The sequence below is a fragment of the Pseudomonas sp. FP198 genome (genome assembly GCF_030687895.1).
Classification (GTDB): domain Bacteria; phylum Pseudomonadota; class Gammaproteobacteria; order Pseudomonadales; family Pseudomonadaceae; genus Aquipseudomonas.
This window is the reverse complement of record NZ_CP117452.1, coordinates 3,390,021-3,612,396: the sequence shown is the minus strand read 5'-3', so window position 1 is coordinate 3,612,396 and position 222,376 is coordinate 3,390,021. Positions and strand designations below refer to the sequence as shown.

Annotated in this window: 222 protein-coding genes, 1 tRNA gene, 11 pseudogenes and 1 riboswitch (2 of these 235 only partly in view); of the genes and pseudogenes, 125 read left to right on the top strand and 109 right to left on the bottom strand. The window is 60.5% G+C overall.

Annotated features, from left to right (window positions below; genetic code table 11):
- A protein-coding gene (locus tag PSH78_RS16390; protein WP_305495464.1) for a cell wall metabolism sensor histidine kinase WalK crosses the window boundary here: on the bottom strand, positions 1 to 406 show its 5' end (the start). Its footprint begins 944 nt before the window's first position; the window shows 406 of its 1,350 coding nt (coding positions 1-406); it begins with the start codon at positions 404 to 406; its stop codon lies off the left edge, out of view.
- Positions 403 to 1,113 carry a response regulator gene (locus tag PSH78_RS16385; RefSeq protein WP_305495463.1) on the bottom strand — a complete coding sequence of 237 codons (711 nt, stop codon included), beginning with the start codon at positions 1,111 to 1,113 and terminating at the stop codon, positions 403 to 405. Before PSH78_RS16385 ends, PSH78_RS16390 begins: the two co-directional genes overlap by 4 nt.
- A gap of 330 nt (positions 1,114 to 1,443) precedes the next feature.
- Between PSH78_RS16385 and PSH78_RS16380 the strand changes: the two genes are divergently transcribed.
- From PSH78_RS16380 to PSH78_RS16365, 4 genes are all read left to right on the top strand, one after another.
- On the top strand, positions 1,444 to 2,226 hold the full coding sequence (locus tag PSH78_RS16380) for a VacJ family lipoprotein (RefSeq protein WP_305495461.1): 783 nt from the start codon (positions 1,444 to 1,446) through the stop codon (positions 2,224 to 2,226).
- Positions 2,219 to 2,458, top strand: a complete 240-nt coding sequence (locus PSH78_RS16375; protein WP_305495460.1) for a hypothetical protein — start codon at positions 2,219 to 2,221, stop codon at positions 2,456 to 2,458. Before PSH78_RS16380 ends, PSH78_RS16375 begins: the two co-directional genes overlap by 8 nt.
- A gap of 145 nt (positions 2,459 to 2,603) precedes the next feature.
- Entirely contained in the window at positions 2,604 to 3,905 is a 1,302-nt protein-coding gene (locus PSH78_RS16370) for an Nramp family divalent metal transporter (protein ID WP_305495459.1), read from the top strand.
- Positions 3,906 to 3,971: 66 nt separating this feature from the next.
- Positions 3,972 to 4,451, top strand: coding sequence for a VOC family protein (locus PSH78_RS16365; RefSeq protein ID WP_305495458.1), 480 nt, complete (start codon positions 3,972 to 3,974; stop codon positions 4,449 to 4,451).
- Positions 4,452 to 4,607: 156 nt separating this feature from the next.
- Here the strand turns inward: PSH78_RS16365 and PSH78_RS16360 are convergent, their stop codons facing one another.
- Positions 4,608 to 5,012: a RidA family protein gene (locus PSH78_RS16360; RefSeq protein WP_305495457.1), complete on the bottom strand. Its 405-nt coding sequence runs from the start codon at positions 5,010 to 5,012 to the stop codon at positions 4,608 to 4,610.
- A gap of 132 nt (positions 5,013 to 5,144) precedes the next feature.
- Between PSH78_RS16360 and PSH78_RS16355 the strand changes: the two genes are divergently transcribed.
- The 3 genes from PSH78_RS16355 (at position 5,145) to PSH78_RS16345 (ending at position 6,971) form a co-directional block, all read left to right on the top strand.
- Complete coding sequence (locus PSH78_RS16355) at positions 5,145 to 6,071, top strand: LysR family transcriptional regulator (RefSeq protein ID WP_305495456.1); 927 nt, start codon at positions 5,145 to 5,147, stop codon at positions 6,069 to 6,071.
- 30 nt (positions 6,072 to 6,101) lie between these two features.
- On the top strand, positions 6,102 to 6,494 hold the full coding sequence (locus PSH78_RS16350; RefSeq protein WP_305495455.1) for a GFA family protein: 393 nt from the start codon (positions 6,102 to 6,104) through the stop codon (positions 6,492 to 6,494).
- Between the two features lie 69 nt (positions 6,495 to 6,563).
- Complete coding sequence (locus PSH78_RS16345) at positions 6,564 to 6,971, top strand: ester cyclase (protein ID WP_305501297.1); 408 nt, start codon at positions 6,564 to 6,566, stop codon at positions 6,969 to 6,971.
- A gap of 129 nt (positions 6,972 to 7,100) precedes the next feature.
- Here PSH78_RS16345 and PSH78_RS16340 read toward each other — a convergent pair whose 3' ends face one another.
- The 5 genes from PSH78_RS16340 to PSH78_RS16320 all read right to left on the bottom strand — a co-directional run bounded on the left by PSH78_RS16340 (position 7,101) and on the right by PSH78_RS16320 (position 11,452).
- On the bottom strand, positions 7,101 to 8,054 hold the full coding sequence (locus tag PSH78_RS16340) for an alpha/beta fold hydrolase (RefSeq protein WP_305495454.1): 954 nt from the start codon (positions 8,052 to 8,054) through the stop codon (positions 7,101 to 7,103).
- 630 nt (positions 8,055 to 8,684) lie between these two features.
- On the bottom strand, positions 8,685 to 9,491 hold the full coding sequence (locus tag PSH78_RS16335; protein ID WP_305495453.1) for a hypothetical protein: 807 nt from the start codon (positions 9,489 to 9,491) through the stop codon (positions 8,685 to 8,687).
- Positions 9,492 to 10,238, bottom strand: a complete 747-nt coding sequence (locus PSH78_RS16330; protein WP_305495452.1) for a hypothetical protein — start codon at positions 10,236 to 10,238, stop codon at positions 9,492 to 9,494.
- 65 nt (positions 10,239 to 10,303) lie between these two features.
- The gene (locus tag PSH78_RS16325) at positions 10,304 to 10,462 is read right to left on the bottom strand and encodes a DUF2986 domain-containing protein (RefSeq protein WP_305495451.1); all 159 of its coding nucleotides are present in this window, start codon (positions 10,460 to 10,462) and stop codon (positions 10,304 to 10,306) included.
- A gap of 114 nt (positions 10,463 to 10,576) precedes the next feature.
- A complete protein-coding gene (locus PSH78_RS16320) occupies positions 10,577 to 11,452 on the bottom strand; it encodes a LysR family transcriptional regulator (protein ID WP_305495450.1) in 876 nt (291 codons plus the stop codon).
- Positions 11,453 to 11,574: 122 nt separating this feature from the next.
- On the opposite strand from PSH78_RS16320, the gene PSH78_RS16315 reads away from it, so the two are divergent.
- From PSH78_RS16315 to PSH78_RS16300, 4 genes and pseudogenes are all read left to right on the top strand, one after another.
- Entirely contained in the window at positions 11,575 to 12,441 is an 867-nt protein-coding gene (locus PSH78_RS16315) for an NmrA family NAD(P)-binding protein (RefSeq protein WP_305495449.1), read from the top strand.
- Positions 12,442 to 12,575: 134 nt separating this feature from the next.
- Positions 12,576 to 13,550 carry a quinone oxidoreductase gene (locus PSH78_RS16310; RefSeq protein ID WP_305495448.1) on the top strand — a complete coding sequence of 325 codons (975 nt, stop codon included), beginning with the start codon at positions 12,576 to 12,578 and terminating at the stop codon, positions 13,548 to 13,550.
- Positions 13,547 to 14,474 (top strand): annotated as a pseudogene (locus PSH78_RS16305) (LysR family transcriptional regulator). Before PSH78_RS16310 ends, PSH78_RS16305 begins: the two are co-directional and overlap by 4 nt.
- A 30-nt stretch (positions 14,475 to 14,504) precedes the next feature.
- On the top strand, positions 14,505 to 15,041 hold the full coding sequence (locus PSH78_RS16300; protein WP_305495447.1) for a dihydrofolate reductase family protein: 537 nt from the start codon (positions 14,505 to 14,507) through the stop codon (positions 15,039 to 15,041).
- Positions 15,042 to 15,050: 9 nt separating this feature from the next.
- Here the strand turns inward: PSH78_RS16300 and PSH78_RS16295 are convergent, their stop codons facing one another.
- Positions 15,051 to 16,817 (bottom strand): S8/S53 family peptidase, encoded by a 1,767-nt coding sequence (locus PSH78_RS16295; protein WP_305495446.1) that lies wholly within the window; start codon positions 16,815 to 16,817, stop codon positions 15,051 to 15,053.
- A gap of 162 nt (positions 16,818 to 16,979) precedes the next feature.
- Here PSH78_RS16295 and PSH78_RS16290 point away from each other — a divergent pair, with 162 nt between their 5' ends.
- Together PSH78_RS16290 and PSH78_RS16285 are read left to right on the top strand one after the other, a co-directional pair.
- Positions 16,980 to 17,729: a gamma-glutamyl-gamma-aminobutyrate hydrolase family protein gene (locus tag PSH78_RS16290; RefSeq protein ID WP_305495444.1), complete on the top strand. Its 750-nt coding sequence runs from the start codon at positions 16,980 to 16,982 to the stop codon at positions 17,727 to 17,729.
- A gap of 216 nt (positions 17,730 to 17,945) precedes the next feature.
- A complete protein-coding gene (locus tag PSH78_RS16285) occupies positions 17,946 to 18,329 on the top strand; it encodes a MarR family winged helix-turn-helix transcriptional regulator (RefSeq protein WP_305495442.1) in 384 nt (127 codons plus the stop codon).
- Between the two features lie 9 nt (positions 18,330 to 18,338).
- On the opposite strand, the gene PSH78_RS16280 is transcribed toward PSH78_RS16285, so the two are convergent.
- Entirely contained in the window at positions 18,339 to 18,968 is a 630-nt protein-coding gene (locus tag PSH78_RS16280; protein WP_305495440.1) for a DJ-1/PfpI family protein, read from the bottom strand.
- Positions 18,969 to 19,093: 125 nt separating this feature from the next.
- Between PSH78_RS16280 and PSH78_RS16275 the strand changes: the two genes are divergently transcribed.
- The 3 genes from PSH78_RS16275 (at position 19,094) to PSH78_RS16265 (ending at position 21,355) form a co-directional block, all read left to right on the top strand.
- Positions 19,094 to 19,648, top strand: a complete 555-nt coding sequence (locus tag PSH78_RS16275; RefSeq protein ID WP_305495438.1) for a TetR/AcrR family transcriptional regulator — start codon at positions 19,094 to 19,096, stop codon at positions 19,646 to 19,648.
- A gap of 107 nt (positions 19,649 to 19,755) precedes the next feature.
- Positions 19,756 to 20,811, top strand: coding sequence for an alpha/beta fold hydrolase (locus PSH78_RS16270; protein ID WP_305495436.1), 1,056 nt, complete (start codon positions 19,756 to 19,758; stop codon positions 20,809 to 20,811).
- Positions 20,812 to 20,854: 43 nt separating this feature from the next.
- Positions 20,855 to 21,355, top strand: a complete 501-nt coding sequence (locus PSH78_RS16265; protein ID WP_305495435.1) for an HIT family protein — start codon at positions 20,855 to 20,857, stop codon at positions 21,353 to 21,355.
- A gap of 205 nt (positions 21,356 to 21,560) precedes the next feature.
- Here PSH78_RS16265 and PSH78_RS16260 read toward each other — a convergent pair whose 3' ends face one another.
- Positions 21,561 to 22,493 (bottom strand): hypothetical protein, encoded by a 933-nt coding sequence (locus tag PSH78_RS16260; protein ID WP_305495434.1) that lies wholly within the window; start codon positions 22,491 to 22,493, stop codon positions 21,561 to 21,563.
- Between the two features lie 98 nt (positions 22,494 to 22,591).
- Positions 22,592 to 22,978, bottom strand: a complete 387-nt coding sequence (locus PSH78_RS16255; RefSeq protein WP_305495433.1) for a hypothetical protein — start codon at positions 22,976 to 22,978, stop codon at positions 22,592 to 22,594.
- Between the two features lie 221 nt (positions 22,979 to 23,199).
- On the opposite strand from PSH78_RS16255, the gene PSH78_RS16250 reads away from it, so the two are divergent.
- The 4 genes from PSH78_RS16250 to PSH78_RS16235 all read left to right on the top strand — a co-directional run bounded on the left by PSH78_RS16250 (position 23,200) and on the right by PSH78_RS16235 (position 25,645).
- On the top strand, positions 23,200 to 24,390 hold the full coding sequence (locus PSH78_RS16250; RefSeq protein WP_305495432.1) for a colicin E3/pyocin S6 family cytotoxin: 1,191 nt from the start codon (positions 23,200 to 23,202) through the stop codon (positions 24,388 to 24,390).
- 320 nt (positions 24,391 to 24,710) lie between these two features.
- Positions 24,711 to 24,965 carry a colicin E3-like toxin immunity protein gene (locus PSH78_RS16245; protein ID WP_305495430.1) on the top strand — a complete coding sequence of 85 codons (255 nt, stop codon included), beginning with the start codon at positions 24,711 to 24,713 and terminating at the stop codon, positions 24,963 to 24,965.
- Between the two features lie 107 nt (positions 24,966 to 25,072).
- Positions 25,073 to 25,324, top strand: coding sequence for a pyocin S6 family toxin immunity protein (locus tag PSH78_RS16240; protein ID WP_305495428.1), 252 nt, complete (start codon positions 25,073 to 25,075; stop codon positions 25,322 to 25,324).
- A gap of 66 nt (positions 25,325 to 25,390) precedes the next feature.
- Positions 25,391 to 25,645 carry a colicin E3-like toxin immunity protein gene (locus PSH78_RS16235; RefSeq protein ID WP_305495427.1) on the top strand — a complete coding sequence of 85 codons (255 nt, stop codon included), beginning with the start codon at positions 25,391 to 25,393 and terminating at the stop codon, positions 25,643 to 25,645.
- Between the two features lie 544 nt (positions 25,646 to 26,189).
- Here PSH78_RS16235 and PSH78_RS16230 read toward each other — a convergent pair.
- Entirely contained in the window at positions 26,190 to 27,695 is a 1,506-nt protein-coding gene (locus PSH78_RS16230) for a methyl-accepting chemotaxis protein (RefSeq protein WP_370871130.1), read from the bottom strand.
- Between the two features lie 304 nt (positions 27,696 to 27,999).
- Here PSH78_RS16230 and PSH78_RS16225 point away from each other — a divergent pair, with 304 nt between their 5' ends.
- Together PSH78_RS16225 and PSH78_RS16220 are read left to right on the top strand one after the other, a co-directional pair.
- Complete coding sequence (locus tag PSH78_RS16225) at positions 28,000 to 28,728, top strand: hypothetical protein (RefSeq protein WP_305495424.1); 729 nt, start codon at positions 28,000 to 28,002, stop codon at positions 28,726 to 28,728.
- A gap of 63 nt (positions 28,729 to 28,791) precedes the next feature.
- Positions 28,792 to 29,247, top strand: coding sequence for a hypothetical protein (locus tag PSH78_RS16220; RefSeq protein WP_305495423.1), 456 nt, complete (start codon positions 28,792 to 28,794; stop codon positions 29,245 to 29,247).
- Positions 29,248 to 29,308: 61 nt separating this feature from the next.
- On the opposite strand, the gene PSH78_RS16215 is transcribed toward PSH78_RS16220, so the two are convergent.
- Positions 29,309 to 30,199, bottom strand: coding sequence for an MBL fold metallo-hydrolase (locus tag PSH78_RS16215; protein WP_305495422.1), 891 nt, complete (start codon positions 30,197 to 30,199; stop codon positions 29,309 to 29,311).
- Positions 30,200 to 30,349: 150 nt separating this feature from the next.
- On the opposite strand from PSH78_RS16215, the gene PSH78_RS16210 reads away from it, so the two are divergent.
- Together PSH78_RS16210 and PSH78_RS16205 are read left to right on the top strand one after the other, a co-directional pair.
- Complete coding sequence (locus PSH78_RS16210) at positions 30,350 to 31,321, top strand: GlxA family transcriptional regulator (RefSeq protein WP_305495420.1); 972 nt, start codon at positions 30,350 to 30,352, stop codon at positions 31,319 to 31,321.
- Positions 31,322 to 31,825: 504 nt separating this feature from the next.
- Positions 31,826 to 32,236, top strand: a complete 411-nt coding sequence (locus PSH78_RS16205) for a hypothetical protein (RefSeq protein ID WP_305495418.1) — start codon at positions 31,826 to 31,828, stop codon at positions 32,234 to 32,236.
- A 168-nt stretch (positions 32,237 to 32,404) separates the two neighbouring features.
- Here PSH78_RS16205 and PSH78_RS16200 read toward each other — a convergent pair whose 3' ends face one another.
- From PSH78_RS16200 to PSH78_RS16170, 7 genes are all read right to left on the bottom strand, one after another.
- Positions 32,405 to 32,989: an addiction module antidote protein gene (locus tag PSH78_RS16200; protein WP_305495416.1), complete on the bottom strand. Its 585-nt coding sequence runs from the start codon at positions 32,987 to 32,989 to the stop codon at positions 32,405 to 32,407.
- Entirely contained in the window at positions 32,979 to 33,305 is a 327-nt protein-coding gene (locus PSH78_RS16195; protein ID WP_305495414.1) for a type II toxin-antitoxin system RelE/ParE family toxin, read from the bottom strand. Before PSH78_RS16195 ends, PSH78_RS16200 begins: the two co-directional genes overlap by 11 nt.
- Before the next feature lie 250 nt (positions 33,306 to 33,555).
- Complete coding sequence (locus tag PSH78_RS16190; protein WP_305495412.1) at positions 33,556 to 33,828, bottom strand: hypothetical protein; 273 nt, start codon at positions 33,826 to 33,828, stop codon at positions 33,556 to 33,558.
- 147 nt (positions 33,829 to 33,975) lie between these two features.
- Complete coding sequence (locus tag PSH78_RS16185; RefSeq protein ID WP_305495411.1) at positions 33,976 to 34,716, bottom strand: DUF2063 domain-containing protein; 741 nt, start codon at positions 34,714 to 34,716, stop codon at positions 33,976 to 33,978.
- The gene (locus tag PSH78_RS16180) at positions 34,709 to 35,560 is read right to left on the bottom strand and encodes a DUF692 domain-containing protein (protein WP_305495410.1); all 852 of its coding nucleotides are present in this window, start codon (positions 35,558 to 35,560) and stop codon (positions 34,709 to 34,711) included. Before PSH78_RS16180 ends, PSH78_RS16185 begins: the two co-directional genes overlap by 8 nt.
- A 66-nt stretch (positions 35,561 to 35,626) precedes the next feature.
- Positions 35,627 to 36,091: a hypothetical protein gene (locus tag PSH78_RS16175; protein ID WP_305495408.1), complete on the bottom strand. Its 465-nt coding sequence runs from the start codon at positions 36,089 to 36,091 to the stop codon at positions 35,627 to 35,629.
- 231 nt (positions 36,092 to 36,322) lie between these two features.
- Positions 36,323 to 36,940, bottom strand: a complete 618-nt coding sequence (locus PSH78_RS16170; protein WP_305495406.1) for a DUF1349 domain-containing protein — start codon at positions 36,938 to 36,940, stop codon at positions 36,323 to 36,325.
- A 142-nt stretch (positions 36,941 to 37,082) separates the two neighbouring features.
- Between PSH78_RS16170 and PSH78_RS16165 the strand changes: the two genes are divergently transcribed.
- Positions 37,083 to 37,754 carry a DUF2268 domain-containing putative Zn-dependent protease gene (locus PSH78_RS16165; RefSeq protein WP_305495404.1) on the top strand — a complete coding sequence of 224 codons (672 nt, stop codon included), beginning with the start codon at positions 37,083 to 37,085 and terminating at the stop codon, positions 37,752 to 37,754.
- Between the two features lie 113 nt (positions 37,755 to 37,867).
- On the opposite strand, the gene PSH78_RS16160 is transcribed toward PSH78_RS16165, so the two are convergent.
- From PSH78_RS16160 to PSH78_RS16115, 10 genes and pseudogenes are all read right to left on the bottom strand, one after another.
- Positions 37,868 to 38,407 (bottom strand): hypothetical protein, encoded by a 540-nt coding sequence (locus PSH78_RS16160; RefSeq protein ID WP_305495403.1) that lies wholly within the window; start codon positions 38,405 to 38,407, stop codon positions 37,868 to 37,870.
- Between the two features lie 448 nt (positions 38,408 to 38,855).
- A complete protein-coding gene (locus PSH78_RS16155) occupies positions 38,856 to 39,935 on the bottom strand; it encodes a chemotaxis response regulator protein-glutamate methylesterase (RefSeq protein WP_305495402.1) in 1,080 nt (359 codons plus the stop codon).
- A 2-nt stretch (positions 39,936 to 39,937) separates the two neighbouring features.
- Entirely contained in the window at positions 39,938 to 40,435 is a 498-nt protein-coding gene (gene cheD / locus PSH78_RS16150) for a chemoreceptor glutamine deamidase CheD (RefSeq protein WP_305495400.1), read from the bottom strand.
- Positions 40,432 to 41,268: a protein-glutamate O-methyltransferase CheR gene (locus PSH78_RS16145; RefSeq protein ID WP_305495398.1), complete on the bottom strand. Its 837-nt coding sequence runs from the start codon at positions 41,266 to 41,268 to the stop codon at positions 40,432 to 40,434. The genes cheD and PSH78_RS16145 overlap by 4 nt, the downstream gene beginning before the upstream one ends.
- Positions 41,265 to 41,801 carry a chemotaxis protein CheW gene (locus PSH78_RS16140; RefSeq protein WP_305495396.1) on the bottom strand — a complete coding sequence of 179 codons (537 nt, stop codon included), beginning with the start codon at positions 41,799 to 41,801 and terminating at the stop codon, positions 41,265 to 41,267. Before PSH78_RS16140 ends, PSH78_RS16145 begins: the two co-directional genes overlap by 4 nt.
- Before the next feature lie 39 nt (positions 41,802 to 41,840).
- A pseudogene (locus PSH78_RS16135) lies at positions 41,841 to 43,503 on the bottom strand (methyl-accepting chemotaxis protein).
- A gap of 32 nt (positions 43,504 to 43,535) precedes the next feature.
- The gene (locus PSH78_RS16130; RefSeq protein WP_305495395.1) at positions 43,536 to 45,635 is read right to left on the bottom strand and encodes a chemotaxis protein CheA; all 2,100 of its coding nucleotides are present in this window, start codon (positions 45,633 to 45,635) and stop codon (positions 43,536 to 43,538) included.
- Between the two features lie 39 nt (positions 45,636 to 45,674).
- Entirely contained in the window at positions 45,675 to 45,959 is a 285-nt protein-coding gene (locus tag PSH78_RS16125; protein WP_305495393.1) for a lipid asymmetry maintenance protein MlaB, read from the bottom strand.
- A 15-nt stretch (positions 45,960 to 45,974) separates the two neighbouring features.
- Positions 45,975 to 46,343, bottom strand: a complete 369-nt coding sequence (locus tag PSH78_RS16120; protein WP_042730627.1) for a response regulator — start codon at positions 46,341 to 46,343, stop codon at positions 45,975 to 45,977.
- Between the two features lie 11 nt (positions 46,344 to 46,354).
- Positions 46,355 to 47,266, bottom strand: coding sequence for a methyl-accepting chemotaxis protein (locus PSH78_RS16115; protein ID WP_370871129.1), 912 nt, complete (start codon positions 47,264 to 47,266; stop codon positions 46,355 to 46,357).
- 689 nt (positions 47,267 to 47,955) lie between these two features.
- Here PSH78_RS16115 and PSH78_RS16110 point away from each other — a divergent pair.
- Both PSH78_RS16110 and PSH78_RS16105 read left to right on the top strand, forming a co-directional pair.
- Positions 47,956 to 49,302: an MATE family efflux transporter gene (locus PSH78_RS16110; protein WP_305495385.1), complete on the top strand. Its 1,347-nt coding sequence runs from the start codon at positions 47,956 to 47,958 to the stop codon at positions 49,300 to 49,302.
- Positions 49,303 to 49,470: 168 nt separating this feature from the next.
- Positions 49,471 to 50,139 (top strand): HAD family hydrolase, encoded by a 669-nt coding sequence (locus PSH78_RS16105; protein ID WP_305495384.1) that lies wholly within the window; start codon positions 49,471 to 49,473, stop codon positions 50,137 to 50,139.
- 127 nt (positions 50,140 to 50,266) lie between these two features.
- Here PSH78_RS16105 and ppnN read toward each other — a convergent pair whose 3' ends face one another.
- Entirely contained in the window at positions 50,267 to 51,640 is a 1,374-nt protein-coding gene (ppnN, locus tag PSH78_RS16100; RefSeq protein ID WP_305495382.1) for a nucleotide 5'-monophosphate nucleosidase PpnN, read from the bottom strand.
- 215 nt (positions 51,641 to 51,855) lie between these two features.
- Here ppnN and PSH78_RS16095 point away from each other — a divergent pair, with 215 nt between their 5' ends.
- Both PSH78_RS16095 and PSH78_RS16090 read left to right on the top strand, forming a co-directional pair.
- Complete coding sequence (locus PSH78_RS16095) at positions 51,856 to 52,392, top strand: DUF3087 family protein (protein ID WP_305495381.1); 537 nt, start codon at positions 51,856 to 51,858, stop codon at positions 52,390 to 52,392.
- 87 nt (positions 52,393 to 52,479) lie between these two features.
- A complete protein-coding gene (locus tag PSH78_RS16090) occupies positions 52,480 to 53,232 on the top strand; it encodes an OBAP family protein (protein ID WP_305495380.1) in 753 nt (250 codons plus the stop codon).
- Positions 53,233 to 53,403: 171 nt separating this feature from the next.
- On the opposite strand, the gene PSH78_RS16085 is transcribed toward PSH78_RS16090, so the two are convergent.
- The 8 genes from PSH78_RS16085 to PSH78_RS16050 all read right to left on the bottom strand — a co-directional run bounded on the left by PSH78_RS16085 (position 53,404) and on the right by PSH78_RS16050 (position 59,853).
- Positions 53,404 to 53,628 (bottom strand): hypothetical protein, encoded by a 225-nt coding sequence (locus PSH78_RS16085; protein WP_305495379.1) that lies wholly within the window; start codon positions 53,626 to 53,628, stop codon positions 53,404 to 53,406.
- 62 nt (positions 53,629 to 53,690) lie between these two features.
- A complete protein-coding gene (locus PSH78_RS16080; RefSeq protein WP_186614672.1) occupies positions 53,691 to 53,870 on the bottom strand; it encodes a general stress protein in 180 nt (59 codons plus the stop codon).
- Between the two features lie 227 nt (positions 53,871 to 54,097).
- Positions 54,098 to 54,661, bottom strand: a complete 564-nt coding sequence (locus PSH78_RS16075) for an ATP-dependent Clp protease proteolytic subunit (RefSeq protein ID WP_039592957.1) — start codon at positions 54,659 to 54,661, stop codon at positions 54,098 to 54,100.
- A gap of 135 nt (positions 54,662 to 54,796) precedes the next feature.
- Positions 54,797 to 55,834: a DNA topoisomerase IB gene (locus PSH78_RS16070; RefSeq protein ID WP_305495378.1), complete on the bottom strand. Its 1,038-nt coding sequence runs from the start codon at positions 55,832 to 55,834 to the stop codon at positions 54,797 to 54,799.
- 204 nt (positions 55,835 to 56,038) lie between these two features.
- The gene (modC, locus tag PSH78_RS16065; RefSeq protein WP_305495377.1) at positions 56,039 to 57,118 is read right to left on the bottom strand and encodes a molybdenum ABC transporter ATP-binding protein; all 1,080 of its coding nucleotides are present in this window, start codon (positions 57,116 to 57,118) and stop codon (positions 56,039 to 56,041) included.
- Positions 57,119 to 57,121: 3 nt separating this feature from the next.
- The gene (gene modB, locus PSH78_RS16060; RefSeq protein WP_305495375.1) at positions 57,122 to 57,802 is read right to left on the bottom strand and encodes a molybdate ABC transporter permease subunit; all 681 of its coding nucleotides are present in this window, start codon (positions 57,800 to 57,802) and stop codon (positions 57,122 to 57,124) included.
- A complete protein-coding gene (modA, locus tag PSH78_RS16055; RefSeq protein WP_305495374.1) occupies positions 57,802 to 58,554 on the bottom strand; it encodes a molybdate ABC transporter substrate-binding protein in 753 nt (250 codons plus the stop codon). The genes modB and modA overlap by 1 nt, the downstream gene beginning before the upstream one ends.
- A gap of 237 nt (positions 58,555 to 58,791) precedes the next feature.
- Complete coding sequence (locus PSH78_RS16050) at positions 58,792 to 59,853, bottom strand: nitronate monooxygenase family protein (RefSeq protein WP_305495372.1); 1,062 nt, start codon at positions 59,851 to 59,853, stop codon at positions 58,792 to 58,794.
- Positions 59,854 to 60,002: 149 nt separating this feature from the next.
- On the opposite strand from PSH78_RS16050, the gene PSH78_RS16045 reads away from it, so the two are divergent.
- Positions 60,003 to 60,491 carry a GyrI-like domain-containing protein gene (locus PSH78_RS16045; RefSeq protein ID WP_305495370.1) on the top strand — a complete coding sequence of 163 codons (489 nt, stop codon included), beginning with the start codon at positions 60,003 to 60,005 and terminating at the stop codon, positions 60,489 to 60,491.
- Here PSH78_RS16045 and ada read toward each other — a convergent pair.
- The 5 genes from ada to PSH78_RS16020 all read right to left on the bottom strand — a co-directional run bounded on the left by ada (position 60,455) and on the right by PSH78_RS16020 (position 63,741).
- Complete coding sequence (ada, locus tag PSH78_RS16040) at positions 60,455 to 61,528, bottom strand: bifunctional DNA-binding transcriptional regulator/O6-methylguanine-DNA methyltransferase Ada (RefSeq protein WP_305495368.1); 1,074 nt, start codon at positions 61,526 to 61,528, stop codon at positions 60,455 to 60,457. The genes PSH78_RS16045 and ada overlap by 37 nt on opposite strands.
- Positions 61,529 to 61,615: 87 nt before the next feature.
- On the bottom strand, positions 61,616 to 62,293 hold the full coding sequence (alkB, locus tag PSH78_RS16035) for a DNA oxidative demethylase AlkB (RefSeq protein ID WP_305501296.1): 678 nt from the start codon (positions 62,291 to 62,293) through the stop codon (positions 61,616 to 61,618).
- Positions 62,283 to 63,002 (bottom strand): 2OG-Fe(II) oxygenase, encoded by a 720-nt coding sequence (locus tag PSH78_RS16030; protein ID WP_305495366.1) that lies wholly within the window; start codon positions 63,000 to 63,002, stop codon positions 62,283 to 62,285. Before PSH78_RS16030 ends, alkB begins: the two co-directional genes overlap by 11 nt.
- A gap of 235 nt (positions 63,003 to 63,237) precedes the next feature.
- Complete coding sequence (locus PSH78_RS16025; RefSeq protein WP_305495364.1) at positions 63,238 to 63,408, bottom strand: hypothetical protein; 171 nt, start codon at positions 63,406 to 63,408, stop codon at positions 63,238 to 63,240.
- 30 nt (positions 63,409 to 63,438) lie between these two features.
- A complete protein-coding gene (locus tag PSH78_RS16020) occupies positions 63,439 to 63,741 on the bottom strand; it encodes a DUF1883 domain-containing protein (protein WP_003182962.1) in 303 nt (100 codons plus the stop codon).
- Between the two features lie 203 nt (positions 63,742 to 63,944).
- Between PSH78_RS16020 and PSH78_RS16015 the strand changes: the two genes are divergently transcribed.
- Both PSH78_RS16015 and PSH78_RS16010 read left to right on the top strand, forming a co-directional pair.
- Positions 63,945 to 64,295, top strand: coding sequence for a hypothetical protein (locus PSH78_RS16015; RefSeq protein ID WP_305495362.1), 351 nt, complete (start codon positions 63,945 to 63,947; stop codon positions 64,293 to 64,295).
- A gap of 110 nt (positions 64,296 to 64,405) precedes the next feature.
- Positions 64,406 to 64,636 carry a hypothetical protein gene (locus PSH78_RS16010; RefSeq protein ID WP_305495360.1) on the top strand — a complete coding sequence of 77 codons (231 nt, stop codon included), beginning with the start codon at positions 64,406 to 64,408 and terminating at the stop codon, positions 64,634 to 64,636.
- Positions 64,637 to 64,649: 13 nt separating this feature from the next.
- On the opposite strand, the gene PSH78_RS16005 is transcribed toward PSH78_RS16010, so the two are convergent.
- Positions 64,650 to 64,931: a hypothetical protein gene (locus tag PSH78_RS16005; RefSeq protein WP_305495358.1), complete on the bottom strand. Its 282-nt coding sequence runs from the start codon at positions 64,929 to 64,931 to the stop codon at positions 64,650 to 64,652.
- A 105-nt stretch (positions 64,932 to 65,036) separates the two neighbouring features.
- Positions 65,037 to 65,252: a hypothetical protein gene (locus PSH78_RS16000; protein WP_305495356.1), complete on the bottom strand. Its 216-nt coding sequence runs from the start codon at positions 65,250 to 65,252 to the stop codon at positions 65,037 to 65,039.
- A 232-nt stretch (positions 65,253 to 65,484) separates the two neighbouring features.
- On the opposite strand from PSH78_RS16000, the gene galU reads away from it, so the two are divergent.
- From galU to ahpF, 4 genes are all read left to right on the top strand, one after another.
- A complete protein-coding gene (galU, locus tag PSH78_RS15995) occupies positions 65,485 to 66,324 on the top strand; it encodes a UTP--glucose-1-phosphate uridylyltransferase GalU (protein ID WP_039592970.1) in 840 nt (279 codons plus the stop codon).
- 331 nt (positions 66,325 to 66,655) lie between these two features.
- On the top strand, positions 66,656 to 68,011 hold the full coding sequence (gene gorA / locus PSH78_RS15990) for a glutathione-disulfide reductase (RefSeq protein WP_305501295.1): 1,356 nt from the start codon (positions 66,656 to 66,658) through the stop codon (positions 68,009 to 68,011).
- 232 nt (positions 68,012 to 68,243) lie between these two features.
- Positions 68,244 to 68,807 (top strand): alkyl hydroperoxide reductase subunit C, encoded by a 564-nt coding sequence (ahpC, locus tag PSH78_RS15985; RefSeq protein ID WP_011061677.1) that lies wholly within the window; start codon positions 68,244 to 68,246, stop codon positions 68,805 to 68,807.
- Between the two features lie 123 nt (positions 68,808 to 68,930).
- The gene (gene ahpF / locus PSH78_RS15980; RefSeq protein WP_305495341.1) at positions 68,931 to 70,493 is read left to right on the top strand and encodes an alkyl hydroperoxide reductase subunit F; all 1,563 of its coding nucleotides are present in this window, start codon (positions 68,931 to 68,933) and stop codon (positions 70,491 to 70,493) included.
- Between the two features lie 193 nt (positions 70,494 to 70,686).
- Here the strand turns inward: ahpF and gloA are convergent, their stop codons facing one another.
- Entirely contained in the window at positions 70,687 to 71,208 is a 522-nt protein-coding gene (gene gloA, locus PSH78_RS15975) for a lactoylglutathione lyase (RefSeq protein ID WP_305495340.1), read from the bottom strand.
- 193 nt (positions 71,209 to 71,401) lie between these two features.
- Here gloA and PSH78_RS15970 point away from each other — a divergent pair, with 193 nt between their 5' ends.
- Positions 71,402 to 71,938 carry a DUF4946 domain-containing protein gene (locus tag PSH78_RS15970; protein ID WP_305501293.1) on the top strand — a complete coding sequence of 179 codons (537 nt, stop codon included), beginning with the start codon at positions 71,402 to 71,404 and terminating at the stop codon, positions 71,936 to 71,938.
- 86 nt (positions 71,939 to 72,024) lie between these two features.
- On the opposite strand, the gene PSH78_RS15965 is transcribed toward PSH78_RS15970, so the two are convergent.
- From PSH78_RS15965 to PSH78_RS15955, 3 genes are all read right to left on the bottom strand, one after another.
- Complete coding sequence (locus PSH78_RS15965) at positions 72,025 to 72,390, bottom strand: histone-like nucleoid-structuring protein, MvaT/MvaU family (RefSeq protein ID WP_305501292.1); 366 nt, start codon at positions 72,388 to 72,390, stop codon at positions 72,025 to 72,027.
- Between the two features lie 204 nt (positions 72,391 to 72,594).
- On the bottom strand, positions 72,595 to 74,157 hold the full coding sequence (locus PSH78_RS15960; RefSeq protein ID WP_305495339.1) for an EAL domain-containing protein: 1,563 nt from the start codon (positions 74,155 to 74,157) through the stop codon (positions 72,595 to 72,597).
- An 82-nt stretch (positions 74,158 to 74,239) separates the two neighbouring features.
- Positions 74,240 to 75,103 carry a LysR family transcriptional regulator gene (locus PSH78_RS15955; RefSeq protein WP_305495337.1) on the bottom strand — a complete coding sequence of 288 codons (864 nt, stop codon included), beginning with the start codon at positions 75,101 to 75,103 and terminating at the stop codon, positions 74,240 to 74,242.
- A 95-nt stretch (positions 75,104 to 75,198) separates the two neighbouring features.
- Here PSH78_RS15955 and PSH78_RS15950 point away from each other — a divergent pair, with 95 nt between their 5' ends.
- Entirely contained in the window at positions 75,199 to 76,128 is a 930-nt protein-coding gene (locus PSH78_RS15950; RefSeq protein WP_305495336.1) for a DMT family transporter, read from the top strand.
- Between the two features lie 252 nt (positions 76,129 to 76,380).
- On the top strand, positions 76,381 to 77,457 hold the full coding sequence (hppD, locus tag PSH78_RS15945; protein WP_305495335.1) for a 4-hydroxyphenylpyruvate dioxygenase: 1,077 nt from the start codon (positions 76,381 to 76,383) through the stop codon (positions 77,455 to 77,457).
- A 156-nt stretch (positions 77,458 to 77,613) separates the two neighbouring features.
- On the opposite strand, the gene rarD is transcribed toward hppD, so the two are convergent.
- The 3 genes from rarD to PSH78_RS15930 form a co-directional block, all read right to left on the bottom strand.
- Positions 77,614 to 78,498, bottom strand: coding sequence for an EamA family transporter RarD (gene rarD / locus PSH78_RS15940; protein ID WP_305495333.1), 885 nt, complete (start codon positions 78,496 to 78,498; stop codon positions 77,614 to 77,616).
- Positions 78,499 to 78,651: 153 nt separating this feature from the next.
- A complete protein-coding gene (locus PSH78_RS15935; protein WP_305495332.1) occupies positions 78,652 to 79,665 on the bottom strand; it encodes an aldo/keto reductase in 1,014 nt (337 codons plus the stop codon).
- A 196-nt stretch (positions 79,666 to 79,861) separates the two neighbouring features.
- Complete coding sequence (locus PSH78_RS15930) at positions 79,862 to 81,172, bottom strand: MFS transporter (RefSeq protein WP_305495331.1); 1,311 nt, start codon at positions 81,170 to 81,172, stop codon at positions 79,862 to 79,864.
- A 190-nt stretch (positions 81,173 to 81,362) separates the two neighbouring features.
- Here PSH78_RS15930 and PSH78_RS15925 point away from each other — a divergent pair, with 190 nt between their 5' ends.
- From PSH78_RS15925 to PSH78_RS15850, 16 genes are all read left to right on the top strand, one after another.
- Positions 81,363 to 82,487, top strand: a complete 1,125-nt coding sequence (locus PSH78_RS15925) for a sugar diacid recognition domain-containing protein (protein WP_305495330.1) — start codon at positions 81,363 to 81,365, stop codon at positions 82,485 to 82,487.
- A gap of 160 nt (positions 82,488 to 82,647) precedes the next feature.
- Positions 82,648 to 83,784 carry a glycerate kinase gene (locus tag PSH78_RS15920; protein WP_305495329.1) on the top strand — a complete coding sequence of 379 codons (1,137 nt, stop codon included), beginning with the start codon at positions 82,648 to 82,650 and terminating at the stop codon, positions 83,782 to 83,784.
- 80 nt (positions 83,785 to 83,864) lie between these two features.
- Positions 83,865 to 84,097: riboswitch (cobalamin riboswitch) on the top strand.
- A gap of 98 nt (positions 84,098 to 84,195) precedes the next feature.
- Positions 84,196 to 85,260, top strand: coding sequence for a cobalamin biosynthesis protein CobW (cobW, locus tag PSH78_RS15915; RefSeq protein ID WP_305495327.1), 1,065 nt, complete (start codon positions 84,196 to 84,198; stop codon positions 85,258 to 85,260).
- Positions 85,261 to 85,263: 3 nt separating this feature from the next.
- Entirely contained in the window at positions 85,264 to 89,037 is a 3,774-nt protein-coding gene (cobN, locus tag PSH78_RS15910) for a cobaltochelatase subunit CobN (protein ID WP_305495325.1), read from the top strand.
- 98 nt (positions 89,038 to 89,135) lie between these two features.
- Complete coding sequence (locus tag PSH78_RS15905) at positions 89,136 to 90,143, top strand: ATP-binding protein (protein WP_305495324.1); 1,008 nt, start codon at positions 89,136 to 89,138, stop codon at positions 90,141 to 90,143.
- Between the two features lie 101 nt (positions 90,144 to 90,244).
- A complete protein-coding gene (locus tag PSH78_RS15900; RefSeq protein WP_370871128.1) occupies positions 90,245 to 90,805 on the top strand; it encodes a VWA domain-containing protein in 561 nt (186 codons plus the stop codon).
- A 196-nt stretch (positions 90,806 to 91,001) separates the two neighbouring features.
- Positions 91,002 to 92,648, top strand: a complete 1,647-nt coding sequence (locus PSH78_RS15895; RefSeq protein ID WP_305495321.1) for a phospholipase D-like domain-containing protein — start codon at positions 91,002 to 91,004, stop codon at positions 92,646 to 92,648.
- Positions 92,649 to 92,703: 55 nt separating this feature from the next.
- On the top strand, positions 92,704 to 93,045 hold the full coding sequence (locus tag PSH78_RS15890; RefSeq protein WP_305495319.1) for a hypothetical protein: 342 nt from the start codon (positions 92,704 to 92,706) through the stop codon (positions 93,043 to 93,045).
- A gap of 399 nt (positions 93,046 to 93,444) precedes the next feature.
- Positions 93,445 to 94,293: a transporter substrate-binding domain-containing protein gene (locus PSH78_RS15885; RefSeq protein ID WP_305495318.1), complete on the top strand. Its 849-nt coding sequence runs from the start codon at positions 93,445 to 93,447 to the stop codon at positions 94,291 to 94,293.
- Between the two features lie 54 nt (positions 94,294 to 94,347).
- A complete protein-coding gene (locus PSH78_RS15880) occupies positions 94,348 to 95,010 on the top strand; it encodes an amino acid ABC transporter permease (protein ID WP_186609149.1) in 663 nt (220 codons plus the stop codon).
- A gap of 9 nt (positions 95,011 to 95,019) precedes the next feature.
- On the top strand, positions 95,020 to 95,682 hold the full coding sequence (locus tag PSH78_RS15875) for an amino acid ABC transporter permease (protein ID WP_305495317.1): 663 nt from the start codon (positions 95,020 to 95,022) through the stop codon (positions 95,680 to 95,682).
- Complete coding sequence (locus PSH78_RS15870) at positions 95,679 to 96,467, top strand: amino acid ABC transporter ATP-binding protein (protein WP_305495315.1); 789 nt, start codon at positions 95,679 to 95,681, stop codon at positions 96,465 to 96,467. Before PSH78_RS15875 ends, PSH78_RS15870 begins: the two co-directional genes overlap by 4 nt.
- 23 nt (positions 96,468 to 96,490) lie before the next feature.
- Positions 96,491 to 96,877, top strand: coding sequence for a RidA family protein (locus PSH78_RS15865; protein ID WP_305495313.1), 387 nt, complete (start codon positions 96,491 to 96,493; stop codon positions 96,875 to 96,877).
- A gap of 198 nt (positions 96,878 to 97,075) precedes the next feature.
- Positions 97,076 to 97,840 (top strand): IclR family transcriptional regulator, encoded by a 765-nt coding sequence (locus PSH78_RS15860; RefSeq protein ID WP_305495311.1) that lies wholly within the window; start codon positions 97,076 to 97,078, stop codon positions 97,838 to 97,840.
- A 29-nt stretch (positions 97,841 to 97,869) separates the two neighbouring features.
- On the top strand, positions 97,870 to 99,087 hold the full coding sequence (locus tag PSH78_RS15855; protein WP_305495310.1) for an amino acid deaminase: 1,218 nt from the start codon (positions 97,870 to 97,872) through the stop codon (positions 99,085 to 99,087).
- Positions 99,088 to 99,223: 136 nt separating this feature from the next.
- The gene (locus PSH78_RS15850; protein ID WP_305495308.1) at positions 99,224 to 100,138 is read left to right on the top strand and encodes a sugar kinase; all 915 of its coding nucleotides are present in this window, start codon (positions 99,224 to 99,226) and stop codon (positions 100,136 to 100,138) included.
- A gap of 119 nt (positions 100,139 to 100,257) precedes the next feature.
- Here PSH78_RS15850 and PSH78_RS15845 read toward each other — a convergent pair whose 3' ends face one another.
- Both PSH78_RS15845 and PSH78_RS15840 read right to left on the bottom strand, forming a co-directional pair.
- Entirely contained in the window at positions 100,258 to 100,533 is a 276-nt protein-coding gene (locus PSH78_RS15845) for a peptidylprolyl isomerase (protein WP_305495306.1), read from the bottom strand.
- A gap of 48 nt (positions 100,534 to 100,581) precedes the next feature.
- Complete coding sequence (locus PSH78_RS15840) at positions 100,582 to 103,119, bottom strand: PAS domain S-box protein (protein WP_305495303.1); 2,538 nt, start codon at positions 103,117 to 103,119, stop codon at positions 100,582 to 100,584.
- A 133-nt stretch (positions 103,120 to 103,252) separates the two neighbouring features.
- Here PSH78_RS15840 and PSH78_RS15835 point away from each other — a divergent pair, with 133 nt between their 5' ends.
- Entirely contained in the window at positions 103,253 to 104,368 is a 1,116-nt protein-coding gene (locus tag PSH78_RS15835) for a PilT/PilU family type 4a pilus ATPase (protein ID WP_305495301.1), read from the top strand.
- Positions 104,369 to 104,515: 147 nt separating this feature from the next.
- On the opposite strand, the gene PSH78_RS15830 is transcribed toward PSH78_RS15835, so the two are convergent.
- The 4 genes from PSH78_RS15830 to PSH78_RS15815 form a co-directional block, all read right to left on the bottom strand.
- Complete coding sequence (locus PSH78_RS15830; protein WP_305495299.1) at positions 104,516 to 106,471, bottom strand: acetoacetate--CoA ligase; 1,956 nt, start codon at positions 106,469 to 106,471, stop codon at positions 104,516 to 104,518.
- A 178-nt stretch (positions 106,472 to 106,649) separates the two neighbouring features.
- Complete coding sequence (locus PSH78_RS15825; protein WP_305495297.1) at positions 106,650 to 107,426, bottom strand: 3-hydroxybutyrate dehydrogenase; 777 nt, start codon at positions 107,424 to 107,426, stop codon at positions 106,650 to 106,652.
- 7 nt (positions 107,427 to 107,433) lie between these two features.
- Complete coding sequence (locus PSH78_RS15820; protein ID WP_305495295.1) at positions 107,434 to 108,825, bottom strand: GntP family permease; 1,392 nt, start codon at positions 108,823 to 108,825, stop codon at positions 107,434 to 107,436.
- A 303-nt stretch (positions 108,826 to 109,128) separates the two neighbouring features.
- Positions 109,129 to 110,547 carry a sigma-54-dependent Fis family transcriptional regulator gene (locus PSH78_RS15815; RefSeq protein WP_305495293.1) on the bottom strand — a complete coding sequence of 473 codons (1,419 nt, stop codon included), beginning with the start codon at positions 110,545 to 110,547 and terminating at the stop codon, positions 109,129 to 109,131.
- Between the two features lie 202 nt (positions 110,548 to 110,749).
- On the opposite strand from PSH78_RS15815, the gene PSH78_RS15810 reads away from it, so the two are divergent.
- The 3 genes and pseudogenes from PSH78_RS15810 to PSH78_RS15800 all read left to right on the top strand — a co-directional run bounded on the left by PSH78_RS15810 (position 110,750) and on the right by PSH78_RS15800 (position 112,460).
- Positions 110,750 to 110,965, top strand: a complete 216-nt coding sequence (locus tag PSH78_RS15810) for a TIGR02450 family Trp-rich protein (RefSeq protein ID WP_305495291.1) — start codon at positions 110,750 to 110,752, stop codon at positions 110,963 to 110,965.
- 52 nt (positions 110,966 to 111,017) lie between these two features.
- A pseudogene (locus tag PSH78_RS15805) lies at positions 111,018 to 111,857 on the top strand (PAS domain-containing protein); the annotation flags it as partial.
- Positions 111,858 to 111,869: 12 nt separating this feature from the next.
- Positions 111,870 to 112,460, top strand: a complete 591-nt coding sequence (locus tag PSH78_RS15800) for a methyl-accepting chemotaxis protein (RefSeq protein WP_305501290.1) — start codon at positions 111,870 to 111,872, stop codon at positions 112,458 to 112,460.
- 11 nt (positions 112,461 to 112,471) lie between these two features.
- Here the strand turns inward: PSH78_RS15800 and PSH78_RS15795 are convergent, their stop codons facing one another.
- From PSH78_RS15795 to PSH78_RS15770, 6 genes are all read right to left on the bottom strand, one after another.
- Complete coding sequence (locus PSH78_RS15795; RefSeq protein ID WP_305495289.1) at positions 112,472 to 114,046, bottom strand: ABC transporter ATP-binding protein; 1,575 nt, start codon at positions 114,044 to 114,046, stop codon at positions 112,472 to 112,474.
- A gap of 14 nt (positions 114,047 to 114,060) precedes the next feature.
- Positions 114,061 to 115,083 (bottom strand): ABC transporter permease, encoded by a 1,023-nt coding sequence (locus PSH78_RS15790; protein WP_305495287.1) that lies wholly within the window; start codon positions 115,081 to 115,083, stop codon positions 114,061 to 114,063.
- Positions 115,083 to 116,141 (bottom strand): microcin C ABC transporter permease YejB, encoded by a 1,059-nt coding sequence (locus tag PSH78_RS15785; protein WP_305495286.1) that lies wholly within the window; start codon positions 116,139 to 116,141, stop codon positions 115,083 to 115,085. Before PSH78_RS15785 ends, PSH78_RS15790 begins: the two co-directional genes overlap by 1 nt.
- A complete protein-coding gene (locus PSH78_RS15780) occupies positions 116,141 to 118,009 on the bottom strand; it encodes an extracellular solute-binding protein (protein ID WP_305501288.1) in 1,869 nt (622 codons plus the stop codon). Before PSH78_RS15780 ends, PSH78_RS15785 begins: the two co-directional genes overlap by 1 nt.
- 129 nt (positions 118,010 to 118,138) lie before the next feature.
- The gene (locus PSH78_RS15775) at positions 118,139 to 118,420 is read right to left on the bottom strand and encodes a peptidylprolyl isomerase (protein WP_305495285.1); all 282 of its coding nucleotides are present in this window, start codon (positions 118,418 to 118,420) and stop codon (positions 118,139 to 118,141) included.
- Between the two features lie 81 nt (positions 118,421 to 118,501).
- Positions 118,502 to 119,383 (bottom strand): triacylglycerol lipase, encoded by an 882-nt coding sequence (locus PSH78_RS15770; protein ID WP_305495284.1) that lies wholly within the window; start codon positions 119,381 to 119,383, stop codon positions 118,502 to 118,504.
- Between the two features lie 323 nt (positions 119,384 to 119,706).
- Between PSH78_RS15770 and PSH78_RS15765 the strand changes: the two genes are divergently transcribed.
- Positions 119,707 to 120,768, top strand: a complete 1,062-nt coding sequence (locus tag PSH78_RS15765) for a hypothetical protein (protein ID WP_305495283.1) — start codon at positions 119,707 to 119,709, stop codon at positions 120,766 to 120,768.
- 45 nt (positions 120,769 to 120,813) lie between these two features.
- Here PSH78_RS15765 and PSH78_RS15760 read toward each other — a convergent pair whose 3' ends face one another.
- On the bottom strand, positions 120,814 to 121,884 hold the full coding sequence (locus PSH78_RS15760) for a 3-deoxy-7-phosphoheptulonate synthase (RefSeq protein ID WP_305495282.1): 1,071 nt from the start codon (positions 121,882 to 121,884) through the stop codon (positions 120,814 to 120,816).
- A gap of 616 nt (positions 121,885 to 122,500) precedes the next feature.
- On the opposite strand from PSH78_RS15760, the gene PSH78_RS15755 reads away from it, so the two are divergent.
- The 10 genes and pseudogenes from PSH78_RS15755 (at position 122,501) to PSH78_RS15710 (ending at position 129,716) form a co-directional block, all read left to right on the top strand.
- Entirely contained in the window at positions 122,501 to 123,247 is a 747-nt protein-coding gene (locus tag PSH78_RS15755) for a carbon-nitrogen hydrolase family protein (protein ID WP_305495281.1), read from the top strand.
- Between the two features lie 10 nt (positions 123,248 to 123,257).
- Complete coding sequence (locus tag PSH78_RS15750) at positions 123,258 to 123,692, top strand: N-acetyltransferase (protein WP_305495280.1); 435 nt, start codon at positions 123,258 to 123,260, stop codon at positions 123,690 to 123,692.
- A 127-nt stretch (positions 123,693 to 123,819) separates the two neighbouring features.
- Positions 123,820 to 124,461 (top strand): UvrY/SirA/GacA family response regulator transcription factor, encoded by a 642-nt coding sequence (uvrY, locus tag PSH78_RS15745; RefSeq protein WP_003200277.1) that lies wholly within the window; start codon positions 123,820 to 123,822, stop codon positions 124,459 to 124,461.
- A gap of 2 nt (positions 124,462 to 124,463) precedes the next feature.
- Complete coding sequence (gene uvrC / locus PSH78_RS15740; protein ID WP_305495279.1) at positions 124,464 to 126,287, top strand: excinuclease ABC subunit UvrC; 1,824 nt, start codon at positions 124,464 to 124,466, stop codon at positions 126,285 to 126,287.
- Between the two features lie 32 nt (positions 126,288 to 126,319).
- A complete protein-coding gene (gene pgsA, locus PSH78_RS15735; protein WP_030141409.1) occupies positions 126,320 to 126,880 on the top strand; it encodes a CDP-diacylglycerol--glycerol-3-phosphate 3-phosphatidyltransferase in 561 nt (186 codons plus the stop codon).
- A gap of 63 nt (positions 126,881 to 126,943) precedes the next feature.
- Positions 126,944 to 127,019, top strand: a tRNA-Gly gene (locus PSH78_RS15730).
- A gap of 224 nt (positions 127,020 to 127,243) precedes the next feature.
- Positions 127,244 to 127,531 (top strand): annotated as a pseudogene (locus tag PSH78_RS15725) (Arm DNA-binding domain-containing protein); the annotation flags it as partial.
- Positions 127,532 to 127,846: 315 nt separating this feature from the next.
- Positions 127,847 to 128,518 (top strand): hypothetical protein, encoded by a 672-nt coding sequence (locus tag PSH78_RS15720; RefSeq protein WP_305495278.1) that lies wholly within the window; start codon positions 127,847 to 127,849, stop codon positions 128,516 to 128,518.
- Positions 128,511 to 129,218, top strand: coding sequence for an RES family NAD+ phosphorylase (locus tag PSH78_RS15715; RefSeq protein WP_305495276.1), 708 nt, complete (start codon positions 128,511 to 128,513; stop codon positions 129,216 to 129,218). The genes PSH78_RS15720 and PSH78_RS15715 overlap by 8 nt, the downstream gene beginning before the upstream one ends.
- Before the next feature lie 249 nt (positions 129,219 to 129,467).
- Positions 129,468 to 129,716: a hypothetical protein gene (locus PSH78_RS15710; protein ID WP_305495275.1), complete on the top strand. Its 249-nt coding sequence runs from the start codon at positions 129,468 to 129,470 to the stop codon at positions 129,714 to 129,716.
- Positions 129,717 to 130,226: 510 nt separating this feature from the next.
- On the opposite strand, the gene PSH78_RS15705 is transcribed toward PSH78_RS15710, so the two are convergent.
- The gene (locus tag PSH78_RS15705) at positions 130,227 to 131,006 is read right to left on the bottom strand and encodes an alpha/beta fold hydrolase (RefSeq protein ID WP_305495273.1); all 780 of its coding nucleotides are present in this window, start codon (positions 131,004 to 131,006) and stop codon (positions 130,227 to 130,229) included.
- 263 nt (positions 131,007 to 131,269) lie between these two features.
- Complete coding sequence (locus PSH78_RS15700) at positions 131,270 to 131,512, bottom strand: hypothetical protein (RefSeq protein ID WP_305495271.1); 243 nt, start codon at positions 131,510 to 131,512, stop codon at positions 131,270 to 131,272.
- 957 nt (positions 131,513 to 132,469) lie between these two features.
- On the opposite strand from PSH78_RS15700, the gene PSH78_RS15695 reads away from it, so the two are divergent.
- Positions 132,470 to 132,835: a histone-like nucleoid-structuring protein, MvaT/MvaU family gene (locus PSH78_RS15695; RefSeq protein ID WP_305495269.1), complete on the top strand. Its 366-nt coding sequence runs from the start codon at positions 132,470 to 132,472 to the stop codon at positions 132,833 to 132,835.
- Between the two features lie 556 nt (positions 132,836 to 133,391).
- Here the strand turns inward: PSH78_RS15695 and PSH78_RS15690 are convergent.
- From PSH78_RS15690 to PSH78_RS15680, 3 genes are all read right to left on the bottom strand, one after another.
- On the bottom strand, positions 133,392 to 133,658 hold the full coding sequence (locus PSH78_RS15690) for a hypothetical protein (RefSeq protein WP_305495268.1): 267 nt from the start codon (positions 133,656 to 133,658) through the stop codon (positions 133,392 to 133,394).
- A gap of 54 nt (positions 133,659 to 133,712) precedes the next feature.
- Entirely contained in the window at positions 133,713 to 134,594 is an 882-nt protein-coding gene (locus PSH78_RS15685; RefSeq protein ID WP_305495266.1) for a manganese catalase family protein, read from the bottom strand.
- 608 nt (positions 134,595 to 135,202) lie between these two features.
- A complete protein-coding gene (locus tag PSH78_RS15680; protein ID WP_305495265.1) occupies positions 135,203 to 135,559 on the bottom strand; it encodes a response regulator in 357 nt (118 codons plus the stop codon).
- Positions 135,560 to 135,729: 170 nt separating this feature from the next.
- Between PSH78_RS15680 and PSH78_RS15675 the strand changes: the two genes are divergently transcribed.
- A complete protein-coding gene (locus tag PSH78_RS15675) occupies positions 135,730 to 136,872 on the top strand; it encodes a sensor histidine kinase KdpD (RefSeq protein WP_305495263.1) in 1,143 nt (380 codons plus the stop codon).
- A 177-nt stretch (positions 136,873 to 137,049) separates the two neighbouring features.
- Here the strand turns inward: PSH78_RS15675 and PSH78_RS15670 are convergent, their stop codons facing one another.
- Positions 137,050 to 137,556 (bottom strand): GNAT family N-acetyltransferase, encoded by a 507-nt coding sequence (locus tag PSH78_RS15670; RefSeq protein WP_305495262.1) that lies wholly within the window; start codon positions 137,554 to 137,556, stop codon positions 137,050 to 137,052.
- A gap of 54 nt (positions 137,557 to 137,610) precedes the next feature.
- Positions 137,611 to 137,810 (bottom strand): annotated as a pseudogene (locus PSH78_RS15665) (transposase domain-containing protein); the annotation flags it as partial.
- Between the two features lie 123 nt (positions 137,811 to 137,933).
- Between PSH78_RS15665 and PSH78_RS15660 the strand changes: the two are divergent.
- From PSH78_RS15660 to PSH78_RS15640, 5 genes and pseudogenes are all read left to right on the top strand, one after another.
- A pseudogene (locus tag PSH78_RS15660) lies at positions 137,934 to 138,263 on the top strand (DNA adenine methylase); the annotation flags it as partial.
- Positions 138,264 to 138,345: 82 nt separating this feature from the next.
- Positions 138,346 to 138,951 (top strand): hypothetical protein, encoded by a 606-nt coding sequence (locus tag PSH78_RS15655; protein WP_305495261.1) that lies wholly within the window; start codon positions 138,346 to 138,348, stop codon positions 138,949 to 138,951.
- Between the two features lie 499 nt (positions 138,952 to 139,450).
- Complete coding sequence (locus tag PSH78_RS15650) at positions 139,451 to 139,876, top strand: LexA family transcriptional regulator (protein WP_305495260.1); 426 nt, start codon at positions 139,451 to 139,453, stop codon at positions 139,874 to 139,876.
- A complete protein-coding gene (umuC, locus tag PSH78_RS15645) occupies positions 139,869 to 141,146 on the top strand; it encodes a translesion error-prone DNA polymerase V subunit UmuC (protein WP_305495259.1) in 1,278 nt (425 codons plus the stop codon). Before PSH78_RS15650 ends, umuC begins: the two co-directional genes overlap by 8 nt.
- Before the next feature lie 202 nt (positions 141,147 to 141,348).
- Positions 141,349 to 141,750 (top strand): response regulator, encoded by a 402-nt coding sequence (locus PSH78_RS15640; protein WP_305495258.1) that lies wholly within the window; start codon positions 141,349 to 141,351, stop codon positions 141,748 to 141,750.
- Between the two features lie 188 nt (positions 141,751 to 141,938).
- Here PSH78_RS15640 and PSH78_RS15635 read toward each other — a convergent pair whose 3' ends face one another.
- The gene (locus PSH78_RS15635) at positions 141,939 to 142,253 is read right to left on the bottom strand and encodes a hypothetical protein (protein ID WP_305495257.1); all 315 of its coding nucleotides are present in this window, start codon (positions 142,251 to 142,253) and stop codon (positions 141,939 to 141,941) included.
- Positions 142,254 to 142,799: 546 nt separating this feature from the next.
- Between PSH78_RS15635 and PSH78_RS15630 the strand changes: the two genes are divergently transcribed.
- Positions 142,800 to 143,006, top strand: a complete 207-nt coding sequence (locus tag PSH78_RS15630) for a hypothetical protein (protein ID WP_305495256.1) — start codon at positions 142,800 to 142,802, stop codon at positions 143,004 to 143,006.
- Between the two features lie 819 nt (positions 143,007 to 143,825).
- Here the strand turns inward: PSH78_RS15630 and PSH78_RS15625 are convergent.
- Positions 143,826 to 144,080, bottom strand: coding sequence for an SOS response-associated peptidase family protein (locus PSH78_RS15625; RefSeq protein WP_370870935.1), 255 nt, complete (start codon positions 144,078 to 144,080; stop codon positions 143,826 to 143,828).
- Positions 144,081 to 144,142: 62 nt separating this feature from the next.
- Between PSH78_RS15625 and PSH78_RS26685 the strand changes: the two are divergent.
- Positions 144,143 to 144,274: pseudogene (locus PSH78_RS26685) on the top strand (Com family DNA-binding transcriptional regulator); the annotation flags it as partial.
- Positions 144,275 to 144,959: 685 nt separating this feature from the next.
- On the opposite strand, the pseudogene PSH78_RS15615 reads toward PSH78_RS26685, so the two are convergent.
- Positions 144,960 to 145,547, bottom strand: a pseudogene (locus PSH78_RS15615) (acetoacetate decarboxylase (ADC)); the annotation flags it as partial.
- A gap of 205 nt (positions 145,548 to 145,752) precedes the next feature.
- Between PSH78_RS15615 and PSH78_RS15610 the strand changes: the two are divergent.
- The 4 genes from PSH78_RS15610 (at position 145,753) to PSH78_RS15595 (ending at position 151,066) form a co-directional block, all read left to right on the top strand.
- Positions 145,753 to 147,030 (top strand): NADH:flavin oxidoreductase/NADH oxidase family protein, encoded by a 1,278-nt coding sequence (locus tag PSH78_RS15610; RefSeq protein ID WP_305495253.1) that lies wholly within the window; start codon positions 145,753 to 145,755, stop codon positions 147,028 to 147,030.
- Positions 147,031 to 147,074: 44 nt separating this feature from the next.
- Entirely contained in the window at positions 147,075 to 147,590 is a 516-nt protein-coding gene (locus tag PSH78_RS15605; protein ID WP_305501286.1) for a sigma-70 family RNA polymerase sigma factor, read from the top strand.
- Positions 147,577 to 148,557, top strand: coding sequence for a FecR domain-containing protein (locus PSH78_RS15600; protein WP_305495251.1), 981 nt, complete (start codon positions 147,577 to 147,579; stop codon positions 148,555 to 148,557). The genes PSH78_RS15605 and PSH78_RS15600 overlap by 14 nt, the downstream gene beginning before the upstream one ends.
- 118 nt (positions 148,558 to 148,675) lie before the next feature.
- A complete protein-coding gene (locus PSH78_RS15595; RefSeq protein ID WP_305495250.1) occupies positions 148,676 to 151,066 on the top strand; it encodes a TonB-dependent siderophore receptor in 2,391 nt (796 codons plus the stop codon).
- Between the two features lie 17 nt (positions 151,067 to 151,083).
- Here the strand turns inward: PSH78_RS15595 and PSH78_RS15590 are convergent, their stop codons facing one another.
- Complete coding sequence (locus PSH78_RS15590; RefSeq protein WP_305495248.1) at positions 151,084 to 152,079, bottom strand: MBL fold metallo-hydrolase; 996 nt, start codon at positions 152,077 to 152,079, stop codon at positions 151,084 to 151,086.
- A gap of 223 nt (positions 152,080 to 152,302) precedes the next feature.
- Here PSH78_RS15590 and PSH78_RS15585 point away from each other — a divergent pair, with 223 nt between their 5' ends.
- The gene (locus PSH78_RS15585; RefSeq protein WP_305495246.1) at positions 152,303 to 152,824 is read left to right on the top strand and encodes a YkgB family protein; all 522 of its coding nucleotides are present in this window, start codon (positions 152,303 to 152,305) and stop codon (positions 152,822 to 152,824) included.
- Between the two features lie 42 nt (positions 152,825 to 152,866).
- Here PSH78_RS15585 and PSH78_RS15580 read toward each other — a convergent pair whose 3' ends face one another.
- From PSH78_RS15580 to PSH78_RS15570, 3 genes are all read right to left on the bottom strand, one after another.
- The gene (locus PSH78_RS15580) at positions 152,867 to 153,253 is read right to left on the bottom strand and encodes a MarR family winged helix-turn-helix transcriptional regulator (protein ID WP_305501284.1); all 387 of its coding nucleotides are present in this window, start codon (positions 153,251 to 153,253) and stop codon (positions 152,867 to 152,869) included.
- 441 nt (positions 153,254 to 153,694) lie between these two features.
- A complete protein-coding gene (locus PSH78_RS15575) occupies positions 153,695 to 154,312 on the bottom strand; it encodes a TetR/AcrR family transcriptional regulator (RefSeq protein ID WP_305495244.1) in 618 nt (205 codons plus the stop codon).
- Between the two features lie 71 nt (positions 154,313 to 154,383).
- Positions 154,384 to 154,584 carry a hypothetical protein gene (locus PSH78_RS15570; RefSeq protein ID WP_305501434.1) on the bottom strand — a complete coding sequence of 67 codons (201 nt, stop codon included), beginning with the start codon at positions 154,582 to 154,584 and terminating at the stop codon, positions 154,384 to 154,386.
- Here PSH78_RS15570 and PSH78_RS15565 point away from each other — a divergent pair.
- Positions 154,568 to 155,389, top strand: a complete 822-nt coding sequence (locus tag PSH78_RS15565) for a DMT family transporter (RefSeq protein ID WP_370870933.1) — start codon at positions 154,568 to 154,570, stop codon at positions 155,387 to 155,389. The two genes, PSH78_RS15570 and PSH78_RS15565, sit on opposite strands and share 17 nt — an antisense overlap.
- 96 nt (positions 155,390 to 155,485) lie before the next feature.
- Here PSH78_RS15565 and PSH78_RS15560 read toward each other — a convergent pair whose 3' ends face one another.
- Both PSH78_RS15560 and PSH78_RS15555 read right to left on the bottom strand, forming a co-directional pair.
- On the bottom strand, positions 155,486 to 156,268 hold the full coding sequence (locus tag PSH78_RS15560) for an alpha/beta fold hydrolase (protein ID WP_305495241.1): 783 nt from the start codon (positions 156,266 to 156,268) through the stop codon (positions 155,486 to 155,488).
- A 113-nt stretch (positions 156,269 to 156,381) separates the two neighbouring features.
- Positions 156,382 to 156,993: a glutathione S-transferase family protein gene (locus PSH78_RS15555; RefSeq protein WP_305495240.1), complete on the bottom strand. Its 612-nt coding sequence runs from the start codon at positions 156,991 to 156,993 to the stop codon at positions 156,382 to 156,384.
- Between the two features lie 120 nt (positions 156,994 to 157,113).
- Here PSH78_RS15555 and PSH78_RS15550 point away from each other — a divergent pair, with 120 nt between their 5' ends.
- From PSH78_RS15550 to PSH78_RS15535, 4 genes are all read left to right on the top strand, one after another.
- The gene (locus PSH78_RS15550) at positions 157,114 to 157,902 is read left to right on the top strand and encodes a helix-turn-helix domain-containing protein (protein ID WP_305495239.1); all 789 of its coding nucleotides are present in this window, start codon (positions 157,114 to 157,116) and stop codon (positions 157,900 to 157,902) included.
- Between the two features lie 153 nt (positions 157,903 to 158,055).
- The gene (locus PSH78_RS15545) at positions 158,056 to 159,708 is read left to right on the top strand and encodes a RopAA-2 (RefSeq protein WP_305495238.1); all 1,653 of its coding nucleotides are present in this window, start codon (positions 158,056 to 158,058) and stop codon (positions 159,706 to 159,708) included.
- A 193-nt stretch (positions 159,709 to 159,901) separates the two neighbouring features.
- Positions 159,902 to 161,344, top strand: a complete 1,443-nt coding sequence (locus PSH78_RS15540) for an ATPase domain-containing protein (RefSeq protein ID WP_305501282.1) — start codon at positions 159,902 to 159,904, stop codon at positions 161,342 to 161,344.
- Between the two features lie 26 nt (positions 161,345 to 161,370).
- Complete coding sequence (locus PSH78_RS15535) at positions 161,371 to 161,733, top strand: response regulator (protein WP_305495236.1); 363 nt, start codon at positions 161,371 to 161,373, stop codon at positions 161,731 to 161,733.
- Between the two features lie 103 nt (positions 161,734 to 161,836).
- Here PSH78_RS15535 and PSH78_RS15530 read toward each other — a convergent pair whose 3' ends face one another.
- The 3 genes from PSH78_RS15530 to PSH78_RS15520 form a co-directional block, all read right to left on the bottom strand.
- Positions 161,837 to 162,559, bottom strand: coding sequence for an anti-sigma factor domain-containing protein (locus tag PSH78_RS15530; protein ID WP_305495234.1), 723 nt, complete (start codon positions 162,557 to 162,559; stop codon positions 161,837 to 161,839).
- Entirely contained in the window at positions 162,556 to 163,128 is a 573-nt protein-coding gene (locus PSH78_RS15525) for a sigma-70 family RNA polymerase sigma factor (RefSeq protein WP_305501280.1), read from the bottom strand. The genes PSH78_RS15530 and PSH78_RS15525 overlap by 4 nt, the downstream gene beginning before the upstream one ends.
- A gap of 93 nt (positions 163,129 to 163,221) precedes the next feature.
- Complete coding sequence (locus PSH78_RS15520) at positions 163,222 to 163,764, bottom strand: DUF3455 domain-containing protein (RefSeq protein ID WP_305495233.1); 543 nt, start codon at positions 163,762 to 163,764, stop codon at positions 163,222 to 163,224.
- Between the two features lie 142 nt (positions 163,765 to 163,906).
- On the opposite strand from PSH78_RS15520, the gene PSH78_RS15515 reads away from it, so the two are divergent.
- Together PSH78_RS15515 and PSH78_RS15510 are read left to right on the top strand one after the other, a co-directional pair.
- Entirely contained in the window at positions 163,907 to 164,257 is a 351-nt protein-coding gene (locus tag PSH78_RS15515; RefSeq protein ID WP_305495232.1) for a hypothetical protein, read from the top strand.
- 151 nt (positions 164,258 to 164,408) lie between these two features.
- Positions 164,409 to 164,708, top strand: coding sequence for a hypothetical protein (locus tag PSH78_RS15510; RefSeq protein WP_305495230.1), 300 nt, complete (start codon positions 164,409 to 164,411; stop codon positions 164,706 to 164,708).
- Positions 164,709 to 164,819: 111 nt separating this feature from the next.
- Here PSH78_RS15510 and PSH78_RS15505 read toward each other — a convergent pair whose 3' ends face one another.
- A complete protein-coding gene (locus PSH78_RS15505; RefSeq protein ID WP_305495228.1) occupies positions 164,820 to 165,365 on the bottom strand; it encodes a cytochrome b/b6 domain-containing protein in 546 nt (181 codons plus the stop codon).
- Positions 165,365 to 165,631, bottom strand: coding sequence for a PepSY domain-containing protein (locus PSH78_RS15500; protein ID WP_305495226.1), 267 nt, complete (start codon positions 165,629 to 165,631; stop codon positions 165,365 to 165,367). Before PSH78_RS15500 ends, PSH78_RS15505 begins: the two co-directional genes overlap by 1 nt.
- Positions 165,632 to 165,778: 147 nt before the next feature.
- On the opposite strand from PSH78_RS15500, the gene PSH78_RS15495 reads away from it, so the two are divergent.
- From PSH78_RS15495 to PSH78_RS15485, 3 genes are all read left to right on the top strand, one after another.
- On the top strand, positions 165,779 to 166,441 hold the full coding sequence (locus PSH78_RS15495) for a response regulator (RefSeq protein ID WP_305495225.1): 663 nt from the start codon (positions 165,779 to 165,781) through the stop codon (positions 166,439 to 166,441).
- Positions 166,438 to 167,796, top strand: a complete 1,359-nt coding sequence (locus PSH78_RS15490; RefSeq protein WP_305495224.1) for an ATP-binding protein — start codon at positions 166,438 to 166,440, stop codon at positions 167,794 to 167,796. The genes PSH78_RS15495 and PSH78_RS15490 overlap by 4 nt, the downstream gene beginning before the upstream one ends.
- A 99-nt stretch (positions 167,797 to 167,895) precedes the next feature.
- Positions 167,896 to 169,218, top strand: coding sequence for an APC family permease (locus PSH78_RS15485; protein WP_305495223.1), 1,323 nt, complete (start codon positions 167,896 to 167,898; stop codon positions 169,216 to 169,218).
- A 48-nt stretch (positions 169,219 to 169,266) separates the two neighbouring features.
- Here the strand turns inward: PSH78_RS15485 and PSH78_RS15480 are convergent, their stop codons facing one another.
- The 4 genes from PSH78_RS15480 to PSH78_RS15465 form a co-directional block, all read right to left on the bottom strand.
- The gene (locus PSH78_RS15480; protein ID WP_305495222.1) at positions 169,267 to 170,313 is read right to left on the bottom strand and encodes a DUF2955 domain-containing protein; all 1,047 of its coding nucleotides are present in this window, start codon (positions 170,311 to 170,313) and stop codon (positions 169,267 to 169,269) included.
- The gene (locus PSH78_RS15475; protein WP_305495220.1) at positions 170,303 to 171,424 is read right to left on the bottom strand and encodes an HlyD family secretion protein; all 1,122 of its coding nucleotides are present in this window, start codon (positions 171,422 to 171,424) and stop codon (positions 170,303 to 170,305) included. The genes PSH78_RS15480 and PSH78_RS15475 overlap by 11 nt, the downstream gene beginning before the upstream one ends.
- A gap of 73 nt (positions 171,425 to 171,497) precedes the next feature.
- Positions 171,498 to 172,025 (bottom strand): transporter suffix domain-containing protein, encoded by a 528-nt coding sequence (locus PSH78_RS15470; RefSeq protein WP_370870930.1) that lies wholly within the window; start codon positions 172,023 to 172,025, stop codon positions 171,498 to 171,500.
- Positions 172,026 to 172,168: 143 nt separating this feature from the next.
- Positions 172,169 to 173,062: a LysR substrate-binding domain-containing protein gene (locus PSH78_RS15465; protein WP_305495218.1), complete on the bottom strand. Its 894-nt coding sequence runs from the start codon at positions 173,060 to 173,062 to the stop codon at positions 172,169 to 172,171.
- Positions 173,063 to 173,156: 94 nt separating this feature from the next.
- On the opposite strand from PSH78_RS15465, the gene PSH78_RS15460 reads away from it, so the two are divergent.
- The 5 genes and pseudogenes from PSH78_RS15460 to PSH78_RS26670 all read left to right on the top strand — a co-directional run bounded on the left by PSH78_RS15460 (position 173,157) and on the right by PSH78_RS26670 (position 179,345).
- Complete coding sequence (locus tag PSH78_RS15460; RefSeq protein ID WP_305495217.1) at positions 173,157 to 174,323, top strand: MFS transporter; 1,167 nt, start codon at positions 173,157 to 173,159, stop codon at positions 174,321 to 174,323.
- A 227-nt stretch (positions 174,324 to 174,550) separates the two neighbouring features.
- A complete protein-coding gene (locus PSH78_RS15455; protein ID WP_305501277.1) occupies positions 174,551 to 175,591 on the top strand; it encodes an ABC transporter substrate-binding protein in 1,041 nt (346 codons plus the stop codon).
- 31 nt (positions 175,592 to 175,622) lie between these two features.
- Positions 175,623 to 177,887 (top strand): annotated as a pseudogene (locus tag PSH78_RS26680) (ATP-binding protein); the annotation flags it as partial.
- A pseudogene (locus PSH78_RS26675) lies at positions 177,879 to 178,485 on the top strand (response regulator); the annotation flags it as partial. The pseudogenes PSH78_RS26680 and PSH78_RS26675, both read left to right, overlap by 9 nt.
- A complete protein-coding gene (locus PSH78_RS26670; RefSeq protein ID WP_370871127.1) occupies positions 178,485 to 179,345 on the top strand; it encodes a sensor histidine kinase in 861 nt (286 codons plus the stop codon). The pseudogene PSH78_RS26675 and the gene PSH78_RS26670, both read left to right, overlap by 1 nt.
- A 223-nt stretch (positions 179,346 to 179,568) precedes the next feature.
- On the opposite strand, the gene PSH78_RS15445 is transcribed toward PSH78_RS26670, so the two are convergent.
- A complete protein-coding gene (locus tag PSH78_RS15445) occupies positions 179,569 to 180,195 on the bottom strand; it encodes a glutathione S-transferase family protein (RefSeq protein WP_305495215.1) in 627 nt (208 codons plus the stop codon).
- A gap of 126 nt (positions 180,196 to 180,321) precedes the next feature.
- On the opposite strand from PSH78_RS15445, the gene PSH78_RS15440 reads away from it, so the two are divergent.
- Entirely contained in the window at positions 180,322 to 180,747 is a 426-nt protein-coding gene (locus PSH78_RS15440) for a MarR family winged helix-turn-helix transcriptional regulator (RefSeq protein ID WP_305495214.1), read from the top strand.
- Between the two features lie 64 nt (positions 180,748 to 180,811).
- Positions 180,812 to 181,360, top strand: coding sequence for a nuclear transport factor 2 family protein (locus PSH78_RS15435; RefSeq protein WP_305495213.1), 549 nt, complete (start codon positions 180,812 to 180,814; stop codon positions 181,358 to 181,360).
- A 97-nt stretch (positions 181,361 to 181,457) separates the two neighbouring features.
- Here PSH78_RS15435 and PSH78_RS15430 read toward each other — a convergent pair whose 3' ends face one another.
- On the bottom strand, positions 181,458 to 182,021 hold the full coding sequence (locus PSH78_RS15430; protein ID WP_370870929.1) for a TetR/AcrR family transcriptional regulator: 564 nt from the start codon (positions 182,019 to 182,021) through the stop codon (positions 181,458 to 181,460).
- A 98-nt stretch (positions 182,022 to 182,119) separates the two neighbouring features.
- On the opposite strand from PSH78_RS15430, the gene PSH78_RS15425 reads away from it, so the two are divergent.
- The gene (locus PSH78_RS15425; protein ID WP_305495210.1) at positions 182,120 to 182,764 is read left to right on the top strand and encodes a glutathione S-transferase; all 645 of its coding nucleotides are present in this window, start codon (positions 182,120 to 182,122) and stop codon (positions 182,762 to 182,764) included.
- Between the two features lie 117 nt (positions 182,765 to 182,881).
- Here the strand turns inward: PSH78_RS15425 and PSH78_RS15420 are convergent, their stop codons facing one another.
- The gene (locus PSH78_RS15420) at positions 182,882 to 183,625 is read right to left on the bottom strand and encodes a GntR family transcriptional regulator (RefSeq protein WP_305495208.1); all 744 of its coding nucleotides are present in this window, start codon (positions 183,623 to 183,625) and stop codon (positions 182,882 to 182,884) included.
- A 134-nt stretch (positions 183,626 to 183,759) separates the two neighbouring features.
- Between PSH78_RS15420 and PSH78_RS15415 the strand changes: the two genes are divergently transcribed.
- From PSH78_RS15415 to PSH78_RS15400, 4 genes are read left to right on the top strand one after another with little or no spacing between them, the layout of a single operon-like run.
- The gene (locus PSH78_RS15415; RefSeq protein ID WP_305495207.1) at positions 183,760 to 184,599 is read left to right on the top strand and encodes an ABC transporter ATP-binding protein; all 840 of its coding nucleotides are present in this window, start codon (positions 183,760 to 183,762) and stop codon (positions 184,597 to 184,599) included.
- Positions 184,596 to 185,597: an ABC transporter substrate-binding protein gene (locus tag PSH78_RS15410; RefSeq protein ID WP_305495206.1), complete on the top strand. Its 1,002-nt coding sequence runs from the start codon at positions 184,596 to 184,598 to the stop codon at positions 185,595 to 185,597. The genes PSH78_RS15415 and PSH78_RS15410 overlap by 4 nt, the downstream gene beginning before the upstream one ends.
- A 7-nt stretch (positions 185,598 to 185,604) precedes the next feature.
- Positions 185,605 to 186,354 (top strand): ABC transporter permease, encoded by a 750-nt coding sequence (locus PSH78_RS15405; protein ID WP_305495203.1) that lies wholly within the window; start codon positions 185,605 to 185,607, stop codon positions 186,352 to 186,354.
- Positions 186,355 to 186,406: 52 nt separating this feature from the next.
- The gene (locus PSH78_RS15400) at positions 186,407 to 188,779 is read left to right on the top strand and encodes a hypothetical protein (RefSeq protein ID WP_305495201.1); all 2,373 of its coding nucleotides are present in this window, start codon (positions 186,407 to 186,409) and stop codon (positions 188,777 to 188,779) included.
- Between the two features lie 207 nt (positions 188,780 to 188,986).
- Here PSH78_RS15400 and PSH78_RS15395 read toward each other — a convergent pair whose 3' ends face one another.
- Together PSH78_RS15395 and PSH78_RS15390 are read right to left on the bottom strand one after the other, a co-directional pair.
- Positions 188,987 to 189,397: a hypothetical protein gene (locus tag PSH78_RS15395; RefSeq protein ID WP_305495200.1), complete on the bottom strand. Its 411-nt coding sequence runs from the start codon at positions 189,395 to 189,397 to the stop codon at positions 188,987 to 188,989.
- A 45-nt stretch (positions 189,398 to 189,442) separates the two neighbouring features.
- On the bottom strand, positions 189,443 to 190,132 hold the full coding sequence (locus PSH78_RS15390) for a calcium-binding protein (RefSeq protein ID WP_305495199.1): 690 nt from the start codon (positions 190,130 to 190,132) through the stop codon (positions 189,443 to 189,445).
- Between the two features lie 522 nt (positions 190,133 to 190,654).
- Here PSH78_RS15390 and PSH78_RS15385 point away from each other — a divergent pair.
- Positions 190,655 to 191,899: a serine hydrolase gene (locus PSH78_RS15385; protein WP_305495197.1), complete on the top strand. Its 1,245-nt coding sequence runs from the start codon at positions 190,655 to 190,657 to the stop codon at positions 191,897 to 191,899.
- A gap of 140 nt (positions 191,900 to 192,039) precedes the next feature.
- On the opposite strand, the gene PSH78_RS15380 is transcribed toward PSH78_RS15385, so the two are convergent.
- Both PSH78_RS15380 and PSH78_RS15375 read right to left on the bottom strand, forming a co-directional pair.
- The gene (locus tag PSH78_RS15380; protein WP_305495196.1) at positions 192,040 to 192,600 is read right to left on the bottom strand and encodes a hypothetical protein; all 561 of its coding nucleotides are present in this window, start codon (positions 192,598 to 192,600) and stop codon (positions 192,040 to 192,042) included.
- A complete protein-coding gene (locus tag PSH78_RS15375) occupies positions 192,597 to 194,021 on the bottom strand; it encodes a hypothetical protein (protein ID WP_305495194.1) in 1,425 nt (474 codons plus the stop codon). Before PSH78_RS15375 ends, PSH78_RS15380 begins: the two co-directional genes overlap by 4 nt.
- A gap of 170 nt (positions 194,022 to 194,191) precedes the next feature.
- Between PSH78_RS15375 and PSH78_RS15370 the strand changes: the two genes are divergently transcribed.
- A complete protein-coding gene (locus tag PSH78_RS15370) occupies positions 194,192 to 194,857 on the top strand; it encodes a polysaccharide lyase family 7 protein (protein ID WP_305495192.1) in 666 nt (221 codons plus the stop codon).
- Positions 194,858 to 194,879: 22 nt separating this feature from the next.
- On the opposite strand, the gene PSH78_RS15365 is transcribed toward PSH78_RS15370, so the two are convergent.
- Positions 194,880 to 195,806 carry a DMT family transporter gene (locus tag PSH78_RS15365; protein WP_305501276.1) on the bottom strand — a complete coding sequence of 309 codons (927 nt, stop codon included), beginning with the start codon at positions 195,804 to 195,806 and terminating at the stop codon, positions 194,880 to 194,882.
- Here PSH78_RS15365 and PSH78_RS15360 point away from each other — a divergent pair.
- The gene (locus PSH78_RS15360) at positions 195,787 to 196,938 is read left to right on the top strand and encodes a LysR substrate-binding domain-containing protein (RefSeq protein ID WP_305495191.1); all 1,152 of its coding nucleotides are present in this window, start codon (positions 195,787 to 195,789) and stop codon (positions 196,936 to 196,938) included. The genes PSH78_RS15365 and PSH78_RS15360 overlap by 20 nt on opposite strands.
- A 30-nt stretch (positions 196,939 to 196,968) precedes the next feature.
- Here the strand turns inward: PSH78_RS15360 and PSH78_RS15355 are convergent, their stop codons facing one another.
- The 3 genes from PSH78_RS15355 to PSH78_RS15345 all read right to left on the bottom strand — a co-directional run bounded on the left by PSH78_RS15355 (position 196,969) and on the right by PSH78_RS15345 (position 200,051).
- Entirely contained in the window at positions 196,969 to 197,871 is a 903-nt protein-coding gene (locus tag PSH78_RS15355; RefSeq protein WP_305495189.1) for a bestrophin family protein, read from the bottom strand.
- A gap of 282 nt (positions 197,872 to 198,153) precedes the next feature.
- Positions 198,154 to 198,675 (bottom strand): hypothetical protein, encoded by a 522-nt coding sequence (locus PSH78_RS15350; RefSeq protein ID WP_305495187.1) that lies wholly within the window; start codon positions 198,673 to 198,675, stop codon positions 198,154 to 198,156.
- A 410-nt stretch (positions 198,676 to 199,085) separates the two neighbouring features.
- Complete coding sequence (locus PSH78_RS15345; protein WP_305495185.1) at positions 199,086 to 200,051, bottom strand: AraC family transcriptional regulator; 966 nt, start codon at positions 200,049 to 200,051, stop codon at positions 199,086 to 199,088.
- A gap of 101 nt (positions 200,052 to 200,152) precedes the next feature.
- Between PSH78_RS15345 and PSH78_RS15340 the strand changes: the two genes are divergently transcribed.
- Complete coding sequence (locus tag PSH78_RS15340; protein WP_305495184.1) at positions 200,153 to 201,424, top strand: MFS transporter; 1,272 nt, start codon at positions 200,153 to 200,155, stop codon at positions 201,422 to 201,424.
- Here the strand turns inward: PSH78_RS15340 and PSH78_RS15335 are convergent.
- The gene (locus PSH78_RS15335) at positions 201,396 to 202,298 is read right to left on the bottom strand and encodes a LysR substrate-binding domain-containing protein (RefSeq protein ID WP_305495183.1); all 903 of its coding nucleotides are present in this window, start codon (positions 202,296 to 202,298) and stop codon (positions 201,396 to 201,398) included. The two genes, PSH78_RS15340 and PSH78_RS15335, sit on opposite strands and share 29 nt — an antisense overlap.
- Positions 202,299 to 202,537: 239 nt before the next feature.
- Between PSH78_RS15335 and PSH78_RS15330 the strand changes: the two genes are divergently transcribed.
- The 6 genes from PSH78_RS15330 to PSH78_RS15305 are packed head-to-tail and all read left to right on the top strand — an operon-like array spanning position 202,538 to position 207,818.
- The gene (locus PSH78_RS15330) at positions 202,538 to 203,383 is read left to right on the top strand and encodes a transporter substrate-binding domain-containing protein (protein ID WP_305495182.1); all 846 of its coding nucleotides are present in this window, start codon (positions 202,538 to 202,540) and stop codon (positions 203,381 to 203,383) included.
- Positions 203,384 to 203,395: 12 nt separating this feature from the next.
- Entirely contained in the window at positions 203,396 to 204,058 is a 663-nt protein-coding gene (locus PSH78_RS15325) for an amino acid ABC transporter permease (protein ID WP_305495180.1), read from the top strand.
- 7 nt (positions 204,059 to 204,065) lie between these two features.
- A complete protein-coding gene (locus PSH78_RS15320; RefSeq protein ID WP_305495179.1) occupies positions 204,066 to 204,785 on the top strand; it encodes an amino acid ABC transporter permease in 720 nt (239 codons plus the stop codon).
- Complete coding sequence (gene argH / locus PSH78_RS15315) at positions 204,755 to 206,257, top strand: argininosuccinate lyase (protein WP_305495178.1); 1,503 nt, start codon at positions 204,755 to 204,757, stop codon at positions 206,255 to 206,257. Before PSH78_RS15320 ends, argH begins: the two co-directional genes overlap by 31 nt.
- A complete protein-coding gene (locus PSH78_RS15310) occupies positions 206,254 to 206,994 on the top strand; it encodes an amino acid ABC transporter ATP-binding protein (RefSeq protein WP_305495177.1) in 741 nt (246 codons plus the stop codon). The genes argH and PSH78_RS15310 overlap by 4 nt, the downstream gene beginning before the upstream one ends.
- A 59-nt stretch (positions 206,995 to 207,053) precedes the next feature.
- Entirely contained in the window at positions 207,054 to 207,818 is a 765-nt protein-coding gene (locus PSH78_RS15305; protein WP_305495175.1) for an amino acid ABC transporter ATP-binding protein, read from the top strand.
- Positions 207,819 to 207,872: 54 nt separating this feature from the next.
- Here the strand turns inward: PSH78_RS15305 and PSH78_RS15300 are convergent, their stop codons facing one another.
- The 5 genes from PSH78_RS15300 to PSH78_RS15280 all read right to left on the bottom strand — a co-directional run bounded on the left by PSH78_RS15300 (position 207,873) and on the right by PSH78_RS15280 (position 212,416).
- Positions 207,873 to 208,586, bottom strand: a complete 714-nt coding sequence (locus tag PSH78_RS15300; RefSeq protein ID WP_305495173.1) for an ABC transporter ATP-binding protein — start codon at positions 208,584 to 208,586, stop codon at positions 207,873 to 207,875.
- 3 nt (positions 208,587 to 208,589) lie between these two features.
- Entirely contained in the window at positions 208,590 to 209,432 is an 843-nt protein-coding gene (locus PSH78_RS15295; protein WP_305495172.1) for an ABC transporter permease, read from the bottom strand.
- A 62-nt stretch (positions 209,433 to 209,494) separates the two neighbouring features.
- On the bottom strand, positions 209,495 to 210,487 hold the full coding sequence (locus PSH78_RS15290; RefSeq protein WP_305495170.1) for an aliphatic sulfonate ABC transporter substrate-binding protein: 993 nt from the start codon (positions 210,485 to 210,487) through the stop codon (positions 209,495 to 209,497).
- Between the two features lie 284 nt (positions 210,488 to 210,771).
- A complete protein-coding gene (locus tag PSH78_RS15285; RefSeq protein WP_305495169.1) occupies positions 210,772 to 211,482 on the bottom strand; it encodes a hypothetical protein in 711 nt (236 codons plus the stop codon).
- A gap of 82 nt (positions 211,483 to 211,564) precedes the next feature.
- Positions 211,565 to 212,416, bottom strand: a complete 852-nt coding sequence (locus tag PSH78_RS15280) for a LysR substrate-binding domain-containing protein (protein ID WP_305495168.1) — start codon at positions 212,414 to 212,416, stop codon at positions 211,565 to 211,567.
- 243 nt (positions 212,417 to 212,659) lie between these two features.
- On the opposite strand from PSH78_RS15280, the gene PSH78_RS15275 reads away from it, so the two are divergent.
- The 9 genes and pseudogenes from PSH78_RS15275 to metC all read left to right on the top strand — a co-directional run.
- The gene (locus tag PSH78_RS15275) at positions 212,660 to 213,502 is read left to right on the top strand and encodes a transporter substrate-binding domain-containing protein (RefSeq protein ID WP_305495166.1); all 843 of its coding nucleotides are present in this window, start codon (positions 212,660 to 212,662) and stop codon (positions 213,500 to 213,502) included.
- 59 nt (positions 213,503 to 213,561) lie between these two features.
- Positions 213,562 to 214,411, top strand: a pseudogene (locus tag PSH78_RS15270) (transporter substrate-binding domain-containing protein).
- Positions 214,408 to 215,832, top strand: a complete 1,425-nt coding sequence (locus tag PSH78_RS15265) for an FAD-binding oxidoreductase (protein ID WP_305495165.1) — start codon at positions 214,408 to 214,410, stop codon at positions 215,830 to 215,832. Before PSH78_RS15270 ends, PSH78_RS15265 begins: the two are co-directional and overlap by 4 nt.
- Positions 215,829 to 217,040 carry an aminotransferase class I/II-fold pyridoxal phosphate-dependent enzyme gene (locus PSH78_RS15260; protein WP_305495163.1) on the top strand — a complete coding sequence of 404 codons (1,212 nt, stop codon included), beginning with the start codon at positions 215,829 to 215,831 and terminating at the stop codon, positions 217,038 to 217,040. Before PSH78_RS15265 ends, PSH78_RS15260 begins: the two co-directional genes overlap by 4 nt.
- Positions 217,037 to 217,771, top strand: a complete 735-nt coding sequence (locus PSH78_RS15255; protein WP_305495162.1) for an amino acid ABC transporter permease — start codon at positions 217,037 to 217,039, stop codon at positions 217,769 to 217,771. Before PSH78_RS15260 ends, PSH78_RS15255 begins: the two co-directional genes overlap by 4 nt.
- Entirely contained in the window at positions 217,761 to 218,549 is a 789-nt protein-coding gene (locus PSH78_RS15250; RefSeq protein ID WP_305495161.1) for an amino acid ABC transporter permease, read from the top strand. The genes PSH78_RS15255 and PSH78_RS15250 overlap by 11 nt, the downstream gene beginning before the upstream one ends.
- Positions 218,536 to 219,375: an amino acid ABC transporter ATP-binding protein gene (locus PSH78_RS15245; RefSeq protein WP_305495160.1), complete on the top strand. Its 840-nt coding sequence runs from the start codon at positions 218,536 to 218,538 to the stop codon at positions 219,373 to 219,375. Before PSH78_RS15250 ends, PSH78_RS15245 begins: the two co-directional genes overlap by 14 nt.
- 13 nt (positions 219,376 to 219,388) lie before the next feature.
- Positions 219,389 to 219,985 carry a cysteine dioxygenase family protein gene (locus PSH78_RS15240; protein ID WP_305495159.1) on the top strand — a complete coding sequence of 199 codons (597 nt, stop codon included), beginning with the start codon at positions 219,389 to 219,391 and terminating at the stop codon, positions 219,983 to 219,985.
- A 45-nt stretch (positions 219,986 to 220,030) separates the two neighbouring features.
- On the top strand, positions 220,031 to 222,376 hold the 5' portion of the coding sequence (metC, locus tag PSH78_RS15235; protein ID WP_305495158.1) for a cystathionine beta-lyase. Its footprint extends 402 nt past the window's final position; only the first 2,346 of its 2,748 coding nucleotides appear in the window; it begins with the start codon at positions 220,031 to 220,033; its stop codon lies beyond the right edge, outside the window.

Below are 222,376 nucleotides of genomic sequence, written 5' to 3'. Positions count from 1 at the left end.
CAGCGGCCGGCCAGTCGTTGGGCTCGTAGGCCTCGATCCGGGCGTCGGGCCTGTTCAGTTGCTGGCGCAGGAACGTCGAGCCTTCGCTGAACTCCGGATCCCCGATCACCGGCAGCTGCGCCTCCTCATAGCGCTGCAGCCACTGCACATTGATTCCGGGATCACTGGCGACACGGGCAATGGCGTGCCGTTGGCCGGGATCGGCCGAGTCGATGATGCGGGTGATCGCCGCGGCCTTGTCCATCAGGCCGGTTTCCATCAGGGGAGGGCGCGCCCACGCACCGGCCACCAGGCTGAACAGTTCGTTGAGGGCCAGCAGCGTCAGCATCGAGACCATGGTGGTCAGGGCGATCCAGCGCGCCACGGTGTCCCTGGGGCGAGGCATCTTCGAGGGTTTGGCGGTCATCGCTTTACCACGTGAGGGCTGAACAGGTACCCGCTGTTGCGGATGGTACGGATCATTGACGGACCCGTGACGTCGGTCTCCAATTTGCGCCGCAGGCGGCTGACCTGGACGTCGATGCTGCGGTCGAACGCGTCGAAGGTTTCGCCCCGGGCCAGGTCCAGCAATTGCTGGCGGGTGAGGACGCGGCGCGGATGTTCGGCGAAGACCAGCAGCAGTTCGAACTCGCCGGTGGACAGCGGAATCATGACCTTGTCGGGGGAGCGCAACTCGCGACGGGTGACGTCCAGTTGCCAGCCTTCGAATTCCAGCACGGGTCGGGAGATATCGCCCAGGCTGCCCCTGGCTTCGCCAGTACGCCGCAGGACGGCGCGGACCCGGGCCAGCAGTTCGCGGGCGTCGAAGGGTTTGGTCAGGTAATCGTCGGCGCCCATTTCCAGGCCGACGACGCGGTCGCTCAGTTCGCCCATGGCGGTGAGCATGATGATCCCGACCCGGTGTTCGGCCCGCAGTCGCTGGCAAAGCACCAGGCCGTTGTCGCCCGGCAGCATGACGTCGAGGATGATCAGGTCGGGCATCCGCCGCTCGACCGCTTGCCACAGCGCCACGCCGTCGGCGGCCACTTCGACGCTGTAGCCATGTTGTTCGAGGAATTTGCGCAGGAGGGCGAGGACTTCGAGGTCGTCGTCCACCAGGAGTAGATGGCTCACAGGGGTCACGTCGGGCAATGGATACAGGAGGCGATACTAGGGTCAATCCGCCGCTTGCGTCATATATTTCAATCCGGAAACAAAGCGACCGGCACGCAACATTGCGGAAATCTTCGGGCAAGAAAACCGCGGCAGGATTGCCTCGATGTCAGCCAGTGAAGTTGTGCATTGAACCCTGTGGCGAGGGAGCTTGCTCCCGCTTGAGTGCGAAGCGCTCATGGATTTTTGGGGCCGCTTCGCGACCCAGCGGGAGCAAGCTCCCTCGCCACGGGTTGGGTGTTCGGCTTTCAACTGTCAGGCACCCCTCATTCCTCGCCGAGATAATTCTGTATGCCGATCGCCAGACCCGCGCTGCTTGTTCGATCCACCGTCGTCGTTGCGCTGGCGGCGTTTGCCAGCGGTTGCAGCAGCACGCCGCCCGCAACACCGGGCAGCTGCGAGAATATGCCCTATGCCGTGCATGATCCGGCGGAACCGGTGAACCGCGGCATCTTCGCCTTCAACCGTACCGTGGACGACTATGCCCTGGCCCCCATCGCCCGTGGTTATCGCAAACTGCCGGAGATGTTCCAGAGCGGCGTGCACAACTTCGTCGCCAACTTCGGCGAGCCCAAGGTCTTCATCAACGATTTGCTGCAAGGCAACGGCGAGCGTTCGGTCACTACCCTGGGCCGTTTCGTCATCAACACCACGGTGGGCATCGTCGGGCTGATCGACGTGTCGGGCAAGATGGGCATCGCCCGTCACGAATCCGATTTCGGCCAGACTTTCGGCGTCTGGAATATCGCTCCGGGGCCGATCGTCGAGCTGCCATTGTTCGGCACTGGCAACCTCAGGGACGCGACCGGCAAGGTGGTGAGCTTCGCGGTGGACCCGTTCGGCAGCAACAGCGATACCGTCGAAACCCTGGGCACGATCAAGACCGTGGGCGGCGTCGTCGATGGCCGCGCCGAGGCGCTGCCGCTCACCGACAAATTGCAGACCCAGGCCGATTACTACGTGGCCCTGCGAGACGCGGTCGCCCAGCGGCGCGCCGATTTTGTCGCCGACGGGAAACTGGGTGCCGTCCAGGACAACCCGCAATGTCGGGAACAGGGTGCCGAGGATGAATAGCCAGGCGCTGGTGCTGCATCGGCGAGTGAAGACACTCGACCAGGGTGCGTTGCATTGCCGCGAAGTCGAGTTGCGGCTCGCCGAGGATGGCCGGCATGTGCTGCTCAGCCGCTACGTCGAATGGTACGACCCCGAACAAGCCGGCTTGTGCGCCGCCCAGCACTATCGCGTGCCGCTGGCGAGCATGATTCGGTGGATGATCAATAACGGCGAACGAGGGGAGGGCCACTGACAGCGCGTTCAATAATGGCTGTTTGCCGCCCGGGCAGCGACGAAACATTTTTACATACTCTCGATAAATTAGAGTTGTACGATGTCGTACGAAATATGGTCGACTGTGTCCGTTTCTCACAAAAAAAACAACGGAGACTCCATCCATGTCGAGCATACCTTCCGCCGAAGGGCAGGCTGCAGCCCCCGCGCAAAGCCGCTTCGTACGCCTGTTGAAGCTTCTGGGCCCGGGCATCATTGCGGTACTTTCCTGGCTGGGCGCAGGCGACCTCATCACTTCTTCCGTGGCGGGGGCCAACTACGGCTACGCCATGATGTGGGTGCTGGCGGTGTCTCTGCTGCTGCGCTATCTGATCGTCAACATCATCGCGCGCTTCCAGCTTTGCAATAACCAGGGCATGACCATCCTGCAGGGCTACGCGCAACTCAATCCGTTTTTTGCCTGGTTCCTGCTGGTGTACGCGCTGCTCATGGGGCACCTGATGAATGCCTACATGATCAAGGGTGCCGGCGAGGCCTTGGCGATGCTGCTCAAGACCGATTATCCGCTGCTCTGTTCGGTGGCGGTGGTGCTGGCGGTGTGGATGCTGGTCGGGCGCAATATCTATTCGATGATCGAAGGCGTGATGAAGGCGCTGCTGGCGATCATGACCTTGGCGTTCCTGGCCCTGGCGATGATGTCCGGCCCGGATGTCGCCGGCATCGTCAAAGGCACCATCGGCTTCAGCATTCCGCCGGATGAAGGCGTGCACGGTGCGCTGCTGGTGGCGGTCTCGGTGATCGGCGCAGTGGCGGGTTCCATCGCCAACTTCGTTCACCCCTACGTTATGCGCCAGAAAGGCTGGGTGGGTCCTGAGCACAAGCGTATCCAGCGCAACGACCTGCTGTTTGCGGTGTTCGTCGGGATCATCATCAACCTGGCGATCTGGATCGTCGGCGCGGAAATCCTGCGGCCCAACGGCATCGAAGTCAAAACCCTGGGCGACCTGGGCAAGGCCCTGGAAATCTTCTTTGGCCCAATTGGCTGGTATGTGTTCTTCATCGGTGTCTTCGCCACGCTGTTCGCCAGCATTTCCGGCAAGACCACGGCGTTCCCGATGCTCATCACCGACGCCTTCCAGCACGTGCGGCCCGAACGTCGCGAGCGCTATGGCAAAGAGTTCCACCGTGACCCGATGCACAAATGGTTCATGCTGTTCATCCTGGTGACGCCGCTGATCTGGTCGTTGCCCGGCATGCCAGACTTCGTGACCCTGACCATCGGTGTCAACGCCCTGAACATCATCGGCCTGCCGGTGATCTCCCTGGGCCTGTTGATCATGTCCAACCAGAAGTCGCTGCTGAGCAAGGAATACCGCAACAACCTGTTCGAAAACATCGCGCTGGTATTTGCCACTGGCCTGGCGTTGTGGGTCGCGTTCCAGCTGGGCGTCGATCTGTTTACCTGAGGTCTGCTCATTCACCTCTGGAGGGGCTGCTAGACTTCACGGTCCAGCCCCTTGCGGAGAATCCGGATGAACAACAAGAACAGGATCTGTCTCTGGTATGACGGCACCGCTCAGGAAGCTGCGCAGTTCTACGCGGCTACCTTTCCCGACAGTGCGGTGAACGCCATCCACTACGCGCCCGGCGACTACCCGGCGGGCCAGGAGGGCGACGTGCTCACCGTGGATTTCACGGTGATCGGCATCCCCTGTATCGGCCTGAATGGCGGGGCGATGTTCAAGCACAACGAAGCGTTTTCTTTCCAGGTGGCCACCGATGACCAGGCCGAAACCGACCGCTTGTGGAACGCAATCATCGACAATGGCGGCCAGGCGAGCGCCTGCGGATGGTGCAAGGACAAGTGGGGCGTGTCGTGGCAGATCAGTCCGCGGGTGCTGATCGAAGCGGTCACCAGTTCCGACAAAGCCGCCGCCAGGCGCGCCTTCGAGACCATGATGAACATGACCAGGATCGATATTGCGGCGATTGAGGCGGCGGTGAGGGGCTGACGGCGGCACAGCTTGCAGAGGTGTTGGATGTACCGCCGCCTTCGCGAGCAGGCTCGCTCCCACATTGGATTTGAGTGTGCCCTCGACTTTCCGACAACCCCATTCCTTGTGGGAGCGAGCCTGCTCGCGAAAGCGGCAGCAGAGCTGAAACCAAAGTCAGCTCCCGGTGGTTTCCGGCAACCGGGCAATCACCTTGATCTCGAACTGGAAACCATACAACCACGTCACGCCCACCGCCGTCAGCGTGGGGTGCGGCGCGTTGCCCCAGAACTCCGGCACGACGCTCCAGACTCGCTCGAATATCGACTGCGGATCGACCATGAAGACCGTCACGTCAACCACATCGTCAAAGCTGCAATCGGCAGCCGCCAGGATCGCCTTCAGATTGTTGAACGCACGCCGGACCTGATCCTCCAGGTGCGGCTCCGGGGAACCGTCCTCGGTGCTGCCGACCTGCCCGGAGACGAACAGGAAACCATTGGAACGAATCGCCGGCGAGTAACGGTTGCGCTCGTAGAGCGCCTGGCGGCCGGGTGGGAAAACAACGTCGCGCTGTGTCATGGGTGTCTCCATCAAATGAGCCGCAAGCGGCGGGAAATCAACGATGAAGTCACTCTAGGGGCTTGTGTCGCGGCGATAAACGAGCAACCTTGGCGATCACTGTTTGTAGAACCCAAACAATCCGAGGCACCCATGGATCGTTTCGATGCGATGCAGGCGTTCGTACGTGTCGTGGAGGCGGGCAGCTTCACCAAGGCCGCCGAGACCCTGCACATGAGCAAGACCACTGTGACCCAACTGGTGCAGCAGCTGGAGGCGCGGCTGCGCGTCAGGCTGCTCAACCGCACCACCCGCAAGGTCAATGTCACCGCGGACGGCGCGGTTTTCTACGAGCGGGCGACTCGCCTGCTGGCCGACCTGGACGATGCCGAAACCAGCCTGTCCACTGCCCAGTCGCTGCCCCGTGGACGGCTACGGGTTGACGTGCCGAGTCCGCTGGCCGCGATGATCCTGGTACCGGCATTGCCGGGTTTCTTTCAGCGATACCCGGACATCCAGATCGACTTGGGCGTCAGCGATCGCATCGTCAACATGCTCGACGAAAACGTCGATTGCGTGGTGCGCGGCGGTGAACTGACGGACCAGTCGCTGATCGCCCGGCGCGTCGGCGACCTGGCCCTGGGCGTCTTTGCGGCGCCGAGTTACCTGGCGCGCGAGGGTATCCCCCTTCATCCCCGGGAGCTGGAAGATTCCGCGCACCGCATCGTCGGTTTCCTGTGGGCGCGCACCGGCAAGGCCCTGCCTTATGCCATGCACAAGGATGACGAATACCTTCATATCAAGGGCCGCCATGTGCTTGCTGTCGACGATGGCAACGCTTACCTCGCCGCCGGCCTGGCGGGACTGGGCGTGTTATGGCTGCCCCAGTACATGTCCCGCCTCCACGAGGCGCAAGGCGCACTGGTGCCGCTGTTCGAAGGCTGGCATCTGGAGTCGATGCCGCTTTACGTGGCTTACCCGCCGAACCGGCACATCAGCGCCAAACTGCGGGTATTCATCGACTGGGTGGTGGAGCTGATGGCGCAACATGCGCCTATTATTGATCGGCCTGTGTCATGAAAATTCTCTCGAATGCAGAGGAGATCGACGATGGACCGATTCACTGGCGGTTGCCTGTGCGGCAACGTTCGCATTGAAGCTTCGGGGCGCCCATACCGGGTTGGCCTGTGCCACTGCCTGGATTGCCGCAAGCACCATGGCGCGCTGTTTTTCGCCGCCGCCGTGTTCCCCGGGGACGCGGTGACCGTCCGCGGTGAAACCCGGGATTACGCCGGACGTTTTTTCTGCCCCCACTGCGGCTCGTCCGTCTTCGCCCGCAGCGGCGACGAGGTCGAAGTCAACCTGGGCACACTGGATGCGCCCGACCAACTGATGCCCACCTACGAAAGCTGGACCGTGCGCCGCGAATCCTGGCTGCCGGCGTTTCCACTCTCACGGCGCTATGAACATGATCGCGAGGGCACGGGGCGGTTCGAGGGGTAGGGTGCGAACCAGAACCTTGGTCTCCCGGTGCGGTCCTCAAAATACGCCCTGGGAACCGAGGACATGGACATGGACCTGGCCGAGCAATACCGCAATTACATCGTCTGCCTGAATGCCCGTCGTTGGCAGGAACTGGGCAGCTTTGTTGATGACAACGTGCAATACAACGGTGAACCGGTGGGTTTGGCGGGCTATCGGGCGATGCTGGAAAACGACGTGAGGACCATTGCCGACTTGCGTTTCACTATCGACCTGCTGGTGGTCGAACCGCCGAATGTCGCGGCCCGACTGCTGTTCGATTGCTCGCCGCGCGGCCGGTTTCTCGGGCTTGAGACCGATGGCCGGCGGATTCGCTTTTCCGAGAATGTGTTCTACGCCTTCGATGGCGGAAAAATCGCTCGCGTGTGGTCGGTCATCGACAAGGCGGCGGTGGAAGCGGCGCTCCAACGCGAAAGCCCTTCCGGAGAAGGGCTTTGAACATCAAACAGTGTGGGAGCGAGCTTGCTCGCGATGACGGTGTGTCAGCTAACACATTGGCAAACTGATCCACCGCCATCGCGAGCAAGCTCGCTCCCACAGGGGGTTGTTTCACACAGCTACTCGGGTTTATTCCTTGAGGAAAGTCAGCAGGTCCTGGTTCAGGCGATCCTTGTGTGTCTCGGTCAAGCCGTGCGGCGCGCCTGGGTAGACGATCAGTCGAGCGCCCTTGATCAGCGCCGCCGAGGCTCGGCCTGAGGCATCGATGGGCACGATCTGGTCGTCGTCACCGTGGATCACCAGCGTCGGCACGTCGAACTTCTTCAAGTCACTGCGGAAATCAGTCGCCGAAAACGCCGCGATCGAGTCATAGGTGTTCTTGCTGCCGCCTTGCATGCCCTGCGCCCAGAACGACTGGATCAAGCCTTGGGATGGCTTGGCACCCTTGCGGTTGTAGCCATAGAACGGGCCGGAGGCGATGTCCAGGTACAGCTGCGAGCGGTTCTCCAGGGACGCCTTGCGCAAGCCATCGAAGACTTCGAGCGGCAAGCCGCCGGGGTTGGTGTCGGTCTTGAGCATCAGCGGCGGCACCGAGGACACCAGCACGGCTTTCTTGACTCGACCGGTGCCGTGGCGACCGATGTAACGCGCCACTTCGCCGCCGCCCGTCGAGAAACCCACCAGGGTCACGTCCTTCAGGTCCAGCGCTTCGATGACCGCCGCCAGGTCATCGGCGTAGTGGTCCATGTCGTTGCCTTCCCACGGCTGGCTGGAGCGACCATGGCCGCGACGGTCGTGGGCAATCACGCGGTAGCCCTTGGAGGCGAGGAACATCATCTGGCCTTCCCAGCTGTCGGAGTCCAGCGGCCAGCCGTGGCTGAAGGTGACGACCTGGCCGTTACGCGGGCCCCAATCCTTGTAGTAGAGCTGGACGCCATCCTTGGTGGTGATGTAGCTGGACGACTGCACCACGCTGCCGATTGCGGAAGCACTGGCACCGGCCTGCACAGGCGTCGCCGCCTCGGCGCCGAGGGTGGCCAGGGCCAGGGTTGCGACAGCCAGGGTGCGGTTGAAGGTGTTCATCGTTTCTCTCTCCATAAGGGGTGTTTGATCTGCCGGGATCGTCATCGATCGCGTTGGTGGGCAGATTAGAGAGAGCGCAGCGCAACGAGAACGGCGCTGACGTCGATAGCAACTATGGGGATTTCAGATACCTGCAGGATCTCGGAGACCTGAAGGTTCCAGATACCTGCATGATCACCGTGGCGAGGGAGCTTGCTCCCGCTGGACTGCGTAGCAGTCCCAATGGGCTGGATGCGGTTTTGCAGGTATACCGCGTGTTCGGTATTACGACGGCTGCGCCGCCGAGCGGGAGCAAGCTCCCTCGCCACAAAAGCGATTGCAGTTGCTGACGGGGATCACCCAAACGAAGGCATCGGCCCCAACGATTTGATCACCCAGGCGATCACCGCTGCGGCAATCAGCACCGCTGCCAGCAGCCCGATAAACAGCCACTTGACGACTTTCACCCACCTCGGCGTCCCGGAGCTCGGCGGGAGCGCTTCGGCCGCCGCCTGCCTCATCGACTCGGAGCAGCGTTTGCACTCACCGTTGTCAGCGAGAATAAGGGCTCCGCAGTAAACACAATTTTTCATGGTATATCCGAGGCTCGAGGACGTTCGTGCAGCGACGAAATATCGCCGCATCAGAGGCTTAGTATTTATAGACGATGCCTAGCCTGCCGAGGATTTCCAAGGCATTGACCAGGCCCAGGCCGTTCATGGGCAGGCAGGCAAATGCCTGGTATTCATCGAAATGCGTGCCGATGGCCAGCAGTTTCAACTCTCGGGTTTCCAGCTGCGCGTTGAAGTACTGCAGCAGTGCGCGCTCCCAATCGTCGGCGCGGTTGACGGCGTCAACGGTCTTGCTGTCCGGGGCAGGGATTTTAATGCCCAGTTGCTTTAACGGGGCAAGGACATTGATGGCGTAGACTCCCGAGGACGACCACTCCTTCCACTCGAACTCAGCCAGCTGCCCGGCCTCGGAAAGCGCCGATTGCACTTGCGTCCACGCCCAATTCCACTCGCCGGTAGGGGCCGGCATGTTGTCGATCAGCGTTTGCGCCTGCGCCTCGTCGAAAAGTCCATCGAACAGGTCGGCCAGCGTATCGGCCAGATCCACGGGCGGCCCGTTGCCTTGGGTGTCGAGGTCGTGGCTCAAACGCTGCCAGAGACTGCCAAGTTCTGCCCAGTCGTCATCGTCCATGTCGTCATCGATCACCTGGGCCTTGTGGCCCCGATGGTAATTGTCCAGCCGCGTCTTGCGCACCCGGACCGCGCCTTCGACGACATCCACGGCATAACTGCTGTGGTCCAGGTAGTTGGTCTGGAAAACGATGTGATCGGGAAACAGGTCATGGACCAGGCTTTCTTCCGCGTCGAAATACGTCGCGCCCTCAAGGGTGCCGTGGGCGTCGGTGATGCGCTGAAGCGCCAGCGGATCGATGGGGTTGGTGGTCATCTACTTCACACTCTTGATGTGCATGTCGATGGAAGTGGAGTCGCTTTTGTCGGTACTGGCATGGAAAAAGAAGCCGTAGTCGACCAGATAGTAATAGTGATCGAAGGGAACGGGGCGGAGGCTCGGGCGTTGTTCCTGGCAACTCATGGCCTTGGCCTGGCCGCTCAGCGCCGGGTTCAGTTGTTTGGCCGGCAATTCGCGATCGATGCGACAGTCGACGACTTTCGGCTCCGTGCCCAACGTGCCGATGATGTTGCTGGTGAGACTGCCTTGTCGGGTGAAACCCAATTGACCGCCCACCGGCATGTGTTGCCAGTCACCCCGAAAACTCAGGCTGTCGATCACTGCGGTGTTCCGAGACGCCTTGGCCTGCTCCAGGCCTGACAACGTAAGCAGGCCACGCCAGCTGATTATGCGGCCGTCGAGGTTTTCGCTTTTGTGAGTGATGCGCAGCTGGCGGGTGGCAGGGTCGCTGGACAGGAAGTATTCGGTACGTTCCGGCCGGCTTTCCTTGGGGTAGTTGACGGTGCCGGCCAGTTCCACGTAGCTCAGCGTCTTGACCGGCGTGGGCATGCCGAGTTGTTCGATACTTTTCAGCACGTCCGGGTTGATGACCGGAAGACCATCGGCCGCTAGCGGTACGCTGCGGAACGTGAATGCCGGCGCATTGACCGGAGCTGTCCGGGACTGCTGGCTGGCGCAAGCGGCCAGTGCGATGCAGGCGATGCCAAGGATAAGACGTTGCACGGGTGTCTCCAAGAAGTCCATTTGAGGGAGGCCTGACAGGGTACTGATCCTGTCACAGGCAAGGATCAGCTTTCAGGGGAAACGGTCATCTCTGGATCGGCTTCAGCCGCCTTGAGTCGGTCGGCTTTGCTGATGTAGCGGTCCTTGCTCTTCGGCGCCAGCTTGGCACTGGCCTTCTTTGCGTTGGCCTTGAGTAGCTGGTTGATCTTTTTACGGCGATTCATGTTTTCTACTCGGCTTGTCCGATTGGGAAGCGGCTGCGGTGACGTATCGTAAGTGTGAAAGGGGGCGGTGGCTAGGGTTCGGGTCCCCGCGTCGTCTTTTGTGAACGGCTGCAACTATCCCTTGAGCACCAACGACATGTCCGGGTACCTGGCGCAGAGGAAGTCGACGAAGGCGCGGACCTTCGGCGCCGCCAGGCGCCTGGATGTGTGCAAGACCCAGAGTTGTGGTTCGACGCCGGTCACGCTGCCCCACCGGACCAACTCACCGCGGGCCAGCTGGTCCCACGCGATCGATTGGGGAATGAGCGCAGCACCGCCGTCGGCGATGGCGGCGTCGCGGATCATCAGGAATGAAGAAAACCGCAGGTTGGGGATGGGCTCCAGCACCAGTTCCCCTCCATCGAGCGTCCAGTGGGTGGGCTGGAAGCCCGGCATCACGATGGCGGGAACCGGGCGGATCGCCCCGGGTTCTGGCCTGGGTATGCCTGGGGCGGCCACGACCACCAGCCGGTCCTTGGCGAAGCAACGCCCGACCAGGCTGCTGTCCGGGCTCGGATTGATCCGGATGGCGACGTCGAATTGATCCTCGACGAGGTCCACCAGCCGATCTTCCGCCACCACTTCGAGGGTGACTTGCGGGTAGGCCGCACAAAACTCGGCACCGATCCGACCCATCGCCAACTGCGAGAACAGCACCGGGGAGGCGACACGCAGGCGTCCTCGTGGCGTCGACCCTCCGTCACGCGCGGCCGCCAACGCCTCCGCAACCTCGGCCAGCGGCCCCTCGGCCCGGGCCAGCAGTGTTTCGCCGGCTTCAGTCAGCTTCAGGCCTCGCGCGCTGCGCTCGATCAGCCTCACCCCCAATTGCTCTTCGAGCTCGGAGATGCGCCGCGACAACGTCGCCTTGGACCGGCCGCTTGCTCTGCTTGCCTTTCCCAATCCCTCGCTGCTGGCGACGAGGGTGAAATCGATCAGTGCGTTCAGGTTCATCGCTGTTCCAGATTTGAGACATGGCGTCTACATATTGTGGTCTTCGTTTTGCGGATGCAACGGCTTATCTTTTTTCCAACGCGGTTCGATTCATCCACTTGCATCCACTTCTGGAGATTTACATGAGCATTCTCGTCATCGGCGCCACCGGCACCATCGGTTCACTCGTCACGCAAGGCCTCGCCGACGCGGGCGCCGAGGTAAAAGCCCTGGTGCGCCAAACCGGTAAACGCGCCATTCCGGCCGGTGTCACGGAAGTTGTCGCGGACCTCACCGACGTCCCGTCGCTGCGCGCTGCGCTGTCGTCGGTACGGACGCTGTTCCTGCTCAACGCCGTGACGCCCGATGAGGTCACCCAAGCCCTGATCACCCTGAACCTCGCCCAAGAGGCAGGCATCGAGCGCGTCGTCTACCTCTCGGTGATCCACGCCGACCGGTTCACCAACGTCCCGCATTTCACCGGCAAGCACACGGTTGAACGCATGATCGAAAGCCACGGCATCGCCGCGACGATCCTGCGCCCGGCCTACTTCATGCAGAACGAACGCATGGTCCAGCAAACGATCCAGGACTACTCGGTGTACCCGATGCCGATCGGCTCGGCGGGCGTCTCGATGATCGATGCGCGCGATATCGCCGATGTCGCTGTGGCCGAGTTGCTGCGCCGTGACAGGGCTTCTGCAGCGCTGGAGCGGATCATCCTGGACCTGGTCGGCCCGCAAGCGCTGACCGGGGCGTCGGTGGCGAAGATCTGGAGCGCCGCGCTGGGGCGCGAGATTGCCTACGGCGGTGACGATGTGGCCGCCTTCGAAGCGCAAATGGCTTCGTTCGGTCCCGCCTGGTTGGCTTATGACATGCGCCTGATGATGGCCGGCATCCAGCAGTTCGGCATGACCAGCGAAGGCGCCGGCGACCGGTTGCAGGCCATCCTCGGCCGTCCGCTGCGCAGCTATGAGGCGTTTGTTCGTGAGGCGGTTGCCGGGGAGTAAGCCGCTTGGGCAAAGGATCATTGCTGCATGCTGTGCAGCAATGATCTGCAATCCGCCGGTCTTGTTCATCTCGGGATCGCTTCTCACACTGGCTCCGTCTGGTGAAGTGATTTCCAAACAAAGGAGAAATGAACATGGCAGCTGCGATCCGCTTCAACCAATTCGGCAGCCCCGATGTATTGACGTTGCAAGCAGTGCCCGGACAGTCGCCAGGGCCGGGCGAGGTCTGGCTCGAGCAGGAAGCGATCGGGGTGAATTTTCTCGACATTACCCAGCGCAAGGGCGCGATGCCGATTCCCTTGCCTTCCGGCCTTGGGCTTGAAGGTGCAGGGCGTGTGGCGGCCGTGGGTGCCGATGTCAGTCAGGTAAAAGTGGGCGATCGCGTGGCCTACGCCACGGGCCCGATAGGCGCGTATGCGTCGGCCCGGCTTTATCCGGCGCAGCGGCTGGTCAGGATTCCCGATGCGCTGTCGTTCGATGATGCGGCGGCGCTGATGTTCAAGGGCATCACGGCGCAGTACCTGCTGAAAAGCACCTATCCCGTCGGGCCGGGCAGCACCCTTCTGCTTTACGGAGTGGCAGGCGGGCTGGGGGCGATCATGGTGCCGTGGGCCAAGCACTTGGGCGCGTTTGTGATCGGCGTGGTCTCCAGGCAGGCCAGCGTCGAAAAAGCCAAGGCATTGGGCTGCGACGAGGTTCTGGTGTTCGACGCCGACAGCCTGGCTGCGGATGTCGCACGTATCACCGGTGGGCAGAAAGTCGACGTCGTCTACGACCCGATCGGGCGGGTCTCTTTCCAGGCCTCCCTGGACAGCCTGCGACCCCGAGGCCTGCTGGTGTCGTTCGGCGCTTCATCGGGTGCGCCGGCAGCCGTGGAACTGGCGACACTCAATGCCAAAGGTTCGCTGTTCCTGACCCGTCCCTCGCTGGCCGCGCATACCGCGACTGTCGATGAATACCAGGCGCGTGCCCAGGATGTCCTGGCTGCGATCGATTCGGCTGTCATCCAGCCGCGAATCTGGGCAAGCTATGCGCTGGCTGACGCAGCATCGGCCCATGCCGATCTGGAGTCGGGGCGTTCATCGGGGGCGATCATCCTGAAACCATGAATCTTGATGTCTTGAATAACCAGCACAGCGACGAAATCGCTGCGTTCCTGGCCGTGGCCGCGCAGGGCTCATTCGTGGCGGCCGGCCGGCTGTTGCAACGGCACCCGACCATCATCTCGAAACGGCTCGCGGCGATGGAAAAGCGCCTCGGCGTGCGGCTGGTGGAGCGCTCCACCCGGCAGGTGCGGATTACCGAAGTCGGGGCCAAGCTGGAACAACGCCTGCGCTCGGCCATCGAGCTGATGGATGAAGCACAGGCGCAAGCGGCCGAGGGCGCCAGCGAAGTTCGCGGCACGTTGCGACTGGCATTGCCCGCCGCCATGGGCAGGCGTTGGCTCGGCCCGATATTGCCGGGCTTTCTCGAGGCATATCCGCATGTTTCGATCATCGCGGACTACAGCGAGCGCCTGGTCGACATCATCGATGAAGGTTTTGACGCGGCGATCCGGATTGGCGAACTGGATGACAACCGATTGATCGCCAGGAAACTGAGCGATCACCGGCGCATTCCTTTGCGCCTCACCGGCCTATCTCGAAAAACATGGCATGCCCCGGGTGCCGCAGGACCTGGCCAGCCATAACTGCCTGCGCTTCAGCGGCCTGGCGTCTTTTCCTCAATGGCGGCTTCATCGTAACAACGAACTGCAGACAGTCACGCCCAAAGGCAACCTCACCGCCAACGACAGTGAATCACTGCTGGCGGCGGCCTGTGCCGACGCCGGGATACTTGGCGCCGGCGACTGGTTGATGAGTCGTGAAATCGCCGCTGGCAGGCTCTTGCATGTGCTCCCCGATTGGCACCTGGACACCGCCGGCGGGGTTTATCTGGTCAGGCCATCGGCCAAGTTCCCCAGTGCCGTGGTGGTCGCTTTCAAGCAGTGGATCGAGGCGAAGTTCAGCCCGGCCCCGCCTTGGGCCATTTGACTATGCCCCCCAAACCAAGGAGAACCCTGAATGATAACCGCACACGTTTTCATCGCCTGCAGCCTGGACGGTTTTATTTCCCGGCTCGACGGCGATATCTATTGGCTGGTGCAGCGCGACGATCCCACCGAGGATCATGGTTATTCGGCGTTCATTGCTGACAAAGACGTGATCGTGATGGGCCGGGGCAGCTATGAAAAAGTCTCAACCTTCGATACCTGGTTCTACGATCGGCCTGTGGTGGTGCTGTCTGAACAACTGGCCGATACGCCAGTGCCGGAAGCCTTGATTGGCAAGCTGCGTTTCTCCAGTCTCGCCCCCAGAGACCTGATGAAGGAGCTGGCGAGCCAAGGTGTGCATCGCGTCTATGTTGATGGCGGGCAGGTGGTGCAGTCTTTTCTGCGCGAGAAATTGATCACTGACATGGTAATCACCACTGTACCGGTGCTGATCGGCTCGGGGCGGCCGTTATTCGGCGGGCTTGAGCAGGATGTCGATCTGCAGCTGGTGTCCAGCCGCTGTTTTCCCTCGGGGTTGGTGCAATGCACCTATCGGTTGGCTCCGTGACCCGACGAATCAACGCACCCGATCGCGACTCTGTACCGACAGATCCAGGGCCTTTTGCATGTCCAGCCGCGCCGAGCGACCGACGTCCTTGTCGTTGAGCTGGTAGTTACGCTCCGACGGCAGGATGGGCGCAGTGAGGTCTTCGCCATCCATTTGCTCGAAATCATGATTGTCGCCGATGGTCATGGCGCTACGGCGCAGGAGCATGCGCAACTGCTCTGGGTGAAGTTGCGGATTGATCGACAGCATCGCCGCCAGCAGCCCGGTAACCATGGGCGTGGCGTAGGACGTGCCGCAATGTACCGCGCCGTCCTCGCCAGCATTGACCGTCGAGGCGTGGGTGCACGCGGCGGCGGTGATGTCGACGCGCATGTCGACGTTCGAGGAGTCGCGCTTGACTGCGTAGGCCGGATCATCGACCGCAATCCCGGCGCGTTCGCTGCGCTGATGCCCGCCGACCACCAGCAATTGTTCGGTGATGAACGAGGAGGGCAGGCGGTATTCATCGGTGCCCGAGTATGACGAGCCGTTGCCGGCGGAATTCACCACCACCACGTCGGGATGCTCCTTGCGCAGCCACAGGAAAAACTCCTCCAGCAACTCCTCGTAGCCGCTCATGGCAATGCCCGAGCGCAGCAACGAATCGACCTCGTCACCCTTGACGTTTTTCGCGCCAACGCGATGAATGCCCCAGCTCCAGTTGAGCACCCGCACGCCGTCCTCGACGAGGTTCACCGAGGCGGCGATGTTGGCGGTGATCCCGGCGTCGGAATTGCGCTCGACGATCACCTCGAAGCCGCCGCTGGCCTTGTCCAGGCCCCGCAGGAACCCGCTGTTGCCGCCATCGTTCCAGCGCGCGGCAAGGATGCCGGCGACCGTCGTGCCGTGGTTGTCCGGCTTGTCCGCATCGCGGGCGTAGACGCAGGTTCGCGGCATTGCGCAGGCGCCGAGGTAATCGGCGAAATCCGCCGTGTCGAAATCCACGTCGCGCTCGATCAGGCCGATGCGCACCGGCTGCGGTCGGATCGGCGCCTGCTGCCCGGGGATGCGCCGCTGATAATAGTGCACCGCATCGAGGAAGCGATTCGCCGCCCATTCATCCGAGTCCTTGGCCGGCTTCTTCGGCTCTTCTGGCCGGGCGGGCGCCTGCTCGGTCTCTTCGGCGGCGGACTCCTCTATCACCACGGCATCGACACTGGTCTCGCCGCCCAGGCGCAGCACCAGCGCATCGCGCTCTACCAGGTTTTTGGCGGGCAGGCGCAGCTGATAGACGTTCAGCGGGGCGATGCTGCCGACCACCTTCGCCCCGTATTTGGCGGCGAGACGTTCAGCCTCCCGGCGACCGTCGTGACTTTCCTCGATGAGCACGCTCACCAGATCCACATAGGTGGTCAGGCCGTCCATGTTCTTAGCCACTTCGTTCGGCCCGGCGGCTACTACGTGGCTGGTGCGTAAAGTCAGCCAAGCGGCGTTGCTGGCCCGCGGACCATCCTCCAGCCAGAGCGGGCCGCTCTGGTAGTCGGCGCGGTCCAGGCGCAGGCGCAGGTTGTTCCCGTCACGCTCAACGCTGCCGGCGGGAATCGTTTTCTCGCCCAGTTTCAGTTGTGGCGTTGCGTCACCCAGCCCTCGCGCGGTCAGGCACCATTCCTGGCGCTGGTTTTCCAGCAAGTCGCCGCAACGTTTCAAGCCTTCCAGGCGTAGCGGTTCCTGCGCCACTGCAAGGGTGCTGGCAGACAAGGTGAACAGCGTGACGAGGGCGGCGGGTCGTATGGGCATGGGGTGAGTTTTCCTGGTCGGGGATTGCTGTTCCGACCGTTGTGTCGCGAGCTTCGTTCAGCCCTGGGATTCGATCCGTGGCGGTCGTCATCGAAATGGAACAACCGGACCCGCGCGGCAATCGGATTCTTAAACGTCTGAGACTCGAAAAAGAGGGATCCCATGTCTCGTCCACCCATGATCGGAATCATCGCCTGCTCCGGCAAAATCGGCCCCCACACCGTCCAGCTCAGCAACGACAAATATGCCCAAGCCGTGGCCACCGCCGCCGAGGCGTTGCCGGTCATCCTGCCGGTGTTTCCGGCGTTGCTCGATCCGGCTCACATCATCGCCGGCCTGGACGGCCTGCTCTTCACCGGATCGCCGTCCAATATCGAACCCCATCACTACGACGGCCCACCGAGTCCGCCGGGCACCGAGCACGACCCGGCCCGCGACAACCTGGCGCTGCCGCTCTGGCGCGCCGCCGTCGAAGCCGGCCTCCCGGTGCTCGGCATCTGCCGCGGCTTCCAGGAAATGAACGTCGCCTTTGGCGGCTCGCTCCATCAACAACTCGACGGCCCCGGCGCCGAACACGAACCGCCGAGCAATGAACCGGTCCAGCAACAGTACGCCCGCAACCACGCCTTGACGGTGCGGCCCGGTGGCGTGTTGGCGCGGCTGGGCCTGAAGGACGTGATCGAGGTCAACTCGGTCCACGGCCAGGGCGTTGCCCGGGTGGGGCAGGGCTTGCGCGTCGAGGCCGTGGCCGAGGATGGGTTGGTGGAGGGCCTTTCGGTGGAGGGCAGCCGGGCATTTGCCTTGGGGGTGCAATGGCATCCGGAGTGGGAGGTAATGGATAACGCGGATTATCGGACGATTTTTCGGGCGTTCGGGGAGGCATGTCGGGAGCGGGCGGAAAAAGACGCTTGACGCTTGGATCTGGTTTCTAGATGCTGTAGTGGTCAAGTATCTGGAAGGTAGGGCTGGCCTGAATTGGTACGGGTTGCCGTTCGGCCCTCTGGGTGCAGGCAAATCAACGTTCACCCGGTAACTGGAAGCCGGGTCGATCTGATGTCTTTCCCCTTAGCGCTGGAGCATTTTGCAATGTCTGTAGATTCACCTACTGAACCGACCGCGAACGGATCGATGCTTGATCGCTGTATCCGCTTGTCACGCGCCTACACCTCGGCTGCGCGGCGGGTCGATGCCAAGCTTTCCGCCGTGCATGGCCTGAGCTTCAGCGACTTCATGATTCTTTACCACCTCAAGCATGCCCACAGCTCCCGGCTTCGACGCGCTGACCTGGCCGATTGCATGGGCCTGACTGCGTCGGCGGTGACCAAGTCCCTGCTGCCGCTTGAAAAAATAGGCTTGGTGTCCCGACAAAGCGATCCGCGAGATGCGCGCGTGGGCTACGCCTGTCTGACCACGGCTGGCGAACAGGTTTTTGCCGACGCGCAGGTTTCTGCGGAGTTCGCTTGCCAAGAGGTTTATGAGGCGATGGTGGGTGAGTGGAACAAGGCCGGTTGAGATTGCTGTTTAAGCGCCTGGCCTGGACCCAATTCTCTGGATCTGACCTTGTCGGATGCTGAGCCCGATCAGGATATCGTAGAGCGCTTGCTGCCCGGCCGGCAGGACGGGGAGCAGGGTTGCGCGGCGCTTCTCGACATCGAACCAGGATTCAACCAGCCATCCCACCAGATAAAGCGCGGCAAGACATCCGCCTGCCGTGGCGACATTCCCGTGGCAGACCAGCGGCTGATCCACGGGCTCGATTCCCTGGGCCAGCAGGCCTGAGCGAGCCTCCGGGTGGGTAGTTGCCCGGCCGTCGGGCAGCAGCCCAAGCCGCTGGAGAATAAACACCCCGGCGCAGATCGAGCCTATTCGCTGGCGTCCGGCATCGAGTTCAAACGACGGTAGGAAGTCCGCAGCTGCAAGCGCGGCAGGTATGCCTTGTTTGCCACTGACGAACAACACCGCGTCCGCGCCATTGGCCTCGCACAGCGGGCCGTGCACCGAAACCGCCAAGCCGTGCGCCGATGTCACGACAGGACTGGAGGCCAGAATTCTTACGTGCCAGTCTTCCGTATTGCGGCCTAAGATGTCCCACATCAGGAACAGGTCGATGTCGGTGAACTGGTCGAAAGCGATCAGGGCGATTTGCTTCAAGGCGAACTCCATGAAAATGCTGGCGTGCAAAACGCAACGGCCTTCTATGCAGGTGTTCGCAGCGTATCAATCGGTTTGGCACCCTACACAGTCTGTACGGTGCATTGAGAGGGAGCGAAGTAACCATGGAAAAACTGACTCGTCACCGTTGGATCGCGGCAGGCTTCGAGGCCCTCGACCAGGCAGGCCACACAGGCGTCTCGGCCGAAAGCCTGGCGCGTCGATTGAATGTGACCCGTGGCTCGTTCTATCACCATTTTCGCAATCGTGAAGACTTTGTCCGCGCTTTGCTGGCTGCCTGGGAAGAGGACTACACGGGGCGCATGCTTGCTTATGCGGGCCAGGGTCGGAGCGCGCGAGAGACGTTGCAGCGCTACCTGGAAATCGCCGCGCAGAAACAACCTGGGCGGGAAGTGTCCATCCGCGCGTGGTCGCTGCATGATCCCTTGGTCGCCGAGTTCCAGCAGCGTGTCGACGCAAGACGATTGGCCTTTGCGATACAGGCGTGCCGTCGCTTGGCCCCGGCGCCCGGTCAGGCGGAGGTCATCGGGCAGATGGCCCATCTGTGCCTGATTGGCGGGCAACAGGCCGGGATACGCCGTGATGCGGCGCGCTTCAATGGTTTCGTGAGCCGGGCTTTTGCCTTGGTCGAGGGCGTTATTGCGCCGTGGAGAGGCTGAGTGGTGGGCTGAGTTTCTTTGAAAGTGAAAATCGGGCACGACGATACGGAATTAAGCTTTAATGCCCCGCGCAACTCAACTGTTTGTCCGATCAAGGAAGAACGACATTGAACAATGCTTTCGGGGCTCTGTTTCTGGCCTGCCTGGCCACCTCCGTATTCGCTGACGAATACCCTGTCGGCTTTCGCTCTTCGACAGTCTCGAATCCGCAGGATGACCGGCCGTTGGAAATGGTCGTCTGGTATCCCGGCACAACTGCCGCCACCCCGCAACTGATCGCCGATAACGCGGTATTTGTCGGCGCATCTGCCGTTCGTGACGCGCCGCCGTCTGCCGGTGACCATCCCCTGGTGGTGCTTTCTCATGGATACAGGGGCAACTGGAGCAATCAGGTCTGGCTTGCCAGTGCCCTGGCCCGTAAGGGGTACATCGTCGCGGCCGTCAATCATCCTGGCACCACCACCCATGACCGCAGTCCGCAAGCAGCGGCGCAGTTATGGCAGCGGTCCGTTGATCTGCGCCGAGCCATCGATGAAGTCACGACTCAACCGGAAAAATTCGGCCAGGTTGCCAACAATCGCGTCGCCGTCGTGAGCCATTCACTCGGTGGCTGGACCGCCTTGGAAATTGCTGGCGCCCGTTTTGACCCGGACCGCTTCGCCGACGATTGCAAAACCCATCCGCAGCTAGCCAGTTGCACCGTCTATGGGCAGATGAATCCGGCGAGCAGCCTAGACTCGAAAGCCGCGCTGGCCGCCGACTGGCGCGACAAACGCGTCACAGCCGTGATCACTCTGGATCTGGGCCTGTCGCGAGGCCTGACCGATGAAAGCCTCTCCGTGCTGCCGGTGCCCACCCTGGTGATTGCCGCCGGCGTGCCCTCGCGCGAACTTCCCGCCGAGCTGGAGTCCGCCAACCTCGCCAGGCGCCTGCCGCCGGCGTCCAGCCGTTATGTGGAAATCAGCGACGCCAGCCATTTCAGTTTCATGTCGATTTGCAAGCCTGATGCGCAGGCAATGCTCGAAGAAGAAGTGCCCGGCGATGGCATCATTTGCCGGGACGGCGAAAACGGGCGTGATCGTGGGGTGATTCAACAGGAGGTCGTATCGTTGATAGCGGATTTCCTGGCGGGAACGCCTGCGTCCAGTGGAGGCGGGTTGTAAGTTGCCTTGATCCGCCGCCCCCAAACCCCATCCAGGTCATCCGATGGAAATATCGCCTCGCTTTATCGTTCATGAATCAGAGCATTGGCTCATCAATCACCGCGTGGACAGTGCACTGCCCGGCTACCTGATGCTCAGCGCAAAACAGATGACGAATGCCTTGGCATCGCTGTCGGCTGAAGCGCTGGCGGAGTTGGGTGTATTGCAAGCGCGAATCCAGCACGCCATCGAAACCTGCCTGCAACCAAGGCGACTGTACATCGGCCGTTTTGGTCATGACGCTGGTTACTCCATCCACTTCCATTTCATTCCGGTTTATCACTGGGTCGAAGCGCTGTTCTGGAACGACGACAGGTACCGGCTGCTGCAGACTTTCGGCTCGATCGACAGCAGTTTGCCTCAGACCGATGGTGCGGAATTGACGCTCTTTGTCTGGCGGGAATTTTGCGAGCGTCCTGATCCTCCGCCGATACAGGGGCCGTCTGTTGAGCAGGTCGTGGCGGTGTTACGGGGGGAATTCGGTTTTCGGCTTGTTGATGAATAGCGCGGACCGTTAGCCCTGCTCGCGATAGCGGTGGTCAGCAGTGTACGACCGCTTTCGCGAGCAGGCTCGCTCCCACAGGTTTTTCTGGCGCTCAGAAATAATCAATCCAACCCAGCCCCCGTGGCGAGGGAGCTTGCTCCCGCTGGGTCGCGTAGCGGCCCCAGATATTTGCGGCCGCTACGCAACCGAGTGGAAGCAACCGCCCTCAAGGATTGGACTTCATCCGCCCCTCGATCGCCACGCGCAAACAACCCCAGGCGATGACGCCAATGACCAGCAGCTCGGCGACGCCGATAAGCATGTGAAAGGAAAAGGTCATCGGCTCCTCGGCCCAGTAGAAGGTCGTCGGGCGACTGATGCCAATGCGCAACCGTCCGGTAAACAGCGAAGGCACCCAGGTGATGATTCGGGTCAGCTCATACACAGCCAGGAACGCGCCAAACAGGGCGAGCAGGGCGCGGACGGGAGTGCCCAGTTGCTCAGTCGTCTCAGCCGCAGGTGTCGGCGCCTTTGCTTTGCGCTGCCTGGCGATCTTCGCCGGGGTTGGAGCAGGCCGGTAGGCTGCCTTCGCAACGGCAGTCGAACCGATCATCACCTCGCTGGGCTTTGGCACTTGCAGGTAGTCGGCCAGTTCACGCAGCCACAGGTCAGTGCGTTTGCTTCCCGGCACTACCGGAACGTTGTCGCTCGTCAGGCGGTGCTCGGTGCCATCGCGCAGCACCAGCCATAGCTGGGTGCGGGCTGGCTCGGCCTCCGGGTGGCGGCGAAGTTCGAGGTATTTGACGGCGTCGATCCTGAACACCGATCGCACCCGCTCACGGCGTCCAAAAAAGTTTCGGGTGCGACGCTTGCCTTCAGCGTCGACACGCGACAGCAGCAGGGTCTCGCGGGTGCCGGTGTAAACCAGCAGCGCCAGGCCCAGGGCAGGAATCAGCAGCAGCCCGAGCACCATGAGGAGCAAGGTCAGCGGATCCATGCCCACAAGCGACGAGTCTGCAGTGGCAATCGCCAGCACGGCTCCCACGGGAAAGATCAAGGCCAGCGCACTGGTCAGCAACACGACTACGCTCTGCACCCGGTTGAGCGAGTGGATGTGCAAGTCACCCCGCGCGGTGCGCTCGAACCGATATCCAATCAAATGCAGATCTCCTGAACGCCGCTCGCCCAAAGTAGCGGTGGATTTGAACTGGGAGGAACAACCGCTGGCTAATGATTCGTCGACAGCAACCTGACCGATTATTGGGCATCAGCCTCCGGCGCGTCATCGGTATCCGGTTGAGCTCCGTAAGGTTCGCCAATCTGTACCCGGTCTGCCTTCACCCAACCGGTGTAGTCCTCGCCATCCTTGGCGATGTAGTTCACTTCCAGCCAGGACTCGTCTTCAAGGCTGGCGTAAACGGTGAGGGAGTCGCCGGGTATCACGAAAATCTTCTTGTTGGCGCAGGCCCCGTCCGGCGCTTCGTGAAAATGCAGGCGCCCGGTGCCAATGACCTTGCCTTGCACTGACGGATGAAATTCAGGAACCGTTCCCGAGAGCTTTTCCGCCAGGGCAGAACAGTCGATGGCGGCCTGCCCAAGGCTGCTGAACAGGCACAGGCACAACAAGCTTGAACGCAGATGCATCTAGGCAAAGTCCGTTTGGGTTGGATGCGTAGGATAGTGAAGTCGCGAACTATCGGGAAAGACTCTTACAGCAACTTTGTGCGGTTCCGCTGATTATTTCGACCCCGGCCCTCTGGCGTCTGAGGAAAACGGAGTAGCCAATTCAAGACGCGTCCTACATCGCCGCGCTTACCCCTTGCGTTAGCGTCCGTCCTGGATTTTCAGGATGAGATTCGCGACTCGTGACCACACGCCCCCAAGACCTGCCCAAAATTCGCAATCCACCTTCTGGAGAAGGGCACCGCGTTTCCTATCGAGACATGACCTCCAGCGAGGTGGCGGAGTACGAAGCACTCCAGCGTGGCCACAAAGCCATGCTTGCCCGACAGGCTGCTTATGAAAAACAACGTTGGGCCAAGGTTGAGCGAACGCCCCTCGTCCTTACCGGGTCGGTGTTCGCCAAAAGCTGCGCGCTGCCCAACGGAATCATTGACTACAGCAACCCCAACGGCTTTGTTCCGCCGGACCTGATCAAGCAGTACGGCGACCTGATGTGGCTTGGCGCCAGGAGCCCCGACGCGTCGGGAACCCTTCCGCTGAAGCAGATCGGCTCAAGCGCGATACCCGCCGCAATGGGCAGGCTCGCACTGGGCGGGTCCGCAGTATCAAGCGCCGGAGCCGTCGGCGGCACGGTCGGCGCGGAGCTGTTGACCGGTATCGTCGCCTTGCTCTGGCCCTCCAGCCTCGGCGATAGCGCACTCTACAGCGAAGACCAGTTGCGCAATCTCAAACAGGCCCGCAGCCGCATGCGCCTGAGCATCGAGCAGCAGGCCGATGGCAGCCTCAAGGGCTATGGTTTCTACACCGGCCAGAACCGCGCCTGGGAAATGGTCGACGTCATCCAGCTCACGCCGCGTGCCGACCAGTACGTCGCCGACCTTGGCGACGGCATCGAACTGATCTGGACCCCAGCCATCGACCCGTCCGACACCCTCGGCATCCCGGCCTTGGAAGCCGCCCCTCAGACGCCACACATCTGGATTTATCCGCCGACGCCCGTGGCGGACAGCATTATCGTCAACCCGATCTATCCGCCGGAGTACAAGGATTTCATTCTGGTGTTTCCGGTGGACTCGGGGGTTCGGCCGGTTTATGTGGTTTTGAGTGTTCCGGGGGATCATAAGTATTACCCATCTCCACTGTCCTTTCCCGCCTTTCCAGACGCGAAGTCCGCCCCCTTGAAAACGTCTGTACGTGGCGGAGGTAAAAAACGTCGACGATGGAAGGATCGCGCGGGAAAAATCTATGAATGGGACTCTCAACATGGCGCGCTAGAAGTATATACAAAGCAAGGTAAGCACCTCGGCGAGTTCGATTTCGTAACGGGGGAGCAAACAAAACCTGCTGATCCATCCAGGAGGGTTGAAAAATGAGGCACGTCATTGAGGTTTTCGACGCGGGAACTGAGGAATTGCTGCAGAGCGTGGAGATTCCAAAGTCGTACTCGACTCAATTGAGCGAACTAATGGGCTGGACGCAACCTGAAGACCCGTACGATGGTTATGACCTCTCGCCGGAACAGGTAGAGGTATTAGAGAGGTGGACCAGTACCGCATTAAATGGGGATAACGTCATTATCCAAATTGTCTGCCTTGAGTAAAACATGAGGGGGGGGAGGAGTTGAACGGTATTTTAGTTTGGTTTGTTGAGTGTCCCAAGGAAAGGGCTGCATAGAAAAATTTTTGAGGATCAAATGGGACTCAAACTGAGACTCGAGTGGTATGGCAGACAAACCGAATTTTTCGAGGGGGAGGAGTACTCTGACGACCTCGGCGATGACGGTGCTGTCATCGACGCTTTGCGCATCCCTTTCGAGAATAATATAAATAACGGTGGATTTAATGTTCCCTTGGAATGGGTAGAAATTCTTCGGCCTTATTTTCAACATCCAATTGACTGGGATTCTTATGACTATCAAGTAGCCTTCGATTATCGAGATAGCTGGTAATCCTTTGGATTCCCATCTTGGGATTTTTTGTCTGGGGGCTGTGCAGGATGGGTGCTTAGCAAGACTATGCTTGCCGAGCTGGTCCAAAAACGTAGTAGTGGGAGAGAATGGTGCCTTATTACTCGATAGCTGGTTTTTACCCGGATGAAAAAAATGACGACTCATTACAATTTGAGATTGATATAAAAGACGCCGAACAAAAAGAAGCCTTGGCTCAGATAGTCGAAGCAAAACCATTCAGCGAAATTGGTCCAGGGGAGCAGGGAATTACGGAAGAGCAGCTCAAGAGAGTTGAAGCGATCCTGGGCAGGAAGCTCCCCGTGGGACTGGAATATTTTATTGGGGCGACAGCCGACTAGCGAGAATTTTACGGCGCTTATTAGCTCTTTCGCTAGAAGACGGCGTACAGATATGGAGATGGTTCAATGGGCTTAAAGTTAAGGATGGACTGGTATGACCAGAAAACGGAGTGGGGTGAAGGTAAAGAATATACGGAAGATTTACGGGAAGATAAGTCAGCTATCGCCGCACTGGGTCTAGAGAACGAGCCAAACATCTATGACGGTGGCTTTGATGTGCTGGAAGAATGGATTCCGATTCTTCAACCCTTCTTCAGCCACCTGATCGTTCCCGAACAGTTTGATTACCAGATCTCATTTCGTTACCGAGCCGCTTGGTAACATAACAATTACTTGGGCCGGTCCTTTGAAACACAGAATTATGGGAGTGATTGCAGGGAGCGATTTTGCTTGTTGGGAGATAACTCTCTGCATTGGTAGCCCAGATCTGGCAGAAATCATGGGCTGGGTAAGAAGGGAAAATTATTTTTACGATTATGAGTTGACTGAGTGTCAAGCTAAGGCGTTGGAAGAGTTTTGCTCGATAGCGCTGCCGCGAGGCTTGTTGCTTTATCTAACCACCACTGGAGAATAGTCCGTGGATAATTTCCTGAGACGTTAAGGCGCTGTGTCTTGCCCTGAAACATGCACACTTGTTCCAGGGCTAGACAGAGGTTCTTTAGAAACTGTACTTGGCACTCAACATCATGTTTCTCGAATGACCATGTTCATCCCCTCCAAACTCGCCGAATTGGCAGTAGTCGACGGCTGCCAAAATTGTTGGCATTCACCTGCAGACTCAGGTCTGGTTGACCCGGTACCCGGCCATCAAATCCGTAATGGCGCACACCAGCTTTGGCAAAGCGAATTCAATTCGGTTGATTGACTAGCGATTAAATCGCTCCACCAACGAGTACTGGGTCATGGCCGTTTGCGTCAGTTCCTTGCTCAGTTCCGCCGAGTGCCTGGCCTGTTCGGAGGTCTGGTCTGCCAGGTTCGCGATGGTGGTGATATTGCGGCTGATTTCGTCTGCTACCGCGGTTTGCTCTTCTGTCGCCGCGGCAATCTGGGTGGTCATGTCGGTGATGTGTGCCACGGCTTCGCTGATACCGATCAGTGCTTTGTCTGCCTCAAGCACCCAGGCGACGCCTTCCTCAGCTTGTCGATGGCCGCTTTCCATGGTTTTCACGGCGTTGTTGGAGGAGACCTGCAGCTTGGAAATCAGGCTATGAATCTGAGTGGTGGATTGAGTCGTGCGCTGCGCCAGTTGGCGCACTTCATCGGCAACCACCGCGAACCCCCTGCCCATGTCTCCCGCGCGCGCGGCTTCGATGGCGGCGTTCAACGCCAGCAGGTTGGTCTGGTCGGCAATGCCCTTGATGACATCGACCACCGTCCCGATTTCGTTGCTGTCCTTGGCCAGCTGCGCGACCGTCAGCCCTGTTTCGCCCACCACCTCGGAGAGACGCTGAATCGCCTGGCGGGTGTCTCGGGCCACGTCGCGTCCACGCCCGGTCAGTACATTGGCTTCCTGGGTAGCGTCAGCCGTGCGCTGGACATGACTGGCGACCTCTTGGGTGGTCGCCGACATCTGATTTACCGCCGCCGACACTTGCTCAGTCTCGACGCGTTGGCGTTCAAGCCCGCGTGAACTGTCGGCGGCCAGGCCGTCGGACCTGCCGGCCAAACCGGTCAGTCGCTCGGCCGTGTCCTGCAGGCGAGTGAGGCACGTCTTGAGCCGGGATGCCTGGCTCTCGAAAGCTGTTTCAAGGCGAGCCTGTAGGCCGCGCTCGTCGCTGTACATTTTCGCCAGCAACGCATCCGAGGTGGAGGCCTCGGCCATTTCCAACAGACGCAGCGCGCCTTTGTTCTGCTGGCGCAAGATGATCAACCCGACCGGAATCGATACTCCGACAGCAAGCAGCATTGCCATGGTGGTATTGAGGAAGGCGCCGCCTACTGTGCCCAATAAACCCATCAACAGAACCGGTACCCAACTGAGCAGGAAGGGGTACCACCGATCAAGCCCCGGGACAGCTGCCTTGCCGAGCCTGATGCGTTTGTAGAGCGCTTCGGCGCGGCGGATCTGGCTGGCCGTCGGCTTGACTCGGACCGACTCGTAACCGACGACCTGGCTCCCTTCGTAAACAGGCGTGACGTAGGCATTGACCCAATAATGGTCGCCGTTTTTCGAGCGGTTCTTGACGATCCCCATCCACGGCTTGCCTTGCTTGAGCGCGGCCCACATGTGCGCAAACACGGCGGGCGGCACATCCGGATGACGAACGATATTCTGTGGTGCGCCGATCAGGTCCACCTTGTCGAATCCGCTGATCTCGACGAAGGCGTCATTGCAATACGTGATGACGCCTCGCGTATCCGTGGTGGAAATCAGCTTCTGCTGAGGTGCGAGCGAAATCTCACGTTGCGTGACCGGCTGATTGTTTCTCATTCTGAACTGCTCCCTGGAATCTGTAAGTCCATCGACTGCCGTTCAGAAAAGTTGATGAAATGCCGATGAAATACTCTGGTAACAATCATCTGTGGTCATTCTTTTCGCGGATTGGATCATCAGCCTGGCCCGCGGACCGCACCCCATCAAGAAGCTGCGAAGCTGGCGACGTGAAGCGATTTCTAAAGTTGGATCCAGCACCGTCGATAACCTGTACGAACCCGCCATCATGGACCGATGAAAAATGGTACTCACCGTCAGTTCCGCTTACATCCCGCCGGCCAATACCAACCTCACGCGCTCCGAACAGGCGCTCGTGACCAAGGCGCCGACAGACGCTGCGAAAGAACTCCTGGCAAACGCCAGCCCAGCGGCCATCTTCCATCCCAGCGAAGAAGCCCAGGCAACGATGCCGATGCCTGTGGCGATCGAGACCTGGATTGGGCGCTCGCAATCACCGGACTTTCCTCGATACGCCGAGATCCTCAAAGGGGCAACCAGTACGCTGAAGTCCTCGTTCGAGGATTTCCAATCCACGCTCTCGACGACCCACCCGGACTTGGCCGGCAAGAAATACGGCTTCACCGTCGAAGCCGACGGCAGCCTGAAAGTGCTCAACAGCGCCGGCCAGCTCAGCAGCGCCGATATCCAGCGGCTGACCGACTTGCTCAACGACTCCAAGGACCTGAAAGCCGCCGCCATCGCGGTCCGCGACGCCTCGATCGACCTGGTCGACGCCGACTCGCCATGGTCCGGCAGCTACCTGGGCCTCTACAGCCTGACCAAGGAAAACTTCGCCAACACGATCGATCTGGCCCCGCTGCTGAAAGACCGTGGGTCGGTGTCCATACAGGAATATTCCGACGGGTTGTTTTTCAATCAGTTGGCGTACAAGGGCGAGCGGGCGACGCGGGAGACGGAGCAGGCGATGTTCGAGAGGCGGGCGGCGGAGCGGTTTTCCGTGCGGGTTTGAGTAGGCGCCAATTCATTTGGTTTCGATGGACAGCTAGTGAATTCTCACATACGGGAAAAATGAATGAGTAAAGTGTTGAAGCCTACCTCCGCAATGGTAACGGTCGAGGACAAAAAGAATCAGTTCCAAGGTACGTTCTTGGCCTACGTTATTTTTGCTTCAATAGCTGCTTATACTTGTCAGCCCTTGATCAAGTTCGCAAACCCACCCGTGCTCGGAACCGGCGGGGTTTTTCTTGGGTTCGGCATAGTGTCGGTATATAGGGTCGTGGTATTAGGAGCAGCCAGGGGGTTTCTAGCACTGGGCTGCTTCGCTGCCCTGGCTGGGTTTGGCGCGATTGCAGTTAGTGCACACCACGCGATTGGAGCGAGCAATAAAAATGATGCGCAATGCCTGGTAATACAGGCCAAAATTCTTGCCGACGGCGTACCTGACGAAAAAGCAGCTGCAGCATTTTCCGCACTTGGATGCCGGCCCCAATATCCTGAAAAAGTGGATTACTTTGACCGATTCAGGTAGCTGCGAGGGGAAATATTGGAGGAGGGGACAGATTTTTTATCAAACCTGTCCCTTTCGCTTTTTAAAACTCCAGTGAAGCGCCGTCCTCCGGAATGTCCACACGCCCCTCAATCCCTTGCTTCTTGACGTAAGCGCGCAGCTCTTCACGAGTCAGGGACATATGGTTGATCGCGTCCATGTGCACCGCGACAATCTGTGCGTTTTTCGCGGCTTTCGAGGCGCGAAGCACATCTTCTTCACCCATGATGATCGAGCCGTCGAATCCGGCCATTTTTGCCTTCCCGGCGTTGAGCACGATAACTTCCGGCCGGTACTGGTTGATGGCCTGGTCTACTTCTTTGCGCCAGATCGTGTCCCCCGCAAGGTAGAGCGTCTTGTAGCCCGGCGCCTGGAAAACCACGCCCATGGCTTCGCCTAGCGGTTTTGCCAGTGCTGGCAAGGCATACATTTCGTCAGTGCCATGCTGGCCGCCGGTCTTGGTGATCTTGACGCCGCCGAATTCGGCTTCATCGGTCAGCACGCGTACGTTCTTGAAACCCTGGGAACGAATCAGCTGTGCATCTTCTTCATGTTGGGCGAACAAAGGAATGTCTTTAGGCAACGCTTTCTGCGCGGCATCGTCCCAGTGGTCCAGGTGCGTATGGGTGACGATGACGGCATCGACTCCGGCGATAACTTTCTCCGGTGATTCCGTCAGATCAACCAAGGGGTTGCGCAGGTTGCTTCGATAGGTATTTTCAAAACCCGGATAAGCGCCTTTTTTTGCCAGCATCGGATCAATCAGGAAAGTGGTGTCACCGTAGGTGATTTTCACCGTCGCGTTACGAACCTGCTGCAAATCCAACTTGTGAGAGGCGTCCGGCGCGTTGGGAACATTCGAACTGGCGAACGAGGAGGCAGCGGCTACGGCACAAGCCATGCTGACGGCAAGCGGTAAAGTTCTGAGTTTCATAAGAATCGGTCCTGTTGTTTACATCGAGGAATCCATTCTTGCCGAATGTCTCGCGAGCCAACAGTGGCCCGAATGACATATTTCGCTATAATCGGGCCAGCTGCTCGACGTGGTTCGGCTTGGGCCCACAGGGCGAATCGAGGCCTCCTCATGCTCCCCATACGCGTTGCCGTTCTAGCTTTCGAAGGCGTCAGCCTTTTTCATCTTTCCGTGCCGGGAATGGTATTGGGAACCGCCCAATCCGCGCCCGATGGGCCTCGGTATGAAATCAATTACTGCGCAGAAGTGCCCGGAGTGATCAGTACCGACCAGGACATTGGCCTGTCGGTAAGCCTCGGCCTGGAGCTGATGGAAAGCTGCGATGTCATCATTATCCCGGCGTGGGGCGACCAATCTCTCGTTGCATCGCCCCAACTCGTGCAAGCGCTGCAGCTCGCCAACGTGCAAGGCAAGCTCATCGTGGGATTGTGTTTGGGAGCGTTCGTCCTCGGCGATGCCGGGCTGCTCGATGGAAAGGAAGCAACCACCCACTGGGCCGTCCGTGACCAGTTTGCGCAACGTTTTCCCAAGGTTCGATTCAAGCCCGAAGTGCTCTACGTCAGCGCCGATAACATCGTGACGTCCGCCGGAACGGTGGCGGCAATCGATTGCTGCCTGCACCTGGTACGCGAGCGACTCGGCGCAGACGTGGCGAATCGCACCGCGAAAATGCTCGTGACGCCACCCCACAGGCCTGGAGGCCAGGCGCAGTATGTTGAACACCCGGTGCCGCAATTATCTGGCGAGACTCACTTGTCCGACGTCCTGACCTGGGCCCGAATGAACCTGTCCGGCGACCTGTCCCTCGACGTGCTGGCAGACATGGCAAAAATGAGCAGACGGACTTTTACCCGTCGGTTCAAGGAAGCCACCGGCACGACTGTGTCCAAATGGTTGACCGCTGAACGAGTGGCTAGAGCGCAGGCGTTGTTGGAAACGACTGAGCTGCCCATTGAATGCATCGCGGGGGAGGTGGGGTTTGGGACGTCGCTGTCTTTGAGGCAGCATTTTGGCGCGCATCTGGGGACGTCGCCTTCTGATTATCGGAAGATGTTTTGTCTTGGGGTGGGGCGGAAGGGTTGATGGTATTGGAGGGCGCGTCTGGGGACGGCGCGGGAGACAGGGGGTGGTCTTCGGGGAGACGCCACCCATTTCTGGTAGGCAGCAATCGGCCAAGATCGGACGTTTGGAAAGTGGGATTATGACGAACAGCAATAAGCCGGAATACTGCACGATCTGCAGACGCTTACTCGACAACCCAGCAGATCCGCTATCAGACAATTGCGGCGGAGATTGCTGGGGATGCATAGGCGCTATCGAGGCGAAAATGGGATGCGCAGAGTCGCTCGCCTACGTACGCAAAGAATACGAGGCAGGACTTCGGCCTGGTTGGATTGATCCATTCAAGCCCTGACTTGGAGCTGCGTTACGACCGCTTTGGATCGAAAGACGTCTTTCGGTAAGACATCGGGACGTCGCTACGCCTCGCGCGGACCGGGTAGCAGCGTGGAGATGGGAATCGCCTGAGTCGTTGCGCGTTTGATAGGTCATCGCCACTCTGGAAGCGACGATTTTGAGGAGATTGAAGTGGACATTGAGCGTCTGTTAAAAAAGCGGCAACTGAACGTGCAAGAGCAAAATGCTCTTGTGGCCCACAGACTCATGGTAACCGCCAAAGCTTGGTTGGCCAGAGGGATTCCCCTCGCCTTAAAAAACCATGGCGAGTCCGAAGGCATTAGATGGTCAGAAACCGTCGTACTAGATCTTGAAGTCGACTTTCCCGGTATGCCCAACCTTTATGGTCTTTTGCTCACTCACGCAGAGCGGTTCATAGCGTTTGAAATTGATACCGATAACACTCATAGGTACGTGGAATCGGTGAGTCAATGGGAGGATGTTTCTGCTAATCAGGACTACGCGCCCCGCAAGCGCGGCACTGGAAAGGGCTTCGCAGCAATTGCTCTTCAGGTCAGGCGCGAACTCCTATGCGGCTTGTAGGTGTGAATCACAGAAGCTGAGATTCGATTGTTGATCGGAAGCTGCTTTTGCGCCGATTTCTTCCGGCAACTGGTGTCCCCTTTGGGGCGAAAGCGGTCGTTCGCGACCGGCAGCTATCGACCCAAGGCGGTCATTCTGCAAATCCGTAGGGACGAAAAAAGGGGCGGTTTATTTGCTTGCTGATAACTCCATCCCTTCGTGGGGCCTCTTTTTGTTATTTGTATTGTCAAGGCCGGGTACGCCTAGGCGTCTCTCCGGTGCGGCTGGCTTGGCCGCCGCTGGTTTGCTCGGAGTACGTGTCGCGTCTGGCTCAGTTTTTGCCTCAATTGGTTTCCTGGCAGTGGTTTTTGCCGAATTTTTTGTAGCAGCTACTGGTGGTTTGTCAGTTTTCTGAGCCACAACTTTCGAAGGCCCCTCTGGTCCTTTAATCGGTTGTACTGTGAGTTCTACACCCATCGCCGTCATCAGTTTTCTGATAGTTTCAAACCTGGGTTTTGCACTGGATTTCAGTGCCTTGTAGAGGCTTTCACGATTAACCCCGGCATCCTTGGAAACTTTATTGATTCCCTTGGATTTGGCGACCTCTGCCAAAGCATGGATTAGCCCCTCCGTATCAGCGGCCTTCATACTTTCAGCCAGATAAGCTGCTATAGCTTCTGGATTATCGAGAAAGCGAGAAGCCTCGTAACGAGTCGTACTGGTTGTGTTGAGATTAAGAACCGGCATGTCCTCAGGGTTGAATTTATCGCTCATTACATTTACCTCTCAGGCTATCAAGGATCATTTTGGCTCTCTTGATACCTCTTTTTTGATCTGTTTTATCGCTTCCGATGAGCATCAGGTACTCTACGATCCCCGAGCGTACAAAATAAATCCTATACCCCGGTCCATTAAAAACCCGCATTTCGCTGATTCCATCACCAACCGGCTCACTATCACCAAAATTTCCATTTCCGGCGCGATCCAGACGCGCCAAAATAGCCGCTTTCCCTTGAGCATCCTTCACACCGGCAAGCCAATCCTCAAAATCGGGTGTCTGCTGGACCTCATATATTTTCTTGTCGATCATAGTCCTGTTTGTAGCCATATGGCTACACCTGATAGCTAGCGGTGGAATGCAGGGACAAGGGGCTGACTGCTTTACTTGCACTCTCATTTTGCAGATTCCGAGCCAGGGTCCAATCCACATACCTGAGGAGCTGGGGAGGGCGGCTTCAAACTGAAGGCGTTGTAAATGGCGTTGATAGCACCAATAGGCTGCGTTGAGTCGATCGATTTCGACTGCAAAAAACGGGCGCTGTCAGGCGCCCATCATTGCATCAGCTTTCGACCTGTGCCTGAAGCCGCTGCCCAATCACCTCCAACAAATCACACCCATCCCTTAGCGGAATCGCCAGCAACTGCGCGAAATCCGAAAGCACTACCGTATCGCTACCAATCTCGGCACGAAACGCAATGTTTTCCAGAACCTGTGTCACAACGCGAATCCGGTAATCAGCCGTAGCATGCAGAACATCAAGCGGTGCCTGGCTATCAATCAGCAGCGAAGCCGGGGTGCAGTCGATGCCGGTGATGGGGATGTATCTTTCCATGGGATTGCTCCGATCAGATTAATGGGCTGATCCGATCGCAGGTCGCCAAACCTGGTCGCCGTTTAGGGCGACGCGATTGACTATAGGTTGAAGCACCTGTGCCGGATAGGTGACCATTTCCGAGAGTCGCGTAGGAATCATCACAACTCACCCCCAACGCGTCCCCAACACAACCCCCCGCGCCTTGAACCCCTCAAGCGCCGCCACTCCCATTGGCATCAACTCCCGCGCCGACACCCCAGCCACCTCAGCCAACGCCACCAGATGCTCGCGCCCGCTGCGCCGATGCTCCATCAGCGAAACCAACAGCGCATACGCCATTGGCGCCATCCGCGAAAACGTCACGTGCCCTTCGCGCCGCTGCAGCAGCACCAACGTTGGGGCCGCAGGCTTTTCGGTGGGCTGATGATCCGGTCCGATGTCGCACACCGGCCATTCATAGGCATGCGCCTGGGCGCGTCGGGATACCACGGGCGTGCCTTCGATCAGATCGCCGTGGGGATTGTGTGACGGTTCCACCGCATCGCTCAGCAGCAGGGCGCTTTCGCTCCATTCGTGCTGGGCGAGTTCGGGCAGCCATGGTGGGAAATCGTGGAGATCCTCGTGTTGCTCCAGGTAGGCGACAAATTCGCCGGCCAGCTGTGTGAACAGCGGCGTCTGGCAGCGGTAGTTGGCGTAGAAGTCGTGGACCAGTCGTTGCCAGTCGGCGCGCGGCAGGGTTTGGTGGATGACCGGGAAGCTGGCGGCGAGCAGTGATTCGATGTTGCCGATGAACAGTTGGCGGTAGATGGCCAGGCGTCGGGGTTCCAGCCCGGGTGGGGGCGGGTGGTGGGGGTTGCGGACGAAGTTGGCCATGCAGTTGAGTTGATCGAGCAGGTGTTCAGGCATGGCGGGCCTCCGGGGTTGCCGGGCAGGCGAGTTGTTGCAGCTGTTTGACCTGCCCGACTTCGGCGAGCAGTTCGGTCAATGGCGGGAAGTTGAAGTCGCGTTCCAGCAATGTCGGCACCGGTCCGAATCGTTGGTAGGTCTGGTACAGAAGTGTCCAGACATCTTGCTTGACGGCGGCGCCGTGGGTGTCGATTTTCAGGTCGTCGGCTTCGTCGTAATGGCCGGCGACGTGCAGGTAGCTGACGCGCTGCGCGGGCAGGGCGGCGAGGAACTTTTCGGCGTCGTAGCGGTGGTTGATGGCGTTGACGTAGAGGTTGTTGACGTCCAGCAGCAGGTCGCAGTCGGCTTCTTCGAGGACCGCGGTGATGAAGTCGATTTCGCTCATGGCCTGGAAGGGCGCGGCGTAGTAGGAGATGTTTTCCACGGCGATGCGCTGGCCCAGAATGTCCTGGGTCTGGCGTATGCGGGCGGCAACGTAGTGCACGGCTTCTTCGGTGAAGGGGATCGGCAGGAGGTCGTAGAGGTGGCCGCTGGCGGAGCAATAGCTCAGGTGCTCGCTGTAGATCGCCACGGCGTAGCGATCGAGAAAGCGTCGGGTGCCGCGTAGCAGGTCGAGGTCGAGAGGCTGTGGGCCGCCGAGGGACAAGGACAGACCGTGGCAGGTGATGGGGTGCTTTGCGGCCAGTTGATCGAGTTGTTCGGCGTAGACGCCGCCGACGCCGATCCAGTTGTCCGGCGCGCATTCGAGGAAATCCACCGCGTTCGGGGGCATTTTCAGCAAGTCGCCAAGCATGGCGCGACGCAGGCCGAGCCCGGCGCCGTTGGGTGAAGTGAAGGTGCTCATCGCAATTCTCCAGGGCTGGCCAGACCCTCCCGGTGTGAACCGCCGGGAGGGTGCGGGCGAAGGGCTTTATTCCTTGGCTTGGCTCATGCGGGTGAACAGCTCGGTGGGCACTTTCTTGCCGTTGGCGGTGTACTGGCCGGTGCGGTATTTGTAGGTTTCCGCTTCGGACAGGTAACCGTCGTGGTTGCTGTCCATCTTTTCGAACTCGGCTTTTTCGGTCGGCGCCACGCTGAGGAATTCCTTCAGCGACACGCGATCATCTTTGTCGGTGTCGGTGCGGGCGAAGGACGCGTCGCCACATTTGCCTTCACCGCATTTGCCTTCGGCCTGGGTGACTTTTTTGCCCGATTCGGCGGCGCCGCATTTGCCTTCGCCGCACTTGCCTTCAGAGGTTTTTTCCGCCGAGGCCAGTTGATAACCCTGGGGCAGGGCGTCGACCGCGAAAGCCGACTGGGCGAGGCTCAAGCCGCCGGACAAGGCAAGTGCGGCAAGGGCGAGGCGAGCGGTGTTGGAGTTTTTTGTACGGGTCATGAGATTTCTCCAGATAAGAGCTGTGTGGCCCCTGGCAACGTTGCGCGGGGCGTGTGCCGTGGCGGCGTCACGTTGCTTGCCCGGTGCTGCGCACGTCGGGTCGAAGCAAGGCGCGACTGCCTGTTCGGACGGGGCCATTTGGCGCTTGTCGTGTATCTGGGATGTGTCGTGCGGCGGTGTGTTTGTATTGCTGTGTGTCGCGGATACAGAGCGCTGCAACAGGGGCCGCGCTCAGGTCAGATCATGCAAGTCCTTGCCCAGCGCGGGTCCGAGCGTCCAGTCGGAAAAAGCGACTTTCAAGCCGCCGCGCTTGGGGCTGCACGCCATCGGGCCGACGCGGTAGGTCGGTGCGATGGGAAACGGGCATAAGCGCACCAGCGGCCAACGAAGTCCATCGGCGGAAACCTGCAAGCGCAGTACGCCGTTGGCGACCGTGGCGCGCATCCAGAAATCGCCGGGATCGGCGATGTACGGGCTGGTCGCCCAGTCGGATTGTCCGTCGGTGAGGACGCTGCCGAGCATCGCCTGGCCGTCGCTCAGTTCGATCCCGGCCTTGACCCATTGGCGTTCGTTGATGCGGACCATCAGGCCGGCCTGGTCGTACAGGGCTTCGAAGTTGCCGCGGATGCGTAGCTGGCAGGTGAAGCTGGGAGAGGCTTCGACGCCTAGGAAATGGCCGCTGTCATGGGTGAAGCCGTAGTGGGTTTCGCGCCAGAAGTCGGTAGCGTTGTCGGTTTCCAGGTGCAGGGAGTTTGTTGTGGGCGCGGAGTGGATTTTCGGTTCGTTCAGCCATGAGCCGTTTAGCAGGCTGTGGGGGTGTGCATCGTTCTTGATGTTTTGATCAGGCATGGTCATTACGAATCCTTCTGTAAGCTTCGCTGTCGCAAGCTGGGGGACGCCGGGGACCTGGACCTATTGATCCTCAGGATAATCAACGATATGACTGATCGGACGAAAAGAAAGCATAAACCCAATAAATAAAGGAGAGTTGATGGACGCATGGACGTTGCACTGGCTAGAAGCCTCGGGGAGTCTGGCTGAGTTTCGCAAGGAGCTGGTTGGTGAGTTCGAAACCGCTTATGAGGCCTTGGCTTTTCGGATGGTCCCGCCTCGACTTGATGTCCTGGTCCAGCGGTTGCCGGGCGAAACCATTCCGGAATTGGGCCTGGTAGGGCGAGCGTATCGAAGCTCGATGTTCAGCATGACGCTTGATCCAGATAATCCCAACTTCATTCCCAACCTGCGTGCTGGCGCGCTACGTCGTCAGGTTATCCATGAGGTCCATCATTGTCTGCGCATGGCAGGGCCGGGCTATGGCTGGACGTTGGGCGAGGCTTTGGTGAGCGAAGGACTTGCCGGGCAGTTCGCCCGATATCTGCTCAACACCGATCCAGAGCGTTGGGAGCGAGAAGTTGGCTCAACTGAACTGTTGAATTCTCCGGTTGGGCTGCAAGCACTTGAATCGAGTTATTACGATCACAGCGAATGGTTTTTTGGTAGTGGGAACAAGCCCAAATGGCTGGGGTACTCGCTGGGCTACCAGATGGTGGGGTGTTGGCTTGCGTCCAGGCAGGACGTAGACATTTTTACTTGGGTCAACGTACCTGCAGCCGACATCATCGCTGCAGCGCTTGAGCGAGGTCTGATAACAGCGACTTCTTGAACGACCGCATGAACGGTTTCTCCACGATCGGTTGAAGGTCTTCCCGAGCGGCTGGTGGGGTGGGGCTGCTGCGCAGCCCAGCGGGAGCAAGCTCCCTCGCCACGGTTTCGTGATTACTTCTTGACCGAATAATCCGCCCCCCAGACCCGTACGGCACTGATCGCTTCGTTCATGCCTTCGAAAACGAACTTCTGCCGCACGGCGATCTTCGGTGGGACGGTGACTTCGTCGGGGTTGTCCAGACCGGTGAGGCGGTTGGCGTAGCCGGCCTGGTCGATGGCCAGCAGGGTGCCGGTTTGTCCGAGGTTGATCAGGCGCAGTTGGGTGTCGGTGCTGTTCTTGAAGCCGAGGGTGATGGTGACGTTTTCTTCGCTGGGCTCAAGCTTCAGCACTTCGATGGTGATGCGGTCTTTCATTTGCTCGCCGGAGGAGATGATCGCGGCGCCGTCGGTGCCCTGGACCGACTCGCGCCCGTCGAGCACGCCTTCGCTCACACCGCCCAACAGGTTCTTGCCTGCGGTGATGAACGACGAGACCGCGGATTTGGTGGAGTCCTTGATGACGCTTTCCGCCGGCTCGCCCTCGGCCAGGCACAGTGAGCTGAGCAAAAGACTGGAGACAAGGAGGGTGGCGCGTGACGGCAGAAGGGGCATACCTGAATCCTTTAGGGTGGCTAGCAGCACGCCGGGCAAATGAGCGTGCGGCATGATAGCCGGGATCATGGCGTACTTCTGCCGTTCTGGCTTGGCGGGTTTCTGGCTTTATGCGCTGATCCGCATTTTTTGGTCGCAGGTGCGTCTGTAACGGTATCAGTTACCGCTCCACAATTCGGTCGTGCCGCAATGACTCTATTGGGAGAATGCTCATGGCGAAGATGGCGATTTTTCTGGGTGGTTTCCTGGCGTTGACGCTGCTGATCGGTGTGCTGGCGACGATCTCGCCTGTTTGAAGCGCTTTCCCTGTGGCGAGGGAGCTTGCTCCCGCTGGGGCGCGCAGCGGCCCTGAATCCTGGCAACTCGATCTGCAACGGCGCCTCCGATTATGTGGGGCCGCTGCGCAGCCCAGCGGGAGCAAGCTCCCTCGCCACGGGGCAGGCGTCGTTCAGCGATGCAATATCACTTGCGCAATCTCCTGCAACGGCATCACCCGCTGCGCGGCGTTGAGTTTGATGGCTTCCTTGGGCATGCCGAACACCACGCAGCTGGCCTCGTCCTGGGCTACGGTGGCGCTGCCGGCGTCGAGCATTTCCTTGAGGCCGCGGGCGCCGTCGTCGCCCATGCCGGTCATGATGATGCCCGTGGCATTGCGCCCGGCGAACTTCGCCACCGAGCGGAACAGCACGTCCACCGACGGGCGATGACGGTTCACCAGCGGGCCGTCCACTACCTGCACGTGATAAAACGCGCCGCTGCGGGTCACCATCATGTGTTTGCCGCCGGGAGCGATGAGGGCCAGGCCCGGGTGGATGCGGTCGTTGTTTTTCGCTTCGCGCACTTCGATCTGGCAGAGGCTGTTGAGCCGCGCGGCGAACGACGCGGTGAATTTTTCCGGCATGTGCTGGACGATGACAATGCCCGGACACACCCGTGGCAGGGCGGTAAGCACTGCTTCCAGCGCCTGGGTGCCGCCGGTGGAGGTGCCCATGGCGACGATGCGTTCGGTGGTCTGGGCCATGGCGTGGCCGTTGGCGGCGGGCAGCATGGCGTCGGCGGTGAGTTTGGTCGCCGGGGTCAGCGGCACTGCCGGAGCCGGGCGCTTGCCCAGGTTGCGGACGTTGACCTGGGCGGCGGCGCGGATGGCGGACACCAGTTCCGGGGCCGATTCCAAGAGGAAGTTCTTCAAGCCGCTGGTGGGTTTGGTGATGATTTCCACCGCCCCGGCGGCCATCGCTTGCAGGGTGGTTTCCGCGCCCTTGGGCGTCAGCGACGAGCAGATCACCACCGGGGTGGGCCGTTCGCTCATGATTTTTTTCAGGAAAGTGATGCCGTCCATGCGCGGCATCTCCACGTCCATCACGATCACGTCGGGCCATTCCTTCGCCAGTTTGTCCATGGCGAAGATCGGGTCGGAAGCCGCACCGATGACGTTGATGTCCGGCGTGTCACTCAGGATCGCCAGCAATACCTGGCGGACCACGGCGGAATCATCCACCAGCAGTACGTTTATCTTTTTGCCTGACATGGTTAGTGCAGGGTCCTTATCGGTTGGTGCCTGACCCAGACGTCGCCCGTGCAAAGGTCGAAAATGATGCTGCGGTGGCCGGTGCTGCCCATGTCCTGGGCGATCAGGTCCAGGCGATAGAGCGCGGCCATTTCCAGCGCCGCGTTGACGTTCGACCGCGCCACGTCGCCGTACGGCACATGGCGTTGCAGTTCGGGAAACATCTCGCCGCCGCCGAACAGCTTGAGCTGGTATTCCTCAGGCTCGGTGCGATGGGCCCGGGCCTGGCGGACGAACAGTTCGATGGCTTCATCGGCGTACATCCCGTTCAGCGCGGTAGAGCAACGCACCCGGCTGGGCAACATGAAGTGGCACATGCCGCCGATCTTGCGTTGCGGGTGCCAGAGCGTGATCGCCACGCACGAACCGAGGATCGTCCGCAGCCGGGTCGGGCAGGTCGCGAAGCGAAACTCTCCCGGACCGAGGTAGATCTCCGCCACCTGCTTTATCGCGGCGCTCATGGCTTGCGATAAATCGAAGGGGCGACCAACTTCAGCGCATCGGATACGCCATTGAGGCTCTCCGAATGGCTGACGATGAAATACCCGCCGGACTTGAGCCGAGGGATCAACCGGGCAACCACTTTACTTTTGGTCGGCTGGTCGAAATAGATCATCACGTTGCGCAGAAAGATTACGTCGAACTCCCCCAGCTCCGGCAGTGTGTCGTTGAGGTTGACCTGGATGAAGTTGACGCGGTTGCGCAGGGCCCGATCGATGAGCATCGTGCCTTGCTGGCTGCCGGTGCCCTTGAGGCAATATTTCACCAGCAACGGATGGGGCAGGTTGCGCGCGCGTTCCATCGGGTAATGCCCGGAACGGGCCTTGGCCAGCACCTGGGTGCTGATGTCCGAACCGATGACTTCCCAAGGCGTGGTGCCCAGGCTTTCGGCCAGGGTCATGGCGAGGCTGTAGGGTTCCTCGCCGGAGGAGCTGGCCGCGCTCCACAGGCGGAAGGTCTTGCCCGGCGTCGCGTGCGGCAGCACATGGTCGCGAAGAAAGTCGAAGTGCTTGGGCTCGCGGAAAAAATAGGTCTCGTTGGTCGTGAGCAGGTCCAGCGCCACCTGCAATTCGTCGCTGCGCTGGCCGCTCATGATCAGCTTGAAATATTCGCCGTAGCTGTCCAGCTCATAGTGCTTGAGGCGCTTGAACAGCCGCCCGGCCACCAGGGCTTTCTTGGCCGGCGACAGGTTGATGCCGGCGGCCTGGTACAGCCAGGATTGGAACTGGCTGAACTCCCGGTCGGTGAGGGCCATTGAATTCACTGTGCGTTCCTTGCAAATGTCCGTGCTCATGAGGCTGGCGCTTCCAACGCAGCGGGGCTGGCCTGGGCGAGTTCGGACATCTCGTCGATGGACAGCACCCGGTCGACCTCCAGCACGATGACAAACTTGCCATCGACCTTGGCCATGCCGCTGATGAAGTCGGCGCGGATCTTCGCGCCGAAACTGGGCGGTGGTTCGATCTGCGAGGCCGGGATCTCCAGCACCGCCGACACCGTGTCCACCAGCAGGCCGATGTCTTGGGCTTGCCCGTCGGCGCTGGCGGCCTCGATGATGACCACGCAGCTGCGCCGGCTGATGGCGGAATTTGGCCGGCCGAAGCGGGCCGACAGGTCCACCACCGGCACCACTGCGCCGCGCAGGTTGATCACCCCGCGCACGAAGGCCGGCATCATCGGCACGACGGTCAGGTTGCCGTACTCGATGATTTCCTTGATGCACAGGATGCCGATGGCGAACATCTCCGTGCCGAGCATGAACGTCAGGTATTGCGCTTCTTCCTCGACCGCGCTGACGGTCTGACGTGTGGTCGCGATGGCGCCCATAGCTTTTTCTCCTTTAGGCAAGCCTGTGGAACCGGGCCATCAGAACCGGGTGAATTCCGATTCGTCCGGCGCGCTGGCCATGTTGTAGGCAAACGCCTTGGGCATCACCGGTGCCGGTGCCCGCGCCGGTTTGCGGCTGGACGGACCCGGGGTGTTATCGACCCTGGCGCTCTGCATGGCGGACTTGGCCGGCGTGTCCAGGGTGAAGAAGCTCATGGCCTGTTGCAGCTGTTCGGCCTGGCTGCTCATCTCTTCAGCGGTGGCGGCCAGTTCTTCGCTGCTGGAGGCGTTCTGCTGGGTCACCTGGTTGAGCTGCGTCATGGCGGTGTTGATCTGCGCCACGCCGGCGGCCTGTTCTTCGGACGCGGCGCTGATTTCCTGCACCAGGTCCGAAGTCTTGTTGATGGACGGGACCATTTCGTTGAGCAGGTTCCCGGCCTTCTCCGCCATGTCGACGCTGCTGGACGACAGCTCGCCGATTTCCTGGGCGGCAACCTGGCTGCGCTCAGCCAGTTTGCGCACTTCGGCGGCGACCACCGCGAAGCCTTTGCCGTGTTCCCCGGCCGGCGCGGGCCGCTTCGATGGCCGCGTTGAGCGCCAGCAGGTTGGTCTGGTAGGCGATGTCGTCGATGATGCTGATGCGCTGGGCGATTTTTTTCATCGCCACCACGGTCTGCTGCACCGATTCGCCGCCGTCGGTGGCTTCCTTGGCGGCCTTGCTGGCCATGCCGTCGGTAACCTTGGCGTTCTCGGTGTTCTGGTTGATGCTGGCGCTCATCTGTTCGATGGAGGCGCTGGTTTCCTCGACGCTGGCCGCCTGTTCGCTGGTGGCCTGGCTCATCGATTGCGCGGTGGCGCTGACTTCTTCGGAGGCGCTGGCAAGGTTGTCCGCCGCGTTGCGTACTTCACCGATGATGTGCGAAAGCTTGCCGACCATGTTCTGCATGGCGTTGAGCACCATGCCGGTCTCGTCCTTGGAGCCGGCTTCGATTTTCGCGTTCAGGTTGCCTTCGGCCAGTTGTTCGGCGACAGCGGCGGCCTGCTTCAGCGGACGGGAAATGATCCGCGAAATGAACAGCGCCAGGCCCAGGCCCACGAGCAAGGCGGCAGCCAGCACGGCGATGATCGACAGGCGCGCTTTTTCATACAGCGCGGTGCCGTGTTCACTGGCGGCACCGGCGCCGGCGTCGTTCAGTTCCACGAGTTTTTGCAGATCGCTGGTGATCAGGTCGAACTGACGCTTGGACTCGCCCTTGAGCAGCGCCATGGCTTGTTCGGTCTGGTTCTGACGGGACAGCGCGAACAGATCCTTGCTGACCACCAGGTAAGCGTTCCAGTCATTGCGAGTGGTTTCGAACAGCTGACGGTCTTCGGCATTGGAGAGCAGTTTTTCATAAGTGCCCAAGCGTGTTTCGAAAGCTTTTTTGGCTTCGTCGGCTTCCTGCTCCAGCGTTACGCGTTCTTGCTCGGAGTCGGCGGAAATGTGACGGTTTTCCTTGAGTCGAAAGCTCGCGGCAAAGAAGCGCATGCCCGAGGCCGCGCGCATGGACGGCATCCAGTTTTCGCGGATCTCGGTGGTGGTGCCGTTCACCTGGCCCAGCTGGATGATCGAGAACACGCCCATGACGGCGGTCAGCGCCAACACCACGAGGAACGAGGTGATCAGTTTGGTGGCGATTCTAAGGTCGTAGAACCATTTCATTGGGGAATACCTCTCCATGGAGTGTTGAAGCGTCAGCGAGCGTTGGCTTGTTGTAATGGGGTCGGGTTGTAGCGGTTTTCTGTTTGTGCGATCTGGGTGAGCAGGGCGGGAACGTCGAGGATCAAGGCCACCGCACCGCTGCCCAGGATGGTCGAGCCGCTGATGCCGCGCAGTGCGCCGAACAGCTTGCCCAGGGGTTTGATCACGGTCTGGAATTCACCCAGCAGGTCATCCACCACCAGTCCGGCCTTGAGTTCGGCGTAGCGCACCACCACCACGTTTTGCCGGCGCGAGGCCGGGCCTTCGTGATGGAAATGATCGCGCAGGTACACCAGCGGCAGCACTTCGCCGCGCAGGTCGAGGTAGCCTTGTTCGCGACTGGCGACGCCATCGTCTTCGCTCAGTTCGATGCATTCCTGGACCATGTCCAGCGGAATCACATAGGTGGACTGGCCGATGCCGACGAGGAAGCCATTGATGATCGCCAGCGTCAGCGGCAGGCGGATGCGCACCACGGTGCCCTTGCCCGGCTGGCTGTCCAAGTCGACGGTGCCGCGCAGCAGTGTGATATTGCGCTTGACCACGTCCATGCCCACACCGCGCCCGGACAGGTTGGTGACGGCCTGGGCGGTGGAGAAGCCGGGTTCGAAAATCAGGTTGTAGATTTCCTGGTCGCTCAGGTTCGCGCCGGCGGCGATCAGGCCGCGCTCATGGGCTTTTTCCAGGATGCGGTCGCGGTTCAGGCCGGCGCCATCGTCGGCGATTTCCAGCACGATGCTGCCCGAGTCGTGGTAGGCGTTGAGGTGCAGGTGACCCTTGGCTGGTTTGCCGGCGGCCAGCCGCGCCTCGGCGGTTTCGATGCCGTGGTCCATGGCGTTGCGCAGCAAATGCATGAGCGGGTCGCCGATCTTTTCCACGACGGTCTTGTCCAGCTCGGTTTCCGCGCCGCTGATGATCAGGTCGATGTCCTTGCCCAGTTCCTGGCTGACGTCGCGCACCACCCGGCGAAAACGGTTGAAGGTTTCGCCGATGGGGATCATCCGCAGGCGCAGGGCGCCGTCGAGAATCTCCTCCACCAGCCCGGACACCGATGAGGTGGCTTCCTGCAACGGGTCGTTCTGGCACGTGCGGGCCAGCAGGCTGGCGCCGGCACTGGCGATCACCAGCTCGCCGACCAGGTTGATCAGTTCGTCGAGTTTGTCGGCGTTGACCCGGACGTACATGCCGTCCTTGCTCTTGCCGTCGCTGGTCACGGCCTGTTTGTCGGGCGCGACCTGGGCCGGCATGCGCGGGGTCTTGCGCTGGTCTGGCAGCAGCTCGCCGGTGGTGACCATGGCGGTGCTTTCTTCGCTGGCTGTCTGCGCGGTGGTGACCAAATCGGTGCTCGCCTGGGGCTCTGCCTCTGGCACGGCAACGATGTCGATGACGCAATCTTCCCGGACGAAATCGAAGACTTCGTTGATCGCGGCATTACCGGCGGCGGAGCGAAACCCGATATCAAAACCCAGGTAGCAGGATTCGGCATCCCAGGCTTCGATAGCCGGCATCGCTTCGGTCAGCGTGGTAATGTCGACGATCTCACCGAGGGTCTGCAGATAGCGCAGGAACGACAGTGGGTCCATGCCATTGCGGAACACTTCCTGGCCAAAGCGCAGGCTGATGCGCCATAGGCGCGCATCGGTTGACTCGCTCGTTTCGGTTGCCTCTGCCGCAGTCGTTTCGGGCGCGGTCGGGGGCGCCTGGTATTCCTGGAGGATCTGGCACAACTCCATTTCCCGAGCCAGGGCAGGGGGCTGCAATGTCGAGCCCTGGTTGGCGACCACGTCGATCAGTTCAAGCATGTGATCGCCGGACTTGAGCAGCACTGCGATAAGGCCCGGGTCCACCGCGACGCTGCCTTCACGCAAGCGGTCGAGCACGTCTTCGACGATGTGGGTGAAGCTGACGATCGGCTCCAGGCCGAACAGCCCGGCCGAGCCCTTGATGGTGTGGGCCGCGCGAAAAATTGCGCCGATGGCGTCATCGTCGGCGGGGTCGTTTTCCAGTTGCAGCAGCGATTCTTCCATCGCCTGCAACTGCTCTCGTGCCTCGACGATAAACGTTTGTTGTGCCTGATCGAGATTGATGCTCACGCTCATATCCTTTGTCGTGTCCGACGTGTCGCGGGGCCTCTAGGCAACGAGGTTGCACAGGGCGAGTGTCTCCGTAACGGCTTTGCTCTGGCCGGTCACCGTCAGTTGGGTCCCGGCCTTGGGTGCCTCGCGCTGAATCATCAGCAGCAGTTGCAGGCCGGCGCCGTCCATCTCGGTGATCTGCGACAGGTCCAGCGCCATGTTCGGCGTGGCCCCCAGCCGTGGCAGCAATTGCGCGGCCAGGTCGGCGGCGGTGTAGATCGTCAGCTCGCCGTCGATCTGCACCTGCGCGGTGTCATCTTCTGTTTCGTACAGCAGCGGCATCGAAGCCTCCGGCCATCAAGGAAGAATCAGCTTGGATACCGCCGCCAGCATCTGCGCCGGTTGGAACGGCTTGACCACCCAGGCCTTGGCGCCTGCGGCCTGGCCTTCCTGCTTCTTCGATTCCTGGGATTCGGTGGTGAGCATGATGATCGGCGTGAACTTGTAGCTGGCGAGCTTCTTGACCTCCTTGACGAAGGTGATGCCGTCCATGTTCGGCATGTTCACGTCGCTGATGATCAGGTGCACTTTCTGCCCGGTGAGCTTGCCCAGTGCGTCCTTGCCATCGCTGGCTTCGATCACGTCGTAGCCGGCACTTTTCAACGCGATGCCGACCACCTGCCGAACGCTCGCGGAGTCGTCGACAACCAATACACTTTTAGCCATGAACGGCTCTCCTAAAAGAAGGTTATTTCCTGTGAAGTCTGTTGCGCGGCCGAGTCGCCATGATGATTACGGCGTTGCTCGTCGGTGGCGTAGGTGGTTTCCATGCGCGCCAGCCATTGGCGGGCGTCGATGGAGATAGCCTGATCGGGCGACTGGTTGGCCTGCTGTATGTGCACATGCAGGTCCTCCATGTTGTCGCGCACGTGGCTGAGGATCTGGCTGACCCGATCCTGGAATTGGAGATTGACCAGCACTTCGGTGAGCTCGTCGCGAATGCCGAAGCTTTCCCGTTGCAGCATGTCGGCCGAATCGGCGAGACGCTCGGTGACGCTTTTGAAGCGTTCCAGCACGCGCTGGATGCTGCCTTCGGACACGGCCACGGACTGGCTATCCTGGTCGGCGCCGCTGGAGGCGGCCTGGACCAGTTGGGTGATGGCGGTATTGATGACGTCGACCTTGGCCGACATCTGCTGGCCGGTCTCGCTGGATTTGCTCGACAGTGCGCGCACCGCATCGGCCACTACCGCAAAACCGCGCCCGGCTTCGCCCGCCCGGGCGGCCTCAATGGCGGCGTTCAGGGCCAGCAGGTTGGTCTGGGCAGCAATCGCCGCGACATCGGCGGCCATGGTCCGCAGCTCGCCGGTGTAGGCGGTCAGGTTGCGGACCTGGGTCAGGGTTTCATCACGGCTGGCCTGGGTGGTTTTCAGCGAGTCGATGACCTTGACCAGTTCGCCTTCGCTCTGCGCCAGTACCTGGACGGCACCGCCACCGCCGCTGCCGGCCAACTCGCCGGCGGCCTGTTGCGAGGCTTGCACCGTCTCTTCGAGGCGCGAAGAGATGCCGGTGAAACGGGTGGTCAGCGAGACGATTGCGGTTTCAGTCTGCTGGCGTGAGCTTTCGACTTGCTTGGCCCAGATCGGCATCGCGCCGAGGATCACTTCGTTGAGCTGCGCGGTGGTTTTATGGGAAACATGACCGGCGGCTTGCAACTCGTGGCGGGTGATGGCCGCGGCCGTCGCCTCGTCGAGTTGAAGACGTTGTGAACGCGCGCCCCAGATGCCGACGGCCACGCCAAGAACCACCAGCCCGATGCTCAAACCGATGTTCTGTGTGCTTGCACCGTTAAGTGCCAGCACGCCGACGCTTGCGGCGATGGCCACGATCAAGGCGTGCCAGAGAATGCGTGGTTGGGTTTTGGCGGGGGAGTGGTCGTGGGAATACGACGTCATGGTTCGGTCCTTGAACAGTGTTGCCGACAGGATATTTGCTAATGACTGGTTATCTGCAAAGCCGACGCAGTCTTGAGGACCAGTCGTCCGGTTCCGATAAAAATAATGGCACATTGATATCTAAGAATAGACGAAATCCGTGAATTGTCGAGAAGGCCAGACCTGCGGATAACCCGTGGCGAGGGAGCTTGCTCCCGCTGGGACGCGCAGCGGCCCCGTTTTTATCGGGTTTCGCCAGAAGTAATCAGCCTTATGGATTTTGGGCCTGCTGCGCAGTCCAGCGGGAGCAAGCTCCCTCGCCACAAAAGCAACATCTCTGCAACAGAATGAAAGGATTGAGCTAAATTACCCGGCATTGATTTCGAATCTGCCATCGAGCCCCCATGCCTGCCCAGCCGCTCTGGAAAACCTACCTGCTGTTCCTGGCCCCCATGGTCCTGTCCAATTTCCTCCAGTCGATGTCCGGTACGCTCAACAGCATCTACATCGGCCAGATGCTCGGCACCCAGGCATTGGCGGCGGTGTCGGGGATGTTTCCCATCGTGTTTTTCTTCATCGCTTTGGTGATTGGTCTGGGCGCGGGGGCGGGCGTGTTGATCGGGCAGGCCTATGGCGCCGGCGAGACCGGAACGGTGAAGGCGATCGCCGGCTCGACGTTGTTGTTGGGGGCGATCATCGGGTTGGTCGCTGCGGTGTTGGGCAGTGTCTTCGCTCGCGAGGCCCTGCAAGGGCTCGGCACGCCCGACGATGTGCTCGAAGACGCCATTTCCTATGCCCGGGTGATGATGTGGATCCTGCCGATGCTACTGGTGTTCGTGCTCTTCACCCAGCTGCTGCGCGGTGTGAGTGATACCGTTTCGCCGCTGCTGGCGTTGCTGGTGTCCACGAGTGTCGGGATGCTGCTGACGCCGGCGTTGATACGTGGCTGGCTGGGGTTGCCGCAGATGGGTATCCAGAGTGCGGCGTGGGCGGGAATGGTGGGTACCACATCGGCCATGGCCATGCTGGCGTGGCGCCTCAATCGGCGGGCGCATGCCTTGGCGCCGGACCGCGCGCTGTTCGCCGCGATGCGCCTGGACCGGGATATCCTCGCCAAGGTGCTGCGCATCGGCTTGCCGACGGGGTTGCAGATGGTGGTGATTTCGTTGTCGGAGCTGGTCGTCCTGGCGCTGGTCAATCACCACGGTTCCCAGGCCACGGCCGCCTACGGGGCGGTGACGCAGATCGTCAATTACGTGCAGTTCCCGGCGCTGTCGATCGCCATCACCGCCTCGATCCTCGGCGCCCAGGCGATTGGCGCCGGACGCCTGGAACGCCTCGGGCCGATCCTGCGCACGGGGCTGTTGATCAACGTCTGGCTGACCGGTGGCCTGGTGTTGCTGGGGTATCTGTTGTCCCACTGGTTGCTGGGGCTGTTCATCACCGACCCGGCGGCGCGGGTCCAGGCCGAACACCTGTTGCACATCATGCTCTGGAGCCTGCTGGTGTTCGGCTTCCAGGCCATCATCGGCGGCATCATGCGCGCCAGCGGCACGGTGCTGGTGCCGGTGGCGATCTCGATCTTCTGCATCATCGGCGTGCAAGTGCCGGCGGCCTACCTGCTGGACGCGCACTTCGGCCTGCAAGGGGTGTGGATGGCGTTTCCGGTGGCTTACCTGAGCATGCTGATTCTACAGGCGGTGTATTACAAACGGGTCTGGCAGCATCAGCGGATCGAGCGGTTGGTATAGCCGGCTCATCACCGAACCCCTGTGGGAGCGAGCCTGCTCGCGAAAGCGGTGGTTCAGCCAGCATTGATGTGACTGGCCCGACGTATTCGCGAGCAGGCTCGCTCCCACAGGTTCGGGGCACGACGATGTTACAGTGGCCGTCATCCACCCTTTATCATTGAGGATCCGATGCCTGTCAGTCCCCCCACCCCCATTGCCTACCGCGCCTTCCTCTTCGACATGGACGGCACGCTGCTCAATTCCGTCGCTGCCACCGAGCGGATCTGGACGCGCTGGGCCATGCGCCATGGTTTGGATGTGGCGAAATTCCTGCCGACTATCCATGGCGTGCGCGCTGTCGACACCGTCGCCCGCCAGAACCTGCCGGGCGTGGATGCCCAGGCCGAGGCCGCGCAGCTCACCGTCGAAGAAATCGAGGACGTGGAGGGAGTGGTCGAGGTGCCCGGTGCGCTGGCCTTTCTCAAAAGCCTGCCGCCGACGCAATGGGCAATCGTCACCTCGGCGCCCATGGCCTTGGCGTTGCGCCGCATGGAAGCAGCCGGGATTGTGCGTCCGGCGGTGATGGTGACGGCTGAAGACGTGAGCGCCGGCAAGCCAAACCCCGATTGCTATCTACTCGCGGCGCAGCGCTTGCAAGTGGCGCCGCAGGAATGCCTGGTGTTCGAGGATGCCGAAGCCGGGATCAAGGCCGGCGAGGCGGCCGGTATGGACGTGATGGTGGTGACGGCCACGCACACGCATCCGGTGGTGACGTTGCACTCGCAGATCGAGGATTACCAAGACATTGGCATCGAAGTAGATGAGAGAAGGATGATGCGCTTAACTTCAATCCAATAGTCACCGCCGACCCTGTGGGAGCGAGCTTGCTCGCGATAGCGGATCGTCAGCTTGCATCGATGTTGAATGTGCTGGCGCTATCGCGAGCAAGCTCGCTCCCACATTGGATCTTCGGTCATTCCATCAGTCAGGTCACCACGCGATAGCACGGCACATACGCCGCGCCACCCGGCAGTTTCATCCGGTGCTGGGCGACGAAGGCCTGCAGCAGGCGATCAAGCGGTTCCATGATGGCGGAGTCGCCGTGGATCTCGTACGGGCCGTGTTCCTCGATCAGGCGGATGCCCTTGTCCTTGACGTTACCGGCGACGATCCCGGAGAACGCCCGGCGCAGGTTGGCGGCGAGTTCGTGGGGCGGCAGGTCGCGGCTCAGGCCCAGGCTGGCCATGTTTGCGTGGGTCGGGTCGAACGGGCGCTGGAAACCTTCGTCGATCTTCAGCAGCCAGTTGAAGTGGAACGCGTCGTTGCGCTCGCGGCGGAACTGCTTCACTTCTTTCAGGCCCTGGGTCATCTGCCGCGCCACTTCAGCCGGATCGTCGATGATGATCTGGTAGTGCTTCTGCGCGGCTTCGCCCAGGGTCGCGCCGACAAACGCGTGCAACTGGTCCAGGTACGGCGCGGCGCTTTTCGGCCCGGTGAGCACGACCGGGAAGGGCAGGTCCTGGTTGGCCGGGTGCATGAGGATGCCCAGCAGGTAGAGGAACTCTTCCGCCGTACCGGCGCCGCCCGGGAAGATGATGATGCCGTGGCCGACGCGCACGAAGGCTTCCAGGCGCTTCTCGATGTCCGGCAGGATCACCAGCTCGTTGACGATCGGGTTCGGCGCCTCGGCGGCGATGATGCCCGGCTCCGTCAGGCCCAGGTAACGCCCGCCATGGATACGCTGCTTGGCGTGGGCAATGGTCGCGCCTTTCATAGGGCCTTTCATCACGCCGGGGCCGCAGCCGGTGCAGATGTCCAGGCTGCGCAAGCCGAGTTCGTGGCCGACTTTCTTGGTGTATTTGTATTCTTCGGTGTTGATCGAATGACCACCCCAGCACACGACGATTTTCGGTTCCACGCCGGGACGCAGGGTGCGGGCGTTGCGCAGCAGGTGGAAGACGTAGTCGCTGATGCCCTGGGATGAACTCAGGTCGATGCGCTGGCTGTCCAGTTCGTTCTCGGTGTAGACGATGTCGCGCAGGGCACTGAAGAGCATTTCCCGGGTGCTGGCGATCATCTCGCCGTCGACGAACGCATCGGCCGGCGCGTTCAGCAGCTCCAGGCGCACGCCCCGGTCCTGCTGGTGAATGCGGATCTCGAAATCCTTGTAGGCTTCGAGGATGGTCTTGGCATTGTCGACATGGGCGCCGGTGTTGAGGATAGCCAGGGCGCACTGGCGGAAAAGATCATAGATGCTGCCGGAACCGGCTTCGCTCAGTTGCTGGACTTCGCGCTGGGACAAGGTCTCCAGGCTGCCCTTGGGGCTTACCGAGGCGTTGATTACATGTCTTTGAGTCATTCAGCTTTCCTTGAAAACGATGCCGCGCGCACGACGGCGGCATCTTTGAAAAAACGTCCACGCAGGAAGATCGCACGATCCTTGCGGTATCGCCATGGACTTTGATCCGGGTCCTTCGGGTCGGTGCAACACAAATGAGCCCCAGCATAGCCAAATCGACCGGGGAGGCGATAATGCGCGAGTCTTTTCACGCCACACAAGGAAAATGCGACGCGATGTTCGAGATCAAACCGTGGGACGCCGTGACCTACCGGCAGCAGACCCGCCGCAGCACCCTCATCGTCGCCGTGGTATTCCTGGCCTTGGCGATGCTGCTATCGAGCCTGGCGGTGATGCTGTTCGGCACACCTGGGGGCGATAATTTTCGCTTCAACGTGGGCGGGGTTTTCGCCGCCGTGCTGCTGATGGCCGCGCTCATGCGCGGGTACTTCTGGCAACAGCCGTGGATGGCCGCGGCGGTGTACGGCTGGCAGCTCAAGCGCAGCCTGATGAGCGTTACCAACGTGATGCACCAGGTGAAGGCCGGCGTGCAGGCCCAGGATCCGGCGGCGATGAAGCTGCTGCGCTTCTATCACTTGGGCTTGGCCCAGATGCACCTGCTGGATGCCAACTCCAGCGACCAGGCCTCGTTGAGTCGCGAGGCCGACGAACATCTGCAGAACATGCAGACGCTCGGCCTGGACCCCGAGCAGTCACGCCTGGACCCGGCCTGGATCGACACGGTGAAACAGGCCTATAAAGCCCGCGATTAGCGGCCGCTCGTCGGTTGCTCAGGTGAAAAATCAAACCCGGGTGAACGGGTGCCTTTCTCATGAACAGTCATGAAAAGGAGAGTCGAGATGCCTGGAAAAATCACTCAAGGAACCTGGGCCATGCTTTGCGTGGCAACGGTGGGGCTGGCAGGCTGTGCCGGTGGCAACAGCCATTCACCGGTAGACGCGCCAGGAGCCGCGAAGAGCCCGACCACCGCGACGCTGGAAGCCGGGGCGGGGCTCATGCAGAACAAACCCCCGTTGCAAGCGTTGGATACCTATCTGGATGGCTTTCATTTTTATAACGGGCGGATGTCCGGGCAAATGGAAGCGCATCACTACTGCACGGCACTGAACGAAGAAGTGTTCCAGTGCGCCATCTTCGATGCCAACACCGCCAATGCCAAGCTCATGGGCGTGGAGTACATCATCAGCAAGCGCTTGTTCGAAGGCCTGCCGGCCAGTGAAAAACAGTTGTGGCACAGCCATGTGCATGAGGTGAAGTCCGGGCAATTGGTCGCGCCGGGGATTCCCGAGGTGGCGGAGACCCGTTTGATGAAAAACCTCGTCAGCACCTACGGCAAGACCTGGCACACCTGGCACACCGAGCAAGGCAACGCGCTGCCTTACGGTGTTCCGCAACTGATGATGGGCTTTACCGCCGACGGCCAGATCGACCCACGGTTAGTGCGTGAGCGCGACAGCCGGATGGGCATCTCCAGCGAGGAGAAAAAACGCGCCCGCGCGGCAATCGAAGCGCCGGCGATCGATCCCGGTGCGGATGCCTGGCAGAAGGGGCAGGTGTGGCAGATCAAGGACCCGACGGGGCATGCTCACTAAAAGTGAATTTGCCGGGGATGCTTTTGTGGCGAGGGAGCTTGCTCCCGCTGGGTTGCGCAGCAGCCCCAAGGCAATCAACTTGGATACTATGTTCAATTGGATAATTATCAGGGCTGCTCTGCAGCCCAGCGGGAGCAAGCTCCCTCGCCACGGGGGGCAGGGATAGATTAATTACGGCTGTTTGAAGTGCCCCGGAACATCATGTTCCGTTTCGTTTGGCTTGGTTCTTTTCTGAACTTGAACGTCACTGATCCTGACGCTTTTCAATTCGGTGAAGGTCACTCTCAAGAGTGCCTCGGCTTCTTCGGTGCTCAGGGTCTCGGTGTCAGCCGCCAGCACCCGGTTATCGGGCTGGCCGTCGGCGATGAAACTGACAATGAATCGGTCCTGGCTCATGCATGACCTCGACAGGTTAAGCGCCAGGGCGCAGCAACGCTACGCCCCAACGGTTTTCCGGGTTACGATTTTCTGCCGCCGCCATGGCTGCGTTCGCCACCTTTCTTACCGGCTTCAGAGGCTTTTTCCCGGTCGTTGGCAAAGTTTCCGCCGGAAGCATGTCCGCCTTTCTTGCCGGCTTCGGATGCTTTCTCACGGTCGTTTGCGAAGTTGCCTGGGTTTTTGTTTCCGCTATTAGCCATTTCGAGAATCCTCATTTTGGTTAAGCGAGTAAAACGTGCCTCGCAGTACTGTGAAAAAAATCTGCGGATGGAAGTTTAAAAAAAACGTTTCGCTGGCGACGAACGGTATCAACTAAACAATTAACGCCTGGGTAACTTATACAGCCGTCTCGCTTGAACTTGTACGCATCGATTTAATTAATAAGGCAAGCGGCGGCAAATTGTATTTATTCATCAGCGGAGGATATTCAATCCTCGCCGCCGCTGACTTTCCAGTGTTTCGCCTCGGGCGCAAACACCACCTGCTCAACCCGGTGCGCGATGCCGAAAGCCAGCGAATTTTCCGCCGGTATCACTCGCTCCTCGGCGCACAGGCATTTGAAGATATCCAGTTGCGTGGCGGCGCCGGCGGTTTCCTTGACGTAGATTTCCACGTACCGCGCCACGTCGTTGTCCAGGCTCGAGAGGTATTCACGCAAGCGCGAGTGATCCACCGATTTCTGGCCGAAATACCAATTCATCGGGTGGATCAGGAAGCGTGAATGCGGGGTGGTGGTGCGGTCGCTGGCGGCCAGGTACATGACGATGCCCATCGACTCGATGTTGCCGGCATTCACCGCGCGCACGGGCACCGGAAGGGACTTGATAAAGGTATAGAGGGTGAAACCGAAATTGGTGCTGCCGCCGACGGTAGAGAGGTTGAGCATCAGCGAGTCGGCGCCTTTTTCAATGGCTTCCAGGCAATTGTCCCGGAAGCGCTCGGTGGTCCCCTGGTCGATCTGGCAATGGAAATGGACGATGTGTTCGGACATCTGAAACTCCTCTCGACTTCACGCGTTGACGAGTCTGCGGATCAGCGGCTCTGTACAGTTGGGAGTCCGCCGGCTGTCGGATGTTCCACTTCCGTCACGCGCTTGTTCAGGTCCGGCTAACAGCGGTCGCTTCGCTTAGCAGGCTTCGACGGCTTGGGCCATGCGTTGCAGAAACATCGTCAGCGCGGCTTCTTGCGCATTGAGTCCTTTGCGTACGCGAGGCTTGGGCAGTTCGCTCAGGACGCCGCCCATGAAGCCTTCCAGCACGGCGGGGTGGATGTAGCATTTGCGACAGACGGCAGGCGTATTGCCCAACTGCCGGGCGACCTGCCTGACCATTTCGGCAACGTGTCGCTTGGCTTCGGTCTCGGTTTCCCACTGCAATGTGCGCAGCCCGTCCAGCGCCGCCGCGCTGCCTGCCCAGGTGCGGTAGTCCTTGGCGGTGAAGTCGGCGCCGGTGAGTGTCTTGAGGTAGGCGTTGATGTCCGAAGAGGTGACCGCGTGGCGCTCGCCGTGTTCGTCCAGGTACTGGAACAGGTTCTGCCCGGGAATTTCCTGGCAACGCTTGATGATCCGCGCCAGGCGCCGGTCCTTCACGGTGATCTGGTGTTCGACGCCGCTCTTGCCACGGAACTGGAAAGCGATGGCGCTGCCGTTGACCGCGACATGCTTGTTGCGCAGCGTGGTCAGGCCGTAGGAACGATTGTCCCGGGCGTATTGGCTATTGCCGACGCGGATCAGCGTGACGTCGAGCAACGTAATGACCGTTGCCAGGACTTTATCGCGGCTGAAACCGGGCGTGGCGAGGATTTCCTCGAGGCGTTTGCGCAGTCGCGGCAGGGTGCGGCCGAATTCGAGCATGCGTGAGTACTTGTCCGCATCGCGCACTTCGCGCCAGCGCGAATGGTAGCGGTACTGCTTGCGTCCTCGGGCGTCGCGCCCGGTGGCCTGGAGGTGGCCGCGCGGGTCGGTGCAGATCCACACGTCGGTGTAGGCCGGCGGAACGGCCAGGGCGTTGATCCGCTGGATTTCGGCGGGATCGGTAATGCGCTGGCCCGACGGGTCGAAGTAACAGAACTTGCCCCGCAGTTTGCGACGGGTGATGCCCGGGGCGGTGTCGTCGACGTAGTGCAGATCAGCCGGGAGTGCATCGGGCGGCAGGGTGTCGGGCATGTTTGATCCTTGGCGATGAATTCGAATGGCCTGTGAATTGATTGACCGCCGCCCGTTGCGGTCGTGCCGAGTTTCTTACGTCGGCGCAGTCCAGTCCCCTGTGGGAGCGAGCTTGCTCGCGATAGCGGTTTGTCTGACACGGGGATGTTGGATGTACCGGCCCCATCGCGAGCAAGCTCGCTCCCACAGGGGCTGTGTCGATACCTACGCCAACACCGCCACCGCCTTGATCTGCGCCCACAACATCTGCCCCGGATGCAGCTTCAACTGATCCCGGGAATATCGGGTAATCCGCGCCAGCAACGGCGTGCCGGCGGCCTCCAGCCGGATCAGTACATGAGCCGCGTTGTCGCCCGCCAGTTCGCTGATGACCGTCACCGGCAGGCGATTGAGAATGCTGGTCTGTGTATCGTTCGCCAGGCTCAGGCTGACATCCCGCGCCTGTACCTTGAAGCGCAACGGTCGGCCGACAGCCATCGGCTGATGGGCGACACGCACCTGCAGCTGGCTGTCGGGCAACGTCAGGGTAAGTAGCTGGTATTGCGGGTCATGGGCGCTGACTTTGCCCTGGATCACCACGCCCGCGTCATCGCCCTGGGCCAGTGGCAGGTCGAGCCGCGCCAGGGTCTCGGCGATCGGCCCGCTGGCCAGGGCGCGCCCGGCATCGAGCAGCACGATGTGATCAGCCAGGCGCGCGACTTCGTCCTGGGAATGGCTGACGTACAGCACCGGGATGTCCAGTTCATCGTGGAGTCGTTGCAGGTAAGGCAGGATTTCGTTTTTGCGCCGCGTATCGAGGGCCGCCAGTGGCTCGTCCATCAGCAGCAGTCGCGGACTGGTCAGCAAGGCGCGGGCAATGCCGACGCGCTGGCGTTCGCCGCCGGAGAGGTTATGGGGTTGCCTGTCGAGGAGGTGACCGATGCCGAGCAGTTCCGTAGCGTGGTTCATGTCCACGCGCCGTTGCGCCGGTGCAACGCGCTTGAGGCCGAACGCCAGATTGTCGCGTACCGACAGGTGATCAAACAGGCTCGCCTCTTGGAAAACATAGCCCAGCGCGCGCTGATGAGGTGGCACGAATACCCCGCGCTCACTGTCTTGCCAAACCTCGCCATTGATCTCGATGAAGCCCTGTGAGGGTCGCTCCAGGCCGGCGATGCAGCGCAGGCAGGTGGTCTTGCCAGAGCCGGATTCGCCGTACAGCGCCGTCACCCCACGGCCAGGCAATTGCACGTCCAGGTCGAGGAAAAAGTCGCCATGGTCGAGTTGAAATCTTGCCTGGATCATCGCTCAGCTCCAGCCGGCACGGGTTCGGCGGCTGGAGTACAGCGCCAGCAACACCAGGAAGGAAAACCCCAGCATCGCCGCCGCCAGCCAATGGGCCTGGGCATATTCGAGGGCTTCGACATGGTCGTAGATCTGCACCGACACCACCCGGGTCTTTTCCGGGATGTTGCCGCCGATCATCAGCACCACGCCGAATTCACCGACCGTGTGGGCGAAACCGAGAATCGCCGCGGTGATGAAACCGGGTCGGGCCAAGGGCAGGATGACGTGGAAAAAAGTGTCCCACGGGCCCGCTCGCAGCGTGGCGGCGACTTCCAGTGGACGATTGCCGATGGCCGAAAACGCGTTCTGCAACGGCTGGACAACAAACGGCATGGAATAGATCACCGAGCCGATCACCAGCCCGGTAAAGCTGAAGGTGAGGGTGCCCAGACCGAGAGCCTGGGTGAACTGGCCGATCCAGCCGTTCGGACCCAGCGCCAGCAACAGATAAAAGCCGATCACCGTGGGCGGCAACACCAGCGGCAGCGCCACCACCGCGCCCACCGGCCCGCGCAGCCAGGATCGGGTGCGCGTCAGCCACAAGGCGATGGGCGTGCCGATGAGCAGCAGGATTACCGTGGTCAGCGACGCCAGTTTCAGCGTCAACCAGATGGCCGCGTAATCGGCGCCGGTCAGCGGCATCAGCGTTGATAACCGAAGGACTGGATAATGGCGGCGGCTTGCGGGCCCTTGAGGTATTCCATCAAGGCCTGGGCGGCAGGGTTGTCCCGGCCTTTGTCGAGAATCACCGCGTCCTGTTTGATCGGATCATGCAGCTCGGCCGGGACGATCCATGCCGAACCGCTTGCCAGCTTGCCGTCCTTGTACACCTGGGACAGGGCGACGAAGCCCAGTTCGGCGTTGCCCGTGGAGACGAACTGATAGGCCTGGGTGATGTTCTGGCCTTCGACGAGCTTGTTCTTGACCGGCGCGGACAGCCCGAGTTTTTCCAGGACCTGGGCCGCGGCCAGGCCATACGGCGCGGTTTTCGGATTGGCGATGGACAGGTGCTTGAACGCATTGTCGCGCAGGACCTGGCCCTGGTTGTCGACGTAGTTGTCCTTGGCCGACCACAGCGCCAACGTGCCGATGGCGTAGGTGAAGCGCGAGCCCTTGACGGTAGCGCCTTCGCTTTCGAGCCTGGCCGGGGTGGTGTCGTCGGCGGCGAGGAAGACTTCGAAGGGCGCACCATTCTGGATCTGCGTATAAAACTGCCCGGTCGCGCCATAGGCGGCTATCAGCTTGTGGCCGGTGTCTTTTTCGAAATCGGCGGCGATGGCCTGGATCGGCGCGGTGAAGTTGGCGGCGACCGCTACCTGCACCTCGTCGGCTTGGGCGGCACTGACACAAAAGCAGGTAGCCAGCAGCAGCGGGGCGAAAGGGTTCGAGCGCATGGGCAGGGTTCCGTGGGATGGTTTCGCTATATAGCGGAATATATAGCGAATGCCTGGGAAACGGAACGCGGTATTTTGTCGGGTTTGGCGGTGATAGGACTGGCCTCATCGCGAGCAAGCTCGCTCCCACAGGTTTTCAAGGCGGTGCAAGATCGATATTCACCCCAGATCCCCTGTGGGAGCGAGCTTGCTCGCGATAGCGTCCTTGAAAGCGCCGCACACGCTCAGTCGACCAAATCAGCCCTTGAACCGCGCCAGCGCCTCTTCGGCCAAGCGCCGGGTCAGTTCGCCGCTCGGCAGCTCGCGCCCCAGGGGAAACGCCTGGCCGGCCCAGAGGTTGGCGAAGTCCGCTTCGTCTTTCGCCCGCAGCGGCATCAAGGCGCCGCCCGCCAGGGGGAACGCCGGCGCGAGCGGGCTCATCGGGCCGACCTCGCGCATCACCCGGTTGACGATGCCCCGGGCCGGGCGGCCGGTGAACAGGTTGGTGACGGCGGTCTGGCTTTCCCTGGCCGTGCGTAGCGCCCGGTGGTGGGATGGTGTGATCTTGGCTTCCGGTGTGAACAGATAAGCACTGCCCAACTGCACTGCCGACGCGCCCAGGGCAAACGCCGCGACAATCCCGCGAGCGTCGCCGATCCCGCCGGTGGCGATCACCGGCACCTTCACCGCATCCACCACTTGGGGCAGCAGGGCGAAGAGACCCACCTGGGTGTTGAGGTCCTCACTCAGGAACATCCCGCGATGGCCGCCGGCCTCATAGCCCACGGCGATGATCGCGTCGCAGCCGTGCTGTTCGAGCCAGATGGCTTCTTCGACGGTGGTGGCCGAGGAGAGGATTTTCGCGCCGGTGGCCTTGACCCGATCCAGCAAGGATTTTTCCGGCAGGCCGAAGTGGAAGCTGACCACCTTGGGCCGCAGTTCCTCCAGCACGCGGCAGGCCGCATCATCGAAGGGGGTGCGATTGGACACCGGCGTCGGCGCTTCGAAGTCGGCGCCCAGTTCTTCGTAATAAGGCTTGAGCCGCTGTTTCCAGGCCTCGGCCCGTTGTGCATCGAACGCTGGTGGCTGGTGCGAGAAAAAATTCACGTTGAACGGTTTGTCGGTCTGTTCGCTGATAGTCGTCAGCGCCTGGCGCAGTTGCTCCACGTCGAGCATCGCTGCCGGCATCGAGCCCAGCCCGCCGGCATTGCAAGTGGCGACTACCATGGCCGGACCGGTTACGCCGGCCAGAGGCCCCTGGATGATGGGCAGCTCGATGCCGAGCAGGTCGAGAATGCGGGTGTCTGGCCACTGACTCATGTTCGGGTGTCTCCGACGGCAGAAGGAAAGCGTGTTTTTAGCAGGTGTCGCCCGGCCAGGGCCAGTCGAGTTTTTCAATCGATGCCCGGGTTTGATCCGGGCGACGGGATGGGTACCATGCGGGCTTCCCCCATCAAGGAGTTTGATCCATGGACGTGAAACTCAAGACCGTCGAACCCTTCACCGTCGCCGGTTTGCAGGTGCGCACCCGCAATGCCGACGAGCAGCAAGGCGACACGGCAAAGATCGGCCCGATGTGGCAGCAGTTCTTCACCGAAGGGCTGTTCGACAACGTTCCGGCCCGGCAGTCCGAGTCGTTCGTCTATGGGGTGTATTCCGATTACGAGTCCGATGCCACCGGCTACTTCAAGGTGACGGCCGGGGTGCAGGTCGATGCCACGAGCGCAGGTTACCCCGCCGTGGACGTCGAGGGCGGGGATTACCTGGTGTTTTCAGCCAAGGGGCCGATGCCCGAATGCGTGATCCAGGCCTGGGGCCTGATCTGGGCGTACTTCGCCGATAACCCGCAGACCGTACGCCGGTTCGCCACCGATTTCGAGGTCTACAACGCGCCCGACTCGGTGGCGATCTATATCGGCGTTCAGTCAGCAGACGAGCGTTCCAGCGCCAGCAACTGACGCTTGCGCTCGACGCCCCAGCGATAGCCCGAGAGGTTGCCGTCGCTGCGCACCACCCGGTGGCAGGGGATCGCCACGGCGAGGCTGTTGGCGCCGCAGGCCTGGGCCACGGCGCGAACGGCCTTGGGCAGGCCGATGCGCTGGGCGATCTCGGCGTAGCTGGCGGTGCTGCCCGGCGGAATCTCCCGCAGGGCTTGCCAGACCCGTTCCTGAAAGGCCGTGCCGCGCAGGTCCAACGGCAAGTCGAGGCCCAGGGCCGGCGCTTCAATGAACCCCACGACCTGGGCAATCAACTGCTCGAATTCCCGGTCGGCGCCGATGAGGTTGGCGCGGCGGAATTTGTCCTGCAGGTCGCGCACCAGTGCGTCCGGATCGTCCCCCAACAGAATCGCGCACACGCCACGGTCGCTTTGCGCCACCAGGATCGCCCCCAGGGAGCACTGGCCGACGGCGAAGCGAATGTCGGTGTTCTGCCCGGCGGCGCGGTAGTCGGCCGGTTTCATGCCGAGGACTTTGTCGGCGGCTTCATAGAAACGGCTGTTGGAATTGAAACCGGCGTCATACAGCGCCTCGGTCACCGTCCCGGCTTCGACCAGGCGTTCGCGCACTTTGCGCGAGCGGTGGGCGGCGGCGTAGGCCCTGGGCGTCAGGCCGGTGACAGACTTGAAAACGCGATGAAAATGAAAAGGGCTCAAGCCCGCGCTCTGCGCCAGTTCATTCAGGCCTGGCAGTTCCTCGGCGGCCTCGATCTGGCGGCAGGCGGCCGCGACCCGGGCCGCTTGTTGCGCGGCGATCTGGGTCTGGTCCCTGGCCACGCGTTTGCTGGGGCGATAGCCGGCCGCCTGGGCCTGTTCCGGCGTGTCGAAAAATTCGACGTTACGCGGGTTGGGCAGGCGCGACAGGCTGCTGGGGTGGCAATAGATACCGGTGGTTTTCACGCCATAGACAAATTGCCCGTCGGCACGCGGGTCCCGGGCAAGCACGGCGGCCCAGCGGGGATCCTGTTCAGAGGCGAGAGTGTTTGAAGTGCTGTTCATGGTCGTTATTCCATTGGCCCGTTTTGCCTACAGTAGCGAGCCATCCAGGTGGCGGCACTCCGGGTCTTGCGGTTGAATTCTGCGCTGTTATCCGGCCATGCGGAACGTCAGATTGATCCGCTGGGCACCTAGCGTCGGGTGCTCTCCCGGCTTGAGCGGCAGCACGCCGTGGAAACGCAAGCGATCCACACCGCCCCAGACCACGACGTCGCCGTGGAACAGCGCAATGCGCTGGCTTTTGTCGCTGCGCTCGAACCCGCCGAACTGGAACATCGCCGGCAGGCCCAGGGAGAGCGAGACGACGGGGGCCGTCAGGGAGCGTTCGTTCTTGTCCTGGTGCAGCGACATTCGGGCGCCGGGCACGTAGCGGTTGATCAGGCACGCATCGGGCTCGAAGTGTTCGAACCCCGCCTGCCGGGCGGCGTTACGGGCCAGTTCGCGAAACAGCTGCGGCATGTCGGGCCAGGGCTGGCCGGTCTGCGGATCGTGGGCCGTGTAGCGATAGCCGCTGCGGTCGGTGGTCCAGCCGAGCGCGCCGCAACTGGTCAAGGCCACCGACATGGTAAAGCCGCCGGGCGTGACCATCTGCCGGAATGGCGCCGCCTGCAGGACGCTTTCCAGCGCCGGCAGCACGCGGTCGAGCCAGGGCAGGGCAAACCCGCGTAATACGAAGGATTGCTGGCCGATCTGTTCAACCTCGCCGGGCGTGGTGGGCGGTTGATCGGCGAACAGATCCAGGGTGATGGGCGTGTGGTCATTGCGCATCATGAAAAATGATCCCAAGTGTATGCCGGCGGCCGCTGTGCAAGCGGCTGACGCCATGGCGCTGGTTCACTCGATAATAACCGCGAATGCCTTTGACCGGTCGCTGGTGTACGGCGAACACCACGGCGTCGCCCTGTTTCAGATCGATGACCTGTGGTCGTGACTGCATGCGCGGGCGCTGTTCGGTGAGGACGAATTCGCCGCCAGTAAAGTCCTCGCCCGGTTCCGCCAGCAGGATCGCCACCTGCAACGGGAATACGTGCTCGCCGTACAGGTCCTGATGCAGGCAATTGTAGTCTTGCGGGCCATATTGCAGCAGCAGCGGCGTAGGGCGTTGTTGGCCTGCAGTGTGGCAGCGCCGGATGAAATCGGCGTGCTGCTCGGGATAGCGCACTGGCAGGCCCATGCAATCGTTCCAGCGGTTGGCCAGCGGCACCAGTCGGGCATACAGCGATTGACGTAACTGCTGGACAACCTTGGGCAGCGGATAACCAAAGTACTGGTACTCGCCGCGTCCGAATCCATGACGGGCCATCACCACCCGGGAACGAAACAGCCCCGGGTCGCTGTACAAGCCTCGCAGCTCCAGGCACAGCGCTGCCGGCAGCAGGCTGCGAATGATCGCGCAGCCGTCCTCGTCGAGGCTTTGTTCCAGGGCGGGCCAGTCGAGGTCGACGATGGGGCGGGGCAGGGAGGACTTAGGGGGCATGATCGCAATCCTGGATGGGAGGACTGCCCAGTCTGAACACTACTGCGTCGCCCGCACCCCGATTCTTGCGGTGTGATGAGCTCTTGTGGTGAGGGGATTTATCCCCGCTGGGCTGCGCAGCAGCCCTAAAACCTGTTACCGCATTGCAGCAGGCGAACCGTGGATGCAGGCTTACGACTGCTGCGCAGCCGAGCGGGGATAAATCCCCTCGCCACGGATGTACATGGCTGCGTCTTTATAGGGCCTTGCTGACCTTGAGGTCGCTGATCACATCATCGCTTTCGCCATGCAGCTTCTTCAGCTCTGCCAGGGCTTCTTCCTCGGTGCCATTTTGCAACTGCGCGAACTCGAAGCGGCGTTCGCCGTTGAGCTTGTACTTGATGACGTATTTGGTCGTCTGGGCCACGGTTATTCCTGTCTTCGTCTGGGACGCTGCTCAGCTCAGTTTCGAGCTGGAGCGCCGGATGATCTTGATCTTGTGGGTCAGGGTCGGCTTGCGGGTAACGCTGATGGCGCGACGGTTGACGGTATCGATGGTGATGTTCCAGAAGCCGGTGCTCGGTGCGGTGATCCGGGCCGGGAACGTGTCGAACGCGCCGCCATGGTAAGTGTGCCGGCCACCGTTCTTGAAGCTGCGGAAATTGGCGTCGTTCATCAAACGGATGTTGCACATTTGGGAGCATTCGATAACGACGATATCGTCCTCGTTGAGGTGCTCGCGCTGGTGGATGAATTTCAAAGGTGCCTCCAGAAGGGCATTTCTTGCCGGTCAAGACAGAAGATGAAGCAAATAATGGCGCGCAGTTTATCAGCACCGCGGGTTAATATCCGACCCCTGTCCCAGGCTGGGCTGATTTATTACCGGCCATCGGGTGAAAAAGCGCAGCGCAAGGGAGAAAAGCAGTGTTTATGCTGTCGGAGGGTCTTTATCGGAGGAATCGTATGAAGCGCAGCGTGTGGGTATTGGCTTTGGCCCTGGGTGGATGTGCGTCGGTATCGGACATCAACCAGACACCGCCCACCATGAGCGTCATCTCCGGAAAGAAGCCCCATGAATACGCCCGGTGTGTAGCCGACAAGCTGCTCGAGAGCCGTGGCCCGCTGCAAATGGAGCCGCATAAAAACGGCGTTCGGGTGATCGTTCCCGGCAAGCTGTCGGCGCTGCCGGCGGCGGTGTTCGACATCGACGAGCGCTCCAGCGGCAGCAGCATCAAGCTGCATGAAAGCATGTCCAACGTGCCTGTGCGCCCCGGGGATGTACAGGACGCAGCCAACGCCTGCATTTCCGGTTGAGCGTGGGCTCGGCCTGACGGATCGGCAGGCATCGGTTAAACTGCCACCCTTGATACAAGAATGCCGCCACGGTCGCCGTTGGCGGCATTGTCATTTATGGAGCCCGGTCAATGAAACGCGAACAGGTGCGCGAGCGCCATGCAGAAGGCCTGATCTGCGCCACCCACGTGATCCAGAACCCTGGGAGCCCGGGCGAGTGGATCGTGTTCTTCAAGAAAAGCGCCGGACGCAGTTTTTTCCTGGTGGACGACCAGGACGAAGTTGAATCCTTCTCCCGGCTCGACGACCTGATCGAGACTCTGCGGGGCCTGGGGATCAAGTTCGCCGAGATCCACATCTAGTTTATTTGCCCTTTTATTTGCACACCACGACGACACTGCGGCTGCTGAAGTTGCCCACGTCGACCCCCAGAGTCTTTTCGCTTTCCTTGGCTTGTGGTGTGCCGTCGGTGCCGACGATGCGATAACCCGTGCCGGCGCAGGACGCATCGGCTTTTTCGTAGCAGGTCGCCCAGGAATTGGCTTCGCCCGAGCAGTCGATGGCCAGGCCTTGTTCACCGTTGGCCAGGTAGGTTTTTTCCGCCGAGGCACAGCCCGCCAGGGCCAGGACTGTAAACAGCGCCAGAAGTGTTTTCATGGGATCGTCATCGAGAGGGGGAGGAATGGCGCGAGATTATAGCGAATGGCCATTCCGGTACAGCTAAACCACAGTTCCCATCAAGGCAATGATGGGATGGCCCGACTATTTCTTGCGTCGAGTATTGCGTGCCGGAGCCTTTTCGCGCTCCCGGGGCGCCGGGGCAGAGCGTTCATCCTGGAATACCGCAGCGACTTCCACCGCCATGGCCTTGCTGGGCAAGGGGCCGGCGACCTGTTCACCGTGGTAATTGGTAATCCACCACTGGCCGTCCTTGTCCTGGCTGACCGAGTAACCGTTTGCGTTTGGAGTTGCCGACATCTAATTGCCCCGTTGGCGTGATCAAGGCGGCCATGATACGTCAAAAGCTCGCAAACAGCGCCCATGGGCGTACAGTGGGACCGCTGGAACCATCGAAGCGAAAGGCGATTGAACTATCCGCCGGTTTATTTCTCTATGATGGCATCGGTTGGCCAGCGTGGGCATTGTAAGGTGCCTGCGGCCTGATTAGACTGCGCCGAAACTCGTACATACCGCCTTTTCAAGGACTTATATGATCAAGAAATGCTTGTTCCCAGCAGCCGGTTACGGTACTCGCTTCCTGCCAGCGACTAAAGCCATGCCCAAAGAAATGCTGCCGGTGGTGAACAAGCCACTGATCCAGTACGGTGTCGAAGAAGCCCTTGACGCAGGCCTGACGGAAATCTCCATCGTCACCGGCCGTGGCAAGCGCGCCCTGGAAGACCATTTCGACATCAGCTACGAGCTGGAAAACCAGATCAAGGGCACCGACAAGGAAAAGTACCTGGTCGGTATCCGCAAGCTGCTGGACGAGTGCTCGTTCTCCTATACCCGCCAGACCGAAATGAAAGGCCTGGGCCACGCGATCCTGACCGGTCGCCCGCTGATCGGTGACGAACCGTTCGCCGTGGTGCTGGCGGACGACTTGTGCGTCAACCTCGAAGGCGACGGCGTACTGACCCAGATGGTGAAGCTGTACAAGCAGTTCCGCTGCTCCATCGTGGCGATCCAGGAAGTGGATCCGCAGGAAACCAACAAGTACGGTGTGATCGCCGGCGAGATGATCCGCGAAGACATCTACCGGGTTCACAGCATGGTCGAGAAGCCAAAGCCTGAAGACGCACCGTCGAACCTGGCGATCATCGGCCGCTACATCCTGACTCCGGACATCTTCGACCTGATCGAACAGACCGAGCCAGGCAAGGGCGGCGAAATCCAGATCACCGACGCCCTGATGAAACAGGCCCAGAACGGCTGCGTGATGGCCTACAAGTTCAAGGGCAAGCGTTTCGACTGCGGTGGCGCCGAAGGCTACATCGACGCGACCAACTTCTGCTTCGAGAACTTCTACAAGACCGGCAAGGCTTACTGATAGCCTGCACCGCGCCTTGAAAAAACGCCCCGACTGGTTCGGGGCGTTTTTTTGTGTACAGAAAAGGCACCCGCAACTTATCAATTCGCAAGTACACACCCTGTGGGAGCGAGCTTGCTCGCGATAGCGTCGGCACATTCAGCCTTGATGCAAGCTGACCCACCGCCATCGCGAGCAAGCTCGCTCCCACAGGGATTGCGCTTGACCTGAGCGATGGTTATCCATTGATCCGATCCAGCTGGCTTTCCCATTTTCCGCCCCCATAACCATCGCAACGCTGCCCCAGCTGGAAACAGCAGGTATGCTGACGGCCTGCCGAAGGAGATGAATGATGGCCTACGATTTTGACCTGTATGTGATTGGCGCCGGTTCCGGCGGTGTTCGAGCCGCACGGTTTGCCGCCGGTTTTGGAGCCAGGGTGGCCGTGGCGGAAAGCCGCTACCTGGGCGGCACCTGCGTGAATGTCGGCTGCGTGCCGAAAAAGCTGCTGGTCTACGGCGCGCATTACGCCGAGGACTTCGAGCAAGCGTCGGCCTATGGCTGGACAGCGGGCGAGGCGAGTTTCGACTGGGCCACGCTGATCGCCAACAAGGATCGCGAGATCAATCGCCTCAACGGCATCTATCGCAACCTGCTGGTCAACAGCGGTGTCACGCTGCATGAAGGTCATGCCAAGATTACCGGCCCTCACGAAGTGGAAATCAACGGCCAGCGCCACACCGCACAACACATCATGATCGCCACGGGCGGCTGGCCGGTGATCCCGGACATTCCCGGGCGCGAGCACGCCATCAGTTCCAACGAGGCGTTTTTCCTCAACGCGCTGCCCAAGCGCATGCTGGTGGTTGGTGGCGGCTATATCGCGGTGGAGTTCGCCGGGATTTTCCATGGCATGGGCGCGCAGACCTCCTTGCTTTATCGCGGCGACCTATTCCTGCGCGGCTTCGACGGCGCGGTGCGCAAACACCTGGCCGAAGAGCTGCAACGCCGTGGCCTCGACCTGCAGTTCAAGGCCGACATCCAGCGCATCGACAAGGAAGCCGACGGCAGCCTGAAGGTGACGCTCAAGGACGGTCGCACGCTGGTCACCGATTGTGTGTTCTACGCCACTGGCCGTCGTCCGATGCTGGATAACCTCGGCCTGGAGAACACCGGCGTCACGCTGGACGACAAGGGTTTTGTGCAGGTCAACGAAAAGTACGAGACCGCCGAGCCGTCGATCCTGGCGATTGGCGACGTGATCGGTCGCGTGCAGTTGACCCCCGTCGCACTGGCCGAAGGTATGGCGGTGGCGCGGCGGCTGTTCAAGCCCGAGCAATACCGTCTGGTGGATTATCGGATGATTCCCACGGCCGTGTTCAGCCTGCCGAACATCGGCACCGTTGGCCTGACTGAAGAGCAGGCACGGGAGGAGGGCCATGAGGTGCAGATTTTCGAAAGCCGTTTCCGGCCGATGAAGCTGACCCTCACCGAGTGCCAGGAGCGCACGCTGATGAAGCTGGTGGTCGACGCCAGCTCCGACAAGGTGCTGGGTTGCCACATGGTCGGGCCGGACGCCGGGGAAATTGTCCAGGGTCTGGCGATCGCCCTCAAGGCCGGGGCCACCAAGCGCGACTTCGACGAGACCATTGGCGTGCACCCCACCGCCGCCGAAGAATTCGTCACCATGCGCACGCCAACCGCCTGATTGGCGCCTTCCAAGCAAGGCTGTGATCCATCGGTCCAGCCTTGTGAACTGTTTGGCTGCTGCCACGATCAACAAAGGGTCGCCTGTGGCAGCTCCACAGATTTCTTCTATCTATATAGATTCCTGATAGCTAAAACCAATCATTCGCATGAGCTTTGCCAATGAGCCAGCGGCGGCATGAGTGGCTAAGATTCACTTCATCAACTTCTCAACCCCTGACGGAGAGTCAACGATGCCTATCATCAACAGCCAAGTTAAACCGTTCAAAGCTACCGCTTTCAAAAACGGCGCATTCGTCGAAGTCTCGGACGCCGACCTGAAAGGCAAGTGGTCTGTCGTGTTCTTCTACCCGGCTGACTTCACCTTCGTTTGCCCAACCGAACTGGAAGACCTGGCCGACAACTACGCCGAGTTCCAGAAGCTGGGCGTCGAGATCTACAGCGTGTCGACCGACACCCACTTTGCCCACGCTGCCTGGCACAACACTTCGCCAGCCATCGGCAAGATCCAGTACACCATGATCGGCGACCCGACCCTGGCCATCTCCCGCAACTTCGACGTGCTGATCGAAGAAGCCGGTCTGGCGGATCGCGGTACGTTCGTGATCAACCCGGAAGGCCAGATCAAGATCGTTGAAATCAACGACGGCGGTGTAGGCCGTGACGCTTCCGAGCTGCTGCGCAAGATCAAGGCTGCTCAGTACGTTGCTGCCCACCCAGGCGAAGTCTGCCCAGCCAAGTGGAAAGAAGGCGAGGCCACCCTGGCTCCGTCCCTGGACCTGGTCGGCAAGATCTAAACCAGTGCGTTATCCGAGGGCGATTCGCTCTTAGCCAAGTAAGCCGCTTCGCCCCAAAAAACGCCCGGGCGAGATTCGCTCGGGCGTTGTTTTTTCTGAAATTCAAACATGGAAATCGCCCGTATGTTGGACGCCAATCTTAAAGCTCAGTTGAAGTCATACCTGGAACGGGTCACCCAGCCGATCGAGATCGTTGCATCCCTCGACGACGGTGCGAAATCCCAGGAAATGCTTGCGTTACTCAAAGATGTTGCCAGTCTTTCCAACCAGATTACCTTGCTCGACAACGGTACCGATGCGCGCAAGCCATCGTTCTCGTTGAATCGCCCGGGAGCCGATATCAGCCTGCGCTTCGCCGGCATTCCCATGGGGCACGAATTCACTTCGCTGGTGCTGGCCCTGCTGCAAGTCGGCGGCCACCCTTCGAAGGCCAGTGTCGAAGTGATCGAACAGATCCGCTCGCTCAAGGGCGAGTTCAACTTCGAGACGTATTTCTCGCTGTCATGCCAGAACTGCCCGGACGTGGTCCAGGCGTTGAACCTGATGGCGGTGCTGAACCCGAACATCCGTCACGTCGCCATCGACGGCGCGCTGTTCCAGGCCGAAGTCGACGAACGCCAGATCATGGCGGTGCCGAGCATCTACCTGAACGGGGTGAACTTCGGCCAGGGCCGCATGGGCCTGGAAGAAATCCTCGCCAAGATCGACACCAGCGGCATCGAGCGTCAGGCCGAGAAGATCAGCGCCAAGGATGCTTTTGATGTACTGGTGGTCGGCGGTGGCCCGGCCGGTGCTTCGGCAGCGATCTATGCGGCCCGTAAAGGCATCCGCACCGGCGTCGCGGCCGAGCGTTTCGGCGGCCAGGTGCTCGACACCATGGCGATCGAGAACTTCATCTCGGTCCAGGAAACCGAAGGCCCGAAACTGGCCGTCGCCCTGGAAGAGCACGTCAAGCAGTACGACGTCGACATCATGAACCTGCAACGTGCCGACGCTTTGGTAGCTGGCAAAGACGGCGGGCTGCATGAGATCAAGTTCGCCAGCGGTGCGAGCCTCAAGGCCAGGACCGTGATCCTGGCAACCGGTGCCCGCTGGCGTGAAATGAACGTGCCGGGCGAGCAGCAATACCGCAACAAGGGCGTGGCGTACTGCCCGCACTGTGACGGTCCGTTGTTCAAAGGCAAGCGCGTAGCGGTGATCGGCGGCGGCAACTCCGGCGTCGAAGCGGCCATCGACCTCGCGGGTATCGTGGCTCATGTCACCTTGCTGGAGTTCGACGTGCAATTGCGTGCCGACGCGGTGTTGCAGCGCAAACTGCACAGCCTGCCAAACGTGACGGTGATCACCAACGCCCAGACCACCGAAGTGACGGGCGACGGCCAGAAGGTCAACGGCTTGCGCTACAAGGACCGTCCAAGCGGTGAAGTACGCGACGTGACGCTGGAAGGCATCTTCGTGCAGATCGGCCTGTTGCCAAACACCGATTGGCTCAAGGGCACCGTCGAGCTGTCGCCGCGTGGCGAGATCATCGTCGATGCTCGTGGCGAGACCTCGATCCCGGGTGTGTTCGCCGCCGGTGACGTGACCACCGTGCCGTACAAGCAGATCGTGATCGCCGTGGGCGAGGGGGCCAAGGCTTCGTTGAGCGCCTTCGATCACCTGATCCGTACGTCCGCGCCGGCCTGACGCCAGCCGCTGGAAAAACAAAACCCCATGGGCCACGGCTCATGGGGTTTTTTTTTGGATCAGGCATAACCCTGTGGGAGCGAGCCTGCTCGCGAAAGCGATGGTTCAGCCCACATCGATGTTGAATGTGCCGCAGTCATCGCGAGCAGGCTCGCTCCCACAAGAGCTCTACCACAGGGGGAGGCAGTGCGGCCTACAACGGCGCAGGCTGGATGATCTCGACCCAGTAGCCATCCGGGTCCTTGATGAACGCCAGGCTTTTCATGCGGCCATCGCTCAGGCGCTTCTGGAAATCGCAGCCCAGCGCTTCGAAGCGCTCGCAGGCGGCGACGACGTCCGGCACCGAGATGCAGATGTGGCCGAAACCGCGCGGGTCGCTGTTGCCGTTGTGGTAGGCAAACGCCGGGTCGTTTTCGGTGCCATGGTTATGCGTCAGTTCGAGGATGCCGGGGATCGACTTCATCCACTCGGTACGCGCCGCGGCGTCCGCCGGGATCTGGCTCTTGTCGACCAGCGCGAGGAAGTAAAGGCTGAATTCGGCTTCGGGGAAGTCGCGTTTTTCCACCAGCGAGAAACCCAGTACACGGGTATAGAAGTCCAGGGACCTGGTGATGTCCTTGACCCGCAGCATGGTGTGGTTGAAAACGAATCTGGCCGTGGCGGCGTCGGGCTGGGCGGTGACGCCTGGGAAAGTATCGAGTTCGTGCAGGCTCATGGGCCCTCCGGAAAATAAGTGGGGCAAACGGCGTCGCAACCGGGCTGCGACGGTTCCTGGGCTTGCTTCAGATGGCTTCCTTGCAGGTGCGTCCATGATACGCAAGGCGCACACCATCGCCAAACCGCGTGTGGCTATTGCCTGGTTCTGCGGCGGGCTTCAGACTTTACGATTCGTCCTTGAGTGCAACGCAATGATTCGACCTTGTCTTAAGCTGTTCATTCTCTTGTCAGCCGGCATTGCGAGTAACGGTGCCCTTGCGCTCGAACCGCAGGTTGCATGGCCATCGGGCTGGGTCGTCGAGTCGCTCCCCGCGCAGGCGTCCGCACCGGCGAGTGCGCAGTCGATCAGGCGTGAACGCGCGACCAAGAACGATTCCGCGGGTAATGCGGTGATGGTGATGGAGCTGACAACCACGCCCGTCGAACCCGATCATCAGGTCAACTTGCAAGGTGTGTTGCTGGAGATGCGCAAATCCATTCAAAAGGATTTTTTCCAGGGCGGTTATCAAAGCGTCTGCAATAAGATTCATTCTTCCATATTGGGCGGGACTGCAGCTCTGGAAACCACTTGCACGATCACGCAGAACGGCAGGCACGTGTTGTCTCAAACACTTGTTGCTGCGCTAAAAGAGGGCAGGGCGTATGTGCTGTCCTACGCCGGCCAAGCCCAGGTATTTGTTGAAAGCCAGGAGGAAGTTCAGTCTGTAAGAAATAGCCTGAAACTCTAAGGCGTCTAATACTCAAGGCTTGATACTGAAGTTGTCCGGCACAAAAAAGCCCTGAACCAGTCAGGGCTTCTCGATAATGCCGATGGTCAACCGCGCAACCAGGAATCAACGGTTTGAGCGCCGTATTGTTCCTTCCATGCCTTCAGGCCGCGGTGGTTGCCGCCCTTGGTTTCGATCAGCTCGCCGGTGTGCGGGTTCTGGTACACCTTGACCACGCGGGCACGGCGGGTCTTGGTTGGCTTGACCGCCTGCGGGCCGGCCTTGGACTGCTTCGGATCAAGAATGGCAACGATGTCGCGCAAGCTCTTGCCGTAGGTTTTCATCAACCCCAGGAGCTTTTCTTCAAATTCGATCTCTTTTTTCAGCCCGGCGTCATTCTTCAGAGATTCCAGCTGTTTGAGCTGCTCCTGAAGGGCCCTTTCGGCTGCACGGAATTCAGCGAGTCTGGACAATATCGTTACTCCAATCAAAATGTCTGGCTGATACAAACCGCCAACAAAGCATTAAGCCAAGCGCTTTGTAGCGACTCGATGATAATGACTTCCTGCTCTCTGGCACAGGCAAAAAAATTGTAGTAGTTAATTCAGAAAGTGTAAATCGTAACTTTTTCGTTATGTAACAGGAACAATTGTTCCAACGCGTGTGACGTGTATCGGTCAATCGAACGGTGTCGTGGGCGGGGTTCTAGCGGTGGTCAGCGCAGCGCTGAAGTCTTGGCCATTAATGGGCCGGCCATACAGATAACCTTGTAGAAAGTTGACCTTGTGAGCCGTCAGGTAATCGCTTTGCTCAACGGTTTCGACGCCCTCTGCGACGATCTCCAACTGCAGTTTCCCCGACAACTCGATGATGCTGTCCAGGATGTGGCGCGACAGCGCGTCGGCGCCGATCATCGCGACAAAGCTTTGATCGATTTTCAGAAAGTCGACGTTGAACTGCTGCAAGTACCCCAGGCTGGAATGGCCGGTGCCAAAATCGTCGATGGCGATCTTGACGCCCAATTCGTGCAGCAGCTCGAACAATTGGTGGGTCACCGGGCTCGGTTCGATCAGCTCGCGCTCGGTCAGCTCCAGCACCAGCGTGATGACACCCGGCGGGAACGCGGCCAGGAACTCGCGGCAATCCTCCAGCAGCACCAAATCCTTGCAGTGGCGCGCGGTGATATTGATACCGACATGAAACGGCGTCTCCAGCAAGGGCACGAGCGGCACCAGCAATTGCCTGGTCTGCTGCATCAGTGCCTGGGTCATCGGCACGATCAGCCCACTGTGTTCGGCGAGCGGGATAAACAGGTCCGGACGCACCAGGCCTTCCTTGGGGTGGTTCCAGCGCATCAACACTTCAACCCCGGCCCAACGCTTGTCGTCGCCGTGCACCACCGGTTGCAGATACGGCACAAACTCCCCGGCTTCGAGGGCGCGTAGCAGTTCATGGCTGGGGGACGAGGCGCGCTTCTGTGTCCAATGCGCGAGCAGCGCCGCGATGGCGCCAAAGACAATCAGCAGGCCGAACAGCGGCGGATATTCCCGGGCCATGTAGCGCCAGGTTTCCCCTTCATCGAAGCCGGCTTCGACGCTGAAGGCGTAGCGTGACGAGGCCAACTCGTTGTGGGCTACCGGCTGGGCCGGCGGCGGGCTTTGCCGGACTTTGCCATCCGCTGCCAGCCAGCTCGGCCCGACTTGCAGCAGCAAACGAGTCTCGCCGCCAATCAGGCGCAGGACATTGGCCAGGTGGTAACCGTCGAGTGTCGCCAGTGCCCCTTGCCGGCCCTCGTTGAGCCGGTAGATCAGCAATGCCGTGTCAGGCGTGACCGGGTTGCCGTGCATCAGCCACAGAGTGCCCTGATGGTAATTGTGCGGGTTGACCGGCTCCTCGAATTCGCCGAACAGCGAGCTGCAGTACAGCGTGTCGTCCCATATCAGGTTGGTCGAACGGACGAAGGGCCGGCGGGTCACCTGGTCACGCAGGGCCAGTTTTACCGCTTCGCAGGGTTGCCCGGCCAGGGGCAGCAGTGCGCGCGCCGCCAGCGCGGTATTGTCGAGCATCAGCTCGACTTGCCGGACCAGCTCCCCCGCGGTCTGGCGGGCCTGCTGTTGCAACGTCCGTTCGGCCTGGATATGGAGAATGCCCACCCCCGAGAGCACCGGCAGCACCCCGCAGAGCAGGGCGATCAGGTTGCGACGGGACCGCTTGCGTAACTGTGTGGCGGACAATGGCATCGGTACGACCTTGTTGGGCCTGGGCGGGAAACTGCGTCGATGATAGACGGCCAGGCAGCTGCGCGCTCGCCGGCCTCCAGGCTTACGGCTGTCGGGCTGCGTCGATGAACGCCAGGGTCGCGGGCGAGGCCTGGCGGCTGTCCAGCACCGCGAGGCCGATCTGGCGCGGAACGCGCGGCGACAAGGGGCGTACGACAAACCCTGGATTTTCCATGGCCGGCAGCGAACCCTCGGACACCACGGTCACGGCTTCACCCCGGCTGACCACATCCAGCGTGCTGAGCAGTTGCGAACAGCGATAGCGGATATTCGGCGTGAGCCGGGCGGCGCTGAACAGCCGCCGGACCACTTCCGAGGAGCCGGCCTCGGTGAGTATGAAGGGGTCGTTGCACAGCGCCTTGAGCTCCACGCAGGCGCGCTCGGCGAGTGGGTGACTGGTGGGCAGCAGGGCGACCATCTGGTCTTCCATCAAGGCGAACGTATCGAAGCGTTCCTCGGGCAGGACCACGAAGCCGACGTCGATCCGTCGTTCATCCAGCCATTGCAGCACTTGCCTGTCCGGCCCTTCATCGATGTGCACTTCGATTCCCGGATGCAGGGTGCGGTAGCGCTGCAGAATGGCGGGCAGCAGTTTCATCGACGACGTCGGCCCGAACGAGCCGATGCGCAGGGTCCCACGGCGCATGCCGCGGGCATCGGCGGCCTCCTGTTGCAGGGTGTTGGCCAAGCCGAGCATGGCCCGGGCACGCAGCAACAGTTGCTGGCCGATGTCGCTGAGCTCGACAACGGATTGATGACGCCTGAACAGTTCGACGCCCAACTCCTGTTCCAGGGATTTTATCGCGTGGGACACCGCTGACTGGCCGATGCCCAGGCGTGTCGCGGCCGCGGTGAAACCTTGCAGTTCGGCGACCAGCGAAAAGATTTCGAGTTGGGTGAGGGTCATGAGTAAACGCTCATTTTACGATGATGTTTCATGAGCAGGACAATACGCCATCCCAGCGACACACGGGAGATGATTACACTCATATCTGGTGAACTATGAAAGCCTCGACACCCTCGGACCTGCCGGTCTACCTCAAGCTTGCGATGGTCACGATGATCTGGGGCGGCACCTTTGTGGCCGGCAGGATCCTTGCCGATGCCCTGACGCCGATGTTTGCCGCCAGCTTGCGTTTTCTCCTGGCGAGCATCGCGCTGCTGCTGTTTCTCGGCGTCGCTGGTATCCCCCTGGCCAGGCCCGGCTTGAAGCAGGGCTTGCAGCTGGCCGCACTGGGGTTCTTCGGGATTTTTCTCTACAACCTGTGTTTCTTCCATGGCTTGCAATACATCAACGCGTCGCGCGCCTCGTTGATCGTCGCGTTGAATCCGGCGGTGATCGGGTTGGCCTCCTGGTGTTTGTTCAAGGAGCGGCTGGGCCGCTTGAAAGTCGCCGGTATCGTGCTGTGCATCGGCGGGGCGGGGTTGGTCATCATCAGTCGCGAACCGTCGCTGTTGCAGGCGACGGAACAGGCTTGGCGGGGGGATCTGCTGATTTTCGGCTGTGTGCTGGGGTGGGGCGTCTATTCGCTGTTTTCCAAAGGCCTGAATGAGAGCCTGGGTCCTTTGCAGACCGTGACCTGGTCGATCCTGCTGGGCACGCTGATGTTGTGGCTGGCGTGCGCAGCCGGCGGTGAGATCCGCTTCGAGGCATTGCGCGGGCTGGACCTCAGGCAATGGTTGAGCCTGCTGTACCTCGGCGTGCTGGGTTCGGCCCTGGCCTATATCGCCTGGTATCAGGGCATCCGCCGGATCGGTGCGACGCGTTCCGGCGTCTTCATTGCGCTCAACCCGCTGACGGCGGTACTGCTGGGCGCGATGCTGCTCGACGAAAGGCTCACCTTGTTGATGTGCGTAGGCGGCGGGTTGATCCTGGCGGGGATCTTCCTGTGCAACAAACCGCTTGCACGCTCGGCAAAAAAGACGATTTGATACCTGAGGCGGACAAACCTGGTTACGCTGTGTAGAATCGGGTTACGCATACAAGAATAACGTCTTCTGGCAGCAGAAGCCTCGCCCGCAATAGCCTTGGGTCGACAATGAAGATACTTGGGTTTCAACTGATCTATGGCGACTTCCTCGCCCGCAGTGTCCGCGGCATTTCCTGCGCGCCGCCCCGCGTCCTCAGCATCCACTGGCAACTAACGTTTTTTGGTTAATTGATAAGTTTGATGAGGCGCCGACATGGCAGATCTATACGAAAACCCGATGGGCCTGATGGGCTTCGAATTCATTGAGTTCGCATCCCCGACCCCGAATACCCTGGAGCCGATCTTCGAGATCATGGGCTTCACCAAGGTGGCCAGCCACCGTTCCAAAGACGTGCACCTGTACCGCCAGGGCGCGATCAACCTGATCCTCAACAACGAACCGCACAGCGTAGCGTCCTACTTTGCGGCCGAGCACGGTCCGTCGGTGTGCGGCATGGCGTTCCGTGTCAAGGATTCGCAAAAAGCCTACAAGCGTGCCCTGGAACTGGGTGCCCAGCCGATCCACATCGAAACCGGCCCGATGGAGCTGAACCTCCCGGCGATCAAAGGCATTGGCGGCGCGCCGCTGTACCTGATCGACCGTTTTGGCGAAGGCAGCTCGATCTACGACATCGACTTCGTCTTCCTCGAGGGTGTCGATCGCAATCCGCAGGGCGCCGGCCTGAAGATCATCGACCACCTGACCCACAACGTTTATCGCGGGCGCATGGCCTACTGGGCCAACTTCTACGAGAAGCTGTTCAATTTCCGCGAGATTCGTTACTTCGACATCAAGGGCGAATACACCGGCCTGACTTCCAAGGCCATGACGGCCCCGGACGGCATGATCCGCATCCCGCTAAACGAAGAGTCATCCAAGGGCGCCGGGCAGATCGAAGAGTTCCTGATGCAGTTCAACGGCGAAGGCATCCAGCACGTGGCCTTCCTGACCGACGATCTGATCAAGACCTGGGATGCCCTCAAGAAAATCGGCATGCGCTTCATGACCGCGCCGCCGGACACCTACTACGAAATGCTCGAAGGCCGCCTGCCGAACCATGGCGAACCGGTAGCGGAGCTGCAATCGCGGGGCATCCTGCTGGACGGGGCCTCGGAGCAAGGCGACAAGCGTCTGTTGCTACAGATCTTCTCGGAAACCCTGATGGGGCCGGTGTTCTTCGAATTCATCCAGCGCAAGGGCGACGATGGCTTCGGCGAGGGCAACTTCAAGGCACTGTTCGAATCGATCGAGCGTGACCAGGTGCGGCGTGGGGTACTCACTACCGAGTAAACCCGACAGGTAAAAAAGCCCGCCCGGCAGTGATGCCGGGCGGGCTTTTTGTTGGCGACGCAAGCCTCTTGCGGGAGCGAGCCTGCTCGCGAAAGCGCTGTGTCAGTCACCTAAGCCTTCGCGAGCAGGCTCGCTCCCACAGGGTCAGTGGTGACCTCAAGCCCCGCGCCGCTGCCGCACCAAGTGCCTGAAGCCTTCCAGTACCAGCACGGCCACCGCCAGCCAGATGGGGATATAGGTGAGCCACTCCTCAGCCTCGATGCTTTCCCCCAGCAGCAGCGCCACGCCCAGCAGCAGCACCGGCTCGACATAACTCAACAGCCCGAACAGGCCGAGCGGCAGCAAGCGGCTGGCAACGATGTACGCCACCAGCGCCGAGGCGCTGATGACGCCAAGTACCGGAATGAGCAGCGATAGCCACGGGTACTGATTGAAGACACCAAAGCCTTGCGCGCCGCTCTGCACGAACCATAGGGCCAACGGCAGCATCAGGGCCATGTCCAGCCAGAGACCGCCGAGGTTGTCGGTCCGGATGCGTTTGCGCAGGATGAAATACAGCGGATAGCCCAGCACGACCAACAGGGTCGCCCAGGACAGACCACCGACTTGCCATAGCTCGTTGAGCACGCCGAGCGTGGCGAGGAACACGGCGATTTTCTGAAAGCGCGAGAGCCGCTCGCCATAGACGATGCGCCCGGTCAGGACCATCGACAACGGCAGCAGAAAATAACCCAGCGACACGTCCAGGCTGTAGCCGTTGAGCGGCGCCCACATGAACAGCCACAACTGCGCGCCCATCAACGCCGAAGACGCCATCGCCCCGAGCAGCAGAAGCGGTGTGGCGACCAGCCGCTCGACAAGATCGGCGACGAGCTTCCACTCTCGTGAAACCAGCATGAACGCCGTCATGCAAGGCATCGTCAGCAGCATGCGCCAGCCAAAAATCTCCAGGCCGGTCAGCGGTGCGAGCAGCGAGGTGTAGTAATACATGACCGCGAACAGGGCGGAGGCCGAGACCGATAGAGCGATGCCTTTGGACACTGATGCCTCTTGTTATTGGAATTGCAGCAGGGAAGTGTTTACCCGTGGCGAGGGAGCTTGCTCCCGCTGGGCCGCGTAGCGGACCCGAAAATAGCGGCTGCTACGCAGCCGAGCGGGAGCAAGCTCCCTCGCCACGGGGTCATGCGTTGAAGATTACGACGTATGCGGCACGCGGCCCGGCACGAAATGGCTGATGTCGTTGAAGCCCGGCGTCGAAGCATGCCCCGGTGTCACCAGCGAATCGATGAACGCTTCGTCGTCCGCCGTGATCCGCACCGCTTGGGCCCTGGTGTACGCGTCCCATTGTTCTTCGGTGCGCGGCCCGACAATGGCCGAAGTGACGGCACGGTTGTTCAGCACCCAGGCAATGGCGAATTCGACGATGCCGACGCCGCGATCCCGGGTGTATTGCTGGATCTGCTGGGCAATGCGCAGCGATTCGACCCGCCATTCGGTTTCCAGGATGCGCTTGTCCTGGCGTCCGGCGCGGCTGTTGGCGTCCGGTGCCACATCGGGTGCGTACTTGCCGCTGAGCACACCTCGGGCGAGGGGGCTGTAGGGCACCACGCCGAGGCCGTAGTTCTGCGCGGCGGTGATCTGTTCGGTTTCCGCCTGGCGGTTGACGATGTTGTACAGCGGCTGGCTGATCACCGGCCGATCGACGCCCAGGCTGTCGGCGATACGGATCACTTCGGCGATGCGCCAGGCGCGGTAATTCGACAGGCCCCAGTAGCGGATCTTGCCCTGGCGAATCAAGTCACCGATGGCCGACACCGTGACTTGCAATGGCGTGTTGTGGTCTTCGCGGTGCAGGTAGTAGATGTCCAGGTAATCGGTGCCCAGGCGCGTCAGGCTGGCCTCGATGCCGTTGAAGATATGCTTGCGGCTCAAGCCGCTGCGGTTGGGCACGCCGTCCGGCGGGCCGAAGCCGACCTTGGTGGCGAGCACCCACTCGTGGCGCCGGCTGGCAATCGCCTCGCCGACGATTTCTTCGGAACGGCCGTTGGTGTAGACATCGGCCGTGTCGATGAAATTGATGCCCTGGTCCCAGGCCTTGTCGATGATCCGCAGCGAATCCTCGGTGCTGGTCTGTTCACCGAACATCATCGTGCCCAGGGTCAGCGTCGAGACTTGCAACCCGGAATGGCCCAGCGTGCGGTAGCTCATGGACAAGATCCTTTTATCGATGGGAAAGGTCCCATCAAATACCAGAACCGCCGTGTGGATCCAACCGTTTTATCCAAACGCTACAAATCAACTGTGTGGGAGCTTGCTCGCGATGGCGGCGTATCAATCGACAAAAATGTTGCCTGACACTTCGCTATCGCGAGCAAGCTCGCTCCCACAAGGGGGCAGAGGGGTATCAGCCCCGCAGGGTGCGCGTCATGCGCAACGCCAGCAGGCTGCCGCAGACAATCACTGCCGCCAGCACATAGAGCGCCGCATCGGTCGAGCCGGTGGCGTCCTTGACCCAGCCCACCAGATACGGGCTGAGGAAGCCGGCCATCTGGCCCATGGAATTGATCAGTGCCAGACCGCCGGCCGCCGCTCCCGCGCTGAGCAGGGCGGTGGGCACCGGCCAGAACATCGGCAGGCCGGTGAGGGCGCCCATGGTGGCGATGGTCAGGCCGAGGATGGCGATGGCCGGCGTGGTGGCGAAATTGACGGCGATCAGCAGCCCGGCCGCACCCATCAGCATCGGCACGACCAGATGCCAGCGACGCTCCTTGCGAAGGTCCGCCGAGCGGCCCACCAGCAGCATGAACACCGCCGCCAGCAGATAGGGGATCGCACTCAGCCAGCCGATCACCAGGTTATCGCTGAAACCCAGGTTCTTGATGATCGACGGCAGCCAGAAGTTGATCGCGTACACGCCGCTCTGGATGCAGAAGTACACCAGGCCGAAGGCCCAGATCGCCGGGTTCTTGAATACCGCTGCCAGGGAATCGGTGGTGGTCTTCGGCTTGTTGGCCAGGTCTTCGGCATGGTCGGCGGTGAGCACGGCGCGCTCATGCTCGGTCAGCCACTTGGCATTGGCGAAGGTGTCGCTGAGCAGGAAGAACGCCAGGGCCCCGAGGATCACCGTCGGCACGCCTTGCAGCAGGAACATCCACTGCCAGCCCGCCAGGCCACCCTGGCCAGCGGCGAAATGGTTGAGGATCCAGCCGGAAAACGGGCTGCCGAGCAGGCCGGACACCGGGATGGCCGACATGAACAGCGCCATGATCCGGCCGCGACGGAACGTCGGGAACCACTGCGAGAGGTATAGCACCACGCCAGGGAAGAACCCGGCCTCGGCCGCACCGGTGAACAGCCGCAAGGTATAGAACCCGGTCGGGGTGGTAACGAACAGCAGGCAGGTCGAGAGCGTGCCCCAGGTGATCATCATCAGCGCGATCCAGCGCCGCGGGCCGAATTTTGTCAGTGCCAGGTTGCTCGGCACGCCACACAGCACGTAGCCGATGAAGAAGATCCCGGCACCAAGGCCGTACACGGTTTCGCTGAATTTCAGCGCATCGAGCATCTGCAACTTGGCGAAGCCAACGTTGACCCGATCCAGGTAGTTGAACAGGTAGCAGATGAAGATGAAGGGGATCAAGCGCAGGGTGATGCGCTTGTAGACGGTATTTTTTTCGTCGGGGGTAGCCAGGAGGGCTGCTGCGCTCTGGGACATGGCGGGTCTCTCTTTATTATGATTTTGGCGTGCCAAGGGGTAACGTTGACCGCCCCTTGAGTCTCGGCCAGGCTGAGGGCCCGTGTCTTTGTGCCGGGGCACAGGGTTTGGGCGCGGACCCTGTGCGGCTGACCAATCGCGCTGAAGCATTACGCCCAAAAACAACAACCCTGCTCACAAGGAATCGCCCATGTTCGAACTCGATCACGACCTGGCCCAGGACATCGTCGACCGGGCGATGGCGATTCTGCCCTACAACGTTAACGTCATGGATAACCAGGGCCTGATCCTCGCCAGCGGCGAGCGCGAGCGCATCAATACCCGTCACGAGGGTGCGCAGCTGGTCCTGGCGAATGGGCGGGTGGTGGAAATCGACGAGCACACCGCCGTGCACCTCAAGGGCGTGCAGCCAGGAATCAACCTGCCGTTGATGCTCGACCAGCGGTTGATCGGCGTGCTCGGTATCACTGGCGAGCCCGCGCAGTTGCGCACCTACGCCGAACTGGTGCGCATGACCGCCGAAATGCTGCTCGCCCAGCGCAACCAGCAGGCCGAGCAGCAATGGCGGCGCCAGCGTTGCGATGATTTGCTGGCGCTGCTGCTGGGTGATGCCGGGGATTCGCCACGGTTGCTCGACGAAGCCCTGCAGATGGGCCTCAAGCCGCAGCTGTCACGGGTGCCGTACCTGTTTGAATTGGGCCAGGAACATGGGGCCGGGCAAACCGTCGAGGCGCTGAGTGCGTGGCTGATGTCGCGCTACCCGGACAGCTGGTGCCTGACCTCGTCCAAATCTTCTTTGCTCTGGTGCCGGCCAGTCACGGCGTCGGTGGAGAACGAGCGCTTGCTCGGCAAGCTCGACGGGCTGGGCTGGAACATCCTCAGGGTGGCGGTGGGCGGTCAGGCCGAGGGGCTGGCCGGCCTGCGCCGTTGTTACCGGCGCGTGGCGGACCTGCTCGCTTATGGCCGTGATGTCCTGCCGCAGTCGCGCCTGTTGATCCTCAATCGTTATCGCCTGCCGGTGCTGCTCTGGCGCCATCGCAGCGACGATGCGCTGGACGAGTTGCTGACGCCGCTGCGCAAGGTGATCGCCAAGGACAACAACGGCCAACTCCTGGCCACCCTGCGCAGCTGGTGCGAACACGACGGCCAGAGCCAGGCGTGCGCCGACGCCCTGGGCATCCACCGCAACAGCCTGCGCTATCGCATGGAACGCATCGCCGAGCTCAGCGGCGTGGACCCGTTGCGGCTGGATGGGATGCTGGCGTTGTACCTGGGGGTGCAACTGTTGCCGCATGATCAGAACCTCCCCGCATGATCCTGTGGGAGCGAGCCTGCTCGCGAAGAGGCCTGCACAGTCAACAACAACCGTCCTTTGTGAAATTGACCAATAATGCCCAAGGAGTTTTGTGCGGCGGACCGGCGTCAGGGCTGCGGTCAGCTGGCAGCATGCTGTGCATCGGAACCGGAGAACAAAAATGAAAATAATCATCGCCCCCGACTCGTTCAAGGACAGTCTCAGCGCCCAGGGCGTGGCGGACGCGATTGCCCAAGGGTTGGCCGAGGTCTGGCCGGATGCGCAGTTGATCAAATGCCCGATGGCCGACGGCGGGGAGGGGACGGTGGAGTCGGTGTTGGCAGCCTGCAACGGCCAGTGGCGTCGCGCCCGGGTTCGCGGGCCCTTGGGCGCCGCTGTCGAGGCACGCTGGGGCTGGCTGCCCGACAGTGGCACCGCGATCATCGAGATGGCCGAGGCCAGCGGCCTGCAACTGGTGCCGCCGGGGCAGCGCGACGCGTGTTCCAGCAGCACCTTCGGCACCGGCGAACTGATTCGCGCCGCCCTCGATGAAGGCGCCGGCCGGGTGATCCTGGCGATCGGCGGCAGTGCCACCAACGACGGCGGTGCCGGGGCGATGCAGGCCCTGGGCGTGGCGCTGCTGGACGCCCAGGGCCAATCGCTGCCGCCCGGTGGCCTGGCCCTGGGCAAACTGGCGCGGATTGACCTGAGCGAGCTGGACCCGCGCCTGGCCGGGGTGCGTTTCGAGATCGCCGCCGACGTCGATAACCCCTTGTGCGGACCCCATGGCGCTTCAGCGGTGTTCGGCCCGCAAAAGGGCGCTTCTGCCGAGCAGGTGCAGCAACTGGATCGCGCGCTGGGGCATTTCGCCGAGCACTGCGCCCAGGCGTTGCACCGGGACGTGCGCGACGAACCGGGCAGTGGCGCCGCCGGAGGCCTGGGCTTCGCGGCCAAGGCCTTTCTCCAGGCCCGGTTTCGCACCGGCGTGGAAGTCGTGGCGCAATTGACCGGCCTGGCCGAGGCGATCAACGGGGCCGATCTAGTCATCACCGGCGAAGGCCGTTTCGATGCCCAGACCCTGCGCGGCAAGACGCCTTTTGGCGTGGCCCGTATTGCCCGGCGCCAAGGTGTACCGGTGGTGGTCATTGCCGGCACGTTGGGGGAGGGTTACCAGGCGCTGTATGAGCATGGCATCGATGCCGCCTTTGCCCTGGCGAACGGGCCGATGACGCTGCAAGAGGCCTGCACCGATGCGCCACGCCTGTTGGCCGAGCGCGCGCGGGACATCGCCCGGCTCTGGCGCGTGGCGGCCCGCTAGATCGACCGTGCCGGTGCCGACGATGAGGCACCGGCCCGCGGAGTTTGCCTCAGGGACATTGACCCGCCCGCGCACCCTGCGTAGCCTTGCGCCTTCGAGGTTCTTTGGCGTACGCCGAAGCTAAGAAGGGAACGCGGTCCAAGCCGCGGCTGCCCCCGCAACTGTGAACGGTGCTGTTTCTGCAAGGCCACTGTGCATGCCCTTTTTCAACGGGCGCACGGGAAGGCGCAGCAAATTGTCGGTCCAGGCTTTGTATGAAGCGTGGACCGGCCCGCCGTCAGCCAGGAGACCTGCCTCGACAACAGATTCTCACTACAACCGGGCGGGGTGATCCGGTGGCGAAATCTTCCGCGCGCGTCTGTGCCAGCGGTTGTCGTCCCGTTTGCCCGCCACCTTGCCAAAGGGCATCCGATGAAAACACTGGCCAAACTCCCCGTCACCATCGTCACCGGTTTTCTCGGCTCGGGTAAGACCACCTTGCTACGGCACATGCTCGACAACGCCCAGGGCCGGCGCATCGCGGTCATCGTCAACGAATTCGGCGAACTCGGTATCGACGGTGAGATTCTCAAGCAGTGCTCCATCGGTTGCACCGAAGAAGAAGCCAACGGCCGGGTCTACGAATTGGCCAACGGTTGCCTGTGCTGCACCGTGCAGGAAGAGTTCTTCCCGGTAATGCGCGAACTGGTGGCCCGTCGCGGCGACCTCGACCACATCCTCATCGAAACCTCTGGCCTGGCCCTGCCCAAGCCCTTGGTCCAGGCCTTCCAGTGGCCGGAAATCCGCAGCGCTTGCACCGTCGATGCGGTGATCACCGTGGTCGACAGCCCGGCCGTGGCCGCCGGTACTTTTGCCGCGTTCCCCGACCAGGTCGATGCCCAGCGCAAGCTGGACCCGAACCTGGATCACGAATCGCCGCTGCACGAGCTGTTCGCCGATCAACTGGCGAGCGCCGACCTGGTGATCCTCAACAAGGCCGACCTGATCAGCCCCGAAGACCTGGCGAAAGTCCGCCTGGAAGTCGCCGAAGAACTGCCGCCAGCGGTCAAGGTCATCGAAGCCAGCAGCGGTCGCCTGCCGCTGGACGTGCTGATCGGCCTGGGCGCAGGCTCCGAGGAGCACATCGACAGCCGCCACAGCCACCACGATCACCACCATGACGGCGACGATGACGACCACGATCATGACGCCTTCGACTCGATCTCCCTCGAACTGCCCCAGGCCGATGAAAGCCTGCTGCTGGACGCGCTGACGCAACTGGTGATCCAGCATGACGTGCTGCGGGTCAAAGGTTTCGCGGCGATCCCGAACAAGCCGATGCGCTTGTTGATCCAGGGCGTCGGCACGCGCTTCGACAAGCATTTCGACCGCCAGTGGGGCGCCGACGAAGCGCGGGTGACGCGGCTGGTGCTGATCGGCCAGGCGCTGGATGCCGGGCTGCTTGAAGCGCAGCTGCGCGCCGCCCTCAGCGTCTAAGCCATGCACCTGCTCAGGACCCAGCCCGGCGGTTTTGTGTCGGATGACAACATTGCCGACCTCGGACAAACCCCCGCCGAGCTGGTGATCCTGTGCAGCGGCGATTCCAGCCTGGCGCTGCTGGCCGAAGCGGCGCGGCAATTGCCGGACGACTACCCGCAGTTTCGCCTCGCCAACCCGATGCAGGTGCAGAACCACGCGTCGGTGGACCTGTATGTCGACGACGTACTGCGCCACGCCAAGGTCATCCTGTTGTCGCTGCACGGTGGCATCGGCTATTGGCGCTACGGCATCGAGCGCCTGATGGAACTGGCCGCGCGCGGCGTGAAGCTGATCCTGGTGCCGGGGGATGATCGCCCCGACCCGGAGCTCAGCGACCTGAGCAACGTAGCGTTCGAGGATCGCGACCGGCTCTGGCAGTTCTTGCGCCAGGGCGGATTGGCCAATGCCCTGAACCTGTTCCATCACCTCGGCAGCCTATGGTTTGCGCGCGATTATCCGTGGGCCGAACCGCAGCCCTTGCCGCGCACCGCGATCTACCACCTCGCACACACCAACGCGACCCTCGATCATTGGCAAGCCGACTGGCGCGCCGACGACCCGGTGGCGGCGGTGTTGTTCTATCGCTCTCACCTGCAAGCGGCGAACACTGCTTTCATCGACGTATTCTGCCAGCGCCTGCAAGCGGCGGGGCTCAATCCGCTGCCGATCGCCGTGGCCAGCCTCAAGGAGCCCGGTTGTCTGGCACAGGTGGAAGATTGGTTGGACGAGGCAGCGGCGGGGGTGATTCTCAACACCACCGGCTTCGCCCAATCCAGCCCTGAAGCACCGCATCTGCGGCCGTTTCGCCGCGACATCCCGGTGATCCAGGCGATCTGCGCGCAGGACAATGAGCCCGGCTGGCGCGCCAGCGAACAAGGCCTGGGGCCACGCGACCTGGCGATGCACATCGCCCTGCCGGAACTGGATGGGCGGATTATCAGCCGGCCCATCAGTTTCAAGGACCTGTCCTGGCGCAGCGAGCGCAGCCAGAGCGATGTGGTCTGCTACCGGGCGGTGCCCGAGCGTATGGATTTCGTTGCCGAGCTGGCCCGGCGCTGGACGGCGCTGGCGCGTCTGCCCAACCGCGAAAAGCGCGTGGCGCTGATCCTCGCCAACTACCCGACCCGCGATGGGCGCATCGGCAACGGTGTCGGCCTGGACACGCCAGCGGCGGCGCTGAATATCCTGCGAGCCCTGCAGGCCGAGGGCTATCCGCTGTCGGCCGAGCTGCCGGCCAGCGGCACCGCGTTGATCCAGCAATTGCTCGGCGGCGTCAGCAACGATCTCGACAGTCTGGACTTGCGACCGTGTCATCAAAGCCTGGCCCTAGACGCCTATCAAACCATGTTCGACGCGCTACCCCAGGCTAACCGCGACGCGGTATTGGCCCGTTGGGGCGCGCCCGAGCAGGACCCGATGTTCCGCCAAGGTCGGCTGATGGTCGCCGGGTTGCGCCTGGGCCTGACGTTTATCGGCATCCAGCCGGCGCGCGGGTATCAGCTCGACCCGAGCGCGGTCTACCACGACCCGGACCTGGTGCCGCCCCATGGTTACCTGGCGTTCTATTTCTGGTTGCGCCACACCTACGGCGCCCATTCTGTGATTCACGTCGGTAAGCACGGCAACCTCGAATGGCTGCCGGGCAAGGGCGTCGGGCTCTCGGAAAGCTGCTGGCCGGATGCGCTGCTCGGGCCGCTGCCGAATATCTACCCGTTCATCGTCAACGACCCGGGCGAGGGCGCCCAGGCCAAGCGGCGCACCCAGGCGGTAATCATCGACCACCTGATGCCGCCGCTGACCCGGGCCGAAACCTATGGGCCGCTGCGCAACCTCGAACTGCTCGCGGACGAATACTACGAGGCGCAACTGCTCGACCCGCGCCGCGCCCGAGAGCTGCAACGGGACATTCTCAACCTGGTGCGCGAGACCCATATCGACCGCGAACTGCAACTCGACGCCGCCCTCGACAGTGACGCCGACGCGGCGATCTGGCTGCCACGCCTGGACACCTACCTGTGCGACTTGAAGGAGTCGCAGATTCGCGATGGCTTGCATATCTTCGGCGAGTCGCCCGGCGGACGGTTGCGTATCGACACCTTGCTGGCGTTGCTGCGCATTCCCCGTGGCGACGGCAAGGGCGCGCAGTCGAGTTTGTTGCGGGCCCTGGCGAAGGCGTTCGGGCTGGGGTTCGATCCGCTCGATTGTGCCTTGGCCGAGCCATGGACCGGGACGCGGCCCGAGGCCTTGGGCGAGGTCAGCGCCGAGCCTTGGCGCAGCGTCGGTGACACCCGCGAGCGCCTGGAGTTGTTCGCCGCACGGTTGATCGACCAGGCCCTGGCAGGTCCGGTCGAGCAGCTCGACGCACCCGGCTGGGACGCGGTGGGCTGCATCATCGAACACCTGCGCGGCGTCGTCGCGCCGCGCCTGGATGCCTGTGGCCCGGCGGAAATGCGCGGCTTGCTTGATGCCCTGGGTGGGCGCTTCGTGCCGGCCGGCCCCAGCGGCGCGCCGAGTCGTGGACGCCTGGATGTGCTGCCGACCGGACGCAATTTTTTCTCCGTCGACGTGCGCAACTTGCCCACCACCACGGCGTGGCGCATCGGTTTCCAATCGGCCAACCTGATCCTCGAACGGCACTTGCAGGACCATGGTGATCATCTGCGCCAGCTCGGTCTGTCGGTGTGGGGCACCGCGACCATGCGCACCGGTGGCGATGACATTGCCCAGGCCATGGCGCTGATGGGCGTGCGCCCGGTGTGGGCCACGGGCAGCCAGCGCGTCGACGATTTCGAGATCCTGCCGTTGAGCCTGCTGGACCGGCCCCGGGTCGATGTAACGCTGCGGGTCTCGGGGTTCTTCCGGGACGCCTTCGCCAACCTGATCCGCCTGTTCGATGCGGCGGTGCAGGCCGTTGCGGCCCTCGACGAGCCGGACGACATGAACCCGCTGGCGGCGAAAGTCCGCAGCGAGCGCGAAGCGTTGCGGCAAAGCGGACTGCCGTTGGAAGACGCGACGCGCCAGGCCGGCTGGCGGATCTTCGGCGCCAAGCCCGGTGCTTATGGCGCGGGCGTGCAGGGCGCTGTTGACGGACGTCTCTGGCAGAGCCGCGAGGACCTCGCCGAGGTGTACCTCAACTGGGGCGGCTACGCCTACGGCGCCAGTGATGAAGGCACCGCCGCCCGGGCACAGTTCAGCCGGCGTCTGAGCCAGGTGCAAGCGGTGCTGCAGAACCAGGACAACCGCGAGCACGACCTGCTCGATTCCAACGATTACTACCAGTTCCAGGGCGGCATGCTCGCGGCCGTGGAAACCCTGAGTGGCGAAGCCGCGGCCAGTTACCACGGCGATCACAGCCAGCCGGACTTGCCGAAAATCCGCACCCTGAAGGAAGAGCTCAACCGGGTCATCCGGTCCCGTGCGGCCAATCCGAAGTGGATCGACGGGGTCAAGCGCCATGGCTATAAAGGCGCGTTCGAACTGGCGGCGACAGTGGACAACCTGTTTGCCTTCGACGCTACTACGCAGTTGATCGATGACCACCAGTACGCCTTGCTGGCCGATGCCTACCTGCTCGATCCGGATACCCGGGACTTCGTCCGCCAGCACAACCCCGACGCCCTGCGGGACATGACCGAGCGAATGCTCGAAGCCCAGCAGCGGGGGATGTGGCAGGAACCGGGCGACTATCGCGAGGCGCTGGAGAATCTGTTGCTGGATATCGAAGAAGATGGCTGATTTGCCAAATATTCCGGCAGGTCCTTTATGACAGGTGGGGCCTCTCCACAGAATGCTGTTTTGCCTGAACTTCACCGATCATTCATGAGACATTCAACATGACCGACACCGCCCATTTTCCCCTCTCCGCCGTGGTCGGCGCCGATGCGCTGAAACTGGCCCTGTGCCTGGCGGCGATCGATCCGAAGATCGGCGGTGTGCTGATCGAAGGTCCACGGGGGATGGCCAAGTCCACGCTGGCCCGGGGCCTGGCGGATCTGCTGGCAAGCGGTCAGTTCGTGACCTTGCCACTGGGGGCCACTGAGGAACGGCTGGTGGGCACCCTCGACCTGAACGCCGCACTTGGGGAAGGGCGCGCGCAATTTTCCCCCGGCGTGCTGGCCAAGGCCGACGGTGGCGTGCTCTATGTCGATGAGGTGAACCTGTTGCCGGATCACCTGGTGGACCTGTTGCTGGACGTCGCCGCCAGCGGCACCAACCTGATCGAGCGCGACGGCATTTCCCACCGGCATCCGGCGCGTTTTGTGCTGATCGGCACCATGAACCCGGAGGAGGGCGAACTGCGTCCGCAATTGCTCGATCGTTTCGGCCTGAACGTGGCGCTCGACGGCCACACGGCGCCTGCCGAGCGCGGGCAGATCATACGGCGGCGGCTGGATTTCGACAGCGATCCGGCGGCGTTCTGCGCCGAGTGGGAAACCGCCCAAAGACAGTTGCGGGAACGCTGCCAACAGGCGCGCGCACGGTTGGCCGGGATCCCATTGGACGACACGGCGCTGGAGCAGATTACCGAGCGTTGCTTTGCCGCTGGGGTCGATGGCTTGCGCGCCGACCTCGTCTGGTTGCGGGCCGCCCGCGCTCATGCGGCCTGGCGTGGCGCGAGCGCCATCGCGGCCGAAGACATCGACGCCGTCGCCGAGTTTGCCTTGCGCCATCGGCGCCGCGACCCTGCGACCCAGGCGCCCGCGCCGTCCCAGGCACCGCCGCCGCGCCCGAATGAAGCGAGCAAGTCCGGCGAAGGCCAGGGCCAATGGGGTGACCTGCCGGCCCGGGCGCTGCCGAGCGGTGCCCGGCGTGACGTGCCGAGCTGGCCAAAAAAGCCCTAGGCATTCGCCCCCGGTCGCCCGCGGGGGTGAATGCCAGACCCCGTCCGGGACGACTCGACCAGGGCCGTCAAGGCCACGGCAAAGCGGCGGCCAGCGGCGCGGTGGATTGGCCGGGCACGTTGCTCAACGGGCGTCCGCGCCTGCTGGCGGATTTACGCTTCAAATCGCGGCAGCGTTCAGCTCATGAGCTGTGGCTGGTGATCGTCGATGCGTCGGCCTCGACCCGTCGCCATCGCGCCTTGAGTGACGGCAAGGGCCTGCTGGCCCAACTGTTCGATGACGCCTACCGACAGCGTGCGCGGTTGGCGCTGTTGACAGCCAGCGGCGCCGCGCCGAGGTGGCAAGTGCAGGGGCTCAAGGCCTCTACCGGCCTGGGCGCTTGGCTCGACGCGTTGGGCGCCGGCGGCGGCACGCCGTTGCTGGCGGCGCTGGACGAGGCGCAGCGCTGGCTCATGGTCCGGCGCAAGCGCTATCCGGCGGAGCAGCAGCGGGTGTTGCTGATGACCGATGGACGCGTCAAGGACGGGCTGGGCTTGCCGGCTCTCGAATGCCCGTGCCTGCTGATCGACATCGAGCGCGGCCCGATTCGCCTGGGCCGGGCACGGCAGCTGGCGGGGCAGTTGGGGGCTGAGTATCGGCATATCGATGAAGGCACTGACTGAACTTTGCGGTGTAACGACAGGCCCCTTCGCGAGCAGGCTCGCTCCCACAGGGTGACGGGGCTTGCACTGGTTATGTGCCCACAGCGAAACCAATGTGGGAGCGAGCCTGCTCGCGAAGGCATCACCTCGGTCCCGGACCTCTATGTTCAATCTGCATCACTGCTCTATGCTCAGGCAGTCTCCACAGGAGTGAACCATGCGCGTACTCGTCACCAACGCGAAGGACGATTTCCGAGTCAAGGCCTATGCCGGCACCAACGGCGTATTGCTCGCCATGGACCTGGCTGAATCCCGACGCAAGGGCCTGCTGGGTTTTGCCATCGAGAAACAGCAGGGCGCCAAGCCCTGGCTGTTCCTGTTCAACAGCCTGACGTTCCCCGACAAGGCGCACACCTTTCCCCAGTTCCATGCCACGCCCAGCGACAAGGCGCCCTTGCAGAAATTTCGCTGGGCCGATTACGCCGTCAACCCTGGCGTGACGATTCATTATCGCGTGCACCTCGCCTACGGCAGTCCCGATGCGCCGCAACTGGGCGAATCCCTCGAAGTGAGCGTCACCAGCGATGACGGCCAGCCGGCCAACCAGCGGGTCATCTTCAATCGCGCGGTGGCCGCCAGCCAGGCGTTCCAGCGCAAGTTTCCCGAACTGGACGCACTCATTGATGCCAACAAGAACCTGTCCATCGACGACTGGCCCGACGCGCCGCGGCGCTGGCTGGAAAACGGCTTGCTGGGACGCCTGACCGGCTTCATCGACCGGGCGCTCGATGCCAACTGGGCGCTGGACATCGCCATTTATGAGTACGAATTGCCGGTGATCGTCGATGCGGTGAACGCCGCCCATGCCCGCGGCGCGCAGGTCAGGGTGCTCTACCACGCCGAGCCGGGGGACGACGGTACGCTGCGCAACGAAGCCAGCCTGGAAAAACTGCCAGCGGCGAACAAGCGTGGGCGGGTCACCCACAATATCTTCCATGACAAGTTCATCGTGCTGAGCAAAGTCGAAGGCAACGCGTCGCTGAAACCCGAGGCGGTGCTGTGCGGCAGCACCAATTTCACCGCCAATGGCATCTACCGCCAGGCCAATGTCATTCATGTGCTGGACGACCCGCGCATCAGCGCCAGTTACCTTCAGGTGTTCGAGCAGATCTGGGCCACACCGGAGGATGTCGATGCCACGCGCCAATGGCTGAACCGCAACAACCCCATGGTCGAAGACGAGAAGCTGTTCGCCGGTTTCTCGCCGCGTACCGGGCAGGGCGATCTGGATCGCTTCGTCGACATCATCGACGGCGCGCGCAAGGACCTGCTGTTCGTCACGGCGTTTGCCTTGCCCGACCGGATCCTCGATGCCCTGCTCGGCCAGCCCAATGACGACGTGCTGCGCTATGGGCTGCAAAACACCACCAGCCGCATCAGCGGTTTTCACGCCGACCGCACCGCCGAATTCGCCGCCACCGCGCTGCTCAATACTGGTCTCGAAGGTTGGCTCAGGGAAAACATGAAAGGCCAGAAAGGCAACCTGCTGGTGCATACCAAAGCGGTGGTCACCGATTTCACCAGCGATGCGCCGACCATCATCAGCGGCAGCCATAATCTCAGCATCGCGGCGAGCAACGGCAACGACGAGAACTACCTCATCATCCAGGGCGACACCGACCTGGCCGACCGCTACGGGCTCGAACTGCTGCGTTTCTACGAGCATTACCGCTTTCGTTACTTCGCGAAAAAACTCGCCCTCAAGCAGGTCAAGCCGCTGGCGGTGGATGACAGCTGGAGCGATGACTATTACCGCGAAGGGGATTTGCGGATGTTGTCCAGGGTGAGGTTTTGCGGGCGTTAGCCACATTAGCTGCTTGAATGCTAGCATAGGGCCATCTATCAGCCTGGAAGCTGTCATGAAGCTCAGTCACGGAAAGGTCTTTCTGCTTCGCACCGGTGTCGTGCTCCTGTTATTGGCCCTGGGCACTTCGGCCATCGCTGCCAACCAGCCATGTTCCGGACGCAAAGGCGGTATAGCCGGGTGTGACGGCGATACTTTCCTGTGCAACGACGGCTCCATCAGTGCTTCGAAAAGGTCCTGTTCCGCTGTGCTGGGGCTTCGCAATGAGGCCCGCCCGCAATCGCTGCTCAAGTCATCCGACGGCTGCCAATGCGGCAGCGGCAATTATTGCGTCGGTCCCCGGGGCGGGGTCTATTGCCTCACACCCGGCGGCAGCAAGAGTTACAAACGTAAATAGCACCGCAAGCCCCATGTGGGAGCGAGCTTGCTCGCGATAGCGTCAGGTCAGTCGGCATCGTTGTCGGCTGAAACCGCCATCGCGAGCAAGCTCGCTCCCACAGGGAGGGGCTGCCCACCCATTCCAGAATCACTCCGTTTCGGTGCGGCAGGTGTATTGATCCCCCGAAGCAGCACTGATTTGGGGCCTCGCTACCCGCATCCGTGGCCAACGGTAGCAATCACGCAGCGACCCGCCGGGATGCCTCTGGCGTTGTGTTTTTCCATCTCGCTGATTTTCCTCACATTCTATTTTTCCCACCCATGCGCACCAAGCCTGTGGCACACTTTCTGCTGTCTATTCCGTTGTTACATACCATGTTCCGGTATAGCGGAATAAACTCATCCTGGAGTGCTTGCCATGCAATGCCGACCTTCCTTGTTCAAAGCGTGTGTTTTTCTCTTCGCGGCCACGACGGCTGCCATGGGCGTCGCTCAGGCGGCCGACAGCAAGCTGGACAGCGTGCTGCAACGCGGGAAATTGATCGTGGGCACGGGCAGCACCAATGCGCCGTGGCACTTCCAGGGAGCGGATGGCAAGTTGCAGGGGTTCGATATCGACATCGCCCGGATGGTCGCCAAGGGTTTGTTCAATGACCCGGAAAAAGTCGAATTCGTGGTGCAGTCTTCCGATGCACGTATTCCCAACCTGCTGACCGACAAGGTCGACATGAGCTGCCAGTTCATCACCGTCACCGCCAGCCGAGCCCAGCAGGTGGCATTTACCTTGCCGTATTACCGCGAAGGGGTAGGCCTGCTGCTGCCGGCCAACAGCAAGTTCAAGGAAATCGAAGACCTCAAGGCCGCCGGCGACGACGTCACCGTGGCGGTGCTGCAGAACGTCTACGCCGAAGAACTGGTGCACCAGGCGCTGCCCCAGGCCAAGGTCGACCAGTACGACAGCGTCGACCTGATGTATCAGGCGGTGAACTCCGGCCGTGCCGATGCCGCTGCCACCGACCAGTCCTCGGTCAAATACCTGATGGTGCAGAACCCCGGTCGCTACCGCAGCCCGGCCTACGCCTGGAGTCCGCAAACCTACGCCTGCGCGGTCAAGCGCGGCGACCAGGACTGGTTGAACTTCGTCAACACTGCGCTGCATGAAGCCATGACCGGTGTGGAATTCCCGACCTACGCTGCGTCGTTCAAGCAGTGGTTCGGCGTCGAGCTGCCATCGCCGGCCATCGGTTTCCCCGTTGAATACAAATGACCCAGTGAGCCCGGGGCGCCAGCGTTGGGCGCCCCGTCGAAGGTACTGCCGACCATGAATTATCAGTTGAACTTTGCCGCCGTCTGGCGCGATTTCGACACGCTGCTGGCGGGACTTGGCCTGGGGCTTTCCCTCGCGCTGGTGTCGATCGCCATCGGTTGTGTGATCGGCCTGCTGCTGGCGTTTGCGCTGTTGAGCAAGCATCGCCTACTGCGGGTGTTGGCCTCGGTGTATGTCACGGTGATCCGCAATACACCGATCCTGGTGCTGATCCTGCTGATCTACTTCGCCTTGCCGAGCCTGGGTATTCGCCTGGACAAGCTGCCCTCGTTCGTCATCACGCTTTCGCTGTACGCCGGGGCCTACCTCACCGAAGTGTTCCGTGGTGGCCTGGTGAGTATCCACAAAGGGCAGCGGGAAGCGGGCCTGGCGATCGGCCTGGGCGAATGGCAGGTAAAGGCCTACGTCACCGTGCCGGTGATGCTGCGCAACGTGCTGCCGGCGTTGTCGAACAACTTCATTTCGCTGTTCAAGGACACCTCGCTGGCGGCGGCGATTGCCGTGCCGGAGCTGACCTACTACGCCCGCAAGATCAACGTGGAAAGCTACCGGGTGATTGAAACCTGGCTGGTCACCACGGCGCTGTATGTCGCGGCCTGTTACCTCATTGCCATGTTGCTGCGCTATTTCGAGCAGCGCCTGGCGATCCGCCGTTAGGAGCGTTCCATGTACCAATCCCCTAGTTGGTTGCAGGAGTTGTGGGTCGCCTGGGAGACTTTGTGGGCCGGTTTCCTGACCAGCGTGCAATGTTCGGCCCTGGCGATTGTGTTAGGCACCTTGATCGGCGTCGTCGCCGGGTTGGCGCTGACTTATGGCCGGGTCTGGATGCGCGCGCCGTTTCGTTTCTACGTCGACCTGATTCGCGGTACGCCGGTATTTGTGTTGGTACTGGCCTGCTTCTACATGGCCCCGGCCCTGGGTTGGCAGATCGGTGCGTTCGAGGCCGGCGTCCTCGGTCTGACGCTGTTCTGCGGCTCCCACGTCGCCGAGATCGTGCGCGGTGCCTTGCAGGCTCTGCCCCGTGGGCAAATGGAGGCGAGCCAGGCCATCGGCCTGACGTTCTTTCAGTCGCTCGGTTATGTGCTGCTGCCCCAGGCGCTGCGGCAGATCCTGCCGACCTGGGTGAATTCCTCCACCGAGATCGTCAAGGCCTCGACCCTGCTGTCGGTGATCGGTGTCGCCGAACTGCTGCTCAGCACCCAGCAGATCATCGCCCGGACCTTCATGACCCTGGAGTTCTACCTGTTCGCCGGTTTTCTCTTTTTCATCATCAACTACGCCATCGAATTGCTCGGGCGGCACATTGAAAAGCGGGTGGCCTTGCCATGACTGACGTTTCCCTTTCAAACGCGCAACCGCTGCTGGACATCCGCGGCCTGCGCAAACAATACGGCCCGCTGGAAGTGCTCAAGGGCGTGGACCTAAGCATGCAGCGCGGCAACGTGGTGACGCTGATCGGCTCCAGTGGCTCGGGCAAGACCACGCTGCTGCGTTGCGTCAACATGCTGGAAGAGTTCCAGGGCGGCCGGATCGTGCTCGACGGCGAGTCCATCGGCTATGACGAGGTGGACGGCAAGCGCGTGCGTCACGCCGAAAAAGTCATCGCCCGGCACCGGGCCATGACCGGGATGGCCTTCCAGCAATTCAACCTGTTCCCGCATCTGAGCGCTTTACAGAACGTCACCCTGGGCCTGCTCAAGGTGAAAAAACTGCCGAAGGACGAAGCGGTGGCCCTGGCCGAGAAATGGCTGCAGCGGGTCGGCCTGCTGGAACGGCGCGATCACTTTCCCGGTCAGTTGTCCGGCGGCCAGCAGCAGCGCGTGGCGATTGCCCGGGCGATCGCGATGAACCCCAGCCTGATGCTGTTCGACGAAGTGACCTCGGCCCTGGATCCGGAGCTGGTCGGCGAGGTGCTGAACGTGATCAAGGGCCTGGCCGAAGACGGCATGACCATGCTGCTGGTGACCCACGAAATGCGCTTTGCCTTCGAGGTCTCCGACAAGATCGTTTTCATGAACCAGGGCCGCATCGAAGAGCAGGGGCCGCCGAAGGAATTGTTCGAGCGCCCTCAATCGCCGCGCCTGGCGGAATTTCTCAAGAACACCCGTTTTTAAGTCCATCCAATAAGGAGTAACTCATGAGCATTACGCGCTATGGCACCGGCAGCACCGCGGGCGGCGGACAGCCGCGGCCCTTCGCTCGCGCCGTGGAGGCCGATGGCTGGTTGCACGTGTCCGGCCAGGTGCCCGCGGTGAATGGCGAGATCGTCGCTGGCGGCATCGTCGAGCAGACGCACCAGACCATGAAGAACCTGATCGCCATTCTCGAAGAGGCCGGCTATGGCCTGAAAGATGTTGTGCGCTGCGGCGTCTGGCTGGACGACCCGCGGGATTTCTGGAGTTTCAACAAGGTCTTCGGCGAGTACTTCAGCCCTGAACACGCCCCGGCCCGGGCCTGTGTGCAGGCGAGCATGATGGTTGACTGCAAGGTCGAGATCGATTGCATTGCCTATAAGAAAAAGTGACACCTGTGGCGAGGGGATTTATCCCCGCTGGACTGCGGAGCAGTCCCCAACAAGCCACTGTGGGGTATCAGGTTGGGCTGCGATCAAGGTCATTGGGGCTGCTTCGCAGCCCAGCGGGGATAAATCCCCTCGCCACAAGGAGCGGTGGACAGCTTGCAGTCTGGGTACACTCGCGGCAATTGAATAGGAACCAACGAAATGACCGAAGACACCATCAAACGCCGGGCCCGGGGATTGGATCGGGCGTTCGATATCCTCGGTTTCCTCAAGGAAATCGGCCAGCCGTTGCGCCCGAACGATATTGCCAGCGGCATCGGCAGCCCCAAGTCCACGGTCTACGAACTGGTGGCGTCGCTGCTCGAGCGGCGCATCCTTGAGCCGGTCGGCAAGGATGGTCACGTCTACCTGGGACGGCAGTTGTATTTTCTCGGGCAGGCGCACCTGCGGCATTTCGACCTCAGCCGCGAAGCCGACCAGGCCTTGCAGGAGATCGTTCGCCAGACCCGGGAAACTGCGCAGATGTGCCTGCTCAACGGGCGCAAATACACCGTCGCGCTGATGAAGGAAGGCGAACGGCACTTTCGCATTTCCTCGGACATCGGTGAGAACGCGCCGATTCCCTGGACCGCGTCCGGGCGCCTGCTGCTGGCGCATCTGAGCGACCAGCAGATCGTCGACCTGATCGACCCCGACGACTTCATCCTGCCGGGCGGCGAGCGCTTGCCCCTGGAGCAGTTTCTCGAGGAAATCCGCCAGGCCGGTGTCGATGGATTTTTCTCCTTCGACAGCGTCGCCGACACCTTCACCCATTGCTTCGCCGCACCGGTCAAAGACCCCAGCGGCGTGGCCATCGCGACGCTGTGCATCGTCGCCCCGAGGGCTGACGCCAAGAACAATTATGCCGACTACCGCCGGGTGCTGATCGAGAGCGCCAACAACCTGGCCCGTCGCATCAACGAATAGACAGCCGCGGCTGTATGAGGAGTTCGAACATGTCTTCTGCCATTGATAACGCCGGTGTCGAAAAGGGCGCCGCTTCCCTGGGCGCCCATCTGCTGCGCGATGTCAGCCTGCCGGCCCTGGTACTGCATCGCGAGGCGCTGGAACACAACATTCGCTGGATGCAAAAGTTCGTCAGCGACAGCGGCGCCGAGCTGGCGCCCCACGGCAAGACCAGCATGACCCCGGCGCTGTTTCGCCGCCAGCTCGAGGCCGGTGCCTGGGGCCTGACCCTGGCCACCGCAGTGCAGACCCGCGCCGCCTACGCCCATGGCGTGCGCCGGGTGCTGATGGCCAATCAATTGGTGGGCCGGCCGAACATGGCGCTGATCGCCGACCTGTTGGCCGACCCGGCGTTCGAATTCCATTGCCTGGTGGATCATCCGGACAACGTCGCCGAGCTGGGGGCTTATTTCGCTTCGCGCGGCGCACGGTTGAACGTGATGATCGAGTACGGCGTGGTCGGCGGTCGTTGTGGTTGCCGGAGCGAAGCCGAGGTACTTGCGCTGGCCGAGGCCGTCGCTGCACAACCGGCGTTGGCCTTGACCGGTATCGAAGGTTACGAAGGGGTGATCCATGGCGATCACGCCATCAGTGGCATCCGGGCGTTCGCCGCATCCCTCGTTGGGCTGGCGATGCAGTTGCAGGACAACGGCGCGTTTGCCAACGACAAACCCATCATCACCGCCTCGGGCTCGGCCTGGTACGACCTGATCGCCGAATCCTTCGAGGCGCGCAATGCCCACGGGCGCTTCCTCAGCGTGTTGCGGCCTGGGAGTTATGTAGCCCACGACCATGGCATCTACAAGGAGGCGCAATGCTGTGTGCTGGAGCGCCGCAGTGACCTGCACGAAGGCTTGCGTCCAGCGCTGGAAGTCTGGGCTCACGTGCAATCGCTGCCGGAGCCGGGCTTTGCGGTGATTGCCCTGGGCAAGCGCGACGTGGCCTACGACGCCGGGTTGCCGGTGCCGCTCAAGCGCTACACGGCGGGTTCGGACTCGGCGACGGGGGACGACGTCAGCGGCTGCAAGGTGACCGCGGTGATGGACCAGCATGCGTTCATGAGCGTGGCGCCGGGCGTTGAGCTGCGGGTCGGCGACATCATTGCGTTCGGCACGTCCCATCCGTGCCTGACGTTCGACAAGTGGCGGGTGGGGTGCCTGGTGGATGAGGGGTTGCGGGTGGTCGAGAGCATGGAAACCTGTTTCTAGCCTTGAAACCGCGTAATCGTTCATCGCGAGCAAGCTCGCTCCCACAATGGATTTGGAGTGGTCAGCAGATCCCTGTGGGAGCGAGCTTGCTCGCGATGGCGGCTGCCCAGACACCTCGAAACACCAGGATTGGTCCATGACAGCTTCTAACCCCCGCATCGCCCTTATCGGCGAATGCATGATCGAACTGCAACACCGCGCCGACGGCAGCCTGCAGCAAAGCTTCGGCGGCGATACGCTGAACGCCGCGGTCTACCTGGCCCGGGCCTTGGGCGACAAGGGCGCGGTGGATTACGTCACCGCCCTGGGCGACGACAGTTTCAGCGATGCCATGTGCCAGGGCTGGGCCGCCGAAAACATTGGTTTGGGCATGGTCCAGCGCTTGCCCGGGCGCCTGCCGGGCCTGTATTGCATCCAGACCGACGCGACGGGCGAGCGGCGTTTCCTGTATTGGCGCAACGAGGCGGCGGTGCGTGATTGCTTCACCACGCCAGCCGCCGCGCCGATTCTCGCAGCGTTGGCCGACTACGATGTGCTGTATTTCAGCGGCGTGACCCTGGCGGTGATTGGCGAGCAGGGCCGGCGCAAACTCATCGACACGCTGGTCGAGGCGCGTCGGCGCGGGGCCCAGGTGGTGTTCGACAACAACTACCGGCCAAGGCTCTGGGCCTCGGTCGAGGCGGCCCGTGCGGCTTATCGCAGCGTGCTGCCCTACGTCGAGCTGGCGTTGCTGACCGTGGACGACGAACAGGCGCTGTTCGGCCATGCCGACAGCGAGGCGGTGTTCGCTGCCTATGCACAATTGGGAACGCCTGAAGTGGTGCTCAAGCGCGGCGCCGAGGCTTGCCTGATTCGTTGCGACGGTCGGTCTTATGAAGTGCCTGCCCTGCGGGTCGAGCGGGTGGTGGACACGACGGCGGCGGGAGACTCGTTCAGCGCCGCCTACCTGGCGAGCCGCTTGCTCGGCGGCAGCCCGGCGGAGGCGGCCGAGGCCGGGCATTTGCTCGCAAGCCGGGTGATTCAGGTGCCGGGGGCGTTGATTCCCAGATAGTGAAGCTGGCAAAGCCCTTGTGGGAGCGAGCTTGCTCGCGATGACGTCAGATCAGCCAGCGCTGATGTTGATTGAAATACCGCTATCGCGAGCAAGCTCGCTCCCACAGGGGCCGGCATTCAGTCGCGGTAAAACACCTGCACCAGGTGATAGCCGAACTTGCTCTTGACCGGTCCGTGCACCACCCGCAGTGGTTTCTTGAAGATCACCGCATCGATCGCGCCGACCATCTGCCCAGGGCGTACTTCACCCAAGTCCCCGCCGCGCTTGCCGGAGGGGCAGGTGGAGTACTTTTTTGCCAGCACGTCAAACGCTTCGCCCTTGGCGATGCGTTGCTTGAGCTGTTCGGCTTCTTCGGCGGTTTTCACCAGGATATGGCGGGCTTGGGCTTTCATTGCAGCGGTGACCTGAGCGGTGCAAAAGGGCGGCGATTATGCCTCAAGTCAGCTGCCATGGTTGATCATCGCCCGAATCTTGTTGGCCAGCAGATCGAGGGTGAACGGCTTGGCAACCATGTCCATGCCTTGCTCGAGGAACCCCTGGCGCTCGGTGGCTTTCTGCGCATAACCGGTCATGAACAGGACTTTCAAATCAGGCCGGTGCTGACGGGCGATTTCAGCCAACTGCCGGCCGTTCATGCCTGGCAGGCCGACATCGGTCACCAGCAGGTCAATGCGCTGCCCGGATTCCAGCAACAGCAGAGCCTGCCGGCCGTCCTCGGCTTCGAGGGCGGTGTAGCCCAAGGTGGCCAGCAGGTCGAGCACGAGCATGCGCACCGCCGGTTCGTCTTCGACCAGCAACACGGTTTCCCCGGCAATGGCCGGCGGCGCGTCCGTGGCCGCCGGCGCCGTGGGTTGTTCGGTCGCGGCAACGCGCAGCCGCGGCAAGTACAGCTGCACCCGCGTGCCCTGGCCTGGCACGCTGTCCAGGCTCAGGTGCCCGCCGGACTGCTGGGCAAAGCCGTAGATCATCGACAGGCCCAGGCCGGTGCCCTGGCCGATGGGTTTGGTGGTGAAGAACGGATCGAAGGCCTTGGCGAGCACGGCGGGGGTCATGCCGCTGCCGTTGTCGCGCACGGCGATCATCACGTAGTCCCCGGCCTTGACCGGTTCCAGCGTGCTGATGTCGCTGCCGTCGAGGTAGACGTTGGCGGTTTCGATGGTCAACTCGCCGCCGTCGGGCATCGCGTCCCTGGCGTTGATCACCAGGTTGAGCAGGGCGTTTTCCAGTTGGCTGGCATCGGTACTGACCGGCCACAGCTCATCAACCAGTTCAAGCCGCAGCACGATGTGATCGCCGGTGGTACGGCTCAACAGGTCTTCGAGTGAGCGCACCAGGCCATTGGCGTCCAAGGGTTTGCGGTCCAGCGACTGGCGCCGGGAAAAAGCCAGCAGGCGATGGGTCAGGGCCGCGGCACGATTGGCCGAGGAGATGGCCGCTTCGGTAAACCGGCCTATCTCGGCGGCGCGGCCCGAGGCGATGTAGCGCTGCATCAGGTCCAGGCTGCCGAGAATGCCGGTGAGCATGTTGTTGAAGTCATGGGCAATGCCGCCGGTGAGTTGGCCCACCGCTTCCATTTTCTGCGCATGGCGCAGCGCTTCTTCGGCGCGTTCGCGCTCGAACATCTCGCTTTGCAGGCGATGGTTGGCTTCGGCCAGTTGCTGGGTGCGGGCGATCACCCGTTCTTCCAGCGTTTCGTTGAGATTACGCAGCGCTTCTTCGGTTTTCTTGCGCTCGGTCTCGTCGATCACGAAGATGTAGAAGCCGTTCACCGCGCCGTCACTGCCATGGCGCGGCAGGTAGTTGATCAATGCATGCCGTGGCCGGCCATCGCGATGGGCCGATTGCACGGTGAAACTGCACGGCTTGCCCGCCAGGGCGCCGGCGATCTGTTCGGCCCGCGCCGCGTAGGCTTCGTCGCCGATGACCTCGCGAATGGTCTTGCCGTACAGCTCCTGCGGGGTCAGCCCGTACCAGTTCAGGTAGGCGCTGTTGTTCAGGCGGAAGCGCTCTTCGCGATCGACATAGCTGATCAGCACCGGCATGGCGTTGATGATCAGTTGCAGCTCGGTCTGGCTCTGGCGCAGGGCGTGCTCGGTGCGCTTGCGCGCGGTCAGGTCCAACGCCGCGCCAAGGAAGCGCTTGGGCCGGCCGTGGCGATCCTTGTAGCAGCGCCCGCGCACGAATACCCAGCGCAGTTCACCGTCGGGCTGCAGCAGCCGGTACTCCTCGGCATATTCAGTGCCATGGGTGATGCAATGCTTGATGCTGCGCGCGACCATCGCCCGGTCTTCGGGGTGCACGCCTTCCAGGTATGCGCTGATCGGCAATTGCCGCGACAGGCTCGGATCGACGCCATGCAGCAGGGCGAAATGCGCATCGGCGATGAAGCGGTCTTCGCTGATGTCCCAGTCCCAGGTCCCCAGCGCATCGGTGGCCGCCAAGGCCAGTTGCAGGCGTTCCTCGCTTTCCTGCTGGGCCTTGAGGCTGGCCTCGGAACGCCGCTCGAATTCCTGGGCCAGCCGGCGTCGTTCGCTGGTCTCGATGGCCGTGACCAGGATCCCGGCGACACTGGCGCTTTCGTCGTGTATCGGGCTGTAGGTCAGGTCGAGCCACACGTCACAGAGGCGGCCACTGAAGGGCATGCGCCAGCGTTGGTCGCGACAGGCGTACATGCGCCCTTGCAACACACTGTGATAAATCCCCTCGGTTTTGCCCCGAAGTTCAGGCCAGGCCGTGTGGGTGGGTTGGCCGAAGGCCCTGGGGTGCTTGTCGCCGACCAGCCGGGCATAGGCGTCGTTGTACAGATGGGCCAGCTGCGGCCCCCACAGCACGGCCATCGGCATGGGTGAGTGGAGCATGATGTCCACGGCGGTGCGCAGGCTCTGGGGCCAGGTATCGATGGCGCCCAGCGGGCTGGTGGTCCAGTCCTGACGGGCGATCAATTGCTGTGTGTCGCTGCCGGCGGGTATTGCGTTCATCACGGGAGTCCCTGGGTGTTCATGTCGATGCTGCGGCTTCTACTATCCTCTGGAGAAGGTAAGCGCGGGTTGATCTGAAGTTTTCTGGCTCGGGTCAACGTGTCCATTGAAGTTTGCGGAAGTTTTTCAGGCCATGGAAATTGATCCCTTGTTACGCATCCTGGCAAGCCAGGACGGTTCCGACCTCTACATGTCCACCGGTGCACCGCCCTGCGCGCGTTTTGAAGGTGTGCTCAAGCCGCTGAGCAACCAGGCGTTCAAGGTCGGCGACATCGCCGGGCTCGCCGAGTCATTGATGGACGCCGAACAGCGCCTTGAGTTCGATCGGGAACTGGAAATGAACCTGGCGATTTCCCTGGCCGGTGTCGGGCGGTTCCGGGTCAACATCTTCAAACAGCGCAACGACGTGTCCATGGTGATCCGCAACGTCAAGCTGGACATCCCGCGTTTCGAAGACCTGAAGCTGCCCAAGGTGCTGCTGGAAACCATCATGCAGAAGCAGGGGCTGATGTTGTTCGTCGGTGCGACGGGTTCGGGCAAGTCGACCTCCCTGGCGGCGCTGATCGATTACCGCAACCGCAACAGCAGCGGTCATATCATCACCATCGAGGACCCGGTGGAGTATATCCATCGACATAAAAAATCGATCGTCAACCAGCGGGAAGTCGGGGTGGATACGCGCAGTTTCCATGCCGCGCTCAAGAATACCTTGCGCCAGGCGCCGGACGTGGTGCTGATCGGCGAAATCCGCGACCGGGAAACCATGGAGCATGCCCTGGCCTTTGCCGATACCGGCCATCTGGTGATTTCCACCCTGCATGCCCACAACGCCAACCAGGCTTTGGACCGGGTGATCAATTTTTTCCCGGAAGAGCGCCGGGCGCAACTGCTGCACGATTTGGGCAACAACCTCAAGGCGTTTGTTTCCCAGCGCCTGGTGCGCACCCGCGGTGGCCAGCGGCGGGCGGCGGTGGAGGTGATGCTGGGCTCGCCGACGGTGGCCGACCTGATCCGGCGCAACGAGCTGGGCGAGCTCAAGGGCATCATGGAAAAATCCGAGGAACTGGGCATGCAGACGTTCGACCAGGCATTGTTCAACCTGGTGGTCGAAGGCGCCATCGACGAGGAAGAAGCGCTGAAAAATGCCGATTCGGCGAACAACCTGCGGTTGCGCTTGAAGCTGCATGCGGAGACGGGGGCCGCGCCGCCGGCCGATCCGCCGGCGGGGGAGTGGGGGCTCATGGACTGAGGTGACCCGTTGTGGCGAGGGGATTTATCCCCGCTGGGGCGCGCAGCGGCCCGAAACCAGCCACCTCGATGTGTCAGACGTCAGCATAGGGCTGCTTCGCAGCCCAGCGGGGATAAATCCCCTCGCCACGAAGATCGTTTGCGATGCTTAGGACGCAAGCTCCGGCCGCGCGCGAAACTGCTCCAGCGCCTCGGGATTGGCCAGCGCATCGGTGTTCTTCACCGCCTCGCCATGCACCACGTTGCGCACGGCCAGTTCCACCACTTTTCCGCTGATCGTGCGCGGAATGTCGCTGACGGCGAGGATTTTCGCCGGTACATGGCGCGGCGTCGTGTTAGCGCGGATGACCTGGCGAATCTTCTGCTCCAGGGCATCGTCCAGCACGACGTCATCACGCAGGCGCACGAACAGCACCACTCGTACGTCACCCTGCCATTGCTGGCCAATGGCGACGCTGTCGAGAACCTCTTCGACTTTTTCCACCTGCCGATAGATTTCCGCCGTGCCAATGCGCACGCCACCGGGGTTGAGTACCGCGTCGGAGCGTCCGTGGATCAGCAGGCCGCCGTGGGCCAGTTCTTCGGCGTAGTCCCCTTGGGCCCACACCCCGGGGAACTGGCTGAAATAGGAGGCGCGAAGTTTATCCTGGCGCGGGTCGTTCCAGAGCCCGATGGGCATCGCCGGAAAATGCCGGGTGCAGACCAGCTCGCCTTTCTCGCCGATCACCGCCTCGGCGGCCTCGTTCCAGACCTGCACCGCCATGCCCAGGCTCTTGCCCTGCATCTCGCCCCGGCGCACGGCGGACAGCGGGTTGCCGTTGACGAAACAGGAGACGATATCGGTGCCGCCGGACATCGAGGCCAGGCAAACGTCGGCCTTGAAGTCGCGATAAACGTAGTCGTAGCTGTGGGGCGCCAGGGCCGAGCCGGTGGACAGGAGGGTCTTGAGGCTGCCCAGGTCATGGCTCTGGCGTGGCTGGATGCCTTGGCTTTCCAGGGCGGCGAGGTATTTCGGGCTGGTGCCGAACACGCTGATGCGCTGTTGGTCGATCAGGTCGAGCAGGCGTTCGGGACCGGGGTGAAACGGCGAACCGTCATACAGCACCACCGAGCTGCCCACCGCCAGGGCCGAGACCAGCCAGTTCCACATCATCCAGCCGCAGGTGGTGTAGTAGAACAGCCGATCCCCGGGACCGAGATCGACGTGCAGGCCATGTTCCTTCATATGCTGCAGCAGCACACCGCCGGTGCTGTGGACGATGCACTTCGGCACGCCGGTGGTGCCGCTGGAGTAGAGGATGTACAACGGATGATCGAACGGCACGCTGGCGAACTCCGGCTCGCCACCGCTTTGATAAAAGTCCTCCCACAGCGCAACGCCGGCCAGGGTCTCGAAATCCTCGACGCGAGCATCGGGTCGGGCGTAAGGCAGCACGATCAACTGTTGCAGGGACGGCAGCCGCGCAAGGATCTCGTTCACCTTCGGGCGCTGGTCGATGACCTTGCCGGCATAACGATAACCGGCACAGGTAATCAAGACCTTGGGCTCGATCTGGCCGAACCGGTCGATGACGCCCTGGGTGCCGAAATCCGGCGATGAGCACGACCAGATCGCCCCCAGGCTCGTCGTCGCGAGCATGCCCACCAGCGTCTGCCAGGTGTTGGGCATGCAGGCGGCGACCCGGTCGCCCTGGGTCACGCCGGCGGCTTGCAGGCTTTTCTGCAGGCCGGCGACATGGGCGGCGAGCTCGGCCCAGGTCAGCGTTTGCTCAGTGCCGTCTTCATCAACGGCAACCACCGCCACGGTGTTATCGCGACGGCGCAGCAGGTGTTCGGCGAAACTCAGCGTGGCCCCCGGGAACCAGCGTGCACTGGGCATATGCGGGCCTTCCACCAGCACTGCGGTGGGGCGCTGGTGAAAACGGATGTCGAAGAAGTCCACGATGGCCTGCCAGAAGGCTTCGCGCTGGTCGATGCTCCAGGCGTGCAGGGCCGGGTAATCGTTCAGCTGCAGCGAGTGCCGTTCGTTGACGAACCGGCGCAAGGCGTCCATGCGCGACCGGGCGATGCGTTCGGGGCTGGGTTGCCAGAGGATGTCGGACATGGGGTGCCTCTTGTTTTTCCGGGGCTTGCGAACATTGCAGCACACAGCGTTATTTATGGCGAGAAGCGCTTCCGTGGCGAGGGAGCTTGCTCCCGCTGGACTGCGAAGCAGGCCCCAATAGGCGGCCGCTACGCAGCCGAGCGGGAGCAAGCGCCCTCGCCACGGGGATCGCGGAGGGTTACTGCGCCAACCATCCTCCATCAACATTCCACGCCGCGCCCCGCACCTGGCTGCCGGCTTCGCTGCAGAGGAACAGCACCAGTTCCCCCAGCTGCGGCGGGGTGACGAATTCCAGGGACGGTTGCTTCTCGGCCAACAGATCGTGCTGGGCCTGCTGCGGGTCGACGCCGCTGGCGATGCGGTCGTCGATCTGTTTCTGCACCAGTGGCGTCAGCACCCAGCCTGGGCAGATTGCATTGCAGGTCACGTTGCTGGTGGCGGTTTCCAGGCCAACCACCTTGGTCAGCCCGATCACCCCATGCTTCGCGGCGACGTAGGCGGCCTTGCCCACCGAGCCGACCTGGCCATGCACCGAGGCGACGTTGACGATCCGTCCCCAGCCCTTGGCGCGCATGCCCGGCAGGCTCAGGCGAGTGGCGTGGAACACCGAGGACAGGTTGATGGCAATGATCGAATCCCAGCGCTCCACCGGGAAATCCTCTACTGCGGCCACGTGCTGGATCCCGGCATTGTTCACCAGGATGTCCACGCCGCCGAAATCGCGCTCGGCGTAGGCGAGCATGTCGGCAATCTGTGCCGGGTCGCTGACATCGGCCGGATGATGGCCGACCTTGCCACCGAACTGCTTGACCTCGGCGATCACCGCCGAGGCATCGCCGAAGCCATTGAGGATCAGGTTGGCGCCGGCCTTGGCCAGGCTCAGGGCGATGCCCAGGCCGATGCCGCTGGTGGAGCCGGTGACCAGGGCAGTCTTGCCGGAAAGAAATGTCGTCATGGAAACCTCACACAATGCCAGTGGCGTAGAACACACCGATCACGAAGAACACCGCGAGGGTCTTGATCAGCGTAATGCAGAAAATGTCTTTGTAGGCTTCACGATGGGTCAGGCCGGTGACGGCCAGCAAGGTGATCACCGCGCCGTTGTGGGGCAGGGTGTCCATGCCGCCGCTGGCCATGGCGGCCACCCGGTGCAGCACTTCCAGGGGAATGTTGGCGGCGTGGGCGGCGCTGATGAAAGTTTCGGACATCGCCGCCAGGGCGATGCTCATGCCCCCCGAAGCGGAACCGGTGATGCCTGCCAGTAGCGTTACGGTGACTGCTTCGTTGACCAGCGGATCGGGAATGTTCTTGAGCCAGTCGGCCAGCACCAGGAAGCCCGGCAACGAGGCGATCACCGCACCGAAACCGTATTCCGAGGCGGTGTTCATCGCGGCGAGCAAGGCACCGCCCACCGCGCTCTTGCTGCCTTCGGCCAGTTTGCTGCGAATCGCGCGGAAGCCGAACAGCAGCACCATGACAATACCCACCAGCAAGGCGGCCTGTACCGCCCAGATCGCGGTGAGCTTGGCGATGTCGCTGGTCACCGGTGTCGCCATGCCCGGCAGCGCCAGGCTGTGAGTCTTGCCGTACCACTGCGGGATCCACTGGGTAAACAACAGGTTCATGATCCCTACCGCCAGCAGCGGCGAAACCGCGATCCACGGGTTGGGCAGCTTGATGTCTTCGGCGGTTTCCGGCTCGTTGCGCAGTTCGGTGCCATAACCTTCACCGGCGCGTTGGGCCTTGTTGCGCTGGCGCTGCAAAAACAGCATGCCGAAGCAGAAGACGAAGATCGTACCGATCACGCCCAGCCACGGCGCCGCCCAGGCGGTGGTGTTGAAGAAGGTGCTGGGGATGATGTTCTGGATCTGCGGCGTGCCGGGCAGGGCGTCCATGGTAAACGAGAATGCGCCGAGGGCGATGGTGGCTGGAATCAGCCGCTTGGGAATATTGCTCTGGCGGAACATCTCCGCGGCGAACGGGTACACCGCGAACACCACGACGAACAGCGACACGCCGCCATAAGTGAGCAACGCGCAGACCAGCACGATCACCAGCATGGCCTGGCGCGTGCCCAGCAGGCGAATCGCCGCGGCGACGATGGAGCGGGAGAAACCCGACAACTCGATCAGCTTGCCAAACACCGCGCCAAGCAGGAACACCGGGAAATAGAGTTTGATGAAGCCGACCATCTTGTCCATGAACACCCCGGTGAACGCGGGGGCGACGGCGGATGGATCGGTAAGCAGGACCGCGCCGAGGGCGGCGATCGGGGCAAAGAGGATGACGCTGTAGCCACGGTAGGCGGCAACCATCAGCAGCGTCAGGGCTGCCAAGGCAATGATCACACTCATGGTGTGTCTCCTGGGATTGTTATTGTTGTGGGTAAGGCTTTGAGGAGGGCTATAGCGATATCTGTGCCAGATGGCTAAGTCGCTGATAGATAAGGATAAATTTTGTTACTGAAAAGCGAGGGAAAAGGATTATTCTCTGTTTTGAGATTTTTGTTGGAGGGGCCGACCTCTTCGCGAGCAGGCTCGCTCCCACAGGAAATGCTGGGGGACTGACAGAACCCTATACCTGTGGGAGCGAGCCTGCTCGCGAAGAGCGCGCAGAGCTCCAAGATCCACAGTCTAAAAAAAGAGACTTGAGTCTCTTTATTGAGACTCTGCAATCCCCAGCGCCACCATCTTCTTGTACAACGTCGATCTCCCCAGCCCCAATCGCTCGGCCGCCTCGACTACCTTGCCATCGCAATGCGCGAGGGTGGTTTCGATCAAGTGCCGGTCAAATCGAGCCCGGGCCTGGCTGAAGGTTTCCTGCGCCAATAACGGCTCCAGGCTCGGGCTTGTCGTGCGCTCAACCGGGATGAAAGTACCAATGGCCGCGCGGATATCAGCTGCGCTGAGCATCAGGTCGTCGCTGAGCAACGCGGCTCGTTCCAGCACGTTGCGCAATTCCCGAATGTTGCCCGGCCAGGCATGTTGGCCCAGCAGATCGAGGGCGTCGCGGTGCAGTTCGTGCTGGCTGCGCAGTTCTTCGAGGATCGCCTCACTCAATGCCGGCAGATCATCCAGGCGCTCGCGCAGCGGCGGGACCTGGATCGGCAGCACGTTGAGACGGTAATAGAGGTCGGCGCGGAACTCGCCGCGCTTGATTGCCGCTTCAAGATCGGTGGAGGTCGCGGCAATGATCCGCACATCGCTCTGCAACACCTCGTTGGAGCCGACCGGTTCGTATTCCTTCTCCTGAAGCACTCGCAGCAGTTTGCTTTGCAGCGGTAGCGGCATGTCGCCGATCTCGTCGAGGAACAGCGTGCCGCCTTGGGCGATCTGCAGTTTGCCGGCGCGGCCCTTGCGGTCGGCGCCGGTGAAAGCGCCTGGCGCGGTGCCGAAGAACTCGGCTTCGAGCAGCGATTCGGGGATGGCAGCGCTGTTGATGCTGACAAAGGCCTTGTGCGCCCGCGGTGAAGCACTATGGATCGCTTGGGCCAGCAACTCTTTGCCGGTACCGGTTTCGCCGAGCAGCAGCACCGGTGAATCGGTACTGGCGCTGCGTCGGGCGCGGCGCTTGACCTCCAGGCCGGCGCTGCTGGTGCCGATGAAGTGGGCAAAGTTGTACTTGGTCTGCCGCGCCCGCAGCAACGAGCGGGTGGAGGCCAGTTCTTCCTGCATGCTCAGATAGCGCTTGAGCATCGGCGACAGGCTGCGCAACTCATCGAACAGGGCAAAACCGATGGCGCCGATCACCGCGCCGGCGTTGTCGTGGATCGGCAGGCGCATCACCACCAGCGGTTCCTTGGGCGTGTCCTGCATGTCCAGCAGGATCGGCCGTCCGGTGCGCACCACCTCACGCAGCAAGCTGCCGGGGATGACGCTTTCGCAGGCGCGGCCGATGGCTTCCTGCGCCGAATTCAGGCCGAAACGACGGGCGTAGCGCTCGTTCATCCAGACGATATTCGCATCGCGATCGACAATGACCGTGCCTTCGCTGGACTGCTCGATGATCTCGAACAGCGAGCGGATCGCCAGCGTGCGTACGCGCTTGTAGTCCTTGAGACTTTCGGTGGGATTCATCGGGCATTCCAAAAAGAGGTGGGCTTGCCGGCACCCTCGGATGAGTCGCGGCATTATGCCTGATCAAACTCGGCGTTCTGTAGTGGGGGCGAGTCTGCTGGAGGGGGCTGTTTTTACCGCCAGAACTGCGATGGGAAAAACTGTACATATGAAATAACCTGTACATGTTTTTACGCCCATCTGCGACGGCACTGGAGGATTCATGAATAAATTCAACCCTCGCAAACTCCACCTTTCCAAGTGGACCGCCTGCGACCCTGTCCATCGGGAAAAGCATTTCCTGGTAACCCAATTGCTCTGTGACGAACAGGATCGCCCCGTTCAGGTTGAGTTGCAGGCGGTATACAGCGGACGATCGGCCATGCTGGACTGGCGTGAGCTGACCGACAGCGAACGCTGGAAAATCGGTTGGCACTAAGCCTTGGACAGGTGAGCGAATTTTCCTTCAGAAATTGTACATAAGAAAAATTATGTACAACTTTTGCTGCGGTGGTGGCTTAATAGTGTCTCTTCGGGAAGGCATTCCGCCTTTCGAACGGCTACGGCCAAGCACTCATGTCACCGGGAGCGGCACCCCAATGTTCATTCGCACTCGCAAACATCAGGACGTCTTGCACGAGACCCAGGGCGCACTGGCCTCTCTCGAAGCCGAGCGGACGGCTTTTCACCAATCGATGGCGATCGTCGAGTTCGCGCCTTCAGGCGAAATACTTGGCGCCAACGCGCTGTTTCTGGATATGACCGGCTACGTGCTGGAGGACATCCTCGGCAAGCATCACCGGATGTTCTGCGCGCCTGAGTACGCCAACAGTCGCGAATATGCGGTGTTATGGCAGCAACTGGCGCAGGGTGAGGGTAGCGAACAGCAGTACCTTCATCTGGCGCGCGATGGCCTTGGGTCGTGGGTGCAAGCCAGCTACATTCCTGTGCGCGATCAGCGCGCCAGGGTCGAACGCATCATCCAGGTCAGCCGCGACATCAACGACCGCGTGCTACGGGCTCAGGCCGAGTCGAGTTTCATGCAGGCGATCGATCGCTCCATGGCGGTGATCGAATTCGATCTCGGCGGTCATGTCATCAATGCCAACGTCAACTTCCAGAAGGTCATGGGTTATGGCCTGGAGGAAGTTCGCGGCCAGCACCACCGGATTTTCTGTGAGCCTGGCGAAGTTCAAGGCGAGGCCTATCGCGATTTCTGGGCCAGGCTGAATCGCGGTGAATACAAGAGCGGGCTTTTCCAGCGCGTTGACAGACACGGCAACACCGTCTGGCTGCAGGCTACCTACAACCCGCTCTACGATGCCCAGGGTCATTTGTACGGGGTGGTCAAGTTTGCCACCGACAGCACGCGTGAAGTCGAGCAACGCCAGACCGAATCAAAGGCGGCGCAGTTGGCCTTCGAGACGTCCCGGCAGACGGATGAGCACACCCAGTTGGGCACCGCCGTCGTGCAGCAGACCGTGACCGTGGTGCAAAGCATCGCCGATGAACTGCAACAGGTCGCCACCGGGATCAGCGCCCTCAGCGCGCAGTCCGAAGAGATCGGCAACATTGTCGACGCCATCCGGGGGATCGCGGAACAGACCAACCTGCTTGCCCTCAATGCGGCCATCGAGGCCGCTCGTGCCGGTGAGCAGGGGCGCGGCTTCGCGGTGGTTGCCGATGAAGTGCGCAATCTGGCCCGGCGCACCAGCCAGGCGACCGTTGCCATTACCGAAGTGGTCGGCAAGAACCGCGACCTGGCCAGGCAGGCGGTGGGCAGCATGCAATCGAGTACCGCCAAGGCCGAGCAAGGCGTGAAGCTGGCGAACCAGGCTGGCACCGTCATCCTCGACATCCACCGGGGGGCGAAGCAGGTGGTGGAGGTCATGGGCGAATTCGCCCAGACCCTGGACCAGCGCCGCGAAGCCTGACCGGGTCAGGCTTATCCCGGATGCGCCGCCGCCAGCAGTTCCTGGGTATAAGGGTGTCGGGGTGAGTCGAAAACGTCGTGGCTGGCGCCTTGCTCGACGACCTTGCCGTCCTTGATCACGATCATGTCATGGGCCAGGGCCCGCACGACCGCCAGGTCGTGGCTGATGAACAGGTAGGTCAGGCCGTGTTTTTCCTGGAGCTGGCGGAGCAGGGCGACCACTTGTTTCTGCACCGTGCGATCCAGCGCCGAAGTCGGTTCGTCCAGCAGGATCAGGGCGGGCTTGAGCACCAGCGCCCGGGCGATGGCGATGCGTTGACGCTGGCCACCGGAAAACTCGTGCGGGTAACGATGCCGGCTCTGCGGGTCGAGGCCGACTTCCTTGAGCGCCTGGATCACCTGGGCTTCGCATTGCTCGGCGCTGGACCTGCTGTGGACTTCCAGACCTTCGCTGATGATCTGCTGCACCGACATTCGCGGGCTGAGACTGCCAAACGGGTCCTGGAAGACGACTTGCATCTGCTTGCGCCAGGGCCGCAGTTCTTTCTGCGACAGCTGATCAAGGGCTGCGCCGCTAAAACGGATGCTGCCTTCGGATTCGATCAACCGCAGGATCGCCTGGCCGAGCGTGGACTTGCCGGAACCGGATTCGCCAACAATGCCCAGGGTCTTGCCGCGCTGGATGCTCAGGCTGATGCCATCCACGGCGCGCAGGTACTGCTTGCGCCGCAACAGCCCGCCACCGATGGGGAAGCTGACCCGCAAATCCTCAACCTGCAACACGTCTTCACGCTCGTCCCGGGGCAGGGCTTCGCCTTCCGGCTCGGCGTGCAGCAGTTCGCAGCTGTAGGGGTGTTGCGGTGCGCTGAACAACGTTTCGCAAGGCGCCTGCTCGACGATTTCTCCCGCCTTCATCACGCACACCCGCTGGGCGATGCTGCGCACCAGGTTGAGGTCATGGCTGATCAGCAGCAGGGACATGCCGAGCCGCTGCTGCAATGACTTGAGCAGCAGGAGAATCTTGCGTTGCACCGTCACGTCCAAGGCAGTGGTCGGCTCGTCGGCAATCAGCAACTCCGGTTCGCAGGCCAGGGCCATGGCGATCATGACCCGCTGGCGCTGACCGCCCGATAGTTGGTGGGGATAGGCCTTGAGCCGTTCGGCCGGGTTCTGGATACCCACCAGGTCGAGGAGTTCCAGGATGCGCTGGCGCGCCGCTTTGCCGCCCAGTCCCTTGTGCAGCATCAACGTCTCGCCAATCTGCTTTTCGACGCTGTGCAATGGATTCAGCGACGTCATCGGCTCCTGGAAAATCATTGCGATCCGATTGCCGCGCAACTCACGCAAGGTCTTGGCCTCGGCGCCCACCAGTTCCTGGCCTCGATAACGAATGCTGCCGGTGGTGCGTGCGCCGCTGTCGGTCAGCAATTGCAGAATCGAGTGCGCCGTCACCGACTTGCCTGAGCCGGATTCGCCCACCAGGGCCAGGCATTCGCCAGGGCGGATATCCAGGCACAGGTCGCGCACTACCGGTTGGTCGTTGAAGGCCACGTTCAGGTTGCGGATTTCGATCAGGTTGTCGCTCATCCAAAAGCTCCGCTTCAAGACCGGGGATCAAAGGCGTCGCGCAACGCCTCGCCGATGAACACCAGCAGCGACAGAATCAGTGCCAGGGTGAAAAACGCCGTCAATCCCAGCCACGGCGCTTGCAGGTTCTGTTTGCCCTGGGCGATCAACTCACCCAGGGACGCGCTGCCGGCCGGCATGCCGAAGCCGAGAAAGTCCAGGGCCGTCAGGGTGGATATCGCGCCGGTGAGGATGAACGGCAGGTAGCTCAAGGTGGCGTTCATGGCGTTGGGCAGGATGTGCCGCACGATCACCTTGCGGTCGGTCAGGCCCAAGGCCCGTGCCGCTTTCACGTACTCCAGGTTGCGCCCGCGCAAGAACTCGGCGCGCACCACGTCCACCAGCGCCAGCCAGGAGAACAGCGCCATGATCCCCAGCAGCCACCAGAAATTCGGTTCCACGAAACCGGACAGGATGATCAGCAGATAGAGCACCGGCAACCCGGACCAGACTTCCAGCAGGCGTTGCCCGAGCAGATCCACCCAGCCGCCGTAATAACCCTGCAAGGCGCCGGCGGTAATCCCGATCAGCGCACTGATGGCGGTCAAGGCCAGGGCGAACAGGATCGACACCCGCGCGCCGAAGATCACCCGCGCCAGCACATCACGGGCCTGATCATCGGTGCCCAGCCAGTTGACCGTCGACGGCGGGCTTGGCGCCGGTTGGTTGAGGTCGTAGTTGGGCGTGTCGTCGCTGAAAGGAATGGGTGGGAAAAGCAGCCAGCCGCCATCCTTGTGAATCAGGTTCTGTACATAGTTGCTGCGATAGTCGGCCTGGAACGGCAACTGACCGCCAAATTCCTGCTCGGTGTAGCGCTTGAAAACCGGGAAGTACAGCGAGCCCTGATAGCTCACCACCCATGGCTTGTCGTTGGCGATCAGTTCACCGCCCAGGGTCAGGGCGAACAGGCCGAGGAACAGCCACAGCGACCACCAGCCACGACGGTTTTTCTTGAAGCGTTCGAAACGCCGCCGGCCCAGGGGAGAAAGCTTGAACATCAGGCGTTCCTCGCGGCGAAGTCGATACGCGGGTCCACCAGGGTGTAGCAAAGGTCACCGATGAGTTTTATCAGCAGGCCGAACAGGGTGAAGATGAACAGCGAGCCGAACACCACCGGATAGTCTCGGGACACCGCGGCTTCATAACTCATGCGCCCCAGGCCATCGAGGGAGAAAATCACCTCGATCAGCAACGAGCCGGCGAAGAACACGCTGATGAATGCCTGGGGAATGCCCGACACCACCAGCAGCATCGCGTTGCGAAACACGTGGCCGTACAACACGCGCCGTTCGCTCATGCCTTTGGCCCGTGCCGTCACCACGTATTGACGGGTGATTTCGTTGAGAAACGAATTTTTGGTCAGGATCGTCAGGGTGGCAAAGCCGCCGATGACCAGCGACGTGACGGGCAGCACCAAATGCCAGAAGTAATCGGCGATCTTGCCCAGCGTCGATAGTGATTCGAAGTTGTCCGACACCAGTCCGCGCACCGGGAACCAGTTGAGGGAGGTGCCGCCGGCGAACATGACAATCAGGAACATGGCGAACAGGAACGCCGGCATCGCATAGCCGATGATGATCGCGGTGCTGCTCCACACGTCGAATGCCGAACCGTGGTGCACGGCCTTGCGAATGCCCAGCGGGATCGAGACCAGGTAGGTGATCAGCGTCGCCCACAGCCCGAGGGAAATAGTCACCGGCATCTTTTCCAGGATCAGGTCGGTGACCGTGGCGCCGCGGAAAAAGCTCTTGCCGAAATCCAGGCGGGCGTAGCTGGTGAGCATCAGCCACAGGCGTTCGTGGGCGGGCTTGTCGAAACCGTACTGTTTCTCGATGTCCTTGATCAGTTGCGGGTCCAGGCCACGGCTGGCGCGCGAGCTGCCGGCCATGGCATTGCCCGAACTGCCGACGCTGGTGCCGCCGATACCCTGCAGGTGGGCGATGGCCTGTTCGACCGGCCCGCCCGGTGCCGCCTGCACTATCACGAAGTTCACCAGCAAAATGATCACCAGCGTCGGGATGATCAGCAGCAGGCGCCGTGCAATATAAGCCCACATCAGTGATGCCCTCCGGGTGCGCTGCGCTTGATGCGTTCGGCGGTCATCTGTTCGTTGGTCAACGGCGTGGTGCTGACTTCCCACCAGCTTTCGATGGCTTCGTCATTGCTGGCCTGGACCTTCGGCATGCCGAAGCGATTCCACCACACGGTCGAGCTGCCGGGTGGGTAATAGTTGGGGATCCAGTAGTAATTCCATTGCAGTACGCGGTCCAGGGCGTGGGCATGGCGGAGCATGTCGCTCTGGGTGGTGGCCTTGACCAGGCCATCGATGAGGGCATCCACGGCTGGGTTCTGCAGGGTCATGTAGTTGTTTGCGCCCGGATCGTTGGCGGCCGCCGAGCCGAAATAATTGTAGAGTTCCATGCCGGGCGAGGTGCTCACGGGGTAACCGGTGATGATCATGTCGTAGTCGCGACTCATCAGGCGGTTGACGTACTGGGACGAGTCGATGCGCCGAATGCTCATGTCGATGCCGATCTGGGCCAGGGTCCGCTTGTAGGGCAGCAGCAGACGGTCGATACCGTTCTGGGTATTCAGGAACGTGAAGCTCAGGGGCTCGCCTTCGGCATTCACCAACCGGTCGCCGTGGGGCTTCCAGCCGGCCTGCTCGAGCAGCGCCAGGGCTTGCAGCTGTTTGTCACGGATTACGCCGCTGCCGTCGGTTTTCGGCGCTTCGAATACCCGGGTGAACACCTCGTCTGGGACTTTGCCGCGCAACGGTTCGAGGATCGCCAGCTCCGCCGCATCGGGGAGCTGCCGGGCGGCGAGGTCGGTGTTGGAAAAAAAACTCTGCTGACGCACATAGGCATTGCGCATCATCTGGCGATTGCTCCATTCGAAATCCCAGAGCATGGCCAGCGCCTGGCGTACGCGGCGGTCCTGGAACTGCGGGCGTTGCAGGTTGAACACGAAGCCCTGTGCCGGCTGCGGCGCGTCGGTGGCGAGGTGGGCCTTTTGCAGGCGACCGTCGCGCAGGGCCGGGCTGTCGTAGCCGATGGCAAAACCGGTGGCGGAAAATTCGCGGTTGTAGTCGTAGGCGCCGCCACGCAGGACCTGTCGGGCCACATCGGTGTCGCCGAAATATTCGATGCTGAAATGGTCGAAATTATACAAGCCGCGACTGACCGGCAGATCCTTGCCCCACCAGTCTGCATTGCGTTCGAAAGTGATGCTGCGACCCGAGTCGACTTTGCTCACCCGGTACGGACCACTGCCCAGCGGGGCTTCGTAGCCGCCGCCATTGGCGAAGTCGCGGGTTTTCCACCAATGCTCGGGAAGCACCGGCAGGGTGGCAACATCCAGTGGTAGCGTGCGGTTCTCGTTGTTCTTGAAGTCAAAACGAACGCTGCGAGGCGATTCCACCACGACGCCTTTGACCGCGGCGAACTGTGTGCGGTAGCGCAGGCTGCCCTGGGTCATCAGCAGCTCGAAGCTGTAGCGCACGTCCTCGGCGGTAATGGGCTTGCCGTCGGCGAAGCGGGCCTTGGGGTTCAGGTAGAAGCGCAGCGACAGACCATCCTCGGCACGCTCCATTTTCTCGGCCACCAGGCCGTAGACGGTGTAGGGCTCGTCCAGCGAACGCTGGGCCAGCGGCGAATAGAGCATGCCGTCGACCTGGCTGACACCGATGCCTTTGTCGATATAGGGCAGGATATGGTCGAAATGACCAATCTCGATGGCCGAGCGGCGCATCGTGCCGCCCTTGGGAGCCTGGGGATTGGCATAGGCGAAGTGGCCGAAACCTTCGGCGTATTTGGCCGGCTCGCCATAAACAGTCAGGGCATGTCGGGGGGCGGCGCTCACACCTGCGGCGCCTGTCAGCAGGATCACGGCAGTGAGTAGCCAGGAGGGAAACGCCAGTCGCATTGTCAGCCTTAGAGCCGGGTGATCGATGACCATGATTTGTACGCGAGCGGCGCGCTCATCGCCAGCCCCTCGCATCACGCAAACATGACGGCCCACCAAAGGGCGGGCCGTCATGTCGATAAACCGGGATCAGTCCTGGCGGCTGGTGACTTCCAGCAGGTGATAGCCAAACTGGGTCTTGACCGGGCCCTGGACCACATTGATCGGGGCGCTGAACACCACGGTGTCGAACTCCTTGACCATCTGGCCTGGACCGAACGAGCCCAGGTCACCGCCTTGACGGCTGGACGGGCAGCTGGAGTTCGCCTTGGCGACCTCGGCGAAGTCAGCGCCGGCTTCGATCTGGGTCTTGAGTTCGTTGCACTTTTCTTCGCTGGATACCAGGATGTGGCGGGCAGTGGCTTTGGCCATGGGAAATCTCCTTCAGTGTTTTCAAAACGTCCAGCCTACCGGAATCAGTAGGGCTTTGTTGTCAAAAATGCGACGTGTCGATCAGAGTCCGACGATTCGCAAACGCTCGGCGTGCCTTATATAGAGCGCTAGCGGGTCCGTTCCCTTGCGGTGTCCGCTGGCATTCGCGTGGTTGATGGCGTGCAAGTGGTCCAGTGGGTAGTCGGAGCGAATGACCTTGCCCAGGTGGGAGCTGAAGCGCCCGACGATGCCATCGTTCTGCCCGGCTTCGGTAATGAAGTATTCGGAAAAGGCCCGGCAGAAATCATGCAGCGGGCCTGCTGCACCGCAGGCTTCGCCAGGGGTGTCTTGCAGCGTGCCGCTCCAGGAGTAGTAGCGAACGCCGTTGACCAGCTGCGGCCCGTTGCCGCCCCAGTTTCGGGGCAGGCCCTGGGGGTATCGGTCGTTGAACGCGCCGACGCCTTCCGTCGTCAGTGCCGCCAGCGCCGCGATGGCGTTCTGTGGAAGCCGGGACTGGCCGCTGAGTGCCGAGATGAAGTCGGCGAAGAGTGTTGCGACCCGGTTCGCCACATGCTCCGGCAATCGCCCGGGGGTCAGGGCCTTGCGCAGGAAGTCGGCCAGTTCCGAGCCTTGGTTGGGGCCGCTGACCGACGTGACCGAGGCGACTCGTTCGGGGGCGGTTGCCCCTGCATAACGTGCCGCCAGCGCACCTTGACCATGCCCGATCAGGTTGACCCGGGTGGAGCCGGTTCCTTCCAGGACCCGGTCGATCTGCGTCAGCAGTTGTTCGCCACGGGCTTCATTGCAATGGGTAGCCGACAGATACGGGATGAAGACTCGTGCGCCGGCGGTGCGCAAAGCCTGTTGGACGTTCTGAAAGAGCCCGAAGGCGCCGATCCTGTCGAACCCGAACAACCCATGGACCAGCAGGATAGGAAAGTGAGTGTTTGCATTCCGTTGCATGTTCGTACCTTTTTCGAAGAGGTTCACCTGGATTTGCCGCCCCCACTCTAATGCAGGCGACTAGCGAGCGGTGTAGGACCAAACCGCGGTGAGCCAGGGAAACTGGAATAGAAAAAGCAGGAAGATTCGCTTGGTAGGCGGACGATGCCGAAGGTCCGCGATACTTCCGATAGTCGTCGCGGCTGGCAGCTACAACACCCGGCGCAACAGCCCACCGATCATGGTCGACTTGTCTGACTGCGCATTTGCCGCGGGCGGGTTCCAATGACTTCAGCGGCGCCATGATGTGCATGGCGCCTTTTCCAAAGGACTGGAACGTGAAAATGAAGACTTACCCATCGCCGCAGGACAGTATCGATCCATGCTGCGCAAGACTGCCAGCGCCTTCCCTGGCTAAAGCCAAGGGAGGCGTGGTGGATCCGGCCTGGAACAAGGCCGTGATCACGATCAAGCCGTATCCGACGATGACGAGTGGCGATGAAGTGCGGCTGCGTTGGCATGGGCTCAATAACGAAGGCGACCCCTACCGGCATGAAACCAGCAGGTTTATTACCGAGCGACAGATCGGACGGGACGTGGTTTTTGTTGTTCGTGAACCGCATATCGCCGAGCTCGACGGAGGTTCGCTGGAGATCTCCTACCAGGTAGCCGGAAAGTGGCTCCCCGGCGTGCTGGGGTCGCAAGCCCTGCAGCTTGAAGTCGGTGACAGGCCCGAGCTGCTGTTGCCACCGATTGCCAATGATGCGGTGGGTGGCAGCCTCGATCCCGCCCGGGTGCCGGAAGGAGCGCGGGTGACCGTCCGGCCTTATTCGAGGATGGCGGTCGGTGATCGGCTGGCCTTGAGTGTCAGCCAGGACTCCAAGGCGCTTTGGCATGACGTGCTGCACATCGAGGAACATGTATTGGGGCGTGAAGTGTCATTCTGGATCGATTATTCGCACCTGGCCCCGTATATCGGCCACCGGTTGAGCCTGGGCTATGTTGTCAGGCATGGCCGCACGGCACGCCAGGCCGAGTCTTTGTCGGTGCATATCGGCCCCTTGGTGCGCCCTGCGCTGAAGGCGCCCCAGGTCGCGGCGTTGAACGATGGAGGGCTGGATATCGAAACGCTGCAAGGCCCGGTGACGGTGGTCATTGATGGCACCGGACTGGCGGCGGGCGAGTGGGTCGGCCTGCAATGCAACGGGACCTATACCCATGTGCAGGAGCGGGAAATCACCGAGGCGATGGTCGGCCAGCCGCTTGTCTTCGAGGTGCCGGCCGCCTATTGGCAGGAGCAGCGAGACAGGTCGGTGCAACTGTTTTACCAGGTGGAACGACTGGACGATGTCAGCCAGCGGTCTGGGGAGATCACCATCGAGGTGCGTACCCGGACGCCTGGTTGAGCGAGGCCCTCCCTGCGCGGAGGGCCTGTCGGGTGGGGTCTGGGGTCAGGCCTGCAATCGCAACGAGCGATCGGCCTGGCGCAGCAGTTGCTCGGTGGCCTCCCAGCCAAGGCATCCATCGGTCACCGATACGCCGTAGCGCATCGCTGGACCCAATGGTTGGCAACCCTCAAATAGATGGCTTTCCAGCATCATGCCAATGAGGGCGCGGTTTCCTTGCAGACGCTGTTCCAATACGTCATTGAACACCTGCGGCTGGCGCAACGGGTCCTTGCCGCTGTTGGCATGGCTGCAATCGACCATGATCCGGGCCGGGATTTTGAGGCGGGTGAGGTCGTCGTGTATCTGCGCCACGCTCTGGCGATCATAGTTCGGCCCGCGATGGCCACCGCGCAGCACCAGGTGAGTGTCGGGGTTGCCCTGGGTCTGGACGATCGCCGGGTGCCCCTGACTGTCGACGCCGAAATGCCGGTGAGGGTGGGCCGCGGAGCGCATGGCGTCGCAGGCGATGCCGACCCCTCCGTCCGTGCCATTCTTGAAACCGACCGGCATGCCCAGGCCACTGGCCATTTCCCGGTGAATCTGCGATTCCGTGGTCCGGGCACCGATGGCGACCCAACTGAGCAGGTCGTCGAAGTAGCCAGCGGCCATGGGCTGCAGCAATTCAGTGGCGATCGGCAGACCGAGTCGCAGCATCTCTCTCATCAGTTCCCGGGACAGGTTCAAGCCGGCAGCCATGTCGTCACTGCCGTCCAGATCGGGGTCGTAGGCCAGGCCTTTCCAGCCGACGGTGGTACGGGGCTTTTCGACATAGGCGCGCATGACCAGCAGCATGCTGTCGCTCACTTCGCGGGCGAGGCGCGCCAGGTTGGCGGCGTATTCAAGCGCAGACTCAGGATCGTGGATGGAGCAGGGGCCAACGATGACCAGCAGGCGGGAGTCCTCGCCGTCGAGGATCGCACGCACCGCCCGGCGATGGGTGTCGACCTGTTGGCTCAGCGCAGTGGCGAGCGGCAATTGCTGTTTGAGCTGCAGAGCGCTTGGCAGACGCAGGGTCAGCGCTTCATTGGCAGGCGTGAGGGTGGACAGTGGCAAAGCAGAAACGGACGAATTCATGATCTGGCTTCCTGGGCGAGCAGCGGGTTCGTTCCCGCGCGCCGGCCCTATTGGGGTGTTCGACAATTGGCCATGATGGCCGGCAGTGAAGGCATGCCACCGGTAGGTGACCGATCGGAGGCGGCAGGCTGTCCCGAGCGGTGGCTGGTAAATCGCCAGGCGGCAAAACTGTCGTAACGGTAATAAGTGGCGTAGTTCATGGTTCGATCCTCAAGTTGTCTGGTGCTGCAATTGTCTGGGGCCTGAAAAAACAAAACCCCCGGTCGGGAGGCCGACCGGGGGTTTGGAAAACTCTGGTAGGCGACCCGTTTTAAATGGGCGCCGGTTGGGTATCAGGCGCGCCAGTGGCTAAACCAATACCCAAAATAAAAGCTGACCGGAGACGGGACACTGTTCACCCGGGCAGCCGCAACCGAGCGCAGGGCGCTGGCGGTGTGAAGCTGTGCAAGGGCGTTGAACATGGTCTGTCTCCGATGAATGACCCGCAGCTTACTAGAGCGAGGCGCGCCGGTTCAATAAGAAAATCCTATCGGATTGATGACACCGTTCACGCCGCTTGAGTCCGGCGGGCTTTGTGACAAACTCAGCCCTTTGTCCCCTCCGTCAAGGACGCACCATGAGCCGAGCCTTCGCTGCCGCCCAATCGATTTCCATTCCGGGGGACGTTGCCGGCAACCTTATTCATCATCAGCGCTTCATGGAGTCCGCCGCCGATCGGAATGTGGGGTTGCTGGTGTTTCCAGAACTGTCGCTCACCGGGTACGAGCGAGGGCTGGCCGCGGAGCTGGCTATCTCGCCGGAAGATGTTGTGTTGCAGCCGCTGCGCGACCTGGCGCGGGAGCTCGGCCTGACTGCGGTGGTCGGCATGCCGATTCGCCTCGCGGCCGACGCCCCGGTGCTGATCGGCGCATTGGTGCTCGGTGCGGATGGCTCCCTTGGGGTCTACAGCAAACAGCATCTGCACGCGGGAGAAGAAATCGCTTTCGCGCCCGGCCACGGTGGTTCGATCCTGGCGATGGGCGCCGATCGCGTGGCGTTGGCGGTGTGCGCCGATTTTTCCCAGGCCAGCCATGCGGCGGCAGCCGCCGAGCAGGGCGCTACGCTATATGCAGCCGGCGTGTTGATAACCGAGGGAGGTTATGTAGCGGACACGGCATTGCTGCAAGGTTACGCCCGACAACACGCCATGATGGTCCTGATGGCCAATCACGGTGGCGCTACCGGAGGCTGGGAGTCGGCAGGTCGCAGCGCGATCTGGGCGGCCGATGGTTCGTTGATTGCCGCGGCGCCAGGCGTCGGCGAGCTTCTGGTCATGGCTCGTCCCCAGGGCAGCGGCTGGGTTGGACAGGTGGTGCCGCTTTGACGAGGTCTACATGATGTTCGAATGGCGCCCGGCTGAAGTCGGTGATATCGAATTCGCCCGGCAACTGACGTGCAGCAATATGCTTCCCTATTATCTGCGTCATGATTTGCTGTGGCAGGACGAAGCGTTTGACCTGGCCTGGGTGATTCGCCAGAACTGGATCATCCGTCGGGGTGACCAGGCGCTGGGCTTCGTCAGCCTCAGCCGCGACGCCCGTGCGCTGTATATCCGGGAATTGCAGATCGCCAAAGCATTTCATGGGCAGGGGGCCGGAACCTGGGCGATCGGACAGGTCTGGGGAATGGTGGCGCTGGAGCGTCGCCCCGCGTTGCGCCTGACCGTGTTCAAGGATAATCCGGCCAGGCAGCTCTATGAACGCATGGGGTTGCGGGTCGTCGGCGAGGATGAATGTTTCCTGAGAATGCAGCGGGACGTTGCCGCTTGAGGCTGCGGATGTCGGAGTTTATGAAGATGTGTTGTAACTTTTATCTGCCCCTTTGCGCTAGGTCTGCCGAAGGCTTTTTGCTAAGGTGTGAGGCAACCCATACAAGACCAAATCGTGAGGTGTCTGCTTGATTAGGGTGTTAGTGGTCGACGACCATGATCTCGTCCGTACGGGCATTACACGGATGCTGGCTGACATCGATGGCCTGCAAGTGGTCGGCCAGGCCGAGTCCGGGGAGGAATCCCTGATCAAGGCGCGGGAGTTGAAACCCGATGTGGTGTTGATGGACGTCAAGATGCCGGGCATCGGCGGCCTCGAAGCCACGCGTAAACTGCTGCGCAGTCATCCGGACATCAAGGTTGTCGCGGTGACCGTCTGTGAAGAAGATCCGTTTCCGACCCGGCTGCTGCAAGCAGGCGCGGCGGGTTACCTGACCAAGGGCGCCGGCTTGAACGAGATGGTCCAGGCCATTCGCCTGGTGTTTGCCGGCCAGCGCTACATCAGCCCGCAGATCGCCCAGCAACTGGCGATCAAGTCTTTCCAGCCGACCAACGACTCGCCTTTCGATGCGTTGTCCGAGCGGGAAATCCAGATCGCGCTGATGATCGTCGGCTGCCAGAAGGTCCAGATCATCTCCGACAAGCTTTGCCTGTCACCCAAGACCGTCAATACCTACCGTTACCGTATCTTCGAAAAGCTTTCGATCAGCAGTGATGTCGAGTTGACGCTGCTGGCGGTGCGCCACGGCATGGTCGATGCCAGCGCCTGAAAATGACCGAACAGTTTGATCCCAGCGCTTTTCTGTCCACCTGCAGCGGTCGCCCTGGCGTGTACCGCATGTTCGACAGCGACGCGCGCCTGCTTTATGTCGGCAAGGCCAAGAATCTCAAGAAGCGCCTGGCCAGTTATTTCCGCAAGACCGGCCTCGCGCCGAAGACCGCGGCTCTGGTGGGGCGCATCGCGCAGATCGAAACCACCATCACGGCCAACGAAACGGAAGCACTGCTGCTTGAGCAGACGCTGATCAAGGAATGGCGCCCGCCCTATAACATCCTGCTGCGCGACGACAAGTCCTACCCGTACGTGTTCCTGTCGGACGGAGCGTTTCCGCGTCTGAGCATCCATCGCGGGGCCAAGAAGGCCAAGGGGCGGTATTTCGGTCCTTACCCCAGCGCCGGGGCCATTCGTGAAAGCCTGAGCCTGCTGCAGAAAACCTTCTTCGTTCGCCAGTGCGAGGACAGCTACTACAAGAACCGCACCCGGCCGTGCCTGCAATACCAGATCAAGCGCTGCAAGGCCCCGTGTGTCGGGCTTGTCGAGCCCGAGATCTACGCTGAAGATGTACGTCACTCGGTGATGTTCCTGGAGGGGCGCAGCAATGCGCTGACCGACGAATTGTCAGCAGCGATGGAAGAGGCGTCGATCAACCTCGAATTCGAACGCGCCGCGGAACTGCGCGACCAGATCGGGCTGCTGCGCCGGGTGCAAGACCAACAGAGCATGGAAGGCGGCAGCGGCGATGTCGATGTCGTTGCGGCGTTCATCAACCCCGGCGGTGCCTGCGTCCACCTGATCAGCGTGCGCGGCGGACGCGTTCTGGGCAGCAAGAATTTCTTCCCCCAGGTCGGTATCGAGGAAGACGTGGCCGAAGTCATGGCGGCTTTCCTCGGCCAGTACTACGTCAGCAGCCCGGAGCGCGACTTGCCCAGCGAGTTGATTGTCAACGTGGTGCATGAAGACTTTCCGACCCTGATCGAGGCCATCGACAAGCTTCGCGGTCGCGAACTGACCATCAGTCACCGTGTGCGCGGCACCCGGGCGCGCTGGCAGCAACTGGCCGTGACCAACGCCGAACAGGCGCTAGGCGCGCGCCTGGCCAACCGCCAGCATGTGGCGGCGCGATTCGAAGCCCTTGCCGATGTCCTCAACCTGGATGAACCACCGCAGCGACTGGAATGCTACGACATCAGTCACTCCAGCGGCGAGGCGACGGTAGCCTCTTGCGTGGTGTTCGGTCCGGAGGGGCCAATCAAGTCCGATTACCGGCGCTACAACATCGAGGGCGTTACGCCGGGCGATGATTATGCGGCGATGCACCAGGCGCTGATGCGGCGCTTCGGCAAGCTGAAGGACGGCGAGGGCAAGTTGCCGGACATCCTGCTGGTGGACGGTGGCAAGGGCCAGTTGTCCATGGCCCGCGACGTGCTCAATGAATTGTCGGTCCCGGACCTGATCCTGCTGGGGGTTGCCAAGGGCGCCACGCGCAAGGCCGGTTTCGAGACCCTTTACCTGAACGACGCAGCCCACGAATTCACCCTGAAGGGAGACTCGCCGGCGCTGCACCTGATCCAGCAGATCCGCGACGAAGCCCACCGCTTCGCGATCACCGGCCACCGCGCCCGGCGTGGCAAGACCCGCCGTACGTCCACGCTGGAAGGCGTGGCGGGGGTCGGACCGACGCGCCGGCGCGACCTGCTGAAACATTTTGGTGGCTTGCAGGAGCTGTCTCGTGCCAGCATCGAAGAGATAGCCAAAGCACCCGGTATCAGTAAAAAGCTCGCAGAGTCGATTTATGCGAACCTGCATAGCGAGTAGAATGCCCGTCAACCTCGTAGCCAGTTGTGCCGATGAATATCCCAAACCTGATTACCGTTCTACGCGTCCTGCTCATCCCGATCTTCATATTGCTGTTCTATTTGCCGTACCACTGGAGCTACGTGGCTTCCGCCTCGGTCTTCGCCTTCGCCGCCGCAACAGACTGGCTCGATGGCTACCTGGCCCGCCGCCTGGAGCAGAGCACGCCGTTCGGCGCGTTCCTCGACCCGGTGGCCGACAAGCTGATGGTCGCGGTGGCGCTGGTGCTGCTGGTGCAGGAACACGGCAACCTCTGGCTGACCTTGCCGGCGGCGGTGATCATCGGACGCGAAATCGTCGTATCGGCCCTCCGCGAATGGATGGCCGAGCTGGGCGCCCGTGCCCAGGTCGCGGTATCGAACCTGGGCAAATGGAAAACCGCCGCCCAAATGCTGGCCTTGGTTATCCTGTTGGCGAACCCCTCGGACTTCAGCTTCTGGGTGCTGCTGGGTTACGCATTGCTGCTGGTGTCCGCAGGCCTGACATTGTGGTCGATGGTCCAATACCTGCGCGCCGCATGGCCGCACCTGCGGACTGACGTTGATCCGAAATAAAACTTTTTTGAATCAAAGGGTTGACGGCGGGTTATGAATCTATAGAATGCGCCACACCAAGACGCGGGAATAGCTCAGTTGGTAGAGCACGACCTTGCCAAGGTCGGGGTCGCGAGTTCGAGTCTCGTTTCCCGCTCCAATTATTTTTCTATAGACTTCCATTGAAGTATTTAGAAGTCAAAAAAAGAGGCTTTGGCCTCTTTTTTAGTTCCAGTAAAGTCTACTCTGTTACATTAACATCCACGATTTTTTAGTACATTTTTTAGTACATCAATTCGACGCTTGGTAAATCAGTTTTTTGAGCAGCTTGGTACTCTGAAAACTGTACAACACACCTTCATTTCATATGAGGGAGTTAGTACGATGGTCCTTACCAATACGGCGATCCGGCACGCCAAACCTCGCGCCAAAAACTACACCCTTCCTGACTTTGACGGCCTTGCTCTTTTCGTGAATACGAAAGGCACCAAGAGCTGGCACTTCCGCTTTTCCTGGGCGGGCAAGCAGCCTCGTATCTCGCTCGGTACTTATCCTGAAATAGGTCTACGCGATGCGCGCGCTCTGCGTGATATCGCCAGGGCGCTGGTCGCGAAGGGTATCGATCCCCGCGACCAGCGACGGCTTGAGCGCAATGCCAAACTGTTGGCGGAGAGAACACCTTCTTAGATCGATGTGGTACAAATTTTCGGCCCTTAGGGGAGCGGGACCGCCGGGAATTCAAGCAGTGCTGAATTGGGTTATGCCAACTCTCGGTCCACCATTACTGGTCTTGAGCTCGCTCGCATAACTGAAGACCAAGATCGTATCCTTAGGCTTTTCGTCCCAGAGTCACCGTGCTGATTGACGGCATGGCGTGCTCCCCTCATACCTACCTATGTATCCAGATGAATGGAGCTTAGGCTAGAGCTAGGGTTATCAAGACTATGCTAGGATTAGATAGCGCAGATAACTGGTGAGGAGATTTCCATGAGCGTTACAGAGCAGTCGGGCGTCTCCACTTTGATCGGTACGCCTAAGGAGGCTCGGGCCAGCTTGAGCCGCTCGCATGCGGACCGAGTGCTGGTCGTGTCCTTCGATCAGGTCAACCTCAGCGTATTTGAGGTATTGGCGGAAAACTTCGCCAATGTGGCTTCCTCAATGTATGAGGTGCTGCAGGAGCGTCAGGATCCGAAGTCGCTGGAGCGACTGGCCGAGGTCTTTGTGACGCGTAAGCCGCCGTCGCCTCGCCTGCTCAAGGAAGCGGCAATGCTGGTCCAAGCCCGCAAAGCGGTATTGGAAAGTGGTGACTGGCTGACTGCCGCGGACATCGCCCAGGTAGCCCAGTTGAGTACTCGAAATACGAGTGCCCAGCCCAATAAATGGAAAAAGCAGGGGCAGATCTTTGCCATCCATCACGGTGGGGTCGACTATTTCCCGGGTTACGGCTTGGACCCGGACGCGGGCTATCGGCCGTTCAAGGCACTGGCCAAAATCATTGAGGCTTTCGCTGGCCACAAGGACGGCTGGGGTATGGCTTACTGGTTCCGCTCAGATAACAGTTTTCTGGGTGGCAAAAGGCCCCAGGACCTGCTGGCATCGGCACCTGATCGGGTGATTGCTGCCGCACTGGATGAGATCCAGGGCGTTGTCCATGGCTAAGCAGCGTACCGAGTCCAGTGAGGGTAGGGCGACGCCTCCGACGGATTTGGCGGCGTCCGTTACCCCAGTGCATGCGGCTACGTTGCACGTCACTTTCACCGTGATCGCCAAAGGCGATGTGCTTCACCGTGTGCACCAGGATAAGTATCAGCCAGATCAATTCAATCCTGGTCTGCACGGCAACGCACGCTTCAGCCCGATTCAGGATGATCAGGGGCGGGCGATTCCCACCTTGTATGGAGGCACGACAGCCGATTGCGCCTTGATGGAGACCGTCTTCCACGACGTTCCCCATACGGCTGGGTTTAAGAGCTTCGACAAAGGCAAGCTGACTGGACAGGTGCATTCTACCGTCCAGGTTAGCCAACCGCTGCACCTGGTTGATCTGTCCAGCGTGCCACTGCGGAAACTGGGCATCACGCGCAAACAATTGATCGACACTGAGAAAGATCAATATCCTGCGACGCGCAAATGGGCCGAGGCAATCCACCGTCAGTGTCCAGATGCCCAAGGGCTGTCTTGGGTGTCGCGACAAGATGATTCGGCACGGGCGGTGGTGCTCTTCGGTGACCGGATTCCTGACGGCGTACTCCATCCGCAGGGGGCGTCACGCAGCTTGACCGGCGACTCGACTGTGTTCGACACGGTGCTCAATCTGGCAGAGCGGATCGGGGTCGTTATCATCGCGGGAAAAAGCTGAGTCAAAAGGGCCAAACAGTGACCCTCGAATTCGCTCTATGAGGTAGGAATTGCCATTCCTCAGTCTCAAGATCAACGCTGATGTCGGCGGGCTTTTAAGGGGCATTGGCGGTAGTTTTGGTACGGGCCTGGCGAAGCATCGACGTTTAACAGGTCTCGTGTGCATCCCCATGAACGAACGGTGTTTGTCCCAGAGCGCAGAATTAATACTATGGCTGGCTCCGCGCTGGCCTTGGACACGGAGCTCGTTATGATCGCCAACCAACCGTTGAAAGATGAACTGGTGAGCCGGCTGGAAGAAAAAATCCCAACCATGGCGAAGGGCGCAATTCATGCCGCTTATATCAATATGCTGGCGGCCGGGCTCAGTGTGATGGAGGTCCGTGATGGCGTGCTCGTTGAAACAACGGCCGATGGTCAGCATACGGTTATTAGAGTGGCCAAGCCCAAGCATAAGGTGGCTTCGGGCAGGATTATCAAGGTGCGCCGCTTTTCATAACGAGCGGCGAGAGCGCCCGTATCTTCACGATGTCGCCGCGCAGCGCGCGGGAGTTCTGACACTTCGGCGAGTCCAGCCTTTATGCTGTGCAGGATAACCGCCAAGCTCGCCATCGCATGGGCCGTTAAATCAGTGACCCTGGGTTCTCAGCTTACCAAGCCCTGCTTGATGTGTCCGGTATTCTCTCCGATGGTCTGGAGTGCACCTCGGACGTTCGCGCCGATATCCGTTGCACCTTGGTCTTCTACCTTCAAGGTCAGCTCCATTACTGCGGCCTCCAGGGCGAGCTAATTTTGATGCAGCCGCTCAAGAACATCAGAAAGCGAATATTCGGTGGGCATTGTTTCGACTCCAATCAAGGAGCCGAAAGCGTAGCAGCGGAAGGGGCAGAAACCAAAAGTCGGTGGGGCGAGCGAGTATTTTCAGGGTCTAGAGACAGCAATCGACCAAATGCGACATTCAAGCGGAGCTGTTTCCCGACCGAAGCGGTCATCAACGGCGTCGCGATGGTCATCGCTCGGTGAAGAACGCCTTCAGTGCACGAGCCAACTCGACCGGAGCTTCTTCAGCAATGTGGTGACCGCAGTCGATTCCTTCACCGGTGACTTTCTGTTCTGCCCATGGCTCCCAAACTGCAAGCACATCGCCGTACAGGTCCTCTAGGTCATCCCTTAACGACCAAATAACATGGAGCGGGCATTGAAGTTTTCGACCAGCCTCGCGGTCTTCCCGATCATGCAGGTAGTCCAATTCGATCCCCGCGCGATAATCGCCGAGCATTCCAATAACAGTCTCATGATCGTGAATCGCTGCCTGGAAGTCCTCATAATTTTCCCGCCCCATAGCTTCTGCGCAACCCCTATACCAACCCTTTGGATCCGCAAGAATTGCCCTCTCTGGCTTGTCGGGTTGAGCATAGAAAAACCAGTGCCACCATTTGGATGCGAACCGCGCGTCACATCGCTCAAGCGCTTCCAAGATAGGCACGCCATCTAGGATTGCCAGTTTTAGCACACGTGACGGATGGTCTAGCGCTGAGCGGAAAGCAGCGTAGCTACCTCGGTCATGGCCCGCTAAGTAAAATTTATAGAACCCAAGGCTATCCATCAGGGCGACGCAGTCTCGCCCTTTCGCTCGCTTTGAATAAGCGTCGTAGTCATTAGGATTCGCTGGCTGACTGGACTTGCCGAACCCTCTCAAATCAGGGCAGCCCACCGTAAAAGAACTTGCGAGCAGCGGTGCAACTCTATGCCAAGTCGTGTGCGTGCGGGGGTGCCCATGAAGTAACAATAACGGGGGGGCCGAGCCGCCATGGCGAACGCGTATGTCGCCTCAGGCAAATCAATCATCTCTAGCTGAAAACCTTCGAACATCATCACCCCCGATGAGCGCGTTCCACTCCAAACAATAGATTACGATATGGTGGTTAAGTCTGGCGAGCCGCCCCCCGCAGGGATGTACTCGTACGTGTCGGCCTCCCAGCGTAAGAGTAGGGTAGACAACGAGGTTCAAGCTCGAGTGACCGCGACGGTTCTTAGTCGTCGGAAAAAACTTTATTTAGCGTAGAGCGCCAACTCTCTGAGTCTGCTCTCTGTCGCGTGGTCAAACCGACTCAGAATCACATCGGCTTGTTCCTCTGTGATGGCCCCCGCACACGTTAGGCCAATCACAAACCCATGAGCTCTTGCGCCGTTTTTCACCGCTAGGATCATCGATCCGGCAGTCTCGATATCTTTGAGTATTTTCTCGGCAGGGCGTATCGCCCCGACTGGCAAATCGAAAGGTTCGCTGAACATTTCGTACTCCGTACACGCAAGTTTGCCCTTCGCGGGGCTGGGGCGTTATCGCCCTCTATTTCCGTCCACCCTATCCGACGAAGTACGTTTCGAAATCCTTTTGCTTGTTGCTCCGGAGGGCGTGCGCCGTCAACTACGTGGCCCATCGGTCGGTCTGGGCGACAAAGGGTTGGTGTGCATACGTCTTCGAAGGAACCTAACCCGTTTTCCTAAAATCTATTTAGACAAAGGGGGTAGAGAAATGAAGTGTAGCTGCTGGATCTGTTGGGGCGATGCATATCGAAAAGGCCTATACGGCGATTGGGATGACGTTATCTGCCTGGCCTGCGGTCATTACAAAATCAGCCGCCGCTTGCTAAAGGAAAGTGTTGGCAAAAAATTTGACGTCGAGCGTATGCGCGCCAATTTCATCCACCTTCACACTCAAGGATGCGTTCCCATTGTGCACAGACACAGCGCTATCTTTGCAGTGGAGAAGCCGCTACGAGAGCCGGTTGAATAGCTGGTTGGCTGGCCGCTCGGACACGCTGTAAATAGAGCTCGTTGAGTGAGGTTATTTATCGTTTGCCTTGGTGGGTTCTGGTACGTCTCAAAGTTGACCCGATTCCAGGCGCCGAGGACGGAGAGAAGTTTCGTGGCCTGTGATCCTCAAACGATATCTTGGCTGGGATGGCTATCGAGTCGTTCGCCACTAGGTGATTGGTTGCAGCTATTGTGCGCATGATGAATGGGCATGACTGGGCGCATCAGTGGAGCGATGACACTGGAACTCGAATAGGGAAGCGCTGGTGTGTTCTTTTGGCAGCGTTCAGCGGCACCGTAAACGAATTATTGTGAATTATGGCTCAGCCATAACGCTTGCCGAGCCATAGTTTTTCATTCCGACACTTAAACAAGCCAGGCGCGAGCCCTAGATCTGCAATATACTCTTAAGTAACTTTCAAAACGAGACCTACCATGTCCAAACTCGCAGAGTTCCGCCAGCTGGAGAAACACCTCGCTGAACAGCTCCAAGCACTCGAAACCCTTAAAGGCGATGCTGGGCTTGAGAAAGAGATTGAATTTGAAACGAAGCTCCGCGATTTGCTCGCAAAATACAGCTACAGTCTGAAGGATGTGATCAATCTGCTTGATCCGCAGTTGGGTCGTCGCGCTCCAGCGGCGACTCCAAAAGGTGGCACGCGGAAAGCTCGTCAGGTGAAGGTCTATAAAAACCCGCACACAGGCGAGATCATTGAAACGAAAGGTGGCAATCACAAAGGCTTGAAAGAGTGGAAGGCTGAACATGGTTCAGACACCGTTGAGTCTTGGCTGACCCAGTGACTGCGTGTTGAGTAAAGGAGTCCTGCGGGCTCGTTATGGTCTCGATATTCCCGCTAACACGTGTTGGCTTGACTAGCGTTCCATGAGTATTTTCACCGGCCATATGCGTCAAACGGATTGCTGGCGGATGGTATTGGTGCCAATACCATCACCAACGTCTTCGACTGCTTAAGGCTGTTGACCAGTGTCATGACCGTATCGGGAGCAATGTGCTCCTTGCTCTCTTTGAAGATGCTTAGCGAAGCAGCAATTCACACAGCAATGGAGCCCAGATACACGCGATATTTTGAACTCTGCACGATGTCCACAGGAAGGACTGATGACCCAGAGCGTGCCACAGGCGCCTGGCATAATTGATGCCAGGCGCTTAGGTGCGACTACCGGATATGCTCCACTAAGCCGCTTAGCATGATCATCGTGCCGGCTAAAAATATTGCGAAACCTACCAAGAACAGAGGTCGGGGTAAGCCCAATAATGAGGGAGTACTTAGGTTATTTGGAGTTCTCACTTCATCCCTCCTACCAAGAATATTTGCATAAAAGCGGACCGGGCTGTTTATGCCGCAGCCGCACGTCCCAGAAATCCAGTCGCTTCGAGCGAAAATGAGGCGTGATTTTCTCCCGGCTGCGTTGTATTTGCATCTTCGACGTCATCAGCCAGGTTGTTAGGAATTAACGTTCCCATCCCGAAAACGTTGACCGCCATACTGACTCTCAGTCCTTTACGTGCCTGTCTACAGTCATGTTCAAAGCCTGCACATGCAGCCGCCATAATGCGTTGGACGGTACGAGATGTTGGTGCAGATAGTTCTTCGTTTTCCATGTACTTACCCCTGAAAGTAGGGTGACCCTGATAACCAGGGCCGCAGTGACGCGTTTATGCATCTTTGCCCTGAACGTAACCCGACCCCAAATCAGCACCTGTAACAGGTTCGCTAAGGGGATCTGATGCCGTACGGAGTTTCATTGCCTCCAATACCTCTTGGTCTTCTGAAGGAAGGTTGACGGTCGCTAGGCCATCACCGCCGTCAACAGCCGGCTCAGGGCTCTCCACATATTCCCATGCACCTCCTTCGTTCCAAGGGCCGCGCACGTTTGGCTCGCCCGACATATTGAAATACTTATTTGTGAACTCGGGCATCCCAGGAAGTTTGCCTTGTGGGAAATTCGGTTGGATCGAGTGGAGTGCTTTTTCAAACGATTTCTGATGGGCGATTTCCCGCGTCATCAGAAAACCGAGCGCCTCCTTAACTCCAGGGTCATCGGTTATGTTGATCAAGCGCTCATAAAGAATTTTTGCGCGTGCTTCTGCTGCGATGTTAGAGCGAAAGTCAGCGGTTGGCTCAGTGATCGAGTCGACGTATGCGGCTGTCCAAGGGACGCCGGCGGAGTTCACCAACGGAGCACCCGCACCATAAAGAAGGCTTGTGATATGGGAATCGTTGCCATTACCGTTTATGGCACGATACAGCTCGCCTTCTTCTTGCACGCCTTCTGCCAGCTGGCCTTTCGCGCCCCGGTTGAGCATTACAATGATGGAGCCGACAATTTCCAGATGGCTTAGCTCTTCGGTGGCAATGTCCATCAAGAGATCTTTGCGACCTGGATCTTCTTCCGCCAATGCCTGCGTGAAGTAACGTGCCGCCGCTGCAAGTTCGCCGTTGGCGCCACCGAATTGTTCAAGTAGAAGATTTGCCAAACCAGGGTTCGGCTGGGCAACACGAACGGTGTACTGAAGGCGCTTGTTATGTAAGAACATAAATTTCTCCTCGGTAAGGCTAAAGCGTAGTCGCCACTGCGGGCGTTAGCGCATGCATAACTTAGGAGGTTCATAGCAAACAAAGATTTCTTTTTCCGAACAGGGACGAGACCAACGGTAAAAGGCTAAAAGTTCAAAAAAAATCAGCAACGCGCAGATCCCGTTGTTAACCAGAATGTTCAAGCCTCCGAAAGCCTTGTCAGCTTCGTCGTCCAGCTCAAACGGCCATTGCGTTCTCCTCCTCCCTCTGGAAAGTAATCTTTACGGGCGCGCTCATAGGAAAACGCTGGCCCCATTGGTCCCATGATGTCGGGGTGATAGGGTGATCGCCCGTGGCCTAGTCTGTCGACGCGAAAGACTACGAAACCTGCTTCGACGAACCACTGCGCCCACCCCGAACGACCATTGGGTGTATCCAGTCACTCGGTGCCCTACAGCGTGCCACCGTGCACCAGCACCACGGGATAGGGTTGGGTGATTTGCTCGGGGTTCCCAGGCTAAGTACATTGGACCCTTCTGGAAGGTTTTACCGTTATGGGTGAGGCGGACTCCGGTCACCCATAAGTTGCCACGGCGCGAGCGCTTCACCGGGGCGGCCCTTCGCAGACCTAGGGAAGAGGTAGGAGCTGTTTGATCGTGTCGTGAAGGGTATCAAGTGAGAATGGTTTGGACAGGAACGCCGCATTTGATAAGGATAGCCCCGGGGGTAGAATTGCGTCGCCAGATATAACGATCAAGGGTAGCTCCCTCCAGCGTGAACAAATAATCTGCGTCAATGCTAATCCGTCCATACTGCCGGGCATACGTACATCGGTAACCACCAAGCCAACAGACGTGGCTTCCAAGATTTTCAACGCGTCATCCGCGTTGGCGCACGGGATGACGTCGAGCTGAAGTAGGGAAATAGCCTCAGTGATCAAAGGACGAATGACTTCATCATCTTCGACGAGGAGTACGCGCGGCATGGTTAATCTCCTTGTATCGTGTACAAGGTTGGGTATGCAGCGCGTTGATATGTTTCAGTCCCCTGACGAAATGCACGTGCTCAGGCTTTCTTAGCCTAGCTCGGCTAGGCTTAACCACTAGCAGTACCACCCTGAAGCCATTCACCAGAGACGAGGTAATAGAGGCTCACATGAGACTGCACGATTTCATTCTCAACGACATGGAGTCAATCCTTCAGGCGTGGGAGGATTTTGCTCGAACCGTCGAAACACCCATGCCGGTAATGGACGCGACCGGCCTAAGAAACCACGGCGAACTTATACTGCGCACTGTCGCGAAAGACATGCGCCAATACCAGACAGACCAACAACAGATAGACAAGTCTCACGGTTTGGCCCACCCCGCCAATGACGAAACGCCGGCCCAATCACATGCTATGACCCGCTTATTGGCGGGTTTTACTCTGGATCAAATGGTGTCGGAATATCGGGCTTTAAGGTCAAGCGTGCTCAGATTGTGGTTGGCGGAAGCAGTGGATGCAGACCACTACATCTGCGACATGATTCGGTTCAACGAGTCTATAGACCAGGCGCTAGTGGAATCTATTGCTACATATGGGCAGGCCGTTGAAACTACCCGAAAGACAGTCTTGGGGGTTTTAGGTCACGACCTTCGTTCGCCCCTTGGCGCCGTGCTTATGGCCGGGGATCTACTCCGTCACGCCAAAAATATCGAGGATCGGGAGAGGGCGTTAGCCACTCAAATCTGCGCAAGCGTTATCCGCGCTACGGGGATGATAAATGATTTGCTGGATTTTGCCCGGTGTAACCTGGGGGATGGTATCCCGATTAATCTGCAAGTCACCGACTTGACTTCCGTATGCCTGTCAGTGGTTGAGGAGCTTCGTACTGGTTTTCCTCGAGCGGAAATCAGATTTGGAGCGGGTGAACCGGTTTTGGGGCTGTACGATGCAGGGCGCATGGCGCAAGTCTTCTCCAATCTGATTGGAAATGCGATTAAACACGGTGATCCGACGCAGTCGATATCGGTCAAGCTTTCAGGCGATCAAAACCGCTCGTATTTTAGCGTTCACAATCAGGGCGAGCCCATTCCGCCCCATGCTTTGCCACTCATATTTAACCCCGAAGGTCGATATTCGAGCTATGCGTTAAGTGAAGAGGGCCCCTCGGCAGGCTTGGGGCTCGGACTGTTCATTGCCGCGGAAATTGTCAAAGGTCATGGGGGGACCATTAGCGTTCAGTCAACGCTTAAGCAGGGTACAGTTTTCAGCGTCGAACTACCTGCAACACAATCGGAACCAGCTCAATCGTAAGTCTTCGGCTACATCGCTATCTGATCCTACCTGTAAAGGGCGCCGCGCGCGCTGTGTCGGCGGGTCGCTTACGATCTCGCCGCAGTTCTCCAGTCCCCTGAGCCCATAGTAAGTAAGCGAATGGCAAAGACACCATAGGTTAGGTGGTAATGCCCAATTTTCTCGTTGATCCAGCAATCATAGGACACGCCACAATGTTTCACGAGTTGTGGCGGCCAAGGTCAGCCATTGACGATCCATGACCTGTTTCAAGCCCTCAGCTATGTGTTCACTGGGCATCGTACGGAAGCCGTGTTTGCGGAACCAAGGGCCATTCCAAGGAGGCTCATGAAAAGTTGTTAAGGTCACTGCTTGAACCCCACGGCTTTCTGCATCCTCTATAACTGCCATGAGAAGCTTTGCTCCAATCCCACTCCCTGAAGCATCTGGCTCGACGGAAATATTGTCTAAATACAAAAGCCCGTCCAGTGGTCGCATTGCCGCAAATCCCATTATTTTCTGGCTTTCGCTATCGAGCGCCACTACGACACGACAGGCTTCAAATCTCGCTGGGGGCAGTGCAGGTGTTTCAGCAATATGGGCGAGATTTGGAATGCCCTTGTAACGCAGACGAGCTTGAGCCGAGATACGGCATAAATCTGCCACATCATCTATGCCACTAAGCCGGAGTTGATAGTTATGCATGCTTTCTTCTCTCATAAGATTCGCTGGACGAGTATTCCGCTTACCTCGCATGACTTAGCCAGATACCCACTGATGCGGCAGCAGTAGCTCAATCTCGCTCGCCTTTTGCGTCGGCAGGCGCGTCAGCACATCTTTGAGATAGGCATACGGATCATGCCCATTCATACGCGCCGACTGGATCAGGCTCATGATTGCAGCCGCCCGCTTACCGCTACGTAGCGACCCGGCAAACAACAGTTCGAGCGTCCGAGTGCGTGTCCGCCGGCAGATGGACGTAATATCAGCCACCTGGCCACAAACGCCTAAGAAGCGTGGATGGAGCGGACATTGAAGTTTTCGACCAGCCTCGCGGTCTTCCCGACGATGCACCTACGTCGGACCTCCCCTGGCTTGATTGTGCTGAGCGCTACGACCGCGTTCACATGTTCCACTATATGGATCCGCCGTACTGGCAAACCGCTGGTTATGGCGTCGACTTTCCGTTCGAGAACTACGAGCGGATGGCAGACTTCATGCGCCGCAGCAAGCGCAAGGTCATGGTCAGCATCAACGACCACCCGGACATCCGTCGCGTGTTTGAAGGCTTTCACTTCGAGACGTTAGACGTTCGGTACAGCAACACGAACCAGCGGCAAGGGAAGGCCGAAGTCAGCGGTGAACTGGTGATTACGAATCGGGAGCCAGCGGCTTTGGGCGGGCTGTTCTAAACCAGTCATTTTTGTTCTGCTACAGTGAAGGCGCGGAAAGGAAAAAGCTTGGAAACTTAAATCGCACAAGGGAAAAATGGACATGACTTCTGCAAATGTCGCTTCAAATGATTTTCTGGCTGTCCTGAATGAACAGCGCGTACAGGCGAATAAAAACATAGCAAATCCGTCTACCGGCGCCCTTGTGCCTATGGCGGAGATACAGGCTTTACAGGAGCAGTTGGGGTCGCTTCCGGTATCCAACAGCGATGCTCTTGATGATGATCTTCAGAAAATAAAAGCTGTGGCCCATTCAGGCGCTACCGTGCTCGCTGAGCAAGCTCAAGAGGAGATTACGGACATTACAAATCGTTACATGAATAGTGCAAGAGATAACGATGCCTACTCGCTTTTTAGAAATAAGATGGAACAATGCAGGGAGCACGCCAGAGAGAATGCGGACATTGCGATTGATAAAGTTTTTGATACAGCACAAAATGTCGGCCAAAACTCAAATCCGTCTGTGCAAAGTGCGATAATAAACTTTATGACAAGTGTTGTTGAGCCGGGGATTTCAGCCGTTCTTAATGAAATCCTTAATTTCATAGCTAATGCCGTAGAAAATTTGCCGAATTGGATCGCGCACGCGTTTGATGCTATTAAGCAAACCTTTGCAAAAATCACGGCATTTATTAAAAGCGCATTTTAATTAGGTGCGGACTACTCTGTCTCCAGACAGGGTGGTCCGACTAAACAGGTAAGCTCCCTAGTAAGTGATGTTATTTACTTCCTTTCCCACCGGCATAGCTTGCTGGGTACCAGCCCACGCCCCGCCGGCAAAAGCTGTTTGGAGAGACTACCCCGTCGTAACGGTCTCGATCCTGGTATTGATCGGATCCAGACGTATCCCTTTTCTCCAAAGAGCGCGCTCAACCTCTCCTTACACCGGCGTGATGTGACTGCTCGCCTATATGCTTTGCAGGATCTACACGCGGGTCATCCGAGCCATGTTGTACCGGCTGACAGGCGCCGCGTCGCATAGCCAAACAATGGCCGCTGAGGTAGCTCTCCGACACCACCATCCCTCGTATTCCGAATCTCCCATGCAAAGGCCGCCCCGTCTGTCAGAATTTTTCTATACAAATTGACCGGAAAACTTGTACAAAGTTAACTGTATGTCCGTACAGGTTTTTTGGAAGTCGTGCGTCATGAACTTTACAATCCTAGGCCCTATTGCCGAGGGTGGCTTGAAGCTGCCTTTGTGTTCGTTTCGTGTGCCCGCCGGGTTTCCGTCTCCGGCGGCGGACCACATCGAAGCGCACATCTCATTGGATGAGGTTCTGAACATCCGGGCCCCGCATGTTTACCTGGTATCCATCGCCGGTGAGAGCATGCAGGGCGCTGGGATCTTTGAAGGGGACCTGGCCGTCGTCGACCGTGCGATGGAGCCAACGCATGGTCACATCGTCGTGGCGCTGCTGAACAACGAACCCGTATGCAAACGCCTCTGCATCCGTGGGAAGGAGGTGATTCTCCTGTCGGAGAACCCAAAGTACCCACCGAGGTACGTGCTCGAGGGCGACGAGTTGGTCATCTGGGGCGTCATCACCTGCAGCGTGCGCAGCCATGTCTAAAGCTCAGCCCGTTTTCGCCCTGATCGATTGCAACAGCTTCTACGCCAGTTGCGAAAGAGTGTTCCGCCCGGACTTGGCCCGCGTGCCCATCGTGGTGCTGAGCAACAACGACGGCTGTGTGATTGCTCGCAGCTACGACGCCAAGCCCTACGTGAAAATGGGCGAGCCATATTTCCAGATCAAGCACACGCTGCAGAAACACGGCATCGTTCCGTTCTCGTCGAACTACGCGCTCTATGGCGATATGAGCGAGCGCGTTATGACCCTTATTGAATCAATGGTGCCTGCTGTCGAGGTCTACAGCATCGACGAAGCCTTCGCGGATCTGACCGGCATTGACGGCCGGGATGCCCTGGGCCGGAAGATCCGCAGCCAGGTGCTGCGCTGCACCGGCATTCCGGTTGGGGTAGGGATCGCTCACACGAAAACTCTGGCAAAGCTGGCGAATCACACGGCCAAGCGGCTCCAAGTGCAAACGGGCGGCGTTGTCGATATATGCGACCCGTTCAAGCGCGACTGGGTGCTGCGCAACACCGACGTGTCCGAGGTCTGGGGCATCGGCCGCAAGATTAAACTGCACTTGGACGCCATGGGTATCAAGACGGCCATGGATCTGGCCCGGGCCGACCCTTGGACACTCCGTAAGAAATTCAGCGTGGTGATTGAGAAGACGGCGCGCGAACTCGCCGGCGCGCCGTGTCTGGAGCTGGATGAGCCGGATCCGCCGAAGCAGGAGATTTGCTGTAGCCGGATGTTTGGTAAGCGGCTCACGGAGCTGGCGCCCATCAAGGAGGCGGTGGCTACTTACATGATGCGCGCGTCGGAAAAACTCAGGGCGCAGGAATCGCTGTGCAAGAAGATCCGCGTCAGCATCCGTACGGGTATGTTCAACCCGGAGGAGGCGAAGTACGCCAACGGTGTTCTGATTGACATGCCGTACCCCACGGACGATGTGCGGCTGCTGACCAAGGCGGCGGTAGATGCACTTGACCGGGTTTTCCGACCAGGCTTCAAGTACAGCAAGGCCGAGGTGCTGTTGATGAATCTTTGTCAGCAAGGGGAGTACACCGACGACCTGTTTGCCACCTCGCAGCCTGTCGACGCCACGAAGTTGATGGCGGTGTTGGACCAGATCAACGGACGCTGGGGCAGGGGGACGCTGCGTTCAGCCTGCGTGCCTGCAAATCCTGAATGGGCCATGCGCCGGGACCTGATGAGCCAGAGCTACACGACCAAGCTGGATCAGCTGTGGCAGGTGTCCTGTCGATGATTAATAGCCGTACCCACCGCTCTGCTTTCTTCGTTCTGGCTGTACGACCGTCTTTCTGCACGAGAAGCGTAGGAAGCGACGCAGCAAAAGTTTAGTGCGCTACGCTTAGCTAAGCGTTACGTGATCGTAGTGGAATCGCGATATAAGGGAATATTCGCTTGGAGTGACTGCTTCTGAAAGCCGGTTCAGGCAGGGACAGACTATGATCACAAATTGGATAGAGATCGGCTTTGAAGGCGAAGTTTTGATCGTCGAGGATGATGAAACGCTGCGTTTGATCATGGTCGAAATCTTGGAAGACGTCGGAGCAAGAACTGTCGCTTTCGGATCAGCCGATGACGCACTGATTTACCTTCTTCAATCTCAAGTCCAATGTTGCCTTGTGATTGTTGACTACGGTGTTCCTGGGCAAATCAATGGTATGGATTTCATCCGGATGGTAAGAGGGAAATGGCCTGCCATAGGTTCGATACTCACATCAGGGTATCCATTTCTACCGGAAACAGTGCCTCGCCCAACCCGATATTTGCAGAAACCTTGGGCCGTCAGCGATTTGGTAGCTTTGATGAGGGATTTACTTCAGCCCACATCTCTTGCTCGGTAGATACCCATTGTTCATGCAAATGAAGCAGCCGCTCCGCAGCTGGATCGCAGGATGTGTTGAGAGTGAGCCGGTCCCATGAGAATCACTCCATTTGCCAGGTCCTGCTGAGGTGTTCAGTAAGCTACCACCGTGCTATGGCTGGCAGTGGTATGGGACTTGGCAATAGGTTGCTCAGGCATGAAGCATGCTCAATGGAGAGCTTCGTTAAGCTTTGGCGCTGCCTTGGTTCGGAAGGTCGAAGGCGAGACCACCTGCATTTTTTGAGTATTTAAGCCTTGGCGAGCAAGTTCGATGTCTTCAAAGATGAATCGAGCCAGTTTTTTTAAGCCGGCGTCGCCTCGAAATTGGTGTCTGGTCAGACCCACAACGGCAAAAGATTCTCCGTCGTGACCTTCGACTAAAAGCGAGGCTGTTCCGTTGAAGCCTAAGGTGCATTCGACAGAGCACCCAGGCAGAAGATCCCTCAGTGCTGCCTCGATTTCATGTTTCGATAACCTGTCCATTACAGCACCTCGGAATTATTAGCGCGCTAGCATATTCCAGCGGTGCCTTAAGTAAATACTGGCCTAATGCCTTTGGAAATTTACCCCCCTTTTTGTGAGGCAGATGTTGGAAGCAGACGCTAAAAGCGGTCCGTTAGCGTCGCAAATTAGCGCGTATTCACACTCCGCTGTGAGCAGCCCGAGCCGCAGCATCTCTCGAATTCCGAACAAAACGATTTCCCGCTCTCCTTGCAATTGGTCCGCGTCGAACCGCAATCGGCGGACATCTTATCCAGTAAAAAACTTATCAGCGAGGCTGTATTTTCGATGTTCATAACAGGGCTTTGAATGTGTTTTCAACTTCGATTTTTTCTGCCAAAGCTCAGGTTCCCTGGGCCTACCCGAACGGTCATGTGTGTGATCCTCAGACTGGAGAGCTACGAGAGAGTAGGAGCAATGGTCCGTCTGCGGCTTAGACCGATTTATTCAAGCTCGTATCACGAGAAAATTTGGAACAGACCATCAAGCGTCAAAGTCAACACGTTACGTCACAAGGAGGCTGCAACGATGAGCGAGGACCGGAGGAGGCAAGCTTTAGCCGCTTGGCACAAGGCGCTTGAGGAGCCCGACATTCGAATGGATGCGGAGAAGCAGTATGAGAAGCTGATTACCATGGCAGATGATTTCAAGCTGCAGGGGATTATTGACAAGGACGAATGGCGACGGTTGATGGGGGAGGCGGTCGGCTATTACGCGCACGCTATCGAAAGATAGAGCCGAGGTCGTGACAGACATCGCCAAGCAGTGACTACGTCGAAGGACTAGAGCGACAGGCCTTTCGCCTTGGCGGCTTTAGTGTTTAGAAGTAACAGCGGTAGAAAATGGGCGTATGTTTTGCATCATTGTATCGGTGATCCAATTCAACGCTATACCAACTCCTGGGTCACTGGGGCTGTTCTGAGGGGACAATTGTACAGCTGTAAGCACAAATTCTCTGAATTGCCCTGGATATCAAGCTGGATCCACCGCGTGTGGCGATGTTCTTACCTCCTAATTTATCGAATCAATCGTAGCCGGACGCCGCGCATCGGCGTCACGGAATTTTTACGTGCGCGAAACAATCGCGAGGGCAGAGGGCAGAGGGCAGAGGGCAGAGGGCAGAGGGCAGAGGGCAATGATTCAACGTACCGCGTGTAGGATCTGCTGGGGGGACGCCATACAGAAAGGCGTATACGGCAATGTGGAAGAGATGTCCTGTGAGGGATGTGGTCGCTACCTCATAAAGCGCAGCTGGTTAAAGGATCACCTCGGTAAGGCATTTGACGTGGAACAGATGCGAATTTGGATTGGAGCTGCACGGGAGGCGGGACGGGTCCCGTACGTGAACGATGAGAACGCCGCATGGCTCCAACGACCGAAGGCGGGAGTGACTCGGTTGCCGGGCTGGTCTGCGGGCGTCCTAAGTCGAGCCAAACCTTGTTTGATAGAGCGTCCCTAGAGCCCTCGGATATTGCTTCCGGCCTCCTACGGTTGCTAAATATTTGCTACAGGAAGGAGGGGGGTAACACCGCTAAGCAAGCAAGGCGGTGGGGGTTACCCACCTCTTTGCCCACGGCATACCATTCGAATCGGCTTCCTGCCGTGAACGGTCTCGCGCAATTTCCCTGCTTGCCTTGGGCTAAGATCTGGGCCCAGCCTTTCCCGCGCTTGTTCGGGTGATAACACCAGCGGCCTACGGTCATGGATATCCACCATGCCCTGATCGCAAGACGCGGTAATGATTACGAAGCCATCGCCGTCTTGCTCGTCCAGACCTGGACGGGCCTGTGCGAGCGCCCCGAAGAACATTGGCTTCTGATCCTTCAATCGGATGAAATAAAGATTGCAGATGTGGAAAGTGCAACAGACTACTGGCCCGCGTGGGCGAGTACACCCAGCTCCAGATCAAATGCTCCCGGTGCGGGATTTTGAATCATGTGAGGGCCACGAGCCCCGAGCGATCGCCTTTGAGCGACATGAATGCGGAACCCTCCGCAAAATCATTCGACCCAAAAGGTGAAAAAATGGAACCAGTAGTAATTGGCAGCAAGTTCTTCAGTGGCGCTGTTCGGGCGAATTATCAGCCTGTTGTGACGCCTGAGCAAAATACTGCGGAGTGGTAATTCGCACGTCTGAACTGTTCGCAGTACAAATCTTCTCTGGGGAAGTGAAACCTACACCTCTCGGTGAATCCCTGAACCCATCGCTACAGAACTCCGGCCCAGCTAAGAATGCAACACTTTCTTACCCTATCCAGATCCCGCCAGGCTTTGGAATCTGGTTGAATCCGTTGAGTACCAACGGCACCGCTTGGATCACTTACGACATTCTGTAAGGGATGGCAGCAAGGGAGGAAAGGCTTCCTTTCCTCCTGCTTCTCAACGGCAGACAGCGGGAAAGACTGCGCACCTATTCAGGGCCTCGACATAGATCGGGGCTTTTTCGTTTTCGGCTCCCCACACCCATTGCCCCGAGCTGGGAGTGCTGTTGGGGTTGAATTACACAGCGTCCCCATGATTCTTTGCTTGGCGTTGCGAAAGTTGCGGGGATTTATTCGAACCTGTACCGCGCTGGCCGTCTCCAAACGGCTTGTATATTTCTGGAGTAACGCTGGACCCAGCCGAGCTCGGCACAGGCATAGCCACTTGGTTGAGCGGTGCGGGAAGCGTAGTGCTCGATTGTTCCATTTGCAAGCTCTGTATTGACCGGCAGCTTGAGCACGTAGCCCCAGAAGTCGCCAGACATCGACTGGTCAATCAGCGTGAACGGACCCAGGTTGGCATTGCCTGGTTTGCTGGTGATGATCGACAAGGCGACTTCGTTATAGGCGTCGTTATCGCAGTGCTCATAGGTGTACGCCGTGAACGCGATCAAGCCGCGGCCTGGCCAGACCTGCAAGGGCTGCACCGCTGCCAATATTTCCGGCGGCATCAGCGCCCGGAGTGCGTCCAGATCGGCCGTATAGACCGCCGTGACGCGACTGTTCTGGTAGTAAAAGTTTGGCGAGTACGACTCAAAGCCAATATCGACCTTGTGCTTCTTCAAGCTATTGAACCAACTCAAATCAACGCCCGGTATTTCTGCTGCAATGACCGATAACGGCGGGTTGGAGCGAAAACGGTCGTACAGGCCACCCTTGACGACAGGCACCGGGTGGCCCGCGATATCGATGGTGGTGGTGGCGGTCGGGCGGGTCGTTTCAGGCGGCCCCGCCAACGCAGCGTTGGCAAAAGTGTTGAACAGCAATCCTGTTAAAACGGCGCTTGCGAGTTTCAATCGGTCTTTCTCCAGGAGGGGGCTTTGAGGGTTCAGCGTCATGCCGCTCAGTGCATGCTCACCTTGAACCGCGCTTTAAGGTCAACCCCCGCAAGCAAGGCAAGGCGCACGTCATCGAACGCGTCAAAAGTAAGTAAAAAAAGTGATTGACCTTAAAGTCGACTTCAATCTTAAGGTGGCCTCATTCCCAGCTGAGGACCGCTCTATGAATGTGTTCGATACCTTGATGCTTCCCAACGGTTCGACGATCAAGAACCGAATCGCCAAAGCCGCCATGGAAGAAAACATGGCGGACGCCGACCAGGCGCCCTCCGAAGAACTGATGCGTCTTTACCAGGCGTGGGCCGACGGCGGTGCCGGCCTGCTCATCACCGGCAACGTGATGGTCGACGGCCGCGCCATGACCGGACCGGGTGGTGTGGTGTTGCAGGATGATCGGCCGCTGGACAAGTTCAAGCACTGGGCGCGTATTGGCCGATCCGGCGGTGCGCAGTTCTGGTTGCAGATCAATCACCCAGGTCGGCAGATGCAGGCCAACCTTGGGCAAAAAACCTGGGCGCCGTCGGCCGTGCCGCTGGCGCTGGGCAATATGTCCAAGCGTTTCGCCACGCCTCACGCCATGACCCCTGGCGTGATCGAAGAGGTCATCCAGCGCTTTGCCAACACCGCACGCCTGGGCGAACAAGCCGGATTCACCGGCGTGGAAATCCACGCCGCCCATGGTTATTTGTTGAGTCAGTTCCTTTCGCCGCTGACCAATCAAAGGACGGACGAGTGGGGCGGCTCCCTCGAAAACCGAGCGCGCCTGTTACTCGACATCGTCAAGGCGGTCAGGGCTGTGGTTTCGGCGAAATTCGCAGTAGCGGTCAAACTCAATTCCGCCGATTTCCAGCGTGGAGGGTCCACGGCGGATGACGCCAAAAGGGTGGTCGGGCTGCTCAACGACCTGGGCGTGGACCTGGTGGAGTTGTCTGGCGGCAGTTATGAAGCCCCCGCCATGCAGGGTGAGGCGCGTGATGGACGCACCTTGGCCCGCGAGGCTTATTTCCTCGAGTTTGCCCGCGAGATCCAGACCGTCGCCAAAATGCCAGTGATGATCACTGGCGGCATACGTCGACGTCCGGTTGCCGAGAGCGTCGTGCAGAGCGGTGTCGACATGGTGGGCATCGGAACCGCGTTGGCCATCGATCCTTACCTGCCGCGTGACTGGCTACAGGGCAAAGACAACGCCCCGCAATTGCCGCCAATCACTTGGAAAAACAAGACCCTTGCGGCCTTGGCGAACATGGCGGTCGTGAAGTTTCAATTGCACAAACTGAGTCGGGCTAAAAAGCCCGATCCGAGCGTGTCGCCGTTGCGCGCGCTGATCTTGCAACAGCTCGCCCTGGCATTTCGCACCCGCCAGTATCGGGGTTGGGTGGAGAAGCGTTCGCCCAAAAGCGGACACCGATCGCCACGTATTTGCCTAAGGCCTAGCGCGTGAGTAGAATGCGATTAATTATCAATCATGTACTTGCCGGGATTCCGATGCGCAGCGATGAAACGCTAGGTAACGCAGATCTAGGGCTGCTCTATCGAACCCACCACTCGTGGTTACACGGCTGGCTTATCCGACGCATTGGATGCCGCGATAACGCAGCAGATTTGGCGCAGGACACCTTCGTACGTCTGCTCAAATCCCGTCAGTCCAGCCCTTTGCGCGAACCACGCGCCTACTTGAGCAGTATCGCCCGCGGGCTGATGATCGATCAGTATCGTCGTCGCGAACTCGAACGTGCCTACCTGGAAAGCGTCACGTTGCTGCCTCAGCACGAGGTTCCCTCGGAAGAAAGCCGGCTGTTGATTCTTGATGCGCTCGAGCGCATAGACCGCATGCTCGGTATGCTGAAACCCAGAGTTCGCCAGGCATTTCTATTTGCCCGACTCGACGGTCTGACCTGCGCGCAAATAGCCGAAAAGCTGGGTGTTTCCCGTGCGACGGTGGAACGCGACCTGGCCACGGCCCTGCAACATTGCTATCGCTTGCGTTATGTCGAGGCGTGAGCCGCAGGCGCTCAATCCGGCCATTGTCGAGCAGGCGATCCAATGGCTGGTGCGCCTTCGCTTCAATCAAGCCGATGAACAAACACAGCGCACTTTCGAGCACTGGCTGCAGCAGTGCCCGGAGCATGTATTGGCGTGGCAGCGTGTGGAAACGCTTGGGGATGAATTTGTGGGCGTGCCAGCTCAACTGGCCCGACGAACCCTTGAGGGTACCCGGCATGGAATGCGGCGACGGGAAAGCCTGAAGCTACTGGGCCTATTGGCTACTGTAAGCACTGCAGCCTGGCTTGGCCGGGACTATACGCCCGTACCCGCGATGCTTGCGCAGCAGCGCAGCAGTACCGGCGAGCAACGACGTTTCCAACTCGATGATGGCAGCCTTATCCAGCTCAATAGCGATAGCGCCGTCGACAGCGATTTCGACGCCCAGCGACGCCTGATCATCCTGCGGCGTGGTGAAATCATCGTGAATGTCGGCGCGGATCAACACTCGCCTCGAGCGCGACCGTTCTGGGTGCAGTCACGTGACGGGATCATGCGAGCTCAGAGTTCGCGCTTCCTGGCACGCGAGCTGGATGATGGCACTCTGGTCGCGGCTCAGGAAGGATCAGTCACGGTTTTCCCCGGCTCCAGTCAAACTCCTGCGAGCCGCAGCGTCCAGGCAGGAAACCAGCTGCTATTCACATCAAGTGGCGCCCGAATGTTCAGGGACAACGGCCTGGATCTATGGAGCTGGGGGGACGGGGTGATCAGTGCGCGCAATATGCGCCTCAATGATTTCATCGTGGAGTTGTCGCGTTATCGCCCCGGGGTGCTGCGCTGCGCCGAAGAGGTCGCTGATCGTCGCGTTTCCGGCACCTTCCAGCTCGCCGACAACGATCAGGTCCTGGCATTGGTCGCGCAGTCATTGCACTTGAACATTGATTATCGAACCCGTTATTGGGTGACCGTGACCGCTGCCACCTGAGCCCATCAGAATTTTGTGTCGCGTGAAAAATAATGAGGTAGCTTCTCATTCTCGTTCGACCTCTAAGGAAGGCCGGAATACAGGCCAGTCTGCCGATGTCCTTTCTTGGAGCGAGAAAATGAGTTCGTCCCCTGTTTCACAGCGCCATCCATTAAATCGTGCCTTGCACGCTGCGATTTTGGGTTTGATCGTAAGCAGCTACGCATTGCCATCGCTGGCGCAAACATCGAGCGCTGACCACAGCAACCCAGTCAAGCAGTGGAACATCGCTGCCGGCCCACTGGCGCCGGCGCTTGACCGCTTTGCGCGCGAGGCTGGCATCAGTCTTTCCTTCGACGCGTCGAGTGTAATGAACCGCACCACTGCTGGCGTGAATGGCACGCTCGATACGTCGACAGCGCTTTCATCGTTGCTGCAGGGGAGCGAATTGCAAATCGAACAGCAAGGCCCGAATGCCTATCTACTGTCCCCTCGACCAACGCCCACCGGCCCGCTGGAGCTCGACGCAACGGACGCCGAGGAATACCGCTTAGCACCGCTCATCATCAATGCCAAGGTCAGGGTCAGTGCCGACGATGACGCCAACTCGGTGGTCGCCAAGGAGCTCTGGGTTGGCGGCAAGGTGGCAACCAGCATTCTCAATACACCGGCATCGGTGTCGGTTGTTACCAACAAGGAAATGGAGCAACGCAGCGTCAGCACCACGGAGGAGGCGCTGCAATACACGCCGGGCGTGGTCAGTGATTTCTATGGCACGGATGACCGCAACGACTATTTCCAGATCCGGGGCTTCCAGGCCACCACCTACCGTGACGGCTTGACCCTGAGTTCGATGCGCGGCGTACGCGAAGATCCGTTCGCTTATGAACGCATAGAGATTCTGCGTGGCGCCAACTCCACGCTGTTTGGCCCAGCGGACCCGGGCGGTTCGGTGAATTTCGTGACCAAACAGCCACGCTTCGAGAAGTTTGGCCAAGGCTATGTGACCTACGGTTCGTTTGACCATGTCGAGACAGGCATCGATGTGGGGGATGCGCTGAACGACGAAAAAACCTTGGCTGGCCGCTTCACTGCCAAAGGCCAGAACAGCGACCGCGAGTACGACCACTCACAGGACGACAACCGATTGGTGATGGGGGGCCTCACTTGGGCACCCACGGATTACACGTCAGCCACCGTGATTCTGGACTATCTGAAAACTGAAAGTTCGCCCAACAGTGGCGGCTATCCGCTGGACAAAGAGTACGACCGCAGCAAGTTTTATGGTGAGCCCAGCTACAACTTTCACGATGTCGAGCGCACCAGCCTCAGCGGTAATATCACCCATGACTTCGACAACGGCTTCGTACTGCGCAGCAATCTGCGTTACAGCAAATTGACCGATGATTTTGGCTACGTTTACCTCAGCGACAGCGCCGGACGTGTCGGTACCACCGTTGACCGGTATCTGTTTGGAACGGACACTGAGGCCGACCAGTTCAACGGCAATCTGATGCTGCAATACGATGCCCGCTTCGAGAACATCGACAGCAGCAGCCTGGTGGGCGTGGAGTACCTCGATTCGACCACCAGGGAAAGCTCGGTCTACGCCCTGGCGACCCCGATTGACATCGCAAATCCCGTGTTTACTGGCGTTTCACGCTCAATCACGCCGTATGCAGTCAACAAGCGAGACGCGACCACCAAGGCCGTGTTCCTTCAGCAGAACCTGTCGTTCTACGAGCGTTTCATTGTCACCGCGGGTATGCGCAACGACTCGATGGACCTTACCAGCAAAGGCTTGATATCCACTGAGAAAGACAACTTCTCCGAAACGTCCTACCGAGGTGCGTTGACTTATATCGTCAACGACGAGGTGTCCACCTATGTGAGCATGGTGGAATCCGTCTCGCCGCCTCAGGTTGGCGTAACACCGCAGACGGGCAGGCAGTACGAAGTGGGCGTGAAGTATGCGCCGATGGGGATGGACGCACTATTCTCCGCAGCCGTTTATGACTTGACCCAGGAAAACGTCACCATCGCCGTGGTGCTGCCGAGCGGCATCATCGAGCAACAGACGGTGGGCGAATCGCGGGCGCGCGGCCTCGACCTGGAGGCCAAGGCGCAGGTGACGCAGAACCTCAGCCTGATAGGCGGTTATTCCTATATGGAGTCCGAGGTACTGCGCGGTTCGTTGTACGACGGCAGCTCCCTGAAGGGTAATGAGTTCTCCACGGCACCCAAGCATTCCGCTTCGCTCTGGAGTTATTACGACGTGCCCGGTACTGATGTCAGCGTTGGCTTGGGTGCGCGCTACGTCGGCTCTTATTACTTCGATGCAGCCAACTCCGGCAAAAGCGATGGCACCACGCTGTTCGACGCCGCCTTCAACTATGAGATCGCCAAGGGCACCGACCTTGCGGTGAACGTCAGCAACCTGCTGGATGAGCAGCACGTGGTCGGTTCCGGCACAGCGAACTTCTACAACCCGGGTCGCGAGATTACCGCCAAAGTGAGTTACAACTGGTAAGCAGGCGTGTAGGGCCTTCAGTCGCGATTGCGGTATTGGACGGGTACCCACTCATACCTGCCGGCCTCGCGCCTGATGTGGCCTATGCCCGGAAATGGCAAGTGAGCGACTGCTGACAACCGTCGTTCACTCGCGGCAGCCTCGAATTGTTGTAGCCGCTGGGCGCGAGCGGCGTTCTGATTGACGTCGAAGGTTATCGTCACCTCCGGCCGCGAGAACTGAATGAGGCCGACATGCATGATGTCGCCCCAGAAATCGATGCTCTCGCCTTCGCTTGTGACTCGAAAAAAACTGTGGCCCGGGGTATGTCCAGGCGTGGGAATGGCGGTGATACCCGGGAGGATTTCGGATTCGGTTGTGAACGGCTTCAGCTTGCCTTCGCGCTGGTACGGGCCAACCGTCTTCAGCGCTTGCTCCAGATAAGCCGGCGTTAACCCCTTGTCGAGGTTGGCGCGGTCCAGGAAGAAGTCGACATCGGCCTGGCCGACGTGGATGGTCGCATTGGGAAACATCATCTGGCCGCCGCGTGTCAGGCCGCCGGAATGATCGGTATGGATGTGGGTAATCAGCACATCGGTGATCTGTGCCGGCTGGTAGCCCGCAGCCGCCAGGCTTTCGGGTAGCTTGCCGCCAACGTTACCGAACAATTCGCCGGCACCGGTATCGATCAGTACTACATGTGAGCCGGTATCGACGAGGTAGGCATTGATGGATGTCTCCAGCGGGTTGCGAGCAAATCCACGTTGCAGCATTGCGTCGATCTGCTTTGGGCTGATGCCTCTAAGCAGCGGATGTAGATCGAGAGGCAGCGTCCCGTCGCTCAGTGCGGTGATGCGGAACTTGCCCAGATTGAACGCGTAGATGCCTGCGAGTGCGGGTTTATGGGGCGGTGCCGTCGTTGCGGTCGATGCCTGTGATGCTTGCGCTGCGGTGGGCGACGGTGAGTAGGTTGCACCCGTGACCAGGGCGGCTGTGAGTAGGGCCGCAAGATGGAACCGCGCGTGGTTATGCATGATGAGTACCTTTGTGAGTGCGAGCATCGGTGATCGCTGGGATAAAGGTAGATAAAGCGCGTTCGGTGTGAGGCATCGCGTACGCCTTAGCCGTTAAATGGTCAGTACCGGCTCGTATCTCCGACATGCTTAGGCCTCATAGCGAAATATCATATGCGCGGCGCATGCACTTTGCCAGTCGCTGATATATGCTTCGAGCACATATCAGCAATCGGAGAATCTCATGCAGCGCATCACGAGCGTCACCAGCAGCCAGGCTGCTCTCACTTCCAGTATTTCGAGACTCGATAACGTAAACCGGGCAATTGTCTTATCTGGCGTTGTTCTTCCCCTGCTAATGATTGGTCTACTCAAGTTCACGCAGATCGAAGTGCAGGTACTCATACCCCTGATCAGTGGCACCCCATGGCTGGCCTGGCTTTATCCAGTTCTTGGCGAAGCCGGTACCTCGTACTTATTGGGTGTAGTCGAGATACTGACTGCACTGCTGCTCATTGCTTCACCCTGGTCTGCTCGAGCAGCTATCGCAGGTGGCTTGTTAGCCTCGCTGACCTTCTTTACGACCATTTCCATGATGCTGGTATTACCGATATGGGAGGCCGGATCGGGAGGTTTTCCATGGCTCAATTTTCTGGGCACGTTCCTGATAAAAGACGTTGCGTTATTAGGGGTGAGCCTGGTGATCCTCACCGAGGGGCTGCGGCGACTGCGCCCAATCCAGTCTCAAAAGGGCGGGAGTGAATAAAATGCACAGGACTCTCTGATGGCTAAGCAATCTTGCTTACTTTCAGGGATGGCCAGTGCAGGGACTTTCATTCAACGCATCTGCGACTGGACAATTCGTGCAAGACGCAGGGTCGCACAGTCTACAAACCGAATAGCCTTGATCGAGATCATTCACCAGGCCGTTGAGTAGCTTTTCGGTTATCCGTCCAAGGGTTTCGCGCTCATCCGGATCAAGCACTTCCAAAGCACGAGCTATACGTTCATGGCGGACCGCTAGCACGGCAGCACAGTTCGCATTTCCTGCGGGGGTAAGGTGGAGCGCAACGGCACGCCGATCAGCGTCTGCTTGTCTCCGTTCCACTACACCCTGGGTGACAAGCCTATCAACCAGGCGCACAGCTCCAGGATGAGATAATCCCAAGGCTCGCCTCAAGCGCTCTATGGACATGCCTGGCTCGTGACCGAGTAAGGCAATAGCCGCAGCTGCCGGACCAACTTCCGGAGCTTGGCCTTGAGTGCCTTGGTGGATAGAGTCGGAAATCGCCAGCGACAGCGCCCCAACTATGTTTTCGAGTTTCATATCGTTCATGGGGCAAATATGTATGCATCGCGCATGGAATGCAACATTTTCAGATGCGAAGCGCCCGTCCTCGGGTACACAGGATGGCACGCTAGCGAATGACGATGGTGTGCGGCTTGGTTGGAAGGCCCGCTCGAATGTCAGTCCAACGGGCCCTCCATAACGCTACGGGTTCTTGTCAGTAGCTCCACTGCACAGCGACTTCCGAAAAGCGCGTCTGGTCCAGTCGCAAGGACAACCATCGGCGAGGGAACGCAAATGCGGAGGAGATCCAGGGAGGCGGCGCATTTGAAGCGCCGCTGATGACAGTCAAGCGGGGCGCGGCTCAACCTTCAGTCCGGGGAGGAGGGTGTCGCAGAAAAACGTCGCGATGGACTCCGGGGAGCGAGGGCCTCCGGGCTTGATCCACAAATAGCTGTAGTGGTGGATACCAAGGATAGCCTTCACGGCCAACGAGTCGGATGTGCGGAAGGTCCCCTCGCTCACGCCAGCTTTGAGGATCTGCGACCAGAGTTTTTCATACTGCCGGTGCAGGTCGAGCAACTCGGTCTGGCGCTCGCCAATGACCGAATACACTTCGCGGAAACACACCGTCATTTCGGCAAGGTGGGTGACAATCGTGCGCATCACGATGGCCGAGAGCCGGCGAAATTTATCTTCCGCAGCCAAATCGCTCTCGCACAGGGGCGTGCCTTCCGCGATGAGCACCCGTAGATACCGGCTGGTGATTTCGAACAGCAATTCTTCCTTGCTGCCGATGTGGTAATACAGCGCGCCTCGAGCCAGGCCAGTGGCTTTTTCCAACTCGGCCATGCCGGTCGCATGAAACCCGCGCGTCGAAAACAACTGCGCAGCGATTTTCAGGATCCGTTCCTTGGTGCTTGTTTCAGCAGGTTCGGCAGTGACGACGGCGTTCTTTTTTCCCATGAGTCAGTTCCAACCGGTTGAGCGTCAATCATACCCATGCGTTCGCGCTGGAGGATACAGACGGGAGACGCTCATCCCAAGGTCGCAGGATGATAGTTGTATTGACCGATCGGTACAGAGGCATCTAAGGTATTTTTAATGGCGCGGTGGCGTCGAGCGTTCTGAGAGCCTGCCTGGGCATTGGGATCGACCATGACAATAAGCAAACACCTTACATTGGCGTCCAGCTCGTCAGCATCGGCAAGATTGATCGCGATGACCTGTTTCGCCATGCTCGCCTTTGCAGCGAATTCGCTGTTGTGCCGCCTGGCGCTTAAACACACCGACATCGATGCCGCGAGTTTCAGCGTTGTCCGGTTGGCCAGCGGGGCCTTGGTGTTATGGCTGATGTGTGCCTTGAGACGGTCCTCAAGCACGATCAAAGGAAGCTGGAAGGGCGCCGCAGCCTTGTTCGTCTACGTCTTTGCTTTTTCCTTCGCATACCGTCATCTGGAGACCGGGACAGGGGCGCTGCTGTTGTTTGGCGCGGTTCAATTGAGCATGGTTCTCTACGGCTTGTCCAAAGGCGAGCGGATGCACACGCTGGCAATCGTTGGGTTTGTGTTGGCGATTGTTGGCTTGGTCAGCCTGCTGCTTCCAGGTGCAGCCGCACCTGATCCCGTTAGCGCATTGACGATGCTGTTATCGGGGGTGGCATGGGGGATCTACTCACTGCTTGGCAAAACTGTCGCTGATCCGCTGGCAACCACAACCGGCAACTTCTTGCGCTCGATTCCCCTGGTATTGATTGCAAGCTTGCCGTTTCTCTCAGAACTGCGTTGGGATTCGCTGGGGATGCTTTACGCCATTCTTTCCGGCGCGCTGGCGTCAGGCGTCGGCTACGCGGTCTGGTATGTCGCGGTGCGTCATCTGGCAGCGTTTCAAGCCGCGACGGTGCAGTTGAGCGTACCCATTCTGGCTTCGCTGGCTGGCATCGTTTTTCTGGGGGAAAGCCTGAGCGTAAGGATGGTGTTGGCATCCATTGCTGTGCTGGGGGGTGTTGCGTTGGTGTTGGGCGGCAAACAGGGCAGAGCCTAGTTGGCTGGGCAAATTGTCCCGGCTATTGTCCTGACGGTTGCCGCATCACCACGCGCTAGAAAAAAGCCATTTTTCGTGAAATTGACCAACCACGGCTCAATCGAAACCAGCAGCTTCCAGGATAAGCTCACTGACTTCCCGTGGGTGCGAGATTATCGAAAGATGGCTGGCCGGCAGTTCTATCGTCTTCGCTCCCATCCTCTTCGCCAGGAATCTCTGCAGCTCGGGATTGATGGTACGGTCCTCGCCCGAAACCGCGTAGTAGGCAGGTTTCGAGCGCCAGGCTGCTTCTGTGACCGTGCCTGCCAGCAAGGCCTTCTGAAAGGGGGATTGCGTTGCGTAAAGAACCCTTGCCGTCGAGGGAGGAACATCACCGGCGAAATCCCGCAGGAACGCTTCTTCGGTAAGCCTGCCTTCATCACCGTCATAGATGATCCCCGCGGTGGCGGGCGGAGTCGGGTACTTTTTCGCGAGCGCTGCGAAGTCTTCGTTCGCGTCGGGTGCTCGGGCGGCGATGTAAACAACGGCCGAGACATTACGATGCATCCCGGCCTGGGTGACGATCATCCCACCGAATGAGTGTCCGACCAGAACAGTCGGGCCATCCTGGCGGGCGAGTACGCGCTCTGCTGCTGCAATCGATTGAGGCAGGGTCGTCAGAGGGTTCTGAACGGAAGTGACGGTAAGCCCCTTCGACTGCAAGAGGGGGATGACGTCGTTCCAGCAAGAGCCATCGGCAAAGAGGCCATGCACAAGAACAATGTTCCTGGCTTTAGGCGGACGACCTGATGCAGACACTGCCACGCCATTTGTCGCAAGGATCGCAGCCGCGGCTGCTCCGATGAAAGTTGCCGAGAACGTGCGCCGATTCATGACCATTTTCGATTTCCTTTCTTGGCTTGGGTTAGGGGCAGGGACGGATTCGTTCCTCTGCTTGCAAACGCTTTGAATCGCAAGTCATGGCCTTGGGTGTGTTCAAGTCGCCATGCCTCCTAATAGTCGGCGCTAGGCCGCTGGCGAAAATTCTTGTACCAGGCATCAAGGCACGGATGATCGGCACCGAAGGCCAGGTCGAATCTTTCCCGGCATGTTTGAAAGATTGAAAACACCGTGCAGTCAGCGATCGTAGGAGTGTTTCCTGCCAGGAACTCGTTGTCTGCGGTTGTCATCTCCAGAACATCCAGTATTTCGGTGACGTATCCAAAGAGCTTGTCGGCAACCTCCAATGAGGGGGATGGCTCCTTGGCAGGAAAAGATTGGGTCACGTTCCACAGCCAAAGCTGAGACCGGACCACCAGATCGGTGCCCAGGCGTTCAAGCGACCGAACTTTCGATCGCGAAACGACGTCCGTCCCGATCATTGGCGTGCCGGGATACAGCGCCTCCAGATACTCGACGATGGCGGCGGAGTCGGTGATCGGCACACCCTCATCCGTGAGGAGGGTCGGGGCTCGTCCGCCGGGATTGATTGCAAGATATTCGCGCGATTTGTGCTCGCCTCCCGCGTAATCAAGTTCATAGCGCGGAACGTCAATTCCCTTTTCGTTCAGGTAGATGATGACGCGCCGCGGATTCGTGCCCTTTTGAAATTGGTAGAGGAGCATACGATCCAACCTCCCGAGTTGGCATTTCGATCACTTGTTGCCCCAGAGATTACCCGCAATACATCCTGTTACAATGGGGCTTTTATACTGTTACTAAAGTGATGCCATTCGAGGTATGCGGTGACGTCTGATCGATTAACTCGAGTACCGGCCAGACAGGCGCTGTCGGACTTCATCCGCCAGTGTCGCGAACGGACATCTCCGGAATCGCTCGGCCTGCCGCAGGGACGCCGCCGTCGAACCAATGGCCTGCGTCGCGAAGAAGTCGCCGCGTTGGCGGGTGTTGGCTTGACCTGGTACACCTGGTTCGAGCAGGGCCGCGACATAGCGGTGTCGGACGACTTTCTCCAGCGATTGGCGCGGGGACTTCGGCTCGACCGAGCCGAACGGGAACACCTTTTTGCACTGGCTGGCCGTGAGACATTTGCGGATGGGGCTGAAAGTGCCGAGCTTCCCCAGTCATTGGTAACGATGATTAATGCTCTCGATCAAGCGGCCTACATCATGGACAGCTCATGGGACGTGCTGGCCCATAACGAAGCGGCAAGAATCCTCTTTGAAGACTTCACATTGCCGCGACCGAATCTGCTGCGCATCGTGTTCTTTTCCGACCACTACCGGCAGAAGATTCAAGACTGGCAGTTCGCCGCGAGGCTTGTACTGCTCAAGGCGCGCCATGACTATCTGACGGGAGGGAAGAGCCCGGTTCTGAAGTCCATCCTCAACGAGGTTCTCCAAGCAGTCCCACAGACGATGCAATGGTGGGATGATCCCGAAATCCTTCCGATCGGCGATACGGACATTACGCTGCGCGATGCACAGGGCTGTTGGCGAAGCTATCGCATCAACATTCTTGTTTCCAAGGACCGGCCTGGGCTTCGCATCGCCTTCTACGATGAAAAAAAATAAAGCGGTCGGCCTTTCAGTTGTGGCCGTCGGTTTTCAAATTTATTACATCCTTGGAACGCTTCTTCCGGTACGGCCACTCAGGTGTGAGGATGTCGCCGCTTATAACGGGGGCATTCGCATTCATCTATCTGCCGATGCCAAGAGGACAAAGCCATGGATACGATTAATGTAGGTGCAGGCCGCGAGCTGACCCGTCCACCTGATGAGATACAGCAGGAAACAACACTGCGGGCCTCTCACTCTCCGGTCCTCGGTGATATCGGGGTAGCAATGCACACGCGGCTCCATAACCATTTCGAGGCTCACCTTGAAACACAAGCTGACTCCGATCAACCCGCTGGCCCTGCTTCAAGCGCCCGCAACGCGGAGCTGAACGCCATTTGCGATGACCGTGCCCAACGGCTGGAGGCCGGGGGTTATACCGTCCATGACATGGAGAAGGCGGAAAAAAACGCGGCCAGAGCCGACAGATTGTTTGCGTCAATAAAGTCAGGCATGGGGGGGACGCCATTTGCGGCGCTGACCGAGGCCGGTAATTTCAAACCGTCGATCCTCCAGGTAGCGGGCCAGCATGCCAATACGGTACGCCAAGCGGCTATAGAGAACGCGATGTCATGCTTGTATGCCGGTATGGCGGATGCTGCCGGTAACAAGACGATCGCGGGCTTCAAGCCTGGTTATTACCTTAAACCCGAGAGCAATACACTGCACCCGGCGCTTCAAGCATCGGTGGCGGAAAAGCTGCTGGCGTTGGACAAAGGTCCATTGCGTAATGCTTTCGACGAAGCCAATAAGTGGCTTACCGGGTTTGCTGTACGTAACACTGCAATGTACGCATCAACGCTTGCCATGACGGCTGCTGGCAGAGAGGAACTGGATGCAATCCTGCAACCCGCCCTACGACCGGTCACGGCTATCATCGTGGGTATTGCAATCGAGCATTACAATGTGAGCCGTGATCGCAGTAACCATTTGGCTGACCCTGCAATGCTCTATGGTCGTCGAGATGCTGTACCGGAAGGGCAGGCCCATAAGCCTATTGATCAAGATACCGAATGGCTGGATGACTTCGAGACTTTAAAGGATCTCGATGCCACTGCCCTGGCCAAGATGGTCTCCGCGCGGCTTGGTGAAGGCGCGGCTACGGCGCTGAATGCGGTCATCAGCGGCGATGCCCTGAAAGAGATACTGGACCCGGTCAGTGTGGTGGGAAATGGTCTGCTGATTGGCGGTTTTTCTGCAATGGGCGCGGCTACAACCGCCACAGCCAACCTGGCGAAGTCCAGTGAGCTGGGAAAAATGGCGGCTACCGCAGCCTCCGAGGGGTTAAAAAACGTATTGGGTACCCTGGCTTTCGGGCTCTGGGCTGCTGGCGCCTCGCTAGGTGGATCAGTGCCGAAAAAAGCCACCGCTGCTGTCGATGCCCATGTACCGAAAGCAGTAGCAGGGGGCGCAGATGCAGCGGGCAGGGTGGCGGTCCAAGGCGGTCAGCTTGCGCTCAAGACATCGCTCACCGGCGCCAGATTTGCCAAAGATACGGCTGTTTCAGCGACCCACCACACAAAAAATGCAGCTCAAGCGGTAGGCGATGGAGTCAAGGGCGTTGCCGACGCCATTGGCACCACCTCCCAATCTGCCTGGAACAAAAGCGTTGGAGCCCTGAGGCAACGCTCCGCGGCCACCCCTCAAGGACAGGCCGCTCAGGGTCAAAGCATCCCCATGCAGCCGCTCGCAGGTACGCAGGTCCAGGCATCTTCCTCAGCACCTGCGCGTCCGACTGCCCAGGATGACGGAGATATCGTTTAGCAGCCATTCCTTGTCGCTCACTTCAGTTTTTCCTTGATGTCCAGGGATCGGACATCGCAAATGATTACTTACGACCCAAAGCGAACGATCTTCCACGTCTACTTTCTATTCAAGCTGAATGGCCTCGAATTCGAATTGGCGTTAGCATTTCATTCATCCGGCTTAAAAGCCTGTTTTTTTAGATCAGGGTCACATCGTGGAAAAGCTAAAACGCCTTCAAAGCGGAATCGAAGGGCTCGACGCTCTGCTTAACGGAGGGCTGGTCGCGGGTGCTTCATACATAATTCAAGGCCGTCCAGGTTCGGGCAAGACGATCCTCGCCAATCAGCTCGGATTCCATCACGTGCGTAATGGAGGCCGGGTTTTAGTCGCCACACTGCTGGCCGAGTCGCATGACCGTCTCTTTCAGTTTCTCTCTACCCTGAGCTTTTTCGACTCATCCAAAGTTGGCGCTGAAATCCAGTTCGTCAGCGCATTCGATACGTTGGAAAACGAAGGTCTCGATGAGGTAGTAAAACTGCTTCGGCGTGAGATCAGTCGGCAGAAGGCTACGGTCATGGTCGTTGACGGTTTGCTCAATGCGCGCTCCAAAGCCGATTCGTCTATCGACACCAAGAAATTCATCTTGGAGTTGCAAGGCCACGCAGCGTTCGCCGGATGTACCGTACTGTTCCTCACCAGTTCTCGTCTTGACGACGGTAGCCCAGAGCACACGATGGTTGATGGTGTGATCGAAATGGGAGAGGAGCTGTTCGGCACTCGTTCCGTGCGGCGTATCCAACTACGCAAGACGCGAGGCAGCAGCGCACTGACCGGTCTTCACGAATGTGAAATCACTGATGACGGTTTGGTTGTCTATCCGCGTCTCGAGAGCCTGTACAGCCGTCCTTCCTCGTCCGACAGTGCGGACATGACGCGTATCGCCAGTGGGATCGATTCACTCGACGATATATTGGGCGGAGGACTGCACAGCTCCAGTGTGTCGCTGGTCATGGGGCCTTCCGGGATCGGCAAAACCACGCTGGGTCTGAAATTCCTGGCCAAGTCCACACCAGATGCCCCGGGTTTGCATTTCGGATTCTATGAAAGCCCACAGCGGCTGCGCCTGAAAGGATCCTCGTTGGGCATCGACATCGAAGCCATGGAGGAGAGCGGGGCGTTGAGCATTGTCTGGCAGCCTACCACCGAAGGGCTGCTGGATGGACTCGGCTCAAGACTGCTGAGCATCGTCAAGGAAAAGGGTATCAAACGCCTGTTCATCGACAGTCTGAGCGGGATGACGCGCGTTTCGACAAATCCGGGACGGATTACCGACTTCTACAGTGCGCTGATGAATGAGCTGCGCTCCAGAGGCGTTACGGTATTTGCATCCTGGGAAATGCGCGACCTGTTCGGTTCCGAGGTCAGCTCACCGAACTCCGACCTGTCAAGCATCGTCGACAACCTGATGCTGATGCGTTTCTTTGAGAATCGCGCTGAACTAAGCAGGACGCTTTCCATTCTTAAAGTACGAGATAGCTCCTATGACCCCTCGCGATTCGAGGTGGTGATTCGTGATCAAGATGTTTTCCTGAAAAAGGCTTTGAGGAATGAACCTTCAGTTGCCACTGAGTCCTTGCCTGGTTCGATTTCATAAGTCTTTGAGCAGGTTGAAAAATTAACATGACCACCATCCTGGTCGTCGACGACGAGTATCTGATCGCTGACATCCTCAGCTTCGCGCTGGAGGATGAAGGCTTCATGGTCGTAAAAGCCAGCAATGGTCGAAAGGGACTCGAAGTTCTCGAAAGGGAGCGTCCAGCATTGATTGTTACCGACTTCATGATGCCGGTCATGGACGGCTTGGAATTCGCCACGGCTGTGCGAGCACTTCCGTCCGTCAATCATTTGCCAATCATCCTCATGAGCGGTGCCCAGGCGCACATAGGTATGCAGAGATCGGATTTGTTTGATGCTGTCCTTCCAAAGCCATTCGAGATAGGCGCCATCATCGCGGAAGTGAAAAAGCTCTTGTCTGCGCAGTAGTTCGTTCCGGTAGGCGTCACGAGAGTGAGTCCATCGAGTGCCCACCGATGCCCACCGATGCCCAGCGTGATCAGCGTGGGCTGCATGATTTTTGAGGAGGGTGCTAGAGGACTTTCACGGCCCGGCCGATGAACTGCACCGGCCCTGTGGGTTTTCCGGTCGGCGAGCCATTGACACTTTCAAGCGTGAGTTCAAAAAGTTGATGGGGCTCCAACGGCGGTAATTTATCGAGCGGGACCGACAGCGTTTGTCCAGGCCGGACCAAACCCAGGGATACCGGCGCTTTCCAGTCGTCCGCCTTGGTCCAGAATTGCAACGCTTTATCGCTGGGGACCTGGGCCACCGCCAGCGGTATAAGTTGAATTTCCTTGGAGTCGGTCGCTTGAATGACCCATCCAGGTGCCTGGTTTTGCGGCGCTACCAGCACCACCAGGTAAGTGGTTGGGTTGACCGCGGTCGTGCGCGTCAGTAGCAGTGTTCCGAGCAGCAGTGTTGCAACGATGCCTGCCCCGGCGAGCCCGCGCCATAACGGAAGAAAATCCCACAATGATCTCGACTGTGAGGCATTCGGCGCTCGCCGGCCATGACTGTCCAGGCTGTTCTGGATACGCCTCCAGACAAGGGGTCCAGGTGTCTGCGGTTCTGCCTGCTCAGTCAAGGCAGCCAGGCGTTGCTCCCAGGCATCGACCGCGTCGCGCAGGGCGGGCTCGCGCGCGAGACGCTGTCGAACCTGCTTGCGCTGATCGGCCGGCAATGTCCCCAACACATATTCGCTCGCCAGTTCTTCGATGTTTTCGGGGAGATCATCTTGTGCGCTCGTCGTCATCCCATGCACTCCCGCAACACCACCAGACTACGTTTGATCCACGCCTTTACGGTCCCCAGCGGTGCGCCCACTTTTTTCGATATTTCGGCATGTGAATATCCGTCCACGTACGCATGAAGTATGCAGTTGCGCCGGGCCGGCTCCAATCGTTCAAGGCAGGTATAGATACGACCTGAACGAGCCAGGTACTCAAACGTGTCGCTGTTCGACGCGTCAACGGACGCCAAAGCGTGCGAGGCCATTTCACTGTGCTCATCGAGCTGAATTTGCCTGGCGTTGTCACGCACGACATTGAGGGCCAGATGTCGGGTTATGCTGAATATCCAGCCACGGGCCGAGCCTCTGGTCGGATCGAAACTGGCGGCGCGAGTCCATATTCTGATGAAGACGTCATGGAGGATGTCTTCCGCCAACGCCTTATGGCGCACGATTCGCTGAGCAACGCCCATCACGCGTGCGCTTTCCTGATCGTACAAGGCGCGCAACGCCTGTTGGTCGCCTTGGGCGCATGCCGCAAGGTGGGCTTCATAGTCAAAGTAAGGTTCGGGCAAGGACAGGTTTCCAGCCATTGGCAGCAACATGACCCCAAGCCCGGAGGCAAGGGGGTATTCATGGGAGAAGAGTAGCCGACTTTGCCCTGACCACTGGCCGTCGAGCGTGATCTATTGGGCAGCCCAGAATATATAGTCGGCTTGATACTTCACTACCTCACGCTTGCCTTTGTTGGCGCTGGAGCATTCGGTCATCGGCGCTACGCCACCCTTCACGGCCAGCCGCTGGATGTAACTGACTCCGCTCATTGCGCCTTTCCCTTCGGCGGGGTTGGCCTTGACCAGCTGCAAGGGGAGGTCTTTGGGGCTGACCGATGCGACGGCCAATTGGGTTCCGGTGATTTTGGAACCGTCGTTGGCTTGCCATGTTGCAGGTGGTCCGAAATACGTGCCGATAGCCTTGCCGCTTCGGTCGTTCAGCAGCGCTTTCGGGCCGATGAAAAACCATTCTGTCTGCCCTGCGGCATTGGCCTTGTCACGGCATTCATAAGTGATTTCTCCGACTCCTGCAGTTTCGAGCGCGACCTTATGCCCGGCCGGGACCTTGATGCTTTCAGGCAAGCCTGCTTGCGCGTAAGCAGCAGGCATCGCGACGAACAGGCAACTGGCAGTCAATGCAGTACCGACAATGCAGAACAATCGTTTAGCGTTCATACAAGCTTCTCCTGAGGATTTGATCAGCGCAGCGGTTCATTGCCGCTACATGTACTACCCTCTGGAACGCGGACTGGATGCACTTGGCTGAATAAAAATATCAACGGCCGTTTCAGCGGGGTTTGCTGAAGAGAGAACGTCATTGAAAAACATGTGGCTGGCGACGGTCGTTGCTTGCGTCATCAGCATGAGCTTCTGGCTGGTGGCGTCATGGTCGGCCGGCGTGAATGAGCCTTGGGACGCGCAACGTTATTGGACTGTTCTATATCCTGCGTCCCTGGTGCTGACCTTGATACTTGGCCTGCTGTTTAAAAAACGCGGATGGCTGGCAGGCCCCATCGTGATGTTCGGGCAGATTCCCTGCGTGATGATCACATCTGAAGCGGGGCCGCTGCTGGCAGTCGGCGTTCTGTATTCTTTTTTGCTTTCGATCCCGGCGGTGATGCTGTCTTGGGGGGCGCGCGCGATCTATCGACGGATTGCCGCCAGATGAGGCAGACCGAACGACTTCAGGGTCATCCGAGTATCCATCCCTGCGACGGCAATGGGCAATATTCGCGAAAAATGACGATCGTCAGACGCTGGGAACGACCCGCTGCGCCTGTAAGTCTACCTGTATCTACTCATTGGCAAGGTACAGCGCAATGGACAAGACAATCACCGTGGATCAGCTGGCTACCACCGACCTTGGACCATTCAACGAGATATGGCTCGGTGGGACTCATACCCAGCTATGCCTATGGCGGGGTGCCCAGGTTTTCACCCACGAAATGCTCAGCGAGGGCACCCACGATCAGAATGTCCAGCGCCTGTGCTTGCAGTGGGTCGACCCTGACGATCAGGCCGCCGTGGCCAGCGTTGAGCTGATCGCCCGCGAACGTCTGAACAAGATGGGGAAGGAGGGCGAGTTTTATCCGGCTGAGGAAGCCGACACCCATCAATAGTCACCCGGCAGGTCGGCCATTCATGAGGGCCTCAGTACGTCAAATGAGGATCTGTTGATTACGGCGCGCGAACCCTTTTCAGGGTGGCTGGCACCGCAGCGTCATTGAATGTTACTGCACACGCTCGTCCGGCAGGCGCTTCCTGCGACCGGTGAGCATGGATAACGGCAAGTTGTCGCGTACCTGGATACTTTCAAACACGGCTGCCAGCACATGCACGCACACCAGACCGAGCAGCGTGTTGGCGGCGGTTTCGTGCAGTTGCAGCGGCCAATCGGCGCCCCAGAGGGCATCGACTTCCTGCATCAGGAAGCCGCTGATGCCGATAGTCAGCAACGCCAGCAACATTGACAGCATCACCAGCGCGCCAATCGGCGAATGGCCCAGGCGGTGTTGTGGTCGACCGTTGAGCAGCGAGCGCACGTGAGCACCCAGACGTTCTGGCGTGGGCCAGAAGTCCGCCCACCGTGCGCTGCGTGGCCCGACAAATCCCCACGCCGTTCGTACCAGCAGCCAGGCCATGGCGTAATAGCCCAGCCAGACGTGCCAGTCGTCGCCTGCTTCATTGAAGAAGTAATTGGCGAGAAAGACCCCGGCGATAGACAGATGAAACAGTCTCACCAACGGGTCCCACAGGCGTAAGGATTCGCCTGGCATCAGCCTTTGATCTCGGTCTTCACGGCTTTGCCGGTGACCGGGTCATGGTAGATTTCGACCTTGCGCTTGTCCTTGTCGAAGCCGTAGATCTCGTAGCAGTTGCCATCGGTCACCTTGAACTTGCTGATCTCGTAGCCTTCGGCCTTGAGCTTGTCCTGGAAGACTTTTTGGTCTTGCCATTGCGAACGATCCGCGGTGGTGCATTGCGGACCGGCGACAGCCAGGGGGCTGGCGATAATCAGGGACAACAGGAGAATTTTGCGCATGGAAAAGCTCTCAGTGGATGTGGGAAGTTGAACAGTGCGAAACCAACCTTAGGGTAGCCTTAGTTGGCAACGAGCCGTAACATTTTTGCTGAAATGCCCCCGGCCAGAACTCGGCATGATGCCGCCGATTCCTACAGAGACTTTGTTATGCGCCTGCTCCTTGTCGAAGATGACCGTGCCCTCGGCCAGGGAATTCGCGTAGCCCTGGGTGCCGAAGGCTATACGCTGGATTGGCTGCAGGATGGCGTCGCGGCCCTGCACGCCGTGCGCAGCGAAAGCTTTGACCTGTTGCTGCTCGACCTCGGCCTGCCACGTCTCGACGGCCTCGACCTGTTGCAACAACTGCGCGCCGAGCAACACGATTTACCGGTGCTGGTCCTCACTGCCCGCGACGGTACTGCCGAACGCATCGCGGGGCTCGATGCTGGTGCCGACGACTATCTGGTGAAGCCCTTCGACGTCGAAGAACTCAAGGCCCGCGTGCGCGCCTTGCTGCGCCGCAGCCAGGGCCGCGCGCAACCGATGCTTGAACACGCGGGCGTCAGCCTTGACCCGGCCACTCAGCAGGTGCGCTACCAGGATGCGGACGTCATCGTCACCCCCATGGAATATCAACTGCTCCACCAACTGATGGTGCGCCCCGGCAAAGTGGTGACCCGCGAGCGTCTGTCTCGCGCGCTGTACGGCTGGCAGGACCGCGTCGAGAGCAACACGTTGGAAGTGTTGATCCACAACCTGCGTAAAAAGTTATCCAGCGAGCTGATCCGCACCGTGCGCGGCGTCGGCTACGTACTGGCGCTCAAACCATGACCTCCGTGCGGGCGCGCATCCTCATTCCTGTATTGGCCTTGATCCTGTTGGGTGACGCCCTGATCAGTTGGCTGGTGCTGCGCGATAGCCACCAGGAAATAGAAGAAGTCTACGACGCCCAACTGGCCCAAAGCGCGCGGCTGCTGCAAGGCGTGCTGCGCCAGCGCGACCCCGGCGAAGCTGACTGGGACCGCCTGTACCAGGCCTTCGACCAGGCCATGAGTCGTGTCGGTGAAAACGGCGTTGCCCATCCTTATGAAACGCGCTTGACCTTCCAGGTCTGGCGCAGGGATGGTCAGCTACTGGTGCGCTCCGCCGGCGCACCGGTTCTCGATGCGTCGCTGGCCACCCTGGGTTCCCACGACATCGTCGATAACGGCAATGACTGGTGCGCCTTTCTCCTCGCCGACCCTGAACAGGACCTGCTGATCTGGGTGGGCGAGCGCGACGACATCCGCCAGGACCTGATCCAGCGCATCGTGCGTCATACCCTCTGGCCCAGCCTGATCGGAGTGCCGCTGCTGGCGCTGCTGATCTGGCTGGTCATCGGCTGGGGCCTCAGCCCCTTGCGGGCCATGGCCCTTTCTATCCGTGGGCGCACCACCGAGACTTTGCAGCCGTTGCATCTCAAGCCTCTGCCCAGCGACCTTGAGCCCATGCAAACCGCGCTGAATCGCCTGCTGGACCAGGTCGATGGTCTATTGGAACGCGAGCGCCGCTTCATCGCCGACGCCGCTCACGAACTGCGTACACCCTTGGCAATCCTGCGCATCCATGCCCAGAACGCGCAAAGCGCGGGGACTGAAGAACAGCGGCGCGAGGCGCTGCATTTCCTGGTCAACGGGGTCGATCGCGCCACCCGCATCGCCAGCCAGCTCTTGACCATGGCCCGCATCGAACCGCAGCTGAACAACCCGGCGTTTCAACGCGTGCAACTCGCCGAATTGGTCCGTGAAGAATTGGCCGAACTCACGCCACTGGCCATGGAGAAAAGCGTGGAGTTAGTACTGGAGTGTGATGAAGCGTGTTGGGTGCAAACCGAGCCGGTAGCACTGGCCATTGTCCTGCAGAACCTGGTGACCAATGCCCTCAACTTTTCTCCACCAGGGAGCGAGGTGGCTGTAGTGGTGCGCAAGGACGAGGCGGGCAGGGTCTGCTTGAGGGTTGTAGACGCCGGCCCGGGGATCGATGAAGGAGAAATCCCAAGGCTGTTCGAGCGGTTTTACAGTCGCGGCAATGCCAACGGCGCGGGCCTGGGATTGGCCATCGTGCAGATGGTCACAAGCAAGATTGGCTGCACGTTACGCCTTTACAACCTGGCAGGCGGTGGCGTTTGTGCGGAGCTGGCAATTTAGTGAACTTTTGCCCTGCGAATTTTTCCACTGCTCAGAGGTTATGCAAGGGCATGACGCTCGGATGAATCTTGCGAAAAAAATCCCCTGGCAGAGCCTTCAATGACAGTAAACCCGTCACAACCCAAGCCCTCTTTGCGCCGCGCCGTCACGGGGCCGATGCTGTTTCTGTTCATCCTTGGCGATGTGCTGGGCGCTGGCGTTTATGCGCTGGCGGGTACCATCGCCGGAGAGGTCGGCGGGGCGATCTGGGTGCCGTTGTTGATCGCGTTGTTTTTCGCCATGTTGACGGCAGGATCGTACGCCGAACTGGTCTCGAAATATCCTCATGCGGGCGCGGCGTCGGTGTTTGCCGAAAAGGCTTTCAAGTCACCGCTGATATCGTTCCTGGTCGGTTTTTGCATGCTCGCCGCGGCGGTGACCAGCGCTGCCGGTCTCTCGCTGGCCTTCGCGGGGGACTATCTTCGCGCATTCATCCAGGTGCCACCCCACGTTGCTGCGCTGATCTTCCTGCTGGTCATTGCCCTCTTGAATGCGCGAGGGATCAAGGAATCTCTGGGGGCGAATCTGCTGATGACTGTGATCGAGCTGTCAGGGCTGATGTTGGTCATCGTCGCTGCGGCTTACTTTTTCAGTTCTGGCGAAGCTGAACTGGCAAGGGCGCTGGAATTCAAGCCTGGGGTCAGTCCGATGCTGGCGGTGTTGGGCGCTGCGTTGCTCGCGTTCTATTCGTTCGTGGGTTTTGAGACGTCCGCCAATCTCGCCGAAGAGATCAAGGATGTTCGCAAGGTATACCCACGGGCCTTGTTCGCGGCGCTGATTACCGCAGGGGTGGTTTACATGGCCGTTGGGGTCGCCGCGTCCTCAGTATTGCCAACGGAGAAACTGCTCGCCACATCGGCCCCCTTACTCGAAGTGGTTCGGGCTTCCGGGCTCGACATTTCGCCGCGCCTGTTCGCCTTTATCGCGCTCATCGCGGTGGCCAACGGAGCGCTGCTGACCATGATCATGGCCAGTCGACTCACGTACGGGATGGCAAATCTGGGGCTGTTGCCAGGTGTCCTGGGACGGGTCCTGCCGCACAGGCGCACACCGTGGGCGGCGATTATTGCAACGACGCTCGTAGCCATCGCACTGACGCTGACAGGAACGTTGGCGACCTTGGCGCAAACCGTGGTCCTGCTTTTACTGTTCGTGTTCCTTAGCACCAACATGGCCGTGCTGGTGTTACGCAAGGACAAGGTTGCGGAGGAACATTTTCAGGTTCCCACCTGGGTACCCTGGCTGGCGATCCTGTCTTGCCTGGTATTGCTGAGTCAGCAAGACATAGGTACGTGGCTGCGAGGCGGGGCACTTATCCTGATGGGGATGCTGCTGTATGTCTTTGCCCGAATGGCCGTGCCGGCTGTTGTAAAACCAGACTAGACAACGGCCGTACCGCAAGCAGACGCGCCTCGTGCAGGAGTGGATCACCTACACCGATTGCGGACGACGCTCCGATACGCGCGCTCTTGGCCACAGCAGCGCGGCCAGGCCAATGGCGTAGACAACCGCAAACAGCACGTAGGCGATTCGGCTGGAAAACAGCTGTGGCGTTTCTGTTGGCAGTGGCGATACACCGAGCCCGAACAGAATAACGAAGGTGATCAGCCCGCCGCCGAATATCTTGCCAGAGGCGTTGCCAATGGCGGCTTTGCCGGCAAACAGCAGGCTTACCAGCAACAGGATCAGCGCCACCAGCCACAGGGTCGGGCGCAGTTCAAACAGCGTGAAGGCCACGGACGCCGCCATCCCGCCTAGCAGGTTGACCAGCACCAGGCCAAGGGCGGTGCGGCTGCTCATGCCGAGGGAAAACTGGCTAAGCAACGAGGCCACCGTGATCGGTACGACTATCGCCGTGGCCAGCCGTGGGTCGCTCAGGCACAGGGCAACCATGGCCAGCAGGATCGTCGCGCTGGCCATGGCCTGGCGAATCACCAGCGTCTGCTCGTGCGGCTGGGCGGCGGCCTGCTTGGCCTGTTCACCAGCAGGGTCGGGCAGCAGCGCATGGGCGCCCCAGGTCAGCAGCAAACCCAGGCCGACCGCCTTGACCAGTACCAGCACGATGGACTCGCCCAGCTCGCTCTGCGCGATATCGAGCATCGGCACCACAATGGCGATCACCAGCATCAGCGCTGGTCCCGCGCCGCCAGGTTGCCGGCCTTGCGCGGTAAAACAGGCGAGATAAAACAGCCAAAGCAGCGGCAGCAATATCCACGGCCGCTCACCGAACATACCAGTCACACCCACCAGCAGCGCACCGGTGAGCATACTTACCAGCAACGTTATCAGCCCTTGAGACAGCGTTGGCGCGCGGCGGCTGGCCAAGAGGAACTGGACGGCGAACAAGGGCGCGAGAAATGGCAGGATGTCGCCTAGGACCAGACCCGCGCAAAAGCCCACGGTCACTGCCAGGGCGACACGCAATCCCTGGCTTTTGATCCGCAGCAGCTCGAGCTCGGCCTGCCCATCAATTGACATAGTTCAGCCAGGCGCCCAGCCGTGTCATGAAGGCCCCCAGTGCGTTAGTCATGGGGTTGTCATCGGTATAGATCACCACGCTCACCTGCGAGCCGTAACGCGGGCCGATCGGGTGTGGTTCCTCCACTATCAGGCGTACCGGAAAGCGCTGCGGGTCGCGCACCCAGCCACTCTGGTTGCGCACCGAGGGCAGGGCCGAGTTGCTGCTGCCCTGTTGCGCGACACCCCAGCCGACGCTTTCAACACGGCCTTTGAACACACGGCCCGGCAATACATCGAACACCAGTTCCGCCGGATCGTCGGCCTGCACATGTTCCAGGCTGTTTTCCTTGAACGCGGCAGACACCCATACCGTGCCCCTGTCGATAAAGGTCAGTGCCGGTTGGCCGGCGCTGACGACCTGACCGACGGCAAGCTGGAGATGGGTGATCACGCCGTCGGCGGGTGCGATGACTTCGGTACGCACCAGATCGAGCCGGGCTTTTTCCAGCGCGGCCAGGGCTTGCTTGAATTGCGGGTTGTCGTTGCCTTTGGGCCCCAGTTGCTGGCGCGCCCGCTCCAGGTCGGCCTGGGCCTTGCTCACGGCCGCCTCGGCGGAGCCCAGCGAGGCTTTCGCTTCATCCTGGCGGGCCGGGGCGAACACCCCACGCTCGACCAATTGGTTCACCCGTCGGGCTTGCTCGCGAATGTTGTCGCGCTGCGCTCGCGCCGACACCAGCTGCGCCTGGGCGGCATCCACCGAGGCGGTGCTGGCACCCACTGCCTGGCCGGCTTCCTCCAGCCGTGCCTCAGCCTCGCTGACGACAAGTCTGTAGGGCTGCGGGTCGATACGAAACAGCACTTGGCCGGTCTTCACCCGGGCATTGTCGAGCACCGTTATTTCTGTCACGCGGCCACCCACCTCGGCGGCCATTTCCACCACATAGGCTTGCACCACGGCTTGCGACGTCGAGGGCGTGCGGCGCTCCATGAAGATCGAGAGGGTGAACAGCACGGCGATCAACACTGCAACGCCCAGGGCAATGCGCCTTAGCGGATTGGCTGGCGCAGGCTTTTCAGGAAGCGGTTCGGTTTGTAACTCAGGCTCGACGGAACTGGGCGAATCGGGCATATCGGCACCTGCAAGTCATGGCCATTCAAAAAACAGCTGACAGAGCGCCGGGGGCGGCGACCCTGGCATCGGATCAGACCGCGTCGGCAGCGGTATTGACCCGTGCGGTGCGGATAAACAACGCGCGCAATTTCTCCCAGAAATTGCCACCCAGGACGAAGAAGCTGCCGATCAACAGGACATCGCCAAGCAGTTGCAATGCCCAGCTGTTGGGGCGAAAGCCGGGCGCGAAGGCATCGATATAAGGTTCAAGAAAAGAGCACAGCAACGGCAGGCAGAACATCACCAGGCCAATACGGTGGCGGGTGACGCTGACCTCCTGCTCGGCGCTGGGCACAAGGCCCGACACATAACCGAACACCTTCTGCTTGAGCTCTTGAAAACCCGCCTTGCCCATCACCGCGATGACCAGCAGCAACAGCACCTTGTTGATGATGAACAGCGCGCCGGTGATCGCCGCGATGGTGGAGCGGGGTACATCCGCAGCCGCCGCCAGCGGCACCAGCAACCATAACGTGAGCATCAGGCAAAGAATCGCGATGCCTGCCTTGAAGCGCCATTTCGCGGACTTTGACGTGGTCGGAGGCTGTACCGTGCTCATGCTGCCTTACCTTTCTTTGAGTTGTTATGGCTTATGGTCTGGAGCGAAACTGAGCTTAGCAGCTGGATTGTCAACGCATTCAGCGCTGTCGGTATTTTCTGCGCAGGGGCCGAATCTGTTCGTGCGTGAGATACAGCTCAACTTCACATCCGATGCTGCTCCAGCAGAAAGTCCACAAACACCCGTACCCGCGCCGGCATCGCCGCACCCCCGACGAAGACTGCATGGATCGGCTCCCGGTCCCCAGGGTTCCAGGCATCCAGCAGCGCTACCAGATCGCCGCGTTGCAGATCCTCGGCCACGCTGAACTCGCCGATACGGGCGATGCCAGCGCCTAACCGTGCGAACTGTGCCAGCGCCTCACCACTGCTGCATTCGATGTTGCCGCTGACCTTCAGGGAAAACTCTTTGCCGTCGCGGGTGAACGGCCAGTTGGGTTCGGCGCGACGGAAGTTGAAGCGCAGGCAGTTGTGTCGCAGCAGGTCTTCCGGTTCCTGAGGTGTGCCATGGCGTTGCAGATACGCGGGCGAAGCCACCACCACCTGGCCGGTGTCGCCGATCCTGCGGGCGGTCAGCGGGCTGTCGGGCAGGTGGCCAAACCGCACCGCCACATCGGCCTGGCCGCCGAGAATGTCGACCACTTCGTCGCCAAGGGTGAGGTCGACGACGATGTTCGGGTAGCGGGCGCTGAATGCGGCCACCAGAGGAACGATGGTCTGCCGCCCGTGGCCGAGGGCGGCACTGACCCGCAAACGGCCCTTGGGCACGCCTTGGTCGGCGATGGCCTCTTCGACCTCGGCCATATCGGCCAGGATACGCCGGGCTGCGCGCAGGTAAGCCTCGCCTTCGGCGGTGAAGGTGATCGCCCGAGTGGTGCGCAACAGAAGGCGGGTGCCCAGGCGTAGTTCGGTACGCGCAATGATCCGACTGACCGCCGAGGGTGTCAGCCCAAGTGCCCGAGCGGCAGCCGACAAGCTGCCTTCCTGCGCCACCGTGGCGAATATCACCATCTCACCCGACCGACCGTTGAAGTCCATTTGTGCTCCGTAGGCAAAGGTCTTTGCCGCAAATGCTGTCTACCGCCTTGGAAGGCTGCATCGTAGCATTTGCGGCACAGATGAGGAGACTTCCATGCGTATCAATCCACCACTTGTCGCACTCGCCATTGGTGCCTTTGGCATCGGCGTTACCGAGTTTGCCCCCATGGGCATGTTGCCGGGCATCGCCGCGGATCTCGGCGTTTCCATTCCCGCCGCGGGTCTGTTGGTCAGTGCCTACGCCCTGGGCGTGCTGCTCGGCGCGCCACTGATGACCCTGACCACTGGCAGAATTCCCCGACGCTATCTGCTGATCGGACTCATGGCGATTTTCACCCTGGGTAACCTGATGTCAGCGCTGGCGACCGATTACTACAGCCTGATGGTCGCCAGGGTGGTGACCTCACTGAACCACGGCGCGTTTTTTGGCGTCGGCTCCATCGTCGCCGCCAGCGTGGTCGCCCCGGAAAAACGTGCCGGGGCGGTCGCGGCCATGTTCATGGGCCTGACTCTGGCGACCATCGGCGGTGTGCCGTTGGCGGCCTGGTTTGGCGATTTGTTTGGCTGGCGTACCGCGTTCTGGGGAATCACCGGATTGGGCGTAGTGGCAATGGCTGCGTTGTGGTTCGCGCTGCCCAACCTGCCGGCGCCGCAAAGCAGCGGGGTGCTGGCGGAAATCCGGGTGCTGGGCCGTGGCCCGGTGCTCGGGGCGTTGGCCCTGACGGTAGTCGGCTCAGGCGCGATGTTCACGGTCTTCACTTACATCGCTCCGATCCTGACCAGCGAGACCCATGCCTCCAGTGCCTTTATCACGGCCATGTTGGTGCTGTTCGGCGTGGGGCTGACGCTGGGCAATATGTGGGGCGGCAAGGCCGCGGATCGTTCGATCGATCGGACCCTGATCGTTTCCCTTAGCGTGCTGATTCTCGTCCTCTTGGCGTTCACGGTACTGATGCGCTGGCCGCTGCCGGCCGCGGTTGCCATCCTCATCTGGGGTATCGCCAGTTTTGCCTTGGTACCGCCATTGCAGATGCGCGTGATGGAAGCCGCCAAGGACGCGCCCAATCTGGCCTCGGCGGTGAATATCGGTGCCTTCAATTTCGGCAATGCGATTGGCGCGGCGCTGGGCGGCGCGGTGATCAACGCGGGGTTGGGTTACCCGGCGATTTCCCTGGCCGGCGCGGCAATGGCGGGTCTGGGCCTGCTGATGGTGCTGGCTTTTGCCTGGCGTGCCCGAGGGGTTGCGGCTGCGGCGCTGTGAAGGTGGGGTGAGCAGGGGGCTCGGCTGGCTGAAATCCTCCGTGGCCGCGCGAAGCGGGCACGTTGGGACTATGCTCATTGCCACTACCGTCAATGCGCTGGTTTCAGTCGCTCGCCAAGGAAAGGAGTCTGTACGTGTCTGATACTTCATGCCCGGTTCCATTATTGAAATGGCCCTTGATCCACAGCGTCCTTTGGCGCTTCGCCGGTTGCGTGACCGGGCTGGCGATGCTTGCCGTCCATCCAGCCCACGCGGCCGACGGCGGTGTCGCCGGCGGCTCTACCGCAAGCCATAGCATTGCCTTCAGCAATTCCTACGCGGGCAGCGATTTTCGCAAGGTGATGGTGCGCAACTGGCAGGAAATCGCGCTCCAGGCGCAGAAGGATGGGTTGATCCGCGAGGCTCCGGTGGTCAGCGCCAACAACTCGGCGTCGGAACAAGCGGCCCATATCCAGGACATGATCGTCAAAGGCGTCAACGCCATCGTCGTCCTGGCCGCGTCCGACACGGCGCTGAACGGGGTGATCCGCGATGCCTGCAATGCCGGCATCGTGGTGGTGGTCATGGCCAGCCTGGTCAGCGAAAGTTGCGTCTATACCGTGGACTACAACTGGTCCGCCATGGGCCGCGTGGAAATGGATTACATCGCCGAGCGCCTCAAGGGGAACGGAACGCTGCTGGAGATCCGCGGCATTGCCGGCGATGCCACCGATAAAAACATCAGCGACGGCATTCGCAAGGCCGCCAGCGACTATCCGGGCCTGAAGTTCGCCAAGACCGTGTATGGGAACTGGACCGCTTCCGTCGCCCGTAAAGAGGTGGCGCTGGCGCTGCCGTCGCTGCCGAGCATCGATGCCGTGGCGACTCAAGGAGGCGACGGTTATGGCGCGGCCATGGCGTTCAAGGCGGCGGGACGGCCTTTGCCGATCATCGTGATGGGCAATCGTCAGGACGAACTCGCCCTGTGGAAGCAGGAACGCGATGCCAATGGCTACGAGACCGTCTCTGTTTCTGCCTCCCCCAGCGTTTCGCAGGTAGGTTTCTGGGTCGCCCAGCAGATTCTGGCGGGCAAGCAGGTGCCGAAGTTCGTCGAAGTGCCGCTGGTGCGTATCGATGCGAAAGACCTGGACGCCTGGCTCGCGACCATGCCGGTGGGCGGCGCCGCCAATCCTTTTTACAGCCAGGCTTCCGTGGCCGCGATGATCGACGCGGCCAACAACAATACGGCGCCGCCGGCGACGCCTGTGCCGGAGGTTACGAAGCAGTAGTGGCGGGCGGGGAGTGGGGAGGCGCAGCGCCATGGTGACATTCAAGCCCGTCACCGACAGGCCCATTGCCGTCAGGATCGGGCTGGCGGTCGCCGCGCTGGTGTTCCTGATGCTGGCGGTGTCGCTGGTGAACCTCTACGGCTTGCGAGGCATGGTCCGCGCGGTGGATTCCGCCAGCCATTCCGCCGAGATCCTGGCCTCGGTCAATGGCGCCACCGGGCGGGTGGAAAACTTCATCGCCACCCGCGACCCGGAAAGCCTGTCCCAGGCCGAAGGCATGGTGGCGACGGCGATCGCCGGCCTCAGCGCCATTCCGGTGGCCGAGGCGCAATCGCTCAAGGGCAGCCTGGAGCGGCTCGCCGCGGCGATCACCGCCTTGCGCGCGGCGACCCTGACCATGGATGGCGAAACGGAGAACATGACCGCCCACTACGGACGGATGCGCGAGGCGACGATCCTCGTCGAACAGGGCATCGCCGAGGGCCTGAAGGGGCTCGATTCCCGCAGCGCCGGGCACGAGGCGCGGGTGAGCGACATCGAAAGCGCCCACCGCATCCTGGATGTCCTGCGCAACGGCGAACGGATCATCACCGCCCATGTGGCCAAGGTGTTGGTGACCGGGGATGCGGCGGCTGCCATCGCGGCGCGTAACGCCTGCGCGGCGCTCCTGCCGGTGGTCGAACAACTGCGCGAGGTGATGGGGGCGCCGCAGGAAACGAAGATCCTTGACCAGTTGGCGGCGGCGGTCGCTGCTGCCAGCGTCGCGGTAGAGCACCTTGGCGAGGCCCCCAGACGCCAGGGAGACGAAGCGTTGCGGCAGCTCGCCGCCGTCGGGGACGCGGCCGCGCGCCTCGAGGCGATGCTGGCTGACGCGGATGGGCTCGTCGGCCACGACGCAAGCGACATTCAGGCAGCGACCGGGTTGCTGCACAACGCAGCCGCGTTATCCAAGCGTTTCGCCGAGCGTGTCGCCACGCTGGAAGCGCAGACCTTGTCGTTTCGCCTGTCACCGTCGGCCGAAACCGCCGCCTCTGTTGGCTTGATTCTCGACGAGCTCTCCCGTCTCGCTCGGGTTCTGCCTTCGTCCGTGGGGCCGCAAGCCAAGGCGACGCCCCTGACGGTCAGTGATCAGATCGCCGGCTACCGGGCGGCCTTCGCCAGGTTCCATCAGGCGAGCAATGCCTTGAGCGCGGCGCGCGACGAGGTTCGCAACGAGGCACGGAGCGCCGGCCTGTTGGTTGCGCGCTTTGCCGGTGAAGCGCGCTCCGACGCCTTGGTCCACAACGATCGCGGCATGCTTGCGACGATAGTTGCGGGCACCGTCGCCGTCCTGCTGGCCGGTGCCATCGCCTGGAGCACGTCACGATTTGTCGCGCAGCCCATCGTGGCCCTGGCCTCGGTCATGCGCCGGCTTGCGGCCGGCGACCTGAACGCCGAGATTGCCAGTGCCGCACGCGGTGACGAGATTGGAATCATGACCCGCGCTGTACGGGTGTTCCAGGAGAATGCCCAGCGCATCCGGGTGCTGGAGGCCGAGGCCGAGGCCGAGCGACAGCAGGTCCAGGCCTCTTTGGAGCGAATGGTCGCCGAACGGACCGACACGTTGCACCAACAGACCGACATCCTGGAGGCGCAGGCCGTCGAACTCATTCAGGCGCGCAACCAGGCCGAGACGGCCAACCAGGCAAAAAGCGATTTCGTTGCTACGGTCAGCCACGAACTGCGCACCCCCCTGACCCTCATCCTCGCCCCCCTGGAGCAGCTCTCGGCGGCAACCACCCCGCCGGCGGACTGGCGGGTGCAGGTCGAACGTGCCCAACGCAATGCATTGCGCTTGATGAACCGGGTGAACGACATCCTCGACTTTTCCAAGGCCGAAGCTGGCAAGTTCGAGTTGTGTCCCTCGCCGGTTGATTTGAACAAGGCGGTGGGGGTGCTGGCCGAGGACGCCGCCATGGTCGCCGAGGGTAAAGGTTGCACCTTGACTTGCAGCATCGATCCCGCGCTCGGCACGGTGTTTCTGGACCCCCGGCACTTCGAGAAAATCCTCCTCAACCTGGTGAGCAATGCCATCAAGTTCACGCCCGCCGGCGGCACCGTGCATTTGGCAGTGACGCCGATCGATGGCGAGCGATTCGAGCTCGCGGTGCAGGACTCGGGAATTGGCATTGCGCCGGACAAACTCCCGCTGTTGTTCCAGCGTTTTTCCCAGATCGACAACTCCGCCACGCGCCATTACAGCGGCACCGGCATTGGTCTGGCCCTGGTCAAGGACCTGGCCGAACTGATGGGCGGCGAAGTTGGCGTCAACAGCGAGCCAGGACGGGGTTCGTGCTTCTTTGTCCGGCTTCCGCTGGGGGTTGAGCAGAACACCCTGCTGACCGAAGCCAGCCAGATGCTTGAGCGATCATCAGCGGGCACAACCAGTACGATGGAGCAGCGCCACCTGCGTTTTGACGATGGCCGCCAGGGCAGTCGCAACGACCTCGCTTCGACGCAAGGCGCAGACGACGAGCCGTATCCGGAACATGCCCTGCGATCCAGAGTGCTGGTGGTGGACGACAGCCCGGAAATGCTCAGTTACCTCAGCGAGCTTCTGCAAAACGACTACATCGTCGCCACCGCAACGGATGGAGAGCAGGCCTGGGCACTGCTGCAGCTTCGACCCATCGACGTGATCGTCTCGGATGTGATGATGCCCAAGCTCGACGGTTTCGGCCTGACCGCCAGAATCAAGGCCAGCGCCGGTTTTGCCCATTTACCGGTAATCCTGGTGACCGCCCGCGGCGGTAGCGATGCCTGCATCTCCGGGCTGGAAAGTGGCGCCGACGACTATATCGCCAAACCCTTCTCGCCGCTGGAGCTCAAGGCTCGCGTACGCGCGGCGCTGCGCATGAGCCAGGTGCAAAGCGAACTGCAGGCAAAATCCCGCCAGGCAGGCATGGCCGAAATCGCCACGACTGTGCTGCACAACGTCGGTAACGTCCTCAACAGCGTGAACGTATCGGCAGAACTGGTCAGCAGCCAGATGCGCACCTCCAAGGCCCAGGGGCTGGGCAAGGTGGCGCGACTGATGAACGAACATGTCCACGACCTGAGCGATTTTCTGACCACGGACAACAAGGGAAGGATGCTGCCCGATTACCTGCTCAAGCTGGCGCAAGTGGTGACGGAAGAACAGCAGGGCATCATCGAAGAGCTCGGGCAACTCATCAAGGGCATCGACCACATCAAAACCATCGTCGCAGCCCAGCAGTCCTATGCCGTTGCTGTCAGCGTCGTCGAGACAGTACCGGTCCCGGAATTGATCGATGATGCCTTGCGCATGAGTGCCGGATCACTGGCACGCAAGGAGGTGACGGTGGTCAAGGACATCGCCGACTTGCCCCTGCTGTCGCTGGACCGGCACCGGGTGCTGCTGATTCTGGTGAACCTGATCCGCAACGCCAGGCAGGCGCTGGATGGCGTCAGCGATCGCAGCCCCTGCATCACGTTCTGCGCGTCCCTTGTCGACGGATCAGTATTGCGTATCACGGTGGCCGACAACGGCAACGGGATTGCGCCAGAGCACCTGGCGCGGATCTTTTCCCATGGCTTCACCACTCGCAAGGACGGTCACGGTTTCGGCCTGCACAGTTGTGCGCTCGCCGCGCAGGAAATGGGTGGCAGCTTGAGCGTGCACAGCGACGGGGCCGGGCAGGGCGCGACCTTTATCCTTGATATTCCCCTTGAGGCTGCGCTGAGTGGTGCTTGAACATCGCGTCGTCAACGACACCGAGGCGGCGCTGTTCACTACGGACGAGCAGGTGTTTTCCCCTACGCCGTTGACGCTGACGCAATCGGAATCGGCGCGTTAGCGCGGGTTCTGGCGGACATTCCGTGCCCCCACCCGTGGCGAGGGAGCTTGCTCCCGCTGGGCTGCGAAGCGGCCGCAAAACCTGCCTGATACGGAGTATCAGGCACACCGCGCCCGCCGGTCACGACAGCTTGGATGCAAACGCCTGCAAACCCAGTTTCACTGCGGGCCGGGCTTCTATCAACGCCAGCCAGCGCGCCATGCGGGGCAAGTCCCGCCAATCAATTTGGTCTCGCACCGATCTTGCAAACGTAAACGCAGAAATATCGGCCATCGAGAAGCTTTCACCCGCCATGTACCCGTCTTCAAGAAATGCCTCTGCCGCCGTCAGATGCTCCAACGCTCTGCGGCTTAGTGGCACTGAGGCCGCTTGTTGCCCGACCTGGCTTAAAAAAAACGCACCGTGGCTTGGGGCGATAACATCCGTAACGAAATAAAAGAACCGGTCGTAGACCTTGTAACGTTGAGCGCCCGACCCTTTAGGGGACAGCCGGCCAGGGGCCTGTTCGTCAGCGTATTGGATTATGGCGTTTGATTGATTGATGACCAGGGGCGGTGAGACGCTGTGATCCACAAATGTCGGAACCTTACCTGACGGGTTAAGCGCCAGATATTCTGGAGCACGCTGATCGCCTGATGTCAGGTCTAGCCCCCTCGGGGTAAATTCCATGCCCGCTTCAGCCAGGGCAATGGCAGCTCGCAGGCTGTTCCCCGTTGATGCGCCATAAAGCTCTCGTACCTCAGACATGACAGGGCCTCGTTAGCTGGGTGGGAATGAGTCCACCAGGGATAGATGGGGATCAGTGTTGAGCCAAAGCCTCGGTACCGAAAATTCGCGCTTGACTGATGTGCATTTACACATATGATGGGCGTCATGAAAAGCCCCCATGGCGCCGACCTTTGTCATTGCCTCGCCGCCAGACGCCACGCCCGTCTGCTGACCCGCCTCTACGACCGGCACTTGTCTGCCGTAGGTCTTACTGTCTCGCAGTTTTCCACGCTTGCGTTGATCAGCCAGCATCCTGGAATCCTGATCGCCGAACTGGCGGAAGTCATGGTCATGGAACGAACCACACTGGTTCGGGCGCTGAAGCCATTGCAAAGCGAAGGGTATGTCACCAACCGTGCTGAAGGGCCTCGTTCTGCCATCAGGCTCTCGGTTTCAGCGAAAGGACGAACGAAGTTGAAAGAGGCCGAGCCTCACTGGGAAGCTGCGCAACGTGAGCGTGAGGATCAAATCGGTGAGGCTTCGGCTGTACTGATTCGTAACTCGCTTCTTGAGGAAGTGGTAGGCAAGTAATTTTTTTTGCGTGTTTAATGTGTAATTACACATAGGTTTTCTGACCCGAAACGAGGAAGTACTCATGAATGCTTTTCCAAGAATCCCGTCTCAGGGCGCTGTCGATCCAGCGGAGCGAATCAGCGCGATCGATTTCGTGAACAGGCTCAATTGGTGGTTTGAAACGTGGGACGTGGAGGCGATGGTCGATGCCTTCCTGCCAGACGCCGTGGCCTACCACTTCCATGGCACCATCAGCGGCCACGAGGAGATTCGGCAGTTCTTCAGGAGGGACTATCCCTATCTGATCCCTGGCGTCAGCCGACACGCCACCAACCACATTGTCGATGCGGATGAAGACGGCGTCGTGGTGCGCTATCAGAATCTGCTGGTGCGCTACGCGATGCCAGAGTCGGCCGCGATGCTGGGAGATGGCGAAGCCATCGACAGCCCTGATGATTTACCGGCTATCTGGCTGTTCTCGCCGATGATGGACCGCTTGCGTCGAACCGAACACGGCTGGAAGGTCTTCGAGCGGTACATAGGAGGATCATCCATCAACACGAGGCTCAACCCGCCGACAACTGATCCTGCCGAGCTTGCCGAGTACATGCCCCAACTGAAACAAGCGTAAATCAGTCATCGTCGAGCTGGAGAGAGCTTCGGACGTTCTACCGGCAGCGAGCGTTCGCGCATCGCTGCCACAACCAAGGCATGTCGAGCCCCGCGAACTAGGGCAACAGACCAGCCGAGCGATACGTCGCGATTGTTCTGTCAAAGACACTGATGTCAGCGCGTCCCCGGGCGATCAACTGAGCGCCCTCTACAGCCGCATAGATCGCCAGCGCCTGTTCCTGTCGTTCCTCAAGGCTCAGCTGTGGCCGGCAAACCGACAACACTTCCGTCAGCCAGCGCACGTTCAGTTCGGTAAAGCCATCAACTTCTGTTCTCACCTCTGGCGGCAAGTCATCGTATTCGGCAGACATGATCCCACACAGGCACATGCGATTATCGTTGACCAGCGCGAGGCGAAAGATGTCGGTATAGCCCTTCATCCATACAGCCAGGTCTTCGGAACGGGCCCGTAAGCCAGCAAGGTATTCAAGCCCATCCTCGGTGTAACGTTTGGCCAAAGCCGCACCCAAGTCACCCTTGGTAGGGAAGTGGTAGTGGATGCTCGCGCTTTTGATGCCGACTTCCTTGGCAAGCTCACGAAAGCTCAAGCCGTTGTAGCCCCGGGTCTGCACCATCTTTCGGGCAGCCGTCATGATCGTTTCTCGTGTATCTGTTGTCACAAATTCATCTCCCTATCGATAGATAGACGTTGACAGTGGAAATATCGATGCCGTAGCTTATGCCTATCGATAGGTAGATAGATAGCTAAGGAGCTCGTATGAAGGTTTTTGATATCCCCGGTTTCCCCAACCCGCTGCGCATTCGTATTGTTCTGGCCGAAAAAGGTCTGGGCTCGCAAGTAGAGTTCATCAAGGTCGACCTACCCGCTGCGGAACACAAGCAACCCGCGTTCCTGGCGATCAACCCGTTGGGTACCGTCCCGGTGCTGCAACTGGATGACGGCACCAACATCAGCGAATGTACCGCAATCACCGAGTACCTGGACAATCTGGACGGCGACCCGACTCTCACCGGCAAGACGCCGAAGGAAAAGGCCATCATCCACATGATGCAAAAGCGCGCGGAGTCCGAGCTGGCGGACCCGGTCGGCTATTACTTTCATCACGCCACGCCGGGGCTCGGTGTCGCTCTGCAGCCCTACAAGAGTCCTGAATGGGAAGGCCGTATCGAGTGGGGCAACCGTCAGCACGACAAAGCGGTTGCCGGCATGCACTATTTCGATCAGATTCTGCGTCGCCAGCCATACATCGCTGGCGAGCATTTTTCCATGGCCGATATCACCGTGTATGCCGGGCTGATCTTCGCCGGTTTCGCCAGTATTGCGATCCCCGATCAGTGCAGCGCGCTCTTGGCCTGGCAGGGGAAAGTGCAGCAACGCCCAAGCGTAAGAAATCCCGCCTGATCCTGGCTGCGCCCCGACTGTTAACCAGTCGGGGCGCACGCCTTTATTGGAGCGCAGGGAAGCAAGGCGTCATAGTCCTGGATCCATATCCATAACCGCGAGTTTGGACTGTGGTCATCAACTGCCCTGAGCGGTCTTGAAAACCCCACTGAGAACAAACGCATAGCGCTCCGGCCGAATGTAGAACGTCGTGCGGTCGCAACAGCGGCCATCGGCGAAATAGGATGTGCGCTCCATGACCAGCAGCGCCGCGCCGCGTTTGACCTGCAGCGCATTGGCCAGGCTTTTGTCGGCTTCCTGAGCGCGGATCGCCAGGTCGGCGCGGGTGACCGCGAGGCCGGTGATTGATTCGAGGACGGAATAGATCGGCTGGTGTTCGACTTCACCCCAGGTAACGTCGGCCAACTCCGCCGGTAAGTGACTGCGTCCCAGAGCAATCGGTTCGTCATCGACGAAGTGCAGGCGCTCCAGCAGCAGGCAGTCGTCTGCTGCTTCAAACAAACCCCGCATGGCTTCCGGAACAGGCACCAGGGCATGGCTGAGCACCCGCATGCTCGGTTGCAGCCCTTGCAGCAACAACGCCTCATGAAAACTGCGCAACGCATCCAGGCCGTGGCGTACCTGTTTGGCTGCGACGAAGGTGCCCTTGCCTTGCTTGCGTTCCACCACGCCGTCGTCGCTGAGCTTGCCCACCGCCAGGCGAACCGTAACGCGGCTCACCCCGAACCGCTCGCCCAACTGCGCCTCGGACGGCAGCTTGCCGCTGGGTTCATAGTCGCCGCGCTGGATTTCCTCCAGCAGTTGATGGGCAATCTGTTCGTAGAGCGAGGTGCTGCTGTCGCGAAGAATGGAGGTGGACACTGTCAGCTTCCATGGCCTTGAGTGGGGCAGGGCGCCTTCACTTCTAAGGTTATAAAAATAGGTTATTGGGACTGCTTGTATTAATACGTATTATGTCAGGCATTGCCATTGTAAACGACCTGACGACACTTGCCATGCTCAAAACCCTTCCGCGCCCACAGCTGCAAGCCGATGCCCTGACAGTCGCTGATATCAGCTTTCGTTACCCCAATGGGCATACGGTGTTTTCCTCGTTCAGCCTGAACGCCAAGCCCGGTGAATTCGTCGCGATTCTCGGGCCATCCGGCTGCGGGAAAACCACGCTGTTGAACTTGCTGTCGGGTTTCATGCAGCCACAGGCCGGCCAGATCACCATCAACCAGACAGCGGTGCGGCCGGAGCGTTCGGAGTTGGGTTACGTGTTCCAGTCGCCGCAATTGTTTCCCTGGTTGAGCGCGTTGGAAAATGTCCGTTTCGGTCTGCGCATGAGCGCTGGCATCGACGCATCGCAGCAGCGCGAACAGGCCTTGCAGTACCTGCGCCTGGTCGGTCTGGAGAGCGCGGCGCATCGGCTGCCGCACCAGCTTTCCGGTGGCATGCAACAACGCGTCTCCCTGGCCCGGACCCTGGCCCTGGAGCCCAGCGTGTTGCTGATGGACGAACCGTTCGCCGCGCTCGATGCCATCAGTCGCAACAGCATGAATGAAGAGACGCTGCGCATTTGGGCCGAGCTGGGCCAGACGGTGCTGTTCATTACTCACGACATCGACGAAGCGGTGTTCCTGGCCGATCGGGTCATCGTACTGAACATTGCCCCAGGAGGGATTCACAGCGAACTGGAGATCCAGCTGCCGCGCCCCCGAACCAACCTGAAGACCCGCCGCCTGCCGGCGTTCCTTGATTACCGCAATGAGCTGATGACGCGTATCGCCCAGGTGATGAACGCGGGCGACGCCACGGTTTACCCCACCCCTCGACTTGAGCTGACAGCATGATCAAACGTTCGCTGCTTGCCCTTACCTTGTCTGCCGCCACGTTGGCCGGCAGCGCCTTCGCCGTGGCCGGTGAGGCGAAACCCTTGCGCGTGGGCTACGTCTTCGCCATGGCCAACGCTCCGGCGCTGATCGCTGAAAAACAGGGCTACTTCCGTGACGAGGGCTTGAATGTCGACCTCAAGGCGTTGGGCGATGGCCCGGTGATCCAGCAGGCACTGGCCGCCGGCGAGTTGGACGTGGCTTATGTCGGCACCCCGCCGGTGTACCAGTGGTTTTCCCGTGGGTTGCAAAGCCGGATCCTGGCGAAGGTCAATTACGGCCAGGCCGCGGTGATTGTCGACGCCAAGAGTCCCATCACCCAGCTGGAAGCGCTCAAGGGGAAAAAGCTCGCCGGGGTCAAGAAGGGCAGTGGCATGGATGTGCTGCTGCGCGGTTACGTCCTGAAGGAAAAGGCCGGGCTCGATCCTGACAAGGACCTGGACATCATCGACATGCCGCCGGGCAACATGAACGCCGCCCTTGAGCGCGGCATCGTCGATGCGGCATTTTCCTGGGAGCCCTTCGTCAGCCAGTCGGTGCTGCGCGGTTCGAGCCGGATCCTGCTAGACGTCAACCAGGCGCTGCCCCAGTACCCATGGTACGTGGTGATCGCCTTGCCAAAAACCTTGCAGGAGCGCCCGGAGGACGTGGTGAAGCTGCTACGTGCCCACCGCAAGGCGATCGCCTTCCTCAATGAGCAACCCGTCGAATCGAACCGGCTCATCGCCGAGGCTTTCAAGCTGCAAGCGGTGCAGGGCATCGACGGCAAGACCATCGCGCCGGAGGCCATCGTCGCCCAGGCGCGGACCCGGCTGGGCTGGTCGGCGGACTTGGAAGAATCGGACATCCAGTTCATCCAGCGCCTGATGAATTACTCCCATGACCTGGGTTTTATCGACACCACGCTCAAGACCGAACAGATCGTGGATACCTCCTACCTGGAAAAAGCCGCGTACTGAGCCCGTCATGTCCTTGCCAAAACCGAATTGGGGATGGGCATCGCTGCCATTCCTGTTGTTGATCTGGATCGCCCTGGCGAGCCGCTTTCCCACCTACATCCTGCCGCAGCCCTGGGACGTTGCCCGCGAGGCGCTGCGCTGGCTTGGGGATCGTTCGCTGTGGCAGCACCTGCAAGCCAGCGTGCTGGAAGAGCTGGGTGGTTTTTGCGCGGCGGTCATCGTGGCGGCCTTGCTGGGCACGGCCGCTGGCCTGTCTTCGCGCTTTCGCGATTTCATCTCGCCGCTCAACAGTCTGTTCATGGCTATTCCGCCGATTGCCTGGGCGCCGCTGATCATGATCATTTTCGGCCTGGGGTATGTCTCCATCGTGCTGGTGATTTTCATTGCCGCGATGTTCCCCATGGCGGTGACGATCCAGGAGGGCGTGCAAAGCATTCGCGGCGGTGAAGTTCGTGCGGCGCGAACCTTGGGCGCCAACGCCTGGCAGCTGTTGGCCCATGTCTATCTGCCGGCTTCGTTGCCGTTTGTGACCGCCGCCTTGCGCATCGGCTTCAGCCAGGGCTGGCGAGCGCTGGTCGCGGCGGAAATGATCGGCGCCTCCCAAGGCATCGGCTGGATGGTCTCCACCGGCGGGCAGATCGGCAACAGCAGTCAGGTGCTGCTGGGCATCGTCGTGATCGGCCTGATCGCCTGGCTCATGGAAAGCTTCGTGTTCCGGCGCATCGAGCGTCATTACCAGAAATGGCGCGTGCAATAAGCATCGCCCCACGTATTCGAACCCTTCAGTGGACCACTGCACGAGGTGTCATGTGAGTAACGTTTTCGATCCACGCGAAGCCGGGCACTACATCGCCCCGCAAGGCCTGTACGAGCGCAACAAGAAACGTCCATTCCTGGGCAGCGTCCACTGCGACCGTGACACGCTGGTCGCCGGGCAGTGGGATGAAATCACCCTGGTCTATGAGGTCGGTGGCAGCGGCTTGGCCGACGGTGCGTGGCTCAAGCTGGCCTTCAAGTTCTATTCCGACTGGGCCTTGTTCCAGACCTCGAACCCGGCCGGTCCGAACTACGTCAGCGCCGAATACCAGGCCGGTGAGTTGGTCCCCGGCCAGAGCCAGGCCACGGTGCAGCACTTGAAAGTGCGCTTCGACCAGAAGGGCCACGAACGGCCGTTCCAGAAAGCGATCATCATCGACATCATCGACGGCTACCTGAACCCTGGAGATAAAGTCATCATCCGCCTGGGCGATCGACGGCAGGGCGGAGCAGGGACACGGGTGCAGAGTTTCGTCGAAAAGGACTTCCGTTTCCGCCTGTTCATCGACCCGTTGGGCAGCTCGAAATTTGCCGAGGTGCCGGGCGATCCCTTGGTGGACATCGTGCCGGGACCGGCGCAGCGTGTGCAAGTGATCGTGCCGCGATTGGTCAGCGCCGGCGAGGCATTCGATGTGCTGTTGCGGGTGGACGATGCCTGGGGCAATACCTGCCGGAACTTGCCGCTCGAGGGTGTGCTGACCTTGCTTGACCCGGAGGGCGGCGAGCGTCAACGGCCGTTCACGCTGGCCTGCGAAGGTTGGGCGACGGCCCGTATCGAGGCGCTTGATCTCGGCGCCGTGGGTGAGTGGCGTCTGTCCGCTGAGGTGGCAGCACCTTTTGTCGACGGCGCCCTGGCCTTCGTCACTGTCGACCCTGCCGGTATCACGCTGCGCCCACTCTATGCCGACCTGCATGTGCACTCCGATGACACGGTGGGCACCAACGACACCCTGTACAACCTCAGCTACGGCCGCGATGTCGCCGGGCTCGATGTACTCGGCTACACCGCCAACGACTTCAACATCACCGAGCAGCGCTGGGACCAAGCGGTCAAGCTGATCCATGAACTCAATGAGCCGGGCCGATTCGTGTGTTATCCCGGCACCGAATGGTGCGGTAACTCCTGCGCCGGTGGCGACCGCAACGTCGTGTTCCTGCATGACCGCAAACCCGAATTCCCCTTCGACAATCAGGGCCGACTGGTGCGCTCCTTCGAATGGAACGAGTTCACCGCCGGCACCATCAAGCCCGGCGCCTGGCCGGTGGACGAGTTGTACGCCGCCTATGCCAAGGACCCCGAAGGCCATCTGATGATGCCCCACGTCGGCGGCCGTCGGTGCAACCTCGACTGGCATCACCCGGAGCTCGAACGGCTGATCGAAGTCGGTTCGGCCTGGGGCCAGTTCCATTGGGTCTACGCCGAAGCGCTGCAGCGTGGCTATCGGGTCGGCGCCGCGGCGAACAGCGACGAGCATCAAGGCCGCTGCGGTGGTGGCGTTCCAGCGACGGCAGTGTTCGGCTCCCGTGGCGGGCTGACCGGCGTGGTCGCCGAGGCTTTCGACCGCGCCAGTGTCGGCAAGGCCCTGCGCGCCCGTCGCACCTTCGCCACGACCGGCGAGCGCTCGTTCGCCAGCCTGCGCCAGGGCAAGCACTTCATGGGCGAAGTCTTCACCGCCGATTCGAATGCCATTCTGGATTATCGACTCTTGGGCGAGGCGGGCTGGGAGCAGGTCGATCTGTTCGACGGCGACCAACTGGTCTGGTCACGCAACCTGCACCAGGAACTGGGCTACAGCACACAACGCATTCGCCTGCGCCTGGGCGGCGCACGGATCAAGGATCGCTATCGCGGCGCCTACTGGTCCGGCGAAATCCGTATCACTGGCGCAGTCATCAACGGCTTTCGCGCCATGGGCCTCGATCATCCCGAGCAGACCGTATGGCGCAAGGACGCAACGGTCCTGGCGTTTCGCACCGACACCAATGGCGATACCGACAGCATCGAAATCGACCTGTCGCAACTGGCCGGCGCGACGCTGCAGATTCACAGCCGTATCGACAACTACGTCAAGGTTGGCGACCCGTCCGAACCGCAACCATACGTACATGCGCCGACGGTGGTCATGGAGCTCACCGGCGAAAAACTGCTGGCGCAATCGCAAGTGGTTGAAATTTTGCCCGGCGCGGAGTTGAAAATGTCCCTGGAACGGATGACCGCTGCGCTGTTGCCCCGTGAGTTGCAGGGCAGCATCGAACTGGCGCGGTTGGGACTTGAAGCTGGGCGAGAACATCCGTTGTTCATCTGTGCCCGGCAGCGGGATCAGTCACGGGTCTGGACGTCTGCGCTGTTTCTTGGCCTGCAATAGCATGAACGGGCCCACTGCGGTGGGCCCGTTCAGTCAGTGCTGGACGACTCCCTTGGCCTCAAGGGCACGGTAATAATCAATCTTGTCTTGCAGTGCAACGATAGCCTTCTGCATGGCAACCTCTCTTCTTCGAAGATTTCAAAAAAAAGCCCCGCCGAAGCTGGGCTTTTTTTTAGCGCGGTGTGCGGGTATCCAGAAAATCTTCTCTTATACGATTGTTGAAAACGGAAATTTCGAAGAGCGAGAGTCGGGAGATACATCTACAATCTTTCCGCCCACAGCCTCTGCTATTACTTTGGCGCGCATCGCTCCTGATTCAGGAAGACTGAGGTTGCCTATATGTCCGGCGAACTCACCGGAAATTGTTACTACGCCGGATTTATAGATTGTGGCAACAACCTGGTTGCCTTTCATAACAGTTTGAACCGCGTTCTCGGGGTCGTTGTCAGCAACAAACCGAATTTCACCTCGTTCTATCGCTTCCGCCTTGCGAGCGCCTTCATCAATCTCCCGTAACCTACGAGCGAAATCATCAGTCACTTTCACTGGCGAAAGGTTCATGTCTGCAATGCTGCGCGACATATTTGTGGTTAAACTTATGCCTTTTGAAATGTCCATGTAAAATATATCTCCTTTGTTTAAATAATGCCTGCCGCTGGAAAGTTACGCCAATACCAAACTATGCAGAGAGGAATCGGTGTACGAAGTTTCGTCAGGAGTCAATAGTTGGGATAGATCAAATTTGGCGCCAGTGCTGTCCGTCAAATATTCAATATTGGTGTTTTCATCATTCAAGTAGAAGTCTTGAATGATAACGCCGTGCTGGATCGATCCATTTTCGTCCACGCCGGCCGATGTAAATAACAAAAGATCATTACTGGAGGCGAGGTGCTGAAAATAGATATCGTTAAAAGTTGCGTTGGAAAATCCAAGCGTGTCAGTTCCGCCGCCGTAGCCCGCGATTCCGGCTGCCGTGAGACCATCATTGATGATATCAACCCCCGAGTTCACGGAATAACGATAATCATCATTGCCGTAGTTGCCATGTAAACGATCATTGCCGGCGCCACCGGATAGGGAGTCGTTTCCAGCTCCGGTAGCATCGAGAGTATTGTCTCCGACAATAAAATCGTCTCCATCCCCTCCATATAATCGGTCAGATCCCTCGTTGCCGATTACCATATCGTTTCCAGCATTGGCGTATATCACATCATTGCCTGTTCCTGCTTCAATGATGTCATTGAAATTACTTCCATTTATGGTGTCGTTTCCTCCGAAACCATACATGAAAGAAGCTTCAATAGCCGACAAGTTATTGTCGCTGTTGTCGCCCTTAACAATAGCCATAGCCATAGTTATCTCCTGAAAATATATAAATTTCGTCCTTAAGCGCCGTGTGGAATAAAATCCTGAGCGCCTACGAAGGCTAGCATGTGACTTGCACATCGTGAAACATTATTCGTCCAGTTACAAAGGTATTGCTGAGTATGCAACTTCTAGGGTCTGTAAGAAACTTCCGATAAACCCAACTGTTGTTCTTAAAATGCTGGGACTTGGTAGCGTTTGCACCATCAACGGAACGGAATTATGTAATGACAAAGTGTTACGAACTATCGGGTGAGGCCAGGGATGTAGATCTCCGAACTCTTCATCGAAACCCATGGCCGGGGGGGGCGGCCTCGCTTGAACGACCGATGGATGCTGATAGTAAAAGGCGGTAAAAGGGGGGCAGCCTTATCTCCAGCAAATAAATCTGTCGCCTTTTCTGCAACAGCAGCGTCCTTCAGCCCGGGCGTGATTTCAATGAGTAGGCTATGGTTCATGCGGGCGCGTGTCTTGACGTGCGTGAATAGCAAATCGAAATAAGGATAGGTTATGCACTCATCCGCTATTTTTGGTGTGGCTGCGGCTGGTCGCTCGCTGCTTCTCTCGCTCGGTCTGCTCGCTGCGGGGGGCACCGCGGGCGCATGGGCTGAGGATTATCCCCACGCCCAGGAACCGATTGGCACCGTGGAGCAGATCTATGACGGCGCCATGCTCCCCGATCTGGCGGTCAGTACCTACCGCAACATCGACCGGCTGTTCCCTACCCACAGGATCAAAGCCGGCGATCACCCGTATGCGCTGCCGAAATCAGACAAACAGTTGTCCAACGTTCGCTTCACTGTCGGAGACAAAAAGTACGACCTGTATGACTTCGTCGCACTGGACAGCATTACGGCGATGCTTGTGCTCAAGGACGGCAAGATCGTGTTCGAGACCTACCAGCGAGGCAACACCGAGAAAACCCGATGGATGTCGATGTCGATAGCCAAGTCCATTACCTCCACGCTGGCGGCTGCAGCGATCAAAGACGGCCTTATCAAGAGCCTTGATGCGCAAGTGGTGGATTACGTTCCCGCGCTCAAGGGCAGCGCCTATGAAGGCGTGACCGTGCGCAACGTGCTGATGATGTCTTCGGGCGTGAAGTGGAACGAGACCTACACCGATCCGGCGTCCGATCGTCGCGCGCTACTCAAGGCGCAGATATCGCAGAAACCGCATTCGGCCATGGCCTTGATGGCAAGTTTGCCGCGAGCGGCCGAGCCCGGCACGGCCAACACTTACAGCACTGGCGAAACGCAGGTACTCGGCGAGATCGTCCGTGGCGCTGTGAAGATGCCGCTGGCCGATTATCTATCGCAGAAGATCTGGCAGCCGTTCGGTATGGAGAGTGATGCCCGGTGGTGGCTCGATTCGCCTGACGGCGTGGAAATCGGTGGCAGTGGTATCAGCGCCACACTGCGCGATTATGGACGCTTCGGGCTGTTTTTCATGAACGGCGGCAAGATCAATGGCACCTCGATTCTCCCCGAAGGCTGGGTCAAGGAGGCGACGCTGCCGACCACCCTCAAAGGCGGCAAGTCCCTGGACTACGGTTACATGTGGTGGACGGCGTGGACCGAGCCGTCGGTGAAAGACGGCGCCTATTCGGCGGTCGGTATCCAGGGCCAGAACATCTACGTCAACCCTGCCAATAACGTCGTGATCGTCACCTTCGGTGCCCAGCCCAAGCCGGTGGACAAAGAGCCGATCGACCCGATGGTATTCTTCGATGCCGTGGTAGCTGCGTTGAAGTAAATTTGCGCATCGGATGACGTTAAGCTTCGTTACGCGAAAGAACGACTGCGAGAGCAACCAAGAGCGACCTGTTCCGTTGGATGACATTCCCGCGTCAGGAGTGCTAACTGCCTAAGACAGGAACTATCCAGGCTTGCGTTTCACACCAAGGAGTCAACCACTCCAACCAATTGAAAAACGTCTTCCTCCAAAGACTCGGCGAAGATGATGTTCAAGTCGCGGTAACCGGAGTGATCCCCTGCCAGGCTCAATTCGAATCGAGCCCCAGATGCATCGGCTTCGTAGCTCTTCAGGTAAGTCAGGTTCTTGGCTTGATTAAAAACCACGTCCAACGTGCTGTTGTAACCATTTCCCAGTCGGGTGAAGCCCAAGGCGGACAAGTCGATCGTGTCTTCACCGGTATAGTCAATCAGGCGATCAGTGTGGTTTTCGGTGGCGGTACGGTAGCTGTCGCTCAAAGCGTCGAAGCGGAATACATCGTTGTTGCCGCCACCCGCCGATAGGTCCCGACCATTTCCGCCAACCAATACATCATTCCCCAGCGCGCCATTAAGGCGGTCATCTCCGGCGAATCCTTCGATGATTTCGCCGCGAGCGTTGCCTTGTAGACGATCAGCCCCGTCGGTGCCTATCAACCTGGCTTGCTGAAACAGGATGTTGGTTTCATTCAGCGTCTGGCCCAGGTTACCGTCGAAGATCACTTCGAAGCGTTCCCCATCCGCGTTGGCCTCGAAACTCTTGAGGTAGGTCCGGGTCCCGCTTTCATTGACTCGTATCGCCAGCGTTCCGTCATGTCCATTGCCCAGCCGAGGAAACCGAGGGAGGAGAGGTCGATCGTATCGGCGCTGGGGTCGAAGTCGGTGATTCGGTCGCTATGGGCCGTGGTTGCGGTTCGGTAGCTGTCTGCGGCTGACTGGTAACGGAACGTATCGGCCCCGGCGCCGCCCGTCAGCAGGTCACGACCTTGCTGGCCATCGAGCAGATCGTCACCGGCCCCGCCAGAGATCGCGTCGTCGAACGAGGCGGTACCGAGCAGGAAGTCATCCTCGCGGCCACCGTCAAGGTGGTGATAGCCATCGTCGGGATTGCCAAAGCCGAGGTCCAGACTACCGTCGGGGTTCAACTGAACCAAGGCGGCCAGATAGCCGTCCGCGCTCGTCCCTTGGCTTCCGCCAATCAATAGCTTGCCGTTGGCCAGCACGATCATGTCGGCGACTGCGAAAGGAGCGCTTTGTGAGCCCCAACTCACCTTACCCTGATCACCGAAACCGCTGTCGAGCGAGCCGTCGGCATTGAGGCGGATGACGCTCGCCACGCCGCCCGAGGCGCCCGCCAGCAGGATTTTGCCGTCATCCTGGATGACGAGGGCGTCTGGGTGAACATCCAGGGCGAGGCTGCCCCCGTGCGCAAAGCTGCTATCCAGAGTGCCGTCCGGATTGAGGCGAGTCAGGGTATCTCGCCCGGTGACCAATACCTTCCCGTCTCCCTGCAGCGAAACGTCGATCGCGCTGCCGGGTTGAATGCCCACGGACGCTGGCAGGTGCAGGACCCCAGCCTCGCCGAAAGACGAGACCAAGGTCCCCGTCGCGTCGAAGCGAGCGATATGGATCTCCCCGGAGGGATACCCGGCGCTTGCGAAAAAGCTGCCGTCGCGTTGTACGGAGAACGACGCTTGCTGGCCTAGATCGTCATTCCAATAGAAAGGCACCGTCGCGGTGCCGCCATTCCCGAAACTGGTATCGAGGCTGCCGTCAGCCAAGGTACGGCTTACACCCGAAACCCAGGCATCGCCCACTTTCACGTAGAGCGCCGCCAGGTAGCCCCCTCCCGGCTGCACCGCAGCGTTACCACCGTCCTCGATATCGAGCGACACAGGGAGGAGGGACTTACCGTCTCCACTGAAGTTGCGATCCAGGCTACCGTCGGCATTGAACCGGACCAGGCTGCCGGTGAAGCCTGAATCCTCTTCGCCTCCTAATCCCAGGCGACTGTAGGCGCCAAGCCAGATGGCACCGTCCGGATCGACCGTAATACCTGCGACGGTGTCCGAGCCCCATAAGGTCGTGGTTACCATGCCGGTGTTCCGCGCAACTGAAGCGGCGGGCGAAATGCTCTGACTCATGTCCATGCCTCCGGTAGCTATCTGGCGCCGAAAACTATAGACAGGGCTCAATCAGGTTGCCACTTTATGGAACGAAGGGAGGTTTTTGGCACTGCCCGACAGAAGTCCTGTCCACAAGGGCTTTTGCCATACCTGCAAATTGAGCCACGACCCATCAGGGAGCCCATGCCATGATCGATCTAAGCACTTGGAACCTGACCATCCCGGTCGGCACGCCTGCCCGAGTCATCGAGACGCCACGCTTGGTGGACGGTTACTCGGATGCGTATTTCCGCTCCGGCAATACGTTGTTTTTCTGGGCGCCGGTGACGGGCGGGACTACGTCAAGATCCGAGTTTCCCCGTAGTGAACTTCGCGAGACGTACAAGAACGGTGAGCTGCGCAACTGGACGTACCCCGAAGCGGATCACCGGATGACGGCCAGCCTGTCCGTCAACCAGGTGCCGTCGGAAGGCAGGGTGGTGATCGGCCAGATTCATACCTACCAGGGCAAGGGCCCGCTGTTGAAGGTCGAATATGTCTACGATAAAGCCAGGAAGACCGGCAGCGTGATTGCCAACTATCGCCTCAAGCCGGGCAGTACGGACACCAAGGTGGTGATTGTCGAGGATGTCGAGTTGAACAAGCGGTTCACCTACGAGGTTCGTTTGAGCTCGGCGGGCTACCTGCATGTGATTTCGCAAGGAAATCGGTGGGGCAGGCAGCTCAGCAAAAGCTGGCAGGGCAAACAGCTGTATTTCAAGGCTGGCGCATACACCTTGGATAATACCGGCTACAAGAGCGAAGGCGGGCAGGTGACGTTCAACAAGCTGGAGGCCAGGCACAGCAAGGGGTGATTCGGCATGCCTGGACACGCCTTCATGACTGCATCTTCTCCTTGCGATTTTCCAGTGTCGGGCAACTTTTATCATCCCCTGTCTGCCCAACCGCTTTGCTGAGATTCACTACGAGCAGGCCGACAATAGTCAGGCTTGCGCCCAGCAGAAATCCGGAGCTCGTTTGCTCTCCGAGCCACAGATAACCCATCAGTACGCCAAACAGCGGACTCATGAAGGCCAGCACTCCAAGACGAGCTGCGAAGTAGCGACGAAGCATCCAGAACCAGATCAAGTAGCTTGCCACTGACACGATTAATGTCTGGAAAACCAGGCTGGCCACTGCGCCGGTAGAGAAAGTCATCGAGCTTTGGCCTGCTACCAGGCTTATAGGCAGCAGAAAGAGAAAGGCCCCTGCCAGTTGGTAAAACAGGGTCTGGGTTGCCGGAGCTTCACTAAGGCGACTGGTACGCACCGCTACCGTCGTAAATCCCCAAGTAGCACCCGCGCACAAGCCCAGCAGGTCACCCAGAAGGCTGTTTGCATTGGTGATTTGAATCGCTGTCCCGTCCCGTGGCATGAGGAAGGTGATGGCAATCCCTGCGAACGCCAGAGACATACCAGACCATTGAGTCGCGCTAAGGCGCTCCTCCGGCAAGCGTAGATGCAGACCAATGGCGGCGAACAAGGGCGCTGTATAAAGGAAAACCGCCATATGTGAAGCACTTGTCCAGCGTAGCCCTTGCGCGATAAACAGAAATTCGCTGGCGAACAGAACGGCCACGACCAGCCCGGAGCGGCACCAGACACTTGGCAACCACATCTCCCGCATGATGCATTTTCCGATCAACCAGACCAAGGCTGCAGCGACTCCGGAGCGAACGGCGACCTGCATAATAGGCGCCATGTCACCAGCAACCGCCTTCATTGCCACTTGCTGGGCGCCCCAAATGAGGCACAGCAGCACCATCACCGCCGTGGCAGCCCCGTCTACTGACTTCCTCACTTATTGGCACCTTTTATTGCTGATGATTTGGACAACCATTTATTCCTCACTCGGTTGGGTACGGCCGGCCACCTGCCGGACGATCGGCATTGGTTTTTCCTTTGGAAATCGGAATTCGCTCTGCGCTGTGGCGAAATTCGATTGTGGGAATGTACGCAAGCCGCTACAAATCATGTGTTTTCGATCTATAGAAGAGAAAAACTACGTCATGAGAGCTGACACGCCCCTCAAGGCTATCGCTTGCTTCGACGCGGTCATGCGCACTGGCAGCGTCAGCGTCGCTGCAACCCAGTTGTTCGTAACGCCGGGAGCAGTCGGGCAACAGATCCGCAAACTGGAAGGTTGGCTAGGCACGCCACTGTTCGTACGCAGTGTGCGCAGGCTGCAACCAACGGCGGAGGCTCTGAGCTACTGGGAGCAGGTGAAGCCGGCTCTTCGCCAGCTGGAGACAGCCAACCTGGCGGTCCGGGGTCTTAGAGACAGGCAGGTACGGTTGAGTCTGCCGCCGGCGTTCGCCAAGTCCTGGTTCGCAAAACGCATGCCGTTGTTCACCGAGCGCTATCCAGAAGTGCGACTGCACCTGAGTGCATCTACCGATACCGTGGATTTCAATGAGGCCGCCTGCGACCTGGCAGTGCGCCATTTCGATGGATATGCCAGTGACGTGCACGCAGAACTGCTCTTGCCAGACGAGGTAAGGGTCTATTGCAGCCCGGCCTACCGCGAACGGCTCCAGTTGCATGACCTTGATTGTCTGCCGGGAGCAACCTTGCTTTATACGACTTCTCATGCCCACTGGTCTCAATGGCTATCATCGGTCGGCATGTCCCCCGATAGCTTCTCCAGCAGTCTCAAATTCGATCAGTCCGAGTTGGCAATCGACGCGGCGCGGCGCGATCAAGGTTTGGTGCTCACCAGCCCATGGCTGGTTGAGGACGACATGGAGCAAGGCCTTCTTGTACCTGTCGTTGACGCTGTATTGAAGACTGGCAAGGGCTATTATTTGGTACAGGCCAAAGATGTGGTGCTGGGTGAGGCAGCCCAACTGTTGCGCCAGTGGCTATGTGAAGTAGCGCTGCGAGTTCAACAACACTGATGACTTGAGGGGCCATTACAGAGTTTTTCTTCAAGCGTTCTCTTCAATCCTGCGCACATCACCCAGCGAATCGCGCTGCATCGACTGCAGGTTCTTTTCGATGGTTTCGCACAGCGCATCCATCTGAATCTGATGTTCGCTGTGGCGGAACGGGCTTTGCAGATCGGTGCCGATGCGCTCGATGGCCAGCAGCATGAACCCAACCACGGTCGAAGCCAGCGGCGTGAACCAGCCCAGGGATTCCACCAGTCCAACCGGCACAATCAGGCAGAACAGCGAAATAAACAGCCGTGGAAAATACACATAAGGATAGGGCAGCGGCGTATTCGCGATCCGCTCCATGCCGCCCTGACTGTTGGACAGGTCCACCAGCGTCGACTCAAGACGCGCCAGGCGAATACTGTCCAAGTGTCCGGCCTTGTATTCGCGCGCCAGCAACGTCGCCGAGCCGGTGAGGATATCGTTGGCAAAGTTATTGGTCGTGCCACTGCGGGCAAACTCTTCGTCCGGAATAAACGCCCGCACCTCCTCGGGACAAGGCTGGCCTTGCAGATGCGCGGCGAGGCAATTCACATAAGCGACGTGGCGACGCAACAGGGTCGACTTGACCGGATTCACCTCGCTGCCGGGGTCGTCCAGCAGCGTCAGCACCTGACGGGCGAAGCTGCGTGAATTGTTGATCATCGTCCCCCACAGCGTCCGTGCTTCCCACCAGCGGTTGTAAGCACTGCTGTTGCGGAAACTGATCAACACCACCAACGCCGAGCCGAGCAAGGTCAGCGGCATCAGCGGCAGGTTCAACTTGGCGTTGAGAAACAGCATGAAGTCCACCGTGACGGCGATGTCCCAGAGCAACAACCAGAACAAAGCCCAGCCCACGTAGCCCATGGTCTTGACGATCAGACGATAATTTTTGACGATGGCAGCTTTCAAACGGAAACCTCGTGGCGAGCAGTTAGCTTAAACGCTTAAGCTCGGACGATGCTTGGGGGCAAAGGTTCGGTTGACGCAGGAAGCATGACATTCTGGCCGATGAGATTGGCAAGCAGCCTTAAAAAGGGGCAGATTTATTTCCAGCCAACAAATCTGTCCCCCTTTTCAGCGCTTTTCACCGCTTTCGCTGCAGAACAGTGGTCGGTAATCGGTGTCGTTGCCCGGGAGGGCGTTATCCGCCCGTGATGGTATCCAACTCGCAACGGATGCCGTGCGGTGTCCCTATTCTTTAACGAACTTCAGGCATGCGAACCCAGTCTTGATTTGCAGCTGTTGAATGGGTTCGACGCTTTCCTGGTCGCCGACTTTCTTGACGACGCCTACGCCGCAAAAATATTCGTCGCGATTGAAGATAGGAAGAATGCCTGTCCTGGGCTTGCTCCAAGAGCCTTGGACCAAGGTATACGTGGCGCCGTTCTGTGGAGTGAAAGAGAACGGTATCTGGCAAACGCTGCCTCCTGCCACCCGCCCATAGGTCAGGATCAGCTCCTTATTAACGGCGACCCGAGATTCGATATGGTCGCCGTTAGAGGGCAGGATGGTGTAACCCGCATAGCATCCATTGTCGCTGAACGTCATGGCATCCAGTCTCGCACCATTTCCAGCCTTGAGGCGAACCGTTGCGGAGGGTTCACCGGGGGCGGGAACGACATACTGCTTGCCCTGCAAAAACGAAGTGCAACCGCTAATGACCAACACGCCGGCCAGCAAGATACATTGACTGGGCTTTTGATTGAGGTGCATCCATCTCTCCTTGATTATATTGGGTGCCCTAGGCATCCCTGGGCTTGGGACTGCCGAGTAGCGGGCTGATATTTCGGTCCTTAAGCTTTGCTTAAAGAGCAGCAATACGTCTACTTCTGGCCGAAAGTCACCGGTTGCGAAGGGCACCAACCGGCCAAAAGCGGCGTTCGATCCACTACCTTCAGTCACAGCATTTATGATCCCGTCCATAACGCCGTTGCAACAATCATAGAGCGGAGATCCTTGTAGATAGCCTTCCGCAACCGCGACGGACAGCTCGTTCAGCGGCGATCGGCCACTGACGCGCCCACGATGCCCGCGCCAATGACAACTACGCGTTTGCGCTGCATATCACTTTCGTTACTGCCGACGTGAAAAATCAACCACGTCGTCCTATCCGCCTGTCAAGGCTAGAGAGCCGACTGCCTCGACTGACGACTCAACCCAGGCGTCTTGCCCGTAACGCGCTTGAATGCGCGGCTGAAAGCGGCCTGGGAGGTGTAGCCCAGGCGTTGCGCCACTTCTTCGATCGGCAGCCTTTCGAGCGTCAGCCACTGGCTCGCGAGCCGCATCCGCAGTTCGGTGACGTAGCGCAGCGGGGCCATGCCGATAGTCGCCTGGAAACGGTCGGCGAAGACCGAGCGCGAGGTATTGCATTGTTCCGCCAGCTGCGCAACGGTCCAGTCGCGGCCCGGTTGTTGATGGAGCGCGAGAAGTGCGTTGGCCAGGCGCTGATCGCGCAATGCGGCGACCAGGCCAGAGGCATTGCCGCAGGCGCACTCCACCCAACCGCGCACGACCATGGCGGCCACCACGTCGGCCAGCCGCGCGAGGATGCCGGCGAAGCCGACACGTGCGGCGCTGGCTTCGCGTTCCATGGTGGTCAGGATAGGCATCAGTCCGGGGTATCGCTGGCCGCCGGCATCAATCAGCATCAGGCCCGGCATCAGCCTGCCCAGGCCATGGATGCTGCCCAGTTCAAACTCCATGCAGCCGCTGAACAGAATGGTCGTCGGCGTGGGGCTGGCATCGTTTCCGGTATTCACCGCGCTGACGGCATCGCCGAGGGGAGCGCCGTCCAGGCGATCGATGTCCTGAACCGGCGCGTCCACATGGGACAGCAGTTGGTGGGCCGCCCCATGGGAAATGAACACGGCATTGCCGGCCGACAGCGCATAGGTGGTTCCGTCTTCCATCCGCAGCAGTGCATTGCCGACCGCCAGGAAGTGGAACCAGGCGTGTCCGGGTTTGGCAGCGAAGCCCAGGCCGAAGGCTGGACCGGCCTGGATACGCCGGTACTCGACACCACGCAGGCGCATACCGCGCAACAGCTCGTTGATGAGATCCGAGGAGAGGGCAAACTGATCGGTGGGCATGGTTCAGGTGTTTCGGTCAAAAAGTCGAGGTTTTCGATCATAGATCATCCGGGTTCGCGCGCCTAGACTGCGGGTCGCAATGAAATTCGGAGATCCGTGTAATGACTGATTGTGTGTGTAATGCCGTACCCGGCAGCCGTTCCGGCGTCGGGCCGGATGTGGAGCCGACAACCCCCGCGTGGATGGCCGTTTTCTCGCTGGCAATGGGCGTGTTCGGATTGCTGACCGCCGAGTACCTTCCGGCCAGCCTGTTGACGCCGATGGCGATCGACCTGGGAGTGTCCGAAGCGCTGGCTGGCCAGGCGGTAACGGTGACCGCCGTGGTCGCGTTGTTCGCTGGCCTGTTGGTGCCTGGCCTGACCCGCGGCATCGATCGCCGCTGGGTGCTGCTGGGTTTTTCCACGTTGATGATCGCATCCAATCTACTGGTCGCCGTTTCTTCCAGCCTCGCGGTGCTGTTGCTGATGCGGATCTTGCTGGGGATTGCCCTTGGCGGGTTCTGGAGCATGGCGGCAGCGGTTGCGATGCGCCTGGTACCGGCGGCTTCGTTGCCGCGAGCGCTCTCGATCATTTTCAGCGGCATCGCCATCGGGACGGTGGTTGCGGTCCCGCTGGGCAGCTACCTGGGCGGCCTGTATGGTTGGCGCAGCGCGTTCTTTGCAGCGGCGGCGGTAGGTGTGGTGACCCTGGCTTTCCAGTCGTTCACGCTGCCGCGCCTTGCGCCACGCAAGCCGGCACGCCTGCGCACTGTACTTGAAGTGTTGCGGCGCCCGGGCATCGCCATGGGCATGTTCGCTTGCGTGCTGGTGCACAGCGGACATTTCGCGATGTTCACTTATGTCCGGCCATTTCTCGAAGGGACTACCGGCATCGACGCGCAAGGGCTGTCGCTGATGCTGCTGGGTTTCGGTGTGGCGAACTTCGCCGGCACGCTGTTGGCCGGTTGGCTGCTTGAGCGTCATCCGCTGGCCACCCTGGTATTGATGCCGGCGCTGGTAGGCGTTGCCGCACTGGCGTTGGTGCTGTTGCCGGCCTCGGTGCCGGGTCAGGCGGTGCTGCTGGCGATCTGGGGCCTGGCCTTTGGCGGTGTGCCGGTGGCGTGGTCGAACTGGGTCGCCAGCGCGGTGCCTGATCAGGCGGAAAGCGCCGGGGGCATGGTGGTGGCGTCCGTGCAGTCGGCCATCGCAACGGGCGCCGCCGCTGGCGGTGCGATGTTCAGCCTCGGTGGCAGCGCCGGCGTATTCGTCGCGGCGGCTGTGCTGATGCTGCTGGCCGCATTGCTGATTGCGTTGCGGGTCCAGGTTGGTTCTGCCCATGGCAGTGCCCAGGCCACGACGGCGCCGCTCACTGCCAATCCTTCGCAACGGCAGTGAGCATCTCATGAATCAGTTGACCGAACCGTTGTGTCAGCAAGCCTTGCGGCCTGTCTGCCGGTAGCAGCAGGTAGGTCGAGAAGCGTATCTGTGGGCGAAAGGGGCGAATTTCGATGCCCGTATGCAGGTACTCCAGCGCCACGATCGGGCTGACGATGCTGACGCCCAGGCCCAGACCCACCAACGAGCAAACCGTGGCGGCGTAGGGCGTTTCCAGGCTCAGTTTCCGATGGCCCCGGTCTTCGGGGAACGCCCGGTCGACCCGGGCACGAGAGCCGTCGTTTTGCGACAGAGAAATGAATTCCTCGCCCTTGAGATCCTCCGGTCCGACGCAGGCCAGTGCGCTCAGGCGATGACCCTTGGGGAATATGCACACGCCTGGCACGTCGCAGATCAACCGGGTCGCCACCCCCGGCATGTCCTCGCCGACGTAGGACACCAGCCCCAGATCGCAAAATTGCGAGGCCGTCCAATGGGCAACCATCGGTGAGTCGTTGGTATGGAGCGAGATCGCAACGTCCGGGTTCTCCTGGCGAAAGCGTTGGATCACGCGAGGCAACACTGTCAGCGACAGGGAGGGGACCGCGGCGATACGCAAGCGCCCCGTGCCGACGCGGCGGATGTTCTGCGCGGCTTTCTCCAGGCTGTGCAGCCCGATGAACGCCCGCTCGACATCGGCGAACAGCGCGGCCCCCTCATCGGTGGGTAGCAAGCGTCCGGCGACCCGTTCGAACAGCTTGAAACCAGCGTTGCGCTCAAGTTGGGCAATCAAACGACTGATGTTGGGCTGGGAGGTATGCAGGGACTCGGCCGCGGCGGTCATCGAGCCACTCAACATGACTGCGCGAAAGGCTTCGACTTGTTTGAAGTTCATGGCGTCCCATATCAATTTGGTATGAATGACTGATGAATTGTCATTTGTTTGCATGAGCCACAGGCTTTATAAATCTTTCCATCGACGTGAGCGCGAAGGCGGGAACGGCGATGCGGTTCGAGCATACGGCAGTCATAAGCATAAAAAAACGCCGCTCTTTATCTCATTTCTGCCCTTGTATTTTCACGGTGTCGTGCCGCCTCAGCCGCTCGATACCGATAGGTAAACCAGGAGGCATCATGTCGTTTTCATTCAAGATTCTTGGCAGTGCGCTGGCGTTCTCGTGCCTGACGCTGGGTGGCGTTGCCCAGGCCCGGGCAAGCGGATTGCCTGCGGTTCCCGATGAGATCAAGGAGGCCGGCCAGGTGCGTGCCGGCGTGCGTTGCGACCAACCGCCCTACGGTTTTCAGGACAGCAGTGGCCAGTTCGCCGGCGTCGAAGTGGAGATGGCCAGGCAGATCGCGCTGTGGTCGCTGGGCTCGAAAGACAAGGTGACGTTCACCTGCGTCACGGCGGAAAACCGCGTCCCGCAATTGCTCGGGCGCAAGGTTGATTTCCTGATCGCGACCTTGGGCGTCACCCCTGAACGCCTGCGCGTCATCGACTTCACCACGCCTTATCGGTGGGGCGCCAGCGACGTGGTGGTGAAGAAGGACAGCCCGATCAGGAAAATCGCCGACCTCAACGGCAAGACCCTCGCCACCCTCAAGGGCTCGGTGCAGGCCAAGTGGTTCGAAGACCACATGCCAGGGGTCAAGACCTTGCGCATGAACAGCGCCGCCGATGCGTTGCAGACCTTCCGCCAGGGCCGCGCCGATGCCTACACCCATGATGCGGCGACGCTTGTGGTGGTGGCAGACAATGACAAGGACGCGCGCTTGCTCAACGAGCCGTTCCAGATTTCCGATGCGGCGATCGGCGTGCGCAAGAACGACGAGGCATGGCGCGACTACCTCAGCGCCGCCATCGCGCGCATGCATGAGGAAAAACTGTTCCGTGGCTGGATCCAGCAGTTCGTGCCCCAGGGCATCCAGAGCTACTACATAAGCGTCTTCGAGCAGCCCAAGCCTGCCGAAGCCCTTTGAGCGGACGTCACCATGGATTTTGACTTCAATTATCTGTTGGCCCAGTGGCCGGCGCTGCTCGATGGCGTGCAGATGACGTTGCGCGTGTCGGTGCTCGCCATCGGTTGCTCATTGCTCGTGGGTGTCCTCGGCGGCGCGGCGCGGGTAATGAAAGTGCCGGTGCTGGCGCAGGTCGTGGCGTTGTACGTGGAACTGATCCGCAACACGCCGATCCTGGTGCAGTTGTTCTTCATTTTCTATGGGTTGCCCGCCATCGGCATGGGGCTGTCGCTGTTCTGGTCGGGGGTGTTGTGCCTGTCGCTCTGGGCCGGGGCCTATCAGATCGAGAACGTGCGGGGAGGGCTGGCGACCGTGGAGCACGGCATGCGTGAAGCCAGCGTGGCGCTGAGCCTCAAGCCCAGTCATTACTTTTGCCTGGTGGCCTTGCCGATCGCCTTTCGGACCAGTTTGCCGGCCATGTTGAACACGGCCATTTCGTTGCTCAAGAACTCGTCCTACCTGCAGGCCATCGGCCTGGCCGAACTGACTTTCGTCGCGGTGGATCGCATTGCCACGGATTTTCGTGCCATCGAAATGTTCAGCGCCATTTGCGTCATCTACCTGGCGCTGGTGGGGATCCTGGCGCTGTTGACGGGACGGCTCTCGGCCCGCTTGCAACGACCTTTCCAACACTGAGGCCGGTATGAATTTTCTGATCGAAAACTGGGCCTTCGTATGCAAGGGCCTGTGGATGACCTTGCGCCTGGCGTTGGTGGTGCTGCTGTTCACTACCCTGATCTCCGTCGTTCTCGGGGTGCTGGCGACGCTGAAGAATCGTCTGTTGCAGTGGACGATCCATGGTTACGTCGAGCTGTTTCGTTCGATCCCGTTGATCGTCAACGTGTTCTTCATCTTTTTCGGCGCGCCGATGCTGGGCCTGGATTTGAGCCCGTTCGTGGCGGTGACCACCGGCCTGACTCTCTGGGGCAGTGCCAACGGCATCGAGATCGTGCGCGGTGGCCTGGAGTCGGTGGCGCGCCACCAATGGAAAAGCGCCTGGGCACTGGGCCTGCGGCCTTGGCAAATCTATCTCTACGTGATCGCGCCACAGTCGATGCGCGCCATCCTTCCGGCGTACACCGGCCTGCTGACCATGCTGGTACAGGCCACGTCCCTGGGGGCGCTGGTGGGTGTCGGCGAGTTCCTCAAGGTCGGCCAGATCATCATCGAACGGGACACCGTCATGACCGGCGTGAGCCCTGCGTTCACGGTCTACGGCCTGGTGTTGCTGGTGTATTTCGTCATCTGTTCCCTGCTGAGCTGGCTCAGCCGTTATCTCGAACGTCGGCTGGGTCGCCCAGTGACGCGTGCCACTCCTGAAGAGGTTTCAACATGCAAGCATCCAAAGTCAGCCGGCGTCTGAAGGAAGCCACCGCGCCGGAAGTCAACGAGTACATCTATCGGCCGCGCCTGCAGGGCTTCGCCGAGGGTTTCGAGCTGTTGGGCAATATCAACAAGGCCCACATCGTGATGCTTGCCGAGCAAGGCCTGATCAAGGATGAGCACGCCGCCGTGTTGGCCAGGGGCGTGCTCGAAATGGAGAAGGCCGGGCCTGGCGAGGTGGCCCTCGATCCGTCCCGTGAGGATGCCTACTTCAACTACGAGGCCCACCTGATCGGGCAAATTGGCACCGACATTGGCGGGCGCCTGCACACCGGGCGCAGCCGCAACGACATCCTCGCCACGCTCGACCGGCTGCGCTGCCGTGAGGTGCTGATGGACCTGGTCGAGGCATTACTGGTAGTCCGCCAGACAGCTGTCAACAACGCCGAAGTGTTCGCCGATGTGGTGATGCCGGGTTATACCCATCTGCAACCGGCGCAGCCGATCACCTATGGCTATTACCTGTCGGCGGTGGAACAGGCGTTGGCGCGCGATTGCAAGCGCCTGACCCAGACCCTGGAATCGATGAACCAGAGTCCGCTGGGCGCGGCGGCCTTTGCCGGGACGCCATTCAACATCGACCGGGGGCGCACGGCCGAACTGCTGGGTTTCGACGGCTATCTGGACAACGCCCTGGACGCGGTCGGCTCCAGGGATTTCATTCTCGAAAGCCTGTCGCACCTGAGCCTGTTGGCGGTGTTCTGGAGCCGCGTGGCCCAGGATTATTTCGTCTGGAGCACTCACGAATTCAGCCTGATCGACTTTCCCGACAGCGTGGCCGCGACGTCGAGCATCATGCCCCAGAAGAAAAACCCCACGGTGCTGGAGTACCTCAAAGGCCGCAGCGGGCATATCGTCGGCCTGCTGATGGGGGCGAGCATCAGCATCAAGGGAAGCAATTTCTCCCATACCGGCGACGGTAATCGCGAGGGCATCCGTGGCTTCTGGGAGGCCGCCGAAGAAAGCCTGCGCTGCCTGAAACTGTTGGATCTGGTATTGCGCACCGCGACGCCGAATATCGAGCTGGCGGTACGCCGGGCGGGCGAGGATTTTTCAACCGCCACCGGCCTGGCCGACCTGATCGTGCAGGAAGCGGACCTGTCGTTCCGCGAGGCCCATCATGTTGTCGGTGGGGTCGTGCGCATGGCCATGGATGCGGGCATGCTGGCGCACCAGATCGATAGCGCGATGGTCGATGTCTGTGCCCTGGAGCAGCTGGGGCATGCACTGAACCTGCCGGCCCAGAAGGTGCGCGACTGCCTTGATCCGACCGCCAACGTCCAGGCGCGGATTTCGGCGGGCGGTCCGTCGATGGCGTCACTCAAACCGAGCCTGCTGCGCGCTAACGCCAGAATCGCCACCGAGCGTCAAGCCAACCAGGCCCGTCGTGATCGCCTGGCGGCTGCCCATGAACGTCTGCAGGCGGCGACCCGGGCGCGGGCGGGACTATGAAAAGCATGTTGACGGTACGTGGGTTGCACAAGCGGTTCGGTGACCATGAAGTGGTCAAGGGTGTAAACCTGGATGTTGCCGAAGGCGAAGTGGTGGTGATCATCGGTCCCAGCGGCTCCGGAAAATCCACCTTCATTCGCTGCCTCAACAGCCTCGAAGTGCCCTCGGCTGGCAGTGTGGTGATCGGCAGTGGCGAGTCGATCAAGGCGGGTGATCGCAAGGCACTGGCGAAGTTGCGGGAGGAGGTGGGCATGGTGTTCCAGGACTACACATTGTTCCCGCACCTATCGGTGATGGCCAATATGATCCTGGCGCCGGTAAAGCTCAAGCGCGCGACCAAGGCCGAGGCCCAAAGCGCTGCGCTGGCACTGCTGGACCGCGTCGGACTCCGGCATAAGGCTGACGGGTACCCCTCCGAACTGTCGGGTGGTCAGCAACAGCGCGTGGCGATCGTCCGTGCCTTGGCCATGAAGCCCAAGCTGCTGCTGTTCGATGAGCCCACCTCGGCGCTGGACCCGGAAACCGTTGGCGACGTGCTGAACGTGATGAAGGGGCTGGCCGCCGAAGGCATGACCATGATTGTCGTGACCCACGAAATGGGCTTTGCCCGGGAAGTGGCGGACCGGGTGATATTTTTCGACGCAGGGCGGATTGTCGAGATGGGGCCGCCGTCGCAGATATTTTCCGCGCCCCAACAAGCGCGGACGCGACAGTTCCTGCAAGCCGTCCTTCATTAGAGCGCAGATATTTCAGGTCACTGCTCGACATGAGCGGGCCTGCAGCATGGGAGTTTGTGATGAATGAACTGATCACCGGGCCTGTGGGCACCGACGGCGTGATCCGCATGGAGGCTGTCCACAAATGGTACGGCCAGTTCCACGTGTTGAAAGACATCAACCTGAACGTCAGGCAGGGCGAGCGTATCGTGCTGTGCGGCCCTTCGGGTTCCGGCAAGTCCACCACCATCCGCTGTCTCAATCGCCTGGAAGAGCACCAGCAGGGCCGCATCGTGGTCGACGGTGTCGAGCTGACCAACGACCTCAAGCAGATCGAAGCGATCCGCCGTGAAGTCGGCATGGTGTTCCAGCATTTCAACCTGTTGCCGCACCTGACCATCCTGCAGAACTGCACCCTGGCGCCGATGTGGGTGCGCAAGATGCCCAAGCGCAAGGCCGAGGAAATCGCCATGCATTACCTGGAGCGCGTGCGCATTCCGGAACAGGCGCACAAGTACCCGGGCCAGCTCTCGGGCGGTCAGCAACAGCGCGTGGCGATTGCCCGCGCCCTGTGCATGAAACCGAAAATCATGCTGTTCGACGAGCCGACCTCGGCCCTCGACCCGGAAATGGTGAAAGAGGTTCTGGACACCATGATCGGTCTGGCCGAAGACGGCATGACCATGCTCTGCGTGACCCACGAGATGGGCTTCGCCCGCACCGTGGCCAACCGCGTGATCTTCATGGACAAGGGCGAAATCGTCGAACAGGCCGCGCCGAATGACTTCTTCGACAACCCGCAGAATGACCGTACGAAGTTGTTCCTGAGCCAGATCCTGCATTGATCGGGCTTGCTACGCTGGGCAGGTGATGCCGGCCACTGCTGGCTGGACGCCTGTTCAAATCACATGCGCACGCTGCAATTCAGTCAGCGCCAGCGCCTTGAGCTGCGCCAGTAACGGGTCGCGTCGATCCCGCGGATGGTCCAGCTGTACCGTCAGCTCCTGGCGAATGCTGCTGGGCCGTTTGTCCATCACCAATACCCGGTCACTCAGGTACAGCGCCTCATCCACATCATGGGTCACCAGCAGCAGGGCGATGGCGTGCCGCTCGGCCAGTTGTAGCAACAGGTCTTGCAGTTTCATCCGGGTGAAGGCGTCCACCGCGCTGAAGGGTTCGTCCAGCAACAGCACCCGCGGTCGCGAGTACAGGCCGCGGGCAATCGCCACGCGTTGCGCCATGCCGCCGGACAACGCCTTGGGCAAGACGTCGGCAAAACCGTTGAGGCCTACCTCGTCGATCAACTGCGCGACCCAGGCCTTGTCATAATCATCGTCATCACTGAAGCCGATGTTCTGTTGCACCGTCAGCCACGGCATCAATCGCGCTTCCTGAAACACAAAGGCGAGTTGTTCGGTGTGGCTGAGCAGTTGCCCTTCGAAGTCTTTTTCCAGGCCGGCGACGATGCGCAGCAAGGTGCTTTTGCCACAGCCGCTGGGCCCCAGCAGGCTCACGGTTTCCCGGGGCTGCAGCTGCAGGTGGATATTATTGAGCACGGTGGTGGCGGCGAACGTCTTGCGCTCGACGTGGATATCCAGCAGGGCTTGGGTCATGGCTCAGTCCTCGGTGCCGTTGAAGGTGTCGCGCCAGGCCAGGAAGCGTTTTTCCAGGCCGGCAAGGATGCCGTCGCTGAGCTTGCCGAGCACGGCGAGCGCGATAATGGCCGCCAGGACGATGTCCGGCCGTGAGGTTTCGCGGCCATCGCTGAGCAGATAGCCCAGGCCTTTGGTGGCGGCGATCAGTTCGGCGGCCACCAGGAACATCCAGGCCAGGCTCATGCCGCTGCGCAACCCGGTGAACAGGCCGGGCAGGGCGGCCGGCAGGAGAATCCGCCGCACCAGGCGGCGGCGGTTGAACCCGTACATATGGCCGACTTCCACCAGCTTGCGGTCGATGTTGCGAATCGCTGCCACGCCATTGAGGTAGACGGGAAAAAACGCGCCGATGGCGATCAGCACCACTTTCGAGGTTTCGTCGATGCCCAGCCACAGCAGAAGCAACGGTACCCAGGCGAGGCTGGGGATCGAGCGCAGGCCGGCGAAGGTCGGTTCCAGATAGGCTTCGGCTTCCTGGCTCAAGCCAACCCAGGCGGCGAATACCAAGGCCAGGCCGGCGCCGATGGCGAAGCCCAGCAATACCCGCAACAGGCTGGCGCTGATGTGTTTCCACAGCGCCCCTTCGGCGAGGTCGCCGAGGGTCAGGGCGATGTCGCTGGGGGCTGGCATCTGGTAGGAGGGCAGCCAACCGATGCGCACGATGATCTCCAGGAACACGATGATCAGCACCGGCAGGGCCAGCCCCTTGAGACGCAGTCGCCAGTCGGCATTGAACAAGGGCGCCTTGCTTGTTGTGGGCAAGGCCAGGCGCGGGCTGGAAAGGTCTTTGCTGTTACTGCTCATGGCGGTTCTCCGGCAACGCCGAATCCGCGCCAGGCGCGGATCGGTTGTCGCCTGGGCAATGGTTATTTAAGGGCCACGGCCTGCTGGCGGCCGGTGTCGAGCAGTTGCTCGATGACCTGGTCCACATTCACCCCGCGACGCACCAGTTCCTCGGAAACCAGAATCGGCGCGGCGGCCTTCGAGGCCAGCACGTCCTTGGCGCTCAGTTGTGGGTTGCCCAGATCTGTACGCGACAGTTGCAACCTGGCCACTTCCAGCGGCAGGCCCGATTCTTCGGCCAGCAGTTTGGCCAGCTCCTGCGGATGTCCTACCGCCCACTCACGGGCCTGTTCATAAGCGGCGAGTACGGTGTTGATGGTCTGCGGATGCTCCTTTGCATATTTTTCGGTGACGCTGACCACGCCGTAGCTGTTGAAGCCGGGGTTGCGATAGAGCAGGCGCGATCCGGCCTGGACTTCACTGGCGGCCATGTGCGGGTCGAGGCCGGCCCAGGCGTCGACGTCACCTTTTTCCAGGGCGGTACGCCCGTCCGGGTGCTGCAGGTGGACGAGTTCTACATCGTCTTTGTCCAGCCCGGCCTGTTGCAGGCTGCGCAAGGTGAACAGGTAGGGATCGGTGGCCTTGGTGGCGGCGATTTTCTTGCCCTTGAGGTCAGCGATTGTCTGGTATGGCGAATCCTTGCGCACCACCAGGGCGGTCCATTCGGCGCGGCTGTAGATGTACACCGACTTGATCGGGCTGCCGTTCGCCCGGCTCAGCACGGCGGCGAGGCTGGCGGACGAAGCGAAGTCGACGCCGCCGCTGTTGAGGTACTCCAGGGAACGGTTGCTGCCCTGGCTCAGAACCCAGCTCACCTTGGTCTGGGGCAGGGCCTTTTCCAGATAGCCGAAGTGCTTGAGCACCAGGCTGACCGGCGAGTAATAGGCGTAGTCCAGGTGCACTTCAGCCGGTGGACTCTCTGCGGCCAGGGTCATGGACGGCAGGCCCAGCGCCAGGGCGCAGGCGCTGAGCAGGTATCTGGCGCGGGCCAGGGAATAACGGAGGGCGGGTTTCATCGAGCGGCTCCAGGCAAGGCGGCAAGAAGGCAATGTTCTTATTTCCGAAAGATCGGCAAGCGGGAAGTAATCCCGCTGAAATGGAATATTGCAGGCTCTGTGCCACAGCCGGAGAAAGGGCGGCTGACGGGGACGCGAGGGGGTGGAAGTTTCGAGGGCGATGTTGCCCGGCGAACAGTCTGTTGCGGCAGTGTTGCGTCACGGACAGTGGCCGCTGGTGACCATGCACTTATGATTTTCGAGCAGAGCGCCGCATGTTGGTCATTGGCTCGCAACGTGTGTCGTCATTCCGTTTGCCCTGAAGCGAAAACCGCCTGCCTGGGTCTGACCAACGCCAGATAAACCCCCGCACCGTTGCCAGGCGCAATGTAGTTGGCGTCGCAGAGATCTGTCACCAGGGTCGGCGCCATGGCCAGCTCAAGTGGCGGCGCCGATGCGTACCAGGGCGTGGTCTCGCTCAGGTTTGTGGCAAAGGTGCCTAGAAACTCTTCGCAGGTCGCGAATTTTCCATAGGTGTAACCGCCTTGCTGGTCCTTGTAAAAGCGCGTGTAGACCAGCAATACGATGCCCCAGCGTTCGATGGGCTCGTCGGGCTCGGTCCAGGGAACAGGTTTGACCAGGTCCTGGCGGATGCCCTTTATTTTCTCGTAGGCGTTCTTGTTGTTGTGAACGATCTTGAATTCGATGGCTGTCGAGGGTTCTTCTCCGTAGCTGTCCTCGACCCAGATATCGACTTTGCGCCGTTCGGCAGCGATCAACCAACGGGGAACGTTGACGCGGTCAGCCAGTGCGCCGTCCGGCTTGAACGCCGCGCGATCGTCCAACTGGCCGCCAAGGCCGAACTGATTGCGTTGGATGTCGAGTAGCGCCGCGGACTCCAGGCTCAGCCACAGTTCCGGCGCTACCGTGACCACGATCGATTTGAGAATGCGCTTGCGTTCTTCCTGTTGCAGGTGGGTCAACAAAAAATCGGTAAAGGCGGGAACAAAGGACATGGGATCTCCGTATCAGGTCCGAACGCGATGCAGGGCTATCTGCTGCCCGGCAGCATAAAGCGAAGCGACGAGGGCTGTCTCCTCAATGCCCCTGATTGTTCCTGATCAGCTCATAAGCCCGACGCACCAGTGCGTTGACGGTATTCGGCCGGATCCACAGGTAATAGGTCACATCCGGCAGTCGCGGCAGCCCATCGTTCTCGCCGAGCACCCGCATGTCCGGGCCGAGCATTTCCATGCTGCGGGGCGTGACGCCCAGGCCGGCGCGGGTGGCGGCCTTGATGCCGATCAGGTTCGAGGCCAGGTAGGCCTGGCGCCAGGGAATATTGGCGCGCTCAAGGGCTTCGAGGGCATAGCGTCGATAGATGCTCGGCTCATCCACGAGGATCAGCGGCAGCGGTTCGCCGGGATTGTGGAGGTACTGCGCCGAGCAGATCCACCACACCGGTGAGGTGCGCAAGGCGAAGCCTTCAAGGTTCGGATCCTGGCGGGTGGAAATGACCATGTCGACCTTGCCGCGATGCAGGTCGTCCATCAGGAACGGGCTGCGGCCGACATCGATTTCCAGGCGCAGGCGCGGGGCCGAGCGGGCGATGTGGCTGAGGATCGGCGGCAGGATCGTGTCAGCAATATCGTGGGGCGAGCCGATACGCAATACACCGCTCAGGCTGCTTTCGCGCAGGGAATTGAGCGCATCGTCGTTGAGCGATAGCATCTGCCGCGCGTGCCGCAGCAACTGCTGGCCCGCTTCGGTGAGCTGCTTTTGCCGGCCACGTTTTTCGAACAACGTGACCCCGACCTGCTGTTCCAGGCGCTGCATATGCTGGGTGACCGATGATTGCGTGCGGGCCAGTTGGGCGCCGGCTTCGGCAAAGCTATGGTGGTCGACCACGGCGATGAAGGTGCGCAGCAATTCGAGATCCAGGGTCGCCATGGCTATTTGCTTCATATCAAGACTGAAAACCTAAACATTACAGTTTTTTATGTATTGATTGCACTCCCTTTACGTGATCTGCGCTGTGGGCCAATAAAATAACGGTTATATGTTTTTCGCCTGGAAACCAAACCGGGCGAGTTATAACGATATGAGATATTTGCATTTCCGTTGGCTTCAAGCGGTACCTAGGATGCCCACTCATCAGGTCGGGGTACGCCGATCATCCATGAGGGGAAATCCATGTTGTTCGAGCGCTCACCTGTCAAACATCTCCTGCCTGTATTGCTGGGCGCCTTGGCCTCGTTGGCAGCTGTCGACATTGCCCAGGCCGACGCTACCCTGGAGAAGATCGAGCAGCGCCACGAGTTGGTGGTCGGCGTGCTGCTGTCCGGTGGCCCGTTTGGCGGCATCGATCCCGCTACCCAGAAACCTCGCGGACTCAACGTTGACCTCGCCCAGGAACTGGGCCGGCAACTCGGCGCCGAGGTGCAACTGGTGCCGGTCTTGCCCGCCAACCGCGTGCAGTTCCTGCAACAGGGCAAAGTCGATCTGTTGATCGCCAACATGGAATGGACCACCGAGCGCGGTGAAATCCTCGGATTCGTGCCTACGCCGTTCTACCAAGTCGGCGGCACCGCGGCGGTGCTCAAGGACAGCCAGATCAGCCGCTGGGAAGACCTGAAAAATCAACCGGTATGCACTTCCCAGGGCAGCAGCTACATCAAGCCGCTCACCGAGCTGGGCGTGCAGATCAAGGCCTTCAAGAGCTCCTCGGAATCGCTGCTGGCGTTACGGGGCAACAACTGCGTTGCCGCCGTGCATGACGCCACGTTGATCAATCCGCTGATCGCCGACAACGCCGAGTGGCAGGGCTACCGCGCCCTGAGCCCGGAGCTGAACCCGGCCCCCTCGGTGATCTGGACGCGCAAGGGCGAAAACGATACCCAGGCCAGGCTCGATCCGATCATCAAGCAATTGCACCGCAGCGGCTGGTTGATCGACGCCCAGACCCGTAATCGCATCACCCCGGCGTCACCCGCCTTGGTCGAGTTGCAAAAGCAGTTCCAGGCCAACGGCGCCTGAGCAGCGGCGCACCTGCAGCTTTCTCAACGACTCACGACCGACGCGCAAGGTAATCGCCCATGTCTTCATTTTTCTCCCCTCGAACCCTGACCGCTCTGTGCCTGGCCTTGACCGCCGGCTGCGCTGCCAGCCTGGCCCAGGCGGACGCCACACTGGACAAGATCGAGCAGCGGCACGCCATCAGCGTCGGGGGTGATGCTCAGTGGCGCGCCGTTCGGCACCATCGACCCCAAGACCGGCGAGCACCGGGGCAACGTCGAGTTGGCCCAGGGCATCGGCAAGGCGCTGGGGGTGGAGACGCAGACCGTTTCCGTGCTTGCGCCGAACCGCGTGCAATTCTTGCAGCAGGGCAAAGTCGACATCCTGATCGCCAACATGCAGTTCACGGAGGAGCGCGGGGAGATTCTCGACTACGTGCCGACGCCTTATGAAGAGGTCGGTGGCGCGGCGCTGATTCGCAAGGGCGCCGGCATAGCGCAATGGGCCGACCTCAAGGGCAAACCGGTGTGCGTGTCCCAGGGCAGCAACTTCATCAAGCCGCTGCAAGAAACCTATGGCGCACAGATCAAGGCTTTTCGCAGCCAGTCCGAGTCGCTGTTATCGCTTCGCGGCAATGGCTGCGTGGCCGCGGTGCACGTGAGCCCGACCATGCACGCACTGTTGAGCGAAGCCGAGTGGTCGGGCTTTGAGATCCCACTGCCGGGGGACCTGATCCCATCGAATTCGGTGATCTGGCTGCGCAAGGGCGAGCACGACACCCAGGCCAGACTCGATGCCATCGTGCGCGACTGGCATCGCAGCGGCTGGCTGATCGACCTCGGCGAGCGCACCGGCATGGCACCGTCCCAGGCCCTGCGTGATCTGCACGCCAGGTATCAAGATGCGGCTCCCTTGGCCTCGCAGCCATGAGCCATTCACTCTTTTCGACCTTGCAGGCCCTGCTGGGCGCCGGGAATGTGCAACGCGGCGAGGAAGCCGCGCCGTACCTGACAGACAGACAGGGGCGTTACGTCGGGCGAGTGATCACCGCGGTCCATCCGGGCAGCACCGAAGAAGTCGCGGCGGTAGTCCGGGCTTGCGCCGCGACAGCTACGCCGGTGGTGGTGCAGGGCGGCAACACCGGACTGATGGGCGGCGCCACCCCGGACGACAGCGGCCGCTCGGTGTTGCTGTTGCTCGATCGGATGAACCGGATTCGCGCCGTCGACACCGACAATGACACCCTCACCGTCGAGGCGGGCTGCATCCTGCAAACCGTCCAGGACGTTGCCCGCCAGGCCGGACGCCTGTTCCCTTTGAGCCTCGGCGCCGAAGGCAGTTGCACCCTCGGCGGCAACCTGGGGACCAACGCCGGCGGCACTGCGGTGCTGCGCTACGGCAATGCCCGCGAACTGACCCTGGGCCTGGAAGTCGTGACCGCCGAGGGTGAAATCTGGAACGGTTTGCGCGGCTTGCGCAAGGACAATACCGGCTACGACCTGCGGGACCTGTTCATCGGCAGCGAAGGCACGCTCGGCATTATCACCGCCGCGACGCTGAAATTGTTCCCGCTGCCCAAGGCCCAGGCCACCGCGCTACTGGCGTTCGACTCCCTGGAGCAGGCGGTGGCGTTGTTGTCCCATGCCCGCGCCGGTTTTGGTGCCAGCCTGACGGCGTTCGAGTTGCTCAGCGCCGAGTGTCTTGCGCTGTTGCGCGAGCAATTTCCCGACGGCCCGCGGCCCTTCGCCAATGCTCGCCAGCCTTGGTTCGCGCTGTTGGAGCTGTCGGATAACCACAGCGAAAACCATGCCCGGGAAATCTTTGAGCAGGTGCTGGGCGAAGCCTTCGAACAGCAACTGCTGGCCGATGCGCTGATCGCCGAGAACCTCGTCCAGAGCCAGGCATTCTGGCGGCTGCGGGAGAACATGAGCGATGCGCAAAAGCGTGCCGGTCGCAACATGAAGCATGACATCTCGGTGCCGATTTCTCAGGTCGTCGCGTTCGTTGCCCATACCGATGCGTTGCTCCAGCAGCATTTTCCCGGCGTGCGGCATTACACCTTCGGGCATCTGGGCGATGGCAACCTGCATTACAACGTTGCCCACCCGCTGGACTCCACAATTGATGCACACATGGCCCATTACGCCGCGCTCAGTCAGCGGGTGCACGACAGTGCCCATGCCCATGGTGGCTCGATCAGTGCCGAACACGGCATTGGCCAGCGTAAGGTGAACGAGTTGGGGCGCTACAAGAGTGCCGTCGAGCTGGACCTGATGCGCCGGATCAAGCAAGCGCTGGACCCACGCAATCTGCTCAATCCGGGCAAGGTTCTGGAGGAGGCGCGACCATGACGCTTCATCTGTCCCAGCGCGTGCAGCGTGTCTCGCTGTCCGCCAATGCCGCCGCCAAGTCCCGGGCCACGGCGCTGCGTGAAGCCGGTCGGGACATTCTCGACCTGACCACCGGCGAGCCGGATTTCGACACGCCAGCGCACATCAAGCGGGCGGCCTTTGCCGCCATTGCAGCCGGGGCCACCAAGTACACCCCGACGCCGGGCGTGAAGGCCTTGCGTGTGGCGGTGCAACACAAGCTGCGCAGGGAGAACCAACTGGACTATCCGCTGGCCTCCATCGTGATTGCCAACGGTGCGAAGCAGATCATTTTCAACGCCTTCGCCGCGACCCTCGATGACGGCGACGAAGTGCTGGTACCGACGCCGTACTGGCCATCTTTTCCGGACAGCGTGCGTTTTAATGGAGGCGAGCCGGTTTTCATCGAGTGCGGGCTGGAGCAGGGCTGCAAGCTCACGCCACGACAGCTTGAACAGCATATCGGCGAGCGCACGCGCTGGCTGATCCTCAACAGCCCTGGCAACCCCAGCGGTGCGCTGTACAGCGCGGCCGAACTGCAAGGCCTGGCCCAGGTGCTGCGCCGGCATGCCGACGTGCTGATTCTGCTGGATGAACTCTACGAACATATTCGTTTCGACGGGCTTGCCGTCCAGAGCCTGCTCAATGTCGCGCCGGATTTGCAATCACGGTGCCTGCTGGTGGGCGGGGTGTCGAAAACCTATGCCATGACCGGCTGGCGGATCGGTTTCGGGGCCGGGCCGCAGGTGCTGACCGACGCGATGACCGTGGTGCAATCGCAATCCACCTCCGGCGCTTCCTCGGTCGGCCAGGCGGCGGCGCTGGCGGCGTTCGAGGGTGGCCTGGATTTTCTGCCGGAACAGGTCGCGGCCTATCGTCAGCGCCGCGATGTGCTGGTGAGCCGCTTGCGCGATGTCCCGGGCCTGGAAGTACTTGAGCCTCAAGGCGGCTTTTTCGTTTTTGTCTGCTGCGCCGGGCTGCTGGGGCGCTATCGCCCGGACGGCCAGCGCCTGCAGCACGACGCCGATGTAGTCGCGTATCTACTGGAGGAGGGCGTCGCCGGCGTCGCGGGCAGTGCTTATGGCTTGTCGCCGTGGTTTCGCCTGTCCATCGCCACGGCGACCGAAACCGTCGCCGAAGCGGGTCGGCGTATCGCCCACGCCTGCGGCCAATTGAGGAGCGAGCCATGAGCCATTGGCTGGAGCAACTCGTCCAGTGGAGCGCCGGGCTCGGCCTCAACTACAACTTCCTGCTCGACGCCTATCAGCGCGGCACGCTGGAGCAGGGCGCGCTGACCACCCTGTGGTTGTGCCTGCTGACGATTGCCGGGAGCTTGCTGGCCGGTGTCGGATTGGCCGCCCTGTTGACCTCCGGCAAGCCTTGGCTGGCCAGACCTGCGCGAGTGTTTATCGAAGTCACCCGCAACACCCCGACGCTGGTGCAGCTGTATTGCGCCTTCCTGGTGCTGAACATGCTGCTGACCCAGGCCGTCGGCGCGGCCAACCCGCTGACGCCCTTCGCGTGGGTGGTGATCGTGATCTCGCTGCACAAAGGCGCCTTCCACGCCGAGGCCCTGCGTGCGGGCATCGAAGCGGTGCCGACGGTGACCCTGGAGGCGGCCAGTTCACTGGCTTTCAACCATCGCCAATTGTTGTGGAACGTGCAACTGCCGCTGGCCATGCGTTTTGCCTTGCCGTCGCTGATCAACAACCTGATCGACCTGGTGAAAATGACTGCCGTGGCCTCGGCCATCGCGGTGGGCGACATCACCTACGCGGCGATCATGATCTGGACCCAGAGCGACAACGTGCTGGAACTGATGATTTTGATCCTGGCGTTTTTCGGTCTGCTGAGTTTTACCGTCAATTGCGTCGGGCGCTGGCTCGAAGCCCGCCTGAGGATGCCCGGTTATGGCCATTGATTCGTCCGCTGTGCTGCCCCTGGCCTGGCCGCGTCGCCATCTCGGCAAGTTGCTGCTGGGGCTGGGAGCGCTGTGCTGGCTGGCCTATCTTGCGCCGAACAGCACGGTGCTCAAGGCGCTGTGGCAATGGTCGCCGGCACTGGTCGCAGGGTTTGGCCAGAACATCCTCATCAGTCTGGTGGCCACCGGGCTGGGCTCGGTGATGGGGCTGCTGGTGGGCGCGATGGTGCTGTCGCCGCTGCGTCTGTTGCGCTGGCCGGCGCGGATCTGGGTGCAGGTCTTTCGTAATGCGCCCTGGCTGGTGCTGATCTATTTCACCACCTATGTGTTCCCGTTCGAGATTCGCATCGGCACGGCCTATGTCGCGTTTCCCGACTGGGTCAAGGTGACCCTGGGCCTGGCCCTGCCGGCCAGCGCGAATGTCGCGGAAATCTTCCGTGGCGCCATCGCCTCGATCCCCAGCACCCAATGGGAGGCCGCGCGTTCCCTGGCGTTCACCCGTGGGCAGATTTTTCGCTCGATCATCCTGCCCCAGTGCTTCAAGCGCATGTTGCCGCCGTGGATGAACCTTTATGCGGTGATCACCATGGGCACGGCGCTGGCCTCGCTGGTGGGCGTGCATGACGTGATCGACACCGCGCAGATCGCCAGCAACACCGTGAACCTGACGGGTTTCACCGTGGTGATCTACCTGAGCCTGCTGGTGCTGTTCTTTACCTACTGCTACCCGATTTCCCGTCTTACCCAATACCTGGAGCGACGTTATGCCTTCTACTGAAACCGTCGCCGAGCCCCTCGTCAGCCTGCGCGACCTGCACCTGTCGTTCGGCAGCAACCCGGTGCTCAAGGGCATCGACCTGGACGTTCGCCGTGGCGAAGCCGTGTCGATCATCGGGCCCTCCGGCTCGGGCAAATCGACGATCCTGCGTTGTATCACCGGGCTGTTGCAGCCCCAGCGTGGCCGCATCCGTGTCGGTGCCACCGAGGTCCATACACTGGCCCAGGAGGCCCAGCGCATCGAATTGCGCAAGCGCGTCGGGTTCGTGTTCCAGCAGTACAACCTGTTCCCGCACCTGTCGGTATTGGAGAACCTGGTGATCGCTCCGCGCAAGGTGCTCGGCCGCAACCGCAGCGATGCCGAAAAGGATGCGCGGGCCTTGCTCGCCAAGGTGCGCATGGAGCACAAGGCAGACGCCTATCCGGGGCAACTCTCGGGCGGACAGCAGCAACGCGTGGCGATCGCCCGCGCGCTGGCGATGCGCCCGGAGCTGATCCTGTTCGATGAAGTGACCTCGGCCCTGGATCCGGAAACCGTCGGCGAAGTGTTGACGGTGATTCGCGAGCTGACCGAGGAGGGCATGACCTGCGTGCTGGTGACCCATGAAATGCGCTTCGCCGAAGAGATCAGCGACGTCGTCTATTTCACCGAGAACGGCGTGATCGTCGAGCACGGAAGCGCCGCCCAGGTCTTCCAGCAGCCCACCAGCGAGCGCACCCGCGAATTCCTGCGCCACGCCTTGGGCGACCCTGGGCGACGGCCGCCCCTCGCCCGGGACGATCCGTATCTGTTGACCAACCTGAGCCGCTACAGCCTGTCCGTCTGAAAAGGAACCTGCCATGAACACCCGTAACCGTGCCGATGTCATCGAGGACTTCCTCAAGCAAGTGCGCGTCATCCATCAGCGTGGCGTCGACCGCGCCGCGCTCAAGCAGATCGTCATGCTGCTGGAAGGCCTGGCGGAACGCCGCGATCTGTTCAATTTCGAGGCGTTCCCGGCGCCGCAGCCGGGGCAGGGCAGCAGCGCGTTTCGCTATCGTCTCAACGATGACGGCGACACCCCGACGCTGTACCTGAACTCGTTGCTGCCGGGCAAGAGCACTATCCCTCACAACCATGAGACTTGGGCCATCATCAGCGCCATCGAAGGCCAGGAAATCAACTACGTCTATCAACGCGATGACGAAGGACGGGAGCCCGGATTCACCACGCTGTACTTGGAAAAGGAAGTGATCGTACAGCCCGGAACCTCCATCGCCTTCCTCGGCGAGGACCTGCATGGCATTCGGGTCGCAGGCGAGCAACCGACCCTGCATTTCCATCTTTATGGCCTGCCGCTGGAGTCGCTCAACGGCCGTTACGGCGTCGAAGCCGATGGGCGAATCCTCAATTACAACGCCTCGCAGATGGCGCCGTCGATCAAGGCCTATGCCTGACAGCCTCTTGCCTTCCAGTCTTTAAATTTTTCCAGCGGGACTCCCATGAGCCAGACCTTGACTCCCCAGCAACTGCAGCAGTGGTTGTTCGACGGGCAGGAAATCGCCCTGTTTGACGTGCGTGAGCACGGCCAGTACGGCGAAGCCCATCTGTTTTTCGGGGTGAACCTGCCCTATAGCCGCCTGGAGCTGGAGGTTCGACGGCTGGCGCCGAACCTTCAGGTCCGGTTGGTGCTCCATGACCAGGATGGCGGAGACCTGGCGACACGCGCGGCGCAGCGCCTGCACGCGCTGGGCTACGCCAACGTGCACGTCCTGGAGGGTGGCGCCGACGGTTGGCAGGCCGCTGGCTATCAGCTGTTCGCTGGCGTGCATGTGCCGTCGAAGGCTTTCGGCGAGCAGGTGGAGGCGGTCCGTCATACGCCTCACGTCAGCGCCCGCCAACTGGCGCAATGGCAGGCGCGGGGTGAGCCGCTGGTGATACTCGACGGCCGGCCCTTGGAGGAGTATCGCAAGATGACCATTCCCGGGTCGATCTGCTGCCCGAATGGCGAACTGGGGTACCGCGTGCATGATCTGGTGCCGGACAAGCACACCCCCATCGTGATCAATTGCGCCGGCCGGACCCGCAGCATCATCGGCGCCCAGACGCTGATCGACCTCGGTCTGAAAAATCCGATCTATGCGCTGGAGAACGGCACGCAGGGCTGGCATCTGGAAGATTTTCACCTGGAGCACGGCAGCCAACGGCGTTATGCCGACCAGGTGTCGAGCGCCACGTTGTCTACGCAGCGTCTGGCGGCAACACGCCTGGCCGATTGGGCCGGAGTGCCTACGGTCGGCGCTGCCCAGGTCGAGCGGTGGGCGGCAGAGGCCGGGCGCAGCCTGTTTCTCTGCGATGTGCGCACCGCCGAGGAGTTTGCCGCCGGTACATTGCCGGGCGCGCAGCACACGCCGGGCGGACAGTTGATTCAATCCACCGATCTGTATGTGGGCGTTCGTCAGGCGCGGGTGGTGCTGTTTGACGATGACGGCGTGCGTGCACCGATCATCGCCAGTTGGCTGCGGCAGCTCGGGCATGAAGCTTTTGTATTGTCGGGCGGATTGAGCAGTGGCCTGGCGTTACCGCTTCCAGCCGTCTTCGCGCCTGCGGAACTGCCCGGGATCAGCGCGCAGGCCGTGGCGGATGCCCTGAGGGATGACGCGGTGGCGCTGATCGACCTGCGTTCGAGCAGCGCGTATCGCAAAGGTCACATTGCCGGGGCGCGCTGGTCGATCCGACCCTTGCTGGCCGGTGCGCTGGCGGGCGAGCGGCGGCCGCTGGTGCTGGTCGCCGATGATCCTCGGCTCGCGGCCTTGGCGGCGCTGGAGCTATCGCGAACCGACGTTCATTGGCTCGCTGGCGGGGTCGATGCGTGGCGCTCGGCCGGCCTGGCGCTACGAGAAGGCGTCGACACGTTGCCGGACGAACAGTGCATTGATTTCCTGTTTTTCACCCACGACCGCCATTCCGGAAACAAGGACGCGGCGCGCCAGTACCTGGCGTGGGAAATCGGCTTGCTGGCGCAGATGAACGAAGCGGAGATCGCCAGCCTCAACCCGCTGCAGGGCCCGCCTCAAAGCGCTGTCGATGCGCGGCTTCGCACCCGTCTGGTCCATGGCGCGCGCAGCGAAAAGGGCACCGGTGCCCGGACCGTCAACGTGCCGGTCAGTCGCTTGAGCACGGTGTTGTTCGACAACCTCGCACAGATGCGTGACGCCCGTTCCCGGCGCGACAGCGAGCGAGTGCTGACCTATGGCGCTCGCGGCAACCCGACCGCCTTCGCCCTCGAAGACCTCGTCACCGAACTGGAGGGCGGCTACCGCACCCGGCTGTTCGGTACCGGGTTGGCTGCCGTGGCGCAAACCTTCCTGGCCTACCTGCGGCCCGGCGATCATGTGCTGATCACCGATGCGGTGTATGCGCCGGTACGCCGCGTGGCCCGGGATTTCCTCGAAGCCTTCGGCGTAGAAGTCGGCTATTTCACCCCCGATGGCAGTGATCTGCCCGGACGGCTGCAAGCCAACACCCGGATGGTCTACACCGAAGTGCCCGGCTCATTGCTGTACGAGCTCTGCGACTTGCCGGCCATCGCCGCGCTCTGCAAGCCGCGCGGCATCCTCCTGGCCGTGGACAATACCTGGGGTTCGGGCGTGCTGTACCGGCCGCTGGCGTTGGGCGCAGACATCTCGATCATGGCCCTGACCAAATACCTGAGCGGCCACAGCGACGTGGTCATGGGCAGCGTCTGCACGCGCCAGGAGGTTTGGCCAGCACTGGCGGCCATGAGCGACACCTTCGGCAATACCGTCAGCCCCGACGACGCCTATCTGGTCCTGCGCGGCGTACGC

Excerpts from the sequence above, each read along its gene's own strand:
- PSH78_RS16380 (WP_305495461.1), top strand. The coding sequence starts at position 1,444 with ATGCCGATCGCCAGACCCGCGCTGCTTGTTCGATCCACCGTCGTCGTT.
- PSH78_RS16375 (WP_305495460.1), top strand. The coding sequence starts at position 2,219 with ATGAATAGCCAGGCGCTGGTGCTGCATCGGCGAGTGAAGACACTCGAC.
- PSH78_RS16370 (WP_305495459.1), top strand. The coding sequence starts at position 2,604 with ATGTCGAGCATACCTTCCGCCGAAGGGCAGGCTGCAGCCCCCGCGCAA.
- PSH78_RS16365 (WP_305495458.1), top strand. The coding sequence starts at position 3,972 with ATGAACAACAAGAACAGGATCTGTCTCTGGTATGACGGCACCGCTCAG.
- PSH78_RS16360 (WP_305495457.1), bottom strand. The coding sequence starts at position 5,012 with ATGACACAGCGCGACGTTGTTTTCCCACCCGGCCGCCAGGCGCTCTAC.
- PSH78_RS16355 (WP_305495456.1), top strand. The coding sequence starts at position 5,145 with ATGGATCGTTTCGATGCGATGCAGGCGTTCGTACGTGTCGTGGAGGCG.
- PSH78_RS16350 (WP_305495455.1), top strand. The coding sequence starts at position 6,102 with ATGGACCGATTCACTGGCGGTTGCCTGTGCGGCAACGTTCGCATTGAA.
- PSH78_RS16345 (WP_305501297.1), top strand. The coding sequence starts at position 6,564 with ATGGACCTGGCCGAGCAATACCGCAATTACATCGTCTGCCTGAATGCC.
- PSH78_RS16340 (WP_305495454.1), bottom strand. The coding sequence starts at position 8,054 with ATGAACACCTTCAACCGCACCCTGGCTGTCGCAACCCTGGCCCTGGCC.
- PSH78_RS16335 (WP_305495453.1), bottom strand. The coding sequence starts at position 9,491 with ATGACCACCAACCCCATCGATCCGCTGGCGCTTCAGCGCATCACCGAC.
- PSH78_RS16325 (WP_305495451.1), bottom strand. The coding sequence starts at position 10,462 with ATGAATCGCCGTAAAAAGATCAACCAGCTACTCAAGGCCAACGCAAAG.
- PSH78_RS16320 (WP_305495450.1), bottom strand. The coding sequence starts at position 11,452 with ATGAACCTGAACGCACTGATCGATTTCACCCTCGTCGCCAGCAGCGAG.
- PSH78_RS16315 (WP_305495449.1), top strand. The coding sequence starts at position 11,575 with ATGAGCATTCTCGTCATCGGCGCCACCGGCACCATCGGTTCACTCGTC.
- PSH78_RS16310 (WP_305495448.1), top strand. The coding sequence starts at position 12,576 with ATGGCAGCTGCGATCCGCTTCAACCAATTCGGCAGCCCCGATGTATTG.
- PSH78_RS16300 (WP_305495447.1), top strand. The coding sequence starts at position 14,505 with ATGATAACCGCACACGTTTTCATCGCCTGCAGCCTGGACGGTTTTATT.
- PSH78_RS16295 (WP_305495446.1), bottom strand. The coding sequence starts at position 16,817 with ATGCCCATACGACCCGCCGCCCTCGTCACGCTGTTCACCTTGTCTGCC.
- PSH78_RS16290 (WP_305495444.1), top strand. The coding sequence starts at position 16,980 with ATGTCTCGTCCACCCATGATCGGAATCATCGCCTGCTCCGGCAAAATC.
- PSH78_RS16285 (WP_305495442.1), top strand. The coding sequence starts at position 17,946 with ATGCTTGATCGCTGTATCCGCTTGTCACGCGCCTACACCTCGGCTGCG.
- PSH78_RS16275 (WP_305495438.1), top strand. The coding sequence starts at position 19,094 with ATGGAAAAACTGACTCGTCACCGTTGGATCGCGGCAGGCTTCGAGGCC.
- PSH78_RS16265 (WP_305495435.1), top strand. The coding sequence starts at position 20,855 with ATGGAAATATCGCCTCGCTTTATCGTTCATGAATCAGAGCATTGGCTC.
- PSH78_RS16255 (WP_305495433.1), bottom strand. The coding sequence starts at position 22,978 with ATGCATCTGCGTTCAAGCTTGTTGTGCCTGTGCCTGTTCAGCAGCCTT.
- PSH78_RS16245 (WP_305495430.1), top strand. The coding sequence starts at position 24,711 with ATGGGACTCAAACTGAGACTCGAGTGGTATGGCAGACAAACCGAATTT.
- PSH78_RS16240 (WP_305495428.1), top strand. The coding sequence starts at position 25,073 with ATGGTGCCTTATTACTCGATAGCTGGTTTTTACCCGGATGAAAAAAAT.
- PSH78_RS16235 (WP_305495427.1), top strand. The coding sequence starts at position 25,391 with ATGGGCTTAAAGTTAAGGATGGACTGGTATGACCAGAAAACGGAGTGG.
- PSH78_RS16225 (WP_305495424.1), top strand. The coding sequence starts at position 28,000 with ATGGTACTCACCGTCAGTTCCGCTTACATCCCGCCGGCCAATACCAAC.
- PSH78_RS16220 (WP_305495423.1), top strand. The coding sequence starts at position 28,792 with ATGAGTAAAGTGTTGAAGCCTACCTCCGCAATGGTAACGGTCGAGGAC.
- PSH78_RS16215 (WP_305495422.1), bottom strand. The coding sequence starts at position 30,199 with ATGAAACTCAGAACTTTACCGCTTGCCGTCAGCATGGCTTGTGCCGTA.
- PSH78_RS16210 (WP_305495420.1), top strand. The coding sequence starts at position 30,350 with ATGCTCCCCATACGCGTTGCCGTTCTAGCTTTCGAAGGCGTCAGCCTT.
- PSH78_RS16200 (WP_305495416.1), bottom strand. The coding sequence starts at position 32,989 with ATGAGCGATAAATTCAACCCTGAGGACATGCCGGTTCTTAATCTCAAC.
- PSH78_RS16195 (WP_305495414.1), bottom strand. The coding sequence starts at position 33,305 with ATGATCGACAAGAAAATATATGAGGTCCAGCAGACACCCGATTTTGAG.
- PSH78_RS16190 (WP_305495412.1), bottom strand. The coding sequence starts at position 33,828 with ATGGAAAGATACATCCCCATCACCGGCATCGACTGCACCCCGGCTTCG.
- PSH78_RS16185 (WP_305495411.1), bottom strand. The coding sequence starts at position 34,716 with ATGCCTGAACACCTGCTCGATCAACTCAACTGCATGGCCAACTTCGTC.
- PSH78_RS16180 (WP_305495410.1), bottom strand. The coding sequence starts at position 35,560 with ATGAGCACCTTCACTTCACCCAACGGCGCCGGGCTCGGCCTGCGTCGC.
- PSH78_RS16175 (WP_305495408.1), bottom strand. The coding sequence starts at position 36,091 with ATGACCCGTACAAAAAACTCCAACACCGCTCGCCTCGCCCTTGCCGCA.
- PSH78_RS16170 (WP_305495406.1), bottom strand. The coding sequence starts at position 36,940 with ATGCCTGATCAAAACATCAAGAACGATGCACACCCCCACAGCCTGCTA.
- PSH78_RS16165 (WP_305495404.1), top strand. The coding sequence starts at position 37,083 with ATGGACGCATGGACGTTGCACTGGCTAGAAGCCTCGGGGAGTCTGGCT.
- PSH78_RS16160 (WP_305495403.1), bottom strand. The coding sequence starts at position 38,407 with ATGCCCCTTCTGCCGTCACGCGCCACCCTCCTTGTCTCCAGTCTTTTG.
- PSH78_RS16155 (WP_305495402.1), bottom strand. The coding sequence starts at position 39,935 with ATGTCAGGCAAAAAGATAAACGTACTGCTGGTGGATGATTCCGCCGTG.
- cheD (WP_305495400.1), bottom strand. The coding sequence starts at position 40,435 with ATGAGCGCCGCGATAAAGCAGGTGGCGGAGATCTACCTCGGTCCGGGA.
- PSH78_RS16145 (WP_305495398.1), bottom strand. The coding sequence starts at position 41,268 with ATGAGCACGGACATTTGCAAGGAACGCACAGTGAATTCAATGGCCCTC.
- PSH78_RS16140 (WP_305495396.1), bottom strand. The coding sequence starts at position 41,801 with ATGGGCGCCATCGCGACCACACGTCAGACCGTCAGCGCGGTCGAGGAA.
- PSH78_RS16125 (WP_305495393.1), bottom strand. The coding sequence starts at position 45,959 with ATGCCGCTGCTGTACGAAACAGAAGATGACACCGCGCAGGTGCAGATC.
- PSH78_RS16120 (WP_042730627.1), bottom strand. The coding sequence starts at position 46,343 with ATGGCTAAAAGTGTATTGGTTGTCGACGACTCCGCGAGCGTTCGGCAG.
- PSH78_RS16115 (WP_370871129.1), bottom strand. The coding sequence starts at position 47,266 with ATGCCGATCTGGGCCAAGCAAGTCGAAAGCTCACGCCAGCAGACTGAA.
- PSH78_RS16110 (WP_305495385.1), top strand. The coding sequence starts at position 47,956 with ATGCCTGCCCAGCCGCTCTGGAAAACCTACCTGCTGTTCCTGGCCCCC.
- PSH78_RS16105 (WP_305495384.1), top strand. The coding sequence starts at position 49,471 with ATGCCTGTCAGTCCCCCCACCCCCATTGCCTACCGCGCCTTCCTCTTC.
- ppnN (WP_305495382.1), bottom strand. The coding sequence starts at position 51,640 with ATGACTCAAAGACATGTAATCAACGCCTCGGTAAGCCCCAAGGGCAGC.
- PSH78_RS16095 (WP_305495381.1), top strand. The coding sequence starts at position 51,856 with ATGTTCGAGATCAAACCGTGGGACGCCGTGACCTACCGGCAGCAGACC.
- PSH78_RS16090 (WP_305495380.1), top strand. The coding sequence starts at position 52,480 with ATGCCTGGAAAAATCACTCAAGGAACCTGGGCCATGCTTTGCGTGGCA.
- PSH78_RS16085 (WP_305495379.1), bottom strand. The coding sequence starts at position 53,628 with ATGAGCCAGGACCGATTCATTGTCAGTTTCATCGCCGACGGCCAGCCC.
- PSH78_RS16080 (WP_186614672.1), bottom strand. The coding sequence starts at position 53,870 with ATGGCTAATAGCGGAAACAAAAACCCAGGCAACTTCGCAAACGACCGT.
- PSH78_RS16075 (WP_039592957.1), bottom strand. The coding sequence starts at position 54,661 with ATGTCCGAACACATCGTCCATTTCCATTGCCAGATCGACCAGGGGACC.
- PSH78_RS16070 (WP_305495378.1), bottom strand. The coding sequence starts at position 55,834 with ATGCCCGACACCCTGCCGCCCGATGCACTCCCGGCTGATCTGCACTAC.
- modC (WP_305495377.1), bottom strand. The coding sequence starts at position 57,118 with ATGATCCAGGCAAGATTTCAACTCGACCATGGCGACTTTTTCCTCGAC.
- modB (WP_305495375.1), bottom strand. The coding sequence starts at position 57,802 with ATGCCGCTGACCGGCGCCGATTACGCGGCCATCTGGTTGACGCTGAAA.
- modA (WP_305495374.1), bottom strand. The coding sequence starts at position 58,554 with ATGCGCTCGAACCCTTTCGCCCCGCTGCTGCTGGCTACCTGCTTTTGT.
- PSH78_RS16050 (WP_305495372.1), bottom strand. The coding sequence starts at position 59,853 with ATGAGTCAGTGGCCAGACACCCGCATTCTCGACCTGCTCGGCATCGAG.
- PSH78_RS16045 (WP_305495370.1), top strand. The coding sequence starts at position 60,003 with ATGGACGTGAAACTCAAGACCGTCGAACCCTTCACCGTCGCCGGTTTG.
- ada (WP_305495368.1), bottom strand. The coding sequence starts at position 61,528 with ATGAACAGCACTTCAAACACTCTCGCCTCTGAACAGGATCCCCGCTGG.
- alkB (WP_305501296.1), bottom strand. The coding sequence starts at position 62,293 with ATGCGCAATGACCACACGCCCATCACCCTGGATCTGTTCGCCGATCAA.
- PSH78_RS16030 (WP_305495366.1), bottom strand. The coding sequence starts at position 63,002 with ATGCCCCCTAAGTCCTCCCTGCCCCGCCCCATCGTCGACCTCGACTGG.
- PSH78_RS16015 (WP_305495362.1), top strand. The coding sequence starts at position 63,945 with ATGAAGCGCAGCGTGTGGGTATTGGCTTTGGCCCTGGGTGGATGTGCG.
- PSH78_RS16010 (WP_305495360.1), top strand. The coding sequence starts at position 64,406 with ATGAAACGCGAACAGGTGCGCGAGCGCCATGCAGAAGGCCTGATCTGC.
- PSH78_RS16005 (WP_305495358.1), bottom strand. The coding sequence starts at position 64,931 with ATGAAAACACTTCTGGCGCTGTTTACAGTCCTGGCCCTGGCGGGCTGT.
- PSH78_RS16000 (WP_305495356.1), bottom strand. The coding sequence starts at position 65,252 with ATGTCGGCAACTCCAAACGCAAACGGTTACTCGGTCAGCCAGGACAAG.
- galU (WP_039592970.1), top strand. The coding sequence starts at position 65,485 with ATGATCAAGAAATGCTTGTTCCCAGCAGCCGGTTACGGTACTCGCTTC.
- gorA (WP_305501295.1), top strand. The coding sequence starts at position 66,656 with ATGGCCTACGATTTTGACCTGTATGTGATTGGCGCCGGTTCCGGCGGT.
- ahpC (WP_011061677.1), top strand. The coding sequence starts at position 68,244 with ATGCCTATCATCAACAGCCAAGTTAAACCGTTCAAAGCTACCGCTTTC.
- ahpF (WP_305495341.1), top strand. The coding sequence starts at position 68,931 with ATGTTGGACGCCAATCTTAAAGCTCAGTTGAAGTCATACCTGGAACGG.
- gloA (WP_305495340.1), bottom strand. The coding sequence starts at position 71,208 with ATGAGCCTGCACGAACTCGATACTTTCCCAGGCGTCACCGCCCAGCCC.
- PSH78_RS15970 (WP_305501293.1), top strand. The coding sequence starts at position 71,402 with ATGATTCGACCTTGTCTTAAGCTGTTCATTCTCTTGTCAGCCGGCATT.
- PSH78_RS15960 (WP_305495339.1), bottom strand. The coding sequence starts at position 74,157 with ATGCCATTGTCCGCCACACAGTTACGCAAGCGGTCCCGTCGCAACCTG.
- PSH78_RS15955 (WP_305495337.1), bottom strand. The coding sequence starts at position 75,103 with ATGACCCTCACCCAACTCGAAATCTTTTCGCTGGTCGCCGAACTGCAA.
- PSH78_RS15950 (WP_305495336.1), top strand. The coding sequence starts at position 75,199 with ATGAAAGCCTCGACACCCTCGGACCTGCCGGTCTACCTCAAGCTTGCG.
- hppD (WP_305495335.1), top strand. The coding sequence starts at position 76,381 with ATGGCAGATCTATACGAAAACCCGATGGGCCTGATGGGCTTCGAATTC.
- PSH78_RS15935 (WP_305495332.1), bottom strand. The coding sequence starts at position 79,665 with ATGAGCTACCGCACGCTGGGCCATTCCGGGTTGCAAGTCTCGACGCTG.
- PSH78_RS15930 (WP_305495331.1), bottom strand. The coding sequence starts at position 81,172 with ATGTCCCAGAGCGCAGCAGCCCTCCTGGCTACCCCCGACGAAAAAAAT.
- PSH78_RS15925 (WP_305495330.1), top strand. The coding sequence starts at position 81,363 with ATGTTCGAACTCGATCACGACCTGGCCCAGGACATCGTCGACCGGGCG.
- PSH78_RS15920 (WP_305495329.1), top strand. The coding sequence starts at position 82,648 with ATGAAAATAATCATCGCCCCCGACTCGTTCAAGGACAGTCTCAGCGCC.
- cobW (WP_305495327.1), top strand. The coding sequence starts at position 84,196 with ATGAAAACACTGGCCAAACTCCCCGTCACCATCGTCACCGGTTTTCTC.
- cobN (WP_305495325.1), top strand. The coding sequence starts at position 85,264 with ATGCACCTGCTCAGGACCCAGCCCGGCGGTTTTGTGTCGGATGACAAC.
- PSH78_RS15905 (WP_305495324.1), top strand. The coding sequence starts at position 89,136 with ATGACCGACACCGCCCATTTTCCCCTCTCCGCCGTGGTCGGCGCCGAT.
- PSH78_RS15895 (WP_305495321.1), top strand. The coding sequence starts at position 91,002 with ATGCGCGTACTCGTCACCAACGCGAAGGACGATTTCCGAGTCAAGGCC.
- PSH78_RS15890 (WP_305495319.1), top strand. The coding sequence starts at position 92,704 with ATGAAGCTCAGTCACGGAAAGGTCTTTCTGCTTCGCACCGGTGTCGTG.
- PSH78_RS15885 (WP_305495318.1), top strand. The coding sequence starts at position 93,445 with ATGCAATGCCGACCTTCCTTGTTCAAAGCGTGTGTTTTTCTCTTCGCG.
- PSH78_RS15880 (WP_186609149.1), top strand. The coding sequence starts at position 94,348 with ATGAATTATCAGTTGAACTTTGCCGCCGTCTGGCGCGATTTCGACACG.
- PSH78_RS15875 (WP_305495317.1), top strand. The coding sequence starts at position 95,020 with ATGTACCAATCCCCTAGTTGGTTGCAGGAGTTGTGGGTCGCCTGGGAG.
- PSH78_RS15870 (WP_305495315.1), top strand. The coding sequence starts at position 95,679 with ATGACTGACGTTTCCCTTTCAAACGCGCAACCGCTGCTGGACATCCGC.
- PSH78_RS15865 (WP_305495313.1), top strand. The coding sequence starts at position 96,491 with ATGAGCATTACGCGCTATGGCACCGGCAGCACCGCGGGCGGCGGACAG.
- PSH78_RS15860 (WP_305495311.1), top strand. The coding sequence starts at position 97,076 with ATGACCGAAGACACCATCAAACGCCGGGCCCGGGGATTGGATCGGGCG.
- PSH78_RS15855 (WP_305495310.1), top strand. The coding sequence starts at position 97,870 with ATGTCTTCTGCCATTGATAACGCCGGTGTCGAAAAGGGCGCCGCTTCC.
- PSH78_RS15850 (WP_305495308.1), top strand. The coding sequence starts at position 99,224 with ATGACAGCTTCTAACCCCCGCATCGCCCTTATCGGCGAATGCATGATC.
- PSH78_RS15845 (WP_305495306.1), bottom strand. The coding sequence starts at position 100,533 with ATGAAAGCCCAAGCCCGCCATATCCTGGTGAAAACCGCCGAAGAAGCC.
- PSH78_RS15840 (WP_305495303.1), bottom strand. The coding sequence starts at position 103,119 with ATGAACGCAATACCCGCCGGCAGCGACACACAGCAATTGATCGCCCGT.
- PSH78_RS15835 (WP_305495301.1), top strand. The coding sequence starts at position 103,253 with ATGGAAATTGATCCCTTGTTACGCATCCTGGCAAGCCAGGACGGTTCC.
- PSH78_RS15830 (WP_305495299.1), bottom strand. The coding sequence starts at position 106,471 with ATGTCCGACATCCTCTGGCAACCCAGCCCCGAACGCATCGCCCGGTCG.
- PSH78_RS15825 (WP_305495297.1), bottom strand. The coding sequence starts at position 107,426 with ATGACGACATTTCTTTCCGGCAAGACTGCCCTGGTCACCGGCTCCACC.
- PSH78_RS15820 (WP_305495295.1), bottom strand. The coding sequence starts at position 108,825 with ATGAGTGTGATCATTGCCTTGGCAGCCCTGACGCTGCTGATGGTTGCC.
- PSH78_RS15815 (WP_305495293.1), bottom strand. The coding sequence starts at position 110,547 with ATGAATCCCACCGAAAGTCTCAAGGACTACAAGCGCGTACGCACGCTG.
- PSH78_RS15810 (WP_305495291.1), top strand. The coding sequence starts at position 110,750 with ATGAATAAATTCAACCCTCGCAAACTCCACCTTTCCAAGTGGACCGCC.
- PSH78_RS15795 (WP_305495289.1), bottom strand. The coding sequence starts at position 114,046 with ATGAGCGACAACCTGATCGAAATCCGCAACCTGAACGTGGCCTTCAAC.
- PSH78_RS15790 (WP_305495287.1), bottom strand. The coding sequence starts at position 115,083 with ATGTTCAAGCTTTCTCCCCTGGGCCGGCGGCGTTTCGAACGCTTCAAG.
- PSH78_RS15785 (WP_305495286.1), bottom strand. The coding sequence starts at position 116,141 with ATGTGGGCTTATATTGCACGGCGCCTGCTGCTGATCATCCCGACGCTG.
- PSH78_RS15780 (WP_305501288.1), bottom strand. The coding sequence starts at position 118,009 with ATGCGACTGGCGTTTCCCTCCTGGCTACTCACTGCCGTGATCCTGCTG.
- PSH78_RS15775 (WP_305495285.1), bottom strand. The coding sequence starts at position 118,420 with ATGGCCAAAGCCACTGCCCGCCACATCCTGGTATCCAGCGAAGAAAAG.
- PSH78_RS15770 (WP_305495284.1), bottom strand. The coding sequence starts at position 119,383 with ATGCAACGGAATGCAAACACTCACTTTCCTATCCTGCTGGTCCATGGG.
- PSH78_RS15765 (WP_305495283.1), top strand. The coding sequence starts at position 119,707 with ATGAAGACTTACCCATCGCCGCAGGACAGTATCGATCCATGCTGCGCA.
- PSH78_RS15760 (WP_305495282.1), bottom strand. The coding sequence starts at position 121,884 with ATGAATTCGTCCGTTTCTGCTTTGCCACTGTCCACCCTCACGCCTGCC.
- PSH78_RS15755 (WP_305495281.1), top strand. The coding sequence starts at position 122,501 with ATGAGCCGAGCCTTCGCTGCCGCCCAATCGATTTCCATTCCGGGGGAC.
- PSH78_RS15750 (WP_305495280.1), top strand. The coding sequence starts at position 123,258 with ATGATGTTCGAATGGCGCCCGGCTGAAGTCGGTGATATCGAATTCGCC.
- uvrC (WP_305495279.1), top strand. The coding sequence starts at position 124,464 with ATGACCGAACAGTTTGATCCCAGCGCTTTTCTGTCCACCTGCAGCGGT.
- pgsA (WP_030141409.1), top strand. The coding sequence starts at position 126,320 with ATGAATATCCCAAACCTGATTACCGTTCTACGCGTCCTGCTCATCCCG.
- PSH78_RS15720 (WP_305495278.1), top strand. The coding sequence starts at position 127,847 with ATGAGCGTTACAGAGCAGTCGGGCGTCTCCACTTTGATCGGTACGCCT.
- PSH78_RS15715 (WP_305495276.1), top strand. The coding sequence starts at position 128,511 with ATGGCTAAGCAGCGTACCGAGTCCAGTGAGGGTAGGGCGACGCCTCCG.
- PSH78_RS15710 (WP_305495275.1), top strand. The coding sequence starts at position 129,468 with ATGATCGCCAACCAACCGTTGAAAGATGAACTGGTGAGCCGGCTGGAA.
- PSH78_RS15700 (WP_305495271.1), bottom strand. The coding sequence starts at position 131,512 with ATGTTCAGCGAACCTTTCGATTTGCCAGTCGGGGCGATACGCCCTGCC.
- PSH78_RS15695 (WP_305495269.1), top strand. The coding sequence starts at position 132,470 with ATGTCCAAACTCGCAGAGTTCCGCCAGCTGGAGAAACACCTCGCTGAA.
- PSH78_RS15690 (WP_305495268.1), bottom strand. The coding sequence starts at position 133,658 with ATGGAAAACGAAGAACTATCTGCACCAACATCTCGTACCGTCCAACGC.
- PSH78_RS15685 (WP_305495266.1), bottom strand. The coding sequence starts at position 134,594 with ATGTTCTTACATAACAAGCGCCTTCAGTACACCGTTCGTGTTGCCCAG.
- PSH78_RS15680 (WP_305495265.1), bottom strand. The coding sequence starts at position 135,559 with ATGCCGCGCGTACTCCTCGTCGAAGATGATGAAGTCATTCGTCCTTTG.
- PSH78_RS15675 (WP_305495263.1), top strand. The coding sequence starts at position 135,730 with ATGAGACTGCACGATTTCATTCTCAACGACATGGAGTCAATCCTTCAG.
- PSH78_RS15670 (WP_305495262.1), bottom strand. The coding sequence starts at position 137,556 with ATGCATAACTATCAACTCCGGCTTAGTGGCATAGATGATGTGGCAGAT.
- PSH78_RS15655 (WP_305495261.1), top strand. The coding sequence starts at position 138,346 with ATGACTTCTGCAAATGTCGCTTCAAATGATTTTCTGGCTGTCCTGAAT.
- PSH78_RS15650 (WP_305495260.1), top strand. The coding sequence starts at position 139,451 with ATGAACTTTACAATCCTAGGCCCTATTGCCGAGGGTGGCTTGAAGCTG.
- umuC (WP_305495259.1), top strand. The coding sequence starts at position 139,869 with ATGTCTAAAGCTCAGCCCGTTTTCGCCCTGATCGATTGCAACAGCTTC.
- PSH78_RS15640 (WP_305495258.1), top strand. The coding sequence starts at position 141,349 with ATGATCACAAATTGGATAGAGATCGGCTTTGAAGGCGAAGTTTTGATC.
- PSH78_RS15635 (WP_305495257.1), bottom strand. The coding sequence starts at position 142,253 with ATGGACAGGTTATCGAAACATGAAATCGAGGCAGCACTGAGGGATCTT.
- PSH78_RS15630 (WP_305495256.1), top strand. The coding sequence starts at position 142,800 with ATGAGCGAGGACCGGAGGAGGCAAGCTTTAGCCGCTTGGCACAAGGCG.
- PSH78_RS15625 (WP_370870935.1), bottom strand. The coding sequence starts at position 144,080 with ATGTTCTTCGGGGCGCTCGCACAGGCCCGTCCAGGTCTGGACGAGCAA.
- PSH78_RS15610 (WP_305495253.1), top strand. The coding sequence starts at position 145,753 with ATGAATGTGTTCGATACCTTGATGCTTCCCAACGGTTCGACGATCAAG.
- PSH78_RS15605 (WP_305501286.1), top strand. The coding sequence starts at position 147,075 with ATGCGCAGCGATGAAACGCTAGGTAACGCAGATCTAGGGCTGCTCTAT.
- PSH78_RS15600 (WP_305495251.1), top strand. The coding sequence starts at position 147,577 with ATGTCGAGGCGTGAGCCGCAGGCGCTCAATCCGGCCATTGTCGAGCAG.
- PSH78_RS15595 (WP_305495250.1), top strand. The coding sequence starts at position 148,676 with ATGAGTTCGTCCCCTGTTTCACAGCGCCATCCATTAAATCGTGCCTTG.
- PSH78_RS15590 (WP_305495248.1), bottom strand. The coding sequence starts at position 152,079 with ATGCATAACCACGCGCGGTTCCATCTTGCGGCCCTACTCACAGCCGCC.
- PSH78_RS15585 (WP_305495246.1), top strand. The coding sequence starts at position 152,303 with ATGCAGCGCATCACGAGCGTCACCAGCAGCCAGGCTGCTCTCACTTCC.
- PSH78_RS15580 (WP_305501284.1), bottom strand. The coding sequence starts at position 153,253 with ATGTCCATAGAGCGCTTGAGGCGAGCCTTGGGATTATCTCATCCTGGA.
- PSH78_RS15575 (WP_305495244.1), bottom strand. The coding sequence starts at position 154,312 with ATGGGAAAAAAGAACGCCGTCGTCACTGCCGAACCTGCTGAAACAAGC.
- PSH78_RS15565 (WP_370870933.1), top strand. The coding sequence starts at position 154,568 with ATGACCTGTTTCGCCATGCTCGCCTTTGCAGCGAATTCGCTGTTGTGC.
- PSH78_RS15570 (WP_305501434.1), bottom strand. The coding sequence starts at position 154,584 with ATGGCGAAACAGGTCATCGCGATCAATCTTGCCGATGCTGACGAGCTG.
- PSH78_RS15560 (WP_305495241.1), bottom strand. The coding sequence starts at position 156,268 with ATGGTCATGAATCGGCGCACGTTCTCGGCAACTTTCATCGGAGCAGCC.
- PSH78_RS15555 (WP_305495240.1), bottom strand. The coding sequence starts at position 156,993 with ATGCTCCTCTACCAATTTCAAAAGGGCACGAATCCGCGGCGCGTCATC.
- PSH78_RS15545 (WP_305495238.1), top strand. The coding sequence starts at position 158,056 with ATGGATACGATTAATGTAGGTGCAGGCCGCGAGCTGACCCGTCCACCT.
- PSH78_RS15535 (WP_305495236.1), top strand. The coding sequence starts at position 161,371 with ATGACCACCATCCTGGTCGTCGACGACGAGTATCTGATCGCTGACATC.
- PSH78_RS15530 (WP_305495234.1), bottom strand. The coding sequence starts at position 162,559 with ATGACGACGAGCGCACAAGATGATCTCCCCGAAAACATCGAAGAACTG.
- PSH78_RS15525 (WP_305501280.1), bottom strand. The coding sequence starts at position 163,128 with ATGGCTGGAAACCTGTCCTTGCCCGAACCTTACTTTGACTATGAAGCC.
- PSH78_RS15520 (WP_305495233.1), bottom strand. The coding sequence starts at position 163,764 with ATGAACGCTAAACGATTGTTCTGCATTGTCGGTACTGCATTGACTGCC.
- PSH78_RS15510 (WP_305495230.1), top strand. The coding sequence starts at position 164,409 with ATGGACAAGACAATCACCGTGGATCAGCTGGCTACCACCGACCTTGGA.
- PSH78_RS15505 (WP_305495228.1), bottom strand. The coding sequence starts at position 165,365 with ATGCCAGGCGAATCCTTACGCCTGTGGGACCCGTTGGTGAGACTGTTT.
- PSH78_RS15500 (WP_305495226.1), bottom strand. The coding sequence starts at position 165,631 with ATGCGCAAAATTCTCCTGTTGTCCCTGATTATCGCCAGCCCCCTGGCT.
- PSH78_RS15495 (WP_305495225.1), top strand. The coding sequence starts at position 165,779 with ATGCGCCTGCTCCTTGTCGAAGATGACCGTGCCCTCGGCCAGGGAATT.
- PSH78_RS15490 (WP_305495224.1), top strand. The coding sequence starts at position 166,438 with ATGACCTCCGTGCGGGCGCGCATCCTCATTCCTGTATTGGCCTTGATC.
- PSH78_RS15485 (WP_305495223.1), top strand. The coding sequence starts at position 167,896 with ATGACAGTAAACCCGTCACAACCCAAGCCCTCTTTGCGCCGCGCCGTC.
- PSH78_RS15480 (WP_305495222.1), bottom strand. The coding sequence starts at position 170,313 with ATGTCAATTGATGGGCAGGCCGAGCTCGAGCTGCTGCGGATCAAAAGC.
- PSH78_RS15475 (WP_305495220.1), bottom strand. The coding sequence starts at position 171,424 with ATGCCCGATTCGCCCAGTTCCGTCGAGCCTGAGTTACAAACCGAACCG.
- PSH78_RS15470 (WP_370870930.1), bottom strand. The coding sequence starts at position 172,025 with ATGAGCACGGTACAGCCTCCGACCACGTCAAAGTCCGCGAAATGGCGC.
- PSH78_RS15465 (WP_305495218.1), bottom strand. The coding sequence starts at position 173,062 with ATGGACTTCAACGGTCGGTCGGGTGAGATGGTGATATTCGCCACGGTG.
- PSH78_RS15460 (WP_305495217.1), top strand. The coding sequence starts at position 173,157 with ATGCGTATCAATCCACCACTTGTCGCACTCGCCATTGGTGCCTTTGGC.
- PSH78_RS15455 (WP_305501277.1), top strand. The coding sequence starts at position 174,551 with ATGCTTGCCGTCCATCCAGCCCACGCGGCCGACGGCGGTGTCGCCGGC.
- PSH78_RS26670 (WP_370871127.1), top strand. The coding sequence starts at position 178,485 with ATGAGCCAGGTGCAAAGCGAACTGCAGGCAAAATCCCGCCAGGCAGGC.
- PSH78_RS15445 (WP_305495215.1), bottom strand. The coding sequence starts at position 180,195 with ATGTCTGAGGTACGAGAGCTTTATGGCGCATCAACGGGGAACAGCCTG.
- PSH78_RS15440 (WP_305495214.1), top strand. The coding sequence starts at position 180,322 with ATGAAAAGCCCCCATGGCGCCGACCTTTGTCATTGCCTCGCCGCCAGA.
- PSH78_RS15435 (WP_305495213.1), top strand. The coding sequence starts at position 180,812 with ATGAATGCTTTTCCAAGAATCCCGTCTCAGGGCGCTGTCGATCCAGCG.
- PSH78_RS15425 (WP_305495210.1), top strand. The coding sequence starts at position 182,120 with ATGAAGGTTTTTGATATCCCCGGTTTCCCCAACCCGCTGCGCATTCGT.
- PSH78_RS15415 (WP_305495207.1), top strand. The coding sequence starts at position 183,760 with ATGCTCAAAACCCTTCCGCGCCCACAGCTGCAAGCCGATGCCCTGACA.
- PSH78_RS15410 (WP_305495206.1), top strand. The coding sequence starts at position 184,596 with ATGATCAAACGTTCGCTGCTTGCCCTTACCTTGTCTGCCGCCACGTTG.
- PSH78_RS15405 (WP_305495203.1), top strand. The coding sequence starts at position 185,605 with ATGTCCTTGCCAAAACCGAATTGGGGATGGGCATCGCTGCCATTCCTG.
- PSH78_RS15395 (WP_305495200.1), bottom strand. The coding sequence starts at position 189,397 with ATGGACATTTCAAAAGGCATAAGTTTAACCACAAATATGTCGCGCAGC.
- PSH78_RS15390 (WP_305495199.1), bottom strand. The coding sequence starts at position 190,132 with ATGGCTATGGCTATTGTTAAGGGCGACAACAGCGACAATAACTTGTCG.
- PSH78_RS15385 (WP_305495197.1), top strand. The coding sequence starts at position 190,655 with ATGCACTCATCCGCTATTTTTGGTGTGGCTGCGGCTGGTCGCTCGCTG.
- PSH78_RS15375 (WP_305495194.1), bottom strand. The coding sequence starts at position 194,021 with ATGAGTCAGAGCATTTCGCCCGCCGCTTCAGTTGCGCGGAACACCGGC.
- PSH78_RS15370 (WP_305495192.1), top strand. The coding sequence starts at position 194,192 with ATGATCGATCTAAGCACTTGGAACCTGACCATCCCGGTCGGCACGCCT.
- PSH78_RS15360 (WP_305495191.1), top strand. The coding sequence starts at position 195,787 with ATGAGGCACAGCAGCACCATCACCGCCGTGGCAGCCCCGTCTACTGAC.
- PSH78_RS15365 (WP_305501276.1), bottom strand. The coding sequence starts at position 195,806 with ATGGTGCTGCTGTGCCTCATTTGGGGCGCCCAGCAAGTGGCAATGAAG.
- PSH78_RS15350 (WP_305495187.1), bottom strand. The coding sequence starts at position 198,675 with ATGCACCTCAATCAAAAGCCCAGTCAATGTATCTTGCTGGCCGGCGTG.
- PSH78_RS15345 (WP_305495185.1), bottom strand. The coding sequence starts at position 200,051 with ATGCCCACCGATCAGTTTGCCCTCTCCTCGGATCTCATCAACGAGCTG.
- PSH78_RS15340 (WP_305495184.1), top strand. The coding sequence starts at position 200,153 with ATGACTGATTGTGTGTGTAATGCCGTACCCGGCAGCCGTTCCGGCGTC.
- PSH78_RS15335 (WP_305495183.1), bottom strand. The coding sequence starts at position 202,298 with ATGAACTTCAAACAAGTCGAAGCCTTTCGCGCAGTCATGTTGAGTGGC.
- PSH78_RS15330 (WP_305495182.1), top strand. The coding sequence starts at position 202,538 with ATGTCGTTTTCATTCAAGATTCTTGGCAGTGCGCTGGCGTTCTCGTGC.
- PSH78_RS15325 (WP_305495180.1), top strand. The coding sequence starts at position 203,396 with ATGGATTTTGACTTCAATTATCTGTTGGCCCAGTGGCCGGCGCTGCTC.
- PSH78_RS15320 (WP_305495179.1), top strand. The coding sequence starts at position 204,066 with ATGAATTTTCTGATCGAAAACTGGGCCTTCGTATGCAAGGGCCTGTGG.
- argH (WP_305495178.1), top strand. The coding sequence starts at position 204,755 with ATGCAAGCATCCAAAGTCAGCCGGCGTCTGAAGGAAGCCACCGCGCCG.
- PSH78_RS15310 (WP_305495177.1), top strand. The coding sequence starts at position 206,254 with ATGAAAAGCATGTTGACGGTACGTGGGTTGCACAAGCGGTTCGGTGAC.
- PSH78_RS15305 (WP_305495175.1), top strand. The coding sequence starts at position 207,054 with ATGAATGAACTGATCACCGGGCCTGTGGGCACCGACGGCGTGATCCGC.
- PSH78_RS15300 (WP_305495173.1), bottom strand. The coding sequence starts at position 208,586 with ATGACCCAAGCCCTGCTGGATATCCACGTCGAGCGCAAGACGTTCGCC.
- PSH78_RS15295 (WP_305495172.1), bottom strand. The coding sequence starts at position 209,432 with ATGAGCAGTAACAGCAAAGACCTTTCCAGCCCGCGCCTGGCCTTGCCC.
- PSH78_RS15290 (WP_305495170.1), bottom strand. The coding sequence starts at position 210,487 with ATGAAACCCGCCCTCCGTTATTCCCTGGCCCGCGCCAGATACCTGCTC.
- PSH78_RS15285 (WP_305495169.1), bottom strand. The coding sequence starts at position 211,482 with ATGTCCTTTGTTCCCGCCTTTACCGATTTTTTGTTGACCCACCTGCAA.
- PSH78_RS15280 (WP_305495168.1), bottom strand. The coding sequence starts at position 212,416 with ATGGCGACCCTGGATCTCGAATTGCTGCGCACCTTCATCGCCGTGGTC.
- PSH78_RS15275 (WP_305495166.1), top strand. The coding sequence starts at position 212,660 with ATGTTGTTCGAGCGCTCACCTGTCAAACATCTCCTGCCTGTATTGCTG.
- PSH78_RS15265 (WP_305495165.1), top strand. The coding sequence starts at position 214,408 with ATGAGCCATTCACTCTTTTCGACCTTGCAGGCCCTGCTGGGCGCCGGG.
- PSH78_RS15260 (WP_305495163.1), top strand. The coding sequence starts at position 215,829 with ATGACGCTTCATCTGTCCCAGCGCGTGCAGCGTGTCTCGCTGTCCGCC.
- PSH78_RS15255 (WP_305495162.1), top strand. The coding sequence starts at position 217,037 with ATGAGCCATTGGCTGGAGCAACTCGTCCAGTGGAGCGCCGGGCTCGGC.
- PSH78_RS15250 (WP_305495161.1), top strand. The coding sequence starts at position 217,761 with ATGGCCATTGATTCGTCCGCTGTGCTGCCCCTGGCCTGGCCGCGTCGC.
- PSH78_RS15245 (WP_305495160.1), top strand. The coding sequence starts at position 218,536 with ATGCCTTCTACTGAAACCGTCGCCGAGCCCCTCGTCAGCCTGCGCGAC.
- PSH78_RS15240 (WP_305495159.1), top strand. The coding sequence starts at position 219,389 with ATGAACACCCGTAACCGTGCCGATGTCATCGAGGACTTCCTCAAGCAA.